We start from the raw sequence: 230,686 nt of genomic DNA, 5'->3' as shown, positions 1-230,686 counted from the left end.
ACGAAGGCCGGCGATTTCATCGACCGGTACGTGTTCCCGGACGGTGAGCTCATCGGCTCGGGCCGGATCATCAGCGAAATCCAGAACGTCGGGCTCGAGGTACTGCACGAGGAGAATCTGCGCGAACACTACGCGCTGACACTCGCCGAGTGGTGCAAGAACCTGGTCGCGAACTGGGATGCCTGTGTGGCCGAGGCCGGCGAGGGCACCGCCAAGGTGTGGGGCCTGTACATGGCGGGCAGCCGGCTCGGTTTCGAACGCAATGTGGTCCAGCTGCACCAGGTGCTCGGCGTGAAACTCGGGCCCACCGGACTTCCGGAGGTACCGCTGCGGCCCTGGTGGCAGCCCTGATCAGCTGATCCCGGCTCCGGCCGGGATCAGCTGAGCAACTCGTCCAGGAAACGGATGGGGATCCCGATCTCCCCCAGGGTGCGGACCGTATCCGTTCCGTCCGGAGTGGTGACCGGGAGATCGTCGCGCACCACGCGCAGGATCTCCCGGACCGCCGAGCCGGCATCCAGCAGCGGGCGGGTCCAGCCGAGTTCGGCGCAGGTGGCCACGGTCGGCGCCAGCAACGCGGCCGATTCCCCGACCCAGCCCGCCGCGGCGAGGCATTCGGCGAGCAGCAGCGTCATATCGAGCTGAGCTCGGGGCCGCTGCTGTTCGCGGGTGCGCCCGTACAGGGCGCGGGCGTGCCGGGCCGCGCGTTCGTGCTCCTGCCGGTCCCCGGACACGAGCATCGTCCGGATGACGGCGATCTCATCGGCCTCGATGTTCAGCACCGTCGGCGCCCCGTCCGGATCGCCGGCGCGGCCGCGGCCGGCCGATTTCCCGATGCCGCGAGCGGTACTGCCCGCGGAGCCCGGCCCGTCCGCCGGGCCCGGTGTCACGATCCCCAGCCGGATCTGTTCGGCCCGGATGTTCGCGGCCAGCCGGGTCAGCTGGTGGTCGGCGGCGATCCGCGAGCCCTCGGCGAGCCGTCCGGCCGCCGCCGGGAGGTCGCCGTGCAATGCCTTCACCCGGGCACCGGTCACGATGGTCGAGATCAGCGATTCGATCGGGCCGATCCGGGCCACCAACTGGTAGCTCTCGTCGAACAGCGCTTCGGCGGCGGCCAGATCACCACGGCGGTATTCCAGTTCACCGAGCAGTCCGGCGGCCGCCCGGACCCCGTGCGAACGCGGCCCGGACCGCTCCTGCGCGGTCTTGTAGGCCTGCTGATAGGCCCGCAGCGCGGCGGGGATATCGAGCTGTTCGTAGGCGATGATCCCGCGCCCGCACCAGGCGAAGATCTCACCGAGCGGTTCCCGGGACCGCTCCTGATAGGTCCGCGCCCACTCCAGCATTTCGGCCGCCGCGGAATAATCGAATTCACAGATCCGCACGTAGGCATTGATATTCGCCGCCGTCGCCACGGTCCACGCCGGGAGTTCGTCGGGATGCCGCAGCGATTCGGACACCTGATCCAGCACTCCGGCGGACCGGTCGTGCGAGATCTCGTCGGAGGCGGCCAGCACATCGGCCTGACAGCGCTGCTTGCGTACCTCGCCGTCGTCTTCCGGGCTCCGCGACAACACATTCGACAGCCGGTTCAGCGCGGAGCGCGCCGCGGTCGACTGCTGCAGGTTCACGTTGGCGCGCGCCACGGCCATCAACAATTTCGATCGCGACGCCACCTGCTGCACCGGCAGTTTCGACACCGACCCGAGCAGCGTCGCCACCCGGGAACCGTCGATCAGGTCCATACCGCCGCTCTCCAGCAGGTCCAGCGCGGTTTTGAAATCGGTCCCGGCCAGCGAATGGTCCACCGATTTGCGCAGCAACTGGTGTTCGGCGTACCAGCGCGCGGCGCGCCGATGCAGGGTCTTCGCCCGTCCGGGGCTGGTCCGGTCCAGCCGGGCACGCAGATATTCGGCGAACAGCGGCTGCATCCGGAACCATTCAGGGTCCTCGTCGGTGCGCCGCACGAAGAGTTCACGCCGCTCGGCCTGCTCCAGCAGCCGCGGCGCCTCCGCGTTACCGGTGACCGCGATGGCCAGGGACCCGTTCGCCTGCTCGGTGACCGCGATATCGGAGAGGAATTCGAGCATCTCCGGCTCCAAGGTGTCGAGCACGTTCTCGGCCAAGTATTCGCGGATACCGTGCCCACCTTCGGACAGGCGGACCAGCAGCGCCGCGGGGTCCGGATCGTCGCGCAGCGCAAGGCTGATGAGCTGGATCGCGGCAGGCCAGCCGTCAGTGGCGGTGTAGATGCGGTCCAGTTGTTCGGTGTCGAGTTCGAAGCCGTTGCGCTGCACCAGGATCTCGCCGACTTCGGCGCGGGTCAGCCGCAATTGTTCGGAATCCAGCTGCACCAGTTCGTCGTTCATCCGCATCCGGCCGATCGGCAGGTCGGAGGGGTCGCGGCTGGTGACCACGAACCGCAGGTGATGGCAGCCGCTGTCCAGTAACGCGGACAGCACCCGCAGCGCACCGGGATCGGTCAGGCGGTGCCAGTCGTCGATGATCACCACCACGGGTTCGCCGCTGGTGTGCAGTTCGTCGATCAGGCTGGACACCGCGTACGCGACCGTATCCGCGGGCCGCTCCTCGAGCATCTGTCCCAGCCCGGAGCCGATCTCGGGGCGTACCCGGTTGATGGCCTCGATCAGATGCGCCAGGAACCACACCTCGTTGTCGTCGCCGCTGTCGATGCCGATCCACGCGACCGGCAGATCCAGTCCGGCCAGTTCGTCGCGCCACTGCGCGGCCAGCACACTCTTCCCGAATCCGGCGGGCGCGTGGATCACTGTGAGCCGGCGTTCGACACCGTCGCGCAGGACGTTCAGCAGCCGCGGCCGGCGCACCGGCTCCCGGGGCGGGGTGGGCGGGCGGAATTTGGTGGCCGGGCTTGGCGGCAAGGTGGCGGGGGATCGGCTCTGCGTGTTCTCCGCGTTCCCGAACCGGCCGGAAGCACTGCTGCGCGGACCCGACGGGCCCCGGCGGCGCGCGCCGGAGGCCGGACCGAACGGACTCGCGGCGTCGCCGGCGTCCGTCTCCCGGCGACCCGACACGGTGGGCGGCAGGAACGGCCAGCTGCGCCGCGCGGTCACCGCGGGAACCGGCCGGTCGGACGCGGGCGCGACGGCGGCATCGACCGCGGTGACCTCCGGGTCCAGCAGTGCCATTTGGTCCGGTACCTGATCGTGCGCGGTCTGCACCGCGCGCAGCATCTCCCCGAACTCGTAGGCCGACGCCGGCCGTTCCTGCGGGTCCTGCGCCATGGCCTGTTCGATGACAGCCGCCACATCGGCAGGAATATCCTGTTCCCGCAGATCCGGGACGGGCTGGGTGGTGATCCGCAGGAACTGTGCCACCACTCGCTCCCCTGCCTGCCGTTCGAACGCGGCATGACCGGTGACCAGCGCGAAAAGTGTGGCGCCGAGCCCGTACACGTCGGAACGCACAGTGGGTTCGGCGCCCTTGAGCACCTCGGGCGCGGTGAACGCCGGCGACCCGGTGATCTGGCTGCTCGACGTGCGAAAACCCCCCGGCATCCGGGCGATCCCGAAATCGGTCAGCTGCGGCTCTCCGTAGGAGCTGAGCAGCACATTGGCCGGTTTCACATCGCGGTGCAGGATCCGCGTCCGGTGGGCGCTCTCGATGGCGCCGGCCAGTTTCACGCCCACCCGCACCGTATCCGCCCAGCCCAGTGGGCCGAGGTCGTGGACGAGACGTTCCAGCGAACCGTGCGTAGCGAAGGGCATCACGATGAACGGCAGCCCGCTGGCGGTCATATCGACCTGCAGGATGTCGACGATGTTCGGATGCCCGGACAGGCGGCCCATAGCGTGCTCCTCACGCAGGAACCGCTCCCGGCTCTCGGAATCGAGATCGGAGGAGAGGACCTTCACCGCGACCACCCGGTCCAGCGCCCGCTGCACGCACCGGTACACCACGCCGAACCCGCCGCGCCCGATCTCCTGTGCCTCGGTCAGACCCATGGCCGAGAGCTCTTCGGATATCCGATCCGATTCGCCGGGGTCGGGCCTCGCCGGGCTCTCGACACCCATTGTGGGTTCAGGTGCGGCGCTCTCCGGCTCCGGGGCGCTCTGTGGACCCGCGGCATTTCCCGGATCCTCGGCATCCGCAGTGACGTAGGCGTTATCCGATTCGCGGCCCCCGGGGCCCGAACGCGTTCGTGGAGTCATCTCACCACCTCGCACTCGTAACGAATCGGCTGCGGTGGATGCGCCGCCGCGCTGCCGTTCCGGTCTTCTCTTCCAACGTAGCGCGCTCGATACCCCGATGCGCGGTTTCGTCCCGCGCGCGTGTCCTCGCAGAAGGTCTCGATTTCGTCGGCACGCCGCCGCGCGGCGGCAAACGACCACGGCCCGCCCCACCACTCGGGTGGGACGGACCGTGTCGTTCGGTTAGGTCCGGCCGCGCGACCGCGGCCGGACCCGCAACCTACTTGCGCAGCGACGCCGGGACCTCGAAGCGCTTGCCGTACTTCTTCGCCAGTTCGTCGGCCCGGGCCACGAAGGCTTCCTGGCCGCCGGGGTAGCCGACGATGTACTGGTGCACGCCACCGGTCCAGGCGGGGAACCCGATGCCGAAGATGGAGCCGATATTGGCATCCGCGGTGGATTCGAGAACACCCTCGTCGAAACACTTCTGGGTTTCGAGGGCTTCGGCGAACAGCATGCGGTCGATCAGGTCCTGCAACGGCACATTGAACCCGGAGGTCGTCTTGAAGTGCTCGCGCAGCTGCGGCCAGATGTTGAGCCGCTTGCCGTTCTCGTCGTACTCGTAGAAGCCGGCCTTCTCCAAGCGGCCCGGACGGCCCTGCTCGACCATGTAGTCCACCACGTCGATGGCGGGATGCCGTTCGGTGCCCATGGCCGCGTCGCCGGCCTTGGCGGCTTCCTCGGTCTCCCGGGCGATCTTCTGCATGAGCTTCATGTTCAGCTCGTCGGTCAGCTGCAGCGGCGGCGCCGGGTAGCCCGCCTGCGAACCGGCCTGCTCGATGGTCGCGGGCTCGATGCCCTCGCCGAGCATGGCGATCGCCTCGTTGACGAAGGTGCCGATGACGCGGGAGGTGAAGAAGCCGCGGCTGTCGTTGACCACGATCGGGGTCTTCTTGATGGCGAGGGTGTAGTCGAACACCCGGGCCAGGGCCTCGTCGGAGGTCCGCTCACCCTTGATGATCTCCACCAGCGGCATCTTGTCGACCGGCGAGAAGAAGTGGATGCCGATGAAGTCTTCCTGGCGCTTCACACCTTCGGCCAGGCCGGTGATCGGCAGGGTCGAGGTGTTGGAGCCGAGCAGGGCGTCGGGGGTGACGACGTCCTCGATCTCCTGGAAGACCTTGTGCTTGAGCTCGGTGCTCTCGAAGACGGCCTCGATCACGAAGTCGACGCCCGCGAAGTCGGCGACGTCGGCGGACGGCTTGATCCGGTCGAGCAGCTCTTTGGACTTCTCCTCGGTGGTCTTGCCCCGGGACAGCGCCTTGGCCTCGATCTTCTCCGAGTAGTTCTTGCCCCGCTCGGCCGCCTCGATGGTGACGTCCTTGAGCACGACCTCGTAGCCGGCCTTGGCCGATACGTAGGCGATACCGGCGCCCATCATGCCCGCGCCGAGCACGCCGATCTTCTTGATCTCTTTCTTCGGCACATCATTCGGCCGCGAACCACCGTTGTTGATGGTCTGCAGGTCGAAGAAGAAGGCCTGGATCATGTTCTTCGCGACCAGCCCGGTGAGCAGGTGCACGAAGTAGCGGGACTCGATCAGCGAGGCGTCGTCGATCCCGACCTGCGAGCCTTCGACCGCCGCGGCCATGATGGCGCGCGGGGCGGGCATGTTGGCGCCCTTGATCTGCTTGCGCAGGTTGGCCGGGAACGCGGGCAGGGTCGCGGCGAACGACGGGCTGGCGGGGGTGCCGCCGGGGATCTTGAAGCCCTTCTTGTCCCACGGCTGCACCGAGGCTTCGGGGTTGGCCTTGATCCATGCCTTGGCGGCGGGAACCAGTTCCTCGACCGAACCGACCAGCTCGTCGATCAGGCCGATCTCCTTGGCTTTGGCCGGCTTGTTGCGCTGGCCCTGCAGCAGGACGCCCATGAGCGCGTTCTGCAGGCCGAGCATGCGCACGGTGCGGATGATGCCGCCACCGGCGGGCAGCAGGCCCAGGGTGGCCTCGGGCAGGCCGATCTGGGAGCCGCGGACGTCGGCCGCGATCCGGTGGTGGGTCGCGAGCGCGATCTCCAGGCCACCGCCGAGCGCGGCGCCGTTGATGGCGGCCACGACCGGTTTGCCGAGGGTTTCCAGGCGGCGCAGCGCGGATTTGATCTCGAGCAGTTCGGCCATCAGCTCCGGACCGTTGTCCGGGCCGACCTGCATCATGTTCTTCAGGTCGCCACCGGCGAAGAAGGTCTTCTTCGCGGAGGTCAGCACGACACCGGTGATGTCGTCCTTCTCGGCTTCCAGCCGATCGACCGTCTCGGTCATCGACTTCTTGTACAGGTCGTTCATCGTGTTGGCGCCCTGATTCGGGTCGTCCATCGTCAGTACGACGATGCCGTCCGAATCCTTCTCCCAACCGATCATGTTGGCTTCGCTCACGGTTTTTCTTTCTCCTGAGGGAATGGGGCGATGTTCACGGGCCCTCCATGGGCGTACGAGCTGCCGTCTCCGGGCCCGGTGTTCATCGCGAGGTGATGTGCGAGTCGGTTGGGAATCAGACGCGCTCGATGATGGTGGCCACACCCATGCCGCCGCCGATGCACAGCGTGACCAGGGCGTACCTGGCGTTGCGGCGCTCCAGCTCGTCGACCATGGTGCCGGTGATCATGGCGCCGGTGGCGCCCAGCGGGTGGCCCATGGCGATGGCGCCGCCGTTGACGTTCAGCTTCTCGTCCGGGATCTGCAGGTCCTTCTGGAACTTCAGCACCACGGAGGCGAACGCCTCGTTGATCTCGAACAGGTCGATGTCGTCGACGGTCAGACCGGCCTTGGCCAGCACCTTGTGCGCGGCCGGGGTGGGCCCGGTGAGCATGATGGTGCTGTCGGCGCCGCTGGTGGCGGTGGCGACGATGCGGGCGCGCGGGGTGAGGCCCGAGGCCTTGCCCGCCTCTTCGGTGCCGACCAGCACGAGGGCGGCGCCGTCGACGATGCCGGAGCTGTTGCCGCCGTGGTGGACGTGATCGATCTTCTCCACGAAGTGGTACTTCTGCAGCGCCACCGCGTCGAAGCCGCCCATCTCACCGATACCGGCGAACGACGGGTTCAGCTTGGCCAGATCTTCCAGGGTGGTGCCGGGACGCATGTGCTCGTCGCTGTCCAGCACGGTCAGTCCGTTGATGTCCTTGACCGGGACGATCGACTTGGCGAAGTAACCGCCGCTGGTGGCCTTCGCGGCCAGGTCCTGCGAGCGCACCGCGTAGGCGTCGACGTCCTCGCGGGTGAAGCCCTCGATGCTGGCGATCAGGTCGGCGCTGACGCCCTGCGGGACGACGTAGGTGTCGTAGTTGGTGGCCGGATCGAGCATCCAGGCGCCGCCGTCGGAGCCCATCGGCACTCGGGACATCGACTCGACACCACCGGCGAGGACCAGGTCCTCGAATCCGGAGCGCACCTTCTGGGCGGCCATGTTCACGGCCTCGAGGCCGGAGGCGCAGAAGCGGTTGATCTGCACGCCGCCGACGGTCTCGGGCAGGCCTGCCGTCAGGACGGTGGTGCGGGCGATATCGGAACCCTGATCGCCGACCGGAGATACGACACCCAGGATCAGGTCCGAGATCCGGTCCTCGTCGAGATTCGGGAAGCGGTTGCGCAGCTCCTGAACCAGGCCGGTGGTGAGGTCGATCGGCTTGACCGAGTGCAGCGACCCCTTCTTGTTGCGGCCGCGCGGGGTGCGGATGGCCTCGTAAATGTAGGCCTCTGTGGTCATATCGGAGTGTCCCTTCCTAGGAATACGCCCACCCGCAGCTGGCGGAGCAGACGCGAGTTACCTCGCCGACCGGCCGTTCGACCGACCGTCCGTATTCAGTTGGCAGCGCTGACGGGCCGGTCGGCCACGCGGGCATACGCTGTACAAACCACGGCGTGAACCAGCGAGGAGGTAACCCAGCGGCCCGTCCGTTACGGCCCACCATAGAACCTCGCCTCGCCGAAGTCCGCAGCCACCCGCCCATACTACCGCCGGATGCGAACTCCGGTTAACTTAACGTGGTCGAGACGATGCTTGTCAACTGTTCAACGGGGTGGCGCCCAGCTCACTGGCCAGCAATCGCAGAGCGACCTCGTCCGGGTCGCGCCGATCACCCGGGGCGACCGGCTGTGCCGACTCCGCGAGCATCTCCCGCTCTTCCTCCGGAGTGGACGGCGGCACGCTGTTCGGTGTGTAACCGTGATCCCCGGGACCCGGGTCGTCCGGCAGGTCCGGAAAATCCGGCGGGGGGATATCGTCGTAGGGATTCGCGGCGGCTGCCGCGGCCCCGGCCTTGGCCTGGCTCGGCCGCGAGAATTTCGGCGGCCGCCGGGCCGGATCGCCCTCGCGGCCGCCCACGCTCGCCCGGCCGCCGTTATCCGGTGCGGCGGCGGTGTCCCGGGCGGCGACGGCACCGGCCGCTGCCCCATTCGCGCTATCGACCGGCTCCGGCTCACTGCTGGGCCGGGTCGGAGCCGGGCGTCGCGGACCGCCTCGACGACCACTGTCCGAATCCCCGGAATCGGCGTCACCGGACCGCCGACCACCCCGTTCGCGTCCGCCGGGCCCGCGCGAGACCTGCTGGCCCGTGACGACCCACCGGACCGGATGTTCCCGCCCGAGCACCGCGGTCACCGCCGACCGGACCGCCGAGAGGGGCTGCGGCTGCGAGAGGCGCTGCACCAGCGCGGCGTGGTGCGCCAGCACGATCTCGCCGTCCTCCACCCCGGCCACCGAGGCGCCCGAGGTGAGCATCGCGCCGATCGTCGGCCCGAAGTCGCGGACCTTGACCTTGATCTCCGGCCAGGCAGCCTCCACCGCGACGAGCAGGTCGGGATCGGCGGGGGCCTCGGTATCGGGTGCACCCGGCGCGGCGGGGGGCGGCGGATCGGTATCCGTCCCGCTCGGCACGTTCGGGTCCACCTCCGCCAGACCCACCTCCGCCGGGCCCACCTCCGCCGGGTCCGCATCCGACGGGCCCACCTCCGCCAGGTCCGCCTCCGCCGCGACCGCCTCGGACGCAACCGCCTCCGACGCAACCGCCTCCGCCCCGGCGGGCTCCGATTCCGTCTCGACCGGGCTCGCGTCGTTCGACGTATCCGGCCGTTCCTGCGGCGCCGTGCCCGACTGGGTCACCGCGGCCGCTCGTGGAGGGCCGGCCGGCGTATCTGCGCCCGCCGGGCGGACTTCGGTACGCCGGTCGGGCTCCGGGCGCTGCGGGCCCGGCGCACCGGGCTCGGCCGAACCCGTTGCGGCAGGCGATGTCTCCTCGGCCCGATCGCCCGGGCCGGGCGCCGGGTGTACGGGACCGGCGACCGCGGCCTCACTTTTCGGCGGCTCGGCTGCGGTGGGCTCCGCGTTGCCGGTCTTGGACTCGCGTAGCGCGGCCAGCGCCTCGGCCCCCCGGCGGCGGGACGAGTCGGATACCGGCGGACGGGCGGATGCCGGGGCGGCCTCGGTTACGGGTCCGCGGCCGGCATCGCCCGCCGGCGCGGCGAGCGCACCGGTCGCGACCCGACGTTCGAGCTGTTCGAGACGCTGCAGGGTCGCGGCCGCGGATTCGTCGGCGGCCGGCAGCAGCATCCGCGAGCAGACGACCTCGAGCAGCAGGCGCGGCGCGGTGGCCCCGCGCATCTCCCCCAGACCGGCATGCAGGAGTTCGGCGTAGCGAGTGAGGGCCGCGGGCCCGAGCCGGGCGGCCTGATCGCGCATCCGGTCCAGCAGATCGGCAGGGGCGGCGACGAGGCCGCGCTCGGTGGCATCGGGTACCGCCTGCATCAGGATCAGGTCGCGCAGACGCTCGAGGAGGTCCACCGCGAACCGGCGCGGATCGTGCCCGGCTTCCATCACCCGGTCGATGGTGCCGAAGAGCGCGGCGCCGTCGGCGGCGGCCAGCGCGTCGACCGCGTCGTCGATCAGCGCCACATCGGTCACGCCCAGTAGTGCGACGGCGCGCGGGTAGGTGACGCCCGCGGACCCCGCGCCGGCGAGCAACTGGTCCAGCACGCTCAAACTATCGCGCGGGGAACCGCCGCCCGCGCGGATGACCAGCGGATACACCTCTTCTTCCACCGGCACCTGCTCCTGCTCGCAGATACCGCCGAGCAGGCCGCGCATGGTCGCGGGGGGCAGCAGCCGGAACGGGTAGTGATGGGTGCGCGAGCGAATGGTCGGCAGCACCTTGTCGGGTTCGGTGGTGGCGAAGACGAAGATCAGGTGGGCCGGGGGCTCTTCGACGATCTTGAGCAGCGCGTTGAATCCGGCCGTGGTGACCATATGCGCCTCGTCGACGATGAACACCCGGTAGCGGGACTCGGCGGGCGCGTAGAACGCCCGGTCCCGGAGTTCGCGGGTGTCGTCGACACCGCCGTGGCTGGCGGCGTCGAGCTCGATCACATCGAGATTGCCGCCACCACCCGGCGCGAGGGAAGTGCACGAGGCGCAGGTCCCGCAGGGGGTGGAGGTGGGGCCCTCCGCGCAGTTCAGCGAGCGGGCGAGGATGCGCGCCGAGGAGGTCTTACCGCAACCGCGCGGACCCGAGAACAGATAGGCATGACTGATCCGGCCGGTGTCGAGCGCGGTACACAGCGGGTCCGTGACATGCTCCTGGCCCACCACGTCAGCGAACGTTGCCGGTCGGTACTTCCGGTACAGAGCCACGGCCAGAGGCTACCGGCGGACCCCGACAGCGCGCACCCGGCGTCGGCACCGGCTCGCCAGTGAAATTCGCGCGAACCTTCCATCACTGGGTTAACGGCGTTACGCTAACGCCACTAACTTACGGAACCGGGGGTACCGATATGCTGATCCGCATCGCGCGGTTCACCACCAGATTTCCGCGCGCAATCCTCATCGGCGCGCTCGCCGTCGCGCTGCTGTTCGGGATCTTCGGCGCCACCGCGGCTTCCGGACTGAAATCCGGTGGCTTCGTCTCCGCCGACGCCGAATCGATCCGTGCCGCCCAGTCGCTCACCGACAATTTCGACGGTGCCGCGCCGAACTACATCCTGCTGGTCGAATCACCGGCCGGGGTCGACGCGGAACAGGTGCGAAACCGCGCCCTGCAGATCATCGACGTCCTCCGGGCGCGTGCGGACACCGCTGGAGTGCAGTCCTACTGGACCGCGCCGTCCCCCGCGGTCGCCAGCGCCCTGCGCAGCACCGACGGCGAATCCGGGCTCATCGCGGTCACTTTCGAGGGCGACGAAACCCAGGTCCAGGAGTCCGCCGGCGAACTCGGCGGGCAGGTGACCGGAACCGCCGACGGTGTGACCGTCCGGGCCGGGGGCCTGGCCGCGACCTTTCACGAAGTCAACGAGCAGATCACCCACGACCTGGCGATCGCCGAGACCGCGGCCATCCCACTGACCCTGGTGGTACTCGTGCTGGTCTTCGGCAGCCTCGTAGCCGCGTCGCTGCCGCTGCTGGTCGGATTGTTCGCGATCGCCGCCACCCTGGCGATCCTCAAACTGTTCACCCTGTTCACCGACGTCTCCATCTACGCGATGAACCTCACCACCGCGCTGGGACTGGCGCTGGCGATCGACTACAGCCTCTTCATCGTCAGCCGGTTCCGGGAGGAGCTCGCGGCCGGACTCGACCCCCGCGCGGCAACCGTCCGCGCCTTGCAGACCGCCGGTCGCACCGTACTGTTCTCCGCGGTCACCGTGGCGCTGTCGCTCTCGGCGATGCTCGTCTTCGACCTGTACTTCCTGCGCTCGTTCGCCTATTCGGGGGTTGCGGTGGTGGTAGCCGCCGCGGCCGCGTCGATCGTGGTGCTGCCCGCCGCGCTGATGCTGCTGGGGCATCGGGTCAACGCCTTGGACCTGCGCGCGCCGATCCTGCGATTGTTCGGCCGCGAACCCGCGGCGCTGGGCGCCATGGTCCCGGAACAGACCCGCTGGTATCGCCTGGTCAAGCGAGTCATGCGGGCCGCGGTACCGGTCTCCGTGGTGATCGTGGCATTGCTGCTGGCGCTGGGCTCACCGTTCCTCTCCGTGAAGTTCGGCTACCCCGACGAGCGAGTCCTGCCGACCTCCGCGGCCAGCCGTCAGGTAGGCGACGAGATCCGGGCGGAGTTCCCGCGTGCCGATCCGGGCGGCAGCACCACGATCGTGCTCGACGGATACCGCGACGAGCGCGGGGTCGGCGACTACGCGGCCAGGTTGTCCGAGGTCGACGATGTGACCGCGGTGTTGTCCAGCGCCGGGGTGTACGTCTCCGGGAACCGTCTCGCGCCCACTCCCCCCGGGATGGCGAACGACAGCGGCACCTACCTGTCGGTCAACACATCGCTGGACCCCTTCTCCCCCGCCGGTGGTGAGCAGCTGAAGGCGTTGCGGGCGATCGACGCGCCCGCACCGGCCCTGTTCGGCGGATCCGCCGCGGTGAACGAGGATTCCCTGGGCGCGCTGGCCGCGCGACTCCCACTCGCGGCCCTGCTGATCATCCTGTCCACCTTCGTGGTGCTCTTCCTGTTCACCGGCAGCCTGATCCTGCCGCTGAAAGCCCTACTGCTGAACACCCTCTCGCTGACCGCCGCGTTCGGCGCCATGGTGTGGATCTTCCAGCAGGGTCATCTGCAGGGTCTGCTCGGCTTCACCGCCGTCGGCTATCTGGTGCCGACCATGCCGATCCTGATGTTCTGCCTGGCCTTCGGGCTGTCCATGGACTACGAGGTGTTCCTGCTGTCGCGCATCCGGGAGGAATGGCTGCGCCGCCGGGCCGGACGCACCGATTCGGAGTCCGCGGCGGCGGACAACACCGAATCCGTCGCGATCGGCGTGGCCCGCACCGGCCGTATCTTCACCGCGGCGGCCGTGCTGATGGCGATCGTGATCGGCGCCCTGACCACCTCCAAGGTGTCGTTCATCCAGCTGATGGGCCTGGGCCTGACCCTGACTGTGCTCGCCGACGCCACTCTCATCAGGGCACTGCTGGTTCCGGCACTGATGAAACTGCTGGGACCGCTCAACTGGTGGGCGCCGAAACCACTGGCCCGGCTGCACGAACGAATCGGCTTCAGCGAAGAGCCGGCGGCCTCGCCCGCGACCGCCGAACCACCGGTGCGCGTATGACCGGCGCGCCGCGGCCACGGTCCCCGCGCGGGGCCGGCGGCCGGCTGCGCGCGGAGATCATCACCGCCGCCCGGGAACTGCTCGAGAGCACGGGCAGCGTCGAAGCGGTATCGATCCGGGCAGTAGCGGGCGTGGTCGGGGTCAGCGCGCCCTCGATCTACCGGCATTTCGCGGACAAGGACGCGCTGATCGAGGCCGCGGTGGCCGAGGTCTTCGAAGCGCTGAACACCGCGATGCAGGCGGCGGTGGATCCGGCCGATCCACCTACCCTGCGGCTGCACCGGCTCGGTCTGGCCTACGTCCGTTTCGCGCTGGACCACCCCGAGCAGTACCGGCTGGCGACCATCCCGACCACCCACCGGGCAGCCGTGGACATGGTGCTGACCAGCGGCGCGTTCAGATATTTCGCCGCCACCGTGGAAGAAGCCATGGACGACGGGCTGATCGACCGCGCGGACCCCACCCCGCTCGTCCTCGAATTGTGGGCCGCCGCACACGGCATCGCCTCGCTACTGCTGGCGAAACCGTTCCTGCCCTGGGGCGATCCGATGGCGGTCGCCGAGCGGGTGCTCGACGCGGCATGTTTCGGACATGTGGTCACGGAATTGATGGGACCCGAGACGACTCCGGCCGAAATGACGCAGTGGGTCATGGAGCTCCGCGCGCGGACACGCGAATCCGGTCCGCCCGCCGACTGATTCAGCTGACGGCGTCGGCCGACGCGGTGAAGGTGTTGCACTCGGCGGTCAGATTGTGCTCGACGCCCAGCCCGAACCAGCGGCCCCCGTTGTCCGGGGTGCCGTGATCACGCATATCGCCGTGCTGGTCACCGCGATGGTCGGCGTCGGTGCGCGCATCGGTCATCTGCTGGTCGCTGAGCGCACCGCCGTCGGCCGAAGAAACCAGATACATCCCGTCGAAACAGTTGGCCTGCAACTCGACCCGGCGCGACAGTTCCAGACCTTCGGTACTGCGCGCGCCCGCATCGACCCGCCGGCTGTTGGCCGCGAGGAGGATGCCGGACATGTTCTGGATGTGATGTCCGTACTCGTGGGCGAACACCGAGAGGTAGACCACCCAGTTGTCCTCGTAGTAATCGGTCTGCAGCTGGCTGATCGGCATGTAGACAGTGCGATTCGCCGGACAGTAGAACGCGGCGAACTCACTGGTCGATCCGGTACACGGGGTCGTGATGCCGTCGGTGTTCGCGGAGACGAGCACCGACGGCGGTGCGAAGGGCAACCCCGCATCCTCGAGTACCGGCCGCCAGGCCGCCTCCAGACACGCCTCGGCACTCTCGAAGAACGCCCGCGCCGAGTCCTCGTCGGGGGACCACTGCGAGTATTCGCAGTTCGCCGGGATCAGCGTCGCATCGGGATCGGTGAGCAACGGATTGGCCGCGGTCTCGGCGGGACCGGTTTCGCCGGTGTCATAGCTGTGGTCCGGCTGCGGGCCGAGCACGTTCAGGTCCCCGGAGTTCAGCGCACCGCGCACCAGTGCGGCGACCAGGACCACGATCAGTCCGAGTACCAGCAGCAGCGACCGGCCGCTGCTGCGCCGGGTGCGCGGCCGCGGCGCGTTCGGCAACCGGTAGGGCACCGGAGGCGGCATCGGCGGGGCGACGATCGGGCGGTAGCCGGGGACGGGACCGTGCTGCGGGCGCGGCGGATAACCGGGCGGCCGATACGGATATCCCGGCCCGGCCGGGTATCCCCCGTGCGGTCTCTGCTGCGGCGGCCGACCGGGCGGCGGACCGTACTGCGGACGGCCCCGGGGCGGTATCGGTTGCCTGCCGGGCGGCACCGGTCCGCGTCCGTAAGGTGGTTGTGTCACTCCCCCGGACCCCCTCGCATTTCTCGCATCGCCAACAGCCGCTGACGCAGGATAGCAAGCTGTCTAAGGTAACGAGTCATGCTCACTTTTCGGGGGGGCGCACTCGCGCTGCTACTCGCACTGACCGGACTATTCGCCGTTTTCTGGGTGAACGCGCCGACCGCCCGGGCACAGCAGCCGACCGGTTCGATCCTGTATCTGGATATGACGCTGAACCGCGAGGGCGTGCTGGAAGTGACCGAGCGCGTGACAGTTCCGCCCGGTGAGCGTTTCACGATGACCCTGCCGCTGCGCGTGCAGATCAGCGAGGATTCCGAACGCCGCTTCGCGGTCACCGATATCGAGACGACCGGGCCGGGCACAGCCGAGATCGCCGACGACCTGTTCACCGTCGACGCGGGCCCCGGGGAATCGACCTTCCGCTATTCGGTGCGCAATACGGTCAGCGACGCCGAGGGCAGCCAGGTGTTCCGCTGGTTCGGCGTGCTCAATGTCGACCTCGCCGAGATCCACGCCTCATTGATCAGTCCGAGCTTCGAGATGGGCATTGTGGAATGCCTGCTGGGTCCGATCGGCGATACCCGGCCGTGCGCTCAGGTCCATATCGAGCCGGACGGCGTCATGTACCTGGACCAGACGAATCTGCGCAAAGGCGAATCCGTCGATCTGACCCTGCAGGTCCCGCCGGGCACGGTGCCGCCCAATGCCGATATCACCGGACCCGGTGACTCGCCGTTCGCGATCACCGGACCCGTACTCGTCGCGTTCGCGCTGCTGGTGGTCGCCCTGGCCGGCCTGGCCGGCTACGTCTTCTGGGCACGACGGCAGTCCGTGCCCGCCGAAGCGATGGACCCGCTGGTGCAGAGCGGGGGCCGGACCCAGTTCAGTTCGCCGGCCGGCATCCTGCCCGGTGAGGCGGGAGTGCTGCTGGACGGCCATTCCGATCCGACCGATATCGCCGCCACTGTGGTGGATCTGGCGGTGCGCAACTATCTGTGGATCGAACGGATCGGTGAAACGCAGTGGCGGCTCGTCCGGGTGAATCCCGCCGACGATCAGCTCCGCGGTTACGAACGGGTGGTCTACGACGCATTGCTGCCTGCGGGCACCGACCAGGTGACGATGGCCGAACTGGGCGCCCCGGGCCGGTTGCCCGCCGAGCCGCTGCGCCGCGCCATGATCGCCGACGCCGTCCATCGCGGCGCCTTCATCGACCCGGTGCGCCGCCGTATTCCGTTGTGGCTGGGCGGCGGACTGGTGGTGCTGGGCGCCGCCGTGACCGTTCTCGCCGCGCTACTGGCCGGGCACGCCCTGGTCGGTGTGGCGATCGCGCTGGCCGGTGGCGGGCTGCTCGCCGCCCAGAAGTTCCTGCCGGTGCGCACCGCGTTCGGCCGGACGCTGACCGGACAGGTCCGTGGCCTGCAGCGGGGCCTGGAGCTGGTGACCAGCCGGCAGATCCCGCCCGGCGACCGGGAGCTCGTCTTCTCCCGGGGCCTGTCCTACATGGTGGTCTGGAGCCGAGCCGACTATTGGGTCCGCACGTTCCGCGATATCGACCCGTCGGCCGACGATGATCCCGGCCTGTACTGGTTCGGGGGTTTCGAAGGCGACTGCGACCTGCACCGATTCGCCGTCCACTTCCCGTATTTCATCACCGCGATCGAATCGCTGTTTCCCGCGAACTGAGCGGGACGCCCCGTGCGGCAGCTCGCCGCACGGGGGGGGGGACGTCCAGAGCTCGAGCAGCGCCTCAGGCAGTGACCCGGCGCAGCGCGGCGAGCGGGTCGGCGTACAGAGCACTGAGCGAAGTCACCACGGCCGCGAACTCCTGAACCTTCGACGCGTAGCCGGTGACCCGGATATCGGTGGCCGGCAGCACGGTCGATTCGTTGAACGCGCGCGCCACATGCGCCAGACCGGGGCGGTAGGTCGTGAAAGCCTGCCCACCGAGCACCACCCGATCGGGGTTGAGCATATCCCGCACCAATGCCACGGTCCGGCCGAGAACGGTCGCCCGTTCCGCGAGCAACTCCCGCGCCGGTTCCGATCCACGCGCCGCCGCCCGGTAGAGATCACCGATATTCGAGCTGGCTTTCCCGTTGTGCGCAGGGATGATTCCGCGTCCGACGGCCCGCGAGTGCAGTCCGCGGTCACCGACGGTCGCTTCCAAGCAACCACGCCGGCCGCAGGAGCATTCGACCGTGGAGCCGGTGGGCAGATGCGCGATCGAACCCGGACCGTTGTTCGGGGTGTGCACCCGGCCGTCCAGGGTCACCGAGATGCCGGCGGTCTCACGGACGTAGAAGTAGAGGCTGCTGCCGTGCGCCGCACGGCCGTGGTTGTCCGCCGAATCCTGACTCACGGCGGGCAGTAACAGTTCCGAAGCGGCCATCGCCTCGACGTGCGGGGCCACCGTCACCGGCAGGCCGAGCACCTCGCTGAAGACCGCGCCCACCGGCGCCGTCTGCCAGCCCAGTTTCGGGTGGTCGACGATACCGGTGTTCGGATCGACCCGGCCGCCGATCGCGACCCCGACCCAGAGCGGAGTGCGCCGATACCAGCGCTGCAGAAACGATTTAGCGCTGTGCGCGACCGTTTTCACCGCGAACTCCTGGCCGGTCTGCGGGGTGGCGATGGTGAGGCCCCCCAGAATCCGGCCACGCAGATCGGACACCACGATCCGGGTGGACGCGGCGCCGATATGGACACCGAGCGTGCCGAAAGTATCGTGATCCACCTCGAACGGGACACGGGGACGGCCGACCGCGCCGGAGGCGGTCAGATCGGCTCGCTCCCGCAGCAAACCGGCGGTGAGCAGCGACGACACCTGACGGTTGACGGTGGCGATACTCAGTCCGGTGGCGCGTGCGGTCTTATCGCGGAATACCGGACCTGTAGTAGCGGCCCGCAGCACGGCCGCGGCGGGGTTATCCGATAAGCGCAGGTCAGGGGCTACTACCGGACGGGGAACTCGGGTACGGATTGCGGGAGCCTGCGACGCGGTGCGTTCGGCGGTGCGGACGGCCATATAAATTTCCTCGGTGAATATTTCCCGCAGAACGGGATATGCCTACACGTACTGAAACGAGGCGGCGAGTAGATCGGAATCGCTCAACCGCAGTGGCGGTGGCGACACAACTCGCGGGTGAGTGGCAGGCGCAGGCCCAGAGCGGCGGTCACGTAGGTGACCTTCCGCGAGTCGGCGCTGCTGGTAGACATAACAAATAAATTAACATCTCCCCTGGCACAACACCAAGGTTTCCGAAATCTTCGTCACCCGGGATCGGACGTTTCCCCAGCTCGGACCGGTCATTCCCGGCCGGACGCCACCGACAAGGGCCGCTGCACGGTCATTCTCGGACACGCGAGCATGTGGTAACGACGCACAGCTCGCCCAATGGCGAATTCGAGACACCGAGCCGATGAATTCCCCGCAACTCCACGGAGAATATCGAACCAATCGAATCCGCAATATTCTCCGCGATTCACCGGGAAATATTCTCCGTCGCTCGCCGGGGAATATTCCCCGCACCCGAGCGGACAATTGCGACCTGCCCTGTCCCGGCTGGGGCGTCCGAGGCCCTGTCGCCGAGACCCGGCCGGGACGCCGTGCCCCAGGAAGGGCGACCGAACACCCTGGTACACGCTCTTTTCCGCTGCTATGCTCCGAGCACTGGGTGGGGAGATCCAAGGGGGAGACGATGCCCGTACCAGATCTGGGACAGCAAGACGCCGTGCGTCTGTACGAGGCGGCACGAGCCGGCGAGTTCCATATGCCGGAAGATGCCGCACGCCGGCTCGCCACCTCGTGCGACCGGCTGGCCGAACGAATACGTCTGGCGCGGGCGAACGCCGCGTCGCTCATCGAGGTGCGCGGATTCCCGGATCTGGCCTCCGGCCGCGCATTGGCCCGCGGTTTCGGCGCGAAAGGACAGGAATACCTGGACGCCCTCAGCGCCTTCGAACAGACCGCGCTGCGGCACAAGGCCGCCTACCTCGCGGCCGCGTCACTTGTCGCCGAAGCCGATGCCGCCAACAGCGCCGCTCTCGCCCGAGCGGTGGCGGATCCGGCGTGAAATGCGGCAGTATATCGAAATACGCAGGGGTGCAGATCAATTGAAACCATGTGGTCCGCCGCGCCGATCCGGGCGCGCGGCGGATCGCACGACCAAGGGGGCCGACAGTGGCGCAGCAGGGGCAGCCGGATACCGCGGGTACCGGCGCGGATCCAGCGTATGTACGCGATCGTGAGGTTTTCGACGCCTACACCCATCAACAGATCTGGGACCGGGTGCACCAAGTCCTGGCACCGGCCGAACTGAGGCGCCTCGCCGATACCTGGGGTGCCACCGCGACGGCCGTGGAGTCGGCATTCGACGACTTCGCGCGGGATATCACCCGGTTCTCCGGCGACTGGTCGGGTCTGGCGGCCGCCGCGGCGGCTCGAGCAGTCGCCGCGTTCGTCGAGGCAGGCGACGATTCGGTCGCCGTCTCCCGCGTCGTCGAGCAGCTGATCGCGGCGGATTCCACTGCCGCCGAATCGGTTCGCGCGGCGATTCCGCCGCCGCCCGCGCCCTATCTGCCGGATCCGGATCCGGCGGTCGAGGCGGCCGAGGGCGCGCGGCGCCGCACGGCGTACAACACCACCGCGGCGGCGCTCACGGCCGATGCCCAGGACGCCATGGCCTTCAACTACAACCCCACGATCCCGGCCAGCGGCGACAATGTCCCGCGCTTCGCGGCCCCGGGCCCCGACAGCCCGGAGGATCGTTCCCGGCTCGGGGGTCCAGGTCGGAGGGCCGCCCCCGCGGCGCCGAATTCCGACGCGCCCCGGGTGGTAGAAGACCACGACCCGCCGGCGGCCGCCCCGGCCGGAAGCGAGGCGGGCGACCGGTCGTCCGTTTCCGACATCGGGCCGGAAGACCCGGACGGGGCCGCGAGCCGGGAGTTCGCCGATTCGGAACCCGCGCCCCCTGTCACCGCACCGGACACCGAAACCTACGCTCCGCAGCCGGATTCATCACCGGCTGATCCACCGGCCCCTGCCGCCGAGGAGACCACGGAACCTGTTACGAGCGAGCAACCCGTCGCCGCTGCAGATCCCCCCGCTGAGATATCCGGTACCGACGCCGCCTCCGACTCGTCGACCACCGACCCGTCCGCCACCGAACCAGCGGCCACCGGACCAGCGGCCGTTGGATCGCCCACGGTGGAACACCCGATCGGCAGCCCCGGCCTCACCGAGGCCCAGCCACGATCACAGCCCGCCGGACCCGTCGCCGGGGTCCCGCCGGGCACAGGCACAGGCACAGGCACAGGCACAGGCGGATCGTCTACCCCCTACCCAGAGGCGGCGGGTAGGTCGGGTCATCCCGCCGGGGCGCCCGGACCGAGCAGCACCTCCGGTGGGCCACTCGGCCCGAGTTCCCCCGCGGCTGCCTACCGGCCGGGTACCGCTTCCGTCTCACTCGCACCCGCTGCCCAGCCCTCCGCCGCCCCGAGCGGTTCCGAATCCCGTACCGCGACCGCCCCCGAACCATCCGGCCACACCGAGCCCGTGGCGCGGCCCCGCCCGCCCGGCAGCGCGGATCGCGAGCCGCTCGGCACCGCGAGTGCCGCACCGGACACCTCCCCTGCCGCCGAGCGGGCCGAGCATCCCGGCACCCGGTCGTTCCGGCCGGGTGCGCCGAGCCTGCCCGCCCCGCCGGCCGGCGGGGCCGTGCCGTCCCGGGGCCCCGATCGCGAACGTCCCAGCCCGGACTATCTACACGCCCCGAACGAGGAGCTGACCGCTACCCGCCCCGCGGTACCGCCGGTTCTCGGCGAGTACACCGAGGCCGAGCGGCCGGACAGAACCGGGCCGGGAGGCGGGACCCGCTGATGGAATGGGTGTTCACGCCGGACGAGTTCGGTCATATCTGGCAGGCCGAGACCGGGCTCGACCGGCGGCCCCACCCCATCGACCTCGCCCCGCGCGGCACCGTGCTCACCGAGAGCGCTCGGGCCGCATTGGAACTCGAGCACCGTTTTCCATCCAACGGCGATGCGGATCTCACCGGTACGCTGCGGTTCCTGGCCCGCACCGACGTGACCCGGGTGACGGTTTTCGGTGATGAGTTCGACGGGGAACAACGCCGCCCCGATCCGATCCTCGCGCTCGCCGTGGCCTTCGGGAACTGGGGTGCGGTGATCCGCGCGCACGCCGCCGAGATCAACGTCACCGCCTGCCACGCCCGGATCGTCGGCAAACATCTCGCGACCGCGCTCGGCCCGGCCCCGGCAGGTGCCCTTCCGGCTATGCGGGAACCGCGTGAGGCGGTGCTGTGCCCGCCCTCGCAGCCGTGGGAATCCGACGATGCGGTCGCCCGGGCACAGCGACTGCGCGAAATACTGCACCGGCCGATCGACGCTCGGGGTTTCCTCACGATCACCGTCGCTCCGGACGACCCCATGTCCCCGCCGCCCGTACACCGCACCTGGCTGGATTTCACCGGCGACGGCCGCTACCTGCTCACCGCCGGCAGTCACTTATCGCTCACACCCGTCGGCGAATCCGATATGGCCGCCGCCATCACCCGGATCGCGCGCATCCGCTGACCGCGCCCTCGAGGACGCATCGCGCGGCGGATCATTTCTTCTTGGCGGCTGCCTTCATCTGCTTTTTGAAGGCCCGCACCTCGAGCAATGTCTCTCCATCGACGATATCGGCCGCCGACCGCCGCGACCCCGGTTTCGCGTAGTCCCCGGCCGCCGCCTCCCACCCCGCAGGCCGGACCTCGAGTTGCTTACCGAGCAGCGCGAGGAAGATCCGCGCCTTCTGGTCCCCGTACCCCGGAAGCGCCTTCAACCGCGTCAGCACTTCTTTGCCGTCGGGGTCCCCGGCAGTCCAGATCGCGGGCACGTCCCCGTCGTAGTGTTCGATCACATAGCGCGCCAGATCCTGGATCCGCCGAGCCATCGACCGGCCGTACCGGTGGATGGCAGGCGGAGTAGCGGCCATTTCCTCGAACTCGGCCTGATCCGCGGTGGCGATCGCGTGGATATCCAGCCCGCCCATCCGGTCGGAGATCTTCTTGGGTCCGCGGAAGGCGTGCTCGAGTGGATACTGCTGGTCCAAGAGCATCCCGATCAGCAACGCCAGCGAACTGCGCGACAGCAGCTCATCCGCCTCGGGTTCCTGTGCCAGACACAACTCGGCCATACCGTGCTCCTCACTCTGGACTACCAGCGATGATCCCATGGGAACCCCCGCGTGCTCCGCCAGGCGTACCTCCGCGTTCGCTCCGGCCATGCGCTCCCTGCGTACCTCCGCGACCGCTCCCGCCATGCGCTCCCTGCGTACCTCCGCGTCCGCTCCGGCCATGCGCTCCCGCACCCGCGCACCACCGCGTTCCCTGCGGCGATGCGCACCCCGCGCACTCCGTGTCCGCCCTGGACGTGCGCAGTCAGTGGATGGGCTTCGCCCAGCTGCACCCATTAGGCTCGCCCCCATGCCACACACGGCGATACACCCACCCACCACACTGGATGGACACCGACCCATGGACAGTTTCGGGTTACGTCCCGACCGTTTCGATGCACAAGGCCGCGATCAGCTGGTCGATATCCGCGATCTACAGGCCACCCTTCCGGGCCTCACCAGGTTGCGCGAGTGGGGGCACGAGGCCCTCGCATTGCAACCGGGTGAGCACGCGGTGGACATCGGATCCGGTACCGGATCCGAAGTGATCGCGTTCGCGGACGCCGTCGGGCCCACCGGCTCGGCCGCCGGGGTGGAGCCCGACCCGAACCTGCTGGCCGCCGCCGAACAGCGCGCCGCCGAAGCGCGCTCATCGGCCACCTTCCACTCCGGCGACGCCTACGGCATACCGTTCGGGCCCGCGACCTTCGACGCGGTGCTCTGCGAACGCGTGTTCCAGCATCTGACCGCCCCCGAGCGGGCGGCCCGCGAGATCGCCCGGGTACTGCGCCCCGGCGGCCGGGCCGTCGTGATGGACGCCGACTGGGGTTCGGCGATCGTGCATCCCGGTGACCACCGGGTTGTCCGTGAGGTCGTCGACACCCTCATCTCGGCCACCACCAACCCCTATTCGGGTCGCCGGTTGCCGGGCCTGCTGACCAGGGCGGGGCTGGAACTGGAGAGCACCGGCTCACAGGCGCTGATCCAGGAGCACTCCGTCGGAGCCGGTGCGCTGGTCAGCCGGGTCTCCGCGATGGCGGTGGCCCGCCGGGTCATCACCGAGGCCGATCGCGCGAAACTTCTCGATGATCTGGCCGCGGGCGCGGCCGCGGGTGACATCCACCTCTCGGTGACCATGTTCGCCGTGCACGCCCGGAAGCCGGCCTGACCGCCGCCACCCGCCCGTAAGGATCTACTTCAGCAGTTTCTCGGTCGCTGCCAGCAGTACGCAGGTCGCCAGCCCGTCCATTGCCTGCTCCAGCTCCGGCAGCGCCGGGAAACTGGGGGCGATACGAATGTTCTTGTCCTCCGCGTCTTTCTTGTACGGGAAGGCCGAGCCCGCGGCGGTCAGCGCGATTCCGGCCGCCTTCGCCAATTCGATCACCCGCGCGGCCGTCCCCTCGAGCACATCGAGGCTGATGAAATAGCCGCCCTTCGGCTCGGTCCAGGACGCGACTTTCGAAGCGCCCAGCCGTTCCTCGAGGATGCGCAGGACCAGGGCGAACTTCGGCTCCAGGATGGCGCGATGCTTCTGCATATGCGTGCGCACCCCGGCGGCGTCGGTGAAGAACCGCAGGTGGCGCAGCTGGTTCACTTTGTCCGGGCCGATACTCTTCTTGCCCGCATGTCCCAGATACCAGTTCAGGTTCTCGGTGGAAGCGCCGAAGAAGCTCACTCCGGACCCGGCGAAGGTGATCTTGGAGGTGGAGGCGAAAACCAAGGGACGGTGCGGATTTCCCGCCTCGGCGGCCAGCGACAGCACATCCAGCACCGGCGCCGCGGTATCGGTGAGCGGATGCACGGCGTAGGCGTTGTCCCAGAACAACCGGAAATCGGGTGCGGCCGCGGGCATCGAAACCAGTTCGCGCACCACATCTTCGGAGAAGATCACACCGGTCGGGTTGGAATAGTTCGGCACCGCCCACAGACCCTTGATCTGCGGATCCTCGGCGATCAGTTCGGCGATGAACCGGGTATCGGGCCCGTTGTGCCGCATCGGCACGGTGATCATCTCGAAGCCCAGCGACTCGGTGATCGCGAAATGACGGTCGTATCCCGGACTCGGGCACAGGAATTTGACCGCCGGCTCATCCGCCCACCGGCGCGGCGAATCGGGCAACCCGAAGAGCGTGGCGAAGGCGATCGTGTCGTGCATCAACTCCAGGCTGGCGTTGTTGCCGGCGATCAGATTGTCGACGCCGATGCCGAGGAGTTCACCGAAAATGGCGCGCAACTCCGGAAGCCCGTGCAGCCCACCGTAATTACGGCAGTCGGTACCGGTGCCGTCCCGGAAGTCACCGTCGCCCGGCAGCGAGAGCAGCGCCGAGGACAGGGCGAGTTGTTCCGGCGAGGGCTTGCCTCGGGTCAGATCGAGAGTGAGCTGAGCAGCCTGCAGTGTCGCGTAGTTCGCGGACTGGAGTTCGTGCTCGGCCGTGAGTTCCTCGGGACTCATCAAACCGATCTGTGTCTGCCGGGGCATCGTAGACAGCCTTTCCAACTACCTGTGCGTGCGATTTCGGCGGCCGTTGTGTCCGGCCGCTCCGAGCCACGTTACCCGGGCGGCTGCCGCCGCCGGGAGGTGTTGGTGTTCTGCGCGAATCAGCGCCGTCCGGCAGCTGTGCGAGAGGACCGTTGCGCGGCTCGGGAACACCGACGCCGCACAGTCCGAGATAAGGGGACCCCGCGCACCCGGCAGAGCCCGTTGACCCTTGCTGCCTTCCGGCCCTGGGGGAGTTCACAGGATGCGCGCCGCGCGGGATCCGTCGGCCAGTGTAGCGGTTGCCGGCGACGGTGGGTCGGAGGGGGCCGCGCTCCTTCCCCAGGGCGCATACGTGACGACTCGGTGCTCGCTACCATTCTCCTGAGTCGGAGGGGATATGCCCTCACCACACGAGGGGATGGCGAGGATGACCAACGAGAATCCGCCGGAGCGCGAACGGGCGGAACAGACGAAGTGGTGGGAGACGCCGAGCGGCGGCACCCCGGAACCGGGTGCGGGGGGCACACCCGGGATCGACCCCACGATGGTGAACCCGAACGCCGCCCCACCGTTCCCGAGCGATCAGAACCAGCATCCAGCCGCACCGCAGTACGCAAGCGGACAGCAGCATCCCAGCGGCCAACAGCACCCGAGCGGCCAGCAGTACCCGAGCGGCCAGCAGCACCCGAGTGGGCAGCAGTACCCGAGCGATCAGCAGCTGTCCGGCGGACAGCAGCAATACCCCAGCGGACAGCAGCATCCCAGCGGGCAGCAGTACGCGAGCGCGCCGCCGCAGTATCCGGTTGCCGCCCCCGGCGGGCCGTCCTGGCCCGGACCGGGCGTCCCCGGCTATCCAGGGGCGCCCGGCTACCCCGGTGCCACCGCTCGGTCGAGGTCCAAGAACAAGACCGCCCTCATCGTCGTCGGCGTGGTCCTGTTCATCGTGCTCCTGATCTGCGGAGCCGGGGGGATAGCCCTGATGAACTCGGAGACCGAAGCCGAGGGATGGGAGGGCGACTACAGCATGGACTCGGTCGCCAACGCCTGTGACCTGGTCGACGCCACGGTCCTCGACCAATGGGCCGCGAGCCGCGACGAGACGACCCATCAGGAGAACGCGCCCGAGAGCTACGGCGGCGGGTCGCTGAACTGCAATATCAACAACGAGGGCACCGGCTCGAACAGTGCCCGGCTCAGCCTCGACGTGGCGTTCGAGAACAAGTACGGCTCGTACGGGTACGACGACTGGAAGAAATCCGACACCGCCACCACCGGTACCGACTACGATTCCGGCGCCGTCAGCGGGCTGGGCGAGGAAGCGTATTACTCGGCCCAGATCAACGACTACTCCTCGTTCCAGACCCTGGACTACACCGTTGCCGCCAAGGCCGACAATGTCTCGGTCAAGGTGACCGTGTACGTCAGCTACGACGGTGTCGTCGACCGGTCGACGGTGGATCGGATCTGCCGGGACCAGGTCCGCAAGGCCCTGGACGAACTGCACAAGTAGCGCTACACGCGGGTCGGCCCACGCCCGACCGCCCCATCGTCGGGCTCGTTCCGAGTCGTGAACGCGTAACCGTCGAGCCATTGAGCCCTCGCCCACGCTGGTGCGCGACAACCCGCCGACAATGTGTGCACACCTCGCACGCCCACTGGATCGACGAGGCGCTCGCCCGTGCACAATGCGCGACCGCACGGACATCGCATTCGTCGGGATGGCCAGATCCGCAGTCGGGGCCGCCCCGGTTCTGGAGCGACCGAGCAGGGAGCCCGCCGACCCACCGGCAGGAGTGGAAACCGGGAGACCATCCACACACCGCCTCCACCGAATGGTCGGTTCCTGTGGTCGGGGCCCGCCCCGGTTCTGGAGCGAAGGAGTGAAGGAGCGCAGCGACTGAGCGGAGGAGTGAAGACCCGGGGTTGATAGGACCCCGACCCCGCGCCGCCGCAGGCGGCGCCAATAAATACGCAAATCCGCCGGTAGAGATCTCTACCGGCGGATTCGACAGCGGAGGATGCGGGATTCGAACCCGCGAGGGCTGTTAACCCAACCCGCGTTCCAGGCGAGCGCCATAGGCCACTAGGCGAATCCTCCGCCGAGCAGCATACCTGCCACCCGGTCGCATCGTGAAAACGCCCGCTCATCCCCGGCGGCGGTACGGTCGGCGGGCCGCACGGACCGACCGAGGCGACCGCTGACATAGCATGAATCCCTTTACCCTGCAATATATCCAACGGTGCAGCGCTCTGAGCACCCAATTGTGACGGCCGTCGCGCCTGCCCGCCCCGACGGTGCCATGATGGGCGCCGTGGATCCCCAGGTGATCGAGATCGTTCAGAGTTCCCCGGCTTGGTGGCAGTCGTGGCTGCCGCTGCTCGGTGCGCTCGCCCTCGGTAGTGCGGCCGTGATCGCCGTACTGGCCAACAATCGGACGAACCGGAACGCGATCGTCGCCGCCGACGAGCGCGCCCAGCGCACCCTGGCCGCCGCGGCCCAGCAACAGAACGACAGCGCGAAACGCCAGGTCGACACCACCCGGTTGCAACTCGACGCCGCCCACCACCAGGTGGAATCCGCGCACGCGGTGGCACTCGGACAGGCCGGCGAGCACTGGCGCCGCGATACCGTGGTCGCCGCCGTAGCCGATTCACTGGGCATGTCCGGCCGGATCTGCCAGGCGCTGCGGCGTGACGAGGAATGGACCGACGAGCTCATCGGCGACCTGATCCACGATCTGGAAGACGGTTCGGACCGGGCGAATGTGCTGCGCCTGGTCGGCTCGGACCCGCATTACAAACAGTGGCGGCGGCTGGCCGATACCCTCTCCGACGCGTTGCTCTCCGCGCTCACCCTGCAGCGGAAGAAACTCCAGCAGGCCCCGGCCGAGGAGATCCGGGCGGCCCGCGACCACAAGACACAGTTACTGGGCGAGGTCCGGGCGGCTGAGCGCGATCTCATCGTCGCCACCCGCATCGAACTGGACATCGAACCCAACTGATCCGGTTCCGGCGGTCGCCGCCGAGGTTCAGCCGGCCCGGCCGCCGATTTCCCGCAGGGCTTCACGCAGGTGGCGGGCGTAGGTGTCGAGGTCGGGTACGACACCCGGATCGGCGTGCAGCGACAGCGTGACGGTCTCACCCAGCCCGTGGATCCCATGAGTGAGGTGCATCACCGCGCCGAGGGCGGGGAAGCCGCCGGTGAACCGAACCGGTTGCGCGCCGAAGGTCAGGTCGGCGGCGCCCCGGTTCACGCTGGACACCACGGTGTGGCCGGTGATCTTCGCCGGAACGGAGTCGATGGGATAGCCGCGCACATCGCGCCGCAGCAGTAGCGGCGGCAGGACCGCGGTCACCGCATCCTGCGCTTCGAGCAGCGGATGCCCGGCCCGTTCCCGCCGGACGGCCAGTTCCGCCGCGATGGCGGCGGCCCGCCGCGCCGGATCATCCTCCCCGATGGCCAGATCCACACCCAAGCTGCGGTAGTTGTTCTGGACTCCGGGCCGCGGCGGTACGGCCATCGGCACCTGGGCGCCCAGCCCGTCCGGCTCGGCACCGCGACCGGCCAGATATCGCTGCAAGGCCAACGAGATGGCGGTCAGGCCGACCGCGGTGACGCTGAGGCCGGGCCTCGCGAACTCCGCCGCCGGGCAGACCAGCATCCGCACCTGATGCCCGGCGACCTCCGCGGGCCCGTTGAGCGGGCCCGGTGGATAACCCGGCGGCGGTTCCGGGACCCGGCCGTTCGCGGTCAGCTCCGCCAGTTCGCTCCGCGCCCGTCCGGCGGCGAAACCGCGCCGTACGGTGCGCGCCATATCCAGCGGCAGGGTCAGTGCCCCGGATAGCGTGCGGCGCGTCGCCGACAGCCCTGCGGTGACCGCGGTCGCCTGGTCATCGCTCCTGGCGGATTCGTCGGCCGGGGATTCGGTGAACAGGGCCCGGGCAATTCGGGACGCCCCCCGGCCGTCGACAAGAGCGTGCGATATCTGCAGGACCGCCACCGTCACCCGCTGGTCGGGCGCCGGGCTGTCGCGGATGCCCCGGAAGATGTGCAGTCGCCAGGGACAGCGTTCGGCGTCGACCCCGGTGCCCAACAACTCCCCCAGGGCCACCAGTAGATCGGGCCACTGGGGGCGATCGAGTTCATGCGTCACGATTTGTTCGGGATCCGGTTCGCAGGGGACCCAGACGGGGTAGGCGAGACCGGTGGGGTCCGCGCGTAGGCGGACCCGCAACTCTGGAATTCCGGTGCGGCGTCGCGCGATCGCGTCGCGCAGTGCCGCGTCTTGCCAGCCGGATTCCGCGAAGCAGTAGAGCAGGAACTGGTCGTTGCGGGTGCGCCGCGAGAGCCAGTACATGGTCGCGTCCGGTGGTGCCAGCGAGATCACCGGCCGACCCTAACGCCGAGCGGGTCCGCATACGCAAAGGCCCCGGGCCGATGGACCCGGGGCCGCCTTGCCTGATATCGGGGAAAACCGTCAGGCGCTGTGGACGTCTCCCGCCGATACTCCGGACAGGAACTCGGCCCACTCGCCCGGCGCGAAGGCCAGTACCGGCCCATTGCCGTGATCCTTGGTATCACGGACCGCTATATTGCCGTCTACGAGAAATGCGACCTCCACGCAGTTCCCGTCCGGGCCGCTGTATGTGCTCTTCCTCCACACAGCACCCGTCATATCCACCTTCACGGCACTGCACTCCTTCGTTGCGTCGATAATGATATTCGATTCCTGCATAGTTCCTGACTAGCTGGCATCCGGCAGGTGACACCGAATACACCGATGCACGCGGAGATAGCGAGCAAATATCCGGTTTGCCAGGATCGGACTCGCACTTCCGCGAACACATCTGACGCGGTGACCAAAACCCCTAGTGAGCATGCACCGCACTTCGAACACTAGCAGGTTCACACCAGATTTGCCGAGCTCTTGCCAACTGGGCCAATGCATTTGCCAATCCTGCTAAGGTATCCTATTGCTGCATAATTGCGGACTTATAAGGATGATTTTGCTCAAAAAACGACTGGTACCCACCAATAGCCGAACGTGATTGTTATGTGATCGCCGATTTACCCTTTGTCAATCCCCCTGCCGCGTCGGCGAGCGCACCGCGGCGGGATGATGGCGCCATGCCCGAACGCGATCGCGACGATCTGGGACGTGCCACCAACGCCAGGCCCCGGGACCGACTGGGTCGCCCGCTGCCGCCGGGAAGTCCCGGGGTGCCGCGGATACCCGATGACCTGGACCTCGAGCCCCCGGAGGCCCTCGCCTACGCCCAGCAGCTGCTGGACCAGGGGCTCGCCTTCAACGCGCACGAGGTACTGGAGTCGGTCTGGAAGAACGGCCCGGACGCCGAGCGCATGTTATGGCAGGGTCTCGCGCAGTACGCGGTCGGCCTCACCCATATCCAGCGCGGAAACGGCAAGGGCGCCCGGACACTGCTCCAACGCGCCATAGACCGGCTGCGCGCGTTCGATCCGGTCGCCGCGGGACATCCGGCCGGGGAACTCCCCTACGGCCTCGACGGTCCCGGCCTGATCGCCCACGCCGGAGCACTGCTGGACGAATTGCCCGAGGCCGGTGATCGCGTGAACTCCGGGAGCGGGCGGGTCGTCCCGCCCACGATCGATCCATCCAGGCTGATGCCACGGCTGCGCCGCGAATTACCATGATTGCGATGCCGACCACCTCGTCCACCCCGCGGGCCGGCCGATACGCACCCAGTCCGTCGGGCGACCTGCACCTGGGCAATCTGCGCACCGCACTGCTGGCTTGGCTCTTCGCCCGCGCCGGCGGGCGCCGGTTCGTGCTCCGGGTCGACGACCTGGACCGGGTCCGGCCCGGCGCCGAATCACGCCAGCTCGCCGATCTCACCGCTCTCGGCCTGGATTGGGACGGCCCGGTGACCCACCAGACCGACCGGCTCGACCGCTACGACGCGGCGGTCGAGCGGCTCACCGCCGCCGGCCTCACCTACGACTGTTACTGCACCAGAAAGGAAATCCAGCAGGCCGCCACCGCACCGCACGGGCCGCTGGGCGCCTACCCCGGCACCTGCCGCGACCTCACCCACGCCGAACGCACTGCCCGCAGGGCCGCGGGACGCCCCGCGGCCCTGCGGCTGCGCTCGACCCGCGCGGAGTTCGCGATCACCGATCGCCTGCACGGGCGATACGCCGGCCCGGTCGACGACCTCGTACTGCGCCGCGCCGACGGAATCCCCGCCTACAACCTGACAGTCGTGGTGGACGACGCGGAACAGGGCGTGGATCAGGTGGTTCGCGGAGACGATCTGCTCCCCTCCACACCCCGGCAGGCCTATCTGGCGACACTGCTCGACCTGCCGGTCCCCGAATACGCCCATGTCCCGCTGGTTCTCAACGCCGACGGAAAGCGGCTGGCCAAACGCGACGGGGCGGTCACGCTCGCCGATCGGCTGGCCCGCGGTGAAACCGTGGAACAGGTGGTGAGCGAGCTGGCCGACTCACTCGGGCTCGCCGGGCACACCGCCGGGGACCTCCTTGCCGGATTCGATCCCGGCCGGCTCCCCCGCGCCCCGTGGGTGCTGGACCCCGACAGCTTGGTGTGCGCGGTCCGCAATCCGTAACCTGGCCTGCGACCAGGTCTTCCGATTTCGAGTTTCAGGCAGGCGAGATGACCAGTGGCGGGTACGACCCCAGCAACCACCCCCAGGGCGGGCAGCCGTACGGGCAGCCGGCGCAGTACCCCCAGCCCGGGCAGTACGTCCCGCAGCCGGAGCACTACGCACCACAACCCGATCCCTACGCCCAGCAGGCGGCGCCCTACGGGCATCAGGCCCCGCCGCAGGCTCCCGAACCCGCTCCGAAATACCAGCAGACGGTATTTCCGCAGCCGCAGTACGGCGGCCAGCAGTACGGACAGTTCCAGCCCGCGTTCGGGGTTCCCGGCAACCTGTGGCCGCGATTCGCGGCCCGGCTGATCGACAATCTCATCATCGCGCTACCGCTCGCGGTCCTGCTGAACTTCGTCCTCATGCCGAATCTGGACGGCTTCGTCGGGCCCTCGATCAGTTACGCGATCATCTTCGCGGTCACCCTCGTGTATTCCGTGTCGATGGAATGGAAGACCGGCGCGACCCTGGGCAAGAAGATCCTCGGCCTCAAGGTCGTGGCGCCGGACGGGGCGCCCACCGTTGCCCCGCTGGTCTCGCTGAAGCGCAATGTCTACCTGGCGGTGCTGATCGTGCCGTGCGTGGGCTGGGTGGGCGGCTGCGCCCTCATGCTCTACATGGCCGCCACTCTGGACAAGAATCCGAACAAGCAGGGCTGGCACGACAAACTCGCCGGAGGCACTCAGGTCCTCGTGGCCTGAGTCACGCCCGCGCGATCACGCGGACGCCATGCCCGCGATGACCATCACCACGATCCAGATGACCGCCAGGGCGATCAGGCCCACCCCGGCCCAGATTCCGGCGAGCGCCATACCGCGCCCCTCCTGGCCGCTGTCGCGGATCTGGTTGAGCGCGATCACCCCGAGGATGATCCCGACGATCGAGGTGAGGCCGCAGGTCGCGAAACCGGCCAGCGAGGTGACCAGCGAGGCGATCGCCAGACCGTTGGTGCCACGGTTGGCGGGGTAGCCGTAGGGCTGGTAGCCCGCCTGATAACCGGCGCCTGCCGCACCGTAGGGCGAGTAGTTCGGCGTCCCCTGGTAGGGAGTCGACGGGGGCGCCGCGGAATACGACGGCGGTCCGGGAGCCATCGGCGGAGTGGAGGGCGTCGCCGGAGCCGAGGGGTACGGCGGTGCCGACGGATAGCTGGAGGGTTCGCCGCCGGTCGGTGGCCGACCGGCTCCGGCCGCGGGGTCCGACGAGACGCCCGACCCCCCGTACTGCTTCCACCACTCGTCGGATTCCCCGGGGTTCGTCATGACTACAGCCTATTCGAGAGTTTGATTGGATAGTCGGGTGGAAGAGTCGAACAAAACCTCGTTACCCGGCAGCTCTGGACACCCCGCGCCCGTTCACGCGGCGTACGCCCAGGTGGCGCGGGGGTATTACGCACCGATCGTCGCACTGTTCACCGCGACCCTCATCATCTCCAATATCTGCGCGACCAAGGGGGTGCAGTTCTTCGCCGACAGTTCGCTGAAGCTCGGACCGCTGGAGATCCTGCCCATCACCACCGACGCCGCGTTCTTCCTGTTCCCGCTGGCCTACATTCTCGGCGATGTTCTCAGCGAGGTCTACGGATTTCGCGCGACCCGGCACGCGGTGGCCTACGGCTTCACCGGGCTGCTGCTCACCGTTCTCTGTTTCGCCGTGGCCATCCAGCTGCCTCCGGCAGGGTTCTACGAGAACCAGGAGGCGTTCCGCACCGTCATCGGCACCACCCCGCAACTGGTCGCGGCCGGACTCGCGGGATACGTCGTCGGCCAGCTGCTCAACTCCGCGACCTTGGTCCTGATCAAGGAACGGACCCGGGAGAAGTATCTGTGGGCCCGGCTGATCGGCTCGACGGTGGTCGGTGAACTCGCCGATACGCTGATCTTCTGCTCGATCGCCGCGACCGCCATCGGAATCGACAGCTGGAGTCAGTTCGTCAACTACGTGATCGTCGGCTTCCTGTGGAAAACCCTGTGCGAGGTGCTGGTGATGCCGGTGACCTACCAGGTGATCGGCTGGCTGAAGAAACACGAACCCACCTACGCGCCCACCGAGACCGCCCCGCTGCGCTCCTGACCCGGAACCGTTGTTCCCGGCCGCCGCGCCGGGGACAACGGATACCGCGCCCCACCCGGATCCGCGTTCGGAGTCGCAGCCCGCACCGACTCCGGACCGACAGAGCGTAGAAGCGCACCGACCGAACGCATGCAGCGCACGGTCCGCCGTCCACAGATCGGCAACCGTTCAGCATTCACACCTGCCAGGTGATCGCCGATCCGTCCACGCACACCTTCCGTCTCTCCCGGATGATCACAACCATGGTCGGGGCCCGCCCCGGTTCTGGAGCGACAGAGCGAAGGAGCGCAGCGACTGAGCGCCGGAGTGAAGAACCGGGGTTGACAAGGGCCCCGACCCCGCGCCGCCGAAGGCGGCGCCAAAACTACGGCGCGGTGATGCGCCCCTGCCAGCGGCCGAGTGCTTCGGCGCGGAATTCGTCGAAGTACCCGCCGTCGATACTGGCTCGGATCCGGTCCACCAACCGGATGGTGAATCGCTCGTTGTGGATCGTGCACAGTGTCGAGGCCAGCATCTCCTTGGCCTTGAACAGGTGGTGGATATAGGCGCGGGTGTAGTTCGCGCACGTGTAGCAGTCGCAGGTTTCGTCGATGGGGGTGAAATCGCGTTTGAAGCGCAGGGTATCGATATTGAATCGGCCCGCTTCCACGTAGATCCCGCCGTTGCGCCCCACTCGGGAGGGGTTCACGCAGTCGAAGGTGTCCGCGCCCGCCTCGATCGCGGCGAACATATCCTCCGGTTCGCTGATTCCGAGCATATGGCGCGGTTTGTCCTCGGGCAGTTCGTCGCAGCACCAGCCGACGATCGTGCCGAGGTTGTGTTTCTCCAGGGCGCCGCCGATCCCGTACCCGTCGAACTCGGTACCGTCGGCGCCTCTGATCTCGGCCAGTTCGCGGGATGCCTTGCGGCGCAGGTCTTCGTATTGCGCACCCTGTACCACCGCGAACAGCGCCTGATACGGCTTGTGTGCCCGTTCGCCGGTGAGACGTTCGTGCTCGTCGATGCACCGTTGCGCCCAGCGGTGGGTGCGTTGCACCGATTTCTCCTGGTAGCCGCGGGTGTTCATCAAGGTGGTGAGTTCGTCGAACGCGAACATGATGTCGGCGCCGAGCTGATGCTGGATCCCCATCGAGAACTCGGGTGTGAAGCGGTGCTTCGATCCGTTCAGATGCGATCGGAAGGTGACGCCATCCTCGTCGACGGTGGCCAGTCGTTCCTTGCCCTTGGCGATCACATCGTCGCTGCGCACGTCGACGGTCTCCATGGCGAGCACCTTCTTGAATCCCACGCCCAGCGACATCACCTGGAAGCCGCCGCTGTCGGTGAAGGTGGGCCCGGGCCAGTTCATGAAGGCCGACAGACCGCCGGCGTCGTCGACGATGTCCGGGCCGGGTTGCAGGTACAGGTGGTAGGCGTTGGCGAGCAATGCCTGCGCCCCGAGTTCGGCCATCGCTTCGGGAAGCACGGCTTTCACGGTCGCCTTGGTGCCCACCGGTACGAACGCGGGCGTCGCGATGGAACCGTGCGGGGTCCGCAGGACACCGCTGCGGCCGTGCCGCCCCTCGAGGCGGGCACCGATACTGAACGAGAACCCATCGCCATCCGACACGCCGGACATCCTCTCAGGCCGTGTCCATCGGCATGAGCGAGGGCCCTGCATGGTTACGCTTCGCTGCCGCCTCCGGGCCCGACTCGCTCATGCTGTGTCCATCGGCATGAGCGAGGGCCCTGCATGGTTACGCTTCGCTGCCGCCTCCGGGCCCGACTCGCTCATGCCGGGTCAGGCCTCCACTGCGGCCGCCGCGAACTGTGCGCTGTAGAGCCGGTAGTACGCTCCCTGCTGCTCCAGCAGACCCTCGTGGGTTCCGGTCTCCACGATCCGGCCCGCTTCCATCACCACGATCAGGTCCGCGTCGCGGATGGTGGACAGGCGGTGCGCGATGACGAAACTGGTCCGGTCGCGGCGCAGTTCGGCGGTGGCCTGTTGCACCAGCAGTTCGGTGCGGGTGTCCACTGAACTCGTGGCCTCGTCCAGCACCAGGATGGCGGGTTTGGACAGGAAGGCGCGGGCGATGGTGATGAGCTGTTTTTCGCCGGCGCTCACCCCGGTGCCCTCTTCGTCGATCACGGTGTCGTAACCGTCCGGCAGCGCGTGCACGAACCGGTCCACGTAGGCCGCTCGAGCGGCGGTGAGGATCTCGTCCTCGCTCGCCTCGGGATCGCCGTAGGCGATGTTCTCCCGGATGGTGCCCTTGAACAGCCAGGTGTCCTGCAACACCATCCCGATACGGGAGCGCAGCTGTTCGCGGCTGAGTGCGGTGATGTCGATTCCGTCGATGGTGATGGCGCCGGAGTCCAGTTCGTAGAAACGCAGCAGCAGGTTGACCAGCGTGGTCTTGCCGGCTCCGGTCGGTCCCACGATCGCGACGACATGCCCCGGTTCGGCGACCAGCGAGAGCTCTTCGATCACCGGTTTCTCCGGTTCGTACCGGAAGGAGACGGCGTCGAACGCGACCTCACCCCGCTCGGGCGGACGGGTGATCTGCCGCGCCGGATCCGGGCTCTGCTCGGGGGCGTCCAGGATGTCGAAGATCCGTTCCGCCGAGGCGACCCCGGACTGCAGCAGATTGGCCATGGCGCCGATCTGGGTCAGCGGCTGGCTGAACTGGCGCGAATACTGGATGAACGCCTGCACCTCGCCCAGCGACAGCTGGCCGGAGGCGACGCGCAGTCCACCGATCAGGGCGACCAGCACGTAGTTCACGTTCCCGAGGAACATCGAGGCCGGCATGATCAGCCCGGAGATGAACTGCGCTTTGAAGCTCGACTGGTACAGACGGTCGTTGCGCTCGTCGAACTCGGCGCCGACCTGCTTGCCGCGGCCGAACGCGGTGACCACCTCGTGCCCGGTGTAGGCCTCTTCGACCTGCGCGTTCACCAGACCGGTGTACTTCCACTGGTTCACGAAATGCGGTTTGGACCGTTTGGCGATCTGCGCGGTCACCACGATCACCGCGGGCACTGTCAGCAGCGCGACCAGCGCCAGCAGCCACGAGATCCAGAACATCATCCCGAGAATGCCGATCACGGTGAGCACCGAGACCAGCAGCTGGCTCATGGTCTGCTGCAGGCTCTGCGAGACATTGTCCACATCGTTGGTGACCCGGCTGAGCACGTCCCCGCGGGGCGCGGAATCGAAGTAGCTCAGCGGCAGCCGGTGAATCTTGTCCTCGACGTCGGAGCGCAGCCGCTTGATCACGCGGTTGATCACGTCGTTGAGCAGGAAGGCCTGCAACCAGCCGAACAGGGCCGCGCCCAGGTACAGCGCGAGCACCACGATCAGCACGCGGCCGACGGCGCTGAAGTCGACCCCGACACCGGGTACGACCTCCATCGCCGACAGCATGTCGGCCATGGTGTTCTGCCCTTGGGCCCGCAGTCCGGCGATCGCTTCCGCTTTGGTCACCCCCGCCGGCAGCTGCCGGCCGACGACACCGTCGAAGATCAGGTTCGTGGCCTTGCCGAGCAGGTAGGGGCCGGCGATGTTCAGCACCACCGAGACGATGCCCAGCGCGATGATCACGCCCACCAGCATTCGTTCCGGCGCGAGCCGCCCCACCAGCTTTTTCAGTGACGGTGTGAAAGATCTCGGTTTCGCGTCGGGGGCTCCCGTCGGCATACCGGGCCTCATCGAGCCTCCTCCACGCTCAGCTGCGATTCGACGATCTCCCGGTATTCCGCACAGTCGCGCAGCAGTTCCTCGTGGGTACCGATACCGGCCATCTCGCCGTCCTCGAGCACCACGATCTGGTCGGCGTCGCGGATGGTGGTGATCCGCTGGGCCACGATGATCACCGCGGCGTCCGCGGTGACCGGCCGCAGGGCCGCGCGCAGGCGCGCGTCGGTGGCCACGTCGAGGGCGGAGAACGAGTCATCGAACAGGTACACCCGCGGTGCGCGGACCAGCGCCCGCGCGATGGCGAGCCGCTGCCGCTGGCCGCCCGATACCGTGGTCCCGCCCTGCGCGACCGGTGTTTCGAGCCCCTGCGGCATGGCCCGCACGAAGTCGGCGGCCTGGGCGATCTCCAGGCAGCGCCACAGTTCCTCGTCGGTGGCCTCCGGGTCGCCGTAGCGCAGGTTGCTCGCCACCGTGCCCGAGAACAGGTACGCCTTCTGCGGTACCAGGCCGATCTGGGTGCGCAGTTCGTTCAGGTCGAGTTCGCGTACATCGGTACCGCCGAGTTCGATCGAGCCCTCGGTGACGTCCATGAGTCGCGGGATCAGGTTCAGCAGGGTGGTCTTGCCCGATCCGGTGGAGCCGACGATCGCGGTGGTCTGCCCCGGCCGCACCCGGAAATCGATACGGCACAGCACCGGCTTCTCGGCGCCCGGGAAACTGAACGCGGCGGCGCGCACCCGCACCTCGGCCGGGTCGCTCTGGAAGGTACGCGGCTGCGCCGGTGAACGCACCGACGATTCGGTGTCGAGCACCTCGCTGATCCGGTCGGCCGAGACCGCCGCGCGCGGAGCCATCATGGCCAGGAACGAGGCCATCATGACGGCCATCAGGATCTGCATGATGTAGGAGAGCAGGGCGGTCAGCGATCCGATCTGCATCTCCCCGGCGTCGATCGCCTTACCGCCGAACCAGATGACTCCCACCGAGGTGACGTTGCTGATCAGCATGACCGTCGGGAACATGAGCGCCATCAATCGGCCCACCCGCAACGAGACATCGGTGAGATCGGTGTTGGCCACGCCGAACCGCCACGTCTCCAGCGGCTCGCGGACGAAGGCGCGCACCACGCGGATACCGGTGATCTGCTCGCGCAGCACCCGGTTGACCTCGTCGAGCCTGGCCTGCATCTGCCGGAACGCGGGCACCATCCGGGCGATGATGAGCCCCATACTCAGCGCCAGGGCCGGTACCGCGATCAGCAGCAGCCAGGACAGGCCCAGGTCTTCGCGCAGCGCCATCACGATGCCGCCGACGCACATGATCGGCGCCATCACCGCGACGGTCGAGGCCATGACGATCAGCAACTGGACCTGCTGCACGTCGTTGGTGTTGCGGGTGATCAGCGAGGGCGCCCCGAACACCCCGACCTCCCGCGCCGAGAAGGTGCCCACCCGGTGCAGCAGTGCGCCGCGCAGGTCGCGGCCGGCGCTCATGGCGGCCTGGGCGGCCAGGAAAACCGAGGACGCGGAGGCGACGATCTGCACCCCGGACACCAGCAGCATCCGCAGACCGGCGGTCCAGATGTAGCCGATATCGCCCTTGGTGACGCCCTCGTCGATAAGGTCGGCGTTCAGGGTGGGCAGGTACAGCATCGCGATCACCGAGATCAGTTGCAGCACCACGATCCCGGTCAACTGTTTCCGGTACGGGACCAGGAAACCACGGAGCAGTCGGATCAGCATGATGATCGAACGCTACCGTCTGCGCCTCCGGGCCGCCCCAGAATTTTCCCAGGGTCGGGACGGTGCGGCGGACCGCCTTCGGCACCTGGTTCACGGCGGGCCCAGGCGCCGGGGTCGGCGGTGAGCGAGCCGATGAATTCCGGCAGGCCGTCGGCGGCGATATCGGCCAGGCTCACGTTCTCCAGCACCGTCCGCAGGTTCACGCGCAGGGCGATCCATACCTGCTGCAGCGGTTCGGCCGGCCCCGGGTACTGGACATCCTCGGGCCGGAGTCCGCGTACCGAGGCGAGCGGGCCCTCGAGCGCGCGGATGACGTCGGCGATCGAGATCTCAGCGGCCGGGCGGGCCAGCCGGTAACCGCCGTCGGGCCCGCGCCGGCTCGTCACCAGACCGGCCCGGCGCAGTTCGGCCAGGACGCTCTCCAGCACTTTGGGCGGTATCCGCTGAGCCGCCGCGATCGATTCCGCCTTCACCGCGACAGCCTGATCGGATGCCGTGATCTCGAGCAGCGTCCGCACGGCATGATCCACCTTCGCGGTGATGTGCACGACTGACCTGACCTTTCCGCTGTGCCGTGGGCACCGTAACGGGACAAATCTAGTCCGCGTCCGGTTGCAGAGCCGCGATCGCCGCGTCGAGCAGCGTCGACTCCACCACATCATCCCCCGCGCCCGGCGCCACCTCGTTCGAAATCAGCGCGACGGTCATGATTTCCATGGCCGCGCTGGCGCGCAGCAGCCGCACCGCGGTGGCGTCGGGCCCGGCGAGCCAGTTGCGCAGCGCCTTGTTGCCTTCGACGATCACCGGGTACTGGTCGGCCAGGGCATTGATGATCGGGACCGCGTTGCGCACCATCATCTCGCCGGCGTCCCGGTGCCGGATCATGGTGTGAATGTAGGCCCGCAGGACCGCGCGGCGGCCGTCCGCGTCCGGAGTCAGCTCCTCGACCTCGTCGGCGAGGGCACGCAGGTCGTCGAGGAGCGGATCGATGATCGCGACGAGCAGTTGGAGCTTGGACGCGTGGTGATAGTAGAGCGACGGCTTTGTGATTCCGACCGCATCGGCGATCTCGCGCAGGCTCGTCTGCTCGAACCCCTTGGCCACGAAGAGGCGTACGGCGGCGTCAAGGATGGCCTGCTTGGTGTCACGACCTGCGGTAACGTGGTCGTCAGCTTTCCGATTCGCCATGCTCGGTCCTCTCGTTCTCCCGGTGACGTGTCCGGCCGACAGCGGAAGTCGAGTTTGTTCCTCCACTTAACCTCCCGGTAGCCTACCTACCGTACGGTAGATAAACATGGCGTCCACCGTGTAGGCGGATCCACCGACTCGGGGCATGCGACGAAGCACTTCGCCCGCACAGTCCGGTCCGCAATAGCGACGTCGGCCGTCAGCTCGTCACAGCAGATATGACCGAAACCGTCCCGGCCTCGCTAGGAGAAATCCCTCGTGTCCGTATTCCTGTACAGATGGGGAAAGTTCGCTTTCCGCCGGAAATGGATAGTGCTGCCCGTCTGGGCACTGATAGTGGTGTTACTCGGTGGGGCGGCGGCCACGCTGGCCAAACCGTTCCAGGACAGCTTCGAGATGCCGGGCCTGCCGTCGGAGAAGGCCACCGCGATCCTCGAGGAGCACATGCCGCAGATGGCCTCGATGTTCAGCATCGACGCCATCAACGGCACCTATGTGGTCGCCGCGCAGAACGGCACCCTCACCGACGAACCCAACAAAGCCGCGCTCGACGCCATGGTCGGTCGGCTGAACGAGTTGGACATCGTCGACCACAGCGAGAAGATCGTCAACCCGGTCACGGCCACCTCGATGATGCCCGCGAGCCAGGAAGCCGCCAAGGAGCAGGCACAGGCCGCGAAGAACCTCGAACCCGGTGAGGCCCCGCCGACACCGGAACCGAACTGCCTCGACGGCCGGAACTCCCCCGAGTTCAAGGGCCTGTGCGGCGGCGCACCGCTGAACGTGCTGAACGAGGACAAGCCGCAAACGGTCGCGGTGATCGACGCGAAGTTCACGATGCCGAGCTTCTCCGACGTCACCGAGGAGAACCGGCAGGCCGCCGAAGCCATCGCGCAAGAGGGCCGCAACGCGGGCCTGACCGTCGAGCTGACCGGCGCCATCGCGCAGACCCAGCCCGAATCCGGACAGTCCGAGATGATCGGTATCGGGGTCGCGCTGATCGTGATGATCATCGCTTTCGGCGCCATCGTCGCGGCGTTCGTCCCGATCATCACCGGCATCGTCGGCGTGGCCTGCGCGGGCGCGCTTCTGCTGACCGGCACCTCGCTGACCGAGGTTCCGACCTTCACCCCCATCCTGGCCTCGATGATCGGTCTGGCGTTGTCCATCGACTACGCCCTGTTCATCGTCTCCCGGTACAAACACGAATTGGTGGTCCAGGACTCGCCGGAGGAAGCCGCGGGCGTCGCGGTGGGCACCGCGGGTTCGGCCGTGGTGTTCGCCGGGCTGACCGTCGTGATCGCGCTGCTCGGCCTGTCGGTGGTCGGCGTCTCCTTCCTCACCGCGATGGGTGTCGGTGGCGCCATTGCCGCCGCCTTCGCCGTGCTCGCCGCCATCACCCTCATGCCCGCCCTGCTCGGGGCGCTGGGCAAGGCGCTGTTCAAGCCGAAGCTGCCGCTGGTGGCCCAGCACGACCCCGAGGACGACGACTCGGTCACCAACGGGATGCGTTTCGCCCGGCTCATCGCCCGGGTCCCGGTGCTGACACTGGTCGCCAGCGCGCTCGTGCTGGGCGCGCTCGCCGCCCCGGCCACCCAGCTGAACCTGGGACTGCCCGGCGGCGACAGCATGCCCGAGGACTCCTCGGTCCGTAAGGCCTACGAACTGCAGACCGAGGGCTTCGGCGAAGGCAAGAACGGCGCCCTGGTGGTGGCGGTCGACCTCTCCGGAACCCCCGAGGATCAGCGCGACACCGCGCTGACCGCACTGCGGGACGAGCTGGCGGGCTACGAGGGCGTGGACTACCTCAGCGTCGCGCAGCCCAGCCAGGACGGGCAGGCGGCACTGTTCCAGGTAGTGCCCGAATCCGGTCCGAACAGCGCCGAAACCCAGGATCTGGTCGAACACGCCCGCGACGCCGAAGCCGCGCTGCAAGCGCAGTACGGCATGGAGTACGGCATCACCGGCCAGACCGCCATCTACGCGGATGTGAACAGCGTCCTGCTGACCAGCATCATCCCGTACCTGGCGATCGTCGCGGCGGCCGCGTTCATCCTGCTGCTGCTGGTGTTCCGGTCCATCCTGGTCCCGCTCACCGCCGCGCTCGGCTTCCTGCTGTCGATGGCCGCGACCTTCGGCGTCACGGTGCTGATCTTCCAGGAGGGCGCCTTCGGTCTGGTGAAGGACACCCATCCGATCATCAGCTTCCTGCCGATCATGCTGATCGGCCTGGTGTTCGGCCTGGCGATGGATTATCAGGTGTTCCTGGTGACCCGGATGCGCGAGGAATACGTGCACGGCAAGGATCCGAAGGAAGCGATGGTCAGCGGCTATCACCACGGAGCGCGCGTGGTGACCGCGGCGGCGATCATCATGATCTCGGTCTTCGGCGGCTTCATGCTCTCGCCCGACATCACCTCCAAGTCCATGGGCTTCGCACTGGCCGCGGGCGTGTTCTTCGACGCCTTCCTGGTTCGTATGGTGCTGATCCCGTCGCTGTTGGCGCTGCTGGGCAAATGGGCCTGGTGGATGCCTGCCTGGCTGGATCGGATCCTGCCGGATATCGACGTCGAGGGGACGAAGGTGCGCGAAATGCAGGAGCGCGCCAAGCCCGCGGCGGTCGAGTCCGAACCCGCCGGAGTCTGATCCACCGGTAACACGAAGAACCGGCCGGCGTCCTGTGGGACGCCGGCCGGTTGTGTTTTCGCGGGCCGGCCGTCAGCGCCAGGCGGGCAACTCCGGCAGCGGACGCGGCAACGCTTCGTCCGCACCCCGCCCGAGTAGCCAGGCCAGCAGCGCCGCGGCCGGGCCGGTGACGACCTGCCCGGGTTCACCCGCCCCGACGACAGCGGTGAAACCGGTATCGGTCGCGCTGATCTCGAAGGGCCGCACACCCGGACGTCCACCCAGCTCGACGGCGGCCTCGACGAGAAGCTCCGCGACGAAACCGGCCGGCCATTGCGCGGGTGTGTAACCGGCGTCCAGGTCCACATGGTGGATCAGCACCTCGTGCAGTCGCATCCACGGAATCCGGGTCGCCTCCAGCGGAGTGCCCTGTCGGGTCCGGACCTCGGTCCGCCACTGCTCGGCGGACAGCACCCGGGTCATCCCGGCGAGCCGGTCGGCCGATTCCACCAGGTCGGCGCGCTGTTCGGTGAGCGGACGCGGCGCGCCCAGTTCGATATCGGAGTCGCGCAGCGCCGGACTGGCGTACTGCGGGGTCTCGACCCCGGTATGCGCCCACAGCAGCAGATTGACCAGGCTGTCCGCGTTGCGGGACAGATGGGTCAGCACGTGGCCGCGGGTCCACCCCGGCAGTGCCGACGCGTCGGCGAGGGCCGCGTCGTCCAGAGTGTCGACGGTGGCGAGCAGTTCACGGGTCGCGTCGGTGACGTCACGCATCCGCGTCGCGAGCAGTTCGATGAAATCGCTGGGCACGCACCGACACTACTTCCGGATACGGAAGGCTCCCAGAGCGTTTCCGAAAGCGGGTGGCGCGGCGTGCGCCGGATCAGCGGCCCAGCGCCGTTTGCACCCGGTCGGCGGCGCGCGCCGGATCCTCGTGCTCCCAGATCCGGATGACCTGCCAGCCCGCCGCGACCAGCGCGGCGTCGGTGGCCCGATCCCGCGCGACATTGCCGGCCAGTTTCTCGGCCCACCACGCGGCGTTGTTCTTGGGGTCGGTGGCATGGTCCGGGCAGCGATGCCAGAAACAACCGTCGACATACACCGCGAGCCGACGCCGCGGAAACACCAGGTCCGCGCGCCGGCGCTGCCCGCGGATGGGCGGGCGATCCACGAAATAGCGGATCCCGCGCCGATGCAGTTCGCGGCGCAGCGCCAGCTCCGGCGCGGTGTGCGCACGGCGCTGCCGCGACATTCGCGCACTGGTGGCCGCATCGGTGGGCGGCCGCCGGCCGCCGCCCGGCGCGGGCGCGCCGCTCATGCCGCCCAACCACCCATGCGATCCAGATGGGCCTGCACATCGTCGAGGAAACCGGCCGGGAACCGCAGCGTCCCCATTCCCGTGCGGCGCAGGAAACCGGCGGTGGCACGCGCCGAGAGCAATTGGGTGTCGGTGAGAAAAAATCGCAGGTCTTCGTACGGGCGGTGCACGGGCCACGGCGAGAGCGGCACCTCGAACGCCTGGCCGGCGCTCCCCCAGGCCGCACCCGGCCACGGACTGCCCGGCGGCAGCGGAATATGCCCCGGGATCGGCTCGGCCGGATCACGCAGCCGGGAACCGACCCACTCCGCCATCCGCACGCTCACCGCGTTACCCACCAGTTTCCAGCGCTGACCCGGTCGGAACCCGGGCACCTCGAGCGCCGGCTCCGTCCAGCCCGGAGCGAATCCTTGGAGCCGCTCCCCGTCCGAGATCCCGGGCGTGACCATCTCTCCGGACGGTAGCCGCACCGCCGGCGGGCTGGCGATGCCCAGCCCCGATCCGCCCTTCAGCGTGGGAACGGCGTTCACCACCCAGCCCAGCCCGCGCACACCCTCGGTCCAGTAGAAGCCGCACGGATCGTGTTCCGGGGATCCGAGCAGCCGCGGCCCGGCGTCATCGGCGAACAACACGGTGCGCGGGTCCTCGGTGCGCGACGCCAGCATCAGCACCCGGTTGCGTCGCTGCGGCAGACCGAAAGCGCGGGCGTCGACCACCCGGTAGGCCCAGGTGTATCCGAGTTCGTCGAGCGCGGCGGTGATATGGCGCATGGCCGCCCCACGACCGAGTTGCAGCATGAACGGCACATTCTCGATCAACAGCCAGCGCGGACCGCGTTTGCGCCGCACCAGCCGGAAGACATGATCGACCAGACTCGATCGAGTGCCGGTGATGCCCGCGGTCCGGCCCGCCTGCGACAGGTCCTGGCACGGGAATCCCGCGGCCACCAACTCTGTGTCCGACGGCAATGCGCGCAATCGGGTGATATCGGTGTGCAGTTCGGCCGCGGGGAACCGGTCGGCCAGCACGGCCCGGGCCCCCTGGTCGATCTCGCAGAGCAGCGTCGAATGCCAGCCGTGGGCCGCCAGCCCGAGTTCCAGCCCTCCGATCCCGGCGAAAAGCCCAACCATCCGCGCGCCCGTCACGAGGTCCTCTCCATCCGGTCCGGCTCTCGAAGGGAGGTTACTCCGCGTGGCACACCCGCTTTCGGGGTCACGGCGCGGCGTCCGGCGCCGGTGATGTTCGCCACCCGGACCGGGTGCGGCCCACCCGCGAGTCGATCACCACGATTCGAGAGTCATTCAGCGACAAGGCCGTAGAAATAGCTGGTCACGGCGTTTATCGCGGACGCTTGCAGGTGAGCTGCCGAAACCCGGGGGTCTGGCAGGATGGGCGCCATGAAGTATCGCGTCGGTCTGGCCACCGTGGTGTCGGGCGCTCTCGCCCTGTCCGGTGGGGTCCTGCCCGGCGTCGCGGCAGCCGTACCCGGTCCATTTCACGCCGCCCCCGCGCGGCCCGATTCCGGCTCCGCCGAAGATCCGGGCCCGGTCGAGAAAACCGAACCCATCCCGCCGCGGCGCGCCGCGATCATCGGCGTCGAACCCGTCGACGAACGCCTGATGCGGGTTTTCGTCGACTCCCCGTCCATGCATCGCACGGTCCAGGTGCTGGTGTTGTTGCCCGCCGACCGGAGCAAGCCCCGGCCCACCGTCTACATGCTCGACGGCCGCAGCACCCAGCCCGACAGCAACAACTGGCTCGACCGCGGCCGGGCCGCCCAGTTCTACGCCGATAAACCGGTGAACGTGGTGTTCACCGTCGGCGGCCCCGCCAGCTTCTACACCGACTGGCAGCGCCCCGATCCGGTGCTCGGCGTCAACAAATGGGAGACCTTCCTCACCGAGGAACTGCCGCCGCTGCTGGACACCGAGTTCTCGGGGAACGGCCGCAACGCGGTGGTCGGCACGTCGATGGGCGCCGAAGCGGCCATGATGCTGGCGATCCGCCGACCGGACCTCTATCAGGCGGTCGGCGCGCACAGCGGATGTTTCTCCACCGGCACCGACCTCGGGCAGGCCCAGGCCCGGGTCGTCGTATCGACCTACAAGGGCGACCCGGAGAACATGTTCGGCGCCCCCGAGGACCCGGCCTGGCTGGCCCACGACGTGACGCTGCACGCGGCCGCGCTGCGCGGCAAAGCGCTCTACCTGTCGGTGGGCAGCGGACGTCCCGGTGTCCACGATTCGCTGACCAACCCGGAAACCCCCACCAGTGTGGCGATGGGCGGCCCGCTCGAGGCGGCGACCGATTTCTGCACCCGCCGGCTCGCCCAGCGCCTCGACACCCTCGGCATCACCTACACGGCCAACTTCCGCCCGACCGGAACCCACTCGTGGCCGTACTGGGCCGACGAACTGGTCACCTCGTGGCCCACCATCGCGGGCGGGCTCGGGATCGACTGATCCGTCGACTACTACACGCCTGCCCGCACGAAGCGACCGACGGTTTCCGGGTCGGTCGCGAACCGCAGGAACAGATCGTTCTCGTGCGGATCGCCCGCGGTGACCCGCGCCCCTTCCCCGGCGAAGGGGCGGATGACCACTCCGGCCTCGGCGCTGGCCGCCGCGAATTCCGTGGCCGCCGCCCCCAGGACGATCCAGACGAAGTTCGATTCGCTCGGCGGCACCCGGTACCCGGCCGCCAGCAGCGCCGCGCGGATCCGATCGCGTTCGGCGATCACGGTCTCGGTGCGGTCCAGCAGTTCGTGACGGGCCTCCAGGGAAGCGATGGCGGCCGCCTGCGCGACCCGGCTCACGCTGAACGTGATGTGCACCTTGAGCAGGGCGGCGATCACTTCCGGCGCGCCGACCGCGTATCCCACCCGCAGCCCGGCCAGGCCATAGGCCTTGGAGAAGGTGCGCAGCACAACCACATTCGGCCGGGATCGAGCCAGTTCCACCCCGTCGGGATGGTCGCCCGGCAGCCGCAGGTACTCGTAGTACGCCTCGTCCAGCGCTACCAGAACCCCGGCGGGCACTCGGTCGAGGAAGCGCTCCAACTCCGCCCGGCCCACCGCGGTGCCGGACGGGTTGTTCGGGTTGCACACGAACACCAGCCGGGTCCGGTCGGTGATGGCGGCCGCCATGGCGTCCAGATCGTGCACATCACCGGCCAACGGCACGGTCACCGCCGTCGCGTTGGCGACCTGAGTGATGATCGGGTAGGCCTCGAAGGACCGCCACGCGAACAGCACCTCGTCGGTGGGGGCGGCGCAGGTGATCTGCACCAGCTCCTGGCACAGCGCCACACTGCCGCAGCCGACGGCGATATTCGCCGGCTCGACGCCGAGGAACTCCGCCAGCGCCGCACGCAGCTCACCGGACTGGTTGTCCGGATAGCGGTTGGCCAGTTCCACCGACTCGGCGATGGCCTTGCTCGCGGCGGGCAGCGGACCGGCCGTGGTCTCGTTGCTCGCCAGCTTGACCGCGCCGGGATGGCTGCGGCCGGGAACGTAGGCCGGAATGGAATCGAGGTCCGGTCGGATGCGCGCGGTCACGTATCGAGCTTAGTTCCGATCTCGATCGAGCCACGTTCGGGCTGTTCACCAGCGAATTCTTCCCGGTCCGGGCATATCGCCCTACGCTGGGAACATGTCGGGCACTTATGACGATATCGCGCTGCTCCGGCGCGGCGACGCGGAAGCAGGCGGCCACGACCAGCAGCCGGACGAGGCTGCGACCAGCCCGAAAGCCGACGAACATGTGCCCATCACGGTGATCGAGCCCGACGGTTTCGCGCGCGGCGGGATCGTGCTGCTGCACGAATCCAGGAAGTTCACCGGATCGTTGCTGGAGTTCATGCGCGCGCTCGCCGGCGAAGGCTGGCTGGTGGTCGCACCGAACCTGTTCCACCGGGCCACCGCGTCCTCGGCCGGGGTGTTCGGTGACGAACTCTTCGAAGACTTCGACGCCTGCTTCGACTGGTTGACCCAGCGCGGCGTCTTCCCGGACTGTATCGGCGCCCTCGGTTTCGACACCGCCGGTACGGCGGCCTTCCTGGTGGCGACCAGCCGTCCCATCGGCGCCGCGGTGAGCGTGGGCGCCCCCGGGATCACCACGCCCCTCACCGACCAGGCCGAAGCCCTGGTATCCGCCGCACCGCGCCTACAGGCCCCCTGGCTGGGCATGTTCGGCGCCGAACCGAGCACCCCCGCCGCCGACGTCGACCAACTCCGCGACGCCGGCGCCCAGGCGGCGGTCGCCAGCCTCGTCATCTCCTACCCCGGTCTCCTGCACCGCGCCGACAATCACACCGACGAAGAAGACGGCGACGACCTGATCGACTCCCGAACCCGTATCTTCGACTGGTTCGACAGCCACCTACGCTGATCGACCAGCCGTTTTGCAGTTTCTGTACAAGCTCGGGTAGCCTTTCTGCTCGGCGGTCCGGAAGGACCGGCGCCCTCGAAGAGAAGGCTCCAGGAGGCGTGCCAGAGCGGCCGAATGGGACTCACTGCTAATGAGTTGTCCCTTCACGGGGACCGGAGGTTCAAATCCTCTCGCCTCCGCCACACCCGGGAAACCGGGTGACAACTGAATAAGACATGCGCCCGTAGCTCAACGGATAGAGCATCTGACTACGGATCAGAAGGTTAGGGGTTCGAATCCCTTCGGGCGCACAAAAAGTACTCCGCCGCTGCGACCGCAGCGGCGGAGTGCTTCATTTCGAGATACAGATGTACCGTGCACCGGCGGTAGGCGAACCCGCTCCTCGGTGATTCCGGTCAGACGCTGCACCACAACACCGCGACCGCAGAGTCCTCTACTGGACCTACATCGACCCGAATCCTGGACGTTACGCTGGCTGATGTCGGCACGTATCCGATTGCCTCCCAACATATTCGGATCAACTCGATGGCCGCAGCTGAAGTACCCTCGAACACTCGGCCGCCGTGGAACTCCGTTCGTGCCTACCTGTGACAACAGGAAGGATCGCTCGTGACCTATCGCTTCAACGCTGATCTGGGGATCTACCAGGTGGCGGGATCCCGACTGGCCTCGATCGTGGCGCCTGCATGATCGCTTCACTCGCCGAGCAACCGAGAATGACGCCTGGACGGGCTCTTGTGCTCGCACTGGTCGACCAGTACGCCGCCGCGAAGTCGATGATCGATCCCTACACCGACAGCGGGACCTCACACCTCGAATTACAGAAGTTGCTCTACTTCGCGACGCTTGTGGCACCCGATCCCCGGATGGTATTCGCTCAGGCCAAGTACGGCCCCTACAGTGACGCAGCCCGCCATATGGTCCAGCAGATGGAGGGAACGTTCCTGGAAGGCTACGGCGACGGCAACGATCGGGTCCTCGAACTACGGCCGATCTCCGTCAAACCCGACGGTCGGCGTCAGCTTGTCGCGTACATGGATGGGCCGGCCTCGGTTGAAGTGACCAGAACTCTCGATAGGGTCCTCGAGATCGTGTCAGGATTCGAAGGCGCCTACGGCGTCGAATTACTGGCGACCACGCATTGGGTCGCGACCCACGAGAATGCCCGGACACCGCACGCCGCTACTGCGGCAGTACGACGATGGAGTGAGCGTAAGGGCCGCATCTTCACCTCTGACCACGTCGCCAGCGCACTGGATCACCTGCGGAGCGTGGACGCTATCGGGGCTTGAGTCGGGCTCAGCCATCGGAGTACGAGATGGCGGCGGCCAGGGCAGTGGGTATCAGTCTCTTGGGTGCACCGACTTCGCGCGGTACGCGTATTCCCCCTGCGGGATCGCTTCGACTTCGACATCGACCGGCAGCCCCTCGGCGATCGTGGTGATGTCGAGATCCCCGCGAGCGTGCGACAGATGGAACCAGACGAGCGTGCTGTCGGCGTCATCGAGCTCGATCACGCCGGTACCGTTACGCGGCTTCCAACGCCACACCGTGCCGGTTTCCATCTATCGCCCCTCGCCTGTCGCGGCCCACTCGGTCGCGTTCTACGATCCCAGAAAACCATTTCGCGCTGCCCGAGTTCGTCGGGCATCCTGGTCGGCATGCACGACTGGCCCGCGGCCGACTCCGGCGAGATCCCGGCCCCCGAGTTGGTCGCCGCGTGGGTGGCGCTCGACACTGCCCCGTCCGAACGGATACCGCTCTGGGCAGCGCACTGGCTGGCTCGAGGCTACGACGGTGAAACGCTCAGGAAATTGGCCGGCCTGAGCAGCAGCGATACTCATGAGGTCCGCGACATACTGCCCGCGGCGCTGGCCGACTGCGCCGCGGCCATCCCGGAGTCGGAGGCAGCCGCGGCCCAGGTGGCATTCACCCAACTCGCGCGCCTGCATGCCGACAACCGAGCCACCGAGAAATGGGTGCTGGACAAGGTGTGCGAAATCGTCGTCGAGTCCGACTGGGACGACAGTGTCATCGCACTTCCGCTCGGCCGGATATTCGGTCTCGAAGACGAGTGGGGAGCAGGCTGGGGCCGCCCCGAACAGCAACTCGCCCGTGAGATCCAGGACGCGTGCGGAGCTCAACTCGCCACCGGCCGCACAGCGAACGACCACTGCTGAAGCGCCGACACCGACGTCCGAAGTTCGGTCACGCGACAGCTCGGTCACGCTGCGCGCCGAACCGCACCACATGCGCCGATTCCGGAATCATCCACATCCGCTAACAGGTGCCGTGCTTCGTCTCGAAAATCCTCCGACACCTGCGAATACCAGGCGGACGCAAGCATTTACGGCTGGCCCGAGCCCGCTATCGCACACCAGCGCGCTCGGCCAAGCTTCGTAACGCGCTGTGCTGGCGCTCCTTCTCCCGCAGCTCGGCGACAACCTGCTTCAGCAGCGTTTGGTACCGCACCCAGTCCCGGCCGCCGATCCGCTCCGCGGTCAGCAGCATGTCCAGGGCCCGCTGGTTCTGTCCGGTGCGGGCGAGAGCCGCGGCCTGATCGAGTCGATGCCGCGCCCGACTCACCTGCGCGAGCCCCGCGCCGCCGTCCGGCATCGCTTTCGCCGCCTCGATCGCCTCCGGATACCGCTCCGAGGACACATTCACATCGACCGACTGCATCACCACTTGCGATGGCCCGAAGTTGCACTCGTAATGCTTGGTGTCACCGGGCAAGCGCGATGCCACCTCCTGCGCCGCGACAACGATATCCAGCGCGTCCTGAACGCGCTGCTGCCGACCGGCGGCGGTCGCTCCTTGCAGCACCAGCGATCCGTATACAGCCAACTGCTCTTCGGTGGCCTCGCCGACCGGCTCCACCGACGCGGCCGCTTTGAGCGCCACCTTGTGGGACTCCTCGTAGCGGCCCTGGACGAGCAGTTGCCATGACACCGAACCGCGCAGTGTCGCGGCGAGTAGCGAATCATTGCCGCGTTCAGCCGCGGTCAGCGCAGACCGGATCGCCGCGAACGCCGGATCGGACTGCCCGAGGTGGACCAGCGTGCAACCGGTCACCCAGTACATCCGAGCCAACAGCTCATGGGCCGGGGCTATTTCGCTGCGCCGAGCGGCGTGAGCGGTTGCCCGTAACTGCGAGAGCCCGGGCGGTAGCACCGCAGTAAGCGTCTCGTACCGACCGTTCCAGTAGGCGCCCCACGCGTAATCGACAGCCCGCCTGGCTTCGTGCAGCGTGACCGGCAATTGTCCGGGCCCGTCGTCGATCAGGTCATCCACCGAATTCAGCGCATGCCGAATGGCGACAACGCCGGCCCCCGGGTCTTCGGACGGGATCCCATGCCGCTTCCCGACAAGGTCGGCGATATCGACATCCAGAGCCTTCGAGATCTTGTGCAAGCTCATGATGCTGGCACCTTCCCGCTTTCCCTGCTCCAGTTGCCGGATCAGAGACGGGTGCACCTCGGCCAAGTCCGCCAACTGGGTTTGGGTCATTGATCTGCCGCGAAAATGTTTGATCCGCGCGCCGATGCTCGTGTCCATCGCTCTCGCCATCCTTCGATGCGCCCCTGCTCTATCGAGGCTACGGAGATTCCGGGGTCGGAGATAACACAAGGCGTGTTACTCGAATGATTCGGAACGGACATAAGTTTCGGAACGCGCCGGTGCCAGCGATGCCCTGCGCCGAATCGAGAGCCACTCCGTCACAACCGAAATCAACTATTCAGCGAGGTAACCCATGCACGAGGAGCAACGACCGCTCCCCGTCAGAGGACCTATCCACAACCAGGCCATCGCGTCGGCCCGGGGCCTCTGGCAGGACGACCGGTGTACTGATATCCCACTTCTGGAACGGGTGGCCGCTGGTATACGGGCCCTGGATACCGCCACGGAATATTCGTACGACAGAGAAGTCTTCGACGACGGCGGATTGCAGCGCGAGATCGACGGCGTCATCGCCCGCTGGCGTCGCGCACACGCCGAGCCCCGCCATGACCGTTGACCCCAGGTGCGGCTGCGGGCCGTGGATCACCGGTGCAATGCTTGCAGGAGTCGCCCGGGAGGAGGGCCGGCCGGTCCGCTGCCGCTGCCCCGAGTCCGAGCATTGCCTGCTCGGCGCGGATATCGTCGACGGCCGCATCGCCGTTCATCCACGCAATGTCACCGGCCCGTGCCCATGGGTGGATATGCGGGTGCGGGATCTGCCGCTGGCCTGCGGCTGCGCGCCGTACATCACCACCCGGCAACTGCGGATCGTCCTGCGCCGCGGCGGATCACCGAACGGGCAGCCGTACGCGATCGGCTGCCCGGGAAACTGTCGTGGACTGGTGGATATCCAGGAGCGCCTGATCGCGGGTCACGGCCGTTGCCCTTGGGCAGGTGCGCTAGTGCTCGATTCAGGGTTGCATCCGCCGATTCTGTAGCCACGAAACGGAACACCGGGCTACCGAACGACTCCGAATTAATAGTTACTGATCGCAACTATGTAACGCGTCACATATGTGGGCGTATGGACAGGGACCGGGACGAAGGCTGCGCACTCCGACAACCCGAGCAAGGGGAAACCTTGACCCACCAGCCCTATCCACCCCAGCAGCACTACGGCGCCCACCCACCTCAGCGCCCGAAGAAGAAGACCACCTGGCCGTGGCTGCTTCTCGCGGGCGTCCTCGTGCTGTGTGGATTCGGTGGCTGTCTCGCCGTCGTGAGCAACAGCGCTTCCGACAAGACGACCAGTGCGGCCGCGGCCGGGGACCCGGCGGCCGGGGACTCCGATATCGCGGCGGCCGGAACACCGGTCCGGGACGGCAAATTCGAGTTCGTGGTCACGAAGGTCGATACGGGCCTGAAGACGGTGGGGTCCAACCCGTATCTGCAGAAGGAGGCGCAAGGTCAGTACGTACTCGTACACACCACCGTCACCAACACCAGCGATCGGCCGCAGTCCTATTTCGGGTCGAACCAGAAATTGATCGACGCGCAGGGCCGCGAATTCACCAACGACACAATGGCCGAGGTGAACGTCAACGACACTTCCGTCATGGGAGGCGATATCAACCCCGGCAACGCGATGGAAGTGATCATCGCCTTCGATATACCCGCCGCCGCACAACCCGCGACCCTCGAATTTCACGATTCGATGCTCTCGGGTGGCGTCCGAGTCGCCCTGCAGTAGGACTGCCGTACCCACTGTCCGGCCCGGGCGATTCACGAACGGGCCGGACGTCGGGCGAGCGAGTGCCGCGGACCGGCGATCAGCCGGCCGGCGGGGTCAGCTCACGCATCGCCGCGCAGATCGTCGCGTGGATCTCCGACTCTTCCGTTGCTTCCTCAGGGTCCCAGGACGGTTCCGGAGCGCCCTCGATCGCGGGCCCGAACAGCCACCACACATTGCTCCACGGGTCGACGAATCGGGCGAGGGATGTATTCCCGTAGAACGGGGTCGTCTCGGTGATGATCCGCGCCCCGCGCGCCGACGCGCGCCGCAGCACCTCGTCGCAGTCGGTGACATTGACCTGGAGCAGCGCCGGGGTGAACGCCCAGTCGGGTTTGGAGTCCACGACCATCAGGCACGAGTCCCCGATCCGCACCTCCGCGTGGATCAGCAGATCGTCGGTGTCCACCGCATGCGCCTGCGAGGTCTCGCTGCCGTCGAACACCTCGCGCAGGAATTCGATGAACGCGCGCGCTCCGCCCGGTCCTTTGACTGCCGCGAACGCGTTGAGGCTGCCGTAGCCGTTGGCCAGGTCGGAAATGGGCCGGATCAGCGGTGATGTGGTCATGCCGCGAGCATGACACCCTTTCAGGCCACCCTGCGTCCACTATCTACGGCGCGGCGGCACAGTCGAAATATTCGAGCCGTGGGGATTCGGGCTCAGCCGGTGACTATGGGAACCAAGTAGGCCCGGGCGAATTCGTCGAGTTGTTCGTCGGATTCCAGCGGCACCAGGCCCGAGGGGCACAGGATGAACGAGTGCAGCACGCGGCACGCCACTTCCGCGCGGGTGAGCAGATCGGCCGGTTCGGTCAGCAGGCCGGCATCGGCGGCGCGGCACAGCGCGGTGTGCGTGGCGGCCACCGACATCGCGAAGACCGGGCCGCCCTCGACGGTGAGCTTCTCCAGTATCCGTTCCGGTTCCACCGTGAGCATGCGTTTGACCAGCGGGTGTTCGCGCCAGCGCGTGATCACCATGACGAAGATGTCGGCGATGAGGTCGGCGAGGCTGTCGTGCCGGGTGGAGATGGCGTCCACCTCGGTCAGGACCGCGGCGACCTCCCGGCTCACCACCGCCTGCACCACGTCGTCACGGGACCCGATGCGGCGATATATGGTGACGCGGTCGACACCGGCCTGCCGGGCGATGTCTTCGATGGTCGTCTTCTTGACGCCGAACTCGCTGAATCTGATCAACGCCGCGTCCAGAATGCGAGCCTCGATACCGTCCTGCAGCCCGGGTGACGACGTATACGCGGCGGACATGAGTTAACGCTAGCAAGTACTGCGTGAGCGCAAACACCTATCGGGCACTCGCAATATTGCAACATTGCTATTAATTATGTTGCCGTGTACTTTGGCCGAATGGTGCAGACCAGCCAAGCAGCCGCTTGTTTCCATCTGGTGCGTCGTCGTCCGGCCCGACTATCGGGAGGCAACTGATGGGCACCCAGGTACCGGTTCGGGGGTTCCAGATGTTCGGCACAGCCGTGGATGTCTGCCGTTCGATTTTCGTCGCACATCGCCCCGCCTCGCTGCTACCGCAGTCGAAAGTGCTGGGACACAGCGGATTCAATCGCCGTCTCGTAGTCGCCGCCATTCAACGCGAAGCGGTGGACGTAGTCGGCGTGGTGCTGGTGGACCCCGAGGGCGACCCGCTACCCGCGTGGTTACCCGGCGCCCACCTGGACGTGTTCCTCCCCTCCGGTCGGCGGCGGCAGTATTCGTTGTGCGGCGACCCGCGCGACCGGTCGTCCTACCGGATCGCTGTCCGGCTGATGCCGCACGGCAAGGGCGGTTCCATCGAGATCCACGAGAATCTCCGCAGCGGCGATTCGCTTCGCGTGCACGGCCCCCGGCACACCTACCCCTTCGTCGACGCCCCCGACTACCTGTTCGTCGCCGGTGGCATGGGGATCACCGCGATCCTGCCCATGGCGCAGGCAGCGAGCCGGCGCGGCACTCTGATCTATACCGGGCGCTCCCGGGATTCGATGCCGTTCCTGGATCGGGTGCCCGGCGCCGTGATCCGCCCCGACGACGAATTCGGCGCCCCCGATATCGAGGACCTCCTGCGACGCGCGGATCCGGGAGCAGCCGTCTACGTCTGCGGCCCCCCGCCCATGCTCGAAGCCGCGATACACGCCATGCCGCGGGTGAATCCGACGGGTTCGCTGCATCTGGAACGCTTTCCGGCGGCCCGGGCGACACGCGCGTGACCGCGATTCGAATCGAACCGCGGTACCCCTCCGAGCCACGGCAATGAGCCCTTCACCTGCATCGACAGATGGAGGGCTCATTACGGTGGCGGCGGATCTACTCGGCCGGATTTCCCCACGAGGTCGCGCTCGTCAGAGTGCTTGCTGATCGACGGCGGCGGCCATCGCCGCGTACCCGGCGGCATTCGGGTGTTTGTGGTCGCCGGAATCGAACGCCGCGTTCAACCGCTCCCGGTCGGCGGGATCGGCCATCACCGCGTTGAAATCGACGACGGCGTCGTACGCACCGCTGGTCCGGATCCAATCGTTGACGGCCCGGATCTTCGCCGCGGAAGTGTCGGTGTAGTACTCGGCGCCCTTCATCGGTAACAACGTCGCGCCGACCACGGTGATCCCGGCGTCGTGCGCGCGGGCGATCAGGTCGCGGTAACCCGCGATCAGTTGTTCCGCCGATACATCCGGATTGGGCTTGTAGGTCGGCAGATCGACCTCGGAGAAGCCGATATCGTTCAGTCCGCCGAGAACGATCACCGTGTCCACGCCCGGTTTGCTGAGCACATCACGGTCGAAACGCCGCAATCCGCTCTCGCCGAACCACTTCGAATCGCTGAGGAACATATTGCCGCCGATACCGGCGTTCAGCACGGTGCTCGGAGTGCCGTCCGCGGCGAGTCGTTCGGCGAGCGCGTCGGGATAGCGATTGTTGCCGTCGTTGTCCGATCCGAAACCGTCGGTGATCGAATCGCCGAACGCGACGATCGTCTCCGGATCTTCGGGACCACCGGAGACTTCGAGGTCCGAGAGGTAGTACCAGGAATGCGTCGCCTCGGTGAAAGCGGTCGCTTCGCGGTCCGCGATATGGTCGCCCGCAGCGCGGTAGGTGCTGGCATAGCCCTGGGCGTGGAAGGTCGCCGGCCCGGTTCGTTCGGCCAGATACAAGGTCACCGTGGCCGATTCGAATGGGGCCAGCCGCAGATCGGCGGCATCGCTGGTGACCTCCGCGCCCGGCGCGACGGTCACTGAGTCGGCGCCGTCGAACCGCAGCGGCCGGGTCGTATCCGCTTGCACCTGCGCCCCGTGAACGGTGCGCGCGATGGTGCCGCCGGCGATCCGGAGTTCGTCCCGGCTGTAGAGATTGGACAGGGTGATCCGGGCCTGGGTGCCGCCGTCGGCGACCCGGACCACCTGCCGCACCGTCTGGTCGGCGAAACCGTCGGTGGCCCAGTTCGGTTCGAAACCTTCACTCGGGAGCTGCATGGGGACCGACCACGCGGTGGTCCACGCATCCGACCGGTCGGGTTCGGCCGGTGCGGGTGAGCACGCGGCTGCCAGTCCGGCGGCGACGACGGCTGCGGCGAGGACTGCCAGTGGCTTCATTCTGATGTTCATATCGAGACCCAACCGGCCTAATGGAACTTTTGTTCCATTAGCATCGGGTTGTGACGGAGGTCTCATTCGTTGAGGATGAACCAGCCCGCGCCGAACGGTGGGCGAGATGCGGGACGGAGCCCCACCACTCCCGAGAACGCGACGGCATGCCGACAGCAAAAAACCCCTCACCCGAAAAGTCGGATGAGGGGTTGTGGCGGTGGCGGAGGGATTTGAACTCTTCTTACCCCCCTGGTAGCAACCCCTAAACCACTTTCACCTGCAAAAACACGTTATTCGGGTCAATGTAGATCACCGGGTATCACGTGGCGTTGTGGGCAAAATGTGGGCAGGGGCGGACGGTATCGCCTGTACGACTCGGTAGGGCACGCACCGTGAGAGCTTCCTGTGCCGAAAGATCGGTTTGTGCTCTGCAAAGGCGGGCGCGGACCCGGGATCGGGCCGCGCCGCAGCCGGACTGCGTCAGGGCGTCACATCGGTTGTAGTTGCGCCGGCGCCTTCCGCGATCCGGTCGATATCCCGCGCGAGATCGAAGTCCCGCCCGGTCAACTTCCGCCCGGCATCGTGAGTCGTGATCCGGAACTCGATCCGCTGCCAGGTGATCATCATGTCAGGATGGTGACCGACCTCGCGGGCTTTCGCCGCGACGTATACGGCCAGGTGCACGCACTCGTGGTAGGTGTGGGAGAAAGTGCGCGTGATCTCGTCACCGTCGCGCACCCACCCGGGGAGTGCTTCAAGGCGGCTGGCTATCTCGCTGTCATCCAGCGGCGTGGGCAGAGTGGTCATGCGACGGACCCTACGAGAGCATGCAACTCGCGTCCCGCCGACGTATGCGCCCACGTGCGAGCGTGAGCGGCTAACCCCTTCAGCTCGCTGCGAAGCCTGGCTGACCCAGTAATTTTGATGGCCTCCGCCGCTTCTGTTGCCGCCCAGACAGCGCGTTCAGGGTCCGGCACCCTGGCGAGGACAGCCGACTGTCGAGCACGGAACACCGCGTTGTCGCGGCGCGCAGACTCAGGCATGGAGTCCATGATTTCGTCCCACAGCGCGACGGCGCCGACCGCATCCCTCGCGTTGCCGGTGCGCCCGTAGCAGGTCGCCCGCTGTACCACGACATAGTGTGGTGTGCGGCGACAAGAGTTCCCCCATGGGTACTCGTCATCAATCCGGCCGATGAGAGAGGCGGCGTCGTCGAGCAAACGATCCGCTGTGACCCGATCCCCGAGCATGGCGTGGCCTTGCGCCTCGTGCTGGAGCGCCATCACGCGAACCTTAGGGGACAGCTTCGGCCCGGCTGCCAGTGCGGCCCGCGCGTAGTCGATGACAGCGCGACCGTCGCGGTTGTCCAGCGCGAGCATCGCCATGTTGGACAGCGCATAGGAGACAAGCTGTGAATCTCCGCTGCGGTGTGCGAGTGACAGCGTGGTGTCGCGCCACTTTCCCGACTCTGAGCGGTCCCCCGCATCCTGGTACAGCCATCCAAGGAGCGCTGCGTACGCAGTCCCTGTTTCGAGCAGGCCTCGCCGCACGGGAGCATCGGCCGTGCCAGCGAGATGGGCGATAAGTTCCGTCTGTGTCTGCACGGTGGGGATCAAGTAGCGCGGCCCTAGGTACATGTCCGCGGTGTAGTGCCCTGCGAGCTGAGAGCGGAAGTAGTCGACGAGTTCGGGGGCCACGCTGGCGCCGCTCACCACGTCTGATAGCGGAACATGGGTCACCCCCATGACAGGGCTCGCAGCGAGGGCAGATAGTCCCATGACGGTGGTTCCGAAATCGCGTCGTCTCACGTCGTCGACTTCCTGTACCTCAAGTACAACTCCAGTATTACCCGTTCCCGACGACGCGCCCCAAGTGATTTGATGGCGTTCGTCGGAACTCCGTAGCGCCGCATCGAATCGAGCCCGCTGTTCGTCGTCGAGTCTGCTGTACGCGGTGTCCATGCATTCGGAGTACTTCGCACCCAGGGTGATGGTCGCACCCCTGCGCTCCCATTTGCTGACGGCCTCAACCGAGCACCCGATCCGGTCGACGAACTGATCCTGTGTGTCCCGCAACGCTGCACGCAGTGCGGTGACTTCGAACCCGGTCCACTTGACGATCGTCATCTCTCAGTGCCCTCCCGTCAGCTGAAGTACTGCCAGAGTACGGGTCCCGTGCGGGCTCGGTGAGTCCTTCAACTGCAACGACCTCGCGATGCTGAATAAGCCAACCTCCAACAAACATTCCGAGGTCTCCAATGCGCCAGGAGTCACCGGCCCTACCCGCCAGGGTCACGCATAACCAGGCCATGGCCGCTACTCTGCGGCTCTGGCGCGAGAGCGAATGCTACGACCGCACGGCAATCGAGCGGTGCCTGGAGGGCCTGCGCTCCCTCGACGCGCCGACCGCCGATACCCCCGCCATGCAGGCCGAGATCGACGGTGTGATTGCGCGGTGGCGAGCCGGGCGTCACCGGGAGGTGCGACGTGCGGGATGATCTCTCGACCCTCCACCGGATAGCCGCCAAGCTACGCCCGCCCGCCGGGCAGCCCGACGGCCGGCCATCAGTACAGGAGCGCATCGCGCGGGTTCGCCGCGATTTCGCCGCGACCGTCGCCGATCTATGGGCAGCGCCGATCGAGGAGGTTTGCCGTGTCGGATCAACAGAACTGTCAGTCGCGGGCGGTTGTCATGCGCCCCGCCGACCACGACGCCGAGAACCTGGAACAGCTGATCCAGCGGCACAACCTGAACGTAGTTTTCACGACCGTCACGGATACGGACGTGCTGAGAGTCGCGGCACTTATCGCCATCCAGCACGTACTCGACTACAGGGCCGAAGTGCTGGTCGCTCCACACCTCACCATGGCCGACGCTCGATCGAGCCGCGAGTGGCGGGCGCTGGCCGAACTCGTACACGTGGTGACTGCCGCCGGTGTGCTCGGTAGCGACCCGGACCTAACCCTGCCGTGAAACATCAGCGCTGCCACACAAAAGCTGGCGGGCATGTGACCCGCCCATAAGCCCTGGCCAGGGAACCAAGAAATGGAAAACGGAAGGAATGCCATGAGCCATCTCAAGAACGATTCGATCGTCGGCGACGCCGTGCAGCGGGCCTCGGAGGACTCCGAGGCAGCCGACGCCGCAGTACGGGAGCGCATCGCCCGGTTCCGCGGCGACGACAACGCGGCGATGATGGGCGGCTGGACCTAATAGGTCAGCTGACCGAAATCTGAGGGCGGGCGGCGGATACTCCGCCGCCCGCCCGCTTTCGTCTCACACACACTTTCTGATTGGGCTTTCGCAATGCATTTCCTGAATGTCGGCCACGCCTACGAGAACGTAGCCAGATACACACGCGCAGTGATCGGGGAAGCCCCCGACCCTGCGGTGCTGCCCTCGTCCTACCGGGAGGCGGTCAGCCAGCACCGGCCGATCGACGCGCCGCCACACGGTTCGGCAATCCATTTCGAGAACAGTGGTTGGGGTGATTATCTGGACGAAGCCGACGTCTTTGACGGGATCTTCAAGGGCCTGCGGCCGTCGACGTCGGAGGAACGCGACGTGTGGCCCGGACGAGTCACGCAAGCCGTCGAGCATGTCCGCGACCTGAATTCAGATCTCGGACATCTCGTCGACCTCCTGGTTACTGATGTCATCCTGCTGCCCTCCGACAGCACCGGCGGCGGATCGGCTGCGCACCTGCCCGGCCTGGTGGCACTCAGCCCGGGACCGGAATGGGGCGTGTACGACTTCGCCGAATCTCTCGTCCATGAGGCGACTCACCTGAACTTGTTCATCGGCGATATGGTGCACGGGCTCTACACCAAACCTGTGGCCGAACTCGCCGCCGATCGCTATCGCGTTCTGTCTGCGGTGAAGTTCGGTCAGCTCCGCCCCCTCGATCGTGCCTTCCATTCGGCTGTCGTCGCAGTGCCGCTGATGTGGATGCAGCACCAGCGCGGCGAGACGGAACTGGTGGACAAGTTCACGGGCTCGCTGCGGGAATGCTGCGACGGATTGAACAACAAGCGAGACCTGTTCACGCCGTATGGGCAGCTGCTAGTGCACCAGCTCGCCGAGTTCGCATTCACCCTCGATTGGGATTACGTCGAGGAGTCGATTTCTGGGGACAGATTCTCTACCTACGCGGTCGCGGCCTGAGTCACCACTCCACGTCGATGCCGACCTCTCGGGCCAGGCTTCCCGCCAGCCCGAGCAGGTCGTCACCGCGCACCTGAGCACCCTTCAGGCCGCGCACCCCACGCACGTCGATCAGACGGCAGTCCACGAACGTAGTGTTGTGCTCGATATTCGCCTGCGAGAACTGCGCCCCGGTGAGGTCACATCCCTCGAACCGGACGCTACGGAACCTGACTCTCTGGAAGTCCGCGCCCGCCAGGTTGCAGCCGGTGAACACCACCTTCTGGAACTTGCTGCCGCGAAACGATGCCAAATCCGCGCGGGTGTCGTCTATGAACACATCTCGCAATACACCGTCGCTCAGCGAAAGTCCCGTCAATCTGGACTGTGTGATCTCCGATTCCAGGAGCGAAGTCTCGTCCGCGCGCAGGTTCGACAGGTCGCATGAGGCGAACGCACAGTTGTCGAACGTGGTCCGGGCCAGCGTGCCGACGATCCGCGCGCCGGAGAATTCCGACGCGCTCACGGCGATGGCTTCTCCGCCATCGATACCGGCATCGGTCCCCGTGTACCGGACACCGCTCACCGTCAACTCGTCGGCGAACTCCTCGCCCGGTCCGGCGTCGCGTAAAGCACTCGCAGTCCGCGGCTTAGCCGGTGCGACCTGTACGCGTGTGACGCCCATGACTCCCCTGTCTGACGCGGAATTGGCACCGAACCTAGCATGCTCCGGCCGTTCTACCGCGGAGGAGGAGCGGCCCGGTATCGGTCGGACAGCTCGACCCCTTTTCCGGGTGAGCGCTGCGCCGATTTCTGATTTCTGACCGCCGATAAGCGGGTCTTATCGGACGCTCGAATCAGCTTGGCGGAACCATGTCCAGCCACGCTGGGGCGCGACACCCGTCGCCGATGTCGAACTCGATGCCGTCGAGACCTGGATTGCAGATATGGGCCGTACGGTCACCGACCCGACCGACCCGGAGAAGGTGATCCGCAAGGGCAGCGGCGCCACCGTAATCATCCGGGCATACGGCGTGCTCGCGGGCATCCTCGACACTGCGGTGAAGGCGAAGCGGCTCCGGTCGAACCCTGCCCGCGGCGTCGAGAACCTACCCCGAAAGGTCGGCAAGCGGCATGTGTATCTCACGGCTGATGACGTGCAGCGGCTCGCCGCCGAGTCCGGCCGGGAACGGCGCGCGCTGGTGTTGACGTTGACCTACTGCGGTATCCGCTGGGGCGAGGCGGTCGCGCTACGCGTCCGCGATATCGACTTCCTGCGCCGCCGCCTGACCGTCGCGGACAATGCCGTGCAGCTCGGTGTCGAGCACGCAGTCGGACACACCAAGAGCCGCAAGGTGCGCGCCGTGCCGGTCCCCCAATTCGTTCTCGATGAACTGTCCGTGCAATGCCAGGGCCGGGACCGTGAGACTCTGGTGTTCGGCGACGGCGTGAACTACTTCCCCCGGCCGAAGTCATCAGGCGGATGGTTCGCCGGCGCGGTAAAGCGGTCGAAAGTTCAGACCATCACCCCCCACGATCTTCGGCACACGTGCGCGTCGCTGGCCGTGTCGGCGAATGTGAACGTGCTCGCGCTGGCAAGGATGCTCGGTCACGCCGACGCCAGCGTAACCCTGCGCGTGTACGCGGATCTGTTCGACAGCGACCTCGACCGGGCTGCCGCAGCCATCCACGCGGCCTACAGCCCGCCAGAGTGTGGGCAGAATGTGGGCAAAAGCGCTGGCGCTGTCGCGGATACCGCATAAAAAAAGCCCCTCACCTGGAAATTCAGGTAAGGGGCTGTGGCGGTGGCGGAGGGATTTGAACCCTCGGAGGGGGGTTACCCCTCACACGCTTTCGAGGCGTGCTCCTTAGGCCGCTCGGACACGCCACCGCCAGAAAGAATACCGGACCTCTCGCGTATCCCTAAATCGGGGGCACGACCTGCCCCGCTGCCGGCCGACCGCGCGTTCAGCGCCGGCCGCGGAAGAACTCGTCGAGGATCGCCGCGCATTCGTCCTCCAAGATCCCCCCGCGCACCTGCGGGCGATGATTGAGACGGCGGTCGCGGACCACATCCCACAGCGATCCCACCGCTCCGGTCTTGGGCTCCCACGCACCGAACAGCAGCCGGTCCACCCGGGCCGCGACCAATGCCCCCGCACACATGGTGCACGGTTCCAATGTCACCGCCAGGGTCGCGCCGGTGAGCCGCCAGCCGTCGCCGTGCACCGCGGCGGCGCGGCGCAGGGCCAGCACCTCGGCATGCGCGGTGGGGTCGCCGCACGCCTCGCGGGCGTTGGCCGCGCGCGCCAGCTCGCGTCCCCGGCTGTCGAAAACCACCGCGCCCACCGGCACATCCCGTGGGTCGGCGGTGGCGGCGGCGGCCAGGGCCGCGCGCACCATCTCGATATCGGAGAGCGGGGCGCTCAACTCAACGAGGCAGTTTGTCGAGCACCGCGGAGAACTCGGAGGAGAAGCCCAGCCGCTGCGCGATCATCGTGAGCTGCTCGTCCGGGTAGAGGTCGGTTTCGGCGAGGATGACGCTGAGCACCGGTTCGGGCAGGCCCAGATCGGCCAGGATCGCGAGATCACCCTCCTCCCACGGCTCGACATCGTCGAGTTCATCGGGATCGATATCGGGGATCTCGACATGGAGTTCCTCCAGGACATCGGCGGCGATGTCGTAGTCGATCGCCGCGGTCGCGTCCGACACCAGCAACCGGGTACCGCTGGGAGCGGGCCGGAGCACGATGAAGAACTCGTCGTCGACGTCGAGGAGCCCGAAGACCGCGCCGGAGGAACGGAGAGCTTTCAGCTCGGTCTCCGCGGCCGACAGGGTGGTGAGCGCTGCCGCCGTCAGCGGTGTGCACCGCCACGTTCCGTCTTCCCGGACAACGGCCACCGCGAAACCTTCCACGTCGTCGTAATCATCCGACGTCGCCCTGTTCGTGCCCGAGCGCTGTGCTGCCATGCGCGCAACGGTAGTCGGCCGGGGGCGGTTAGATGAAGTCGTATGCGAATCTGTTCCGGTGACTGCTGACGACCGCACGGCGCTCTGTGTTCTCGGAACGGGCTTGATCGGCGGGTCGCTGCTGCGTGCGGCGACCGCGGCCGGTTGGTACGGATGGGGATACAACCGCTCGGCACCGGGCGTGGCGGCGGCCCGGACCTCGGGATTCGATGTCACCGACGACCTCCCGGAGGCACTGAGCCGGGCCGCCGCGGCCGACGCCCTCATCGTGGTCGCGGTCCCGATGCCCGCGGTGAGCCCGATGCTGGACGCGATCGCCGAACACGCACCGGATTGCCGGCTCACCGATGTGGTGAGTGTGAAGGCCCCTGTCGCGGCGGCGGTGCGCCGGTACGGCCTGGAAGCGCGCTACGTGGGTGGGCACCCGATGGCCGGCACCGCCGAATCGGGCTGGCAGGCAACCGATCCGGAACTGTTCCGGAATGCCGCCTGGGCGGTGGGGGTGGACCCGGGAACGGATCCGGAGACCTGGACCAGGGTCACCCGACTGGCCCTGGACTGCGGCGCGGTGGCGGTGCCGGTGATCGCCTCCGAACACGACCGTGCTGTGGCTCGTATCTCACATCTGCCGCACGTCCTGGCCGAGGCGCTGGCCGTGGCCGGAGCACGCGGCGGGGACCTCGCGCTCGGTCTTGCGGCAGGATCGTTCCGGGACGGCACCCGGGTCGCGGGAACCGCACCCGACCTGGTGCGCGCGATCTGCGAACCGAACTCCGACGCCCTGCTGGCGGTACTGGACGAGACGTTGACCGCCCTGACCGAAGCGCGCGAATCGCTGAGCGCCGACACCTCGCTCGCCGACCTCACCGCCGCCGGCCACACCGCCCGGCAGCGCTACGAATCGGCCGAACGCTGGGCGATCACCGATATCGAGCCGGGCGCCGAGGGCTGGCTGGAAAAACTACAGGAGGCGGGCCGGGCGGGCGGGGTCGTCACCGCGCTGTGAACGCTCGCGACACCGCATGACGGGGTTCAGACCCGCTCGGCCAGACCCGGATAGTCGAGGACGAAACCGTCGGGGTCCACGGTCAGGGTCGCGCTGGACACCGGGGAGAGCACACTGATCCCGTCTCCGGCGCTGCTGTAGGTGAGGTCGGCTTCCTGCACCGACAGGTCCGGCAACCGGACATACACCACCGGTACCTGCACATCCTCCATAGCGTGCTGGAGCCCGAAGCGGCGGATGGGCAGGGTGTTGAAGAAGGGACTCAGCACCACATCGGCGTCCAGCGCGCCGCCGAATTTGGAACGGATATGGGTGCCGGCGGCGTCGACGAGCCAGTAGTTCTCCTCGTCGCGGGCGATGGAGGTGTACCGCTCACCGGCCGCGGTGGTGCTACTCATCGACAGCCGCTTGGTCACGCCGTTCTCGTCGGTGACCAGATCGTAGGAGGCGCTGAACGCGGTGTGCTCCCCGCAACCGCTGCCGATGATGCGGCCGCTGGCCCGGATGCGATTGCCGTTGAGCGTGACGCGCACCGATTCCATCCGCGAGGCGTCGTGGGCGCGCCAGGTCAGCACGGCGGGCCACCGGGCCGGCTCCGGCGCGATGTCCGGACCAGGGGTTTCGTCGCTCGTTTCCGTCACGGGTCCACCGTACGCAACACCCCGCGGTATCGGCGGCCGTGCGGGCATTCGAGCCGCGCAACCCGGTTACGAGCACGTTACGCCGCGATCCCAAGGGTATGCGGTCACCGGCGCACCGGATTCCCGGAGCGCTTGTTCGCCCGTGGCGAACCTCGAGCCGATGTCGTTGTGTCCACGGCCTTTACGGATATCGTGGTCGCCGAGAGCACCGGCCGGGCCGGCCCGCCCCCGGAGAAGGCTTCCAGACGTCACCGCGCCGCGGGATCCACGAGGCGCGATCCCTGCGGCCCAGGAGCCATGAGATGTCCGAGCACACACAATCCCTCTACGAGGCCGTCGGCGGGATCGATGTCCTGCGCCGGCTGGGCGACACCTTCTACGACGGGGTGCTGGCCGATCCGCTGCTGGCCCCGGTGTTCGCCGATTTCACCCGTACACATATCGAGCATGTCGCGGTGTGGCTGAGCGAGGTCTTCGGCGGTTCCACCGACTTCACCGATCGTCTCGGCGGGCACCAGGCGCTGCTCCGGGCCCACCTCGGCCTGGAGATCACCGAAGCGCAGCGGCTGCGCTGGATGGAACTGATGACCGAAGCCGTCGACAAGGAACTCCCCGACGACCCGGCGCTGCGCCGGACGGTCATCGCTTACTTCGACTGGGGGACCACCGTCGCGCGCGAGGTCTCGGCCGATCCCGCCGGTACCGACCTCGGTGACCCGGGTCCGACACCGCGCTGGGGATGGAACGGACTCGGCTGACCCCGACGGCACGAGACCCCGATTCGGGGCGAATCGGGGTCTCGGGAGTCGAAGATCTGGTGGACGGATGTGGCGGAGACGGAGGGATTTGAACCCCCGGTCGCTCTCACGACTCTCGCTTTCAAGGCGAGTGCATTCGGCCGCTCTGCCACGTCTCCAAGGCCTCGATGGTAACCGATGCACCCGGCGCGGACCGAAATCCGGCAACCGGCCGCTCAGTACCCCTGCCGCGCGATCAACGCGGCACGGAGAGCAGGTCGCGGGTGATGCTCGCGAGATCGGCGCAACCGGAAAGGCCCATCGCGGAGTCGAAGTCGGCGAGCAGCAGGCGCAGCGCGTGCCGCACCCCGGCGCTGCCGGCGACCCCGAGCGCATACGCCCACGGCCGCCCGTAGCAGACCGCCTTGGCGCCGAGCCCGAGCGCGACCAGGACGTCGGAGCCGGTCCGGACACCGGAGTCGAACAGCACATCGGCCCGGTCGCCGACCGCGCCGACCACCCCGGCCAGCGCGTCGAGCGCGGCGACCGAATTGTCGACCTGGCGGCCGCCGTGATTGCTCACCAGCACGGCGTCCGCGCCGGCGTCCACCACCAGGCGGGCGTCGTCCGGATGCAGGACGCCCTTGACCGCGATCGGCAGTTCGGTCCACTCCCGCAGCCTGGACAGATCGGCGGGCCGCAGGGTGTGGTTGCCGAACAGACCGACCCAGGTGAGGATCGCCATCCGCATGGCGTCCTCGCTCTCCTCCGGCGGGGCGGGCAGTTTCGCCCGGAACACCGGGTCGGAGAGGTAGTTCGCGATGCCCTTGCCCAGCAGGAACGGCAGATGACCCAGCTCGAGGTCGCGCGGGCGCCAGCCCAGCGAAGGAGTGTCGACGGTGACCACTATCGCCTTCGCACCGGCCCGCTGCGCCCGTTCCACGAACGACCGCGCCAGGTCGTCGTCGGCGGGCCAGTACAGCTGATACCACCAGTCCCCGGCGACCTCGCCCACCTCTTCGATGGTGGACGACGACGCGGTGGACAGCACCGTGCCCACGCCCAGCTCCTTGGCCACCTGGGCCACCACGACCTCGCCCTTCTCGTGCAGGAGCTCCAGCACCCCGACCGGGGCGGTCAGCACGGGGGCGGCCAGTTTGGTGCCGAGTACCTCGACGGACGTATCCCGCGCACCCGGACCGCTGGTCCCGCGGAGCACGCGCGGCACGATCCGATACCGGTCGAACGCGCGGGTGTTGGCCGCGGCGGTCCGCTCGGCCGACGCGCTACCGGCGACATAGGCGTAGGCGCGCGCGTCGAGCAACTCCCGGGCCTTGTCCGCGAAACCGTCCGCGGTCATCGGCAGTTCGGGGACCGACCCACCCATTCCCTGGAGGTAGATCTCGTTCTGGAAGTCGATGAAGCTGCTCACGGACGCTCACGCTAGCCGTGTCGGGGCGCCGCGGGCACCCTCTCCGCAATTTCTGATGCAGTATGGGTCGGTGCGCGCGATCAACTTGAACGGATTCGGCGGCCCCGAGGTCATGGAGTGGTCGGACGCCCCCGACCCGGTGCCGGGGCACGGTGAGGTGCTGATCGATGTGGCGGCAGCCGGGGTGAACCGGGCCGATCTGCTGCAGCGGCGCGGGTTCTACGCTCCCCCACCCGGGACGACACCCGTCCCCGGCCTCGAATGCTCGGGGGTGATCGCGCAGCTCGGCGACGGGGTACGCGACTGGGCGGTGGGCGACCGGGTGTGCGCGCTGCTGTCCGGCGGCGGTTACGCCGAAAAGGTCGTGGTGCCCGCCGGACAGCTACTGCCGGTACCGGACAGCCTGGACCTGGCGGCGGCCGCCGGACTGCCGGAGGTCGCGGCGACGGTGTGGTCGAACCTGGTGATGACCGCCGGACTGCATTCCGGGCAGTTGCTGCTGATCCACGGCGGCGGCAGCGGGATCGGCACCCACGCCATCCAGGTGGCGGTACAGCTGGGCGCGCGGGTCGCGGTGACGGCCGGGTCGGCGGCGAAACTGGACCGCTGCGCCGAACTCGGGGCGAGCGTGCTGATCAACTACCGGGACCACGATTTCGTGGACCTCGTCCGCGCCGAGCAGGGCCTGGGCGGACCGGGCGCCGACATCATCTTCGACAACATGGGCGCCGCCTACCTGAGCCGCAATGTGGCGGCGCTGGCGCTCGACGGCCAGGTACTGGTGATCGGAATGCAAGGCGGGGTGAACGCCGAACTGGACCTGAGCGCGCTGATGGCCAAACGCGGGACGGTACGCGCGATCAAACTCCGGGACCGGCCGGCCACCGGGCGCGGCAGCAAGGCCGACATCATCGCCGAGGTGCGCGCCCATATCTGGCCGCTACTGGAAACGGGCGCGATCGTGCCGGTGATCCACGCCGAGGTCCCGGTGGCCGAAGCGGGCCGGGCCCACGAACTGCTCGACGACCACGACACCTTCGGCAAGGTGATCCTGCGCGTAGGAGGCTGACCGGCGGCGGTCAGCCCAGCGCGGACAGCGCCCGGCCCAGCTGATCTATTTCCCGCCGAGTCGTGTACGGCGCGAGACCGATGGTCACCGCGCCGCCTTCGTCGTTCACTCCGAGTGCGTCCAATAACCGGCTGCCGCCGTGGGATCCGGCCAGTACGTTGATCCGCTTATCGCCCAGTTCGGCGGCGATCTTCTCCGCCTGCATCCCGTCGACGGTGAAACTGACCGTCGGGATACGGGTGGACGCCCGCCCGATCACGGTCAGGCCGGTGATCTTCTCGAGGGTGCTCATCAGATGATCGAACAGCTGATCGTGATAGTCCTGCAGGGAACTGATCGACAGCTCGAGCCGTTCCCGGCGGGTGCCGCCGGCGCGTTCGTCGAGGGCGGCCAGATAGTCGATCGAGGTGGTGAGACCGGACAGCAACGCATACTGGTGCCCGCCGACCTCGAGCCGTTCGGGACCCTTCGCGTACGGGTTCAACGACATGGACGGGATCCGGTCCAGGAAAGCGGGGTCCCGGAAGACCAGCGCCCCGACCTGCGGGCCACCCCAACTCGGGGCGCTCAACGCCACCACATCGGCTTTCAGGTCCTCGATACCGATCAGCGCGTACGGTGCGGCGCCGACCGCGTCGGCGACCAGCAGCCCGCCCACCTCGTGCACCCGTTCGGCCGCGACCCGCACCGAGGGCGCCGAGCCCACAATCGGAGACGCCGCGGTGATCGCGACCAGCCGCGCGGTGGGCCCGATGAGCTCCTCGAACTGCCAGGCCGGCATTTCGCAGGTCTCGATCTCCACCTCGGCCCAGCGCACATGCGCACCGTAGCGATTGGCTATTCGCAGCCAGGGAGCCACGTTCGCCTCGTCGTCCAGCCGCGACAGCACGATCCCGGTACCCAGCCCGAGCCGGGAACTCAGGGATTCCGCGAGCCAGGCCAGCAGCACCGCACGGTCCGGACCCAGGACGACCCCGCTCGGGTCCGCACCCACCAGATCCGCGACCGCCACCCGGGCGTCGTGCAGGATATCGGCGCTGCGTTTGGCTGCCCCGTGGCGGCCGATATGGGAGAACGACGACGAGCGGAAACCGATGGACACCGCGCGCGAGACAGAATCCGGAACAAGCATGCCCGCCTGCGGAGCCAGGTTGATCCAGCCGTCGGCCAGGGAGGGGATCAGTCCCCGGACCCGCGCGACGTCGTAAGTCATGCAGGTCACTTTAAGGCAGTGCTGATATCTCGGTAACCCTGGTACAGCCGATTTCCTCGGGTATGAGCGCGGGCCGTACGTGGTCACGCTCCGCGTCCGCCTCCGGGTCCGACTCGCTCGTGCGGTGTTCATGGGCGCCCCGCCGCTACCACCGACTTCGCGCGTTCGGCACGAACACGACATGATGGGGACCATGACGCAATCGGATGACGCATCGGATCCCGTTGTCGTGATCGGCCCCGAAGGACGTCCGCTGGTGTTGCCCGCGGGCGCCGCTACCAGCGCGTCCTACCCCGGCCGGGAGACCCCGGACCAGGACGCGGCCGAGCGCGGAGACTCCGAATCGCTGGCCGATATGGTCGAGCAGCCGGCCAAGGTCATGCGGATCGGGACCATGATCAAACAGCTGTTGGAGGAGGTGCGGGCGGCGCCGCTGGACGACGCCAGCCGCACCCGCCTCGCCGAGATCCACAAATCCTCCATTCGCGAACTGGAGCAGGGCCTGGCTCCGGAACTGCGGGAAGAACTCGAGCGGCTCGCGCTGCCGTTCAGCGAAGACGCCATCCCGTCGGACGCGGAACTGCGCATCGCGCAGGCGCAGTTGGTGGGCTGGCTGGAAGGTCTGTTCCACGGAATCCAGACCGCGCTGTTCGCTCAGCAGATGGCCGCGCGGGCGCAGCTCGAGCAGATGCGCCAGGGCGCACTGCCTCCGGGTATCCATGCCGCCGACGTCCGCGGCGGCCAGCCGGGACAGTCCATCGGAGGCACCGGCCAGTACCTGTGAGTTCGGTGGTATATATGCCAGCCGGTACCGGGACTCGTGCTCCGGGGTAGTGTCGTGCACCGTGCCCGCAGCTTCCGCTCGCTCTGACCTGGTAAACACCGAAACCCCGGAGAGCACCGACGAGAGCCCGGTGCGCCCCGACCACGACCCCGCCGCAGATGAGAAGCCCGTGAGTTCCGAGCAGACCCCGGTCGTCGGCACCGATACCGCCGTCTCCGATATCACCGTGGTGACCGATCCGGATCCGATCGAATCGGATTCGCAGTCCTGGTCACGAGCCTGGCGCGATATCCGCGACGGGTTCGGGCAGCGCGAACTATGGCTTTCGCTGGGCTGGCAGGACATCAAACAGCGCTACCGGCGTTCGGTACTGGGTCCGTTCTGGATCACCATCGCCACCGGCGTGCAGGCCACTGCCATCGGCATCCTGTACGCGGCGCTGCTCGGCCAGCCGCTGCGCGACTATCTGCCCTACGTGGCGGTCGGCCTCATCGTGTGGAACGTCATCAACGCCTCGATCCTGGAGGGCGCGGACGTCTTCGTCGCCAACGAGGGCCTGATCAAACAGCTGCCGTCCGCGCTCAGCGTGCACGTGTACCGGCTGGTCTGGCGGCAGATCCTGTTCTTCGCGCACAATCTGGTGATCTACTTCGTGGTGCTGGCACTGTTCGGCGTCTGGCGAAATCTGCACTGGACCGCGGTGTTCGCGATACCGGCCCTCGTGCTGCTGTTCCTGAACGCCATGTGGGTCTCGGTGCTGTTCGGTATCTTCAGCACCCGCTACCGCGATATCGCGCCGATCCTGGGCAGTATGACCCTGATGCTGTTCGTACTCACCCCGGTGATGTGGAACACCAAGAGCCTGCAGGAGCAGGGCGGGCAGGTCGCCGAACGCGCGCGATTGGCCGAGGTGGTCCCCACCTACCACTATTTGGAGATCGTGCGCGCGCCGTTGCTCGGCGACGACCAGAAGCTGTACCACTGGGCGATCGTCGGCGCCATCACTTTGGTGGGCTGGATCGCCGCCGCGGTCGCGCTGCGCCAGTACCGTTCGCGCGTGCCCTACTGGGTTTAGGAGTCAGGCGATCATGACCGATCACGTAGGTATCGAAACCCGCAAAGCGTGGGTGGAGTTCCCGATCTTCGATGCGAAATCGCGGTCGCTGAAGAAGGCGTTCCTGGGTAAGGCGGGCGGTTCGATCGGCCGTAACCAATCCGATGTGGTGGTGGTCGAGGCACTCCGCGACATCAGCCTGTCGTTGAAGGAAGGCGACCGGGTGGGCCTGGTCGGCCACAACGGCGCCGGTAAATCCACTCTGCTGCGGCTGCTGTCCGGCATCTACGAGCCTTCGCGGGGCAGTGCGCGGATCCGCGGCCGGGTGGCGCCGGTGTTCGATCTGGGCGTCGGGATGGACCCGGAGATCTCCGGCTACGAGAACATCATCATCCGCGGTCTGTTCCTCGGGCAGACCCGCAAGCAGATGATGGACAAGATCGACGAGATCGCCGATTTCACCGAACTCGGCGAGTATCTGTCCATGCCGCTGCGCACGTACTCGACCGGTATGCGGGTGCGGCTGGCGATGGGCGTGGTGACCTCCATCGACCCCGAGATCCTGCTGCTCGACGAAGGTATCGGCGCGGTCGACGCGGAATTCATGAAGAAGGCGCGGATCCGGTTGCAGGAGTTGGTCGCCCGGTCGGGCATCCTGGTGTTCGCCAGCCATTCCAACGAGTTCCTGGCGCAGCTGTGCGATACCGCGCTCTGGATCGATCACGGCCAGATCCGGTTGCACGGCGGAATCGAAGAGGTCGTCCGGGCCTACGAGGGTCCGGACGCGGGTAATCATGTGGCGACGGTCCTGCGGGAGATCGAAGCCGAGAAGTCCGGCCGTCCCGCCGACGAAAAAGCGCGGCAGTCGGCCGACGGCGAACGAGAACTGGAGAACAATCAGGTATGAGTGAGTCAGGCCCGGAGACGGAAGCGGAGCGTGACCGCGTAGGGCCTTCGCTCGTGCCCGATGAACACAGCACGGGCGAGTCGGGACCGGAGACGGAAACGCAGCGTGACCACGAAGGGCCCGCGCTCGTGCCCGATGAACACAGCACGGGCGAGTCGGGACCGGAGACGGAAACGCAGCGTGACCACGAAGGGCCCGCGCTCGTGCCCGATGAACACAGCACGGGCGAGTCGGGACCGCAGGCGGAAACGCAGCGTGACCACGAAGGGCCCGCGCCCATCCCCGATGAACACAGCACGGGCGAGTCGGGGCATCCGGCCTCGGATCCCGGGCGGGAACCCAACGCGGGCGGCGCCGTGCTTCCCGAGGTGGAGTACGGCGCGGACGCCAAGATCGTCGCCGTGGTGGTGACCCATAAGCGTCGTGATCTGCTCGCCGAATCGCTGAAGGCCGTCGCGACCCAATCGCGGGCCGTCGATCACCTGATCGTGATCGACAACGGCAACGAAGCCGAGGTGGCCGAACTCGTCGCCGATCAGCCGATCGAGACCACCTATCTCGGTTCCGCGCACAACCTGGGCGGCGCCGGTGGTTTCGCCCTCGGGATGCTGCACGCGCTGAGCCTGGGCGCCGACTGGGTGTGGCTGGCCGACGACGACGGCCGGCCCGAAGGCCCGGAAGTCCTGGCCACTTTGTTCGACTGCGCCCGCCGCCACGAACTGGTGGAGGTCTCACCGGTGGTCTGCGATATCGACGAACCGGATCGGCTGGCGTTCCCACTGCGTCGCGGCGTGGTGTGGCGACGACTGCGATCCGAACTCGGGGGCGAGGATTTCCTGCCCGGGATCGCCTCCCTGTTCAACGGCGCCCTCATCTCCGCCCAGGCGGTGGATGTGATCGGCGTACCGGATCTGCGGTTGTTCGTCCGCGGTGACGAGGTCGAGGTGCATCGCCGCCTCGTACGGTCCGGGCTTCCTTTCGGAACCTGTCTGCAGACGGCGTATCTGCACCCCAACGGTGCGGCCGAGTTCAAACCGATCCTCGGCGGCCGGATGCACACCCAGTACCCCGACGACCCGGTCAAGCGGTATTTCACCTACCGCAACCGTGGTTACCTCATGTCCCAGCCCGGGATGCGAAAACTGCTGCCGCAGGAATGGATTCGTTTTTCCTGGTTCTTCCTGGTGACCCGGCGCGATCCGGCGGGTCTGCGCGAGTGGTTCCATCTGCGCAGCCTCGGGCGCAACGAGCAGTTCCAGAAACCGGATTAGCCACCGCTGGCGCATACCGGCCATATCGGTCTCCGGCCGCAACCAGGGTTGACCGTCGATGCGAGAGATTCCTCCCCGCCAGGTAAGTTCGGCTGGCAATATGCATGATTCGGGAGGAGATCGATGAGTTACCCCGGCGGTCAGCCGCCACAAGGCCAGCCCGCACCCGGCCAGTTCCCGGCACCGCAGCAGCAATTCGCGCCGCCGCCGAATCCGGGTGGGCAGCCACAGTATCCAGGGGGACCCCAAGGCGGTCCGCAGCAGTGGGGCGCGCCGCCGCCCGGACAGCCGCAGCCGGGCGGGTACGGCCAGCCCGGGCAGCAGCAGTTCCCGAGCGGTCCCTACGCCCAGCCACCGGCCCAGTTCGGTCCGGGCGGGCAGCAGCCCGGACCCTACGGTCAGCCGCAGCAGCCCGCTCCCCACGATCCGCCGGGCATCACGGTGGATTGTTCCTACACCCCGATGGCGTTCATCCTCGCGATCACCAAACCGAAGATCACGGTGAACGGTCAGCGGGTGCCGAACACACGGTGGGGCGCGAACCATATCCCGGTCGGCGCCGGCCAGTACCACGTGCGGGTCACCACGCCGTGGTTGTTCGATATGGGTCCGGCCGATGTCGCGGCGTCGGTCCAGCCCGGGCAGGCGGTGCGGTACTACTACCGGTCACCGGCGCTCATCTTCCTCAACGGCGCGATCGGACCTGTTCCGCAGAAGACGCCCGGCATGGTCGTCATGTACGTGGTCTGGGCAGTCGTCGCGCTTATTTTCCTGCTGAACATCCTGGTCATCGCCACGATGTGAGCCCGCGCGCCGACCAGCGCACGCGGCGGATCCCCCGGGGTTCGCCGCGTGCACCGTCGGGGCCGTCGACGGCCACCCCGACCGGCACCGTCGAACACTCCCTTACCCGATCGCCGGAAGCAGGCGCGGGTTCACCTGCGGCGAGTTCTACCACTTCCGCAACGCAGCTGTGGGACGAGTGCGCGCTGCCCGACGTGCTGCCGCGACCTCTGGGCAACGTCGTGTCCGTTGCCTACGCTCGATGCGCATGCGCCGAACGCGGTAGCGCGCGGGTCGGCGGCCGCGACGACAGGAGGGCAGGCAATGACAGCAACCGAGGGCAAGCCGTTGAGCGGCCGGACGATGATCATGTCCGGCGGCAGCCGCGGTATCGGACTGGAGATCGCCAAACGGGCGGCCGCCGATGGCGCGAACATCACCTTGATCGCCAAGACCGACCAGCCCCACCCCAAATTGCCCGGCACGATCCATACCGCCGCCGCGGAGCTCGAGGAGGCGGGGGCGACCGTGCTGCCGTTCGTCGGCGATGTTCGGATCGACGAGTCGGTCGCCGAGGCCGTCCGGCTGACGACCGAACGGTTCGGCGGTATCGATATCGTGGTGAACAACGCCTCCGCCATCGATCTGTCACCCACGGATTCGCTGGCGATGAAGAAATACGACCTCATGCAGGACATCAACTGCCGCGGCAGTTTCCTGCTGTCGAAACTGTGCATACCGGCGCTGCGCGAATCGGCCGCCGCCGGGCGCGATCCACATATCCTGACGCTCTCGCCGCCGCTGAACCTGGACCCCAAATGGGCGGGTTCCTCGCTGGGCTACACCATCGCCAAATACGGGATGTCGCTGACCACGCTGGGTCTGGCCGAAGAACTGAAGCCCGACGGTGTGGGGGTGAACTCACTGTGGCCGCGCACCACCATCGCCACCGCCGCGGTGCAGAATCTGCTCGGCGGGGAAGAGATGGTCCGCACCTCGCGCACACCGGACATCTACGCCGATGCCGCGTATCTGGTGCTCACCTCACCTGCCGCTGAGACCACCGGCAATTTCTTCATCGACGACGAAGTCCTGGCCGCGCACGGGATCACCGATCTGGACAAGTACCGGGTGACCCCGGGCGACGAACCGCTCACCACCGATCTGTTCCTGTAGGAGACCCGGACAACGGCCCGTGGCGGCGCCGGAATCGCCGGTGCCGCCGCGGGCCGGTATCGCTTCGGTCTATTTCGAGTCGGCGTCGATCCCGTACAACCGTTCCCAGTTCTCGCGGCTGGTGAGCTCGGCGTGCGCTTCGCGGTACCGCTGCTGCAGCGTAGGCAGTTCCTTGCGCAATCGGCGCAGCACCCGCAGCGTGCGCCGCAGCAGTGCCCGCGCGGTCGCCTTGTCGCGTCTGCGCACCCGGACCCCGGACTGCGAGGCGTCGGTGACCACCACGTGGTCGAACAGCGAGACATGCCACCAGTGCGCGTCCTCGCGGGTCACCCCGACCAGTCCGTACTGGACCCGGCCGGTCCATTGCTGGATCGCCCGTTTGATCAGCACCGCGAGCAGTCGGCTCGGCTCACCGCCCGCGCGGCGCACCCGGATATCGCCGGAGACCACCGGCGGCGCGGCCGCGGGGTGTTTCACGGTCTCCGGGTAGTCGGCGCGGCTGGTGCGGGCCCGGGCCAGCACCTCGGCGCCGCCGTCGCGCAGGATCTCCGGACCCCGCAGGAAGTCCTCGATCCCCTGCAGCGTGGTGTGGGCGAGGCCGTATTGCATGCCGACCAGGTATTCGCCGATATTGCGCAGCAACTGCCGGGAGACGGCGACACCGTCGAGATCGGCGTGCATCGCGCTGACGATCAGCGAATTACGGGTGCTGAAGTAGCGCGCCCAGTCGTCGAAATCCTTCCAGTAGAAGTCGGCGTGCCATACCGCCGCGTTGGGCAGCGTGACCGTGACGAACCCGTGTTCCCGGGCCCGCACGCCGTACTCGACATCGTCCCACTGGAAGAAGATCGGCAACGGGAGCCCGATCTTCTTCACCACCTCGGCCGGGATGAGGCAGGTCCACCAGGCGTTGTATCCGGCGTCGACCCGCCGCTCCTGGTTCTTCTTCAGCATGCTGGTGTTACGCAGCGCCTTGGGCACCTTCTGGCCGTGCATCAGTTTGTGCAGATTCACGTCCTCGGCCCCGACATTGAGATAGTCGGGGTTGAGCAGGAACAGCATCTGGGCGCCGACCAGGGTCGGTTCCACGGTGAGATTCGCGAAGGCCTGCATCCGCAGCACGGTCTCGGGTTCGCAGAGGATGTCGTCGTCCATGAGGATGACGTCGGCGTGCTCGTTGGCCGCGGACACTTCGTACAGGCCGCGGGTGAAACCGCCCGCGCCGCCCAGGTTCGGCTGGCGAATGTAGCGCAGTTTCTCGCCGAACATCGGCCGGGTGGCCTGGTACAGCGGCCGATCCTCCACCGCGTCGGTGCCCTGGTCCACCACGTACACCGCGTCGAGCGCACCGAGGACCGTCTGGTCGGAGGCGAGCGCGGCCACGGTCTCGGCGCAGTCCTGGGCGCGGTTGAAGGTGCAGATGGCGATGGCGACCGGGCGCACGGTCTCGGGCGCCACCGCGGTCCAGGTGAGATCGGAGACGGTGAGGTCGCCGCCGACCGCGTCGAACTCCAGCCACAGCGCGCCGCCGTCCACGAACTGGTCCAGCGGCGCCGTCAGCGTCACCGGACCGCCGGCGGCGACCTCGCTGGTGCCCACGATCCGGCGGTGCCCGGCGATATCGGAGGCCACGATCCGGACTCTGGCGTGTTTGCCGCCGTGCAGGGTCATCGTGGCCCGCACCTCGGTCACGACGGTCCAGCGCTGCCAGTAGCTGGCGGCGAACCGGCCGAAGTAGGTGTTGGTGTGCGCGGTGGCGCCCTTGTCCAGGTGCAGGCTCAGCCGATCGCGGTTCGCGCGGCCCTTGACCACCGCGTACAACTCGTCGCTGATCTTCGCCGACGGTCCGGTGAAGATGCCTCTCTGGAGCACAAGTCTCTCCGGTGCCCGGTGGGGTTCGGCGCGCAGCGACTCCGGCGCGACCGTAGCGTGATCGTTCGTCTCGGTAACGGCCTGCATAGCCGACTGGTCCATGAAGTCCTCGAAATCCTCATTGTGCCGACGGGACAGACATGTCCCTGAATACGGTTCGCGGCGGGCCCGAGGATATCAATCAGCCACGCCGGGCGCCCGTTCGGTATTTATCCGGGCGTGCGCGAGACCGGCGATCGGTCGACGCACCGACTCGGCGAGGCCGAAACGCGGGCGAAGGTATCGCGCTACCGCCTCCGGCGCCCGACTCGCTCATGCCGCCGTTTTCCGATCGGCGTCACCGGTGAATACGAACTTGTCATAGGCCCAATACCGGAAGATCACCGCCACCATCTGACCGATAAGCGTTCCAGAAATATTGTCCGCGAGCGGGCTGGACAGGTCGAGCACGTATCGCGAAAATCCCAGGCAACTCAATTGCAGGCCGATCGCGATCACGTTGATCAGCGCGTACATCACATATTCGCGGGCCGGGCTGCCGGACTGCTTGTGCGAGAAGGTCCACCATTTGTTGCCGAAGTAGGTGAGCACCGTCGCCGCGCCGATGGCGATGATCTTGGCGAGCAGCGGGATGTCGTACATGAGTCCCTCGCCGCCCCAGGCGCCGAAATTGAACACCAGCAGGTTGTAGGTTCCCGCGTCGACCAGGAATCCGACCACGCCGACCACCAGGAACGCCGCACTCTGCCGCAACCCGGTCCGCAGCCGCTCGGTGAGCGAACGGGCGGCCGGAAGGTCGGCAGTGAGAGCGGGCGACGGCTCACCAGATGACACGCGCCGACGGTACCGTAGTGACCTGAGCCATCCTTCCCGGCACGGACCCGGTACTCTCCCCGTGTTCCCATATCCGTCGATTTCGAGGATTTGACCAGGTGGACTCCACCGATCACCACATCAGCGAGTCAGGCCCGGAGGCGGTAGTGCGATGCCTTCGCCTGCGCTTCGGCCGCCGCGCCAGTATGTCGACCGATCGCCGGTCTCGCTCATGACCGATGAAATGCGCATTGCCGCCGTGGTCCCGTGCCACAACGAAGAAGCGTCGGTCGCCAAGGTCGTCACCGACCTGAAAGCCGCGGTGCCCGGAATTGTCGTGTATGTGTACGACAATCTCAGCACCGACGCCACTGCCGAGAAGGCCCGCGCCGCCGGCGCGATCGTCCGCGCGGAGCGGGCGAAAGGCAAAGGCAATGTGGTGCGTCGCGCTTTCGCCGATATCGAGGCCGATATCTACCTCATGATCGACGGCGACGACACCTACGAGGCGTCCGCGGCCCCGGCGATGATCGAGACCCTGCTCTCCGGACCGTACGACCACGTGCTCGGTGTCCGGAAACAGGATGCGGACGGATCGGCCTACCGAGCAGGGCACGAAACCGGGAACAAAGTCCTCAACGGCGTGGTCGGCAAGGTGTTCGGCGAGAACGTCGAGGATATGCTCAGCGGATTCCGGGTGTTCTCCCGCCGCTTCGTCAAGAGCTTCCCCGCGGTCTCCCGTGAGTTCGAGATCGAAACCGAACTCACCGTGCATTCGCTGCATCTACGGGTCCCGCAGACCGCGGTCGCGGTGGGGTTCCGGGACCGCCCGGCCGGCAGTGAGAGCAAACTGCGCACCTATCACGACGGTTTCAAGATCCTGGCCCTCATCGTCGGATTGGCCCGGCACGAGCGCCCGGTGGCCTTCTACGGTCTGCTCGGCACGGTGAGCTGGCTCATCTCCGTGGTGCTGACCGTCCCGATCGTGGTCGAGTACTACGACACCCACACCGTGCCCCGCTTCCCCACCCTGTTCCTCGCCTGCACCCTGCTGCTGGTGGGCTTCCTGGCCTGGACCGCCGGGCTGATCCTGGACGGTATCCGCCGCTCCCGGCACGAGGCGTCACGCCTGATCTACCTACGTTACGAAGCCCCCGGTGCGGGGACGCACCCGGCGACGGCGACCGGATATCCCCAGCCGGACCCGCTGGCCGGGGATATCCGTTGACCGCCGGGACCGAGACCCGCCCTGCCGGAACCGAGCAGGCCGCGGGCCGTTTCGCGCTGTCCGGGCCCGGCCGCGCCGGTACGGCGCTGCTGCGCCGGATGGGCCCGGCGACCGTCGCGTTCGCGCTGCTGGCCGGAATCTTCGGTCTGCTGTTCGCGGTGATGAGCCCGCCGTTCTGGGGTCATGACGAACTCACCCAGTTCGGCCGCGCCTACCAGGTGGCACACGGCGGTCTGACCCCCGCTCGCATCGAGGACGACCGCGGCGTCTCCTACGGCGGTGAAGTACCGGCGGCCGTGGAAGCGCTGATGGGGTATGCGCTCGACGACTACACCCACAATCCGGGCGAACCGTACCCGGATGTGGCCGATCCCGGCGCCTATCAACGATTGAGCGATGCGCCGGTGACCGACGAACGCAAGATCATCTGGTTCACCAATACCGCCGCCTACTCCGCGGTTCCCTACGTGCCCAACGCGATCGGCATCCGGTTCGCCGAACTGATCGACGCCGACGCCGGGACCATGGTCCGCCTCACCCGGCTGTCCGGCCTGGCCGCCTACCTGCTGGTGGTGGGTTTCGCCCTGTGGGCGTTGCGCGCACACCGCATCCAGTGGCTGGCCTTCACCGCGGCGGTGCTGCCGATCGCGGTGTTCCAGTCCGGAACCATCACCGCCGACACCCTCACCAATGCGCTGGCCGTGCTGGTCTCCGCGCTGCTCGTGAAGGGCCTGTTCCTCGGTGATCGGTTGGGCCGCACCGAAACCGCCGCGGTTCTGGCGAGCGCGATACTGCTGCCGCTGTGCAAACCGACCTATGTGCTGCTGGCGATGCTGGTGGTGCTGATACCGGCCGAACGCATGGGCTTGACCGGATGGCGCCGGTGGCTCACCTGGATCTGCGCCGCGATCGGGGCCATCGGGTTCGCGGTGTGGATGAAGATCGCGGCGCCGACCGGCGAGGGCACCAGCCTGATGCGACCCCGGAATCAGTGGTACACCGTGGACACCGGCGAACAGTTGACCGGGATCATCACCGACCCGTTCGGTTTCCTGCGGACCTTCTGGGAGAGCATCCTGCGACGGGACCAGGAATGGTTCACCGAGTTCTTCGGTGAACTCGGTTTCGCCTACATCGATGTGCCGGCCACGGCCGTCGTGGCCTGCCTGCTCGCGTTCGCGGTGAGCGTCGGGATAACGGAACGTCTCGACAAGCCGGATTTCCGGCGGACCGTGGTGGTCGCCCTGACCATGGCGGCCAGTGTGGCGATGATCTACGTAACGCTGTACATGTCGTTCACACCGGTCGGCTACTACATCATCGACGGTGTCCAGGGCCGCTATTTCATTCCGCTGGCGATCGTGTCGTTCGCGGTGCTGTTGCGCTGGATGCCGTTCCGGCTCCGCGGCCCCGGCGACCGCCCACCCGGCCGGCTCGCCGAGGTGACGATCGTCGCCGCGGCACTGGTCTCGCTGCTCACCTCGGTGGCGAAGTACCACCTCTACGTCTGGGCCTGAATGAGCCGCGGCGCGAGGCATCGGCCCTCGGCGCCGGAGGCGGTTCGGGTCGGGCGTTGACGACGGCGACGCCCGACCTCTCCCCGGCGATTCACGGGACCGTGATGGTCCGTTCCCCCGCTTCGGCATAGGCGCTCTCGGTGGCCGCTTTGACCGGACGCCACCAGGATTCGTGCTCCCGGTACCAGGCGACGGTCGCGGCGAGTCCGGCCCGGAAGTCCGCGAAACGGGGTGTCCAGCCGAGTTCGGAACGGAGCACGCTCGAATCGATCGCGTAGCGCTGGTCGTGTCCGGCGCGGTCGGTGACATGATCGAAATCATCGGGCTCACGCCCGAATTCGGCGAGCAGCAATTCGACCACCGTGCGGTTGTCCAGTTCGCCGTCCGCCCCGATCAGGTAGGTCCGGCCGATCCGGCCCCGCTCCAGCACGTCCCAGACCGCGCGGTTGTGGTCGTCCACGTGGATCCAGTCGCGCACCTGATGCCCGGCCCCGTACAACCGCGGCCGCACCCCGTCGATGAGGTTGGTGATCTGGCGTGGAATGAACTTCTCGACATGCTGGTACGGCCCGTAGTTGTTGGAGCAGTTCGACAGCGTGGCGCGCAGGCCGAAGGAGCGCACCCAGGCGCGGACCAACATATCGCTGGCCGCCTTCGTCGCCGAGTACGGGCTGGAGGGGTTGTACGGGGTGTTCTCGGTGAACGCTGGATCGGCGGGCGCCAGATCTCCGTACACCTCGTCGGTGGAGACATGGTGATACCGCACGGCGTGCCGCCGCACCGCCTGGAGCAGGGAATACGTGCCGACGATATTCGTCTGCACGAAAGGCCAGGGTTCGGCCAGCGAATTGTCGTTGTGCGATTCGGCGGCGAAATGGACGACCGCGTCCACCCCGCTGACCAGCTCGTCGACCAGGTCCAGATCCGCGATATCGCCGTGCACGAAGTCGATCCGATCGGCGACCGGATCGAGTGAGGCACGGTTGCCCGCGTAGGTGAGCGCGTCGAGCACGGTCACCGTCACCTCCGGGCGCTCGGCGACGGTGTGCTGGACGAAATTGGCTCCGATGAACCCGGCTCCACCGGTGACGAGTAGACGCACCGGTCCACTCTACTTCGCGGCGACTACTGTCCGGCCGGTGATCGGGCCCGTTTTCGCGAGGCATTCCGATAACGGGAATCGCCTGCACCTCGAACGCTCCGAACGAATTCTCGCTCGGTATCGCCGGCGGCATACACGCCGAACCCCTGCCCGCACCCGGCCGGTCGTGACCGGCCGAAGAAATATTCCGGGGTGGGCACGACGTTCGGTTCGATCATGGAGATCGGAATCAACACGTTTCTGACCGACGAGGGAATCAGCGGCACCGCGCTCGGGCCGGCACTGGAGGAACGCGGCTTCGAATCGCTTTTCCTCGCCGAGCATTCACATATCCCCGCGAGCAGGCAGTCCCCGTATCCCGGTGGCGGCGACCTGCCGCGCGTGTATTTCCGCACCCTCGACCCGTTCGTGGCGTTCGGAGCGATCGCCGCGGTCACCGACCGCCTGATCCTCGGGACCGGTGTCACCCTGTTGATCCAGCGCGACCTGATCCACACCGCGAAAGAGGTCGCCACCCTCGACCAGATCTCCGGCGGACGCGCGGTCTTCGGCGTGGGCGTCGGCTGGAACCGGGAGGAGATGGCCGATCACGGCACCGATCCGCGCACCCGCGGCGCCCTCCTCGACGAACAGCTCGAAGCCATCATCAGGATCTGGACCGAGGAGGTCGCCGAATATCACGGCGAATTCGTGGATTTCGATCCCATGTTCGCCTGGCCCAAACCACATCAGCGGCCGCATCCGCCCATATTCATCGGCGGCGGGGAGGCCGCCGCGCGGCGCGCGGTCCGCCACGGTGTGGGCTGGATACCCAACGGCGTATCCGATCCGGCCGCGGTCGCGGCCCAACTGGCGGGGTTCACCGGCAACGGTCTTCCGGTCACGGTCACGCCGGGTCCACCGGACCCGGCGGTCCTGGACGCCTACGCCGCGGCCGGGGTGCAGCGCGTGACCCTGAAATTGGAGACGATGCCCGAAGCGGAAACGCTGCGTGAACTGGATGCACTCGCGAAGTTGGTGGCGCGATATCAGGACTGAGACGCGTTCAGGCGGGCAGCCGGTCAGCTCCCCAGCTGCGGTGGACATAGCCGATCACGCTGTCGAGTTCGTCGCGGTCGACCGACGCCAGTTCACCCGGCTCCAGCGGATCGAAATGAAAGATGTAGAGCCGGGAGGCGAACTGCTCGAACGGCAGGGACGCCTCCCCGAACCGTTCCGCGTGACCGGCCGTGCCGACCACGACACCGTCTCCCCAGTCCTGACCGCTGTCGTTGTTCGGGTTGTAGAAGTAGACGCGCATCCGATCCTGTGGATCGAGGGCGACCCGCAGGATCGTGATCGCGTGCCAGCCGACGAAACGGGCCGCGCTGTCGGTGACCGCGACACCGGCGGGCTGCGGGTGGATCAACGGCTGATTCTTGTTGTAGAACGGGTGGTAGCTGGCATAGAAGTGCCGTAGGAACTCGTCGAGATCGGTCAGGTTCCCGGTCGCCACATCGACATTGATCCGGAAACCCCGGCCCGACCACCAACCGTGGAACTCGGGATTGATCCAGCGATGCGGGTCGCCGTCGCGGCCCACGCAGCGCCGGCCCATTTCCGCGTAGATCCGGTCCAGATGCGGCACTATCAGCACGGATACCGGGTCCAGGTCCATCGGTAGCTCGGTGGCCACGCCCGAAACGCTGTCGCGCGAGGAGATCGACTCGCCCTCGAAATGCATCACGACCTCGTCGTCGCGGGCGGCCCACGCCAGTGTCTGGAGTAGATAGTCGGGGTCGTTGTAGGACCACATCGACAGTGCCCGGGCGGACTGGCACGTCGGGTTGTCGCCCTGGCCGACGCCCAGCGGCTGACCGAGGATCGACAGCATGCCCGCCAGCAACCGGGCCCGTGCGTCGGGCGCGGGCCCGAACACCTGGGTCAGCCGCTCGGTCGCGTGCGGCGACAATTGCAGTGCCAGTTGCCGCCACAGCGCGGGCGCGACCGGGGGCTGGTAGAGGATGCCGCGTTCCAGCAGCAACGCCAGCCCGTAGATACACTGGGCCGTCTCGACGTGGACGGCCTCATAGATCAGCCGGCGCACGAGTTCGTGGTAGCACAGCAGACATTCGCGGCCGGTGCTGGACAATCCGAGCGCCTCGGCCAGGTGATATTCCCCTTTGCCGAGCAGGAAGCGGAGCAGGACTGCGTGGTACGGCGATACCAGCCCGGTGTCGTGCATCGACCGCGCGAATCCCGCTGTCTCGTACTGCAGCGCGCTGTCGTCCATCGTCTCCAGGCGCGTGCGGTACACCTCGACGCCCGGATCCTCGCGGCACGCGTCGGTGGTGCCGTAGATGCTGCTGATCAGCCGGTCCGCGCCGAGCGCCCCCGCCCCCAGATCGATATCGGGGTTGCTGCGCGCCACAGCGATCTGAGTGATCATCTGCTTGACCGAATCGACCTGGATCGGGCGCTGTCGCAGGATCCGCCAGATCTCGTCGACGAGATTCTCCAGCACCTTCTCGTAGCCCACCTCCTCCACCAGGTGCCGCATGAGCTCCCGGGGTACCTGGGCCATGCGTCCCTGCTGCGCACGCTCGGCCTCGGTCGGAGGTGTGAACAGCAGCGAGAGGTTGATCGCCAGCACCTGCGACAGATGATGGAAGGCCTGCTCGGCGGAGACCAGGGCGTGCACGTACTCGCCCTTGGCGACCGCGAGCAGGCGCAGGTCGCTCACCGTCTCCAGTACGACGGTGTCGGCGTTGGCGCTGCGCAGGGAACCACCGCTCAGCGACGGGATGAGGATCTGCGGTCTCGCCCAGTCCGTACCGAGGAACAGTCCGGCGGAATCCAGTTGCGCCGCCCGTGCCCGCACCGCCGCGCAGCCGCCCGGGAGCAGCAGCACCCGGCGCAACGCGCCGAGCACCCGTGACAGCTTCACCTGCTTACCGAACGGGCTGGCGGCCGCGAGCGACTGCGTGGCGTCGTCCAACGTGGCCAGATGCCTGTCCAGGGACGCCCCACCGCTACCGAGTGGACTCAATCGCCGAACCTCCCCGACGAACCGTTTACTTCCAACGGATCAAATATAGAAATCGAGCTCTTCCTGCCTTTTCAGAAGATCCCGCAGAGTGTACGGGTCGTCTCCGAAGAAGTACAGAAGACCCCAATGGTTTCCGAATGCGGTACGTTTGGTCACTTTCTCGGCCAAGGGGGCCGTGAGTTCGTGCGTTTCGAAATAATCATGATCTTCGGTCTCGTCCGGCACCGACAGCTGGCTGACCACCCGACGGCGCGGATAGACTCCGAAGCATCCGGCATGCCCCTTTGCGTCCACCACTTCCTTCGGGAAGAAGGCTTCGATCTCGTCCTCGGTCGTCTTAGGGTCGAAAGCCAGGACCAACCCGTGGTACGCGTTGAACCCGTACGACCGTTCGAGCAACTCGAATACTTTGAAACCCGGCGGCCGGTAGGCGACCTCACCGAAGTACATTTCACCGTCACTGGTGACGAAGTACTCGGGATGGACGAAACCGAAATCGATATCGAATGTTTTGATCAGCCGTTCCACCTGGCGAGTGATCTCCGGCCGATACTGTTCGAGTTCCGGAGTCGCCGGGACGAACACCGAATATCCGAGCGTGACGTATTCCGAGATGTTGAGGAACCGGATCTTGCCGTCGTGGATCCAGGCTTCGACCGCGAATTCCCACCCGTCCAGATGGGATTCCATCAGCACCGGGAACTCGTCGTCGGGGATGGTGTCGATCTCGTCGGGCGTCCGGATGACCCGGTGGCCCAGGCATCCCGCCTTGTCGAACGCCTTGACGTGGATCGGGTCGTTGGGGTCGCCGTCCAGCTTCAGCAGGGTCTGGTTGACCCGCTTCAGGAAGCGGATGACGTCGTCGCGCTCGTGGGCTTCCTCGAAAATTCCCACCCGAATACCACCCAGCTGGGCTCGCCGCTTCATCAGGGCTTTATCGCGCAACAGCATCGCCTGACCGAACAATCGAGGGTTGTTCAGCAGCACCGAATTTATCGCGCCCGCCCATTCGACAGTTTCCTCGAAGATGGGTATGGCGACGTCCACCCCCATATCCCGCAACGTCTCGGCAATTTCCATGGAGCGGTCGTTCAACCGTTCGAAGTTCCAGGGAATATATGGTATCTCGTGGGCGGTGCAGTACTCCTCCGCCCATTCCGGAGCTACGACCACATAGCGTCGATCGAAACGATCGATCGCCTCGACAGCATTCAGACTCCAACCCAAAAGAGCGATATATCCCTTATCCGGGTTTCGATTTCTGGATTCCAAATCCGGAACCGACAAAACGTTCCCCTCTCAATCTTTCTTTCTCACCTATCGGATCTCGAGGGCGCAAACCTCATATACCGGGTACGGAAAGCCGGACCGGCACAGAACTCGGGCGACCGTTCGCCCGAATCCGCATCAAAAATATCGAGATGGATCTGGATCGGACCCCTGTGTCGCCCTCATTTCCATCGAGTACCCCGGAAGGCCGGTCACCAAACAGTGGCAGGGGCGTATCGGGTCGTCCTCCGGCAGCGTACGCGGGTCCGGTCCGTGGTCGGGTACATCGCCCGGGAACATCCGGCACCGGGCTCCGGGGGCTGCCGCACGCACAGTCCACCACAGAGGCTGGCACACTGACCGAACATGCGCGGAATCATTCTGGCGGGCGGCACCGGGTCGCGGTTGCATCCGATCACGCGCGGTGTGAGCAAACAGCTGGTGCCCGTCTACGACAAGCCGATGGTCTACTACCCGCTGTCCACCCTCATGCTGGCCGGCATTCGGGACATCCTGGTCATCACCACTCCGGAGGACGCCGAATCGTTCACCCGGCTACTCGGCGACGGATCCCAGTTCGGGATCACGATCAGTTACGTGGTGCAGCCCGTTCCGGATGGCCTGGCCTGCGCTTTCATGCTGGGCGCGGACCATATCGGCGGCGACTCGGCGGCACTGGTGCTGGGCGACAACATCTTCCACGGGCCCGGACTGGGCACCAGCCTGCACCGGTTCGCCGATATCGACGGCGGCGCCATCTTCGCCTACCGGGTCTCCGACCCCACCGCCTACGGCGTGGTCGAATTCGTCGACGGCAAAGCGATTTCGATCGAGGAGAAGCCCAAGGTTCCGCGCTCGAACTACGCGGTGCCCGGGCTGTATTTCTACGACAACGATGTGGTGGAGATCGCCCGCGGTCTCAAGCCCTCGGCCCGGGGCGAGTACGAGATCAGCGATATCAACCGCGCCTATCTCGAAGCCGGCAGGCTCAGCGTCGACGTCCTGGCCCGCGGTACCGCATGGCTGGACACCGGCACTTTCGACTCACTGCTGGACGCCGCCAACTACGTCCGCACCATCGAGGAGCGGCAGGGCCTGAAGATCGGCGTACCGGAGGAGGTCGCCTGGCGGATGGGCTATATCGACGACGAGCAACTGTGCCTGCTCGCCGACCCGCTCACCCGCTCCGGTTACGGTAAATACCTGCTCGATCTACTCGAGCACGGACGAAGTTGGTGAGTGTGCAGATGCGGATCAATGAGCTGTCGGTCCCCGGCGCCTGGGTTTTCACGCCGAAGATCCACGGTGACGATCGAGGAGCCTTCGCCGAGACCTTCCGGGCCGCGGAGTTCGAGAAGGCCACCGGCCGATCCTTCGATCTGCTGCAGGTCAATACGTCGGTCTCCGCCGCCGGGGCGCTGCGCGGAATCCACTACACCGACGACCCACCCGGCCAGGCCAAGTACGTGAGCTGTGTGCACGGCGCGTTCCTGGATGTCGTCGTCGATCTGCGGCCCGACTCCCCCACCCACGGCCGATGGGACAGCGTGCTGCTCGACGATGTCGACCGCCGCTCGCTCTTCCTGTCCGAGGGGCTGGGGCATGCGGTCCTGTCACTGCAGGACGATTCGGTCCTCACCTATCTGTGCTCGCTCGAGTACAGCCCCGAGTACGACCACGATATGGACGCCTTCGATCCGGATCTGGCCATCGACTGGCCCGAAACCGGGCGCGACGGACAGCGCCTCACATATCTGCGCTCGGCCAAGGACGCGGCGGCGCCGCGGCTACGCGACCGCTGACACTCCGACCGCGCGGGGCACGGCGATTATTTGCGAGGACCGCGACGGAATCGCCAGAACTGCACCGCCCGTACGTCCTCGGACAGCTGATTCACCGGTTCGGCCACCTCGGAGAGCACCTGGAACAGGTCGTCGGCCAGATCGCTGATGTGTTCCACCCGGGTCGCCAACCTGGACGCGTTCACCAGGAACTCGAGGAAGAGCCGGACCGCGGCCGCGATCGTCAGCGCGAACGGTATCGCCAGCAGGGCCGCCGGCACCCCGAGCAGCGTCGAGATCCGCCAGGCCGCAACCGTGAGAGCGACCGGCGCGGCCACCGCGAACACCAGCCCGAGCAGATAGACCAGCGGCAGCAGCGTGCGCGTCGCCGGTCGGCGGAACTGCATATCCAGTAGCCCGCGAACGGCGTCGGCGCCCCACTGCCGGACCGCCCCGGATCCGCCGCCCGGTGCCGGACCGTTCTCCTCTTCTTCTTCGGCCGCCGCCGCGTCGGCGAACCGTTGCGCGGCCTCTGCGCGCCAGCTGAGTTTCCGGCGGATTCGCCGCGCGGCCGATTCGGCAGTATCGTCCTCGTCCGGGGGTTTCACTCCGGCGCCGGTACCAGGCGCCGATGGAACCGTCGGTTCAGGTGCCCCGCCGGCCGCGGGACCGGTTCTCGGGGACTCGTCCGCTGACTCACTGGCCATACCGGAATCCTTCCCGGATTCCGTGGCCGAAGCCAACCCGGACCTCGCCGAACGCGTTGTACCAGTGGACGTCGACTGTCGCCACAAATGAGAGGAAGCCGACAGTCGAAAAAATTCCCTGGAACGGCGTAACGCCACGGGCACCCGGCACCGATACGACCCATGAATGCCGGAGCTTATTTATACCGGGGAATGGAGATGACAGTGCGTACGACGTTTCCGACTTCCGTCTCGGCGGCTGCCAAGTCCGCGGCCGCGCGGGACTACGCCCAGCGTGGCTGGACGGTCGCCGAAACGACCAACGGTCTGTGCCTGATCACCGACGAAGACACGTCCGCCGTCGAGGTCACCGGGGAGTTGGCCGCGTCGGTCCGCCGGTATCTGCGCGCGAACAACCTGTCCGGACCGGTGATCGAGATTCCCGGCGCCGAGCGTCGGGAGATCCACCTGGTCACCGGAATGCGCAAGGCCCAGCGGGCCGTCGAGGCGCTGCGGCAGGCCGGCGCGGTCGTGCACACCGACGGCGACGGCATCCCGCTGCCGCCGACTCACCTCTCGGCCGGTTCGGCCAGCTGGAGCGTGAGCCCGGACGAGGCCCGCTGGGTGCCGCCGGTGGTCGCGCTCGGCGCGGCGGTACGTTCCGCCCGCGTTCGGCGGTCACACCGGTTGACCAGCGTCGCCTGCGCCTGAGCGGCACCGCGGACCCGTACACCCGAAAGCAGAGCCCCGGTCGTATCGACGACCGGGGCTCAGTGCCGCGCTTGCTCGCGTGACTAACGGATGCGGAAGATGACCAGGCGCTGCACGACGAAGTTGATGACCGTGGCGGTGCCCTGCGCGATGACGTAGGCGAGCGGAACGCGCCACCACACACCCTCTTCGAAGGCTTGGTAGAAGACCCAGTTGATCCCGACCTGTACACAGAAGGTCAGTGCGTACAGGATCACCACGGCAATGAACCGGGCCCGGCTGGGCGCCGCGTTGAAAGTCCAGCGCCGATTGATGAGGTAGGCCGTAGTGGTGCCCGCGATGAAGCCGACCGCCTTGGCCGGGTTCACCGGCAGGCCCACCGTTTCGAGCAGCAGCAAGTAGAGCCCGAAGTCGACCACCGCCGACAGCGCACCGGTAGCGGCGAACCGGACCAACTGGGTGACCAGGCCGATCTGCGCGCTCTCGGATCCAGAATTCTCCGGTTCGGGGACCACGGCAGCCGACTCCTCGGGCGAGCCGGACATCTCCCCGGGCTCACCCGGCGCTACCCGGGCGCTCCCGCCCACTGCGTTGCTTTCAGGGAACACCGCCGGAAATCTACTTGTCCCACCCCCGACAAGGGTTCGCGGGTCACCGACATGCGCGGTCGGACCCACCCCAGTGATGCCCAGCATCCCTGATCGGGCCCGCCCCCGACGCCGGACCGCCAGAGCGAGGCCCGCAACGACCGAGCGCGCCGACAGCGGCCCGGGCCCGCCATCGAGCACCTGTACAACTGTGAACCTCCCCAGGTGACCACACCCCGACCACAACGACCTCACGTCCATCTGGATGGTCACCATTCGGTGGTCGGGGCCCGCCCCGGTTCTGGAGCGACGAAGCGAAGGAGCGCAGCGACTGAGCGCAGGAGTGAAGAACCGGGGTTAACGAGGGCCCCGACCCGCGACGCCGAAGGCGGCGCAAATAAACACAGACCTTCCCGAGCAACCCCACCTCTCTCCCCTCACAAGTGAGCCGACTTCCTCACCTTCACAAATCACACACCCACCCCCATGCGCCGCCGCATCCCCGTCAGCGGCCGTTTCGGCGGAAGGCGGTGTCGGTGGCCTCGCGGCAGCGCTGGCCGCTCATCGGTGAACACGGGGTGCCCGGACTCGGGATCAGTCCGGGCGCCACCGAGCGCGAGACCGCCCAAGATGACATTGATCAGATAGACCGAATGCCATGAGAAGCGGTTTCGATGCCCAACACCCCTAACCGGGGTTGACGAGGGCCCCGACCCCGCGCCGCCGAAGGCGGCGCCATAGACACAGCCGACGCCGTAAACAGCTTGCCTGTAGCCTCTAAGCCGATGTCCACGAAAGCCCCGACCTCGACCCAGGCGTCCGGTACGGATACCCCGCCGGCCGGCGAACCAGTTACCGCCGGCGCAGGGTTCACGTTACCCACGCGAACCAGGACGCTCACCGGATGGGCCCGCACCGCGGCGACCTCCGCCGAAGTGCTCTCGACCACCGATCCCGAACTCATCGCCCGCGCGGTCGCGATGGTCGCCGAGGATAACGACGGTAAACCCGAGTATCTGCGGCGTGGTGTCATCGCCCGCGGTCTCGGCCGTTCCTATGGTGACAACGCGCAGAATGCGGGCGGGCTGGTCATCGATATGACCGCCTTGAACAAGATCCACCGCATCGATCAGGACACCCGGCTGGTGGACGTCGACGCGGGCGTCAACCTCGATCAGCTGATGCAGGCCGCGCTGCCGTTCGGTCTGTGGGTGCCGGTACTGCCGGGCACCCGGCAGGTCACCGTGGGTGGCGCGATCGGGTCCGATATCCACGGTAAGAACCATCACAGTGCCGGCAGCTTCGGCAACCATGTGCGGTCCATCCAACTGCTCACCGCTGACGGTGAGGTCCAGACCATCAGCCCCAAGAAGAACGCCAAACTCTTCTGGGCCACGATCGGCGGCTGCGGGCTGACCGGCATCGTGTTGCGGGCCACGATCGAGATGACGCCGACCGAGACCGCGTATTTCATCGCCGACGGCGATGTGACCGCGGGACTCGACGAGACCATCGCTTTCCACAGCGACGGTTCCGAGGACAACTACGAGTACAGCTCGGCCTGGTTCGACGCGCTCAGCCCGATGCCGAAGCTGGGCCGCGCGGTGATCTCACGCGGTTCGCTGGCCAAACTGGATCAGCTGCCGAAGAAGTTGCGCAAGAATCCGCTGGGTTTCACCGGGAAGACGTTCTTGACGTTCCCCGATGTCTTCCCGAACGGACTGTTGAACAACAAGACATTCACGCTGGCCACCGAGGTCTGGTACCGGAAGGGCGCGACCTACCGGCAGAAGCCGCAGGACCTGACGGCTTTCTATCACCCCCTCGATATGCTGGGCGAATGGAACCGCGCCTACGGGACGCGGGGTTTCCTGCAGTACCAGTTCGTGGTGCCGCCGGAAGCGGTTCAGGAGTTCAAGCAGATCCTGATCGATATCCAGGCCAGCGGGCACTATTCGTTCCTCAATGTGTTCAAGATGTTCGGCGAGGGCAACCAGGCGCCGCTGAGTTTCCCGATACCGGGCTGGAATGTCTGCCTGGACTTCCCGATCGCGCCCGGTCTCAATGATTTCGTCACCGAATTGGACCGGCGGGTCCTGGAATTCGGTGGGCGGCTCTACACCGGTAAGGATTCGCGCACTACCGCCGAAACCTTCCACCAGATGTATCCCCGGATCGACGAGTGGATCAAAGTGCGCCGCAGCGTCGACCCCACAGGCGTTTTCATGTCCGATATGGCGAGAAGGCTGGAGCTTCAGTGATCAACGCGGTAGGCAATCCGCAGTCCATTCTGCTGTTCGGCGGGACCTCGGAAATCGGCCTCGCGATCGTTGCGGAGTATCTGAAGAAGGGGCCGGCCCGGGTGATCCTGGCCACCCTGCCCAACGATCCGCTCAGCGATACCGCCGTCGCCCAGATGAAGACGGCCGGAGCGAGTCAGGTCGATATCGTCGACTTCGACGCGCTCGATACCGAGAGCCACCCGAAGGTGGTCGAGCAGGCCTGGGCCGACGGCGACATCGATGTCGCGATTGTCGCGTTCGGCCTGCTCGGCAATGCCGAGGAACTGTGGCAGGACCAGCGCAAAGCTGTACAGATCGCACAGATCAACTACACCGCCGCGGTGTCGGTGGGCGTGCTGATCGGCGAGAAGATGAAGGCCCAGGGCTTCGGCCGGATCATCGCCATGTCCTCGGCGGCCGGTGAGCGGGTGCGGCGGTCCAATTTCGTGTACGGCTCCACCAAGGCCGGTCTGGACGGTTTCTACCTGGGTCTGGGCGAGGCGCTGCGCCCGTTCGGGCCGCGGGTGCTGGTGATCCGCCCGGGTCAGGTGCGCACCACGACCACGCTCGAGCACTGGAAGGCCACCGGCGCCAAGGAGGCCCCGCTCACGGTGGACAAGGAAGAGGTCGCCGCGCTGGCGGTGGCCGCTTCGGAGTCGGGCAAGGAGCTCATCTGGGCGCCGGGAGCGTTCCGGTACGTGATGATGATCCTGCGCCATATTCCGCGCCCGATCTTCCGCAAGCTCCCCGTCTGATCAAAATCTCCCGCCGCACGCCGGTCGCACCCGTATCCGGGTCGGCCGGTGGGTGTGGGCCCACCCCGAAAACTCGAGGGCCGTCGACACCGGATCCGATCCGGTGACCGACGGCCCTCGTCGTATTCGATAAGCCCGGCCGGCCACGAACCCGCGTGGCGGCGGCCGCTGTCACACGCGCGTCATTCGCTGGCCCAGTTCCCGGCGCAGCACCTCCTGAGACGGCAGGCGCCCGAGGACGCGCAGGACCGTTGGTCGTAGTTCCCGTTGCTCCTCATCGGTGAGCAAGCCGACGAGATCGCGCAGTTCCATATCGTCGAAGGCCGAGTTCATGCGAACCAGGGTACGGCGCGAAAAAGCTTTCGTCATCCATTCGACAGTTCCCTCACGTGGAAATAAACCAACATGTGACGGATCGCACATCATAGACGAGTTTCGATGCAGCGCAACTCAGTTCACCCGACTCGGATCGGATCATCGGTGCTCGAACCGCCCCGATCCTCCTCTGTGACGGTCAGTTCCGCCGGGCCGGCGTCGGGTCGGTACGGGGTGAAACGCTCCAGCGAACCCCAGTCGCGGGCCCAGTCGTCGGAGAGATAGGTGGCTACCGAATCGGCTTCGAGCAGTAGCTCGGTCCAGCCGAGCGGGCCGCCGCCGATACTGTCCTGCCACGCGTTCGAGGCATCGGAACCCACCCGGTCGGGCAGGATCCGCCACCGCGGGACCTCCGCGACGCCGTGATTGTGGTCGAACGGGCGCTGGCACCCGAAGGCCAGACCGACGTGCCAATCCAAAAGGACCGGATCGGTGTGTCCGACAACCGAATCCAGCGTGGCCAACCGCGGCAGCCGAGGCGGTGTGACCGCCAGCCACTGCCGAGCGGTGATGTCGTTGTCCACCGCCACCAGGCGGACCGCGTTCACCTCACGGGGCAACTGGTCCAGTGGAACCCGCAGATTGCGCCACGACGGGTTGGGTCCGATATCGAGCGGGGTCACCGACCCCAGAACATTCATGGTTCCGTCGGCGGCACGTGTTCCGTACTCCAGCGTGAGGTCCTGGCCGTAGGTGAGCACACCGTCGGCATCCACCGACCTGATCCGCCCGGCGGCCGTGAGGGCCAGCACCCGGTAGGCCGGATCGGCGCGCATCGCGTCGGTCAGATCGAGGCGATACCACTGCGAGGTGAGTTTCGCCTGCTGCTGATCGCCGCTGTGGTAGCTGCCGAGCACGGGCGTCCGCGCGGGGTCCAGCCCGAAGGGCAGGGCCACCGCCGAACCGTTGATACCCGTCTGGACCGAGGAACCGCCGCCGGTACCCGCACCGGTGGTGGCGGTGGTCTTGTTCTCGGTATCCGATTCGATGGAATTCGCGCTGCCGGAGACGGTTTCCTCGGCGTCGGCGGTCAGATCCTCGGCGACGCCGTCGGGAGTGAAACCGGTGGTCTGCGCGCCGGGTTCGGTGGAGACCAGACCGTTGGCGGGATCGCCTTCGTACGGGAGCAGCAGCGAATCGGCGGTATCGGTCTCCACCAGCACATCGTCGGCCATACCGCACGAATCACCGGCCAGGGCACGGAAATTCGATTTGGCGATCGAATACGCCGGGTACTGCCCGACAGCGGCTTTCGTCAAGGACGCTATCTCGAAGAGCACCAGCAGTGCCGCGGCCACCGTGAGCGGCGCCGAAGCATACCGGGCCGACCGCGACGGCGAACCGCCGCGATAGGGCGCGCGGTAGTGCAGCCACAGCGCCACCAGCAGGGCGAGCACGGCGAGACCGAGGAACAGCGTGGACAGTCCCTTGCCCGCGATCAGCGGGGCCTTGTCCCACCATGGGACACCGTAACTGGACACGTACCACCAACCGTTGGACCCGGTGAAGGTGATCGCCAGCAGGAACAGGACCGCGGCGGCGAACAGCGCCCGGTTGCGCGGAGCCCGGATACCGTTCGTGCCCACCGCGACCGCGGCCAAGGCGGCGAGCGAACCGGCCAGGCCCGCGTACACGCCGAAATGATGGGTCCATTTGGTGGGTGTGAACATCATCAGCAGCAGCGAGGCGAACACAATGCCGAGAATGCGCACCGACGGACCACGCGAGGTGCCCGGGATCCGGCCCTTCCGCAGTACCTGCAGCACGCAGACGAGCAGGCAGAGCAACATGAGCAGGACCCCGAAACGCCGGGCCAGCGAGCCGTCCGGGGACAGCATGAGCAGCGAATCCCAGCGGGTGCGCTCGTCGAACCACGCCACATTCGGGCCGATCGCGGTCCGCACCCGGGTGGCTTCCATCACCGTCGACAAGGTCTGGTCGGCGAAGATCACCACCAGCACCAGGGTGCCGGCGGCCAGGCCCGGGGCGATCAGGCTCGCGTACCGCAGCACCGCACCCGTGGAACCACCACGCGCCCGCTTGACGATGATCTGCAGAACGGGCCGCGAACCCGCGATCAGCGCCGCGATGCAGATCAGCCCGGTCGGCCCGGCGGCCAGTGAGAACGCCGCGATGAGCACCGCCACCGCGGCGGGCAGCAGCCGTGCCGTGGCGATAGCGCGTTCGATCGAACACCAGGTGAGCAGCGCACCCGCGGCGATCAGCGGTTCGGGCCGCAGACCGTTGTCGTAGGGCAGCCAGAACGCCAGGAACACCAGCCCGGCCGTCCACAGCGCGATCTGGTTCCCGCGCACCCGCGCGCCCAGGCGGGGCAGTACCTCCCGGCTGATCACCAGCCAGCACACGACCCCGGCGAGGAGGGTGGGCAACCGCATCCACACGCTGGAGTCCGAGATCCGCGACATCCACGCCAGCACCTCGTAGGACCATCCGAACGGCGCCTCCGGGACCCCGAACCAGCGGTAATAGTTCGCCAGGTATCCGGACTTCTCCGAGACGCGGGCCATGTTCAGGATGTAGCCGTCATCGGAGGTGTTGGCACCGATGATGTGCCAGACGGCCAGCACCCCCAGCACCGCGCCGTCCGCGAGCCGGAAGCGCCACCAGTGCGCAGGCAGGAACCGGCGGGCGCGACGGCCGTCGGCGGTGTCGAGCAGGTGCAGGGCCAGCAGCGCGAGCACCGTGCAGACCACCGCGCCGATGATGGCGGCGAGTTTCAACGGGGTCGGCGAGGAGGTGAACCGGGAGTCGATATCGGCGTGCAACCGGATGCCGTCGAGCTGCTCCGGGGCGAGCTCGGTGAACACGCCCACCAGCTGGGGACGGATATCCCGATCCACCTGTGCCCGGAACGCCGTCCCGTCGGCGCGGGCGGTCCCGGTGAGCTCCGCGGTGGTCGCGGCGGCGGTCGAGGTGACGGTCAGGGATTCGCAGCCGCCCAGCTCGGCGCGTTCGGCGGAGAGCAGCGGCACGTCGCGCAGCACCACCGACAGGGTGTCACCGGTGGCCGTGACCCGCAGCCCCCGAGCCGAGGCCTGGCCCGATTCGTCCGGAATCGTCGAGACCACGGTGCCCTCGGCACCGCCGAGCACCGGGCACGGCACCGTGAGATCCAGCCGGAGCGGCTGATAGCTCACCAGCGGCGCCTCGACACTGGCGGCGCCCGCCTGCGGCCAGTCCAGGCTCGTACGGTCCTGACGCACCGGCAGCAGGGGCGCCAGAATCGCCAGCACGAACCCGAGCAGCCCGGAAACGAGGGCCAGCAGGCGGATACGGTTCAACGCTCGAGGAGATCGGTCCGGTCGCACGGGGCTCGACTCTAATAGGTGCTGCTGAGAGGAACCCATCCGCGGACCGCACACGGCCGGAGCGGAGTCGGCGCGACCCGCCGGCAGGCGCTCCGAGCGGAGGCAGCGGTACGCCCGTGACAGGTGCCGCTGGGCGAGCCCGTCCGCGGACCGCGCACGGCCGGAGCGGCGGTCAGAGGTTGCCCGGGCGACCCTTCCGGCGGCGGATACGGCCGCGCCGTCCGGAATCGCTCAGCGGTTCAGCACGACCAGGGTGAACGGGCCGATTTCGGTCGTGGTGAACCGCGGGTCGTCGAACAGTTTCGCGGGAAACGCGACGGTGTAGCGGCGGACGTTCGGATCGTTCGGGTAGACGTCGGCGGCCAACCGCAGTGTGTACTCCTCGCCGCTGCTCCGGAACAGGAAGGCATCCGGGGCCCGCCAAGGCGCGGCGGCCATCGCGTCGAGAAGTTCGTCCGGGGTGTCGAGTTCGCTCCACCGCTCGATCTCCGCGGACCGGGCCGCGTAGTCCGCCAGCGGATTGGCGTAGTGCGAGGTCAGTCCTTGGAAACCGAAGTACGGGTAGTAGGCGAGGAAGGTGGTGTCGCCGGTGAGCACCACGTTCTCCGACGGCTCGCGGCCGGTCTGCGCCCGCAGCCGGTCGTCGATATCGCGGTAATGCTTGACGGCGGACGGGTCACGCTGGTCGGCGCGGTTGCCGTCCCCGTCCGTATCGGTGTAGGCGGTGGTGATCTCGGGCCCGAGCACATGGGGTATGTCCTGGCAGTAGGCGAGCGCGCCGGCCGTCGCCAGGACGATGGCCACCCAGCGGAACCGCGCCGGTTCGTTGAGCGCCTGGTACACCGCGCGGGCGCCCTCCACGAAACCGAACCCGCCCGCCGCGGCGAGCAGCACCAGCAGCACCGGTTCCAGCCGGAACGACAGCAGGGTCGAGCCGGCCGCGGTGGCCAGCATCGACAGCAACGACCACAGATACACCGCGACCACGCCGAGCCCGAGCGACTGGGCGCGCCGCGACGAACTCGCCCGCATCACCAGCCAGACCACGCCGATCAGGCACAGGGCGCCGAGCAGCGAGAAATGGACCATCGGCAGCGGCAGTTCGGATCCGGCCTCGGGCAGGTAGTGGAACGCACCGCCGGACTGCAGCGCCGGGCGGTCCAGCATCCGGGCCAGGAACGGCAGGAACACCGGCAGCGCGATCAGCGCGGCGATCACGCCCATCACGATCAGCCGCAGCAGCGGGGCGCCGATCGCCTGCCCGGCACTGCCCACCGGCTCCGGCGACTCCCCGGTATGCGTCGCGATCCGCCGCGGCGTCCGAGCCGCGTAGCGCGCCCGCAGCCCGAGCCCCGCGGCGACCACGGCCATCAGTACGACGGTGAACACGGCGAACGCGAAGTACAGGGTGTAGAAGGCGGCGGCGACACCCAGGAACAACCCGGTGCCGAGCACAGCCCCCCAGCCACCGGCGGTCCGTGGGGACCCGTCGTCCGCGTCGCCGGTCTGCGCCGCGCCGCGGCGAGTGATCTCCGCCGGACGGTAGAGCGCGCCCCAGGCCAGTACGAGGACCGGAGGCAGCAGGATGGCGATCACCGCGCCGTAAGCCTCGGGCGCGGCATAGGTGACGGCCACAGCCGTCGCAGCGCCGGTCACCCCCACCGCCCAGTCCGCGCGGATCAACTGGGTCCACAACACCAGCGACACCACCGCGGCCACCGCGATCGACCCGATCGCGTACGGCTTGAAGACCTCCCAGCCGTCCATGCCCAGCACATTCGCCACGCGCCCGCCGAACCAGAACCAGCCCGCCGGGTAGTACGGCGGCAGATCGGCGTAGGTCATATCCCGCAGCGCGGCACTGTCGGTGAGCCGGGTCAGGTATTCGGTACGGAATTCCTGGTCCACCGAGATCCCGAACAGGTACAGCTTGGTCGCGGCCAGCGGCATCCCCAGCGTGACCGTGACGAACGCCGAAATACCGGCCCAGGACAGCAGTTTCGCCAACCACCGCGAGCGCCGCAGGCGCAGCAGCGCGATCGACCCCGCCACCAGCGCCACCGCCGCGACCTGCCCCACCGTGGTCAGCGCCCGCACGACATTGGAGGAGTTGAACGCCGGCCATTGCACCAGCGAGAAGGCGACCAGCCCCACGGCGACCACCACCACGGCGACCATCGTGGCGAGTACCGCCTCACCGACTCCGGCCCTGACCTGACGCACCAACCGCGCGCCGCGACTCGTCGTCATCGGCGTACTTACCTCCGGCTTTCGATCCACCTACTGGGCGTCGGTCAGCCTAGTGCAGGCGCCCCGCCGACCGCCGCGCACACGAAGCGGACGGCACCGGTCGGCAGGGAAGGTCAGTAGCCGGGATCGGCTGGACCTTCGTGCACACTGATCTGCTGAATTTCTACCGAGAGCCGCGTCGCGGTGACGAAGTCCGAATCATCGTGCACGATCACCAACCCGTGATGTGCGGCGGTAGCGCAGACTTGCAGGTCCACCGCTGACAGGCATTGATGGCGACCACGCTCGGCGGCGTAGTACTGCATCTTGCCGATCCATTGGCCGGCCCCCTTGGGCACCCCGGCATCCCGGTACAGGGTGTCGAACATTCGGCAGAAGTCCGAATACTCCTTCAGATTTCGCGCCGAGGTCAGGAATTCGCAGCGTTGCGGGTAGCAGGAACGGAACTCACCGTATGCGAGGGTTTCCCGCCAGCGATCCAGGACGGAGCGGTCCCGGAGAATGCGCCACAGCGCCGAGGAGTCGACCAGGTAGCCGGTCATCGGTCGAAGGCCCTCTTCTCCGCCGCATGCGCCGCTTCGGCGCCTTCGATATCCCAGTCACGTGCCAGCTCGAAGTAGTAGTCGACCGCGGCGGCACGGTTCAGGCGCTGGTTGTACTGACGCAACGCCTCGGCGACCGCTGCAGTCTTGGTCTTGTGCCCGCCTAGTTTCTTCGCGGTTTCCAGTTCTTCGTCGTCTATCTCGATATGGGTGAGCGACATAACGACCTCCTGTACAAAACTGCGCCGACCGGGCACTGGAAATTGTACATTCCGGTGCCCGGTCGGCGCAGTCGTCAGCAGGTCAGAACACCCGGAGCTTGCCCGGATCCCACAGCCCGTTGCGGGTCTCGGCACCGGTCTCCAACTGCGCCGGAACCGCGTTGTAGTACTGGTCGTAGCGCTCCAGCGTGCCCCAGTCGCGACCCCAGTCGTTCTTCAGATAGGTCGGGATCGTGGTCGACTGGGCCAGCATCTGGGAGAACCCGAGCGGGCCGCCGAACTCCTGGGCCTGCCAGGTGTTCGTCGAGCTCACGGCCAGCGGGCGGTCCGGCAGGATGCGGAACTTCGGCACCTCGGCGACCCCGTTCTGATGCCGGAACGGACGCTGGCACGGGAACTGCAGGCCGACCGCCCAGTCGAGCAGGACCGGCTGCTCGGATCCCAGGTAGTCGTTGACCGTTTCCAACCGCGGCACCCGAGGCGGGGTGAAGGCCAGCCACTGGTCGCCGATCAGGATCGGATCGTTGGCGACGATGCGGACGGCGTCGGCTTCGGGCGCGAGCTCGTCCAGCGGCACCCGCAGGTTGCGCCAGGACGGGAACGGGCCGATATCGCGGGGCAGGTAAGTCCCGATGTAGCTGACCGAACCGTCCGGCTGCCGTTTCCCGTAGTCGACGGTCAGCGACTGGCCGTACTCCATCGCGCCGGTGTCGTCGTAGGACAGGATGCGCCCGGCCGCGGTGATCACCACCAGCGGATGATCCGGCGACCGCTCCGGCAGTTCGTACCAACTGGAGGACAGGAACGCCGGCTGCTGCACGCCGTCCTGGTAGCTACCCAGAATGGGCGTGGTGGCCGGGTCCAGGCCGAAGGGCAGCGCGACGGTGCTGCCGTTCACGCCCTGTGCCCCCTGACCACCGCCGGTACCCGCGTTCTGGCCCTCGGCGAAGGCCGCGCCCACCGACTGGTTGGAGGTGTTACCGGTGCCCGGTTTCACCTCGACCGCGTCGGCGGACAGATCGTCGGGCAATCCGTTGGGATCGAAGCCGACCGGATCCACACCGGCCAGCGGGTCGTTCGGGTTGGTGGGCGGATGCGCGGGATCGACGATCGGATTCAGCCGCCCGGCGTTCGCGTTCGACTCCACCAGCACATCGTTGGCCAGACCACAGGTCTGCCCGGTGAGCGCGTCGATATTGCCGCGGGCCAGCGAATACGCCGGATACTGCGAGTACGCGCCCTTGGCCATGGAGAGGACTTCGAAGAGAACCATGGCCGCGGCCACCACGGTGAGCGGAATGGCCGCGAACTTACGAACCCGGCGCCCGCGTGCGGTCCTGGTGGACGTCGGTGGTTTGGCGTAGCCCTCACGCAACGCGTGCCAGCCGACCAACAGCAGGGCCAGACCGAACAGGATCAGCATCACCGTGTTGGAAGAGATGCCGCCCAGCACCACCCGCTTGTCGAACCAGGGCACCCCGTAGCTGGACACGTACCAGTAGCCGTTGATTCCCGAGAAGGCCAACGCCAGCGTGAACATCAACCCGGCCAGGAAGACCGCCCGATTCTTGCGGGCCCGCAGCGCCGAAGCCGACACCGCCACCGCCGTGACCGCCGCCAGCGAACCCGCGATACCGGCGTAGGCGCCGAAGTGGTGGGTCCACTTGGTCGGGTTGAACATCATGAAGAAGATCGTCCCGAACACCACGCCCATCAACCGCCAGGTCGGGCCCGCGGCGATACCCGGCACCCGGCGGCGGCGCAGCAGCACCAGCATCGTGGTGAACAGGCACAGCAGCATCGCCAGGAACGCGAAGCGGCGCGACAGCGATCCGTCGACGGTTTCGACGAACAGGTAGTAGTAGCGCAGGTAGTCCTCGTACCAGGCCAGGTTCGGACCGGCCAGCTGCCGGACCCGGTTCGCCTCCTGGATACCGGCGAAGGTCTGATCGCTGTAGACAACCGTCAACACCAGGAACCCGGCCGCGGCCAGCGGCGCCAGCAACGCCACGGTTCCGTGTTCGCGATGGCGGCGCACGATGACGCGGGTGATGGGCCGGATACCGGCCAGCAACGCGGCCACACACATCAGGCCGGTCGGGGCCGCGGCGAGGGTGAACGCCGCGATCACCACCGCGACGGCGGCAGGCAGCAACCGCGCCGTCGCGATCGCGCGTTCGATGGAAACCCAGGTGAGCAGCGCGCCGAGGGCGACGATGGGCTCCGACCGCAGACCGTTGTCGTAGGGCAGCCAGAACGCCAGGAACACCAGACCACCGGTCCACAGCGGAACACTGCCGAACCAAGCCCGGCCGCGCGCCCCGCGCAGACCGTTGCCCAGCCGCGGCACCACCTCGCGGCTGATCACCATCCAGCACAGGATCCCGCAGGCCAGCGCGGGCAATCGCACCCAGGGGCTGGCGGTGGAGACCTCCGAGAACAGCTGGATCACGTAGTAGTACCAGCCGAACGGCGCCTCCGGAACGCCGTACCAGCGGAAATAGTTGGCCATATAGCCGGCGTCCGGCGCCACCCGGACCATGTTCAGGATGTAGCCGTCGTCGGAGGTGTTCGCGCCCAGGAAGTGCCAGATCAGCAGGATGCCGATCACACCGCCGTCGGCGATGGTGGGTTTGAGCCAGTGCGCGGGCAGGAACCGGCGGTGGCCGCGGCCGTCACTGGTGTCCAGCCGCGCCAGAGCCACCAGGGACAGCAGTGTGCACACCACCGCGGCGATGATCGCGACGAGTTTGATCCAGGTCGGGCTGGAGATGAACCGGGTGTCGATCGTCGAATCCAGGCTCAGGCCCGCGGGGATACCGCCGGTCATATCGGTGAACACACCGACCATCTGCGGGCGCAGGTCCCCGATCAGCCGGCCCGCATTGGGCTCCCCGGTATCGGTCGTGAGCCCCACGAACGCGGCGCTGGTGGCCTCGATATCGGACCGGATGGTGATGGCCGAGCAGTTCGCCATCTCCGCACGGTCGGCGGTGGCCACGACCGCGTTGCGGTCCACCACGTCCACCGAGGTCTCCGAAACCCGGACGAACAGCGCCTCGAGCGCCGCCCGATCGCCCTGTGGGGGCGCGGTGGCCAGCAGCATGCCGCCCTGCGGGGGTAGCTGGTTCACCGCCGAGCACGGAATGCTCACGGTGAGGTCGACCGGCACCTGCGACATCAGCGGCGCCTGCACATTGGCCAGACTGTCGTTCTGTGGCCAGCTCAGCGTCGCCGTGGTCTGGGTGACCGGCAAAAAGGGCGTGGCGATCGCGAAGAGCGCACCCAGGACGCCGGTGATGATCGCGACGAGGCGCGCGATCCGGAAATCCTTCGGCGCGACCTTCGGCTCCGGCTCCGGTGGCGTCTTCGTCAGTACTGCGGTGGCGACTTCTGGCACGCTGGCATGCTACTTGGGCGCAACGCGCGGGGCCGGTTGGTGCCCCGGCGCGTACCCGAACGGCACGAAAACACACCCGGCGATCGGTGCATGGAAACCGCCGGAAAAGGGTAAAGATGGGCGGCTGGCACAATCGGCCGGGAAACACCCCCTTATGCGCGGGGTATGGCGGCGGTAATGGAAAGGTAGGGGCATGACCAAGGTGAATCTCGAGACGAACTACGGAACCATCGGCCTCCAGCTGGACGAGGCGAAGGCGCCGGACACCGTCCGCAACTTCGTCGAGTACGTAAAGTCCGGGCACTACGACGGCACGATTTTCCATCGCGTTATCCCGGGTTTCATGATCCAGGGCGGTGGATTCGACGGCCAGATGCAGCAGAAGCCGACGCAGGCGCCCATCCAGAACGAGGCGGCCAACGGCCTGAAGAACAACAAGTACACGGTCGCCATGGCGCGCACCAACGATCCGCATTCGGCGACCGCGCAGTTCTTCATCAATGTCGCCGACAACGACTTCCTCAACCACACCCAGCCGGCCGGCCAGGGCTGGGGTTACGCCGTTTTCGGCTCCGTCACCGACGGCACCGAGGTGGTCGACAAGATCGCCGCAGTATCCACTTCTTCGCAGGGTATGCACCAGGACGTACCGGCGGAAAACGTGGTGATCGAATCCGCGGCGATCACCGGCTGATCGAGATCGTCGCGACGGTTCGGGTTGTCCCGGTAGAGATCCGGGACAACCCGAACCGAAACGCTCTACAGCGGCAGCAGATGATGTTTACGCGGGTTGCGGACAACTGTCTTGTCCCGCAACAGGTGTAGCGCGCGCCGCAATTCCAGCCGGGTCCGCGACGGTTCGACCACCGAATCGATGAAACCGCGCTCGGCCGCCACCCAGGGCGTGGCCACGGTCGCGTTGTAGAAGTCGATCATCTGCTGGCGCACGACCGGTCGCTGATCCTCGGGCGCGGCCGCGATCTGTGCCGCCCCGATCAAACTCACCGCACTCTCGGCGCCCATCACCGCGATACGAGCGGTCGGCCAGGCCAGATTGATATCGGCGCCCAGCTGTTTGGAGCCCATCACCGCGTAACCGCCGCCGTAGGATTTGCGGACCACCACGGTCACCTTCGGCACGGTCGCCTCGACGTAGGCGAACAGGAATCGCCCGCCGCGTTTGATGACCCCGACCTTCTCCTGCTCCACCCCGGGCAGGAATCCCGGAGTGTCGACCACGAAGACCAGCGGGATCTCGTAGGCGTCGCAGAGCCGGACGAAATGCGAGGCCTTATCCGAGGCGCGGGCGTCCAGCGCACCCGCGTACACCATCGGCTGATTGGCCACCACGCCGACGCTGCGACCGTCCACCCGGGCGAAACCGGTGATGATATTGCGGCCCGCCTCGGCGCCGTACTCGTGGAACGCGCCGTCGTCGAAGATCCGCAGCAGCACTTCGTGCATGTCGTAGCCGGAGTTGTCGGAATCCGGGACGATGGAATCCAGTTCCCGGTCCGAATCGGTGATCTCCGGTTCCAGGCCCGGGTTCACGATCGGCGGCTGCTCCTGACAGCTGGTCGGCAGGTACGACAGGTACTCGCGCACCCAGAAGAAGGCGGCTTCCTCGTCCGCGGCGACATGGTGGATATTGCCGTACTGGGCCTGGCTGTGCGCCCCGCCCAGTTCCTCGAGGCTGACGTCCTCGCCGGTGACCTCACGGATCACCTTGGGCCCGGTGACGAACATGTACGCCGCCTCGGTGGCCACCACGACGTCGGTATTGATCGGCGAATACACCGCGCCGCCCGCACATTTGCCGAGGATCAGCGAAATCGTCGGCACCATACCGGACAACAACTCCTGCCGGGTGGCCAGTTCGGCGTACCAGGCCAGCGAGGACACGGCTTCCTGCACCCGGGCGCCGCCGGAATCGTTGATACCGACCAGGGGGCAACCCACCTTAGCCGCGTACTCCATGATCCTGGCTACCTTGCGGCCGAACATCTCCCCGACGGATCCGCCGTAGACGGTCTGGTCGTGAGAGAACACGGCGACCGGCCGACCGTCGACCAGCCCGTGACCGGTCACCACACCGTCACCGAACAGCGCGTCCGGATCACCGGGCCGGCGTACCAGGGCGCCGATCTCCACGAACGACCCCGGGTCGAGAAGCAACTTGATCCGGTCGCGGGCGCTGGGGATACCCTTGCGCGCCCGTTTCGCCACCGCGGCCTCACCCGCCGGCTCCTGCGCCAGCTCCAGCCGTTTGCGCAGATCGGCGAGTTTCTCGGCAGTCGTGCTCACTTGCTCCCTTTCCCAGCCCCGTTCGAGGTGATCTGGGCGAGTTTAGCGGTCAGGTCCGCGCCGATCCGGCCGATCCGGGGTTCATCGATGATCTGGAGGTGATCGCCGGGGATATGGACGATCTCCAGGTTGGGCAGGTACTCGTCCCAGCCGCCGTTGGGCCTGCGCTCCGCATAGCGGGGTTCGAGTTCGATCGCGCCGTCGTGGTAGCGGTCGGCCAGGTAGAGCACCACGTCGCCGTCGTAGTGCGTGGCCTGGACCTGCTGCAGCGCGCGGTTCTCGATCCAGGAGGTCTTCTGGTGCTCGAGCACCCCGCCCGGAATCTTGGCACCGGTCATCTTGATCAGGTCGGTGATCATCTTGAACTGCTCCTCCTCGGAGGAGTCGGCCAGTTCGCGAAGCTGGTCGTCGTCGAGCTCACCGGGGACGTTGAAGGTTTTCTTGGCGAAGGCCTGGTAGCGCTGCATCCGCCGCAACCGCTCCTCGGGACTGTTGTCCTCCGGTTCGGCCGGGATGGCGAGGTCGATCAGACCGACCACCCGCACATCGGCGCCCTCGGCCCGCAGGATCTGCGCGACCGCCATCGCCAGTACCGCGCCCAGTGACCAACCGTAGAGGACATAGGGCCCCTCGCCCTGGAGTTTGCGCAGTTCGGGAACGTATTCCCGGGCCCGCTCCGCGATCGCTCCCTCGACCCGCTCGAAGCCGTACATCGGTGTTGCTTCGGGCAGCCGCTTGAGCAAGGGCTCGTAGACCAGGGTGTTCCCGCCGGCCGGGTGGAAGACGAACACCGGTACCGCGTCCGAGTTCTCGGCGCGGGCGCGGATCGGCCGGACGAAACCGTCGACGTCGGCACCGCTGTCCTGCAGCGTGCGGACCACGTCGGCGAGTTGTTCGATGGTCTCCGAATCCAGAACGTCGTCGACGGTGATCTCCGCGCCGACGCGATCGGTCAGCCGCGCCGCGAGCTTTTCGGCGGTGTCCTCGTCGAGGATCGGGAGGGTGTTGAAGATTCCCCCGGCCGATTCGCCGGTGACAGTCGCCCAGGCCGCATAGGTCAGGCGTTCCGCCGCGTCACGTGGCGGAACGTTGTCCTGATCGGAGGACCCGTTGCCGCCGAACAGCGCCGCGCCGGCGGCCGGGTTCGCGCCGTTCGCCGACTCGCCGTTACGTTGCGGGGCGGCCGGGGCGGGCGGTTCCGCAACCGGCTCGCCCGGTGCGGGGACCGGCTGCTCCAGGGCCGCGACCGGATCCTGCCCGGCTTCCATGGCGGCCTTGGCGGCGGCCACGAAATCGTCGTCCACGTTCAGCGCGCCGGATTCCCCGGTCGCCTGCTGATCGGCCATCGCCTGGACCTGGTCGCGGTGCTCGATCGCGTAGTGGAGCACCTTGCCGACCTCGTGCAGGCTGGCATCCCGGACCGCGGAGACCTGCAGTTGCGGAATATCGAATTCGTATTCGACCCGGTTCTTGATCCGCATGGCCATCAGCGAATCCAGTCCGAGTTCCATGAGCGGGATCTCCATCGGCAGATCCTCGACGGCGTATCCCATGGATTCGGCGACGATCAGCGCCAGCCGCTCCTCCACGGTCTGGCCGCTGTCCGGATTCCACCGGTCACCGAAGCCCGCGGTATCGGCCGCCTCGACGACCTCCACCGCCGCGGTGACCGCTGCCGGTGCGGCCTCGTGGACGGGGACGGGCAGCGCCGCACCGGAGGTGACGACCGCGTCGAACAGCAGCCGGAACTCCGCGCCTTCGCGGGCGTGCACCTGGATGGAGGCACCGCCGGGGTGCGGGGTGAGAGTCGTGGTCAGCGTGCCGACCGCGGGCAGCGGGGAATGGCCGATACTCGCGCCGAGATTCACCTCGGCGAGCACCTGCGCCGCGGCCGACCGCACCAGGGTGGGCAGATCGCCGACGGCGCTCGCCTGCACCTCCCATACGTGCCGGCCGTCCGGCAGCGCGACCGACGCGCCCGGGACCCGGGCATTGCCGCCGCCGGCGGCGAAACCACTCACCTTCGGCCAGTAGGACTTGCGCACGAACGCGGTGCGCGGGATATCGGCGTACGGACCGGCCGACAGCAGCGATGCCAGATCCACCGCGTGTCCGTGCACGTACAGCTGGGCCAATGCCGCGATGACCCCGGCCGACTCGTCTTCCTTGCGCTTGAGCGTCGGAATCAGCTGGGCGTCGGGCAGTCCGGCGGCGAAGGTGGTGCCCAGCACCTGCATCAGCGCCACCGAGTTCGGGGCCAGCTCCAGGAACGTGGTGACCCCGGAATCCACCGCGAGTTTCACCGCGTTGGTGAAGTACACGCTGTGCCGCATGTTCTTCACCCAGTAGTCCTCGGTGTGCACCGGGTCGTGTCCGGGCGCGTAGTACTGCTCTTTGTCGACCGTGGAATACAGCCCGACCTTCAGTTTCGTCGGTTCGATTCCGGCCAGCTCGGCGGCCAGCTCGCCCAGCAGCGGATCCATCTGCGAGGTGTGCCCGGCGCCCTTGGTCTGCAGCACCCGGGCGAACTTCCCGGCGGCTTCCACCCGGCCGACGATGGCCGCGACCTGGTCCACCGGACCGCCGATCACCGTGTTCGTCGGCGCCGCGTACACCGCGACCTCGACATCGGGGAATTCCGGCAGCAGCGCGGCGACCTCGTCGGCGCTCATCTCGACCAGCGCCATATTCCGCACGTCGGAGTCGGAGAGCATCTGCTCGCCCTCGCCCATCAGCCGCGAACGCGCGCAAATGGTGCGCACCGCGTCCTCCAGCGGGAGACCGCCGGAGATGTAGGCGCCGGCCACCTCACCCATGGAGTGGCCGACCACGGCAGCGGGTTCGGCGCCGTGCGCGCGCAGCACAGCCGCGAGGCCGAGCTGGATGGTGAAGATACCGACCTGGGAGGTGCCCACGTCGTAGTCCTGGGCATCATCGAGGATCAGCTCGCGCACCGAGTATCCCGACTCGTCCTGCACGAGTTCGTCGACCTCGTCGACGGTGCGCCGGAAGATCGCGTTCTCCTGGTAGAGCTGCTTGCCCATCTTCCGGTGCTGGGCGCCGAATCCGGCCATCACCCACATCGGACCCTGCGCGGCGGGGGCGTCGGCGGTGAAGACACCCTGCCCCGGTTTGCCCGCGGCGATCGCCCGCAACCCGGCGACCGCTTCGGCGTGATCCTTGGCCAGCACCACTGCGCGCGAACGCCAGTGGCTGCGCTGGGCCAGCGCCCGGGCCACATCGGCGAGCGGAGTCCGCTGTCCCGCTTCGGTTTCCAGCCAGTCGGCCAAATCGGCGGCCGCGCGGCGACGCCGCGAGGGCAGGTAGGCGGAAACGGCCAGGATCACCGGCAGCGGCTCGGCACGGTCGGCGGACCATTCGGGTTCGGGGACCGCGGCGGCGGCCACATCCTCGGCTTCGGCGACCACATCGGTACTCGCCGCCGCCAGCGCGTCGTCCGCGGCGGACTCGACCGGCTCGGACGCTTCGGCCCGCACCGCCGGCACGTATTCCTGCACGACCACGTGGGCGTTGGTCCCGCCGAACCCGAAACCGGAGATACCGACCGTCGCGGTGCCGCTGTAGCGCGGGAACGGAGTCGGCTCGTCGACGACCTTCAAGCGCGCCTGCTCGAACGGGATATAGGGGTTCGGTCCGGCGTAGTTGATGGTGGCGGGCAGCACATCGTGCTGGAAGGCCAGGATCACCTTGGCCAGGCTCGCCGCGCCCGCCCCGGATTCCAGATGCCCGAAGTTGGTCTTCGCCGACCCCAGCAGGGCCGGTGCGTCGGCGGCGCGACCGGCGCCGACCACCCGACCCAGCGCATCCGCTTCGATCGGGTCGCCGATGAGGGTGCCGGTGCCGTGCGCCTCGATGTAATCGACCGTCGACGGAACGATCCCGGCGTCGCGGTAGGCCCGGCGCAGCACATCGGCCTGCGCGTCGGGGTTCGGGGCGATGAGTCCGTTGGACCGGCCGTCACTGTTGACCGCCGACCCCTTGACCACCGCAAGGATCTGGTCACCGTCGCGTTCTGCGTCGGCGAGGCGTTTGAGCACCACCAGCCCGGCCCCCTCGGACCGGACCATCCCGTCGGCGTCGGCGGAGAACGCCTTGATCCGGCCGTCCTTGGACACCGCGCCGTTCTTGTCGAAACCGAGCGTGGTCATGGGGATGAGCAGCATGTTCACCCCGCCGGCCAGCGCCACGTCGGCATCACCGGCGCGCAGCGCCTGCACTGCCTGGTGCACTGCCACCAGGGTCGACGAGCAGGCGGTGTCCACCGCGACCGAGGGTCCACGGAAATCGAAGAAGTACGACACCCGGTTGGGGATGATGCTGCTCGCGCTGCCCATGATCTTGTAGGCCTCGGCCGAGGCGGGCACGTTCGGATCGGTTTCACCCAGCCCCAGCGCCGCGATCAGCTGGAAATCGTTGGTCGAGGTGCCGATGTAGACGCCGACGGATTCGCCGCGCAACTGGCTGGCCGGAATCCGGGCGTGCTCGAGCGCCTCCCAGGTGAGTTCCATCATCAACCGCTGCTGCGGGTCGACCCGTTCCACCTCGACCGGCGACATGGCGAAGAATTCCGCGTCGAAATCGGTGACGACCCGCTGGTCGAGATAGCCGCCGCGGACGTTGCTCTCCGCGACCGCGGCCGCCAGCTGCGGTTCGGACAGGAATTCCGCCCAGCGTCCCGCGGGCAGATCGCGGATGGCATCGCCGCCCTCGATCAGGAATTCCCACGTCGACTCCGGGGTGTCGCCCGCGCCCGGCAGCCGGGTCGACAGGCCCACGATGGCGATATCGTGCGCCTCGCCGGGTGCGAACCCGGCGGTGTAGAACTGGTCGTCGGGCGCCTCGAGGGTGAGCTCGGGCGGCCCGTTGACGATGACATCGGCCAGTGAGGCGATGGTCGGATGCTGGTAGACGACGGTCGCGTTCAGCACCACACCGGTGAGCTCCTCGATCTCACCGCCCAGCGCCAGCGCGTCCCGCGACGCCAGCCCGAACTCCTCCATCGGCCGGTCCACGGTGATCTTGTCGACCGGCTGTCCGGTGGCCTCGGCGACCCAGCGCCGCAACCACTCTCGCAGTTCCGCGACCGATATCTCGGTGCCGGACGCGGTATCCGCGGACGAGGGCATATCGCCACCGGACCCGGCGGCGCGCTCCTCCTCGGCGACGGGTCGATTCTCGGTCGCCTCCGGCGACGTGCCCTCGTTATCAGCCATCAGTCCTCAAGCTACCTGTCTGTACGCGGTGCCCGGCAACAGCCTGCGCATCGCTGTGGTGGATGGGCGCTTCGCTTCGCTCACTCGAGGTCGCGACCCGGCTCGGTTGTCCCTATTCCTCGGGGGCGTCCGGAAAGGCCTGCTGGGTGTAGCCGCCCCGCAGGGTGCCCTCCACGTACGCCGCCTTGCACGCGCGCCGCGCGATCTTCCCGCTGGATGTGCGCGGAATGGAACCCGCGGGAACCAGGAGCAGATCCCGCACCGTCACACCGTGCCGCTGGGAGATCGCGGCGCGCACCGCGTCGGCGATCGGCAGCGGATCGGCCTTGCCGGCGCCGGGCCCACGCTCGGCCACGACCACCAACTGTTCGGAGCCGTCGTCGGCGTCGAACTTCAGGCCCGAATGGCTGCCCTGCGCGAACACCTCGGCCGGCAGCTGATTGGCCGGTACCGAGAACGCCGCGACGAAACCGGGCCGCAGCGCGGTGCTGGCCTCCTGCGCGGAGAACTCGAGGTCCTGCGGGTAGTGGTTGCGGCCGTCGACGATCACCAGATCCTTGACGCGGCCGGTGATGTACAGCTCGCCGTCGAAGTACACGCCGTAGTCACCGGTGCGCATCCAGTCGGCGTCGGGCGCGGCGCCCTCGGCGTGGCTGTCCGCGGCGAGCGGGTGCACGACCTTGTTCCGGAAGGTCGCGACCGTCTCGTTCGCACGACCCCAATACCCGATGCCCATATTGTTGCCGTGCAGCCAGATCTCGCCGACGTGGCCGTCGGGCTGCTCCCGTGCCGTGCCGTCGACCGATTCCGGATCGACGATCACAGCCCACTGGGACTTGGCCACATAACCGCAGCTCACCTGGGCGATCGAATTCTCCGCGCCCTGCTCGACCCGCACCATCCGGCCGGCGTTGAGCTCGCTGCGGTCCACATAGGTGACCTTGGCCTCGTCCTCGGATTTGGTCGCCGAGACGAACAGCGTCGCCTCCGCCATGCCGTAGCACGGTTTGATGGCGGTCTTCGACAGTCCGTAGGGCGCGAACGCGTCGTTGAACTTCTTCATCGACGAGGTGGTCACCGGTTCGCTGCCGTTGATCAGGCCGATGACATTCGACAGGTCCAGCGATTCGCCGTTCTTCGGCAGCCCGCGCACGGCCGCGTGCTCGAACGCGAAGTTCGGGGCCGCGGCGAAGGTGCCCGCACCGTCGGACGCGGCGGCCAGTTCCTTGATCCACCGGTAGGGGCGCCGCACGAACGAAGCCGGCGACATGATGGTGATGAACTTGCCGCCCACGGCCGGCAGGATCACGGTGAGCAGACCCATATCGTGGAACAGCGGTAGCCAGGTGACCCCGCGCGAGTTCCAGTCCAGGCCGATGGCGTCGACCATCTGCAGCAGGTTGGTGCCGACGGCGCGATGGGTGATCTCCACGCCGGCGGGGGTCCTGGTCGAACCCGAGGTGTACTGCAGGTAGGCGATATCGTCCACCTCGATCCCCGGCCGCACCCAGCTCTCGCCGACACTGTCGGGGATGGCGTCGACCGCGATGATCCGCGGACGCTGCGCGGCGGGCAGCGCACGGAAGAACTGGCGGACCCCGGCGGCCGCCGAACTGGCGGTGAGGATCGCCGAGGGCTTGCAGTCGCCGAGCACGGCGTGCAGACGATCGGTATGGCCCGGTTCGTCCGGATCGAACAGCGGTACCGCGATCGTGCCGGCGTAGATGGCGGCAAAGAAAGAGATCACATAGTCGAGTCCCTGCGGTGCGAGCACCGCCACGCGGTCACCGGGGCTGGTGACCTGCTGCAGGCGACCGGCAACCGCGCGCAGCCGGATCCCGAACTGTTGCCACGTCAGCTCCTGTGCCTCACCGTCACGCTCGCGCGAGTAGTCGATGTAGCGGTACGCCAGAGTGTTCGCGTCGTTGCGGGTGTGCTTCTCGACGTGGTCGACCAGGGTGCGATCATCAGGAATAGTGATGTTCCCGTTCTCGTCCAGGTAGTCGTCGAAAGTCTCGTCCATTCCTTCTCCTCCGAGGCGCACGTGGCAACGGCACGATAGCCGCTGTTTACTGTGTGGCCCCGACTCGCTTTCGCCGCGGGTGCTCTCCATTCGAGAACCGACCCTGCGGGTTTTGGGTTGCGGTCTGCGCGGTGACCGCTATCGGCTAGATGTTCTCAAACCAGAGACATGTTACAGAGACGAGCTTCTCACTCCTCCCGGAGCAAGGGAATCACCGGAGCGAATGCGTCCATCTGGGTGGGGAATATCCCCACATAGGACATCCCGGTGAGCTGCCGCACACGTCGCATCTGGTCGGCGATCTCCTCGAAGGTGCCTATCGCCACATACGGCGAATTCAAGATCTCCTCGACCGACAGCTGGACATCCACCTCGAGGTCGGGATGCAGCCCGCGTTCGATGGCCGACAGCGCCATCTCGGCGGTCTTCTCCCGGTCGTCGGTGATCACGATGGCGGTGATGGCCCAGTTCAGCTCGATCTGATCGAACCGGTCCCCGGCGGCCTCCCTGATCAGGTTCACCTTCTCGATCGTCTTCTCGAGGGTGATGCCCGACAGCAGTCCCTTACCGTTCGGCGTGGTGACCGGAACGATCGAGACGATATCGGCGTGCTTCGCGGCCAGCTTCAACATCCTGGGCCCACCACCGCCGGTGCACAGCGGCGGCCGCGGTCCCTGCCGCGGCCGTGGGGTCCCCTTGACGCCGTGCACCTGGTAGTACTTGCCCTCGAAGGTGCACTCCTGTCCGCGCAGCAGTACATCGAGAATCGTCAGCGTCTCGTCGAGCTTGGCCAGCCGAACCCCGGGGCGGTCGTAGTCCAACCCGGCGGCCGCGAATTCATCGGCCTTCCAGCCGGCCCCGATCCCTACCTCGAGCCGGCCCTTCGACAGCACGTCGATGGTGGCCAGATCCTTGGCCAGCACCACCGGATGCCGAAAACCGTTGGCCAGCACCGAGGTGCCGAGCCGAATCCGGTCGGTGGCCTGGGTCAGTGCGCCGAGGGCGGCGATCGGGCCGATCTGGTCCCCGAGATGGTCCGGCACCACGAAGGTGTCGTAGCCGTACTCCTCGGCCTGCTGCGCCGTCTGGACGAACTTGCGGGCGCCACCCTCCTGCTTGTTTCCCTCACCCGCGGCCGCGAAGCGGAACTTACGCAGCGGAGTGCCCAGCGCGCTCAACTCATCCACCGGTGCGGCGGCTTCTGTCATGAACTCATGCTCCTGGATATCGGAAGTCTGCATACCCCGGGCCGGCGCAGGGCCCGGGATGCGCGATCACCAGCGCACTTTACAGCCTGTCACGCAGCGAGGACCACGCTGCGTGCGGTGAATTGTCACAACAGGGTCGGCGCACCACACGCCCACCGCGCCATCCTCCGATCATGAATGCGGCGGTGACGGCGCACTCTCGACCAGTCCGACGGCCCAGTCGGCCGCCCACTGCGTGGCGGTGGTGCCGTCGGGTTCCACCACGAAATCGTGGTAGAGACTGTGCACCGGATTGCCCACCGCCCGGGTCAGCGTGCCGATACTGCCGAAGACATTGGCCGGGCTCAGGGCGTTGCGCGGCGCATCGCAGATCAGGTCGCCGGGCGCGCAGATCGTGTACACCCGGTCGGCCATATCACCGAAACCTTCTTCCCGGACACCGGTCATGGTGATCCCGGGCACGGTCAATCCGGCCAACGCCACTTCCGCACCGACCCCGGGCGGCGGAGTACCGACCTGGATCGGCTGGCCGGGACCGGTCTGCCCGGAGCGCCGGCCGTCGGCGATCAACGCGACGCCCAGCACTCGTTCGGCGGGAACCGGGCCGTTGCCCTTGGCGATCTGCTCGGCGATATCCCCGGCGATCACCGCGCCCTGCGAGAACCCCGCCAGTACATACGAGGTCAGCGGGCATTCTTCGTGGCGCTGGGTCAGGAAATCGAACGTCCGCCGCGTGCCTTCGGTGCGGCTGACGTTGTAGGAGGCCTGACCGTCCGGCGGGATCGCCACCGGATTGGAGAACTGCGCGACGTAGGGAACGGTGTAGACGTCCACCCGCTGGGCCGGGAACTGCTCCTGGACCGGGTTGCTCACGTTCAGCATGAGCGAGATCGGGTTGGCCGTCGGGTTGTGCGGGTCGTCGGCGCTGTTGGACTCCCAGGTGCCCGGCACCGAGATCATCTGCACATCCGGGCAGCTCGCGGGCTGGCTGGTGGGTTCCCCCGGCCCGGGCTCCGGGCCCGGGCCGGGGCCCGGCTCCCGCAGGCAACCGGCCAGCAGATACCAGAGCAACACCACGATGACGAGCCCGACGACTCCCACCGCGAGCAGCGTGAGGCATCCCGCCGGCCGAGACCGGCGGGACCCGTTACGTCCCCTACTCATCGGCAACCACTAGCAGTAATGCGATTTGGCGGTATCGATGTAGATCTTCCCCGCCTGCTCGACCGGCATTTTCGCGGGATCGAACGACGAGTCCGATCCCGCCATCGCGTTCACGAAGGTGGTCATATCGGCATCGGAGGCTCCGGCCGCGACACCCTGGCAGACATAGTTGCCGATACTCAGCGCGATATCCGGGCTGGACGGTGTCACACCCTGTTTGCCCAGTTCATCGAGGAAGGTCTGCTCTTTTTCGCCGAGTTGGGTGGTATCGGCCTCCTGCGGCGGCACCGGCGCGGGACGCTCCGGCTCCTCGGCGGGCGCCTCGGGCGCGGCGGGCGCCTCGGGTTGGGGTGCCTCACCCTCGGCCGCGGGAGCCTGGCTCTCGGGCGCCGGGGCGGCGGGAGCCGAACTCGCCGACGGCGCGGCGGCCGGAGTCGACAGCTTCGGAGTGCTGGTCGCGGTCGATTCGTCGTCGCCGCAGCCGGCAAGCAGTCCGGCGGCGGCAACCGCCGCCACCACACCGAGCAGTGCGCCTCGGGTCCGATACATACATTCCATCCTGTGCTCCGGCGCGCGGGTGCGCGCGGGTTCGCGGCCGCTCGAATACGAGGCCGCCGAACCGCTGGGTTGACCGTCGGGTTGCGTCCCGGCCCGGCGGGTTGCCCCGGGCCGCGATCACCGAGGGTAATACCCAACCCCCGAGCGCCGCTGAGCCTGTCTTATTTGGGCGCCGGGGAGCGGGCCCGGATCCGGGCCGTCAGTGGAGTCGATCGGCCGGACGAATCGGCCCGGCATTCGCAGCGAGCGTGGCTCACCTGCCCTCAGGGAGCCCGCACTTCCGCGCGATTGTCTCGGACAGTGATGAACCCCCGCTGGAAGTTCTGCTGCACCCCGCCCGGCACCGCGAACTCGTCACTGATCGGGAACCCCAGCCGCCCGTTCTCGAAACCGGCGTCGCGCCAGGCATCGGCGATGGGCCCGTCGCGGACCGCCCACGCGCCGGACAGCGGACTCCAGTAGATGCTGCCGCCCTCGAACCGGGTGAACCGGCCGAGATCCTTCAGCGGGATTTCGGGAGCGGCCGGAAAGCCCAGCCAGTTGTTCTCGAATCCGAGTTCCGCGTATTTGCCCAGGATCATCCCCTCGACCCGGTGCGCACCGGTGGCGGGGCTGAAGTAGAAGGGTCCGCCTTCGAAGGACTGCACTGCCCCGTCCCGGTTCGGCGTCTTCACTTCCGGGCCCACCGGGTACCTGGCCGGCCCGCCCTCGAAGCCCTGCCGGCCCCATTCGTCCAGTATCGCCCCGCGCACCATCTGCGCACCGGTTTCCGGGGTCCAGTACAGGGAACCGTGCTGGAACGGCTGGAAGCGGCCCCGCCCGTCCGGCAGTGGTTGTTCGCCGCCGGTCGGCAGCCCCAGACCGCCGCGCGGTCCGGATGCGGCCTGGTATCCGCCGCCGATCCGGCCGGCGACCGGGTTCGCGCCGCTGTCCGGGGCGTAGAAGACGCGGCCGTGCCGGAAGTCCTGGGCCAGGCCACCGGACACTTGGTACTCACCGGTGAGGCAGTCGCCCAGCCATCCGTTGCCGCCGACGACCGCGCCGATGGCGCCGCCCACCGCGCAGTCCGGCTTCACCGCGGGCACACCGAGTGCGCCCGCGGCCTGCGACCAGGACTGGCGCATCTCGAAATCCCAGTAAGGCCAAGTGTGGGTGCCCGCGGCCCGGTAGTTGACGGTCGCCGGGATACCGAGTTCACCGAGTTTTTCGACGAAGTTCTGCGAAGTGAGCAGGGCCAGTGTCTCTAGCCCCATCCCGAACATATTCGTGCTGACTCCCGGTATTTCGCTGCCCTCGTCGTGTTTGCCGGAAGCTCCGGTCCCGCTGGAGATATAGAGGGATTTACCTTTCAGGCGATCAGCGAGCAGCAGCGGATCGTGCTCTTCCCACTGCTGGCTGCCCGGCGCCCCCCACATCGCACCGGCGTCGAAGCCACCGGCATCGACCATTGCGAGTCGAATAGCCTGCGGCATCCCCAAACTGGTGGTGGTGAGAAACCCCGAATAGGAGGCGGCGTATTTCGCGAACTCGGGATTGCGCGCGGCGAGGAACATTGCGGCGGTACCGCCCATCGACAGACCGGCGATACCCCTGGTCGACGTGGCGCGCCACTGGCTCTCCAGCAGCGGGGGGAGTTCCTTGGTGAGAAAGGTCTCCCATTTGTAGTTCTTGCCGTTGTTGGGTTCCAGCCAGTCCGAGTAGAAACTCGATTGGCCGCCTACCGGCAGTACCGCGGTCACGTTCTTGTCGGCATAGAAATCGACGGCGCCGGCTTCCTTGATCCAGCCGTTCTCGTCGTCGGTGGCGCGCAATCCGTCGAGCATGTAGAGCGCCGGGAACTTCGCGTCCGGCTGAGTGTTCCAATCACGCGCCAGCAGCAGCCGCACCTGGATCGGGGCGCCCATGGCGGGTGAGTTCACCCAGATCGCCACATCACGGTCGGAGTGCCAGACGACGTTGCGTATCGTCGCGGGCGCCGCCGCGGCGGCCGGCTGAGCAAGGGCCGGCGCTTGAGCCGTAGCGAAAGGAAGCACCAGCGCGGCCGCCCACACCGCCAGCTGCCGCCGGGCGCGTCCACGGGACCGGCCGACTGTCGTCCCCCCGTTTACGCGTGTGTTCCCTGCCACACACTGTTTGTACCGCCGTCACCGGTGGATACCCGGTAAGACGCGCGGGCGGCAAACCAGTTCGTAGCCGCCGTCACCCGCGAACGACAACGGCGCCACCTGCTTCGATACGAAGCGGGTGGCGCCGTTGGGGGAAACTATCGGTTCAGCGGCAACCGACGGGCATACCTTCTGTCACCAGCCGTTGGTGGAGTCCAGGAACATCTTGCGCGAGGCGAAGAGCTGGCCTTCCCAGTACTTCCAGGAGTGGGTGCCCACACTCGGGAAGTCGAAGTAGGCGCCGATGCCCAGAGTCTTCAGCCGCGCCTGGAAGGCCCGGGTGTTCACCAGCGACAGGGCTTCCAGCGCCATGGCGTTACCGGTGTTGAACGCACCGACCGCACCGGCCGGCTTGTCGTACGGGCCGGGCAGACCGCTGGCCGCCGAGATGTACATCGGCAGACCGCGCAGCTGCGGGGCGAAGACGAACGGGTCCATGCGCAGCCACTGCGGGCTCCACGGAGCCGCCATCGAGTCGACGTTGAAGCGGCCCGCGTCCAGCATGGCGACACGGATGGCCTCACGCATACCGGGCGCCGAGATGTTCAGGTAGCCCGAGTAGGCGGCGGCCGACCGGAACTGGTCGCGGTGGTAGGCGGCCAGGGCCAGGGAGGCGCTACCGCCCATGGACAGACCCGCGATCGCGTTGTTGGTGCGCGAGACGCCGTAGCCCTCGAGGAAAGCGGGGAGTTCCTTGGTCAGGAAGGTCTCCCACTTGTAGGTGAACTTCTGACCGTTGGTGTTGCTGGGCGAGTACCAGTCCGAGTAGAAGCTCGACTGTCCACCGACCGGCATGATCAGGGAGATGTTGTCGTTGCCGAACTGCTGCAGCGCGTTGGTCTCGAACGACCAGGCGTTGCGATCGTCGCGCGCGCGCAGACCGTCGAGCAGGTAGAGCCCGGCGTTGCCGCCGCGCGCCGCCCACTGCACCTGGACCTTGATCGGGCCCATGCTGGAGGGAACCATCAGTTCTTCGAAGGCTCCGCGCTTGACCGGTGCCGCGGGCGAGGCCAGCGCGACGGTCGGGGCCGCGATTCCGGCCGCGACCGGTAGCGCGAGCACTGCCGCACCGATAGCCAGAATCCGGTTACGCCAACCGCGGGGTGTCCGCGACCGCCCGGTACTTCTCTTCGGGCCGGCTGCCCTGCCGAAACGCATGAATTCTGCTCTCTTTCTGCTGTTGTGGTGTTGTTCGCTACCGCTGCGCGAACAACACCCCGTTTCTCCTCGGCGGCGCCGGCGGCCGGGTCCCGACCAACCACGGGGCCGACAGCGCTACAACGATCTGGTCACAGATGTGCTCGGTGGACCTTATTCGACCTCATCGAGCCTAAGCAAGGCCGTGCTGATCGGATGGCCGAAATCCGCCGTGAGAACGCTGTGATCGCCCCGTGACGATACCTTGTCGCAGCGTAGATGTCTCGGCGGGCCGCGATATTCGATCGTTATCCGAATCGCGCTCCGACCTGCGTTGTGTAACGGAATACGAACCGAGGAAGAAATCCTGTGGACGGCAGTGTGCCCGCCCCGAAGGATTCCTTCGGGGCGGGCACACTTGCGGTAGTTCCGGAGTACCGCGGCGCGGGACCCCGAACTGCCCTTATCCGATATTCGCCGACAAATCCGGAAGCATCCGATACACCTCGGCCTCCCAGTATGTCCAGGAGTGAATACCTGTCGCCGGGAACGAGTAGGTGACATTGTTCGCGCCGAGCGTCATCATCCGCACCTGGAACGATCGGGTATTGGCCAGCGCGAGCGCCTCGAGGCCCATCCCGTTGACGGTGTTGCCGTTGAATCCGTCGGCGGCCGCGGGCAGCCCGCTGCCCGCCGATATCCACAGGCGGGTGTTGTGGTCCCGCAGCAACGGCGCGAACACGAACGGGTCCATCCGCAACCATTGGGGGCCCCACGGCGGCGCCATGGAATCCACGTTGTAGCCGCCGGCGTCGATCATGGCGACTCGGATGAGCTCACGCATTCCGGGTGCGGAGATGTTGAGGTAGCCGGAGTAGGAACCGGCGAAGCTGAACTGATCGGGGTGGTAGGCCGCCAGGGTGAGCGCGCCGCTGCCGCCCATGGACAAACCGAAGACGCCGTTGCGATTCGGGTTGAAGCCGAGCCGGGAGTTCAGGGCCCAGCGCAGATGCTGGTTGATGAACGTCTCCCAGGCGTACCGGTAACTCTTGCCCGGCCCCTCGGATATGACGTTGAGACCGCCGGATCCGGAGGACGAACCCGTGGGCGGGAGCCCGAAGAACGAACTCGGCGCGTTCCAGTCCGCGTAGAAACTGGACATCCCGCCGATCGGCATCACGACATTGATATTCCAGTCGGTCAGCGCGTTGGCGATATTGGTGTCGTTCTCCCAGCCGCTGTGCGTCTCGGGAGCGCGCATACCGTCCAGGGCGTAGACCACCCGGTTGGTGTTGCCGTCCTTGGCCCGGAAGACCCGTGACCGGATCGGCCCCATCTCCGGGGAATCGACCCAGAAGTCGAATCCCGCCGGGTTGGGCGCCGCCTCGGCTCGGGTGCCGGTATCGGACAGCCCCACCGCGAGGGGAGCCAGCAGCGCCACGGCCACCCCCATCGCCCAGCGCCGCGCCCACCGACGTGTTCGCACCGATCCGGGCCTACGCGCACTTCGCATTCGACTAGACCTTTCGCCTGGACAGCCGGACAGCAAATAACGAGCTACGTTACCGGCCCCATCTCGGATACATAGACCGCGGCGTCCATCGGAACCGGAAGCCGTTACCTGGATACATCTTCCTGGTGCGTCAATCGGGCAAACGCACGTTCATGTTGCCAGATAGTGGCACAGGTCACAGGCAACCGGGCGGTTGATATGCGTATTCGTTGCCATAACTTCCGGCGGCCGCCTTCGGCAACGATCCCGCAAAGCGGCCGCCCGGTTCGTTCACCTCTGAGAGGAGTCCGCCCGCTCAGCCGATGTTGGCCGACATATCGGGGATCATCCGGTACACCTCGGTCGCCCAGTACCGCCAGTTGTGCACGCCGATGGCCGGGAAGTCGTAGGTGGCGTTGCGCGCGCCCAGCGACATCATCCGCACCTGGAACGCGCGGGTGTTGGCCAGCGCCAGCGCTTCGAGGCCCATGGCGGTCAGGGTGTTGAAATCCAGCCCGTCGGCGGCGGCCGGGAGTCCGCTGCCGGCCGAGATCCACAGCCGGGTGTTGTGATTGCGCAGCAGCGGCGCGAAGACGAACGGATCCATCCGCAGCCACTGCGGACTCCACGGCGGCGCCATGGCGTCGATATTGAAGCCGCCGGCGTCCAGCATGGCCACCCGCAGCGCCTCCCGCATACCGGGGGCCGACACATTCAGGTATCCGGAATAGGAACCGGCATAACGGAACTGATCGGGATGGTAGGCGGCCAGAGCCACCGCCGCACTGCCGCCCATCGACAGCCCGAACACACCGTTGCCGTTCGGGTTGAAACCGAGCCGGTCACGCAGCGCCCAGCGCAGATCACGGGTCAGGAAGGTCTCCCACTTGTACGTGGTCGACCGGCCGACCCCGGACGCCGAACCCGATGCCAGACCCGATCCCGAATCGGCCGCCGATCCGGTGGCTCCGCCCGCGCTGCCGGAACTGCCCAGACCGAAGAAATCGCTCGGCGCGTTCCAATCCGCGTAGAAGCTGGAGCGCCCGCCCACCGGCATGACGACGTTGATATTCCATTTGGTCAGCTCGCGGGCGATATCGGTATCGATCTCCCAGCCGCTGAGATCGTCCCGGGCGCGCATTCCGTCCAGCGCGTAGACGACCCGGCCGGTATTACCGTCGGCGGCACGGAACACCCGGGACTTGATCGGCCCCATCTGCGAATCGACCCAGAAATCGATACCGCTGGGATCGAATTGCGCCGAGGCCGGTGCGGCCGGCCCGACCACTGAAGCACCGACCGGCAACAGCGCCGCCAGCGACAGCAGCACAGTTCGCGTCAACCGACCGCGTAGCCGCCCCACCGGACGTTCTGTCCGGACACCACGGCCGATAACCCCTCGCATTGTTCCCGCCCTCCGTCGTGCGACTCACCGTCGCGCAGTACGACTACCGGTCCCGGCCCGGGCAAAAGCGGGCCGGACGCGAGCACCTTATCCCGACTCCGTATCGCACGCCCACCAGGAATGCGAACAGCTGCCGCGGTACCGAACCACTATCGGAGAAAGAGCAGTTCAGCGCGTCGGCGGAATCGGGTCTACCAGCCCGCAGCGTTGAATCTCATATTCCGGAACCCGGTCTATGCGATACGAGGCGAAATCGAAGGCGTGCAGCAGATTGTGCTTGAACCGTTCGATTGTCAGCGGTCCCTTGTAGGAAAGCATCAACGCATAAGTGTCCGGGCAGGACATGGCCACATGGGCCTGCTTGACCCAGTCCTCGTCCATATACCAGGGCAACCACGGTTTCTGGTCCACCATGCCGGTCTCCACGATCACCCAATCGGGGTAGAGGCTCTTGTCGTGGCCGATGCGCCCGTCGGTGAGTCGTTCGGTGTGCGCGGCCAGCGGAAACGCCAGGCCCATCGGATCGATGACGCGCACATCCAATGGGACGTTCATGCTGGTCATCCCGAGATTGAGGAAGTAGACCGTATGTCCCGCACCCTCCGGCGCGATGGGCTGGGGCGGCGGCGCGATGTACCACATCATGAACGACGGCGAATTGAGCAGCAGACCGCCGTTGGGCGTGTTGTCGATCGCCTCCACCATGGGCCGCATCCGGGCGTAGTCGAGATAGTCCTCGGCGCGGATGGGATGGTCGTGACCGGTATTGAGAACGTAGTAGATGCGCTCGTCCACGATCCCGGACTTATTGATCTTGGTTCCGGTTTTGATGGCCGTGGTGCCGGAAGCCAGCAATGCCCACGCCACGGTACCCACCAGCGCGACGACCAGGATCACGAACGCGGGCGCGTCCCGGCGCGTCATCGACCGGAACCCGGCCTCGGGCAACCGGACCGGGATCACGGACACCGGCAGCAGGAACAGGAACAGCTGGGGCAGCAGCATCCGGCCGTGCATGAAATCGCCGCCGACCCGCAGCGCGTAGACGGTCAGGATCAGCGCGGAACCGAGCACCAGCGCGACCACCGCCGAGGGTGAACGAAGCCGCCGCCGAATCCGCTGGATCCGCCCGGCCTCCGGGTCTTTCCGCGCACCGGTGCGCACATCCGCACGGTCCCGATGCGCGCGCGCCGCCACCAGACCCGCGATCAGCAGCACGGCCAGCGGCACGTAGAGGTAGTACGGCCCGGCCAGATCCCACAGGTAGGTCAGGCCCTGGCCCCATTTCGCCCCGCCCGCGTCCTTCGCGACAGCGGTATTCGGATAGGGCAGACCGTAGTAACCCATCCGCCAGATCTGGTACAGCAGCGGGACCGCGCCGGCCACCGCCACGATCAGCCCGCGCAGCAGCCACGGCCGCACCCGGGAATCCGGCATCGGCGCGAGGAAGATCAGCAGCAGGGCGAGGCCGCCGACCACCGTCATCTCGGGCCGGATGAGCGGTGCCAGGCCCGCCAGGAAGGCCAGCGCCAGCAGCCCGGGCACGCCCGGCCGCCGCGCCTTGCTCCAGCGCACCAGCAACAGCCACAGCAGCCCCAGCCAGCAGATGACCAGGCAGTTCTCCAGCCCGGAGGTCACATAGTCGCGAGCCGGGGGCACCGCGATATAGGCCAGCGCCCCGGCCGGCAGCAGCAGCGTCGACGACGCGGGGCCCCAGAGCTTGCCGGCGCCGAGCATCGCGAACAACACCGCCAGCAGCGATAGTGTCAGGGCGATACCCAGCACCACGTATTCCAGCCGGGCCTGGGTCACCCAACTGAAGAACCAGACGACATAGGTCCATGCCGTGCTGGTGTTGGTCTCCACCCGTTCGCCCGGGTTGAAGACCGGACCGTTTCCGGCCAGCAGGTTGCGCACTGTGCGCAACACGATGAGTCCGTCGTCGGCGATCCAGCGCCGCTCCCAACCACCGACCGCGAACAGGGCCGCGGTCGCCACGATCCCGCCCGCGAACACCGCGCGCGAAACCCGTGCCGGACGCGCCGACGAGCGGGGCTGCTCGGGGGCAGCGCGCTCGTCGGTGTGTTCGTTTTCCGCTACCGCAATCTCGTCAGAAGAGATAGACAGCGACACCTACCGCTCCGATCCAGGCGATGGCGAGCAACTGCAGGACACGATCGCCGAAGGCGATCTCTTCCGGTTCCCCGGCCTCGCCGCCGTCGACATCCACGGCGTAGCGCAGGATCGCGATGGTGAACGGGATCATCGAGAGCGCGAACCATTCGGTGTCCTTGGCCGCACCCTGTTCGAAGGCCCACAGACCGTAGAAGACCACCACCGCGGTCGCGGCCAGGCTCCACGTGAACCGTAGGTAGGTCGGGGTGTAGTACTCGAGCGATTTGCGGATCTTCGCGCCGGTGGCCAGGGCTAGTTGTAGCTCGGCGTACCGCTTACCCGCCGCCATGAACAGCGAACCGAAAGCCATGATCAGCAGGAACCACTGCGACAGCGGGATCCCGGCCGCCACGCCACCGGCCACCGCACGCAACAGGAAGCCCGAGGACACGATGCAGATGTCCAGCACTACCTGGTGTTTGAGCCCGAAGCAGTAGGCCAGCTGGACGCCGATGTACACGGCCATCGTCACGGCCAGCTGCCAGGACGCCAGGAACGACAGTGACAGCGAAGCGATCAGCAGCACGGCCGACAGGACGAACGCCAGGTTCACCGGGACCACACCGGCGGCGATCGGACGGAACCGCTTGGTCGGGTGGGCCCGGTCGGCCTCCACGTCCATCGCGTCGTTGGTCAGGTAGATACCGGACGCGGCCATGCAGAAGACCACGAAGGCGATCGCGACGTTGCCGAGCACATCCAGGTCGGTCACCGAACCCGCGGCCAGCGGGGCGGCCAGCACGAGGACGTTCTTCACCCACTGGCGCGGACGAACTGCCTTGATCAGGCCCCCGACCAGCGTTTTGGGAGGCCCTTTCACTTCGGCATCGGCCAGATCAGCGCCGGTGGGCTCTTCACTCATGGCAGGCAGCGCCTTTTCGTCTTGTGCGGTCACTGTCTAGTCTCTTTTCGGCGGCGAGCAGGGCGGCGGCGGACGCGGCACCGAGCGCGGAGCCGGCGAGCACATCGGAGGGGTAATGCACCCCGAGAACGACCCTGGACAGCAACATCGGCGGTACGAGCACCGCTGGCAAGGGTAGCCCGGTCAATTTTCCGATCAGCACCGCCGCCGCGGTTGTCGAGGTCGCATGCGAGGAGGGGAAGCTCAGTTTGCTCGGCGTCGCCACGTTGACCTGCACCGATGGCGCGTGTGGACGGGGCCGGCGAACGATCCGTTTGATCACGATGGACGCCGCGTGCGCCCCCACGGCGCCGACGGCCACCCCGGCCCACTGCCGGCGCCGGGGTTTGTCGACCAGTGCGCCGACCGCGGCGATGCCGATCCAGCCCAGCGCGTGCTCCCCGAAATGCGACATACCGCGCGCCGCGGAGATCACCGGCGGAGTGCCGATGGCGCCCTGGACCGCTTCGAGGATCGCCACTTCGCGCGGTGCGCGGTCGGCGCCCGAATCCCGCAGGCTCGGATTCATCGCGTTCACCGCTGGGTCTCCTCGCTGCTGTCGATCCCGAAAACCTTCTCCCACGCGGCCGTGCTGGTGAGCTCGGCGTGCGCGGTCCGGTAGCGCTGGCGCATCTCCGGCAGGCGCGCGGCGAGTTCCTTGCGCAACCGCAGCGCCTCGCGGAGCAGGCCGTAGGCCTGGCGCGGGTCGCGTTTGCGGTACACCACGCCGCGACCGTCCGCGGTGGTGACGGTGACCCCGTCGACCTGCGAGAGCAGATACCAGCGCGCGTCCAGCGTGGGCACGTTCAACTGCGGCCGGTCGTAGTGCTCCTCGTGTGCCGGGCGCAGGTTGTGCAGCAGGCCCTTGGCGAGGCGGACGACCTTGGCGATCGGGTTGGCGGGTTCGCCCACCGCACCGACCCCCATCCCGCTGGCCAGCGGAAGTTCGGTGGACGAGGGCAGGATCACCGCGTCCGGATACTGTTTGCGCAGTTCGTGCACCGCGCCCAACGCGCTCGGCAGCAGTTCGAAGAGCCGCTGCGGACCCGCCAGGAAATCCCGGATCGCCAGATTCTGGATGGCGACCGTCGAATACTCCAGGCAGAGCAGATGTTTGAGAGTCGCCTTGACCGTGTTGACGACCATGGCGCGCCCGTTGCCCGGCTGGTGCAGCGCCGCGACCACCAGGCGATTGCGCAGGTGGAAGTACGCCTGCCAGTCGATGGCGTCGTCCTTGTCGCTCCACGCCATATGCCATACCGCGGCGCCCGGCAGGGTGACCGTCGGATAACCCGCCTCGCGGGCACGCAGCCCGTATTCGGCGTCGTCCCATTTCAGGAACAGGGGCAGCGGCTGGCCGAGCTGTTCGGCGACCTGGCGTGGAATGACACAGGTCCACCAGCCGTTGAAATCCACGTCGATGCGCCGGTGCAGCAGTTTCGAATTGTCCCGGTCGCGCAGCGGGTACTTGGCGAAATCGTGGTCGTATTCGACATTCGGCGCGGCGGACCACATGAAGATATTGCGGTCGACCACCTCGCCCATCACATGCAGATGGGAACGCTCCTGCAGATTGAGCATCTGCCCACCCACCAGCACCGGCGATTTCGCGAACCGGGCGAAGGCGAGCGCGCGCAGGATGGAGTCGGGTTCGATCTCGATATCGTCGTCCATATAGACGATGAACTCGGCGCTCGTGGTCTTCAACGCCTCGTACATCACCCGGCTGTATCCGCCGGACCCGCCGAGGTTCGGCTGATCGTGGATGGCGAGCCGGTCGCCGAGCACGGCGGCGGCCTCGTCGAACCCGGGTTCGTCGACCACCTTGCGGGTGCCCTGGTCGGGAATGATCACCGCGTCGATCTGCGCCAGCACCAGCGGATCGGCGCCGAGCGCCCGAAGCGTCGTCACGGCGTCGGTGGGACGGTTGAAGGTCGGCATGCCGACCGCGATCCGACCCTCGCCCGGCGCCTCGATCGGTGCGTACCATCCACCGGACACCAGCGTCACCGCGGTATCGGTGGTGATGTCGAACCAGAGCCAGCCGCCGTCCTCGAACGGACCGAAATCGGCTTCCATCTCGACCGACACCGACTCCGCGCCCGACGCGACCGCGAATTCGCAGCCCTGGACGTGGATCCGGGAACCGTCGGCCTTGGAACGGTACAGGTCGACCCGGCCGTGCCCGGCCAGTTCCAGCCGCAGCACCACCGAGCCGAGCATGCTCCAGCGTCGCCAGTAGCTGGCCGGCAGCGCATTGAAATAGGTGCAGAACGACACCTCGGACTCCGCGCCCACCGAGAGCGAGGTCCGGGTGGTGGCGTGTGCGCGCCGGGCGTTGGTCGCCGACTCCTCCAGGTACAGGGTGCGCACATCGAGCGGTTCACCCGGCCGGGGCAGGATCACCCGTTGCAGCAGTGATTTCGCGCGGGTGGCGGACGCACTGTGCGCCAGTGATGCAGAGGTCATACGTCGTTGTTCTCCTCGGCCAGCGGCGCACCCGTTTCCAGGTGCGGGCGCAGCACATTGTCGAACATGTTCAGCGCGCTCGCGATGGCCATGTGCATGTCCAGGTACTGGTAGGTCCCGAGGCGTCCGCCGAACAGGACCTTCGCCGCGGTGGTCTCCTGCTTGGCCAGCTCGCGATACGCGGTCAGTTTGGCGCGGTCCTCAGGGGTGTTGATCGGATAGTACGGTTCGTCGCCGGTCTTGGCGAAACGCGAGTATTCACGCATGATCACCGTCTTGTCCGTCGGGTAGTCCCGTTCCGGATGGAAGTGACGCGGTTCGATGATCCGCGTATAGGGCGGATCCGCGTCGTTGTAGTTCACCACCGACGTGCCCTGGTAGTCACCGGTCGGCAGCACCTCGGTCTCGAAGTCGATGGTGCGCCAGCCCAGCTCGCCCTCGGCATAGTCGAAGTAGCGGTCCAGCGGGCCGGTGTAGACGACCGGGGCGTCCGGGTTCTGCGCGCGAAGTTCGTCGCGGACGTCGAACCAGTCGGTGTCCACCCGGACCTCGATCAGGTCACTGGCGGCCATGTTCTCCAGCCACTTCGTGTACCCCTCTTTGGGCAGGCCCTCATAGGTGTCGTTGAAGTAGCGGTTGTCGAAGGTGTAGCGGACCGGGAGCCTGGTGATATTGCCGGCGGGCAGTTCCTTGGGGTCGGTCTGCCACTGTTTGGCGGTGTAGTCGCGGACGAAGGCCTCGTACAGCGGACGGCCGATCAGCGAGATGGCCTTTTCCTCGAGGTTCTGCGCGTCGGAGGTCTCGATCTCGGCGGCCTGGTCGGCGATCAGGGCGCGCGCCTCGTCCGGCGTGAAATACCGGCCGAAGAATTGCGACACCAGGCCCAGCCCCATGGGGAACTGGTAGGCCTGGCCTTTGTGCAGAGCGAAAACGCGATGCTGATAGCCGGTGAACTCGGTGAACTGCGTGACATAGTCCCAGACCCTCTGGTTCGAGGTATGGAACAGATGCGCGCCATATTTGTGGATCTCGATCCCGGTTTCCGGTTCGGGTTCCGAATAGGCGTTACCGCCGAGATGCGGACGGCGGTCCAGCACGAGAACTCTCTTGCCCAGTAGGTTCGCGCTGCGCTCGGCGATGGTCAGCCCGAAGAAGCCGGAGCCGACGATGATCAAGTCGAACTGTGCGGTGTTATCTGAGTTACCCGGAGACGATGCGGCGGTCACGGGAGCCCAGCGTATCGGAAGCGTTTCCTGACGCCAGTCGGAGTCGGTGGGCGGGGAGTATCGCCTGGTGAGCGGCTTTCCACGCCGTCCACGGTAGAAAACGTTCGCCGGGGCCGGTCTACTCCGGCCCCGGCGAACCAGGAAATGTATCTGTTGTCGTCGACGCGGTCAGCGGTAGCCGTACGGGGCGGCGGCGTAGCCGCCGACCGGGACCGGCGCCTGCGCGGCCTCGATCCACCGTTTGGTAGGTGCGATCGCGGCCAGGACCAGGGTGAGGATCGCGAAGAGCGGGGCGCCCACCGCGCTCAAACTGCCGCCGGCGGCGACCAGGCCGACGACGACGATCGTCAGGGCGATCGAGAGCACACAGCCGAAAATCACCATCATCCGCCCGGTATTGCTGCGCCGCAGCAACAGGATGCCCCCGATCAACAGCACCAGGGCGAGGACGCTGTAGGCGACTCCCAGCACCACGCCCATGACGTCGAGGTCGAAATCCAAGTCCAGATCGACCCCGTTACCGCTGGAGCTGGAACTGCTGCTACGCCGCCGCGCTCCGGTGGCCAGCACGGCGCCATTGGTCAGCGAACTCTCCGAGGTGGCCGCCGCGAGGACGAACATCCCGACGGCCGACAGAATGCTGGCGGCGCCGCCGAGCATGGCGAGGATTCCGGCGGTGATACCGGTACCGCCGCTGGGCGGGCGCTGGTAGCCGTAGCCGGCGGGCCCCGGCGCGGGGTAGCCCGGGGGCGGGTACCCGGCACCCGGAGGCGGGTACCCGGGCGCCGGCGCCGGATAGGGCGCCTGATATCCCGGATGCGGTGGTTGCTGACCATACGGATAACTCACGGGACCTCCCCCTCGGCACGGTTTTCGAAACTGTACCGTGCCCCGGAACACGTCGCCGGAGGTCCGATTCCCGGACAATGTGAAACACGGCCGCCCACACATATATCCGTGTGCGAGCGGCCGGGCCACCGGCGAATCCTATTCGAGGTTGGCGTCGGCGTAGATTTTCATCGCGTCCCGGATCAGCTCCGCCGTGCCGGGACCGTGCACGTCGTAGTTCACCCGGAAACGTTCGTCGGCGACATACATTTCGCCCAGGCCCGCGAATTCCCGCGCACCCGGCCGCCGCCCCTGCCGGCCGCCTGTCGTCCACGCGTAGTGCCGCGCGGTGATCGCTTGCACCTCGTCGCTGTCCGGCGTGAGCCCAGCATTGCGCGCCCGGCCGAAGTCGGCCGCGATATCCAGCTGGGTCTGCTGGAATTCCTGTTTCTGCGCGGCGCTCAGCGATCGCCACCAGCGGTCGCCGTTCTCGTACGCCTCGGCGCCCCAACGGTCGGTGACCTCGTCCTTGTACTGCGTGTGGTCGAATTCCTCGAAGACTTCCGCCGCCACGAGTCGTTCACCTCTTTCCAACTTGTCCAATGTGGTGTGCACCGACGCGATCCGGCGGCGGATCCGGTCCTGTTCCTGCCGCAGCAGGTCCAGCTGGGCGCGCAGGGCGTGGCCGTATCGCGCTCGCCCGCGAGTATCTGGCCGACCACCGGCAGCCCCACTCCGAGTTCACGCAACAGCAGGATCCGCTGCAGGCGGACGAGCGAGCGCTCGTCGTAGTAGCGGTATCCGTTGCGTGCGAGTTGACACTACGTAAAGGTCAAGGGGCTGCGGCCGGGCGCTGGAAACCCGGTATCACCCGTTCCTAGAACACGACGGTCGTTTCCAGCCTGGTCGGAACCCGCTGGGCGCCGGGAATCGGTGCGGGCCGGTCGCCGTCGAAGGTGGCGGTGTCCGGCTCGGGCACAGCGCGTCCGGCCGGAACCCGGCCCGGGGCCACGGCGGGTTCACCGGGCGCTCCGGAATCGCCCGCGTCGAGCCCGGAACTGCCCGAATCGGTATCGCCGGGTGCGATCCCCGCCTCGGAACTGCCCGAATCAGTACCACCGGGCGTGGTCCCACCCGCCTCGGAGCTACCCGAATCAGTCCCGCCGGGCGTCGACCCGTCCGCCTCGGAACTGCCCGAATCGGAGTCGGTGAGATTCGGTACGAGCTGCATCAACGTGGTGAAGTCCACCACCTGCGCGCCCAGGGCCGGGGTGTAGATGATGACGCCGTTCTCGAACAATCGATACTTGCCCGCGTCATCGGGAAGTGGCAGTTCGGGAGTGACCGGCAGCCCGACCGCGCTGTGCGCGCCGCCCATCGCCGCGTAGGCGGTATCGATCGGCGAAGGCGTCGCTCCTGGTGCGACTCCCGGGAACTGGGGTGTCCCGCCCGGGGATACCGGGAGCGAGCCCTCGGGTGTGCGGGGCAGCGGTGCGCCACGATCCGATTTCGTGCCCTCCGGCGAGACGTCGGGAACACCCGGCGCGGCGCCTTCCGGCAGCCCGGCGGCCTTATCGGGGTTCACCGCAGGTGGAAGCGGCAGCGGGGTGACGACCGTGAGTTCGCCGGGTGTCGGGCCCACCGCGAAAGTCTGGATATCGGCGGGCGAGCCGCCGTCGGGCGCGGCCGAGTATTCGGCGCGCAGGATCCGCCCGTCGCGCAGCAGCACCCGGCCCACGGTGGCCTCCACCGCGGCGGCGGTGCGCGGATCTTCCTTGGCGGTACCGCTGTAGACCTGGCAGTCGGTGGTATCGCAGGTTTGGGCGAAAGGCCAGCGCTCTTCGGCCAGGGCGTATGAGCGGGCCGCGATCGCCTGCGCTTCGAGTGCGGCGGGAGCCCAGTCGGCGGGCATCTCGGCGGGGACCACACCGAGCAGGTAGTCCTGGATGTCCACCTGGTTCACGGTGCGTGTCGCCCCGTTCTCGGCGGCCACTCCGAGTGCACCGCGGTAGGTGCCGCCCCCGCACACGGTGAGGTGCTCGTCGGCCGGACGGTTGGGGTTGGGGTCGATCGGATACACCCATGGATCCTGTACCGGGGCCTCCCACAGCACAGCTCCGTCACATCCCTGGGTGACCACGACCTGCGCGGTGCCGTCGGGGAACGGGATCAGCCGGGCCGCTTCGCCGGACTGCAACGTCTGTCCGGCCACCCGCATCCCGGCGTCGGAGTGAACAACCAGGTCGGCGCCGTCCTGCTCCTGCAATCGCACCGATACCGAGGCCGGGCCGATGGCGCCGATCTCGGCGCCCGGGTAGTAGTACGTGAGGATCTGGTCGGCGTTCTGCCCGTTGTTCGCGTTCTGCAACGCTCCGTGCTGGCTCAGCCCTCGCCCGTGCCCTGGACCGGCTTCGGCAATCATTCGGTATACCTCACCGGCGGTGGGCACGAGCAGTGACCCGCCGATGACCAGAGCTGTCGCCCCGCAGGCGAGTAACGGGCCTGGACGGATCCTCCGACCTCTCATCGACTGGGGCAGACCGGGTACAACCAGCGGGTTACCCAGACGCGGAGCGACTTTCGGGCGACTCATGTTGTTTCGGTATGGCATACGAGCACTCCCATCGTCAGCCCGGACGCTTTCGACTCGGCACGACGTCGGCATGTCGTTTCGACCGGCCACGCTCCGGGAGCTACATTCGAGCGATCAGGAAAGCCTCAACCTCAGGTTTAGATTTGTGACGAATGTGGCTAGTGTGGTCCGTGGGACTCAAGTACGCAAGCATGACTTGCTCACCGATCACTGGTTGCAACCCTGATTGGAGACGCTCGTGCCCTACCGCAAACCGAAGCGTTCCTATGTCCTGCCGGTTGTCGCGATAGTTGCGGTGGCGGGCCCGATCCTGCTGCCCACGGTCACCGACCTCGACAAATCAGCCGATCAGGTGGAACTCACGGCCGTACCGCCCCGCGTCTCCGAACTCGCACTGAAGAGCGCCCCCGATATCGTGCTGCCGCTGGGTGAACTCACCGGCCTGAACCTGCCCGACCTGAGGCTTTCCGATCTGCACGCGCTGGGCCTGCCCGGCCTGACGCCGAGCGGGACGACCTCGCCGACGCAGCCCGGGCGACAACTCCCCGGCCGGCGACCCGGACTCGGTTTCGTGACCGAGGGCGGGACACCGTCCGCGGACACCCCCGCACTGACTCCGGGTGTCATCCCCCCTGAATTCATGGACGCGGTCGGCGCGCAGGTCAAGGAACTCACCCGGGAACAACCGTTCAGCATGGTCGCGCTGACCTCCCCGGACCTGGCGAACACCACCGTCATGATCCGGGCCAGGCAGCCCGACGGCGGTTGGGGCCAGTGGTACGAGGCGAACCCGATCGACGGCGCCGACGGCCGCGGTGCGCGCGGGCCCGCGGGCACCGACCCGATCTACGTCGGGAACACCACCGCGGTACAGGTCCTGGTCACCCGGAAACCGCGGCAGAACCCGGGCGGCCCCCTGGGGCGCGTCCCCACCGCCGCGGGCGAACAGCAGCAGCCGCCACCCGACCTCACCGCCGTTTTCATCGACCCCGGCCGGGGCGCCGTGGACGACCACCTCGAGGACATCGCCGCGTCCCTGCCCGGCGGCGGCCCCCCGGTGATCACCCGCAACCAATGGGGCGCCGACGAATCGATCCGCTGCCAGGAGCCCACCTACGACGACGGACTGGGCGGGATCACGGTGCACCACACCGCCGGTCGCAACGACTACGACAAAGGCGAGTCGGCCGGGATCGTCCGCGCCATCTACGCCTACCACTCGCAGACCCTGGGCTGGTGCGATATGGGATACAACGCACTGGTCGACAAATACGGGCAGATATTCGAGGGCCGCTACGGCGGACTGGACAAAACGGTGCAGGGCGCGCACGCGGGCGGGTTCAACGAGAACACCTCCGGTGTCGCGATCATGGGCGACTACCAGGTCGAACAGCCCACCGCCGCGTCGATCGAGGCGACCGGCAAGTTCATCGGCTGGCGCGCTCGGATCGCGGGGCTCGACCCCAAGGGTCAGACCACCATGTATTCCGAGGGCACCGAGTTCACCCCGTACCCGCAGGGCGCGCAAGTGCGTCTCCCGGTGGTCTTCGCGCACCGGGATGTCGGCAACACCAGTTGCCCGGGTGACGCGGCGTACGCGCAGATGGACCGGATCCGCACGATCGCCGCGGGCGAAGCCGGGGCCACCCGGTCGCCGCGGAGCCAGGCCTCCCGGTCCGACCTGGCGGCGCTGGCCGATCTCACCGCCAAGCTGCTGACCATGGTGAACGACAATCTGATCGCCAAGTACTGGGTCTCCAAGGGCGGCCCCGACGGTCCGCTCGGCCAGGCCGCCTCCGAACCCCTGCCCGCGACACAGGGTCAGCAGTACGCGAAGTTCGTGAACGGCTACGTCTACACCGCGCCCGACGGACAGGCGCACGAGGTGGTCGGCAAGATCCTGGATCGATTCCTGGAACTCGGCGCCGACGCCGGCGCCCTCGGGCTCCCGCTGACCGATCCCTACCCGGTGCCGGAGGGCGTGCGCACCGATTTCCAGAACGGCTCGCTGGTACTCAACCAGGCGGCCGATTTGGTCGACACGCTGTGGAAGACCTACAACGAGACCTATCAGCAGCAGGTCCAGGGCGGTTCCCCGATCCCGGCGCCCGGCGGCGTGCCGCAGGCCGCGGCGGCCCCGGTTCCCGTCCCGGGCGAAGGGCAGGCACTGTCCCAGCCGGGTCTGCCGCCGATCGCCGAAGCCGGGCCGGCGCCCCCATCCGATCCCGCCGCAGCACCCGATCCAGCCGCAGCACCCGATCCAGCGGCCGCATCCGATCCCGCGACACTGCCCGACCCAGCCGCAGCACCCGACCCAGCAGCAGCACCCGACCCAGCAGCAGCACCGGACCCAGCCGCAGGACCCGACCCAGCCGCAGCACCCGGCCCAGCCGCAGCACCCGATCCGGCGGCCGCGCCCGACCCAGCCGGGTCACCCGATCCGGCGGCACTGCCGGTGCCCGCCAACTGAACCGACAACCGGCACAACTCTTCGATCGCGCCGAATCGTGCACCGCACGATTCGGCGCGATCGATTCCAGGGCCGTGCGTGCTCGGTCCACCGATCACCCGGCCACGCCTTCGCCCGCTACTGGTCGCCCTCCGCCCGCTGCTGGTCACCGCGCGGCCACCACCGTTCCAGGACCTGCGCGACTCCGTCGTCGGAATTGGTCCCGGTGATCTCGTCCGCCGACTCCAGCACCTCCGGGTGGGCGTGACCCATCGCGACTCCCCGCCCGACCATGCGCAGCATCGGGATGTCGTTGGGCATATCGCCGAACGCGATCATCTCGGCGGGGTCGACCCCGAGCCGGTCGCCGAGGATGCGCAGGCCCATGGCTTTGCTGACCCCGGGTGCGGAGATCTCGATGAGACCGTGTTCGGTGGAATAGGTGATATCCGCGCGGTCGCCGATATGCGCGGCCAATGTCACCGCCATATCGCCGCTGCGTGCTCCCGGCAACCGGATCAGCATTTTGATCGCCGGCGTATCGATCACCTCGTCGCGGGCCACGGCGGTGTCGTCCGGGTTGAGCCAGGCGTGCTCGTACTGGGGTGAGCTGACGAATTGCGGCGTCGCCGCGTCGTGGGCGCTGGCCCCGATTCGTTCGGCCGCCAGCCCGCACCCGGGCAGCACCTTCTCCGCGATATCGGCGACCCAGCCGAGCGTTTCCACATCCAGCGCGGAGGCGGCCAGCACCTGGTCGGCATCGGCGTCGTAGAGGACCGCGCCGTTCCCGCATACGCACAGCGGTGCGAATCCGAGCCCGGCGACCACCGGCGCTATCCAGCGCGGCGGACGCCCCGTGGCCAGGATGAACGGCACTCCGTCGGCCACCACCGCCCCGACCACAGCCCTCGTGCGCGCCGAAACCCGCTCATAGGGGTCGATCAGGGTGCCGTCCACATCGGAGGCCACCAGTTTCGGTCGGGTCTGCAGCGTTGCGGTCACCCGTTCCATTCTGCTGGGTCGGCCGCCCGGCTCGGACGGGCATCCCTGTTCGCGAGTGAACACGCAGCAAGCCGTCCGTCGCGCGTCCTGCGGGAACGCTCCCTATGATCAGGGGCTACACCTGATATCGAGGGGAACGATGGCCGGCTTTCTGCTACGACGGACGCTCAATTACGTCGTGCTGCTGCTCTTGGCGTCCTTTCTCACCTTCAGCCTCGCTTCGCTGACCTTCAGTCCGCTGGATAGTCTGGAACAGCGCAATCCGCGACCACCGCAGTCGGTGATCGACGCCAAGGCCGCGCAACTGCATCTGGACGAGCCCATCCCGCAGCGCTACGTCACCTGGATGAAGGGCGTGGTGCACGGCGATTTCGGTGAGACCCTCGGCGGGCAGCCGGTGAGCGAGGAGCTGGGTCGCCGGGTCGGGGTGAGTCTGCGGTTGCTGATCCTGGGATCGATCATCGGCACCGTGCTGGGGGTGCTGATCGGCGCGGCCGGCGCGATCCGCCAGTACAGATTCAGTGACTACTTCACGACCGTAGTGTCGCTGCTGGTCCTGTCGACACCGGTGTTCCTGCTGGCCACCCTGCTGAAATACGGTGCGCTGGAGATCAACTCGACGACCGGTCAGCAGATCTTCCTCTATACCGGCGAGACATCGGCCACCGCGGTCGACGGGTTCGGCGCCCAACTCCTCGACCGTGTGCAGCATCTGGTCCTGCCGACCCTGACCCTCGCGCTGGGCGGAATGGCCGGATACAGCCGCTACCAGCGCAATGCCATGCTCGACGTGCTGCAGAGCGATTTCATCCGGACCGCCCGGGCCAAGGGGCTGACCAGGAATCGGGCGCTCTACAAACACGGTCTGCGCACCGCCCTGATCCCGATGGCCACGCTGTTCGCCTACAGCCTGGGCGGATTGATCACCGGCGCCACCTTCACCGAGAAGATCTTCGGCTGGCACGGGGTCGGGGAATGGCTGGTCGACTCGATCAATGCCCAGGACATCTACGTGGTCGCCACGGTCACCGCGTTCGCGGGTCTGGTGGTGCTGGTATCGGGCCTGCTCTCCGATATCGTCTACGCGATTCTCGACCCCCGGGTGCGGGTGGCATGAGCGGGTTCGGCCCGGAGACGGCAGTACAGCGTAACCACGCAGGGCCCCCGCTCATGCCCGGAGAACACAGCATGAGCGGGTCGGGCCCGGAATCCACCGAGGACGTGGCGTGAGTATCAACGAAACCGAGATCCTGGTCCAGGGCGCGCCGGAGCCGGCCGCCTCCGGCCGGCGCAAACTGATCGTGCGCCGCTTCCTGCGCAACAAACCCGCGCTGTTCGGGGCGGGCCTGCTGATCCTGCTGTTCCTGGCCAGTTTCCTATTGCCGTCCTTGCTGCCCTACGACTACCAGGAGCTCGACTACACCGCGCTGCTGCAACCGCCGAGTCCGCAACATCCCTTCGGCACCACCGAGATCGGTCAGGATGTGCTGGCGCAGACGCTGCGCGGCCTGCAGAAATCGCTGATCATCGGTCTGTGTGTGGCGCTGTTCTCGACGACCATCGCGGCGCTGACCGGCGCGGTGGCGGGCCTGCTGGGCGGCTGGACCGACCGGACCATCATGTGGGTGGTGGATCTGCTGCTGGTGGTTCCGAGTTTCATCATCGTCGCCCTGTTCGCACCGCGCACCAAGGGCAGTAGTTCGATCGCGCTGCTCATCGTCCTGCTCAGCGTGTTCGGCTGGATGATCAGCGCCCGGATCGTACGCGGGCTCACCATGAGCCTGCGGGAACGCGAATTCGTCCGCGCCGCACGATATATGGGCGCGCCGACGCATACGATCATCCTGACCCATATCGTGCCGAACATCGCCTCGATCCTGATCATCGACACCACGCTCACCGTCGGCGCCTCGATCATGGCCGAGACCGGGCTCAGCTTCCTCGGGTTCGGCGTGCAGCCGCCCGATGTCTCCCTGGGGTCGCTGATCGCCAACGGCACCAGTTCCGCAATGACCTATCCGTGGCTGTTCCTCTTCGCGGGCGGCCTGCTGATCATCACCGTGCTCTGCGCGAATCTGGTCGGCGACGGATTGCGCGACGCCTTCGACCCGGGTGCGAAACGCGCGCGGTCACGGCCGTCGCGCAAGACCCGCAAGGCTGCGCGGGCGGCGAAATCCCGGCAGGCGGAGGAAGCCCTGACATGACCGGAGAAATCACGACGACGCCGGCGGCGGCCGACCGGACCGAACCCGGCGATTCGAGTCCCGAGCAGGGCAAGACGCCGCTGCTGGAGGTATCGGACCTGCGCGTCTCCTTCCCGAGCGAGGAGGGGCGCGTCGACGCGGTCCGCGGGGTGAACTACACCGTGGGCGACGGTGAGGTGCTGGCGATCGTCGGCGAATCGGGGTCGGGCAAATCCGTCTCCTCGCTCGCCGTGATGGGGCTGCTGCCGGAACAGGCGCGGGTCACCGGCTCTATCCGGCTGCGCGGCCGCGAACTGCTCGGACTGGGCGACAAGGAGTTGTCGAAACTGCGCGGCAGCGCGGTGAGCATGGTGTTCCAGGACCCGCTGTCGGCACTGACCCCCGTGTACCGGGTGGGTGAGCAGGTCGCCGAAGCGTTGCTCGCGCACGGGAACATGACCAAGTCCGCGGCGACGAAACGCGCGGTCGAGCTGCTGGATCTGGTCGGGATACCCGATCCGGAACTGCGCGCCAAGGCCTTTCCGCACGAATTCTCCGGCGGTATGCGCCAGCGGGTGGTCATCGCCATGGCGATCGCCAACGATCCGGCGCTCATCATCTGCGATGAACCGACCACCGCCCTCGATGTCACGGTGCAGAAGCAGATCCTGAACCTGCTGCGCAAGGCGCGTGATATCACCGGCGCGGGCGTGGTGATGATCACCCACGATATGGGCATCGCCGCCACCCTCGCCGATCGTGTGGCCGTGATGTACGCGGGCAAGATCGTGGAAAGCGCGCGCACCGCGGAGGTTTTCCGTAACCCGCGCATGCCCTACACAGTGGGCCTGCTCGGCTCGATTCCGCGGATGGACGGCCCGCCGCGCGCGCCGCTCATCCCGATCGTCGGCGCACCACCGGCCATGCACGCGCTGCCGCCGGGATGTTCGTTCGCACCGCGCTGCCCGGTCGCGATCGATGAGTGCCGCACCGCCGAACCGCCGCTCGCCGAAACCGCGCCGGGCCAGCACGCGGCGTGCATCCGCACCGCCGAGGTGGATTCGGCAGCGTTGTTCGACGCCTACCGGCAGGAGATCGGCGAACCGGAGGCAGCCACGACCACCGATCCACAGCCCGTGCTCACCGTGACCGACCTGGTCAAGACCTTCCCGATCACCTCCGGGATCATCCTGCGCCGCAGCAAGGGCGAGGTTCGCGCGGTGGACGGAATCAGTTTCGAGGTCCGGGCCGGGCGCACCCTGGCCCTGGTCGGCGAATCCGGGTCCGGTAAGTCCACCACGCTCACCCAGATCCTGGACCTGGTGAAACCCCAGTCCGGCAGCATCGAGGTCATGGGTCGAGACACGGCCGCACTCACGAAGTCCGAACGCCGGTCGCTGCGCGGCAAAATGGCGATCGTCTTCCAGGACCCCACCGCGTCCCTGGACCCCCGGCTCCCCGTCTCCGACGTGGTCGCCCAGCCGCTGCGCATCGCCGGACGGCCGAAATCCGAAATCGCGAGTCGGGTACCGGAACTGCTGCGGCAGGTGGGCCTGCGCCCGGAGCACGCCGACCGCTACCCTTCGGATTTCTCCGGCGGACAGAAGCAGCGCATCTGCATCGCCCGCGCCCTGGCGCTGGACCCGGAGATGCTGATACTGGACGAACCGGTGTCCTCGCTGGACGTCTCGATCCAGGCGGGCGTACTGAATCTGCTGCGCGATCTGCAGACCGAGCACGGGCTGTCGTACCTGTTCGTCTCCCACGATCTGTCGGTGGTGCGCAATCTGGCGCACGATATCGCGGTGATGTACCGGGGCAAGATCGTCGAGGCGGGCCCGGCGGAACAGATCTTCGACAACCCGGAACACGAATACACGCGTGCGCTGATCGATGCGGTGCCCGTGCCCGTAGTGCAGGGTTGACTGAGGTGTCCGGGGACCGACCGGCAGGAAGGATGTATCGGCCATGAGGATTCGATCAGTGCGGAGAGGGCTCGCGGTACCGCTGTGCGCCGTGGCCCTGTTCGCGGCCGGCTGCGGCGTGAACGACAGTGGCGCGCCGGAGGGCTCGGTCGCCGAACTGGGCACGGTCAACGACATCAACCCGCACGACGTGAGCGAACTACGCGACGGTGGGAATCTGCGGCTGGCCGCGACGTCGTATCCGGAGCATTGGAATCCGATGCAGGTCGACAGCGACGGTGAGTCCGCGAGCATCGTGCGCATCATGATGCCGCGCGCGTTCCGCACCGACGCGGCCGGCAGCATCTCGGTGAACACCGACTTCTTCACCGACGTCGCGCTCACCGGTACCGAACCCCAGCAGGTGACCTACACCATCAATCCCGCGGCGGTGTGGTCCGACGGCACACCCATCACCTGGGAGGACATCTCGTCGCAGGCGAACGCGCTCAGCGGCAAGGACCCCCGCTTCCTCATCGGGAACACCAACGGATTCGACCGGATCGAGAAGGTCGAACGCGGCGTCGACGACCGCCAGGCGATCATCACCTTCAAGAGCCACTTCGCGGATTGGGCCGGACAGTTCTCCGGTAACTTCATGCTGATGCCCAAGGAGGCCACCGCCACACCGGAGGCTTTCAACGAGGGCTGGCGCGACGCACCCGGGAAAACAGCCGGGCCGTTCGTCATCCAGTCCACCGACCGCGGGCAGGGCCGGATCACCCTGGGCCGCAATCCGAAATGGTGGGGTGCGACCCCGAAACTGGACACCATCACGTTCAGCGTGCTGGCCAGCGAAGCCATGGTGCCGGCGCTGGCCAATAACGAGATCGACGCGGTCGGCCTGGGTAGCCGCGACGAAATGCAGACCGCCCGCAAAACTCCCGGCGTGGCGATCCGGCGCGCCCCCGGCAACAGCTGGTCGCATCTGACCTTCAACGGCGCCCCGGGCTCCCTCCTGGAGGACCCGAAACTGCGGGTCGCGATCATCAAGGCGATCGACCGGGCCGGTATCGCCAAGGCGACGCAGAACGGCCTGGTGGCGGACCCGAAGCCACTGAACAATCACGTCTTCATCCAGGGTCAGAAGGGCTATCAGGACAACAGCATCCCCTTCGACCCCGAGGCCGCCGCGCGCGAACTCGACGCGCTCGGCTGGAAGCTGAACGGGGACGTCCGCGAGAAGGACGGCCGCAAACTGGTGATCCGCGATGTCATGTACAACGCCCAGAGCTGGGTCCAGATCGCACAGATCATTCAGCAGAACCTGCGGCAGGTGGGGGTCGAGCTCGCCATCGAGACCAAACCCGGTAGCGGTTTCTTCACCGACAATATCCAGCCCGGTAATTTCGATGTCGGGCAGTGGGTCTGGCTGGGCGACGCGTTCTCGCTGAGCAGCATCCCCCAGATCTGGGGCTACTACCCCGACAATGTGCAGGGCAACTACGGGCGTATCGGCTCACCCGAACTGAATGATCTCATCGAGAAAACCCTGACCGAACTGGACCCGCAGAAGGCGATCGAGCTGGCCAACCAGGTCGATCAGGCAGTCTGGGCAGAAGGGCATTCGATTCCGCTGGTGCAGTCGCCCGGCAATGTCGGCGTACGCGACAATCTGGCCAACTACGGCGCCGCGGGACTGGCCTCGTTGGACTACACGAAAATAGGTTTCCTGAAGTGAGATCCCGGATAGGCCACCCCCTGGCCTATCCGCTGTGTGTGACGATCGGCGCCCTCGCGGTACTCACCGCGTGGGCGCCGTTCTCCGATCCGGACCAGCTCAGCGCGCTGGCAGTGGTCGCGGCGGGGATCGTGGGCTACAGCGGATATCGGTTCGCGGTGGCGCTGGGCGCGCTGGGGCACGGCGTGCACAGGTCGGGTCCCGTACCGGTGCGGCGCGTCCGGCAGGAGCACCAGTTGCTCAGCCGGTCGTGGATAGAACTCCGCGACGGCGGTGACGAATGCTGGATACCGGTGTATTTCACGCCCGAGCTGATCGAGTTCACCGGCGGCACAGCCCTGTTCGGCGAGCGGCGCATCGATCTCCGCCGGGATCCGGCCTCCGAGCGGATCATCGGAGCCGCCGGCGAGTTCCGAATTCTCCCGGCGGGCCGGGCGCGGGAGAGCGAACCCCCCGGCCGACTGCTCGACAACCCCACCCGGCCGGATCCCGATGCACAGGCCAGGACGGCCGCCACCGTACAGGTCACCAGGCGGTTGTTATTGGACGCCCAGCCCATGGTCGCGGCCCCGTTCGCAGGTCTGCTGTGGGTGTATGTGATGGGTGGGGGGACGGCAGCGTTCACCGGCGTGTTGTGTGTGGCGGCGGCGGTCGCCCTCTGGCTCTCCGCGATCCGCGGATCGGACCCGAGCTGACCTCAGTGCGGAATCGAGTCGATGATCGCGCGGGCGCCCTGACGTAGCAGATCGGCGCCGACGAAAAAGCCCAATGCCTGCGGATCCTCCGGCACACCCCAGTGGTGGGCGTCCAGCCAGCGGGTGCCTTCGAGGTCGAACACCTTGCCGCGCAATGAGAGCCGCCCGGTGGGCTCGATCACGCACACCCCGGCGATCGGTGAGTTGCAGTGCCCCTGCAGGGCATGCAACATGGCGCGTTCGGCATCGGCGACCCGGCGCGTTTCGGCGTGGTCCAGCCGCCCGGCGAGCTCACGGACCTCGTCGTCATCGGCGCGGCAGGCGAGCGTGAGCACACCCGCGCCGATCGGCGGGCACATCACCTCGACCGGCAGAATCTCGGTGATCCGGTCCTCGCGCCCGATCCGGTACATGCCGGAAACCGCCGCGATCAGCACATCGCAGTACCCGTCCTCGAGGCGCTGCAGCCGGGTGTTCATATTCCCGCGCAGCGGTTTCATCTCCAGCCCGGGATAGTGCAGACGCAGCTGCGCGGCCCGCCGCACCGAACTGGTCCCGACCACGGTCCCGGCCGGTTGCTCGGCCAGCGGGCGGCCGTCCTTGGTGATGATGGCGTCACGCACATCGTCCCGGGCCGGGAAACCCGCGAAGGCGATACCTTCGGGAATCGGGATATCGCCGGGGATGTCCTTCAGACAGTGCACGGCCAGATCGGCCCGATCGTCCAGTAGCGCGTCGTCGATCTCTTTGACGAAAGCGCCCTTGCCGCCGAGTTTCGCCAGATCCCCCATCCAGCGGTCCCCGGCGGAGGTCACCTTCACCAGCTCGGTTTCCATTCCGAATCCGGCGATACCGGCAGCGACCTGCTCGGCTTGAGCCACCGCCATCGGGCTGGAGCGGGTGGCGATCCGGATGATGCGCGAAGCCATGCGCAGACTCTACCGCCGCCGCAGACGCATTCAGGACCGGGCCGGATCATACAGCTCGCCTGCTCCGACGGGCGTCCCCCCGCGCGATCAGGTTCGGCGCGAGGGAACCGAGGCCGGTACTCGGCGAATACCGGACCAAGTCTGGACGCGACACATGACGACAGCCACCGTTACCTGCCGAAACGTGGTCCGGATTCCCGTCCAGAGGTAGTCTGAAAAACCGTCAAACGGTAGCCTTGGAACCCGACCAGCGGTAGCGGTGGTACCGGCCGCGCTACTCGGTCCATAGTCACCACCGACCGGACGGACCGGGGTCGATCTCGGCGAACAACCGGACGAACAGATCACCCGTCCGCCGATAAGGCTTCACGCGGGTAGAGGGCTCCGGGTCAGCGCCGGGCGACGGAGTCGAGGAAGCAATCCCATGCCGCCGGATCGACCACGAGGGCCGGCCCGGCGGGATTCTTGGAGTCACGGATACCGACCGCACCGTCGGCCAAGAAGGCGACCTCCACACACGCCTTATCGGCACCGCTGTAAGTGCTCTTGAACCATCCCGCGCCCGATAGACGATCAATCATGTCCCGTACTCCTTTGCGACCCGCCGCAGCAGTGCCCGACTCTGCTCGTCATCGAGCGCCACCCGCCGAAGCTTCTGGCAGGCCTGAGCATACCGTCCCACCGCCACCGGCTTCTCCAAATACAGGTCCCCGGTGTAGCTCTCGACATAGACGACCGTCGGGTCAGGAGGCTGGCGGCGCGCGATATTGCGAGGTTCGATGATCACAAACGGTCCCATCGCGACTCCCATGGGAAAACCCGCAGTGAAGGGCAGGATCCTGACCGTCACATTCGGTCGCGTACCTAGATCTGCCAGGTACCGCAGCTGGCCCGCCATAACGCGGGAACCACCGACAACGCCCCGGAGAACCGACTCCCGGAGGGTGATGTCGATTTGGACAGGCGCATGAGTTCGGGTGATCAGGGCCTGCCTTCTCATCCTCAGCTTTACACGTCGATCATGTTCTCCAGCAGGCTCATCGGGATATCCGGCTCTGACCAGTGCGCTCGCGTACGCAGGAGTCTGCACGATGCCGGGCACAAGTTCCGGTTCATACCAGGTCAGTGCCTGCGCCGAAGACTCCAGGTCCACGAATACATCGAAGTGTTCCGGGATGAGATCACCGAACTCGTGCCACCAGCTCTTACCCGCCGCCTGGAGGGCGAGACCTTTCAACACCTCGGTGAACTCGTGGCTGAACTCGTAGATCCGGCACAGCGCCTCGACATCCACCAACCGGATCCGTCCGGTACTGCCGACCTCCACCCGCTGGACGGTGCTGATACTCCATTGCATCAACGCGCCCACATCGGCCAGCGTCAGCCCTATTGCTTCGCGCCCATTGCGCAGGTGTTTGCCCAGCTGCCGCCGGGGAAGAGTCGATCCCGCACACTCGGCCATTCGGTAGCTCCGTTCCAAGGGGAACCAGGCATTCTCAGCCTCGAGCCGTTCCGATAGCTCAAGATGAAAAACACCATGGTGATTCGGATGAGTTCTCGATCGCCCCTGGCACAGCGTCATTCGTCGGTGCTGTGCTGGGTGCACGCCCGGAACGGAGAAGCTGCTGCCGCAAGCCCCCGCTTCCCCATCCGGTGCCCCTTGCTCTACCGGGTCCGGGCGCACTCAACGATAACCCGATTCCCCGCAGAGGTGTTGCGATGACGATAATTTCGACCAGCGAGATCCGGTACCGACCGCGCCGAGCGGAACGGCCATCGATCCGAGCCGGGCACCTGGTGCGACCGGCTCGGATCAGCAGGTCCAGCCCTATCTGGTGCTTCCGCCGGGGAGTAGATACGGGCCGGGGACAAGCGCGACAGGTGGCCGTTCGGGAAGGGTGTCGCTCTTGGCAGTGAAATCGGCGGCCCAGGCGCTATCGGCCTGCATCATCTGGTCCCGCATGATCCGGTAGGTGTTCTGGATGTCCTCGATGATCTGGTAATGCTGCTCCATGATCTCGTAGACACCGTTGCCGTCCGGGGCGCCTCTAGCCTTCACCTTGTAGCGGCCCACCATCGTGCGAGCGGAGGTCAGATCGTCGTTGACCTCCCCCAACCCCCAGTGAGACTGTTTGGAAATTTCATCGGCTAAGAACTGAATGTCGCGAATTACCTTCTTGAAGTACTCGCAGTCGCGGTCGAGGTAGATGAAGTCGTCCGGCCTCATCTGGACAGACGTATGGCCGTCGGTTGCTGCTGCGATCATATTGGCCAACGGCCGCGGTGCCGGTTCGTCGCTCATGTCATTCCTTCAGAAGTCTGCGTCGAACTCCGGCTACCTCACACACCGGCTGGGATGGCCGGTACCACCTTCTCCGCCAGCGCGCGGGCGAGCTCGCAGGTGTCGAGATGCCCAGTCTTCCTGTTCGATGACGGATTGGTGAGGCCGAATTCCAGACTGCCTCCGTTCATCTCGACATTGACGAAACAGGAAGCTTCCGCATGCTCTTCCAACTGACGGGTGGAGATGGCTTTCCTTCCACCAGCAGTGAACTCGGTTGCTTCAGGAAAGCCCTTGTCCCGCACCATGTCAACAGTGACGGTCGTGGTCTGGATACCGGCCGCGTAACCATCGGTCTGTATAAAGACGCACCCCTTCCACTTCCCACCCGAAGTATCCGAGCTGGTCGGCCGCGAATAGCCGGCCAAATCCTCGGACTCCAGCACCTCCTGCGGAATATCGGTACACGGGTCGAACCCGGCCGGCACCTCCGCCGCCATACTCGGTGTCACCGGCCCCGCCGACCCCTCGGTGCCGGATTCACACCCCGCCAAGGCCAGCACAGCACCACAGGCGAGCACACCCCACCGCATCCGATTCGCCGATACCGCCACGATTGCCCTCCACCGCCGATGACAGCCAACTGATCCGGTGCGAGGAGGGATCGGCGTCTCCACCCCGCGGGCCGACCGTCCACGACGCTACCGGCGCGGACAACTCGGCCGCAACCATGCCTGATACAGCCCTGGTCAGCGGCTTCCTTTCCGGCGGTGCCGGGTTCGCGATGCCGAGCGGAGACCGTCCTTCGAACGGCCCGATTACGGCTGTGCTCAGTAGTGGTAGCGAGCCGCAGCAATGAGGATGCTGTCGCCGGAAACGGCATAGACCAAGCGGTGTTCGTCATTGATCCGGCGCGACCAGTACCCGGACTTATCGCCTTTCAAAGGCTCGGGCTTGCCCAGCCCGGTGAACGGGTCACGGTCGATATCGTTGATCAGACGCATGATTCGCAACGCCATTTTGCGGTCGTTGGAGATCCAATGGTCCAGGTCTTCGAATGCGACCTTCGCGCAGGTTACTTTCATTCGAGCTCTTGGGCGAGCTGCTCCATGTTCACCTCGACAGAATCACCGGCTTCGAGTTGGGCGATGCCCTGGGCGAGGCGTGCGGCATTGGCGGGGGAACGCATCAGGTAGAGAGTTTCACGAAGGGAGTTGTACTCGTCTTCGGAGATCAGTACGGCGTTGCCTTTGCGGCTGGTGATATGGACGGCAACGGCGTCGTCATTGACCTGCTCGATGAGTGGGTACAGGTTGGCGCGCGCTTCGCTGGCGGACATACTGGTCATCGACGGCTCCCTTCCCTGGGTCGCCACCGAATGGTACCGGATTGTGGTACGACTTGTCGACCAACTCTGGCCGGACGAGGCCGACCCCGGGCGACAGGTACCTCGGTCCGGGCCGCCGAATATCCATCGAATCAGCCGTTGCGCTACCCCGCCGGTTCGGACACCTTCCGGGACCGGAGCTCGTGCCCTTTCGAGGTCTTGCAGCGACCCGACTCCAGATCCCACTGCCAGCCGTGCAGGTTGCAGGTCAGCGTGCTGCCTTCCACGACACCGAATTTCGACAGATCGGCCTTCAGGTGCGGGCAGCGGCGCTGGATCTCCCAGCCGGCCAATTCCGTCGACGCCGAATCGTCGTGGGCCTCGGAGAACCAGCCGTCGGCGTACGCGATGCGTTCGTCGGTCAGGCATTTGAAGAACGTGTAGAGGAACTCGTTGTATCCGCCGATCCGCCAGGCCTGGAACCTGGTGGACAGGAAGATCGTGTTCACCCAGTCCGGTTCGCCGTCGCGCAATACCGTGCGCACCAGTTCGGGGGCGATCCGGAAACCGTAGCGGTATTTGCCCTCACCCTCGAGCGGAGCGCGGACGGTGCGCTTCGGGAAGTCCAGGACCACGGTCTCCTCCCCCATCACGAGGCCGACCGGGTACCCGATCCCGTCGCAGATCAGATCGCTCTGCGCCATGATCGGTTCGAACAGGCCCCGCAGCGGCTCGAGCAAAGGCTCGCCCTCGGCCTGAGCCCAGGTCTTCTTCTCCGCGACCAGCACCGGCGCCAGCCGCTGCGCCATCTTCTCGATATAGGCGGCTTTATCGCTCCAGATCGTGGCCGGGTCGTAGGGATGGGTGAGTTCGAGTTCACTGCCGTGCACATCGACGGCGGACCCGGGCACCATCAACAGCCCACGATCGTGACCGTGCTCACGCATCTGCTCGAGGAAGACCATCTGGTCGGGGAAGATATTGCCCGCGTCGCCGCAGTCGTCGTTGAGGTAGCGCAGTTCGTCGTCGAGGAATACCGGCGGCCCGGCGGACGGGACGACCCAGGTGGCGCCGACCTGCTCGATATAACTGCGCGCGCGGTCCATTCCGCGCTGCCGCTTCTGCTTGCCGAAATTCGATTTCGTGCGGGCCGGAATGTCGTAGACCATCGGATACCAGATGGCGCCGGAGTACTGCAGCAGATGAATATCGATCGTGCCGAATGCCTCGTGCAGCACATCCATATCGACGGGCCGCGCGTCGTTCATATTGAAACAGGTGGTCTCGCCGTCGGAGACGATGAGACCGGAATCGCCGATCGGCCCGTCCGCGGGAGCACGCAGCGCGACGATCATGATGTCCAGTTCGGCGGCCGGATCGCCGCCGCCGATACCCATGGACCCGTTCACCGTGTGCTTGACCGAATCCTCGGTCTCGAAGAATTTGTGGAAGCCCAGTTTCTCCAGCTCACGACGCAGATCCGGCACCGGGTAGTCGGGCAGCAGGACAGTGGCGTCCTTGTTGATGTACTCGGCCAGATGCGCGGCGTCGAAATGGTCGCGGTGCAGATGCGACACATAGAGGAAATCGCAGTTCCCCAGTTCCTCCCAGTCGAGCTGGGTGTTGTCCGGGAACGGGAACCACGAACCGAAGTACGCGGGGTTCACCCAGGGATCGCAAAGGATCGACCCGGCCGCGGTCCGGATATGGAATCCCGCATGTCCGACGCTGGTGATCTGCACGAGCTCGCTCCTCCTGACCGTTTACGGCCCTCCAGGGTAGTGCGTCAGGCCGTGATATCCCCGATGCAGTAGCCCTTGTCACCCTGCTCGAGAACAAATGTCCGATTCTGGGTGATTCCCGATGCATTCGTCACCGGCACCGCGACCGACATATATCCGGTGGTGAGCGGTTGCGAACTGATCTGCTGATCGGCGAATCCGGTGATCCCGGTGAGCGTACCGGGGTTCTGCGCCAGCGGCGCGGCGACCGCGGCGCCGCTGCCCTGCGGGTCCCAGGTGGCCGGGCTCGCCGCACAGACCAGCGGATATTCGTCCTCGAGGTCGGCGGGGTCGAGCGGCTGTCCGGTGAACCGGGCCAGGTAGCGGCGCACGGTGTGGCGTGCGTCGGCGGAGTCGTAAGCGGGCTCCGCACCCGCGGGGAACGCTCGCCCGCACGCGTATCCGGACGCCACCCGGTTCTGGTCGACGGTGACCGTGGTGGCCCCATCGGTCCAGGTGAGCGTGCCGTCCACGGCCGTGCCCGGCTCGGCCAGGGCACTGAGCACCGCGTCGGGGTCGGCGTACATGGTCTGCACGGTGAGCGGCGGGATGGTCCAGCACGCGTTCTGCAGGGTCGTGAGATCACCGGCTCGCAGGTCCACGGCGAACCGTTGCAGTGCGGGCGCGGCATCGGGAACGCCGGCTACCGCGCCGACGACGGGCGCGTCCGCGGGGATCGGCGGCAGGTCTGGCACGGCGGGCGGCGTGTCGGCCGCGGCGCGCTGCTCCGACTCGCCCGGGCTCGCAACGCTGTCGACGGATTTCTGCGTGCTTCCCGGATCCTCGCCCGGGATCCCGGACACCGAATCGCATCCGGTGGCCAGCAGCATCCCCGAGACGGCGAGACCCACCGCGAATACGCGAACCCGACCGCGTCGTGCGGCCCCCACCTGCGCGACAGTGCTCTCTGCGGCGACCGGGCGCGCCCCATGCGGTGCGATGTCACGGCCGGTTCGGCACAACGGTACGGGTCGGGCGCGTTCCACTTCGACGATCACCTTTCCTGCGATACACACGGGCTCGATCGAGTCCGGCTGCCCTGCCGACCCCGGACCTGCGCTCGCGCGGCGGGCCGGACGCTGCCGGTCATCATGGCAGCGACTACGCTAGCGGACTTGTGGAACCCGTCTACCGGACGATCATCGGGCTGGCCCGGACCGTCTTCTTCCTCGAGGGCCTGAAGTTCACCGTGACCGGCGATGAGAACATTCCCGCCTCCGGTGGCGCTGTTCTCGCGGTCAATCACACCGGGTACATGGATTTCACCTACGCGGGCCTGCCGGTGCGCACGCCCAAGCGCTATATCCGGTTCATGGCCAAAAGCGAGGTTTTCGACAACAAGATCTCCGGGCCGATCATGCGGGCACTCAAACATATTCCGGTGGACCGGGCGGCCGGGGCCGACTCCTACCAGGCCGCGCTCGAATACCTGCAACGCGGTGAGCTGGTGGGCGTGTACCCCGAGGCCACCATCAGCCGCAGTTTCGAGATCAAGGATCTGAAATCGGGCGCCGCCCGGATGGCGATCGAAGCCGGGGTGCCGATCATTCCGATCACCATCTGGGGCGCGCAGCGGGTGTGGACGAAGGGGCATCCGAAGCGGTTGGGCCGCACCAATACCCCGATCTCCATCGCCGTCGGCACGCCGATCCAGCCGGACCAGCCCGTCGCGGACCTCACCGCCGAACTCAAGAAGACCATGCAGGAACTGCTGCACGGCCTGCAAGAGGACTACACACACGAGCCCGGCGCGTATTGGGTTCCGGCCCGGCTCGGAGGCGGTGCGCCTACCCTGGAGGAAGCCGATGCGATGGACGCCACCGAGATCGCCGAGCGCACCGCCCGCAGACAGACCGCACCAGGCGACCAGGACGACACCGGCGCGTAGCGCTCAGCCCCTGCGGGCGGGGTAGGGCCGAGGAGCGGAGTATCCGCAGGTAGTGAGCAGGAGTTCGGCATGGCGCGGGAGCCGGTTTTCGATGTTCTGGCCGGGCTGGTGCACGCGGTGGTCTTCGCTCAGGGCGTACGCATCGATATCCGCGGCCAGGAGAACATCCCGCGCACCGGTGGCGCGGTACTCGCCGTGAACCACACCTCCTACCTCGATTTCATGGAAGTAGGAGTAGTAGGACGCCGGTCGGGGCGCAATGTGCGGTTCATGATGAAAGCCGAACTCGACCACGGCCTCGTCGGTTTCCTGATGAAGCACTGCAAGGCGATCGGTGTCGACCGCACCGCCGGCGCGGAATCGTTCGGCCAGGCGGTCCGGGCACTCCGGGAAGGCGAACTGGTCGTGGTCTACCCGGAGGCCACCATCAGCCGCAGTTTCGAATTGAAAGAGTTCAAATCGGGCGCGGCGCGAATGGCGCTCGAATCGGGCGCCCCGATCATCCCTCTCACGATCTGGGGAGCGCACCGGACCTGGACCAAGGGATTCCCGAAACAGCTGGGCCGCCACAACTTCCCGGTCCACATCCGGATCGGCGAACCGCTGGCCGCCGCAGGGTCGGTCGACGAGGTGAACACCACCCTGCGTGCCCGAATGGGCGAGCTCCTGACTGCCGCGCAGGAAGGGTACCCGGCCCCGGCCGGTGCGCCCTGGGTCCCCGCCCGGCTGGGCGGCGGGGCGCCGACTCTCGAACAAGCCGCGATCCTGGAAGCCGAGGAGTACGCACGGCGACACGTGCAACGCCCCTGATAGCCGAGCCGACGCAGACCGGCCGGCGGCGGCATCGGCGCCGGTAACCGCCGGCCGCCGACGGGTGACGGGTGACGGGTGCAGGTGAGGGGTGGGCTTGTTCGCGAAGGTGAAGAAGTTGACCTGCCGCGAAGGTCTGTGTTTATTGGCGCCGCCTGCGGCGTCGCGGGGTTGAGGCCCCCTTGGTCCCGACGTTCAGCCCTCGAGACTCGAGGCTTCGCCTCATGCGCTTTCGAGGGCTGAACGTCGGGACGGGCCTCAACCCTTTGAGGTGTCTCGCTGAACTCGACGCCGGCGGTCACGTCGCATACGGACCTCGCGGACCATCGCCGACCCGTCCGCACAGGCAAACACCCTTACGTTTCCCCTCCGCGAACCGCCGCATCCTCCTGCGCCGAGTCCCGGGGGGCCCACGAAGGTTGCGGGTCGGCCCACCCGCAACTTCTCAACCCAGCCAAACCTCCATCTACACAAGCAACCCTCCCCACCTGCCCTGTTGACAAAATACCCTAGGGGGGTACCGTAACCACCTGAGAGCGGCAGGATGGAGAGAGCCGCCGTAGCCTCCATGGAAACGGAGCATCGAAATGAGTACGTCGACCAAGTTCGCCGGGTTCGCGCTCGGACTCGTCGCGTTGTTCGGGGTCGCACTGGGCGTCGGCGCCCTCGTCGGAACCGGCGACAGTGAACCGGAAACTCACGACACCGCCGCGGACGAGCCCGCCGCGAACCCCGAACCCGGCGGGCTGACCGGTAGTGCCGGTGGGTACACATTGGTCCTGGCCGACCCGATCACCGGTGCCGCGCGTGACGCCACCGTCCGGTTCCGGATCGAGGACAGCACCGGCCGCCCGGTCACGCAGTACACGCCCAACCACGAGAAGGACCTGCATCTGATCGTGGTGCGCCGCGATACGGCCGGATACCAGCATCTGCACCCCACGCTCGGCGCGGACGGCACCTGGAGTTCTCCCGTCGACCTCACCCGCGCCGGTGACCACCGCGTATTCGCCGATTTCGTGACCGCCGACGGGCAGCCGTTCACCCTGGGCGCCGATCTGCGAGTCGCCGGGCAGTACACACCGCAACCGCTACCGGCCCGCGCCACCGTCGCGAAGGCGGGCGACTACACCGTCGAGTTGAACGGCGCGGTCACTCCCGGCCAACCCACGGACGTCACTTTCACAGTGACCCGTGCCGGGAAACCGGTCACCGATCTGCAGCCCTACCTGGGGGCGTACGGTCATCTCGTGGCGTTGCGTGCCGCCGATCTCGGCTATCTCCACGTGCACCCGGCCGGACACCCGGGCGACGGAACCACGCCGGCCGGCCCGGGCGTAACCTTCGCGGTGACCGCGCCCGGCGCGGGTGATTACCGGCTGTTCTTCGAGTTCCGCCATGCCGGGACCCTGCACCGGGCCGAGTTCACCGTGCCCGTCGAGGCCGCCGCCGACAACCGGACCGGCCACACTCCGGCCACCACGCAGACCACCCCCGAACCCACCGGACACGGCCATGGGCACTGACCCGCGGCCGACGGAGCCAACGATGACCACACAGACCGCACCCGGCACCGCGCAGACCGACAACGCCACACCGACCCCGACCACGTCGGTGGAGCTGGCGATCGGCGGGATGACCTGCGCGTCCTGCGCCAATCGGATCGAGAAGAAACTGAACCGGCTCGACGGCGTCACCGCGACCGTCAACTACGCCACCGAGAAGGCGCGGGTCCAGTATCCGCAGGCTCTCGCACCGTCCGATCTGGTCGCCGTGGTCGAGCAGGCCGGCTACACGGCCGCGCTGCCCGAGCCGCCCACCGCGGAAAAGGCCACTGCCGAACCCGCCGAACCGGCCGATCAACTGCGCACCCGGCTGCTGATCTCGCTGATCCTGACCGTTCCGGTGATCGCCATGGCGATGATCCCGGCGCTACAGTTCACGAATTGGCAGTGGCTGTCGCTCACCCTGGCGGCGCCGGTGGTCGTCTGGGGCGCGTTGCCGTTCCACCGAGCGGCCTGGACGAACCTGCGGCACGGCGCCGCGACCATGGACACCCTGGTCTCGCTCGGCACCCTGGCCGCTTTCGGCTGGTCGCTCTACGCGCTGTTCTGGGGAACCGCCGGGACGCCCGGAATGACGCATCCGTTCGAATTCACCACCACCCGGATGGACGGCGCCGGCAACATCTACCTCGAAGCCGCGGCGGGCGTCACCACGTTCATTCTCGCCGGACGGTACTTCGAGGCGCGGTCGAAGCGGCGCGCCGGCGCGGCGCTGCGGGCACTGCTCGAACTAGGCGCCAAAGAGGTCTCGGTGTTGCGCCCGACCGGCGACGGTACCGCGCGGATCGAACAGCGCATCCCGGTCGAACAGCTCACCGTCGGCGACCTCTTCGTGGTCCGGCCGGGCGAGAAGATCGCCACCGACGGCGAGATCGTGGACGGATCGTCCGCGGCCGACGTCTCCATGCTGACCGGCGAATCCGTGCCGGTGGAGATCGGTCCCGGCGATACGGTCGCCGGCGCCACCGTGAACGTGGGCGGCCGGATCACCGTCCGCGCCACCCGGGTCGGCGCGGACACCCAGCTCGCGCAGATGGCGAAACTGGTCGAGGACGCGCAGTCGGGAAAGGCCGCGGCCCAGCGATTGGCCGACCGGATCTCCGGGGTCTTCGTGCCGATCGTGATCGCGCTCGCGGTGGCCACCCTCGGATTCTGGCTCGGCACGGGCGGTTCGGTGGCGGCCGCGTTCACGGCCGCGGTGGCGGTCCTGATCATCGCGTGCCCGTGCGCGCTCGGTCTGGCGACCCCGACCGCCTTGATGGTCGGCACCGGGCGCGGGGCTCAGCTCGGCATCCTCATCAAGGGCCCGGAGGTCCTGGAATCCACCCGGCGGGTGGACACGGTGGTGCTGGACAAGACCGGCACCGTGACCACCGGCCGAATGGCTCTGCTCGACGTGGTCGCGGCGGCGGGCGAGAACCCCGACGAGGTACTGCGGCTGGCCGGGTCGCTCGAGGATTCCTCCGAGCATCCGATCGCGAAGGCCATCGCCGAAGGCGCCAGCAGTGTCACCGCCGAAGGCGCCAGCAGTGCCATCGCCGAAGGCGCCAGCAGTGCCATCGCCGAAGGCGCCAGCAGTGCCATCGCCGAAGGCGCCAGCAGTGCCATCGCCGAAGGCGCCAGCAGTGCCACGGCCGAGGGCCCCGGGTCGAGGACCGCGGGGCTGCTCCCGGTCGAGGGTTTCCGCAACAGCGCCGGCCTCGGGGTGGAGGGTGTCGTCGACGGGCACGCGGTCGTCGTCGGCCGCCCGGGCCTGCTCGCCGATTACGCCCTGCACTTGGACGCCGACCTCCAGGAGGCGATGCGCGCCGCCGAGAGCGAGGGCCGGACCGCGGTGGCGGTCGGCTGGGACGGTCGCGCCCGCGGTGTGCTCGTCGTCGCGGACACCGTGAAACCGACCTCCGCCGAAGCGATCTCCCGGTTGCGCGGGCTCGGTCTCACCCCGGTGATGCTGACCGGCGACAACGCCAACGCCGCGGCGGCCATCGCACGCGAGGTCGGGATCGACGAGGTGATCGCGGAGGTGCTGCCGCAGGACAAGGTCGCGGTGATCGAACGCCTGCAACGCGAGGGCAAGATCGTCGCCATGGTCGGCGACGGTGTGAACGACGCCGCCGCGCTCGCCCGCGCCGATCTGGGCCTGGCCATCGGCACCGGTACCGATATCGCCATCGAGGCGGCCGATCTGACGTTGGTCCGCGGTGATCTCACCGCCGCCCCCGACGCCATCCGGCTCGCGCGCCGCACCCTGGGCACGATCAAGGGCAACCTGTTCTGGGCCTTCGGCTACAACGTGGCGATGATCCCGCTGGCCATGGCCGGTCTGCTCAACCCGATGCTGGCCGGCGCCGCTATGGCGTTCTCCTCGGTCTTCGTGGTGAGCAACAGCCTGCGCCTGCGCAACTTCCGCCCAACACGCTGACAGCCGGGCGGCATCCAGCCTCACCGCGCCGGACACCGGATGCATCTCCGGTGTCCGGCGCGGCCAGGCCACCGGATCACCTTTCGGCCGGAACCGGAGCTCTCGCCGCGATCAGCACCGCGGCGAAGGTCAGCACGCATCCGACGAGTTTCACCGCAGACAGGTCCGCGCCGGTGGGCAGCGCCCAATCGAGTACGAGCGAGCTGGACAGCTGGCCCGCCACAGTGCTCAACCCCATGAGCAACACGCCTATCCAGCGGACCACCAGTACCCCGGCCGCGATGAACAGCACCCCGATCGCACCACCCAGGTAGAGCCACGGCTGAGCCGGGAATCCGGCGGGCGGCCCGACCCTGACCACGACCACTGCCTCGACGATCAGCAGACCCAGCAGTCCGACGGCGAAGTTGATCACCGTCGCGGCGAACGGACTTCCCGCCGAGCCGATCCTGCCGTTCCACGCCTGCTGCCACGCCAGTCCGATCCCGGCCAACGCCGGCAGCGCCAACAGCACCGGCACGGCGACACCGTCGAGCCACGACGATGTGTCCAGCGATACCGGACCCGACTCCCCGGACCCCGCCAGCAATACCGCGGCCACCGCCAGCACCGCCCCGCCCGCCCGCGCCGCGGTGACCGGGGTGCGACCGCCGGGACCCACTCCCAGCCGGTCCACCAGCAGACTGCTCAGCAATTGGCCCGAGACCGCCGCGACGGTGAACGCGGTGACCCCGAGCGCGGCCACGGTCAGCGATTGACTCGCCACGAACATCGCCCCGCACAGTCCGCCGAGCAATTGCCAGGGCCGCAGTTCGCCGGCAGTGAGCGCCCCGCGGACGTCACGCAGACCCTTCCGCAGCCGCGGACTCAGCGCCACCGCCACGAGTAGCAGGAGGAATCCGCTGCCGAAGCTGACCGCCGCCGCGGCGATCCCGTCCTGCAGCCGCACCCCCAGCTCACCGTTGATCCGCCCCTGCACGGCGACGCCGGCTCCGATCATCAGCCCGAAACCCAGACCCGACCGACGCGAAACCATGATCGGAACCCTACGGCGGCGTGCGGTCCGCGTCCCGGTCACCTCGAGCAGACCGGGCACCGTATCCCGAGTGGACACGGACGCAGCACGACTACGCGCCGCGATCCGGCCGCGGTGGCAGCCAGGACGGGGTCAGACCGGCCATCGCGACCAATGCGATACCCAGCAGAGCCAACGCGGACGACACCGACAACCACAGCGTCGCCAGCGCGACGAAGCCGAAGACGGCGAGGGAGACCAGTTCCTCCAGCAGGCCGGAAACCGACATCACGGTGGCCCGGGCGGGTCCGCTGATGGCGTCCTGCAGCCGGGCCTCGGCGACGATCGAGGCGTTGTACACGATGCCGTAGGCGGCGGCGATCGAGGCGAACCCCAGCGCGGTGCACACATAGAGCCCACCCGGCCAGCGCACCGCCAGACCGGCGATCAGCGCGCCCGCCCCGAACAGGACACCGGCCATCCCCACCGCTGCGGCCAGCATCCGCGCGGGAATCCGTTCCGTACGGCCGGCCAGCAGCGAACCGAGCAGTGAACCGAGAACCGTCACGCCCACGAGCACAGGCACGACCGAGGTGGCGACGCCCGCTTCGCCGGCGACCAGGCCGAAGTATTCGTCGAACGCCGTGATCCCGTACAGCAGCGCGCCGAGCACCACCCCGTGCCGGACCACCCTGACCTGGACAGCCTCGGTGACACCGGTGCGCAACATGTGGACATAGCGCCGGAGCGATCCCTCGTCCCGCGCAGCCGGGCCCTCGGCGTCGGCCGGGCCGGCGCTCGACGGCCGCGGGCTCGGCGTGATCACCGCCGGGGTCGTGGCGTCTCCGTCGGACTCCTCGAATTCGGCGACATCGGCGGCCGAGACCGATTTCGGCGCCGCAGGCAGACTCCAGGCCAGCCCGGTGTGCAGTGCGGCGCAGCCCACACTCACCCAGCCGACCAGCTCGTATCCACCCCACAGATACAGCGGGGTGGCGGCGAGAATCGCGAGCACCGCGCTGGTCTCACTGCCCGACCGGGTATACCCGATGACCCGGGCGTAGGCGCGAGATTCGCCTCGGGCGGTCAGTTCGTCGTAGAGCAGGGCCTCGAACGTCCCGGAGCGCAGCGAACCGGCGACGCCCCACAGCACGAACCCGAGGGCGAAACCCGCGAAGGACGGGGCCAGCGTCCACAGTACGAAACCGGCGGCCATCAGCAGGCCGCTCAGGATCAGCAGACCGCGCCGGGACACGGTATCGGCCCACGCGCCCGAGGGCACCTCGAAAACGAAGGCCGTGACCGACCAGAAAGCGAGCAGCAGCGAGATCTGCCCCGCCCCGAAGCCGTGGTCGGCGAAGAGCAACGCGTACAGCGCGTAGTACGGGATCAGGTCGCCGGTGCCGGCGAACAGAATCGCGCGCACGGTCAGCGCGCGTAGTCCTATCTCCCGGCCGGGACCCGTGGGCTCAACTCAACAGCGGTAGCAGACCAGTCGCATAGCGCTCAGCATTCGCGCTACCCGACCGCGGGTCAAGCGGTTTACTCACCGGCGCGCCGCACGGGTCACAGCGGCACCCATCCGTTCTCGTCGGCCGGGGCGCCGCCCAGCGCACGATTGCCCATCGAACCGAGCCGCCCGCTGTTCATATCGCCGATCAGATCGGCCACCGGATGCGAATCGCTGTAGTGGTAGCCCTGTGCCAGCGCGAAACCGAGTTCGGTCAGCACCGCGGCCTGGTGCTCGGTTTCGACGCCCTCGGCGATGACCTGGAGGTCCAGCGATTTGCTCAGCGCCGCGATCACCCCCAGCAGCGGCGGAGCCGGCGAATCGGAGCGGATGGCGGCCACGAACGACTGATCGACCTTGATGATGTCGCTGGGCAGAGTGGCCAACCGGCTGAGCGAGGAGTAGCCGGTACCGAAATCGTCGATGGCGATGCGTACGCCGCGATCGCGCAGCGTGTGCAGATTCGCGATGGCCATATCCGATTCCGCGGCCAACTCTGTCTCGGTCACCTCGAGCACCAACTGATCCGCGGGCCAGCCGGTGCTCTCCAGAATTCCGGCGACCTTGTCCGCGTAGCCCGTTTCCGCCAGTTCCAGACCGCTCACGTTCACGTTCAGCGTCAACTCGAGCGCGGCGAAGGTCTCCTGTAGCTGGGCGGCGTCGGCACAGGCCCGGCGCAGGACCAGTTCGTCCAGATCGGCGATGAGGTCGTATTCCTCGGCGACCCGGATCAGCCCCTCGGTGGTGACATCGGGCTGCGCGCTCGACGACCAGCGCAGCAGCGCTTCCACGCCGACGGCCTTCTCGCCCCCGTCTCCGAGGCTGACGATCGGCTGATAGTGCACGTCCAGGGTGCCGTTGTCGATGGCTTCGCGCAGTTCCACGGCGAGCGGGGTGCGGTGTCCCGATTCCAGCACGGTGCGGTTGCGACCCGCCTGTTTGGCCCGGTACAGCCCCACATCGGCCCGGCTGACCAGCAGCGACGCCGATTCACCGGGCTGCCATGAGGTGACGCCCGCCGAACAACCGGTACTCACCGCGGCGCGCAGTTCCTCGGTGAGCAGAATCGCGGCCTGTTCGGTGGTGTTGGGCAACAGCGCGGCGAAGACATCGCCGCCGTACCGGGCCAGACGCTGTCCGGGCGCGAGCAGCGCGACCCAGGTATCGGCGACCTTCTGCAGCACCGCGTCACCGGCCCGGTGCCCGAGATGATCGTTGACCTTCTGGAAACGGTCCAGATCGACCAGCACCAGCGCCAGCGCCTGATCGGCGCGGTCGGCCTGTTCGATCGCGGCATTGAGCGCGCGGTCGAAACCGCGCCGGTTCAGCAGCCCGGTAAGGGTGTCGATATCGGCTTCCGACGCCATCCGGGTGAGGATGCCGACCACCACGCCGACCCCGAAGGTGATCCCGGCCGGGATCACACCCGACCACCAGGGCAACCCGGCCCGGGTCGGCAGCACCCACAGGCACAGCGCCATACACAGCGCGATATGCGCGGCGGCCTGCGACCAGGCGAAGAACAGCGCGGCGTCGCAGGCCACGAACACGTAGAACGAGGCCAGGGTGATCGCCGCGACGGTGTTGGGGAACGAGTGGACGGCAACGGTCACCAGAATGGTCGCCATCGCGACGTAGCCGTGGTGCAACCAGTGCGGCATCCGGGGTCCCCACCCGAGCAGGCTTATCCCCAGCAACAGGGCGACCGCCGCGGCTGAACCGACCAGCCACCGGTGGCCCTCGTCGCCCGGATACAGCACCTGGGTGGGCGCGACCGCGGTCACCAGAAGACCCAGGACACCACCCATGACGTAGAACGCCCCGGTGGTCCGGGACATGACCATGGCCGTCGCCACACCAGACGCGGCCCGTACCCGCGTTCGGGTATCGCCGCGAGACCCGCTTCCTCGCACGATGAACAGCCTAAACAACGTATTCGTTCGCCGCTGACTCAACCGGGGATATCGGGTACCCCGATCTGTTCGCGATCAACCGCGTCAGCTCGGCGGCCTGAGCACATCGGTCCCGACAAATGGCACCAGAGCGGCGGGAACCCGCACCGAACCGTCCGCCTGCTGATGGTTCTCCAGCAGTGCCACCAGCCATCGCGTCGTGGCGAGCGTGCCGTTGAGGGTGGCGGCGGTCTGCGGCTTCCCGTTCTCGTCGCGATAGCGGACCGATAGCCGGCGCGCCTGGAAGGTCGTGCAGTTCGAGGTCGAGGTGAGCTCGCGGTAGGTGCCCTGGCTGGGAACCCAGGCCTCACAGTCGAATTTCCGGGCGGCCGAGCTGCCCAGATCACCGGCCGCGACATCGATGATCCGGTAGGGCACATCGATGGCCGCGAGCATATCCCGCTCCCAGGCCAGCAATCGCTGATGCTCGGCGGCGGCGTCCTCGGGACGGCAATAGACGAACATTTCGACCTTGTCGAACTGGTGCACCCGGATGATGCCGCGGGTGTCCTTGCCGTAGCTGCCCGCCTCGCGGCGGAAGCACGACGACCAACCCGCGTAACGCTTGGGTCCCGCGCCGAGGTCGAGGATCTCCTCGGCGTGATAACCCGCCATCGGCACCTCCGAGGTCCCGACCAGATACAGATCGTCCTCTTCCAGGTGGTACACCTCGGCGGAATGCTGACCCAGGAAACCGGTCCCCGCCATGATCTCGGGACGGACCAGCACCGGCGGGATGATCATGGTGAAGCCGTTGGCCACCGCCCGCTGCGCCGCCAGTTGCAGCAGCCCCAACTGCAGCAGCGCGCCATAACCGGTGAGGAAGTAGAAGCGCGAACCGGACACCTTCGCGCCGCGCTCCATATCCATCAGGCCCAGCGATTCACCGAGGTCCAGGTGATCGCGCGGGGTGAAATCGAATTCGGGCAGGGTGCCGACGGTCTCGAGCAGGACGAAATCGTCCTCGCCGCCGGCGGGCACGCCCTCCTGGACGACGTTCGAGATCGCCCGGTGCGCCTCCCGGAATGCACCCTCGGCGACGTGCTGTGCCGCCTCGGCCTCCTTGACCTTGACCGACATCTCCTGCGCCTGCGCGAGCAGCGCAGGACGGTCTTCTTTGCTCGCCTTGCCGACCTGCTTGCCCATGGTCTTGTGCTCGGCGCGCAGATTATCGGCGGTCGCGATCGCGGACCGGCGCGCGCCATCGGCGGTGAGCAGCGCGTCTACGAGGGCCGGGTTCTCGCCCCGGGCTCGCTGCGAGGCGCGGACCAGCTCGGGATCATCGCGCAGGAGTCGGAGGTCGATCATGGCTGACCAGCGTAATGGGCGCGGATTTCCGTTCTCAACCGAGTATCGCTGCGACTGGGCCCGAACCCGGTTTCCGCGCGACCCGCGCCATACCGATCGGCCGGGTTCGTGGCATGTTGGGGTGCCGCGCTGCCATGATGGACCGCGATGTCCTCCCAGAATGAGCCCACCAACCGGCGCGGCCCCCGCGGCGCCCAATCGTTGCGCTCGCGTACCGCCCGCCCGGGCCGCGGTCGCCGGACCGATTCCGCGCAGCCGCGGCCCGACGACCCGGCCTCGGCCGCGCCCCCGGGGCAGCAGTCGGCCGCCGAGCGGCGCCGGGCCCGGAGCCGCACTCCGGGCCGATCCGGTACCGGCAAGGGCAGGCCCCGGCGGATCCCCGCTCCCCGGTTGCGCTGGGGGTTGCTCGCGGCGGCCGCGGGCGCGGTGGCCGCCGCGCTGGTCACCATGCTGGTCAGCGGTTTCGACAGCGATTCCAACCTGCAGGCCCGCGCCCCGGGCGGTTCGGTGGCCAAGGCGGACAAGGTATTCGCCTCCGTCGCCACCGGAGACTGCCTGACCTGGACCAAACCGGACCATTCCGATCTGGTCGAACTGGGTTGCAGCGAGGAACATCTCTTCGAGGTCACCGACACCATCGACCTGAGCGAGTATCCCGGGTCCGAATTCGGTCCCGGTGCACCGTGGCCGGATTCCCTGCGCCTCACCGAACTCCGCGAAGAGCACTGTGTGCCCGCCGCCGCGCGGTATCTGAACGGCAGGTTCGATTCGCGCGGGAAATACGCTGTCGGACTGATGTATCCGAGCAACGACGGCTGGGTCAACTCCAGCGATCGCATCCTGCGCTGTGGGCTGCAGGTGCCCGGGCTCAGCGGTAACCCGCTGCCCAACGCCGGCCGGGTGGCCGACGGCGACCAGTCGAAGGTGTACGAGCCGGGAGTCTGCCTCGGCATCAGCCAGAACCTGCCCACCGATCCGATCGACTGCGCCCAGGAACACGCCGTCGAGATCGCGTCCATGGTCGATCTGTCCACGCGTTTCAACGGTGGGCCGCCGAGCAAGGACGATCAGGATCAGTTCCTGGAAGAGGAGTGCGGCCGGACCACCAACGACTATCTCGGCGGCCCACATGTGCTGCGGGACAAGACGCTCACGGTCTTCTTCGACTACATCGACGCGCGCAGTTGGCTGGCCGGTAGCCGCAAGCTCAACTGCATGATCGGAAAGGGCGCCGACCAGCAAGGTTTCGCGCCGATCGTGGGACCGGCCCGGGGCAAGGTGCTGGTCAACGGCCAGGAACCGGTGCCGCCGCCCAACTCCGGACGATCCACCCCCGAACCGCTGCCCGGTGCCGCGCCGCTGCCCCCGCAGCCGGAACCCCGGCCCGCGCCGCCGCGGTAGCCGGAGCAGACGATGCCGGTCGAGATGTCCGAGGCACGATTCGAGGAGCTGGTCGCCGACGCGCTGGACCTCATCCCGGCCGAGCTGACCCGCGCGATCGACAATGTGGTCGTACTCATCGAACCGCGCAATCCCGACGACCCGCATCTGCTGGGTCTCTACCACGGGATCGCACTGACCGAGCGCGACAGCCACTACGGCGGGTCGCTGCCGGACACGATCACCGTCTACCGGGATGCCCTGCTGGAGGTGTGCACCGACGAGGGTGAGGTGGTCGAGGAAGTGCGGATCACCGTGATCCACGAAATCGCACACTATTTCGGGATTGACGAAGACCGTCTTCATCAGCTGGGATGGGGTTAAGCTCAGTCTGGTCCACGCAACACGCCGGCAGGGGATGCAAGGGCGCGATGACGGGCCGACCGAAGAAGTTCTGGATTCGATGGAACCGCTAGCGGGGGTATCGCGTCCGATCTCGTAGGGGGAATTCTCGTGGTTCCGCCCAAGAGCCGCCACAAGAAGGAGTCGAGGACATGATTGGCAACGTCGACGTCACACCGGAGCTCATCCTCGCCGCCGCGGTCGAGTTGGATCTGCTCGCCGATCGGCTGTCCGGGGTGGCCGCAGCCGCCGTACCCGCTACCTATGTCGGGCCGTCGGGCGCCGACGAAGCCTCCGTACACGGCGCGATGCACATGAACAAAGCCGCCGCCACGCACCAGACCTCGCTCGGCCAGGCCGTCCTCGAACTGCATCACACCGCCGCGATCCTGCGCACCCAGCTCGCCCAGTACCTCACCCAGGATGTGGCATCGGCGGGCGTTCTGGCCCTCACCGGCGCGCCGTTCGGGTCGATCGCCGTCTGACCGGTCGCTACCGCGGATGAGCGCCGAGGCCCAGAAGAGCGCACGGTGACCACGCATACGCGGCGAGACCGCCGATCCACCATCGATAGTTCACAAGGGGAGAAACAAGCATGACCGCAGGTATCACCGGGGTGTTCTGGCTGCCCAGACTCGCCGAGGGGAATTCGATCGCGTTGAACGCGGGCACGCACGCCATTCCGATGAGCGCCGCCGCGGGCGCATGGGGCGGGCTCACCGGCGCCTGGGTGGACGCCACCGCCACCGTGGTCCGAGTGATGGCCGAGCTCGGGGTCGGCATGCAGAGCGTCAACGGTATCGGGGCACTGGCCCGGCTCGTCGGGTTCACCGGCTGGGCCGAACAGCAGTCCACCATGGCCGCGGCCCTGGGCACCAAAGCCGCTTCACAGGCCACCGCCTACACCGTCGCGTCGATCGCCATGCCGAGCCTGCCCGAGATCATCGCGGTCAACGCGGCTCGCGCCGCGGCGCATTCCACCGGCGGCGTGCTCAACGGCACCTCAGAAGTCGCGGAAGCCGCCAAGGCCGCCCTCGATCTGCGGGCCGCACTCACCATGGAGACCTACGAGGCGGCCGTCAGCGCCACCGTGCTGACCCCCGGTGAGTTCTTCACGCCGCCACCGATCGCCAACGGCGCCGGGCGGTTCGATTCGGGCCCCGCCGAGGACGCCATGAAGGAAGCCAACGGCGACCCGGTGAAGATGCTGGCCGCGGCCGGCACGGCACTGGCGCAGAACCCGGGCTTGGCGAGCGCCGCGACGCAGGCCGCGAATGTGGCCGGCTCGGTGGCGAGCACCGGTGTCACCACCGTCGGCAATCTGGGCGCCAACGCACTCGTCGCGGCGACCAGCGCGCCCGCCGCCCCGGCGTCCATTGCGCCACTTGCTCCGTCACTGGTCACCGGTGCGGTGGCCGCGACCACCGCGGCCACGACCCGGACCGGCGGTATCCCCAGCGGCTCGGCACTCGGCCTGAACAACGGCGGACTCAAGGTGCCGGAGGGCTGGGGCGCACCGGCCGCCAACGGCACGGCCCCGGCCACCGAAACCCTCGCTGTGGCACGCGGCGAGACCGCTCCGGTCCGACCGGTCGGCAGCGGTTCGTCGACGAGCCCACTGATGGGTAGTTCTCGTGGTGCGAACGGCGAGGACGATCAGGAATACGACGGTGCCGAATATCTGCGCGGCGACCACTTCGCCGATGGTCGCTACATCGCGGACGGCGTGATCGGCGGGGAACCCCCTCGAGCGGGCAAGTGACAGTGCTGGGTGCTGGGCGCGGGCCGTCGACGCTCGCGGCGGTGGTGCTGTCGCTCGACGAAATGCAGTACCTCCTGGAAACACTGGAAATCGATGAGGTGCCCGTCGTCCTCGACGCGAGGGGTCGCTACGACAACCAGGTCGACCACGACGCCGCGATGGACGCCGCCGCGCGTTCGCTCACCGACCGGGATCTACTGGACGGTGAGCGAATTCATCCGGAACTCGAGGACCGGCTACGCGGCCTGTACCGGCCGCACTGGGTGGTGGCGCTGCGACTGATCGTCGAGGGCCAGGTGAGCCGGATGTGTCTGGCGAAGGGCGACGACGTTGTCACCGTCGCGCTGCGCGGGCCGGAGTCGTACGTGATCGACGAAGCCGGCGAAGATCTCTGCGGCCCGGTGATCTCGGCGCTCGGCCCGGCCGAACCGCTCGAACTCACCGGGATGAACGCCCCGACCGAACAATTGGTGCCGATATTCGACGACGTCGGCGACCCTGCCGCCACGGCGGCCCGGCTGGCCGAGGTCGGTAATCCCGCACGGGACGCGCAGGCGATCGCCTCGGCCATGGCCCACTGCGAATCGCACGCGGAGATCGTCGGCGTGGTGTACGGGGACGCGAGCCGCGATATCGCGGAAAACCATATCGCGGTGTTCAACACCCAGCTGGGTAGGTTCATCGCGACGGCCAGCCCGGCCGACGACGGCACCAAATGGACCTCGTTCAGCAGTGGCACCCACGCGCGGCTGCGGATCGCACTCCAGGATCTGATCACCTCGTTGCCCGAGCGAGCGGAGTTCCCCCGCAACCCGCGCCTGGCCTGACCCGGTACTCAGCCCATCGGGTCGTCCGCACCCGATTCCGCTTGGCCGCCGAACGGCGGGGTGAACCGCCCCCAGCGGGCGCATTCCCAACCACCGTCGGGCAGCGGGACCAACTCGATCGTTTCGGTGTTGTCCAGATGGTTGTTGGTGCTGAACGGCGGCGCCACTCCGGCGAGAAACCGGCCGACCAACCGCATGGCGGCACCGTGCGTCACCACCAGAACGTCACCGCTGCCGGCGCCGTCCAGATACTGGGCACGCAGATCGGCGATCTCGGGGAGGAAGCGGTCCAGCACGTCCTGCGCTGATTCGCCGCCGTCGACGCGTTCGGCCAGCCGGCCTTCGTGCCACAGCCGGTAGACGGACTGGAACCGGTCGTGGGCGGCCTGACTGCTCAACCCGTCCAGATCACCCAACTGCACCTCGTGCACACCGTCGCGCGCCACGGCCGACACACCGGTCGCGGCCTCGATATAGCCGGCCGTCTGCGCGGCGCGCAACGCCCGGGAGTGGAACAGCGCTCGCGGCGTCGCGCGCAGACCCGAACCGAAGGCCTTCGCCTGGGCCGCACCGCGTTCGGTCAGCGGGAGTCCGGGGAGTTTGGTGTCCAGGATCTTGGCGACATTGCCCTCGGTCTCACCGTGGCGCACCAGGATCAGTTTCGCGGTCATCGCGCCTCCTTCGAAGCCGGTACATGGGGTCCGCGCAGACCGTGGTGAAGGCGGAGGTATCGCATCACAGGTCTGCCACCCCCTTGCGTAGCTGTGTCAACCAGAGCGCGGCTTCCTCGTCGGACGGCGGCGGGGTTCCGTTGGCGGAAGTGGCCGGCCAGGAACCCAGGAACCGGATCCGCGCCGTGCGGTGCAATGCCTTGAGGGCTTCGGCCACCGCGGCGTCTTCGATATGGCCGACGCAGTCGAGGTAGAAGCGGTAGGTGCCCATACCGGTACGGGTCGGCCGGGATTCGATGCGAGTCAGATCGACGCCGCGGGTAGCGAATTCGGCGAACGCGCGCATCAGCGAGCCCGGCATGTTCGGCAGTTCCTCGATGACGATCGAGGTGCGGTCGGCGCCCGTCGGGGCCGGCGCGACGCGCGGCGGGGTGACCAGGACGAATCGGGTCACGGCCTGATCGTGGTCGGCGACCCCCGACGCGAGCGTGATCAGTCCGAGCCGCTCCCCCGCCAGCGCGGTCGATACGCCGGCGTCTGCCAGACCGGCCCGCACATCTTCGGCGGCGGCGGCGTTGGAATTCGAGGTGTGCAGGCCGACTCCGGGCCAGGTCCGCTCCACCCAGGCGCTGACCTGCGCGAGCGCGACAGGATAGGCGGCCAGCGTACGCACCCCGCTGATCTCGGTGCCCGGCCGCGCGAGGATGGTGAAGGTCACCTCCAGCTCGGTTTCCGCGATGATCTGCAATCGCGAACCGAGCGCCAGCGAATCCAGGGTCGCGTTGATGGACCCCTCGACCGAACTCTCGATCGGCACCACCGCCGCGACCGTCTCACCCGACCGGACCAGCTCGAGGGCAGCGGACTGACTGGGCGCGGCGATTCGCTCGACCGGTCCATCGAAAGACCCCGAGTTCTCGAATTCGGCGAGGGCCATCTCGGTGAAAGTTCCGGACGGACCGAAATAGGCGATACGCGGCACGCCTACGAGACTACTGGTGCGCACGCACGTCCTGCCGACCCTGCGTCGTTCCGGTATCGCAGTCGGGGCCCGCCCGTCGACGGTTGCTCGGGAATGAACTCCCGCCTACCGACGTGCACCTGCGACGGGCCGGGCGGCGACACCGGCGCCGGCCACGGTCGGCGAGACCAGTGCCGATCCAGCGTCCACCAGCCGCCCCGGTACCGGAACCGCGATACGACCGGCAGCGTCGGACCACGGCGGATCGGACTCGGCCGCTCACCCACTCAACGCGGACCGCAGGAAGCGCTCCAGTTCCGCGGGCGCATCGGTCTCGATCCCGAGCAGCACCTCGCGCACCGCCTCGATGGCCGCGCCGGACAGGCCGGTCAGAAACCCGGTGTCGGGGCTGCGCAGCGCCTCCCGGATATCGTCCCCGCACAGCGCCGCCGCGGTGGCCGCGACGATCGCCAGGGCACGGGCGCCGTCCGCTGCGCGGGCAGCGATGCCGTCCGGGCTGTGCGCGGCACCGGCCAGCAGATCGGCGACGAGCTCGTCCGGCAGGGTCGCATCGACCACGGGTCTCCCGACGAACGTTCCGGTCGGCACGACCAAGCCGTCGACCAGCCCGCGTTCGACGATGCGCTTCGGGGCGGTCAGTTCGACAAGTACGGGCTGCGACTCACCAGCTACCACGTCCCTGATCGTATGTGCACGGTAGACGCGGCCCCCACGCCCCGTCTTTTCGAATGACCGCGCAGCCGCGAACCGGCAGATCGGGTAGCCGCCGGTTTTCCCCGGCGGTGAATCGATGCTCTTGCGCCGCACTCGACTTTAACTTAGCTTAGGTTAACCTAAATAACTGCTTGTGAAGTCGGGCACGCCCGCAATGGAGGTACCGATGGCGCAAACCGCCCCCGCCCCCGCCCCGTCGACCGCCGAACGCGTCCGCAGCGCCTGTGCGCACGCCGAGCAGGCAGTTCTCGCGCTGCCGGGAGGCGATCCGACCCCCGTCTCGGTGCATTTTCTGCGGCAATGCGGGGACGTGGTGATCGCGGTGCCCAACGACAGCGCCGCGGTGTACGCGGCCGGGGCGGCCATCGCGGGCGCGCCCGCCGTCCTCGAACTCACCGACCACGCGCCACTACCCCTGCGCGAGCCGGTCCGCGCACTGGTCTGGCTGCGCGGATGGGTTCGCGGCGTGCCCGCCCGAGCCCAGCGGACGCTGGTCACCGCGGTCGCCGAGGAGCACCCGCATCCCAGCCTGCTCGATATCGGCCACACCACCACCCTGCTGCGGTTGGTGTTGAACTCGGCGGTGGTGGCGGATTCCTCCGGCGCCGAATCGGTGTGTGTCGACGAACTGCGCCTGGCGGCCCCCGACCCGTTCTGCGGCATGGAATCGGCGTGGTTGCAGCACCTCGACGCCGACCACGCCGACGTGGTGGCCCAACTGGCGCGCCATCTGCCGGCGAAACTACGGCACGGCCGGATCCATCCGCTGGCCATCGATCGCTACGGCCTGACCCTGCGGATCGAAGGGATCGACGGCGACCATGATTTCCGCCTCCCGTTCGCGGCCCCGGCCGAAGATATCGACGCGCTGGGACGTGCGGTGCGGACCCTGGCCGGCCGCCCCTTCCTGAACGGGTTGCGCCGCAGCTGAGTTCCGGGCGCGCGCCCGGCGGTCCGGCCCACCGCATCGACCCTCCGTAGATTCTGGGTATGCGTGAGAGCAGCCCCGTCGGCGACCGGACCCGGGAACAGCGTGAGATCCGCCTCGAGATCCTGGTCGTGCTGGGTGTCACATTCGGCCTCAGCGGGCTGAACGCGGCACTGTCCCTGCTGGAGAGCGCGCTGGCGCCGGGCGGGGTCGGCGAGCAAACAGTCGCGCTCAACTCCTCACGCGCCACCCAGTCCCTCATCGACCTGCTGCTCCAGCTCGTCGGGGTGCTGCGGCTGGTGGCGTGGGCGGGGCTGGCGCTGTACCTGCTGTGGCGCAGCGGGATAGCACCGAAGGCCATCGGACTGGCCCGCGTTCGTTTCCGGCCGGACGGGCTGCACGGCCTCGCGCTCGCCGCGGTGATCGGATTGCCCGGATTGGGGCTGTACCTCATCGCGCAGTCACTGGGCGTCAATGTGACCATCGTCCCGGACGCGCTGACCGAACACTGGTGGCGGCTGCCCGCCCTGGTGCTCTCGGCCTGCGCCAACTCCGCGGCCGAGGAAATCGTAGTTGTGGCCTACCTGCTGACCCGGTTGCGCGCGCTGGGCTGGTCGGAGAATTCCGCACTGGCCGCTTCGGCTCTGCTGCGCGGTAGCTATCACCTCTACCAGGGGCTGGGTGGCGGACTCGGCAATATTGTGATGGGGGTGGTGTTCGGGCGGTACTGGCAGCGCACCGGACGGTTGTGGCCGCTGATCATCGCGCACGCGGTGATCGACACGGTGGCCTACATCGGGTACGGGTTGCTGCGCGGACGGGTGTCCTGGCTGCCGTAGCCGGGTACTCCGCTCACCGGAACAGGTAACCCGCCTATACCGGCGCATACTCGTTCACCTGCGGCTGAGCAAATGCGATTCGCCGCTAACGAAACCGGCCCCGATCGATAAGTAGAGTCTGATGATGATGAACGGCGACGACCCACGGATGCGCCGGGTGCCGCCGCACAGCGGGGAGCCCGGACGAGCCGGCGCGCGCCGCCCGCCCCCGCCGCCACCGCGCGGTGGCAAGCCACCGGAACCGCCGCAGGTGATCCGCCGGGGTCCGGGTCAAGGGCAGCCGGCTCGGCCGACGCAACGTTACGAACCCCCGCGGGCCTGGTCGCAGGCACCGGAGGGCCGCGGCGCTCCCCCCGTCCGACCGCTCGCTCCGGGGCGCGGCGGCAAACCGCCTCCATCGACGCACGCTCCTACCCAACGGCCGGTGCCGTACCGCGAATCCGAGTACGCGCCGACCCGACGTCACGACCCCACCCGCGGTGGTCGCCGGCCACCGCCCCCGACCGGGAAGCACCCGGCCCGCCGCGCCGCGCCGCCCCCGCCGCGGCGACGCAGGAAACGCCATATCGGCCGCTGGTTCCTGGCCGTCCTGCTCGCGCTGATCATCATCCTGGTCTACGCCGTCGTGAAACTCGACGGTTCACTCACCCGGATCGACGCGCTGTCCGACTACGAGGACCGGGTCGGCAACACCGCCGGCACCAACTGGCTGCTGGTCGGCTCGGACAGCCGCGCCGGACTCTCCGACGAACAGGCCGAAGGGCTGGCGACCGGCGGCGAGGTCGGGGATCCGCGCACCGATACGATCATCCTCGTCCACGTCCCACCGTCGGGCCGCACCACACTGGTGAGCCTGCCGCGTGACTCCTACGTCGACATCCCCGGCTACGGTCAGGACAAATTGAACGCCGCGTTCGCTTTCGGCGGCGCGCCGCTGCTCACGCAGACCGTGGAGACCGCGACCGGACTGCGGATCGACCATTACGGCGAGATCGGATTCGCCGGCTTCGCGGGCGTTGTGGACGCACTGGGCGGTATCGACGTCTGCGTGCCGCAGGCCATAAACGACCCGCTCGCCGGTATCGACATCCCGGCGGGCTGCCAGGAGTTGAACGGGCCGGAAGCACTCGGTTTCGTACGCAGCCGCGCGACCGCGCTGGCCGACATCGACCGGATGAACAACCAGCGTCTCTTCCTGTCCGCGCTGTTGGAAAAGGCGACCAGTCCCACCACCCTGGCGAATCCGTTCGCCCTGTGGCCCATGCTCAGCGATACCGCGGGCTCGTTGACCGTGGACTCCGGCGACCACATCTGGGACCTGGCCCGCTTGGCCTGGGCACTGCGCGGCGACACCCTCGCCACCACGGTCCCGGTCGGTGGTTTCGCCGATACCGACAGCGGCAATGTCCTGCTGTGGGCGAAGCCGGACGCGAGCCGCTTCTTCGAAGCCCTGGCCAACGGCGATCCGATTCCGGCGGACCTCGCCGGCCAGTAGGTCGATCGCCGGGGGGTCATCCGTGGCACGCACCGGGCGCCACACGTCGCCCGGTGCGACGCGCCCCGAAGCCCTGGGCTCCGCGCGCCACACCCACCTCCGCCGCGACCCACACCGGCCCGGGTCGGCACAAACCGCACCGCGCTCTTTCCGGATGCCTGCATCCGTGGTCGAGGTCACCAGGGCCCCAGCCGCGCAGCCGCAAGCCGCCCGAGGTCGGGACCCACCCCGGTTCCGGAGCCTGTGAAGCGAAGGAGCGAAGCCACCGACCGCATGAACGACGACCCCGACCCCTCCTGACGGTCGCCATTCCATGGTCGGGGCCCGCCCCGGTTCTGCAGCGACGAAGCGAAGGAGCGCAGCGACTGAGCGCAGCGACTGAGCGCAGCGACTGAGCGCAGGAGTGAAGAACCGGGGTTGACGAGGGCCCCGACCCGCCCCGCCGATGGCGGGGCAATAAATACAGTAACGTCGATCACATGCACGATAGCGATCTGGCTCAGCCCTTTATCGCCCAGTTGCGCGCACAGGTTCGTCATGGGCTCACCGCCGCACAGCAGTATCTTGCTGCCGCTGTTTATTTCGATATCCAACGGTTACCGCAATTGGCCGGGCATTGCTATCGGCGGTCCGAGGAGCATCGCGGGCATGCGTTGCGGATTGTGCAGTATCTGATCGACCGGGATCTGGAGATAACTATCGGTGGCTTGGAGGAAGTGCGGCAGACTTTCGAGGCACCGCGTACGGCAATAGCTTTCCTGCTGGCCAGGGAGCAGACGCTGGCCGATCAGGTGACCGAACTCGCGCGACTGGCCCGGGAGTGGAACGATTTTCTGGGCGAGCAATTCGTGAGTTGGCTTCTGGAATGTCAGCAACAGGACGTGGCCGGTATGTCTACACTCTTGGCTGTGCTGGATCGCTCGGGCGGGGACCTGTTCGATGTCGAGGAGTTCGTGGCGCGGGAACTGCGTTCCGCCGTGCCGCAGGTGAAGAATTCCGTGCCGAAAATGGCCGGAGCAGACCGGGATAGATAAGGCAACACTATCCTCAATTCGATGAGGCAACACTATCCTCAATAAGGCTGCACTTGGATGACAGCCCCACTTTCCGGCGTTAATGTCAAGGCATGTCCAATCATCCGGAGAGTCCTCGCAGCAAATTCCACGGGCTGCTTCATGATCAGATTCGGCACGAGTTCAATGCCGAGCACCAGTACATCGCTATCGCGGTGTGGTACGACAATGCCGACCTCCCGCAGCTCGCGAAGCGTTTCTACTCGCAGGCGGTCGAGGAACGCAATCACGCGATGATGATCGTCCAGTACTTCCTGGATCGGGATATCAGCGTTGATCTTTCGGGTATCGACGGCGCGAAATCGCATTTCGAGAACGCTCGCGAGCCGATCGCCATGGCGCTCGATCAGGAGAAGACGGTCACCGATCAGATCGTGCAGCTGGCCAGCACCGCCCGCGAAGAGGGCGACTATCTGGGCGAGCAGTTCATGCAGTGGTTCCTGAAGGAACAGGTGGAGGAGGTCGCGAAGATGACCACTCTGCTGACCGTCGCGGATCGGGCCGGTTCGAATCTCTTCGATCTCGAGGAGTTCATCGCCCGGGAGATGAACGACGATCCTTCGAAGGTGTCCGGAGCGCCGTCGACGGCCGGGGGCTATGTCTGATCGGTGACGCACCGCGTAGACCCGTTGTCGAGTCCCGTTGCCGATAGGCAGGGACTCGATGGGGATTTCGCGGATCGTACCGGGTGATGATTGGAGCATCGGCCGTCCCGGCCCACTGCGCCGAGGTCGGGCGGCCGATGCTCCGGTACGTCAGCCGGCGCCGGGTCGTTGTGTCGGCTGACGTTTGTCGCCGGGGGGTTCCAGAAACGGCGACCTCTGAAACCTAGCCGAGATCGCCGTCGGAAAGAAGAGTTTTTCTAAAAATATTCCGGTTTATTCAGCGGAGCGTGACCTGCCGCGACCGCAGACCGTCCCGCGAGCGTCGCTGCTCGGCGGTGAGAGGGGTGTCCACGGCCAGCGCCTCGGCCAGACGCTCCCCGAATTCGCTTGCTGGGGAAAGCCATTCGCTCACATGCCGCTCCGGGTCGAGATCGAACACGGGAACCAGCAGACCGTGGGTCCGGAACGAACCCGCGAACCGTGAACCTTCGCCGAGATGCAACCCGCCCGAGGCATGCAGCCGGGCCAGCGCGAGCATCAGATCGTCTTCGGACTCCGGTCGCACCCAGCGCAGATGCGCCTTGTCCCCGGCATCGACCCACCAGGCCGCGCCGACCGCGTCCGGCCCGAGATCCAGCCTGTCCGAAGGCATGATGGCCTGTTTGGCCTGTTCGATGGTGGCGGCGATCTGCGGATCGGGCTGTACGCCCTCGGGAACCCACCAGTCGAAATCCTGGTGCACGGTCAGGTCCAGCGGAGCATCCGCCACCAGCACATCGGTCAGCGTGGGACCGCCGGGCGCGGCATGCGTAACAGCCAGCGAATCGCCGGGCTCGGCCGACTGGGTCCACAGGATCGACGCGGCGAGATCGGCCGCGGGGTCCGCGCTGGAAGTCTGCACCTGGACACCGACATATCCGGTCGGCGCCTCACCCGCGCGTACGAGCGCCGAAACGGCGCCCGGCAGCACGGTAGCCAGGACCACCGTGCGTTCGGCGCCGACACCGTCGGCCAGTTTCAGTTCGGCAGTTGCCGATGGCACGAACTCCCGGAGGGCGACCAGATCGCATTCGGCGGTCAGGCCCTGAAACGGCCGGACGACAGCCTGCTCGGCCTCCTGCAACGCCGCACGGCGTTCGGCCAGACGCTGAGCCCGGTTGCCGCCGGGTTTCGGACTATTGCGTTTGCTCTTACCCACGGCTGGTCAAACTACACGGCATACCGGCCGATCAGCCGCATGCCACACATTTCAGCTGTTGGCGAGTACAGCTTTCGCACGGCCCGGATGATTGGTCGCCACCCAGCTCACGCCGAGGTCGGCACACAATTGCACATCGTCGGGTTCGTCGACGGTCCAGCAGTAGGTCGCCCGGCCCGCGGCCGCCGCCTTGTCCACCAGGTCGGGGTGTTCGCGCAAGGTCTTCACCGACGGGCCGACCGCGGTCGCCCCCACCGTCGTCGCCGCGCTACCGCCCAGATAACGCGAGGATTCGCCCAGCAGCACGGTGGGCAGCAGCGGTGCCGCACGCCGGATCCGCCATACCGCGGTGGCCGCGAACGACATCACCACTGCCCGGGAATGGGCCGCCGACGCCGGGGTGGCGATACCGAACCGCTGCAACTCGGCCAGCACCTTGCTCTCCACCAGGGAGCCGTACCGGACAGGGTGTTTGGTCTCGATGAACAGTTTCGTCGGCCGACTGCGCCAGTCCAGCACCAGGCCTATCAACTCGCTGAGCGTGAGGACACCGGTCGGCGCGCCGTCACCGAAGTCGAGATCCTTCAGTTCGGCGAGGGTGAGTTCGCTGACCAGGCCGGTACCGGTCGACGTCCGGTCCACTGTCCGGTCGTGCACGCATACCAGGTGACCGTCACGGGTGAGCCGGACATCGCATTCCACCCCGTCCGCGCCCTCTTCCAGGGCTAGTTCGTAGGCTGCCAGGGTGTGCTCCGGGCGCGCCGCCGAGGCGCCCCGATGCGCGACCACGAACGGCGCACGGCCGCCCTGCATCGATTCGTCACTGCCCTCGCTCACTTCGCCACAACCTCCTGTGGTGCTCGATCGGCGCTGACCCCGGAATCGGCGGGCTCGGCGGCCGCCGTGTTCACCGTAGCGGCCGGTCCCGGATGCACCGGTTCGATCAACGGTGTCGCCGGATCGACGGCGATCACCCAGCGGCGGGCGAGCCGCCTCCGGCCGTCCAGATCCCGGCCTTCGATCGTGCGCATCACCCAGAGCGTCAGGACGGCGACAGCGGCCGCCACCGCGTCGGCGAACGCGGTGAACAGCACCCCGTCCGCCTGGGCCTGCAGCGAATCCGCGGTGCGCCAGAACAGCGTCGCCACCGCTAGCAGGCCGCCGAATACCCAGACCGCCCACCAGAGGCGGATCGCGTTACGCGGTCGAGGGTCGGCGCCGCCGGATACGACTTCGGTGAGGAATACGCCCGGCCAGATCAGATTCACCACCGGGATCAGGCAGCCGAGCGCCAGCATGCGCGGTGAGCGGGGGTCACTGCTGCCCGCCGCCGCGAAGGCCGCGCGACGAACCTCGATCAGCCAGCCGAGCGCGGCGACCGCGGAAACGAGGGCCATGATCAGCGCGAACAGCGCCGCGGTGTTCACCAGCGCGTCGGAGAACCACAGCAGCGGCGGCTCGATGAGCCGGGTGCGGTTGCGCAGCAGGATCAAATAGCGGCCCAGTTCGGCGGCCGCGGCGACAGCGAACAACACCGCGGTGGCGAAGAGCGCGGCATGCACCCACCTGGTCAAGGTACTCAGCGGACGTGGCCGGCCGCTTTCCTGATCGCTTTCCGAGGCGGGCCGGTCCGCCAGTCCCCAGCGAGGGATCTCGGTGTAGTGCGGGGTCGCGGTGTCGCCGCGCGCCGAATCCCCGGCGCGACCGGGCCGACTGAGCTGGCCGGGCCGCCGGGCGACCCAGCGATAGTTACGGCGTTCCGGCGGGGCGTCGATCGGCCCCGGCGAGAGCAGAACGCCGCGGCAACGCGGGCACCAGTGCATCGGCGGACCCTGCACCGCCCAGCGCGTACCGCAGCGGGCACAAGGCTGCACCACCGTACTCACCGCGCACCTCGCTTTTCTCAGTAGATCTTCGCGGGCTCGGCACCCTCGGCGATCAGCGGACGACCGGTCTGCTGCCAGGCCACCATTCCACCGACCACGTTCACCGCTTCGTAACCCACGTTCGCGAGGAATTTGACGGCCTCGAGCGAACGCCCGCCCTGCCGGCACGCCACGTACAGATCGGCGTCGGGGTCGAGCTCACCGTAGCGGGCGGGTATATCCGCGAGCGGAATGTGCACGGCCCCGGGAGCGTGGCCGAGCTGCCATTCGTCGTTTTCGCGCACATCGAGCAGGACGGCGGCAGCCGCCTCCCCGGGCGGATGGTCGAATTCAGCGGGTACGGCCTCGACCGGTACCGACGGGACTCCGAAGCTCGTCACCTCATTGATCCTGCCATAACCACCAGGACGGCTGCCCGGTCCGGCAGGAGCCGCCCACGAGGCGACTACTGGTCGTCCGACACCGATCCCCGGCGATCCGCGCCACCGACACGCCGGATGATGCGGAAGATTCGCCGGATGGAATCCATGCCGAACCACTCCGATCGACGGCAAGCGCTTCCCTGAGAATTCCATGAGTTATGCGCATAACTCACCACGAAAACCGCTGGTAACAGCTATCATTCAGCGCACCAATATCTCAGATACTCGACCACAAGCCGGTTGACCTGCGATAATGGCGGAACCGTACGGCCGATCCGGTACTCCCCTCCAAAGATCCCGGAGCGGCCGTCCGGCCACCCGATCGGGTCACGCACCGTTGCGTGACCCGATAACAACTTGGACGCCGGCGCCTCCGGATCGGTTCCACCCGAATCCGAAATCGGCAAAATCCCCAGATCCCGGTACTGACCTCGGTAATCTGGCGCCATGACATCGACCAGGGGGTTACTCGACGAACTGAACGCGGCCGGCCTCGACAAGGCGCTGTCGGAGGCCGGATGCCTGGGATTGGAAGTGGATTCCGAGGCCAAACGGCTGGAGCTCGACCTCGAGGTGCTCAGCCTGCCGGAGCAAACCGCTGGCACATCTGAAGATGACCAGGAGTCGAACTCCGGGTACGACCGGGTACGACTCGTCTTCCACGGAGTCTCGAGGATTGCCGCATCGTTGCGGCTACAACGGTGGGACGATCTGGAGCCGCGGATCCTGCCGCTGGAACTGTCGGGGCTCCCGGCCGCGGTCGCGAGTTTCGGCGGTAGCCGCCTGCACGGCTGGGAATTCATCGACCTCGACGACAGCAGTTGGGCGCTGTGGAGCGAACTGCTCAGTTTCGACGCCGCGATCGATACCAGGATCGCCCGGCACGTCCTGGAATTCTCCCAGGAGGAGGGCATCGATCCCCGGGAACTCGATATCCGGGTGTGGTTCGACAAGGTCACCGCGGAAACTCCGAACGGGAAGCCGATCCCGCTCCCCGATCTCGTTTCCGGGTCGGAACGCTGGTGGGCCGCCCACGACAAAGGCGACCCCCGCGCAACCCACCCCGGTATCGCGCCTCCCCTATAGCGGCCGCACCGGCCTTCCCCGCCGCGCTGCGGTATCCGTTTCGATATCGCAACCGGGTACCGCGGCGGCGGCATCGTGGTAACGAACGTCGAATTCCGTAGTCCGGCGACCCGATCGCCGGCGCTACGAGAATCGGGCATCCGCCCCGGCAGGGGCAGGATCCATGAGGACTCGGCCACCCCTCCGAACCGCTCTCGGATGGTCGGGGTCGCGCCGGTGTGGAATTGTGGGGCGTCGGGGCGAGTTGGACCGTTCGGGTGTACGAATGGTCGGGAGCATCCCTACAGGAAGCACTCGACCCGACAAGGAAGGGACATTCGTGGCTGAGTACACGCTGCCAGATCTGGATTACGACTACGGCGCTCTGGAGCCGCATATCTCCGGGCAGATCAACGAGATTCACCACTCGAAGCACCACGCGGCCTACGTGGCCGGTGTGAACACCGCCGTGGAGAAGCTCGAAGCGGCACGCGAAGCCGGTGATCACGGCGCCATCTTCTTGAACGAGAAGAACCTCGCCTTCCACCTCGGTGGCCATGTCAACCACTCCATCTGGTGGAAGAACCTCTCCCCCAACGGCGGCGACAAGCCGACCGGCGACCTGGCCGCCGCCATCGACGACCAGTTCGGCTCGTTCGACAAGTTCCGGGCGCAGTTCACCGCCGCGGCCAACGGTCTGCAGGGCTCGGGCTGGGCGGTGCTCGGCTACGACACCCTGGGCCAGAAGCTGCTGACCTTCCAGCTGTACGACCAGCAGGCCAATGTGCCGCTGGGCATCATTCCGCTGTTGCAGGTCGATATGTGGGAGCACGCCTTCTACCTGCAGTACAAGAACGTCAAGGCCGACTATGTGAAGGCCTTCTGGAACGTGGTCAACTGGGCCGACGTCCAGGAGCGTTTCACCAAGGCCACCAGCCAGGCCAAGGGCCTCATCTTCGGCTGAGCGTCCGGTCACCGGCCGAACTTCGCGCGAGACCCGTGGACCCCGTGTCCGCGGGTCTTTCGCCGTTTCCGCCCGAACTGGCACTCTCTGGTACTTGTGTGCCAGATGACTTGTGCGCGATCCTCGACTTTCACGAAGTTCGAGGACGGGCAAAGCCGCCCCCGTTAACGCACGGGAGGCATCGTGCGCAGCAACAGTCCGATAGGCGTCACACCGTTCCATGCCCGCGGCACGCTGCGCGGCTTCGTCATCTCCGGGCGCTGGCCGGATACGACCAAGGAGTGGTCGCAGCTCCTGGTACTCGCCGTACGCGTGGCATCGATGCCCGGCCTGCTCACGACCTCCACCATCTTCGGCGTCCGCGAGGAACTACCCGACGATCCGGAGCCGGACACCGTCGGCCTGGTGATCTCCGAGGGCCCGGTGCTCGGCGAAGACGGGGTCCGGCCCGGCCGGTACGCCGAGCACATCCCGCCGGCCCTGTTCATGCTGCACCCGCCCGCGGAAACCAACCCTTCACTACCCGAGTGCACCGGCGCCGCCTCCGGCTGCGTGCTGTTACCGGGCATCCCCCACCTGGGGCTGGAGCATCGAGCAGCCTGGGCGGAGGCCGAGGCGGACGGCACGGTGACCTCACTGGTGAGCCGGGTGGGCCTGGACCCGATCAGCGACCCGGACACTGCCGTACTGGCAATGCTGCTGGCCGCCTGACACGGGCCGCCGCGAATACCGGCGAGTCACCCGGCCGCCACTTCGGGCAGGCGAGCCGCGTTCGCCCCCGCGCCGCTATCCGACCCGCCGGGCACCAGGGTGTCCGGACCACGCCGACACTTCAGAACCGGGTCGGGCCGCACCGGCGAACAATGTCGCACGCTGAAGATCTCGCATGCCTCGGCGCGGCATACCGGGGACACGACCCATCTCGGCGCGAGATCCGGAAACGCGCAGGTCGAGGAGCACCTGAAGTCGCCGGGCCAACGCCCCCGGAAGACCTCGGCGCAATACCGTTCGGATTCGCGCAATATTTGCCGAAGCGATGCCGACAATCCCTTCCGGGGCACCCCGGAACAGTTTTGAGGTAAACCCAACTATTCCGGTTGCAGCACCAAACTTATTGCGCCGAAGGGTATTTCGCTGCTGCATCCTTGCCGCGATATTGCCGGTGCGGTAAGGTTGCCAGCAGCGAAGGGGAGTAGCCCCCAATCACGCGGTCGACATACTGACCCACCGGCCAACGGCGGGTCCGGTCGCGTGAACCGGTTCTTCCGGTGGGCGAGACCTTCGGCCGAACAGCAATGTCGTTGTCGGCCGGAGGCGAACCCGAATCCGGCCGGCGAACCGGAGGATCGGGAGCACCCAGCAGATGATCGCCACCGTCGGGCTCGCCATCGGTATCGTCTTTCTGGCCGAATTGGGCGATAAGTCCCAACTCATGGCTCTGACGTTCGCGCTGCGCTATCGCTGGTGGGTAGTGCTGGGCGGTATTACCGTCGCCACCGCCGCGGTCCACATCATCTCGGTCGCGATCGGACATTTCCTGGGCGCGGCACTGCCCACCACAGCCATCGCAGCGGTGGCCGCCGTCACTTTTCTCGCCGTCGGCTTGTGGACGCTGCGTGAACTCGTCACCGACGCACCCGACGACGAAGAACCCGCACCGTCGAAGTTCGCCACCACCGCGCCCTTCTTCGTCGTACTCTCGGCGTTCCTGCTGGCCGAACTCGGCGATCGCACCATGTTCGCCACCGCAGCGCTGGCCACCGACAACAACTGGGCCGCGGTCTGGCTGGGCTCCACCATCGGCATGGTGGCGGCGGACGCGCTGGCCATCGCCGTGGGCATCCTGGTGGGCAAACACCTCCCCGAACGCGCCATCGGTTTCGGATCCGGGCTGCTGTTCCTCTTCATCGGCACTCTCACCGGCGTCGATACCGTGACTCCTACCCTCGGTCTGCTGCCGGCGATCGGGATCGCGCTACTCACACCGGGCGCGGCCGCCGTGGTCCTCTGGTGGCGCCGCACACTACGGAAAGCGGCCACTACCTGGCCGAACCCGGACGAGATCCAGGATCGGCGGGTCGGCGAACAACACTGAGTAACCAGACACCGATCAGCGCAAGGGGACCGTCCACGACCCCTCGGCACCCACGGGTTAGGGTGCAATTGACGTTAGGCCAACTGGCTTGTCACGAACGAGAGGACCATCGTGGAGATTTCGGGTTCCGCCGCCATCGTCACCGGGGGCGCGTCCGGTCTGGGCGCCGCCACCGCCAAGCGTTTCGCTGATCTGGGCGCCACTGTCTTCGGGCTCGACGTACCGCAGTCGATCGAACGCGCGGGCGACAATGTCCCCGACGGGGTCACCCTGCTGGCCGCCGATGTCACGAGCCACGACGAGGTCGCCGCCGCCGTAGCGAAGGTCGTCGAATCGGGCACGCCGCTGCGTATCGTGGTCAACTGCGCCGGTGTCGGCTGGGCCGGGCGCATCCTGTCGAAGAACGGCCCGCACGATCTGGAACTGTTCCGCACGGTCATCACCGTGAACCTGCTCGGCACCTTCAACGTCATGCGACTGGCCGCCGACGCCATCGCCAAGACCGATGCCGTGGACGAGGCCGGCCAGCGCGGTGTCGTCGTCAACACCGCCTCGGTGGCGGCGTTCGAGGGCCAGATCGGCCAGATCGCGTACTCGGCCTCCAAGGGCGGCGTGCACGGTATGACCGTTCCGGCCGCGCGCGACCTCGCGCAGTTCGGTATCCGCGTCAACACCATCGCCCCCGGCATCATCGACACCCCGATGCTGGCCGGCGTCACCGAGGAATACCGTCAGGGCCTAGAGGCCGGCGTGCCGTTCCCGTCCCGGCTGGGCCGGCCGGACGAGTACGCGCAGCTCTCGCAATACATCGTCGAACACGACTACCTCAACGGCGAGACCATTCGCATGGACGGCGCGCTACGGATGGCGCCGCGGTAGTCCCCGCCCCACAACAACGCCCGCTACCCCGGCTGTAAGCCGGGCGGCGGGCGTTCGTGTCCGGGTGTGGCAATCGAATGCCGGTCAGCCGGCGCTGCCGGTCGCCGGGCGGCTGCCGGTCGCCAGGCGCGCCCGCCATGCGTCGCAGACCGCGCGGTCTGCCGACTCCCGGTCGTTGCCGTCGATGCGGCACCCCAAGGACGTGTACCCCTCGCGATCGAAACCGCGGCGGTCATAACCCCACCGGTCGTAGCCCTCGCGATCGTACCCGGCCCGGTCGCGCCGGAAACTGTCGAGCCCGTCCTCGTCGTAGCCGTCGCGATCGCGCCCGAAAAAGTCGTAGCCGTCCTCGTCGTAGCCCTCGCGATCGCGCCCGGACCGGTCATACCCCTCGCGGTCGTAGCCGTTGCGGTCGTAGCCGAAGGAGTCGTAGTCATCGGTGACGGGGGCCGAGTGCGCCGTGATCGGACCATCACCCGGTTGTGCCGACGCCGGTATCGCCACCAGGGCGGGAGCGGCGATCAGCGCGCCGAGCAACGCGATCCGAAACGAGGTGCGACGCAATCCGCGACGCGCCGCCGCACTGGTGGTCGACATGTTCGATCTCCTATCCGGAACACGATTCGCGTATCCCGGACGATCTATCGCCTACACTCCTTGAATTATTACGAACCGCAGGTGAGCGCCCCGACGAAACCGCATGCGCACGAATCGATTCGGATGACGCACCCGACAGACCCGCGCCGTACGCCCCGGCGCCGCACAACCGTTACTGGTAGCCGACCCCGAGATAGGCCGTGGTGGTCAGCGGGGTTGCCCGGCCGGTAATGCTCGGTCAGGTAAGAGCGCAGGGCTTCGATGCGCTCGGCCATCGCCCGGCCGCCCATACTGCGCCGCATCAACTCGAGTTGCGCGGTACCGCGAGTGAGCCGAGACGGGCGGAGGCCGCGGGGCGTGCCGCGGCCTCCGGCCCGGTCAGAGGGTCCGCGTCAGCCGGTCGGCGAGGATCTGCGCGAATTTGGCCGGATCCTGCAGTTCCCCACCTTCGGCCAGCACAGCGGTGCCGTACAGGAGTTCGGCGGTCTCGGTGAGCTCGGGAACCTTACCCGCGTCGGCGTCGTCCTTGCGGGTGTCGTACGCGTCGCGCAGACCCGTCACCAGCGGATGGGCCGGGTTGAGTTCCAGAATGCGCTTGAACTGCGGCAGCTCCTGACCCGAGGCGCGGTACATCCGTTCCAGCATCGGGGTCATATCGAAAACATCGCCCACCAGGCATACCGGCGAACTGGTCAACCGGGAGCTGAGCCGGACCTCCTTGACGCTGTCCTCGAGGGTTTTGCCCAGCCAGGTCAGCACCTCGGCGAAATCCTTGTCCTGCTGTTCGCGCAGGGCCTCGGATTCCTTCTTCTCCTCCTCGGTTTCCAGATCGACCTCGCCCTTGGCGATCGACTGGAACGGTTTGCCGTCGAACTCCGACACCGAACCGACCCACATCTCGTCGACCGGATCGGTGAGGATCAGCACCTCACGGCCCTTGGCGCGGAATGCCTCCAGATGCGGCGACCTTTCGACCTGATCCCGGGACTCCCCGGTCATGTAGTAGATGCCGTCCTGCCCCTCGGGCATCCGCTCCACATATTGCGCCAGCGTGGTCGCCTCGGTGTCGGAGTGGGTGGAGGCGAAGGACGACACTTCCAGCAGCGTCTTCTGGTTGTCGAAGTCGGAGAGCAGCCCCTCTTTGAGGACCCGGCCGAATTCCTGCCAGAAAGTACGGTATTTCGCCTGGTCCTCGGCGCCCTGCAGATCCTTGACGGTGCTCAGCACCTTCTTCACCAGACGTTTGCGGATCATCTGGATCTGCCGGTCCTGCTGCAGGATCTCGCGGGAGACGTTCAGCGACAGGTCCTGCGCGTCCACCACACCCTTGACGAAACGCAGGTACTCCGGCATCAGCTCTTCGCAGTTGTCCATGATGAACACGCGTTTCACGTAGAGCTGGACACCCCGCTTGTGTTCGCGGGTGAACAGGTCGAACGGCGCCTGCGAGGGCAGGAACAGCAGCGCCTGATATTCGAACGTGCCCTCGGCCTTGAGCGGGATTATCTCCAGCGGCTCGTCCCAGGCGTGGCTGACGTGCTTGTAGAACTCCTGGTATTCCTCCTCGGAGACCTCGCTGCGCGGGCGGGTCCAGAGGGCCTTCATCGAGTTGAGGGTCTGCTCCTCGACGACGGTCTTCTCCTCTTTCTCCTCCCCCTCGCCCTCGGTCACCGTCCGCTCGACCTGCATCCGGATCGGCCAGGCGATGAAATCGGAGTACTTCTTGACGATTTCGCGGAGCTTGTGCTCCTGGGTGTAGTCGAAGAGGTGGTCCTCGGCGTCGGCCGGCTTCAGGTGCAGCGTGACAGCGCTGCCCTGCGGGGCCTCGTCGAGGGTTTCGATCCGGTAGGTGCCCGAACCGGCTTCCGATTCCCAGCGCGTACCGGTGTTCTCCCCCGCCCGGCGGGTCGTGAGCACGACCTTGTCGGCGACCATGAAGGTCGAGTAGAAGCCGATACCGAACTGGCCGATCAGCTCTTCGGCCGCGGCGTCGGATTTCGCCTCGTTCAGTTTGCGGCGCAGTTCGGCCGTGCCGGACTTGGCGAGGGTTCCGATCAGGTCCACCACTTCGGCGCGCGACATGCCGATGCCGTTGTCCCGGACGGTGAGGATCCGCTGATCCTGGTCGACCTCCAGCTCGATGTGCAGATCATCGGTGTCGACGTGCAGGTCCTTGTCCTGATAGGACTCCAGCCGTAGCTTGTCCAGCGCGTCGGAAGCGTTCGAGATCAGCTCCCGCAGGAACGTGTCTTTGTTGGAGTAGACCGAGTGGATCATCAGCTCGAGCAGCTGATGGGTCTCGGCCTGGAACTCGAGTTGTTCGACGTGCTCAGTCACGCTGAACAATGGTAATCAAGCCTGTGCGGGACTCGTCCACAGGTCCGTCGGTGCTCCCGGCGCCGCGGCGAAATCGCTGAGTGCGGGAACCTCGCGGTCGGCGGAGTGCTCCCGGGGCGTCCTGGGATTCATCCATTCGCGCAGGACGGCGGTGGCCCGCACATCGTCCTCGTTGTACTCCAGCAACCGGGTGCGCTGGGTGAGATCCGGATCGTCGTCGTAGCCGACCGCACGCCGATACCAGCTCATCGACGCCTCCCCGCCGGCCTCGGGATCACGCCACGCGAAACCGGCGACGGGGGCGATCTTCTTGAGACCTTTGCCGCTCGGGCAGATGAACTGATCGGTGACCGCCTGGAACATGTCCACCCACTGGATGGAGTCCACGAATTCGGTGACCTGCGCCGCGGTCGGCACTCCGGGGCGACCGGCGAACCGGCGGGCCGATTCGTAGAGCCATTTGTCCTCGGCGCTACGCGAATAGCAGTACGCGGCGAAGGTCCGCCCGGCGGCCACGGTCTGCGCCCTGATCTCCATCAGCCACGTCCAGAACTCGGCGAAGGACCGGCCCTCGTCCTCGGTGGGCAGTGGATCCCAGGTGACGAAGGCCTTGTACTCCCCGTCGAGAAGCGTCCCCCACAGGTAGGCGCCGTCTTCCTGGTAGCTCTCCAGGTCCACATCCACCTCGACATCGGCCCGGCGCACCCACACCTGACCGAACCGCCGTACCAGCGGCGCGTCCACGAGCCAGGCACGGGCAGTGACCACGGCCTCCTCGAACGGTCCGTGCTGCCAGTCCTCGGGTTCGGGCCCCGACCAGGCGGCCAGTTCGTCGATGGTCCGGACCCCGTGCCCGCGCAACACCTCGGCGCGCGAACCGGGCGCCACCACGCTCACATCGCGGTGTTCGTTCAACCAGGCCTGGCAGCCGCCCTCGGCCCCACGGTTCCACCAGATGCACTGACGGCATTCGGGGACCTTGGACGGAACGGTTTCCACCTGGCCGCGGACCACCGCTATCCGATCCGCGAAACGGCTGTCGTAATCGGCGAGCACGGAGGTCAGGTCGTGGACCAGGATCCGGTCGAAATGGAAGCCGATGACCCCACCGACCGGACTGGACGGAGCCAGCCCCCGCCGTTCCAGCATCCGGTACACATGGGCGAGCCGCTGCTGGTCACGCGGTTGCTGACGCAGTTTCCGGGCACGGTCGGGGACCGGCTCCCAGGCGAACAGATCCGAGGTCAGCGGATGGAATTCGGCAGGCTCCGGTCTCCGGGGGTCGGTGACCTTGTGGTTGACCACGATCACCGGGATATAACCGCCCCGCGCATCGCGCAGCAGGATCTCCGCGCCGCCCCGGCGGCCGGTATCCGGTTCCTGCGGCAGCAGCCCACCCCAGATCCGGGCAGCGCCCGCTTCGCAGGCGCTGATCGTGGCGGCCGCGCGGGCGCTCGCGGACAGGGCGGGGTCGATAACGACCCAGCCGTCGGGGTCCGCCGCGACGAGGGTCTCGCGTACTCGCTCCCGATGAGCCTGGGCGGCGGCCCGGCGCTGCTGAACTCCCGCGTCTTCGCGTACTTCGGCGAGCTGTTCGGGATGCGCGGCGTCCATCCCGAGCCGGTGCCGACAGCCGATCAGACCGCGTGCGTCCAAGAACGCGGGCCGGTCCGCACCGGCGGCGAACCGCCCTGCGGGTACAGGAGACTCCCGCCGCTCATGATCGGCGTCGGAGGGATCTTCGCGGTCGATACTGCCCGGTTGCACGCAAGCAGTATGGTCCCCGACCCCGACAGTCCACCGAATCGAGGGTCCGGAGCGGGGGCCGCCGCACCGGTCCGGGCAGAGTCTCTCGCCTGTTCGGCCGGGAACCCGATAGGGTGTCGGCGAACCGTGTGACACGGGTGGACGGTGCGGTTTTCCGTGTCGTGTCGCCGTAGCGAACCAGCATTACGGAGGGCCTTCGATGGGGTTGTTCACCAAGCGCAAGCGGCGGCCGAGTCGGCGTGCCGAGGCCAAGGCTCTCAAGCACAAGGCCGCGATCGAGGCCAAACTCGGCGCGAAGAACGATCGCAAACATCAACGCGCGCAAGCCCGTTCCCAGGACAAGGTCGCCAAGGCGCAGGTCGCCGCGCTGCAGGCCGAGGAGAAAGCCGCTCTCGAGACCGCCGCCCGGGCGAAGCGGGATCCGTTCGGTCCCGGACAGGTCAAGAAGTACATCGGGGTCGCGCGGGTGCTGGTTCCGGTGCTCGCTCCGCTGGCCTACCGCGGCGCGACCTGGGTGCGCGGGCAACTCGACGCGCGCCGGGCCAGGGAACTCGGTATCGGGGTGAGCCAGCTCGGTGACTACGCCGGACACGGCGGCCGGTTGCAGGCCCGTATCGGCAATACCGAAGCCGCACTGGACAAGATCGCGAACGGGAACACCGGCAAGGACAAGGGCACTCAGCAGTTCGTCAGCGACGCCCGCAACCGGCTCGACGCCCTCACCGCGGCCGTCCGCACCGCCGATCAGATGCCCGCCGCGCGACGGCGTTCGGTGCACGCGTCGATCGCCACAGAACTGTCCAGGATCGAGGCGGACGTGCTCGCCCGTCTCGGCGTCGCCTGACCGGTACCGGGGCGCCGGCCGATCCCGGGCCGTAGTTCCCGACCGGCGCGAACCCCGGCCCGGATGCGCGCGCTCCGGGCCGGTCGACAACTATGGACACTGCCCTGTCCACTCCCCGACCGGCCGCAACCGGCCGGGTCGGCGAATCCGGAAGCGCTCGATGCCTGCCAGCACCTGTACGACTCCCGCACGGTTGCGGGGTTGTCTGGTGGGCGCGACGACCGGTGCGCTGGCCGTCGCCGCGCACGGTGCCGCGGGTGGGGGTTATCCCTCGTCCGCCGGAGCCGCGCTACTGCTGCTGACAGCGCTGGTCGCCGGGGCTGCGGCCGGTTCGGCGGCCGACGACGCCGGGCACCGGCGGATGTGGTGGCCCCCTGCCAGAGGGTCCGGCGTCCTGATCCCACTGGCGATCGGCCAGTTCGCCGGGCACTGGGCACTCTCCGGACTCACCGGTCATCACACCGTCGATGACGGCGCGCCGGGCGCGTTGCCGGCGGCCGCCATGGGCGCCGCCCACCTGCTCGCCGTCGCGGTCTGCGCGATAGCGATCATCGTGGCCGAGCGGCTGTACCGGTCGGCGTCGTCGGTGTTGCGCGCGCTTCTCGCACCGCCGCGTCCGGCACCCCCGACCCCACGGGTCCGGGTCGCCGCGACCGCCGCGTCCGCCCCGCACCGCGCTCCGAACGGGGCGTCGGGTCCACGCGCGCCGCCCGCGCGCGCCGATATCGACGTCACCATTTCCTTCGGAGAGAAAGCACCCAACCCATGTCCCACGGGTTTTCCCCCACCCTGCGGCGCGGCCTGACCGCGACCTTCGCCGCCGGATTCGTATTGGCCGGAGCCGGTACCGCGGCCGCGCACGTCTCGGTCTCCGCCCCGGACGCGACGCCGGGTCACGGCGCGGTCGCCACCTTCAGCGTGCCGACCGAATCCGATACCGCCGCCACCACCTCGGTACGGATCACCGTGCCCGGTTTCTCGACCGCGCGCACCGAACCCGTGCCCGGCTGGACCGCGAAGATCGACCGCGACGACAAGGATCAGGTCACCGCGGTCACCTGGACCGCGAATCCGGGGTCGCCCGGTATCCGGCCGGGTGAGTTCCAGCGGTTCGCGGTATCGCTCGGACCGTTCCCCGAATCGGATTCGGTCAGCTTCCCGGCCGAACAGACCTACAGCGACGGCACGGTCGTGCGCTGGAACGAAACCGGCGACCACGATTCGGTCGAGCATCCCGCGCCGGCGGTCGCCCTCTCCGGCGACGCGGCCGACCATGGCGGCCACGACGGCGAGACCGCGGCCGCACCCGCCGACGGGACCGGCGATACGACAGCCCGCTGGCTCGGTGGTCTCGGTCTGGCGCTGGGCGCGCTGGCCCTGGGCGCCGGGGTGGGCGCCGTGGTCCGGAGCCGGCGATGAGGCACCCGGCCGCCCGGTGGGGCCGCCGCGTCACGGTGGCCTCCGCCCTGCTGTTCCTGACCCTCGGACTGGCGGCCGGCCCGGCCGCCGCGCATTCCGCCGTCGTGGGCAGCGATCCGGCCGAGGGCGCGACGGTGCAGGTGGGGCCGCAGCGTGCCACCATCACCTTCAACGAACCCCTGCAGCCGAGCTTCCCGGCCATGACCGTGGTGGGCCCGGACGGAAACCTGTGGTCCAAGGGCGAGCCGGTCGTCGACGGCAGGAACCTCAGTGTCGAGGTCGGCGCGCTCGGTCCGGTCGGGGAGTACCGGATGGCCTTCCGGGTCACCTCGGCCGACGGCCACGTCGTCGACGGGGATCGCAGCTTCACGCTGAGCACCCCGGGTAGCGGAATTCCGGGACCGCCCGCCGACGCGCAGGCCTCCGGCGGCGGATCGGGCGGCGGTATCCCGGTGTGGGTGTACATCGTCGGCGCGATCGTCCTGTTCGGCGGCGGTCTCGCGTTCGCGCTGTTCGGTTCGAACCTGGGCCAGGGCAAGAACAAGAAGTGAGAAATGGTGGCCCGAGCGGGACCGACGGAAGAGTCGCGCTCGCACTCGTGATACCGGCGGGCTTGCTCGGGGTGCTGTCGGCCTGGGCTGTCGGTGCGGTACCGGCAGCCGCGACGGTGCGGTTCGGCGCCGATATCGCGGGTGCGGCCGTACTCGGCCTCGCCGCGCTGCCCCGGCTGGCCGACCGGGTCGAGGTGCCGTGGCGGATGCTGGCGGTACTCGCCGGACTCTGGTGCTGCCTCGAATTCGCGGTACTGGTGTGCGCCGCGGGCGAGGTGGTCGGGTCCGGCGTCACGGGGTTGAGCCCCGCCGATTTCGGCACTTATCTGGCGCGGATCAGCGCGGGACAGATCGGCGTGGCGATCCTGCTCGGCACGGCCGCCATCACCGTGTACGCGGCGATCGCCTTCCGGCGGCCACAGCGGCGCTCACCGGATCTGGTGCTCGTTTTCGCCGCGGTCTGTGTGACCCTGCGTCCTATCACCGGGCATATGTCGCAGCAGGCGCTCGGCTCGGCGCTGGCCGGGGTGCATGCGCTGGCCGCATCGACCTGGCTGGGGCTGCTGCTGGCGCTGGGGCTGGTGGTCCGCGGCCGCCGTGGGTGGGCCGAGACCCTGCCCCGGTATTCGGCGGTGGCCTTGCCGATGATCGCGGCCGTGGCGCTCACCGGGCTGATCAACGGGCTGGTCCGGCTGGGCGGGATCACACCTTTCTTCACCACCGGCTACGGGCGGATCATGCTGGCCAAATCAGTGCTGCTGGTCGTGCTGCTGGCGCTCGGCTGGTGGTGGCGCCGGAGCTGGGTTGCCCCGGCCGCCGCCCACCGGATGCCGGCCGAGGCGTCACTGCGCCGGGCGGTGGTGGAGGTGTCGGTGATGGCGGTGGTGTTCGGGCTGGCGGCATCGCTGGCCATCACGGGATAACCTGTGGTCATGCGTGCCGGGGCCCGAACACCGAACCTTCTCCAGCGGATCGGGTACATCTGCGGCCGGACCCTGCCCGCCGAGTACTCCGACTGGGTGCTCGACGATCTGACCGGCTCCGGGGCGACCAGGCGTTACCTGGTCCGGATGCTGGTGCCGATCGTGCTGGTGCTGCTGCTGTTCCTCCTGGTACCGGGCCCGCTGTGGATCGGTGCGTCGATGATGGCGCTGCTGCTGTTGCCGCTGATCTACTTCACCGTGGCGCTGACCTACGTTTTCCGGCGCAATCGGCTGGTCAAGCACGGGCTCGATCCGGCGCTGGCCGATATAGACGTCCGCCGGCGCGCCGAGACCGAACGCGTCGCCTACGAGCAGCGCCACGGCCGGGCCTGATGCATCGCCGCGAATTCACCCTGGTGAGCGCCATCACACGGGCATAGCCTGGAGCTATGGACACGCCGACCTTCAAGCAACGGATCGCCTACGATCTGGGCCGCGAATTGCCCGCGGAGTTGCACGAGTGGGTAGTCCGCGACCTCGTCGGCCACGGGGCCATGGAGCGCTATCTCATTCGTTTCATCGGACCGATCATCCCGTTCTTCGCATTGATTCTGCTGTTCCCGGGACCTATGACCCTCAAGCTGGGCCTGATCGTCATGATGATCGTTCCGCTGATCATCTTCACGATCGCCCTGAGTTATGTGTGGCGCCGGTATCGCCTGGTCCAGCACGGATTGAACCCGGACCTGGTCGACAAGCAGAAGTTCTCCCAGCACGATCGTGAGCTGTACAACCTGCGCTACCGCCATTAGCGGCCCGCACGCAGCGGTGACACGGCTCCCGGCCGGGGGCCGATGCCGGGCGCGCCGATCCACCCGGCACAATCGACAAACGTGACCGAATCAGAGCAGCAGGTGGCCACCGCGGATCTCGCCGACGAGATCGGGCCCGATATTCGCAGTTGCGACACCCAGTTCATCCAGTTCGGCGGCCACCAGGTCTTCTCCGGCCGGATCACCACGATCCGCTGCTTCCAGGACAACCTGCTGGTCAAGCAGACTCTCGGCGAACCGGGCGCCGGTCAGGTGCTGGTCGTCGACGGCGGCGCGAGTGTGCACACCGCGCTGGTGGGTGACATCATCGCCGGCCGCGGGGTCGACAACGGCTGGGCGGGGGTAGTGGTGAACGGAGCGGTCCGGGATTCGGCGATTCTGCGCACGCTCGAGATCGGCGTGAAGGCCCTCGGCACCAATCCGCGCAAGAGCACCCAGACCGGGAGCGGTGAGAAGAACGTCCCGGTCGAGTTCGGCGGCGTGACCTTCACCCCCGGCGAAATGCTCTACAGCGACCACGACGGCATCGTGGTCCGCGCCGAGGACTGACTCCGCCGCCCGGCCTCGGCGGGCTATCCGCCGCCCACCCTGGCGGAATGACCGGCGATGGCCACCACATCGCCGACCTGCAGTTGACGCCCCCGACGCAACTCGACCTCGTCGTTCACCCGCACCAATCCGGCGGCGATGACGGTTTTGGCCTCCGACCCCGATTCGATCAGGTTGGCCAGCTTCAGGAACTGTCCGAGCCGAATGACGGCATCGTCGATCGGCACATCGATTGGATCCGGCATGGCTCCATGCTTACTCCCCCGGTCACCAGGTGTTCCGACCGACCCCGGCAACCCTGTGCCCGGGCGGTCCGGATGATGTAACAACAAGACATATCCGGCATTTCACAACCGGTTACGCGCCACGCCCGGGACCCGATTGCCCATATCGGCCAACCGCGCCCGCGCACAGGGCAATACATGCGAATCCGGCCGGATATACCACTAACACGCCGGGACACAGCCATGATTCGGCGATTCCTGGCGGCAAACTGGAACGGTGATATCCCCGCAGGAACCGAGGCACCCCGAACCACCCGGACGGACCGTCACGCCCGGACGGTTCGCGCCAGTACCGCGTATCGCCGCGCTGGTGTCGGGTGTTCTCGCGGTGGCATGTCTGATCTGGAGTGTCTCGCCGACACTGTCGGCGGCGCTGGGCGACCCCCGCCGCTATCTCGACGAGTACTACCTGGCCGCACCCGACACCAGTCTGTTGTGGGCCGCGCTGGCGGGATGGCTGGCGATCGGGCTGGCCGGCCGCAAACGCGTGGCCTGGTGGGCTGTGGTGCTCTATCTGGCGAGCTGGTTGCCGGTGAACCTGCTGGATATCGTTCGCGAGCGGGACCGGCATGCCGCGATCGCACTGATCGCGCACACCGCCGCGCTCGGCGTACTGATAGCGAGCCGGTCGCAATTCGGCGCGCGCATCCGGCGTAGCAGTTTCCGCCCGGCCGCGGCGATCCTGGCCGGGGGGTCGGCGGTCGCGGCGGTCGCCGGTTGGGGTGTGGTGCAGGTACTTCCCGGATCGCTGGCCTCCGCCGCGCAGCGTGGGCTGTGGGTGCCGGCCGAACTCACCGCATACCTGGTGGGCCGCCCGTCGGACTTCACCGGCGCACCGCCGTTCTCCGCCCAGTTCCTCATCGGACTGTTCGGCGCGCTGGTATTGGCGGCGACCGCGGTGGTCCTGCGCCGCACTCAGCGCGCCGAATACGCGCTCACCGAATCCGACGAATCCGCGCTGCGCACCTTGATGCAGGAACCCGACACCGCCGGATCACTGGACTATTTCGCCACCCGCCGCGATCGAGCGGTGATCTTCACACCGAACGGTAGAGCGGCCATCGGGTACCGGGTGGAGTACGGCGTCTGCCTCGCCCTGGGTGATCCCATCGGCGCCCGCGACTCCTGGCCGCAAGCCGTCGAGACCTGGCAGCGATACGCCCGCCGATTCGGTTGGACGATCGCCGTGATCGGGGCGAGCGAATCCGCTGTGCCCGTATATCGGCGAGCCGGGCTCACCGCGATCTCGGCGGGCGCGGAAGCCCTCCTGGACACCCGAACGTTCTCCTTGGCCGCGTCGGAGCTCGAACCGGTCCGGCACACCGTCGCCCGGCTACGCAAACGGGGTGTGACGGTTCGGATCCGCCGCCACCGCGATATCGGCACGACCGAACTCGCGCGGCTCGCGGTGCGGGCCGAGCAGTGGCGGCCCGGCGAGACCGAACGCGGCTATCCGCTCCCGCTGGGGCGGCTCGGCGATCGGCGCGACGGCGACTGTCTGCTCGTCGAGGCAGTCGATGCCGAAGAGCGGGTGCTGGGGTTGCTCTCACTGGTCCCGTGGGGACACGCGGGCGCGACGCTGGAGATGCTGCGCCGCGAGCCCGACAGCACCGAAGAGATCGCCGACCTGCTGATCGCCGAATTCGCGCTCCGCGCCGAACAACACGGAATCCACCAGGTTTCGCTGAACTGCACGCTGTTCCGGTCGGTGTTCGAAGCCGCGGGCCGGCATCGGCCCCCGCGGGGGTCACAGGGTCCGCACGCGGCGCTGAGCGCGGTGGCGTCGACGGTGCGCGATGCGCGCACCGCACCGCTGTCGTTCTCACGCTGGTGGCAGCTCGCGCAGTTGCATCGAGCGAGTATGCGATACCAGCCGCAATGGATCCCCCGATACGTTCTGTGCGATGCCCCGGGCGATCTGCCGCGAATCGCCGTCGCCGCCGCGCGCGCCGAAGGTCTGCTGACGTGTCCGGGCGGGAATTCCGCGGCCTTCACCTATACCGGGCAGCATCCTTCGGCACCGGAACATCCGACCCCCGTGCAGGTCGGCGGCGCGACCGCGAGGCCCGACACCGAACCGGCGCCTCTCGCCGCGTACCGCCCCGAACAGGTCCGCGTGCGAACCGGGAAACTGGACCGTCTCGCCGCGGCGAATATCGACCCTTATCCCCTGCCGTTTCCGCCGACCCATACCGTGGCGGACGCCCGGCGGACGCCGCGCGGTACAACCGTCCGCGTATCCGGCCGGTTGCTGCGCCTACGTGACTGCGGCGGGGTGATATTCGCGGTGGTCCGGGACTGGACCAGTGATATCCAGCTCTTGCTGGATCGTGATCGGCTCGGCGCGCAACGCTGCGCCGAATTCGGCGAACTCGTCGATCTGGGAGATCTGATCTCGGTGAGCGGCCAGCTCGGCTACAGCCGCCGCGGCGAACTGTCACTGCTGGTGGCGGATTGGCGGATGCTCGGCAAATGCCTGCATCCGCTGCCCGACAAATGGCACGGGCTCAGCGATCCGGAGGTCCGGATGCGGCGCGGCTACCTCGATCTGATGATCGACCGGGACGCCCGCGAGCTACTGGCCCGCCGCAGCGCAGTCCTGCGCGCGCTACGCGACACCCTGCACGACTGCGGTTTCCTGGAAGTCACGACCCCGGTACTGGAGCACAGCCCCGGTGGCGCGCCCGCGCGCAGTTTGCGAACCCGTATCGACGCCGACAACACCGACCTGTTCCTGCGGGCCGCACCGGAACTGTCGCTGAAGCGGTTGTGTGTAGGTGGCGTCGAGAAGCTGTTCGAACTGGGCCCCGGATTCCGTAACACCCGCGCCGACACCCGGCATCTGCCGGAGTTCACCCTGTTGGAAGCCTATGAGGCGCACAGCGATCACCGCCGCATGATGACCCTGTGCCGCCAACTCGTCCAGCAAACCGCGCTGGCCGCCAACGATTCGATGATCGCCATGCGACCGACGCCGGACGGTTCGCTCGAGGCGGTGGACATCTCTGGGGAATGGCGGGTGCGCTCGATGTTCGCGGCCCTTACCGAAGAGTGCGGGACCGAGATCTCCCCACGGACCGCGCTGCCGGATCTACGGGAGCTGTGCGAGAAGGTCGACATCACCTACCAGCCGGGCTGGGACGCGGGCCGGACCGCCTATGCGCTCTACGAACGGCTGGTCGCCGAAACCACCCGCGAGCCCACCTTCTATATCGATTTTCCGGTTTCGGTGTCGCCGCTGGCCCGCCCGCACCGTCGCGACGCCGCGCTCGCCGAACGCTGGGACCTCGTCGCCTGGGGAATCGGACTGGGCACCGGTTGCAGTGAACTCACCGACCCGGTGGAACAGCGGCGCCGGCTCACCGAGCAGTCACGGCTCGCGGCGGACGGCGGTCCGGCCACCATGGCGCTCGATGAGGATTTCCTGTGCGCGCTGGAACACGCGATGCCGCCGACCGGCGGTCTGGGTCTGGGCGTGGACCGAGTGATCATGCTGTTGACCGGGCGATCGCTGCGGGAGACGCAGCCCTTCCCGTTGGTCAGGCCACGATGAGGGCCCGAAAGGCGGCGAGATAGGGCACCTCCAAGGTGTGCCGGGGCATTGATCAGGCGAAATGTTTTCGTACCCGACTCGCGGGGAAGTACGGTGTAATGATCTCGGCCCCGGGAGGAGGGGCCCCACTCTCGGAACGGGGTTTGATTTGAGTTACGTAGACCTGCTCACCCATGCGAGCCAGGTGGACTATTCGGCCTGGGCGAACACCGATACGCTCGCGTCCGCGGTCGATCTGGCCGCCCGCAAGAGGAGCAAGAGCAAGAGCGGCGGCGGCTTCGGGTTGTTCGGCCTGCTCTGCTGCGTGCTCGTGGTCGTCGTCATCGTCGTGATCATCGTGCTGGCGCGTAAAAAGAAGAGCGACAACAACTCGCAGGGAGGGTTCCCGCAGCCCGGCCAGCCGCCGCAGGGGGGTTATCCCCAGCAGGGCGGCTATCCGCAGCAGGGCGGCTATCCGCAGCAGGGCGGTTACCCCCAGCAGGGCGGTTACCCCCAGCAGGGCGGTTACCCCCAGCAGCCCGGTTACCCCCAGCAGGGCGGTTACCCCCAGCAAGGCGGGTATCCCTCGGACCCGAACTACCCCAACCCCCCGCAGGGTGGTCAGCCACCGTACCCGCCCACAGGGCAGTAATCCCCTCGACCGGACACCGCTCCGGCACTCGGCCCGGCTCGCCGTCATCTCGGCGACCCGGGCCTTTCGTTTCCTCCGGACACCGGACGATTTCTCCGGCTCCTGTCTCGGCCGGTCACCGAGCACGCTGACCTCGGCTGGTAGATGAAGGCCCCGATGCGGCAGAGTGGACCCGTGCAATTGATACTCGTTCGCCATGGCCAGCCTCGCCGGGTCGACAATGCCCAGGAAGCGGCCGACCCCGGGCTCGCGCCCATCGGCGTGGACCAGGCCGAACGGGTACCGGCGGCGCTGGAGCAGCACCGGATCGTCCGGGTGATCAGCAGTCCGCAACGCCGGGCCCGCGAGACCGCGGCGCCGACCGCCGCGAAACTGGGCCTGAGTGTGGACATCATGGACGATCTGGCCGAGTACGACCGCGAGCTACCGTCCTATATCCCCATCGAGGACGCCAAGATCGACTTCCGCGACACCTACGACCGGATCAAGTCCGGCCATCTGCCGTCCCAGATCGATGCCGACGCCTTCCGGCAGCGCGTGCACGACGGGATCACCGAGATCGCTTCCACCACCGCGGCCGCCGACACCGTGGTGGTTTTCGCCCACGGCGGGGTCATCAACGTCACTCTGCAGGACATCCTCGGCCTGGCGCGGCCGCTGACCTTCCCGATCGATTACTGCTCGATCACCCGGATCCTGTTCTCCCGTACCGGTCGCCGCACCGCGGCGACCGTGAACGAGAACGGCCACGTCTGGGAATTGCTGCCGCGCAATATCTCCAGCTGATCAGGCCATATTCGAGATCCAGTTGTGCATCCACGACAGCGCGGACTGTCCACCGCCGACGTTGTAGCTGCCGTAGGAGATATGCGACTCCGACTTGTAGAACGACTCGAGATCCTTGACCCGCTTCTCGTTCGCCCCCTCCGAAAGCTGCGCCTGCAGCGTAGGCAGCCCGCCGGTGGCCATCAGATCGCTGACGATCGCCCCGACCTCCAGCTGGTACCGCCAGATATTCGCGGGATTGGCGTCGGAACTCTGCGCGAGGAAGCCGGCGAAACGAGTGATGAAATCGTCCTGAGCGGTGGCGCAGTAGAGGTCGTCGGGGATGCACACGGTGCGGGTGCGGTCGCTGAGCCAGCCGAATCCACCGACCCGGGCACCACCGGCGCCGGCTCCCGGCGCGTGCGGGCCGACCTGGATGTCTTCGGGCGCCCGGCGCGGATCGGAGATCAGCCCGACACCCGAGATGCGCTCCGGCCGAATCGGACCGAGACCGGTGCCGATTTCAGCGGCGAGGTCGCCCGCGGCGTCCGCGCCCTGGCTGTAACCGACCAGCGCGACATCGGTCGCGCCGCACCGCTGGGCCATATCCGAGATCATGCCGCGCGCGTTGGAGACGGCCTCGTTCTTGGAGTCGGCGTAGATATCGCCTTCCCATGGGAAAGCGGTGGCCGCGTAGGTGACGTAATCGACCTTGGCCGAGGACGGTAGCCCACTGGTCACCCTGGCCAACATGCCCGGGCTCGGGCGCTTGTCGTGGCCGGTTTCCCAGGTTCCGGGAATGGCCACTACGTACAGACTCGGGCAGCCGGGGGCAGCCGAAGCCGCCGAGCCTCCGACAACCAACCCGGATGCGACAGCCGCGCAGGCACCCAACGCCGCGGCAACCCTCTTGAACTGCATTCTGCTCCAGTCAACCCTGGCCCCAGATGGGGACGCTCCCGTTTAAGCCATCGCCAAGATGCTGATCTCCGCCGATGACGCCGATGTGTGTAACAGGTGAACAACAACCACGCGTCACAATTACACGATCGGATCACGATCTCGTACCGAGACACACCGGAGATAACAATAGAGCGACGGTTGCGCCACCGCCAGCCGAGCCCGCTCTGACCACCGCAGACGGTGCGGCGGGCGAATCGTCGAGTACCGCCCGCCCTTCGGGCAGCACAACGGCGCGTTGCCCCCGGAAGCACCGGGGACACCGCGCCGTAGCGTGTTCAGTTGTTCAGGGCCGGACTCCTACGATCAGCGCTGGGCTACAGCGGTCGGGGGGATCGGCGCGGGAAGCGCGGTCTCGCCCTCCAAATACTGATCGACCGCGGAAGCCGCGGCACGACCCTCGGCGATCGCCCAGACGATCAGCGACTGACCCCGACCCATATCGCCGGCGACGAACACGCCGGGGATATTGGTGGCCCAGTTCTTGTCCCGCTGGACATTGCCGCGCTGGTCGTAGCCGACACCGAGATCGCTGAGCAGTCCCGGCTTGTCCGGTCCGACGAAGCCCATGGCGAGCAGTACCAGATCGGCCTCGAGGGTGAACTCGGTGCCCTCGACCTTTTCGAATCGACCGTTGACCATGGTGACCTCGTGCGCATCCAGGCCGGTCACCTTGCCGTCGGCGCCGACGAAGCGCTGGGTGTTCACCGAGAACACACGTTCGCCGCCTTCTTCGTGCGCCGAGGAGACTCGGTACATCAGCGGATAGGTCGGCCACGGGGTGGACCCGGCGCGCTCCTCCGGCGGACGCGGCATGATCTCGAACTGGTGCACACTGGCCGCGCCCTGACGGTGCGAGGTGCCGAGGCAGTCGGCGCCGGTATCGCCACCGCCGATGATGACGACCTTCTTGCCGTGCGCGTGGATCGGGGGCAGACCGTTGTCGTCGGCCACCGGATCACCGTGCTGCACCCGGTTGGCCCAGGGCAGGAACTCCATCGCCTGGTGGATGCCGTCCAGCTCCCGGCCCGGGATCGGCAGATCACGGGCCTGGGTGGCGCCACCGGCGAGGACCACGGCGTCGAACCGCTCCCGCAGTTCGTCGGCGGTGATGTCGACACCGACATTGACCCCGGCTTTGAAGACGGTGCCCTCGGCCTCCATCTGCGCCAGGCGCCGATCGATGAAGCGCTTCTCCATCTTGAATTCCGGGATGCCGTAACGCATCAGGCCGCCGATCCGGTCGGCCCGTTCGAACACGGTCACGGTGTGACCGGCCCGGGTGAGCTGCTGCGCGGCCGCCAGACCCGCGGGCCCGGAACCGACGACGGCGACCTTCTTGCCCGTGAGACGGGTCGGATAGACCGGGGCGACCCAGCCCTCGTCGAAGGCGTTCTCGATCAGTTCGACCTCGACCTGCTTGATGGTCACCGGGTCCTGGTTGATCCCGAGCACGCATGACGCCTCACACGGCGCCGGGCACAGCCGCCCGGTGAACTCCGGGAAGTTGTTGGTCGCATGCAGCCGGTCGATGCCTTCGCGCCACCGGTCCTTGTAGACCAGGTCGTTCCACTCGGGGATCAGGTTCCCCAGCGGGCAGCCGTTGTGGCAGAACGGGATACCGCAGTCCATACATCGGCTGGCCTGCTTCTGCAGGGTCTCGTGCGGGAAACCCTCCTGGTAGACCTCTTTCCAGTCCATCAGCCGCAGCGGCACCGGACGGCGTTCGGGCAGCTCCCGGGACGTGTGCTTCATGAATCCTTGGGTGTCACCCACGAGCGGCCCCCGAATAATCACAGCGCCTCGTCGACGTCATCTTTAAAGCTCTCTCATTACCCACGAGCGGCCTCCATAATCGCTTCGTCGACGTCCTTGCCGCTCTTCTCGGCCTCGGAGATGGCGAGCAGCACCTTCTTGTACTCGCGCGGCATGACCTTCACAAAGTGGTTCACCTGCTGCGACCAGTCGCCCAGGATGCGTTCGGCCACCGCCGAACCGGTCTGATCCCGGTGCTGGGCGATGATGTCGCGCAGCCAGGTGAAATCGTCACCTGACAGTGCCTCGATGGCATCGGCCTGCTCCGGGTTGACCCGGCCGCCGAAGGTGGCGTCGGGGTCGTAGACGAATGCGAGACCGCCCGACATCCCGGCGCCGAAGTTGCGTCCGGTATCGCCGAGGATGACGACCCGGCCGCCGGTCATGTACTCGCAGGCGTGGTCGCCGACTCCTTCGACCACCGCGGTGGCACCGGAGTTGCGGACCGCGAACCGTTCGCCGACGACACCATTGATGAACGCCTGGCCGCTGGTCGCGCCGAACAGGATCACGTTGCCCGCGATGATGTTCTCCTCGGCCCGGAATTCGGCCGGGGCGTTGGGCGCCGGGCGCACCACCAGGTGCCCACCCGAAAGCCCCTTGCCGACATAGTCGTTCGCGTCGCCCTGCACACGCAGGGTGATCCCGGCCGGGACGAAGGCGCCGAAGCTGTTACCCGCCGAACCGGTGAGCGTGATGTCGATGGTGTCGTCGGGCAGGCCGGCGCCACCGTAGAGCTTGGTGACCTCGTGGCCGAGCATGGTGCCGACGGTCCGGTTCACGTTCGTGATCTTGGTGTCGATCTTGACCGGCTTGCCGAACTCCAGCGCGTCGCGGCTCTGCGCGATGAGCTCGTTGTCCAGCGCCTTGTCCAGGCCGTGATCCTGTTCCTTGGTGCGGCGGCGATCCTGGAACATGAATGCCGTCTCGACATCGTCGAGGATGGGCGACAGATCCAGCTTGCTCGCCTTCCAATGCTGCTTGGCCTTGGCGGTATCGAGCAGATCGACCCGGCCGATGGCCTCGTCCAGCGTGCGGAAACCGAGCTGCGCCAGCAGTTCCCGGACTTCCTCGGCGATGTACATGAAGAAGTTCACCACGTACTCGGCCTTGCCGGTGAAACGATCGCGCAGCACCGGATTCTGGGTGGCCACACCCACCGGGCAGGTGTCGAGGTGGCAGACCCGCATCATGATGCAGCCCGACACCACCAGCGGCGCGGTCGCGAAACCGTACTCCTCGGCGCCGAGCAGCGCGGCGATCATCACATCGCGGCCGGTCTTCATCTGGCCGTCGACCTGCACCACGATCCGGTCGCGCAGACCGTTGAGCAGCAGGGTCTGCTGGGTTTCGGCCAGACCGAGTTCCCAGGGCCCACCGGCATGCTTGAGCGAGGTCAGCGGGGAGGCGCCGGTACCGCCGTCGTGGCCGGAGATGAGCACCACATCGGCGTGCGCCTTGGACACACCCGCCGCGACTGTGCCGACACCGGGCTCGGCGACCAGTTTCACGTGGATCCGCGCCTGCGGATTCGCGTTCTTCAGGTCGTGGATGAGCTGTGCCAGGTCCTCGATCGAGTAGATGTCGTGGTGCGGCGGCGGCGAGATCAGGCCGACACCCGGGGTGGAGTGGCGCACCTCGGCGACCCACGGGTACACCTTGTGCGCGGGCAGCTGCCCGCCCTCGCCCGGCTTGGCGCCCTGGGCCATCTTGATCTGGATATCGGTGCAGTTGGTCAGGTAGTGCGCGGTCACGCCGAACCGGCCCGACGCGACCTGCTTGATCGCACTGCGCCGCCAGTCGCCGTTCTCTTCCGGCTCGAAACGAGCCGGCGATTCGCCGCCCTCACCGGAGTTGGAGCGGCCGCCCAGCCGATTCATCGCGATGGCGAGGGTTTCGTGCGCCTCCGCCGAGATCGAGCCATAGCTCATGGCGCCGGTGGAGAAACGCTTCACGATATCGGCGGCGGACTCGACTTGCTCGATCGGAATCGGGGAACGGGCACCCTTCTTGAACTTGAACAGACCGCGCAACGAGGCCAGCCGCTCGGACTGGTCGTCGACCAGCTTGGTGTACTCCTTGAAGATCGAGTACTGACCGCTGCGGGTCGCGTGCTGCAGCTTGAACACCGTGTCCGGGTTGAACAGGTGGTATTCGCCCTCGCGCCGCCACTGGTACTCGCCGCCCACCTCGAGCTCACGGTGCGCGCGCTCGTTGCGGTTCTCCAGGAAGGCGACCGCGTGCCGGGCCGCCACATCGGCGGCGATCTCATCCAGGCCGATACCGCCCAGGTGGGAGCGCAGACCGGTGAAGTACTCGTCGACGAGTTCCTGCGCCAGGCCGATCACCTGGAACAACTGGGCGCCGTTGTAGGACGCGACCGTGGAGATGCCCATCTTGGACATCACCTTCAGCACACCCTTGCTGGCGGCCTTGTTGTAGTTCGCGACGGCCTTGTGGTAGTCGGCGGCCCGGTCACCGGTGCTGCCGGGCACGGCCAGCGCGTCCCGGTCCAGCATGTCCTCGATCGACTCGAAGGCCATGTACGGGTTGATCGCGGCGGCGCCGAAACCGACCAGGGTCGCCATGTGGTGCACCTCGCGGGCGTCGCCCGCCTCCACCACCAGGCCGACCATGGTCCGCGTGCGTTCCCGGACCAGATGGTGGTGCACCGACGCGGTGAGCAGCAGCGACGGGATCGGTGCGAGCTTCTCGTTGGACTCCCGGTCCGACAGCACGATGATCCGGGCGCCACCGTCGATCGCGGCCGATACCTGGGTGTTGATGGCGTCGAGGGCCCGGCGCATGCCGGCCCCACCGGCCTTGACGTCGTACAGGCCGCGCACGACCACCGAACGCAGGCCGGTCTGGCTGCCGTCGTCGTTGATGTGGACCAGCTTCGCCAGTTCGTCGTTATCGATGATCGGCTGCTGGATCGCGATCTGCCGACAGGATTCCGCGGTGGGGTTCAGCAGATCCGATTCCGGGCCGATATGCCGACGCAGGCTGGTGACGACCTCTTCCCGGATAGCGTCCAGCGGCGGGTTCGTGACCTGGGCGAACTGCTGGGAGAAGTAGTCGAACAGCAGCCGCGGGCGCGCCGACAGCACGGCGATCGGGGTATCGGTGCCCATGGAACCCAGCGCCTCGGCGCCGGTCCTGGCCATGGGCGAGATCAGCAGGTTCAGTTCCTCGAGGCTGTACCCGAAGATCTGCTGCCGGATGAGCACCCGATCGTGCGACATGTGGATATGCGGGCGATCAGGGAGGTCGGAGAGGTGTTTGATGCCCTCGTCGAGCCACTCCCGGTACGGGTGTTCGGCGGCGAGCCGGGATTTGATCTCCTCGTCGCCGACGATCCGGCCCTGGGCGGTGTCCACCAGGAACATGCGCCCGGGCTGCAGGCGGATCTTGCGGATGACCTTGGACGGGTCGATATCCAGGACGCCGACCTCGGAGGCCATGACGACTAGGCCGTCGTCGGTGACCCAGATGCGGCTCGGGCGCAGACCGTTGCGGTCCAGGACGGCGCCGATAACGGTGCCGTCGGTGAAGCACACCGAGGCGGGCCCGTCCCACGGCTCCATCAGCATGGAGTGGTACTCGTAGAACGCCTGGCGTTCGGCGTCCATGTTCTCGTTGCGTTCCCAGGCCTCGGGAATCATCATGAGCACCGCGTGCGGCAGGCTCCGGCCACCCAGGTGCAGCAGTTCCAGAACCTCGTCGAAGCGCGCGGTATCGCTGGCTCCCGGGGTGCAGACGGGGAAGATCTTCTCCAGTCGGTTCTTACCGGCCGAATCCTTGCCGAAGATGTCGGAACGCAGCAGCGCCTCCCGCGCGCGCATCCAGTTCTCGTTACCGGCGACGGTGTTGATCTCGCCGTTGTGGGCCACCCGCCGGAACGGATGGGCCAGCGGCCAGGACGGGAAGGTGTTGGTGGAGAACCGGGAGTGCACGATGCCCAGGGCGCTTTCCACCCGGTCGTCCTGCAGGTCCAGGTAGAACGCGCGCAGCTGCGGCGTGGTGAACATGCCCTTGTAGACGAAGGTCTGACCGGACAGGCTCGGGAAGTAGACCGATTCCTTGCCGACCGAGCCCTCGCCGGCGCCGGCTTTGCCGAGTTCGTGCTCCACCCGTTTGCGGATGACATAGGCACGCCGCTCCAGGTCCATACCGGAGAGCGGCTCGGCCGAATCGGCGGGCGAGCCGATGAAGAGCTGCCGGAACAAGGGCATGGCATCGCGCGACAGCGCGCCGAGCGACGATTCGTCGATCGGCACCTCGCGCCAGCCGAGGACCGTCAGGCCCTCTTCCTTGACGATCTTCTCGACCCCGTAGGAGGCGCGAGCCGCCTCGCGCCGTGCCTGGGGCAGGAAAGCGATACCGGTGGCGTAGGAGCCTTCCGCCGGGAGGTCGAAATCGACCACTGCCCGGAAGAAGCGGTCGGGTACCTGGATGAGGATGCCCGCGCCGTCGCCGGAGTTCGGCTCGGCGCCAGCGGCGCCGCGGTGCTCCAGATTCAACAGGGCCGTGATGGCCTTGTCGACGATGTCACGGCTGCGGCGGCCGTGCATATCACCGACGAACGCGACACCACAGGCGTCGTGTTCGTTCGTCGGGTCGTAGAGCCCGATGGGTCCCGGGGACCTGTGGCCAGGTAGTTGCGTCATGCCTCTGCCTTCGAAAAAGTCGACCTCGACGTGGTGCGGCCTTTGCGAGAACGCCCTGTCGAACGCCGGTACTGTCGAACGCTCCCTGATCGAGAACTGCGTCCGTACGTTGGCCGACACCAGCCGCGCTGATGGTGTTCGGCGTGCAGTCACGTCTGAAGTTTTTCCACCTGTCGCTGTGCGCAGGTACCCGTCGGTAACGAAACGCTTACGCGCTCGGAACTTCGAGGCGGGATTTCGCCCGCTAGGCTGGCCTGATCGGTGGTCGCCCGAACCTGCCTCCGGCCGGACATGGGTATGTGCGGCGTAAGAGCAAACGATAAGCCAGGTCCGGGACCCAACCAACCAAGGTTGCCCTAATAATCGGATCTAGCTGGGCTTCTTCATTCGTTCCTCCACATATGCGCGTTTTCTAGTGTAAAGCAGCATTCGGGGGTGAATCGATCCCGTACCGGCCCTCCGAACAGCGGCGATCCGGCGGATCCAGCCTTTCGCGGATGTCGAGCCACATCCCGAGAACCCACGCTCACCTGCATCGAAGATGAATTCCCGGCGGCGGCGATGGGCAAACCCATCAGGCTGCGGCTAACTGTTGCACGGGTCGATGAGATGTTCGTGACAGCGGCGTGACAAGCACGAAACATGATCCGACCGTCCGGACTGTTTTTGCAATTCTGCCCTCCAGCACATGATCAGCAAACCTGTTTCCGAGTGGTCCACGACACATTTCCGGCACGGTTCGCGAGTCGGTCGCGTTGCGGCAGCACCGGTTTCGACCCTCTGCGCCGGGACCTCACAGGGGGACACCGGGACCGGACACGAGATGCTCCACGGCACCCCTGTGAAGATCCCCACACCCGTTCGCCAAGGGTCGATGGACAGGCGTGCCGCCTGTCACGCTGAGACAACGAATCGATGACAGCTGCAGAGGATATGGGCCCCATGAGCGTCACCGGCATATTCATCTGGCTCGGCGGTGGACAGCCCGCCGAGACCGCCGACGGATACGAGCGCACCGGCTACGCCGTCACCGGCGCAGGAGTGGCGCTGTTCGCCCTCGTCGCGACCGGGATCACCGGCGTCGCCCTGGGCTCCGGGGACTGGCCGGTGGCCGCGGTCGCGACGACGGCGCTGGTCGCCGGGGTTCTCGCCGGCCTGCTCGGCCGGGCACTGGCCGGGGCCGAACCGACAGGCCGGCCCGATCGGCCCGCCGGGACCATCGACGTCCCGGCGGTCGCGGCCCGGATCGGCACGGCGGTATTGGCCGGTGTGGTGCTGGCCGAGATGGCCGTCACCGTGCTGTTCGGCGGCACGGTGGACCGGATCCTCGACGATCGCGCGGCCGCCACCGCCGCAACGGCCCCGGCCGCGCGCACCGCGCAGGACGAACTGGACCGTGCCGTCGCCGATCGCAGCGCACTCGATCAGAGCATCGCGACGGCGTCCGCGGATATCGACAGCGCTCTGGTCGTGGCCCGCTGCGAGTTCAATCCGAGCCCGGAGTGCCCCCAGACCAAGATCACCGGGGTCCCGGGGCGCGGCCCGGAGGCACAGACCGCGAACGAACTGCTCGACGATGCCCGAACCGCACTGACCACCGCGCAGAATCGAGTGGCGCCGGCGGACCAGCGGGTGACCGACGCCCGCCAGGCACTCCACACTGCACAGGCCGGCGTCGCCGGCGGTGACCGCGGGTTCGGTGCGCGGTGGTCCGCCGCGCACGAGTACACAACCGACCAGATCGGGGCCCTGGCGCTCCGCTTGCTCACCTGGCTGGTATTCGCACTGGTGGCGTCGCTCGCACTCATCCTGCGCTGGTGGCGGGGTGAAACCGCACAGGAGCGGCGACGGGCAGCCGCGGCCGTACGCGATCGCGCCGACCGCGCCGCCGAGGTGGCGATCGCCGAGAAGGAAGCCCGGATCCGGGCCGACACCGCGGCCGTCAAGGCCGAGCAGCAGCTCACCGCGGCCCTGCTGGTGGCCGAAGCCGACACCACCATCGACAGGGAGCGGCAGCGCACCAGAGTGATCGCCGCACTGGGCGGACTGGAGATCGGGGTCACCGAGCGCGCACCCGAACCCGCCGCGCTGCCGCCCGGCCGTGACAGTGCGCTGCTGCCGGGAACCGAGCCGGATGCCGCCCACCCCGATCTTCCGGTGCCACTCGGGAAGGAGCCCGCGGTGCGGCCGCCGGCGGGTCTGGAACTTCCGATCATCGGAAGCCTGCCGTTCACCGACACCGCGGCCCGCTGGATCCGCCCGCTCGTTCCGGCCTTCGTGAGTTCGGCCATCGACTCCGCCATAGATACCGCGAGCCAGCCGCTGCGCACCGCTCGCCATGTGCTCACCGAGGCCGAAGAGATCACCTTCACCCTGCGCCGGGCCCGGAAAGTCACGGTGGACAGCCAGGTCGACAGTCGGCAGCCCGCCCGTGGCCACTCCACTCGCTCCCGGCGCGACGCCGACGCCGACCTCACCCTGGACGCCGAGGCGATCGTCTCGGCGACGACGCACCTGGAGCCGGGGACTCCGGCCGGGCTGCCCGCGGGCGCCGCGCCGGATACCCCCCGCGCACTGCCACCGGGCCGGTGATCGCGCACGCTGCCGGGTCCCTACGGGCCCGCCGAATACGGCGAACCGCGACACGTAGTACCGGACTGTCCGAGTAGCGAGGGAGCCAGTGCGCGTGCCGCCGGGACCCTGAGCCCGCGGACCTCGCCGTTGCCGCACCGCGCGCGATGCCGCTCCGCACAGGTGTGACCACCCATCCATCGCGCCGTCACGCGGCGCCGAGTTCGCCCGTCATCCGCGGGCTCGGACCCCGTACACCCGTTAGACTCGGCCGCGTGCAGCCTGCCGCTGATCCGGCCGGCTCCGTCGGGGCGGGAGTACATCCGGAAGACCGAGCCCAGCTAGCGACGGTGCCGATCCGCCCGCTGAGTTTCCGGGAACTGGTCGACGCGCCGTTCGCCCTGCTACAACCCGATATCGGGATACTGGCCGGAGGTGCGGCACTCCTGCTGGCGGCCGGTGAGCTGGTAGTGGCGGCCGTCATCGGGCTCATCTCCCACCTGACCGGCGGATCCGACGAAGGCACCGCCCTCGGGGCGCTTTTCGCGACCCTCGGTTGCGCGTGGGTCATCCGCCTCACGCTGCGCGGAATCACGGTGACCACCGGTCTCGCCCGCGCCGGCCGGATGCCGATCGCCTTGCGGGAGAGTCTGCGGCGGACCGGTTCGCGGTGGGGCCCCTTGCTGCTGAGCCAGTTGTCGTTCACCGCGATCGGGGTCGCGGTGCTCGGCCTCAGCGGTGTGTTCTTCTGGTCGAGCTTCGTGGGCGGCCTGATCTGGTTTCTGCTCGCTTATCCTTGCTGCCTCCTCTGGTTGGCGTGGCTGCGAGCCCGGCATCTGGCGGCTGCCCCCGTACTGTTCGCGGAGGGGATCACGGCCCGGGCGGCACTCGCGCGGTCCGGTTCGCTGGTCGGAAACCTGCGCACCCAGCGCGCCGGACTCTGGATCTGCCAACGCCTGCTCTTCGCACTGCTGGCCGTCCCGGTACTGGGGCTCATGCTGTTCCTGAGTGATTTCTCCGGCACGCACCGATGGGCATTCCTGATCCTGCTCACCACTACCGCGCTCCTGCTCGTATCCTTCGCCGAGATCGTGGAATCCAGCGCCCGCGTGGTCGGCTATCTCGACCTCCGCTGCCGACGCGAGGGTCTCGATATCCGGATTCCCGCCCCGCCCGGAGGCGGCCGGTGACCGAGCCGAACCGGACCGTTCCCGATCCACCCCGGCTCGACGCCGCCGCGTCGCACGGTGCTGCCGCCGAACACGCCGCCGCGCACGGAGATTTCGATACCGCGCTGCGCGAACGTTTCCGGGCGGTATTGCGCGGTCTGGAACAGCGCGGAACGCTCGCGGTGCGCCGATCGCGCACCGCGCGGGAGACATCGCACGAAGCGGCGGCGAGCCTGCCGACCGAGCTCTCCGGCGAGCTTCCGGCCGCCGCCCGGGCTTTCGATGAAGTCGTGTACGGCGGTCGCCGCGCCGACGCGGACGAATACCGTCGACTGACCGAGGCCGACCGGTTCTCCGCGGCGGCCCCGCCGCCGACCGCCGAGCCCATCGATATCGACAGCGAGCCACGAAAGTCCCGGGCGCGGCGAACCACGTGGCAGTGGCCTCCGGTATTCCGCGATCCCCGCTTCTGGGCAGGCCTGGCCGCACTCGCCGTCGTCCTGCTCATGCTGTATGCGGTGTTACAGGGCTGCACCGGCCCCAGTGCGCCGCACCCGCCGGACGTACCGCCCACGGATCCACCGCCGATCGATCCGCCGCGGGACGGCGGTTACGACCCCGACCTGCCACGGCCCACCGGTGAGGATTCGTTCTTCGACCGGACACCGGGCTGGCTGGCCTTCGGCGGCATGCAGTTCCTCGTCGCCGCAGCCCTGCTGGTGTGGTGGCGGGCACGCCGCCGCGGCGCGTTGGTCGGGGAGCCCCGCCCGGTGGAGGTCGCGGCAAATGAACTACTGGCCGGTCAGGCGGGTCTCTACCGCCGCTCCGGCGACCACGCGCATATCGCGGGTGTGTTGCGCACCGCGACGCTGCGCAGACTGCGCCGGATCCTCGGTGTCGCCGCCGGATCCTCCCCCGAGGCACTCACGGCGGCGGTCGCCGTCCGCCTCGGCGCCGACCCGGGGACTATCGGCGCGGCGCTCTACGGGCCGGTGCCGGACGCATCGACCCTGGCACTCGTAGCCGCGCAACTCGAATGGATCGAAGCGGAGGTCGGATGACCAGCATTGACACCAGCAAGACGAGCACGGAAGGCGCCGCGCCCACAACGGCCGAAGCCGCCGCCGCGTTCGCCGCGCTGCGCACCGAGATCGGTAAGGCGGTGGTGGGCAACGACAACGCGGTCATGTACCTCGTACTCGCGCTGCTGTGCCGCGGCCACGTCCTGCTGGAAGGGGTTCCGGGCGTGGCGAAGACACTGCTTGTCCGGGCTCTGGCCACCGCACTGGATCTACAGCACAGCCGGGTGCAGTTCACCCCGGACCTGATGCCGGCCGATGTCACCGGATCGCAGATCTACGATCCGCATTCGGCCGAGTTCACCTTCCGCGACGGACCGGTGTTCACCAATCTGCTCTTGGCCGACGAGATCAACCGCACCCCGCCGAAAACCCAGTCGGCACTGTTGGAGTCGATGGAGGAGCGCCAGGTCTCCGTGGACGGGCGCCCCCGGCCGCTGCCCGATCCTTTCGTGGTCGTCGCCACGCAGAACCCCATCGAGCAGGAGGGCACCTATCCGCTGCCCGAGGCGCAACTCGACCGGTTCCTGTTCAAGGTCGATATCCACCTTCCCGAACGCGATGACGAATTCCGCGTCCTGCAGCGGCATGCCGAGGGCTTCGATCCGCGTGATCTCACCGGCGCAGGCTTGCGGCCGGTGGCCGGGCCCGCGCATATCGCGGCTGCCCGGTCGGCGATCGCCGGGATCGCGGTTCGTCCCGAGGTACTCGCCTACATCGTCGATCTGTGCCGTGCCACCCGGACCGCCGCCGCTGTCGCGCACGGCGCGTCGACCCGGGGCGCGACGGCCCTCATGTCCGCGGCCCGGGCCCTGGCCTGGTTGAACGGCCGCGGGTTCGTGACACCGGACGATGTGAAAACCGTTGCCGTGGCCGCACTGCGGCACCGACTGCAACTGCGCCCCGAAGCAGAGTTGGACGGAATCACCGGGGAACAGGTGATGGCGTCGCTGCTGCTCTCGATCCCGGTCCCGGTGTAGGGCCGTGGTCGTCACCGGCCGGCTGGTCGCCGTCGCGGCCGCGGCGGCGTTCGCGGTCATGCTGCTGGTCCCGTCCTGGATCGGGGTCCTGCTGGCCAGCGCGCTGATTCTCGCGCTGGCGGCGACCGACCGGCTCCTGGCCGCGCGTGGCGACGAGGTGACGCTGCAGCGTCCGGAGTTATCGGTGCTGCGGCTCGGCGCCCGCGCCGAGATCGAACTCACCGTCACCAACACCGGGCCCCGCGTCTTGCGGGGTGTGCTCTGGGACGACTGGCCCGACAGTGCGCGCGCCACCGACCGCGAACACCGGATCACGCTCCCCCCGACCGGCCGTACACGGCTGCGCACCACGCTCGCACCCGCGTACCGCGGTGACCGCACCGCCGGTCCGGTGACGCTGCGCGTATTCGGGCCGCTGGGTCTGGCCGGACACCAGTTCCACCGCACGGTCCCGGCGCGGGTGCGGGCGCTTCCTCCGTTCCGCAGCGAGCGATTGCTCGCCGCCAAGGTGAAACGGCTGCGGCATCTGGAAGGCCGCAGTCCGGCCGATCTGCGCGGCCAGGGCACCGAGTTCGACTCGTTCCGCGAATACGTACCCGGCGACGATGTCCGCACGATCGACTGGCGAGCCACCGCCCGGGCCACCGATGTCCTGGTCCGCACCTGGCGGCCGGAACGCAACCGGCAACTGCTGATGCTTCTCGACACCGGACGCGGTAGCGCCGCCCGCGTCGGCGAGGGCACCCGGCTCGAGTCGGCCATCGAGGCCGCGTTGCTGCTGGGCAGCCTGGCCGCGGCCGGCGGGGATATGGTCGGCCTGCTCGCTTACGACCGCGTGGCACGCGCCGAGGTGCGCACCAGCGTCGGCCGCGGACTGCAGCCGAAGTTGATGCACGCCCTGGCAGGGGTCGCTCCGGCCCTGGTCGATACCGACGCGGACGGATCGGTGCGCGCCGCGATCCAGCGGGCTCGTCGGCGCAGCCTCATCGTCTGGTTCACCAGTCTGGACGGCGCGACGGTGACCGAGAACCTGCTGCCGGTGCTGCCCGTTCTGTCCGAACGCCACCGGGTGCTCATCGTGTCGGTCACCGATCCGGATATCGCCGCCGCGGCCGCCGACCGCGGCGATCTGGACGCGCTGTACCGGGCGGCGGCCGCCGAATCCCGGATCGCCGAGCAAGCGGTGCTGCAGGAATCGCTGCGCCGGCGGGGAATCGGGGTGGTCGCCGCGGCCGCGGCGGATCTACCGGCGGCGCTGGCCGACGAATACCTCGAGCTCAAACAGTCCGGCGCGCTGTGAGATCAGGACTTCGGCGCGAACCGAACGGGTCGTGGCGCGAAGGCCGCCGGCGGCTGCAGCGACCGGCGTTGGCGCTCGGCGATCACACTGCCCAGTATCTGAACCGGCGGGTAGCCCGGTGGCGGGGCGACTCGCAGCCGGGCGCACACGGCGGCGACGAGCGCCTGTCCGAGGTCGTGTTGCGCGGCCGGTGTCAGCGAGTTGATCCGGGTCAGATATTGCCGCACGGCGAGCGCCAGGTCCTCCGGTAGCGCCGCCGGGTCGAGTTCGGCGGACCAGCCCGTCAGCCATACCGGCGGTATCGCCAGTGCGGGCACCGACAGCCGCTGCCGCATATGCACCACTACGGTGCCCGCCAACACATCACCCACCCGACGCCCGTTCGGCGAGCAGGTGGAGCTCACCACCGCGATCACACCGAAGAGTCCGAGCATCCAGAAATCGACGATGGCACCGGTCAATCCGCGAGTGAGGGCATGCCGGAAGTCCACCGGCCCCCCGTCGGCGCGGACCACGCGGAGCCCGAGCACCAGTTTGCCCGGCGTCGCGCCCCGCAGCAGTGTCTCCCAGGCGACCGGATAGCCGACGAGCACGGTGACCAGCGAGATCATCGTCAAGGTGGTGAACCAGGGGTTGGCGTCGTTCCCGTCGACGAGCAGCATCGATAGGGCGAAGAGCACGATCGCGAGCGCGGCCTGGAGAAGCAGATCGAGTACGAACGCGGCGCCGCGAGTCGGGATACGGGCGACCGGCAGCTCGATGGCCACGGCTTCGCCCGTGGTGAATTCAGCCATATCGCATAACATTCTTCCACGGCGGCCGGTCTCCGACCCTGGAGTCGATATCGCGGGGGCCCGCGCCACCCTCAGCTCGCCGAGTACGAGCCACCTACGCCGTGGCGATCGTGCCGTCCTCGGTGGGCGCCGGCGCGAACGAGGACCAGGACCGGAACAGGCGAGAGCGGGAGGCCGGCCGATGGATGTGGACGCGTACAGCGCGAGACACCGGCAGTTGTGGACCCGGCTGGATGTGTTGTCCCGCAAACGCAGGTTGAGCGGCGCCGAAGCGGACGAGTTGGTTCTGCTGTACCGACGCACCTCACAACAGCTGGCCCGCTTGCAGACGCACAGCCCCGAACCCGAACTCGTGGCGGGGCTCAGCGCGGTGGTGGCTCGCGCCCGCGGCCGGATCGTCGGGAGTTCGCCGGACACCTGGGCCGAGATCGTCCGGTTCTTCACTCACGGGTTCCCCGGCGCGGTTTATCGAGCCCTCGGTTGGTGGTTGGGCGTCGCCGTAGCGTTCCTCAGCGTGGCGGCCGGTTTCGCGACTTGGGTATCGGTGGACGATTCGGCTCGCGAATCGCTTGGGCTCCAAGGTGATACCGGCGCACTGACCGCCCCGGGCGGCGCCTTCGAGACGTACTACACCGAGCATTCCAACGACGCTTTCGCCGCAATGGTCTGGACCAACAATGCCTGGGTATCGGCCCTGGCGCTCTTCCTGGGCGTGCTCATCCTGCCCGTGCTCTACCTGCTCTTCATGAACGCGCTGAATATCGGCGTGACGGCGGGCCTGATGGCCGACGCCGGACGACTGGAATCGTTCTTCGGATTCCTGCTACCACACGGAATGCTGGAACTGACAGCCATTTTCATCGCAGGGGGCGCCGGACTGAAACTGGGCTGGACCCTGATCGATCCGGGCCGGATGAGCCGTGCCGAAGCGGTAGCCCACCAGGGGCGCCACACAGCCGCGATAGCACTCGGCCTGGTACCGACTTTGCTGGTAGCAGGCCTATTGGAAGGCTTCGTGACGCCGAGCGCGCTACCCACGCCGGCGCGGATCGCCTGCGGACTGATCGCCGAGGCGGCCTTTCTCGCCTACATCTTCACCGCCGGACGCAGGGCGAATCGGACAGACGCCGTCGCGGCCCACGAAACAGCACCCGTCCGGATGATTGCGATCTGATAGACAACCCTGAGCACACGGCAAACCGTCACATTTTGTGAGATAGCAGCAACGTGTGTGGCATGACCAGTGAGAATTCCCCCATTTGAATTCCGCTGGCCGCAGCGAGTCGCCGCTCTAGCTGCGGCCAGCGTTACCGTTGACTCTACACAATCGTTATCCCTACGCAACCCGTTGCGGCTGAGGTCACAGGTACGCGTCGCCGTCCGGCAAACTTCCAGAAACCCTAGGGTGGGACCCTTCCCAGCTAACTTTCAGCAGGCATCTTCAGGCTTGCAGCGGTGCTTTCATTTGCAAGTACATTTGGTTTTTACTGGTCACGGACATATCCGTAACCACGGTTACGCGCAATCGATTACCCGCTTGCCGGAGCATTCGCCCGAACCGCCGTTAACTCGACCGCCCCAGCGTCGACCTGCGCATTCGCGTGTCGTTAACACGGTTGCCCGACGCACGTCACAAGCAAAAGAAACCTCGGGTTTGTTTACTGAGGACAAACATGCCGCAGCCCCCGAATATGGGGTGTAGACGCGCCCCAAGGTAGTTAACCAAGGCGGTTCCATGACGTGAACTGGGTCACCAGCCCAGCAGATCGGGGCAAACCTCAGCAGCGGTGCCGCAACCGAAAATCTCTTGTGTGACCTTGATCTCATTCGGGCATACCGAGAGCGCGGCGGGCGATAGGCGCCGGAAAACGACCGCGCCGAACGGCGATCCACCTGCCGGGACGCCCGCACGATCCGGCCGGCGCCCGACATGAAAAAAGCCGGAGTGGCTACCACGCCCACGCGTGGCCACCGCTCCGGCCCCGGAAAATCGCGATCGATCACATGAGCGCGCCGCCATCGACTCGGATCTCGGTACCGGTGATGTAACGGCCGTCATCGGAACCCACCATCGCGACCACGCCGGCGATATCTTCCGGACTGCCCAGCGCACCCCCGTTCAGCCAGCCGGTCAGCCGGGCGAACAGTGTCCAGTCCGCGTCCTCCGGCTGTTCTGTGATGGATTCGGTGGTGATCCCACTCGTGATGCCGGCCGGGACGATGTTGACCGCCCGCAGCCCCTGCTTCGCGTACTCCAGGCCGATCGCGTGGGTGAAGGACGCCACACCCCCCTTCGACGCGGCATACGCGGCCAGGTACGGGGCGGCCTGGAAGGCCGACGTCGACGAGAGGTTGATGACAACACCCCGGCCGGATTCGAGCAGCGGCGGCAGCAGCGCCTGCGTCATCAGGAATGTTCCTGTGAGATTCACCGTGATGATCCGGTTCCAGTCGTCCAGCGACATCTCGTGAGTCCGGGCCGGTTTCAGGATGCCCGCGCAGTTGACGAGCACATCCAGCCCGCCCAGGTCTCGCGACACCGTGTCGGCGGCCGCCCGCACGGACTCGATATCAGCGATGTCCACCACCACCGTGCTCAGCCGGTCTGCCGCGTCGCCGGCCTTCTCCACCGTGCCGGCCAGACCCGGTTCATTGATATCGGCGGCGACGAGCCGGGCGCCCTCGTCCAGCAGCCGCAGGGCCACACCCTGGCCGATCCCCGAACCCGCACCTGTCACCAGCACTCGACGGCCTTCATATCTCCGCATGGCTTGAATTAGAACAGGTTCGCATCGGGAGTCAACGGGTTCCATCGATTTTCCGGCACGTTTCTGAAACACGTTCTAGATATCTGGGGAGTGGTGGAGCGAGCCGATTCACCGCTCGACGGCAGTACCCGGAAAGTCCTCGGCGGACACAACAGAAGAAGCCGTGAATCCACTGGATCCACGGCTTCTTCTCAGTGGGCGAAGGGGGACTTGAACCCCCACGTCCCGAAGGACACTGGCACCTGAAGCCAGCGCGTCTGCCATTCCGCCACTCGCCCGAGCGACGGACAGACACTAACACGGAGAAGTCGGGGAGACGAAATCGCATGGTCCGAGCCCACTGAACGGGACACGGACCACGGTTGGCGCCGGGTTTCACACGCCGGGGGAACTCCGGCACGGTTCCGGTAGTTACAGGTATAGCCGATCGTGGATATCATGCAGAGAACGTGCTCGTAGTGCGACACGCCGTACTCGCGTGTCGTCGTAAAGAATGAGGAGAGACTCACCGAAGGGAGGGCCCAGATGGGGATCGTCTCGCGTTTCGAGCGTCGCCTACAGGGCGCCGTCGGTGACGTCTTCGCCAGGGTCTTCGGCGGGAACGTCGTTCCCCAGGAGGTCGAGGCAGCGCTGCAGCGTGAGGCCGCCGACAAGATCCGAGATCTCGGCGGTGGGCATCTGCTCGCACCCAACAGTTATGTGATCACCATCAACTCGTCGGACCACCGGCAGCTCGATGCCGATCACGACCTCACCACCCGCGCTTTCGCCAAGCATCTGCAGGATTACATCCGTGATCAAGGCTGGCAGACGTACGGCGAAGTGCACGTGGCGTTCGAGGCATCCCCTACGCTGCACACCGGAATGTTCAGGACGAGCGGCAGCGTCGACCCCGACGCAGGCCGTGGAGCTGCCCCAGCTCGCCGCCCGGAACCGCTACAACGACCCGCTAACCCGCAACCAGGAGCTGGCCCCATGACGCAGAACTCTGGCTACGACCCGAGCCGTGAGCACGCGGAGTCCGATCCACGCAATCGCGGGTACGCTCCCGGACCCGCGGGACGCGGGCCGCAGAACGGCGCGTACCCCGAGGACTACGGTTCCGGCGCGCCCTACAGTGGCGGCCCGGACTATCAGAACGGCTACGACTACCAGCAGGGCGGCGCGTCCTACGACCAACAGGGCTACGGCGCGCAGCAGGGTTACGACCAGCAGGGCTACGCCCAGCAGCCCGGGTACGACCAACAGGGCTACGCGCAGCAGCCCGGGTACGACCAACAGGGCTATGCCCAGCAACCCGGTTACGACCAGGGCTACGACCAACAGGGCTATGCCCAGCAGCCCGGCTACGACCAGGGCTATCAGGGCCAGCCCGGTTATGACCAGGGCTACGACCAACAGGGTTACGCCCAGCAGCCCGGGTACGACCAGCAGGGCTATGCGCAGCAGCAGCCCGGCTACGACCAGGGCTACGACCAACAGGGTTACGCGCAGCAGCCCGGGTACGACCAGGGCTACGACCAACAGGCCTACGCCCAGCAGGGCGGGCAGGGCTACCCGCAGGGCCAGCAGGCCGGTTACGGCGCCCAGGGCGGATACGCGCCTGCCGCCGGCCCGGGCTTCTCGGCGACGCTCGCGCTCGACGACGGCAGCGGGCGGACCTACCAGCTGCGGGAAGGCAGCAACATCATCGGCCGCGGCCAGGACGCGCATTTCCGGCTCCCCGACACCGGGGTCTCCCGGCGCCATATCGAGGTGCGCTGGGACGGTCAGACCGCGATGCTCTCCGATCTCGGGTCGACGAACGGCACGCTGGTCAACGGGTCCCCGGTGCAGGATTGGCAACTCGCCGACGGCGACGTGATTCGCGCCGGGCACTCCGAGATCCTCATCCGTATTGTCTGATGCCGTAGGCTCGCCGTGCGGATCACGAGGCGGCTCTCGCATAATGGGGCGGTCCAATCGTGATCTGTCTCGTCCGGCGGCCCTATGATGTGCCAACACATGTGCGGCACCGCACCACGGGCCGCCACGACGAGCACTGCAGTGGGGTGGGTCGCACCACACCTACGGCACCGACACACGGTCGAACAGGAGGTGGAGCGCCGTGCAGGGACTGGTTCTGCAGTTGACCCGTGCCGGGTTCCTCCTGCTGTTGTGGCTGTTCGTGTGGGCAATCCTGCGTACCCTCCGCAGTGATATCTACGCGGCCTCCGGCATACGGCTCCAGACCCGCGGACCGCGTGGTTCCACGGTGCTGCCGTCCATGCGCCGAGGCCAGAAGGGCGCCAAATATCTTGTGGTGACTCAAGGTTCTCTCGCCGGTACCCGCATAACGCTCGGTACCCAACCGGTGCTGATCGGCCGTGCGGACGATTCGACACTGGTGCTCACCGATGATTACGCCTCTACCCGACATGCCCGGCTGTCCCTACGCGGTGACGACTGGTACGTCGAAGACCTCGGCTCGACCAACGGTACCTACCTCGATCGCGCCAAAGTCACCACCGCAGTCCGCGTTCCGCTCGGCACTCCTGTCCGGGTCGGCAAGACAGTGATCGAGCTCCGATCGTGACACTTGTTCTCCGCTACGCAGCGCGCAGCGATCGCGGCCTGGTCCGCGCCAACAACGAAGATTCCGTCTACGCCGGCGCCCGCCTGCTGGCCCTTGCCGACGGCATGGGCGGCCACGCGGCCGGCGAAGTGGCGTCGCAGCTGATGATCGCCGCACTGGCGCATCTCGACGACGACGAGCCCGGCGAGGATCTACTCGGCAAACTGAACCGAGCCACCCATGCCGGCAATTCGGCGATCGCCGAACAGGTCGAGGAAGAGCCCGAACTGGACGGGATGGGCACCACGCTCACCGCGATCCTGTTCGCGGGCAAGAAACTCGGCATGGTGCACATCGGCGATTCGCGCGCCTACATGCTGCGCGACGGCGAACTGGCCCAGATCACCCGGGACGACACCTTCGTGCAATCCCTGGTCGACGAAGGTCGGATCACCGCGGAACAGGCTCATACCCATCCGCAGCGGTCGCTGATCATGCGCGCGCTCACCGGCAACGAGATCGAGCCGACGCTGGTCATGCGCGAGGCCCGGGCCGGGGACCGCTATCTGCTGTGCTCGGACGGGCTGTCCGACGTCGTCAGCGACGAGACCATCCAGAACACCATGCGCGAGGGCAGTACCGACGAATGCGCCGACCGGCTCATCGAACTCGCCCTGCGCAGCGGCGGCCCGGACAATGTCACCGTCGTGGTCGCCGATGTGATCGACCTCGATTACGGGCAGAGCCATCCGATCGTCGCGGGCGCCGCCTCCGGTGAGACCGAGGACAATCCGCCCCCGAACACCGCCGCCGGGCGGGCCGCGGCCATGCGCCCGCCGGCCGCCGCCCCGCGCCGGGCGGCGGGCGAACCCGAACCGCAACCCAAGAAGTCACACAAACTGCGCTGGCTGATGCTGGCGGTAGCGCTCGTGCTCGCGGTGTGCGTCGGACTCGTCGTCGGCTACAAGATGATCCGGTCCAACTATTACGTGGGCGCGGACAACAACGGTGTCGTGATCATGCAGGGACTGCCCGGATCGATTCTGGGCTACTCCATCCACGACGTGCACCAGGTCGGTTGTGTGACCACCAAGGACGAGCTCAGTCTCATCGACAGCGGTACGGCACTGCCCGCGAACTGCCGGGCGCTCGAGGTCAGCGATCTCGAACAGACCGGCCGGGACCAGGTCGAGCGCGGGCTGCCGCCCGGCACCCTGGACAAAGCCCGCGAACAGATGCGGGTCCTCGCCGACCGCGAACTGCTGCCGGTGTGCAAGAAGAACGCGTCCGCCCAGCCGGGTGTGGTCACCACCACCCCGGCCCCGGCCCCGGCGCCGCCGGCCGCCCCCACCCCCGCCGAGGCGGCTCCGCCCGCCCCGGCCACCCAACCCCCCGTGCCCGGCGCCAACGGTGACAACCCCGCGCCGCCCGCACCACCGACCACGACCACCCCGGCGCCGACGACCACCGCTCAGCCCCAGATCGCCGGGGAGAACTGCCGGGTGACGGACTGATGTCCGCACCGGCACCACCGTCCGCCGGGGCTTTTCCGAGTCCCCCGGGCGGTTTCGCTCCGGCGCCGTCGCCGACGACCCGGCGCAATACCGAGTTAGTGCTGCTCGGATTCGCGGCCCTGATCACCACCGCCGCACTCGCCCTGGTCGAAGCGAGCCAGGAAGATTCGCTGACCTGGGATATCGCGAAACTCGGTCTCGCCTACCTGGGACTGTTCGCCGTGGCCCACCTTGCGGTGCGCCGCTTCGCGCCCTACACCGATCCATTGCTGCTGCCCATCGTGGCGCTGCTCAACGGCATCGGGCTGGTTCTCATCCACCGGCTCGACCTCGCCGATCAACAGACCGCGGCCTACAACTCCTGGGAGATCCCTTCTCCGGACGCCAACCAGCAGATCCTGTGGACCGCACTGGGTATCATCGTGTTCGTCACGATCCTGATCGTGCTGCGCGACTACCGCACCCTGGCGCGTTACGCCTACACCCTGGGTCTGGTCGGACTCGTCGCACTGGCCATCCCGGCACTGCTGCCCAGTTCGTTCTCCGAGGTCAACGGAGCCAAGATCTGGATCCGGCTGCCCGGTTTCAGCCTGCAACCCGGTGAGTTCGCCAAGATCTTGCTGATCATTTTCTTCGCCTCGGTGCTCGTCTCCAAGCGGGAACTGTTCACCGCCGCGGGGCGGCATTTCCTCGGCATGGAGTTTCCCCGCGCCCGCGACCTGGGTCCGATCCTCGCCGTCTGGATCGTCTGCATCGGCGTCCTTGTCTTCGAGAAGGATCTCGGCACTTCGCTACTGATCTTCAGCACGGTGCTGGTGATGCTCTACATCGCCACCGAGCGAGTGGGCTGGCTGTTGATCGGCAGCGGGCTGCTCGCCCTCGGCTTCCTGTTCGCGTATCAGATGTTCGGACACGTCCGGGTGCGCGTGGAGACCTGGCTGCACCCGTTCGACGACTACAACAACACCGGCTACCAGATCGTGCAGTCGCTGTTCGGCCTGGCCACCGGCGGTCTCGCCGGTACCGGGCTGGGCAGCGGCCGGCCCTCGCAGGTGCCCTTCGCCAAAACCGACTTCATCGTGACCACGATCGGCGAGGAACTCGGGCTCATCGGCCTGGCCGCCATCCTGATCCTGTTCCTGGTCCTGGTCCTGCGCGGGATGCGCACCGCGTTGGCCATCCGGGACAGTTTCGGCAAGCTGCTCGCGGCCGGGCTGTCGTTCACCATCGCCATCCAGGTCTTCGTGGTCGTCGGCGGCGTGACGAAACTGATTCCGCTCACCGGGCTCACCACACCCTTCGTCTCCTACGGCGGATCCTCGCTGCTGGCGAACTACGCACTCATGGCGCTGCTCATCAAGATCTCCGACGCGGCACGCGAACCTGCTCCCGCCCGGCGGCGCGAACCCACCCCCGCCCCGCTGGCCGAAGCGCAGACCGTGATGGTGTCACGACGGCAAGGGGGTCATCAGCGTTGAACACACCGCTACGCCGGGTGGCCATGGCGGTCATGGCGATGATCGTCGCCCTGCTGCTCAACGCAACCTATGTCCAGGTCATCAAGGCCGACGACTACCGCGCCGATCCGCGTAACTCGCGGGTCCTGCTCGACGAGTACTCGCGCCAACGCGGCCAGATCTCCGCCGGCGGCGCCGTGCTGGCCAGTTCGGTGGCCACCGACGACCGCTACAAGTACCTGCGCGTCTACCCCACCGATCCGCAGGCATATGCCCCGGTCACCGGCTTCTACTCGATGCAGTACGGGAGCACCGGGCTCGAACGCGCCGAGGACCCGGTGCTGAACGGGTCGGACGGACAGTTGTTCGGCAGCCGGCTGGTGGATCTGGTCTCCGGCCGGGATCCGCGCGGCGGCAATGTCGTCACCACGATCGATCCGGCCATGCAGCAGGTCGCCTACAACGAACTCACCAGCAAGGGCTACACCGGCTCGGTGGTTGCCATCGAACCCAGCACCGGCAAGATCCTGACCATGGTGTCCACGCCCAGTTACGACCCGAACCTGCTGTCCGGGCACGACGGCGCCCAGGGCACCCAGGCCTGGGAGAACCTGAGCGCCGACGAGAACCAGCCGATGATCAACCGAGCCATCTCGCAGACCTACCCGCCCGGTTCGACCTTCAAGGTGATCGTCACGGCGGCGGCACTTGCCAACGGGAAGGCGAATCCGCAGTCCCAGTTCACCGCGGCGCCCAACATCACCTTGCCGGGCACCAGCACGACGCTGGAGAACTACAACGGATCCACCTGTGGCTCCGGCCCCACCGCGTCCCTGTACGACGCTTTCCGGCGGTCGTGCAACACCGCGTTCGTGGAACTCGGTGTCGATGTCGGCGCCGCCTCCCTCGAAGACGAGGCCGCCGCGTTCGGCATCGGACCGCACCGCGGCATCCCGATGCCGGTCGCCGAGAGCACCGTGGGCAGTATCCCGGACAACGCCGCGCTCGCGCAGAGCAGTATCGGTCAGCGTGATGTCGCGATCACCCCGCTCGACAACGCGGTGATCGCGGCGACCGTGGCCAACGGCGGCGTCCGGATGGAGCCGTACCTGGTCGATCAGCTGCAGAACCCGGATCTGAGTGAACTGTCCACCACGGAGCCGGTGTCGGTCGGCCAGGCCGTCAGCGCGGAGGTAGCGTCTACGCTGACCGACCTGATGGTCGCCTCCGAGGAGAACACCGCGGGTAGCGGCGGAACGGCCTATCGGATCGCGTCGAAGACCGGTACCGCCGAACACGGCGCCGATCCGCGGAATACACCACCGCATGCCTGGTACATAGCTTTCGCGCCCGCCGAGAACCCGAAGATCGCCATCGCGGTCATCGTGGAGAACGGTGGTGACCGGGCGCTGGCGGCGACAGGCGGATCGGTCGCCGCGCCGGTTGCCCGCGCGGTGCTGGACGCAGGTCTGCGAGGTCGCTGAACGAGATGGATGTGCGAGTGAATCTGCGGGGAACCCGATGCTGACAAACGGCGCGATGATCGCGGACCGCTACCGGCTGCACCGGCTGATCGCCACCGGCGGGATGGGCCAGGTCTGGGAAGCCCTGGACACCCGGCTGGATCGCCGGGTCGCCGTCAAGGTGCTCAAATCCGAGTTCTCGGCGGACCCGACCTTCCGGCACCGGTTCCGCACTGAAGCCAAAACCACCGCGCAACTGAATCATTCCGGCATCGCAGGAATCTACGACTACGGCGAGACCTACGATCCGCAGGGCGGCGAGACGGCCTACCTGGTGATGGAACTGGTCCAGGGCGAGCCGCTCAATACCGTGCTGAACCGGCTCGGCCGGCTGTCGGTGGTCCAGGGCCTGGACCTGCTGGAGCAGACCGGGCGCGCACTGCAGGTCGCCCATCTCGCCGGTGTGGTGCATCGCGATGTGAAACCGGGAAATATCCTGGTCACCCCCACCGGTCAGGTGAAGATCACCGATTTCGGCATCGCCAAGGCGGTCGACGCCTCCCCGGTCACCAAGACCGGCATGGTGATGGGCACCGCGCAGTACATCGCCCCCGAGCAGGCGGTCGGTGAGGATGCCACCGCGGCCAGCGATGTCTATTCACTCGGTGTGGTGGGCTATGAAGCGCTCGCGGGTCAACGCCCGTTCACCGGCGACGGCGCACTCACTGTCGCGATGAAGCATGTGCGCGATCTTCCGCCGCCGATGCCGTCGGACCTGCCGCCGAATGTGCGGGAGCTGGTCGAGATCACTCTGGCCAAGGATCCGGGCCAGCGCTATACCGACGGCGGGGAATTCGCCGACGCGGTCGCCGCGGTGCGGTCGGGTCGTCGGCCGCCGCCGCCCCGGAACCTGCCCGCGACCGGGGCCACCAGTGTGATCTCGGCGCCGCACCCGGGTTACGACGAGAGCGCGACCATGCGCTACAGCACTCCGCCCGCCGCGATGGCCGGCCCCGCGACCGCCCTCGATCGGGGCGTCGACGACCCGGGTGCGCACGAGTACCACGACGGCGGTGCCGGTGGTGGCCTCAACAAGAACCAGAAATGGATGATCGGACTGGGTATCGGCGCCCTGCTGCTCGGCGGCGCGGTGCTGTGGCTGCTGTTCGGCGGTGACACCAATCCGGATGGGACGCCGCCGCCCGGCATCTCGTCCACGGCGCCCACCACCCGTCCGCTGCCGCCCCCGGTGACCCCCACCTACGAGGTGACCGAGCCCCCGGTCTGGACGCCGACCCAGGAATACACGACCACCCAGCCCCCGGCCACCACGACCACACCGTCGCCGTCGTCCACCACCTCGGAGCCCTCGACCACCACGTCCGTGGCGCCGAGCACCACCGAGACGACGGCCAGCGAGGAGACGACCGACGAGGAGACGACCACCACGCGTCGCCGCCCGACGCTTCCCTCGATCCCTCTCCCGACGGTGGAGAACCACACCACCATCATCGTGCCGGCCCATACTCCGCAAGGACAGCCATGACGACCCCGAAGAATCTCTCCTCGCGGTACGAGCTGGGCGAGATCATCGGGTTCGGCGGGATGTCGGAGGTCCACAAGGCGCGCGATCTCCGGCTGAATCGCGATGTCGCGATCAAGGTACTGCGGGCCGATCTGGCCCGGGATCCCACGTTCTACCTTCGCTTCAAACGCGAGGCGCAGAACGCCGCGGCCCTGAACCATCCCGCCATCGTCGCCGTCTACGACACCGGTGAGGCCGAGATCGACGGCGGACCGCTGCCTTTTATCGTGATGGAGTACGTGGAGGGCGACACCCTGCGCGATATCGTCCGCAACGAAGGCCCCATCCCGCCGCGGCGGGCGATGGAGGTCGTGGCCGATGTGTGCGCCGCACTGGATTTCAGCCACAAGGCCGGGATCGTGCACCGCGATATGAAACCCGCCAACATCATGATCAACCGCGCCGGCGCGGTGAAGGTGATGGATTTCGGTATCGCGCGGGCGATCGCCGACGCCGCCAACCCGATGACCGCTACCGCGGCCGTGATCGGGACCGCCCAGTATTTGTCGCCGGAGCAGGCGCGCGGCGAGACGGTCGACGCCAGGTCCGATGTCTATTCCGTGGGCTGCGTGCTCTTCGAGATCCTTACCGGTGAACCCCCGTTCACCGGTGACTCTCCGGTCGCGGTGGCCTACCAGCATGTCCGGGAAGATCCGCGGTTGCCCTCACTCGTCTACGAGGGTGTGCCGCGGGAACTGGATTCGATCGTGCTCGAAGCCATGGCCAAGAACCCCGCGAACCGCTATCAGAGCGCCGCGGAGATGCGCGCGGATCTCATCCGTGTCCTGGGTGGACAGAAACCCGGCGCACCGATGGTGATGACCGACGAGGATCGCACCACCATGCTCGGCCCGGCGGACCCCTCCGCGCGCGGCTACCGTCGGCTGGACGACGACGAGGACCTCGACGACTACGGGCCCGGATCCGGCGGCAATTCCCGGCGGACCGCCTATATCGCGGCGGGTGTGGTGGCCGTGGTCGCCGCCGCGTTCGGGCTGTTCTGGATGCTGATCGGCCCGGGGAGCCGGCCCGATCAGGTCGCGATTCCGTATCTGTCGGACTCCTCGGCGAGCGAAGCGGAACACCAACTCGATTCACTCGGGTTCGATGTCGCGATCCAGGAGAAACCCGACGGCAAGATCAGCGCGGGCAAGGTGATCGCGACCCAGCCGCTGGGCGGATCGCGCGCCGCCGAGGGCAGCACCATCACGCTGCAGGTGTCCACCGGACCTCAGCAGGTGCCGGTGCCCCGCCTCACGGGGCTGTCCCAGCAGGACGCCGAACAAGAACTCAACAATGCCGGGCTCCAGGTGAACCCGGATGTGAAGCGTGAGCCGTCCAGCGCGCAGGACAAGGACAAGGTGATCGGCCAGGATCCCTCGCCCGGTATCGAGATGGACGCGGGCAGTCAGATCACGCTGACCGTCGGCTCCGGTCCCGAGCAGGTCTACGTGCCCGATGTGGCCGGGCAGCTGATCGATGTGGCCCAGCCGAACCTGGAAGGCGCCGGGTTCAAGATCGTGGTCGAGCAGGTTCAGTCCGCGCGTCCGCGCGGCGAAGTGCTGTCCACCAGTCCGGCCGGACGTTCCACAGCCGACAAGGGTTCGACCATCACGGTCCAGGTGGCGCAGAGCGATCGCATCGCGATGCCGAGCCTGGTCGGTCTGACCGCGGCCGAGGTCGTGGACAAACTCCGCGAGAGCGGCTGGCAGGGCAGCGTCAACCAGGTCCGCCAGATCACTCAGATCACCCTGAACTCCGATCAGGCCGGCAAGGTGCTCAGCCAGCAGCCCTCCGCCGGGACGACCGTGCCGTCCTCGGCGACGGTGACCATCAATACCGGCGTTCTCCCGCTCGGCCCGCCGTGAGGCGCTGCCGGGACCGTCCCGGCAGCGGCTCTCCGGTCAGTGGATCGCCAGCGCGGCGACCTCGGCCTCCAGCATCTGCACCAGCCCCTCCTCGGGCCGCTCACCGCAGACTTCCAACCAGTTCGCCAGCATCCGGTGCCCGCCCTGGGTGAGCACCGACTCGGGATGGAACTGCACACCGTGCAGTGGAAGTTCGTGGTGGCGCAGCGCCATCACGATGCCGCTCTCGGTGCGGCCGATGACATCGAATTCGGGCGGCAGCGTCTTCTCCACCACGGTGAGCGAGTGGTATCGGGTCGCCGTGAACGGGTCGGGCAGCCCGGCCAGCACTCCCGTGCCGATATGGAACACCGAGCTGGTCTTGCCGTGCAGCAGTTCCGGAGCCCGGGTCACCGTGGCGCCGAAGGCCGCGCCGATGGCCTGGTGACCCAGGCAGACCCCGAGTAGCGGAGTTCCGCGATCGGCGCAGGCGCGCACGAGATCGATACTGGCGCCCGCCCGTTCCGGGGTGCCGGGTCCGGGGCTGATGAGAATTCCGTCGAAATCGCCGGCGACCGCGCCCGGATCCGCCAGCTCCGGATCGTCGTTGCGCCAGACCACTGCCTCGACGCCCAGCTGACCCAGATACTGGACCAGGTTGAACACGAAGCTGTCGTAGTTGTCGACGACGAGTACACGCATGGACAAAGATTACGTGCCCGGCGGCTACCGCACCCCGCCCGGCCTGGGGTTGCGCGGCGATGCCGGGTACGGTCCCGCCGCTGCATCCGGGTCGATGTGTCCGCACAGTGCCCCCGCGGCACGGCGCGGGGGTGACTCACCTGCTGGGGCACGTACGGTTCGGCCGGTGGGCGTCACACCGATCACCTGGTGGGATAGCCTTGGAACACGACCTGCACGCTGAACACGAGGACATCATGCCCAAGTCGAAGGTCCGGAAGAAGACCGACTACACGATCAACCCCGCCAGCCGTACGCCGGTGAAGGTGAAAGCAGTCGGCCCATCACCCGTCTGGTACGTCGCCATCATGCTCGGCTTCATGCTCGCGGGCCTGGTATGGCTGCTGGTCTACTACCTGGCGGCCGATCAGATCAGCTGGATGAGCAACCTCAATGCCTGGAACTTCTTGATCGGGTTCGGGCTGATGGTGGTCGGTCTGATCATGACCATGCGGTGGCGCTGACGTCGCCGACCCGGGTATTACACGGGTGTAATTAATGCACACCTGTGGATAAGCCTGTGGATAACCCTCGAGAGGAAATGGGGAGGACGCCGCGTGCAGCCCGAGGGCGCAGAAACACGTCTGGCCTGGACAACCCCGTTGCCCGCGCTCATCGCGGCGGCAGGCGGCGGCGTGGTTCTCGCGGTCGGGGCGGTGCTGATCGCAGACGCCCCCGGCAAAATCCTCCTCGGTCTGGCCGCTGTGACGCTGCTCGGTCTGGCCGCGCTCGGGTTGCGGCAGCGACCCCGCCTATCGGTGATACCCGGCGAAAGCCCGCTACTCGTCCTGCGGACTCTCACCGGCGTCACCGAGTACACCCGCGACCAGATTCTGCGTGCGCGGGTGGTGGGGTATCGCCGACTCGGCCGTAAATCACCGATGCTGGAGATCGACGTCGACCATCTCGGGTCGGAACGGCTGCTCATCTTCGGCCGGTGGGATCTCGGAACGAATCCCGAAGACGTCTACGACACGTTGCGGACGCAACTGCGGTTGCGCGGGGAATCAGCGCACTGAGTGGTTCACGCTCCGCCGTCCCGACGGTATCGCCGCATCACGCATCCGGTGCCAGCATGTTTCACGTAGAACATTCAGCTCCCGGCGCGGCACGTTATTTCACAAGCCCCTGATAGCGCGACGAAAACAGTCCGCGGTGCTGATCCGCCGGCGCCGCGGTAGTACTGATCAGGGCAGCGCGGCACCAGCGAGCGCGATCACCGCCAGGGCAGCGAAACCCAGGGCCGCGAGTGCGATGAAGCCGACCAGCCTTGCCCGTTCCGGCGTACGGGCGCGCACCCACGCGGGCAGGAACATGATTCCCAGGGTTGCCAGTGTGCCCGCGGCAAGCCCGCCGAGGTGACCCCACAGGGAGATCCCCGGTAGCGAGAAGCTGATGAACACGTTGATACCGATCAAGATCAGCATGCTGTTCGGGTTCTGCCGCAACCGGATCAGGATGACCGTGATCGCACCGAACAGTCCGTACACCGCGCCCGACGCTCCGGCGGTGAGACTGTTCTGAGCGAGCAGCATCACCGCGGCCGAGCCACCGAGCAACGAGATCAGGTACACCGCCAGGTAGCGGACCCGGCCGAGCACCATCTCGATATCGCGCCCGACGATGTAGAGCGCGAACATGTTCAGCAGCAGGTGGATCAGCCCATAGTGCAGGAACCCCGAGCCGATCACCCGGAACCAGTCCCCGGCGGCGACCGCCGGCGGGTACATGACCCAATCCACGAACAGCGAAGATCCGCCTTCGTTGGCCATCAGACTACGGGATTGCGCCACGGTGATCGCGTAGACCAGCACGTTCAGCGCGATGAGGCTGTAGGTGACGAAAGGCACCGAGTTCCGGGACGCGACCGCGCCCGAGGCCGTCCGCACCTTCTGCGTGCTCCGCTGATCAGCGCGCACACAATCGACACAGTGCTGACCGACCGAGGCCGGACGCAAGCATTCCGGACAGGCCGGACGACCACACCTGGTGCAGGACAGGCCGGTCGGACGGTCGGTGTGCCGGGCACAGACCTGGGCCGGCGGAGACGGCTGCTGCGGATTCATCGATCACTCCGGGTCGCGGACAGCTGGGCCGACGCAGGACGCGATGCCGACCTGGTCCGGTTTGTCGTACTCACTTGCCCATCGTGCCACGGGTGCACCCCGACCGGGAGCGCGCCGGTGCTGACACCGAGGGCGGTTGATGCGGGCCCTGACCTGCCGGTCTGCGTTATCCGCCGGGCTGTGCCAAAGTTGAGCCATGAGCTCGAGGCCACTGCGTCCATCCAGTCGTTCGCGCTATAAGCTGCTGGCCGCCGCCGCGGTCGCGGCGGCGGGCGGCACGGCCTGGCTGGTGCGCAGTAAACGCCCCCAACCTCCTGAACCAGCGCCCGCACCGCCCCGGATCGGCCATACCCGCAACGGCGCGGCGGCAGCCCCTGATACCGGAGCCACCGCGGATACCGAGCGCTGATCCCGGGCCGATCAGCGACTGACGGTTCTGCGGTACTGACGCAGCGCCAGCGGTACGAAGACGGCCATGATGATCACAACCCAGACCAGTGTTGTGGTGATGGGATGCTGCAGAGACCACGCGGTGGAGTTGTCGACAACCGGAGAGGTGTTCCCGAACAGTTGCCTGGTCGCCTGAGCAAGGGCTGATACCGGGTTCCATTCCGCGAATACGCGCAACGGTGTCGGCAGATCCTGCAGGGGCACGAAGGTGTTCGCCAGGAAGGTGAGCGGAAAGATCACCATGAAGCTGGCGTTGTTGAAGACCTCCGGCGTATGGACCAACAGCCCGACCACGGCCATGATCCAGGAGATCGCGTAGGCGAACAGCAGCAACAGGACGTAGGCCAGCACCGCGTCCAGGAACGAACCGCGGATCCGCCAGCCGACGACCAGCCCGGTGAGTGACATCACCACCAGGCTCACCACATTGATCACCACATCGCTGACGGTGCGCCCGATCAGCACCGAGGACGGGGCCATCGGCAGGGAGCGAAAGCGATCGATGATGCCCTTCTGCATATCCTCGGCCAGGCTCAACCCGGTGAAGGTGGAGCCGAACACGACCGTCTGGACGAAGATGCCCGCGACGAGGAATTCGCGATAGCCACCCTCCAAACCCTCCACCTCGATCGCGGTGCCGAAAATGTAGGCGAACAACAGGACGAACATGATCGGCGAGAGCGTGCTGAAGATCAGCACGTCGGGGACTCGCTTTATCTTGATCACATTGCGCTTGGTGACGGTCAGACTGTCGCTGACCACCATGGACACTCGTTCGGCGAAGGGCAGGGAATCCCGGGCATCGCCGGCCGTCGCCACCGCGGTCATCTTGTCTTTCCTTCCATCGCCTCGATTGCTTCGCCCGTCGGCGCCGATCCGGATCCGGTTCCGGCGTCGGTGGACCGTTCCGGACCGCGAGCGCCGTCGGATCGGTCGTCGCGATCCTCGAATCCTCCGTCGCCGTCCGCCGACTCTTCGGCCTCGTGACCGGTGAGCGTGAGGAAGACATCGTCGAGCGAGGGACGGCGTAGTCCGACATCGTGGATCTTCACCCCCCGATCGGTCAGCCTGCCGATGGCGGCGACCAGCGCCTGAGAGCCGTCGCTCACCGGTACCACCAGGCGGCGCAACCCGGGTTCGAGATGTATTTCGCCGTCGGCCAGCGGGGCGAGCGCCTGCTGCGCAACGGTCATATTGTCGGCGTGGTCGACGGTCAGCTCGATCCGGTCGCCACCGACCATGCTCTTCAGTTCGTCCGCGGTGCCGCGCGCGATCACCCGGCCCCGGTCGATCACCGCGATCGCATCCGCGAGGCGGTCGGCCTCCTCCATGTACTGGGTCGTCAACAGCAGGGTGGTACCGCCCGCGACCAGTTCCTCGATCACATCCCAGAGGTCCAGCCGGGCCCGGGGGTCCAGGCCGGTGGTCGGCTCGTCGAGGAAGAGCACCGGCGGATCGGCGACCAGCGCACCCGCCAGGTCGAGCCGGCGGCGCATCCCACCGGAGTAGCCCCGGACCGGCCGATCGGCGGCATCGCTGAGGCGGAACCGGTCCAGTAGTTCGCGAGCACGTTCCTTACTGCGCCGTGTCCCCATGTGATAGAGCCGTCCGACCATTTCGAGGTTCTCGAAACCGGTCAGGTATTCGTCGACCGCGGCGTACTGCCCCGAGGTGCCGATCCGGGAGCGCAGCGCCCGGGGCTGAGCGAGTACGTCGATCCCGGCTACGGTCGCCCGGCCGGAGTCCGGCACCAGCAGGGTGGTGAACACCCGCACAGTGGTGGTCTTTCCGGCCCCGTTGGGTCCGAGCAGGGCCGTCACCGTGCCCTCGGGCACCGTGAGG

General features: G+C 67.5%; 196 protein-coding genes, 6 tRNA genes, 1 other RNA gene and 1 pseudogene (2 of these 204 running past the window's edge). 100 read left to right on the top strand and 104 right to left on the bottom strand.

Features of this window, described 5'->3' with window-relative positions:
• Positions 1-351, top strand: partial view of a class I SAM-dependent methyltransferase gene (locus tag OG804_RS23780; RefSeq protein WP_328390029.1) — the 3' portion only. 966 nt of this gene lie to the left of the window's left edge; the window shows 351 of its 1,317 coding nt (coding positions 967-1,317); the start codon falls outside the window, past its left edge; its stop codon occupies positions 349-351.
• Positions 352-377: 26 nt separating this feature from the next.
• Here OG804_RS23780 and OG804_RS23775 read toward each other — a convergent pair whose 3' ends face one another.
• The 4 genes from OG804_RS23775 to OG804_RS23760 all read right to left on the bottom strand — a co-directional run bounded on the left by OG804_RS23775 (position 378) and on the right by OG804_RS23760 (position 10,846).
• Complete coding sequence (locus OG804_RS23775) at positions 378-4,052, bottom strand: protein kinase domain-containing protein (RefSeq protein ID WP_442941904.1); 3,675 nt, start codon at positions 4,050-4,052, stop codon at positions 378-380.
• Positions 4,053-4,449: 397 nt separating this feature from the next.
• A complete protein-coding gene (locus tag OG804_RS23770; protein ID WP_328398673.1) occupies positions 4,450-6,585 on the bottom strand; it encodes a 3-hydroxyacyl-CoA dehydrogenase NAD-binding domain-containing protein in 2,136 nt (711 codons plus the stop codon).
• A 130-nt stretch (positions 6,586-6,715) separates the two neighbouring features.
• Entirely contained in the window at positions 6,716-7,927 is a 1,212-nt protein-coding gene (locus tag OG804_RS23765) for an acetyl-CoA C-acetyltransferase (RefSeq protein WP_328390025.1), read from the bottom strand.
• Positions 7,928-8,224: 297 nt separating this feature from the next.
• Positions 8,225-10,846, bottom strand: a complete 2,622-nt coding sequence (locus OG804_RS23760; RefSeq protein WP_328390023.1) for a DNA polymerase III subunit gamma and tau — start codon at positions 10,844-10,846, stop codon at positions 8,225-8,227.
• Between the two features lie 140 nt (positions 10,847-10,986).
• Between OG804_RS23760 and OG804_RS23755 the strand changes: the two genes are divergently transcribed.
• Both OG804_RS23755 and OG804_RS23750 read left to right on the top strand, forming a co-directional pair.
• A complete protein-coding gene (locus OG804_RS23755; protein ID WP_328390021.1) occupies positions 10,987-13,263 on the top strand; it encodes an MMPL family transporter in 2,277 nt (758 codons plus the stop codon).
• Complete coding sequence (locus OG804_RS23750; protein WP_328390019.1) at positions 13,260-13,961, top strand: TetR/AcrR family transcriptional regulator; 702 nt, start codon at positions 13,260-13,262, stop codon at positions 13,959-13,961. Before OG804_RS23755 ends, OG804_RS23750 begins: the two co-directional genes overlap by 4 nt.
• Before the next feature lies 1 nt (position 13,962).
• Here OG804_RS23750 and OG804_RS23745 read toward each other — a convergent pair whose 3' ends face one another.
• Positions 13,963-14,874, bottom strand: coding sequence for a neutral zinc metallopeptidase (locus OG804_RS23745; RefSeq protein ID WP_328390017.1), 912 nt, complete (start codon positions 14,872-14,874; stop codon positions 13,963-13,965).
• A gap of 300 nt (positions 14,875-15,174) precedes the next feature.
• Between OG804_RS23745 and OG804_RS23740 the strand changes: the two genes are divergently transcribed.
• The gene (locus OG804_RS23740; RefSeq protein ID WP_328390015.1) at positions 15,175-16,782 is read left to right on the top strand and encodes a DUF2207 family protein; all 1,608 of its coding nucleotides are present in this window, start codon (positions 15,175-15,177) and stop codon (positions 16,780-16,782) included.
• Between the two features lie 64 nt (positions 16,783-16,846).
• Here OG804_RS23740 and OG804_RS23735 read toward each other — a convergent pair whose 3' ends face one another.
• On the bottom strand, positions 16,847-18,124 hold the full coding sequence (locus OG804_RS23735) for an ROK family protein (RefSeq protein WP_328390013.1): 1,278 nt from the start codon (positions 18,122-18,124) through the stop codon (positions 16,847-16,849).
• Positions 18,125-18,797: 673 nt separating this feature from the next.
• On the opposite strand from OG804_RS23735, the gene OG804_RS23730 reads away from it, so the two are divergent.
• The 3 genes from OG804_RS23730 to OG804_RS23720 all read left to right on the top strand — a co-directional run bounded on the left by OG804_RS23730 (position 18,798) and on the right by OG804_RS23720 (position 21,693).
• Positions 18,798-19,172 carry a hypothetical protein gene (locus OG804_RS23730; RefSeq protein WP_328390011.1) on the top strand — a complete coding sequence of 125 codons (375 nt, stop codon included), beginning with the start codon at positions 18,798-18,800 and terminating at the stop codon, positions 19,170-19,172.
• A gap of 107 nt (positions 19,173-19,279) precedes the next feature.
• The gene (locus tag OG804_RS23725) at positions 19,280-20,977 is read left to right on the top strand and encodes a hypothetical protein (protein ID WP_328390009.1); all 1,698 of its coding nucleotides are present in this window, start codon (positions 19,280-19,282) and stop codon (positions 20,975-20,977) included.
• On the top strand, positions 20,977-21,693 hold the full coding sequence (locus tag OG804_RS23720; RefSeq protein WP_328390007.1) for an ESX secretion-associated protein EspG: 717 nt from the start codon (positions 20,977-20,979) through the stop codon (positions 21,691-21,693). Before OG804_RS23725 ends, OG804_RS23720 begins: the two co-directional genes overlap by 1 nt.
• 31 nt (positions 21,694-21,724) lie before the next feature.
• Here OG804_RS23720 and OG804_RS23715 read toward each other — a convergent pair whose 3' ends face one another.
• Positions 21,725-22,297, bottom strand: a complete 573-nt coding sequence (locus OG804_RS23715) for an HhH-GPD-type base excision DNA repair protein (protein ID WP_328398671.1) — start codon at positions 22,295-22,297, stop codon at positions 21,725-21,727.
• A 340-nt stretch (positions 22,298-22,637) separates the two neighbouring features.
• Between OG804_RS23715 and OG804_RS23710 the strand changes: the two genes are divergently transcribed.
• The gene (locus OG804_RS23710) at positions 22,638-23,444 is read left to right on the top strand and encodes a methyltransferase domain-containing protein (RefSeq protein ID WP_328390005.1); all 807 of its coding nucleotides are present in this window, start codon (positions 22,638-22,640) and stop codon (positions 23,442-23,444) included.
• Positions 23,445-23,468: 24 nt separating this feature from the next.
• Here the strand turns inward: OG804_RS23710 and OG804_RS23705 are convergent, their stop codons facing one another.
• A complete protein-coding gene (locus tag OG804_RS23705) occupies positions 23,469-24,755 on the bottom strand; it encodes an aminotransferase class I/II-fold pyridoxal phosphate-dependent enzyme (RefSeq protein WP_328390003.1) in 1,287 nt (428 codons plus the stop codon).
• Positions 24,756-24,945: 190 nt separating this feature from the next.
• Positions 24,946-25,040, bottom strand: an RNA gene (gene ffs, locus OG804_RS23700) — signal recognition particle sRNA small type.
• Positions 25,041-25,182: 142 nt separating this feature from the next.
• Here ffs and OG804_RS23695 point away from each other — a divergent pair.
• On the top strand, positions 25,183-26,265 hold the full coding sequence (locus OG804_RS23695; protein WP_328390001.1) for a hypothetical protein: 1,083 nt from the start codon (positions 25,183-25,185) through the stop codon (positions 26,263-26,265).
• Positions 26,266-26,767: 502 nt separating this feature from the next.
• Here the strand turns inward: OG804_RS23695 and OG804_RS23690 are convergent.
• A tRNA-Ser gene (locus tag OG804_RS23690) sits at positions 26,768-26,853 on the bottom strand.
• A gap of 166 nt (positions 26,854-27,019) precedes the next feature.
• On the opposite strand from OG804_RS23690, the gene OG804_RS23685 reads away from it, so the two are divergent.
• A complete protein-coding gene (locus tag OG804_RS23685; protein ID WP_328389999.1) occupies positions 27,020-27,757 on the top strand; it encodes a hypothetical protein in 738 nt (245 codons plus the stop codon).
• Positions 27,758-27,784: 27 nt separating this feature from the next.
• Here OG804_RS23685 and OG804_RS23680 read toward each other — a convergent pair whose 3' ends face one another.
• On the bottom strand, positions 27,785-29,143 hold the full coding sequence (locus OG804_RS23680) for a wax ester/triacylglycerol synthase domain-containing protein (protein ID WP_328389997.1): 1,359 nt from the start codon (positions 29,141-29,143) through the stop codon (positions 27,785-27,787).
• 90 nt (positions 29,144-29,233) lie between these two features.
• The gene (locus OG804_RS23675) at positions 29,234-29,491 is read right to left on the bottom strand and encodes a DUF397 domain-containing protein (RefSeq protein WP_328389995.1); all 258 of its coding nucleotides are present in this window, start codon (positions 29,489-29,491) and stop codon (positions 29,234-29,236) included.
• 392 nt (positions 29,492-29,883) lie between these two features.
• Here OG804_RS23675 and OG804_RS23670 point away from each other — a divergent pair, with 392 nt between their 5' ends.
• From OG804_RS23670 to OG804_RS23660, 3 genes are read left to right on the top strand one after another with little or no spacing between them, the layout of a single operon-like run.
• The gene (locus tag OG804_RS23670; RefSeq protein WP_328389993.1) at positions 29,884-30,429 is read left to right on the top strand and encodes a DUF309 domain-containing protein; all 546 of its coding nucleotides are present in this window, start codon (positions 29,884-29,886) and stop codon (positions 30,427-30,429) included.
• Positions 30,426-31,364, top strand: coding sequence for a tRNA glutamyl-Q(34) synthetase GluQRS (gene gluQRS / locus OG804_RS23665; RefSeq protein ID WP_442941609.1), 939 nt, complete (start codon positions 30,426-30,428; stop codon positions 31,362-31,364). Before OG804_RS23670 ends, gluQRS begins: the two co-directional genes overlap by 4 nt.
• A gap of 47 nt (positions 31,365-31,411) precedes the next feature.
• The gene (locus tag OG804_RS23660) at positions 31,412-32,110 is read left to right on the top strand and encodes an RDD family protein (protein ID WP_328389989.1); all 699 of its coding nucleotides are present in this window, start codon (positions 31,412-31,414) and stop codon (positions 32,108-32,110) included.
• A gap of 15 nt (positions 32,111-32,125) precedes the next feature.
• Here the strand turns inward: OG804_RS23660 and OG804_RS23655 are convergent, their stop codons facing one another.
• The gene (locus OG804_RS23655) at positions 32,126-32,668 is read right to left on the bottom strand and encodes a DUF4190 domain-containing protein (protein ID WP_328389987.1); all 543 of its coding nucleotides are present in this window, start codon (positions 32,666-32,668) and stop codon (positions 32,126-32,128) included.
• 37 nt (positions 32,669-32,705) lie between these two features.
• Here OG804_RS23655 and OG804_RS23650 point away from each other — a divergent pair, with 37 nt between their 5' ends.
• The gene (locus OG804_RS23650) at positions 32,706-33,479 is read left to right on the top strand and encodes a queuosine precursor transporter (RefSeq protein ID WP_328389985.1); all 774 of its coding nucleotides are present in this window, start codon (positions 32,706-32,708) and stop codon (positions 33,477-33,479) included.
• A gap of 364 nt (positions 33,480-33,843) precedes the next feature.
• Here OG804_RS23650 and tgt read toward each other — a convergent pair whose 3' ends face one another.
• The 5 genes from tgt to OG804_RS23625 form a co-directional block, all read right to left on the bottom strand.
• Complete coding sequence (tgt, locus tag OG804_RS23645; RefSeq protein ID WP_328389983.1) at positions 33,844-35,097, bottom strand: tRNA guanosine(34) transglycosylase Tgt; 1,254 nt, start codon at positions 35,095-35,097, stop codon at positions 33,844-33,846.
• A gap of 162 nt (positions 35,098-35,259) precedes the next feature.
• Positions 35,260-37,170: an ABC transporter ATP-binding protein gene (locus tag OG804_RS23640; protein ID WP_328389981.1), complete on the bottom strand. Its 1,911-nt coding sequence runs from the start codon at positions 37,168-37,170 to the stop codon at positions 35,260-35,262.
• Positions 37,167-38,900 (bottom strand): ABC transporter ATP-binding protein, encoded by a 1,734-nt coding sequence (locus OG804_RS23635; protein WP_328389979.1) that lies wholly within the window; start codon positions 38,898-38,900, stop codon positions 37,167-37,169. Before OG804_RS23635 ends, OG804_RS23640 begins: the two co-directional genes overlap by 4 nt.
• Positions 38,894-39,448, bottom strand: a complete 555-nt coding sequence (locus OG804_RS23630) for an RrF2 family transcriptional regulator (RefSeq protein WP_328389977.1) — start codon at positions 39,446-39,448, stop codon at positions 38,894-38,896. Before OG804_RS23630 ends, OG804_RS23635 begins: the two co-directional genes overlap by 7 nt.
• 49 nt (positions 39,449-39,497) lie before the next feature.
• The gene (locus OG804_RS23625) at positions 39,498-40,088 is read right to left on the bottom strand and encodes a TetR/AcrR family transcriptional regulator (RefSeq protein ID WP_328389975.1); all 591 of its coding nucleotides are present in this window, start codon (positions 40,086-40,088) and stop codon (positions 39,498-39,500) included.
• Between the two features lie 258 nt (positions 40,089-40,346).
• Between OG804_RS23625 and OG804_RS23620 the strand changes: the two genes are divergently transcribed.
• Entirely contained in the window at positions 40,347-42,734 is a 2,388-nt protein-coding gene (locus OG804_RS23620; protein ID WP_328389973.1) for an MMPL family transporter, read from the top strand.
• A 72-nt stretch (positions 42,735-42,806) separates the two neighbouring features.
• On the opposite strand, the gene OG804_RS23615 is transcribed toward OG804_RS23620, so the two are convergent.
• From OG804_RS23615 to OG804_RS23605, 3 genes are all read right to left on the bottom strand, one after another.
• Entirely contained in the window at positions 42,807-43,526 is a 720-nt protein-coding gene (locus OG804_RS23615) for a maleylpyruvate isomerase family mycothiol-dependent enzyme (protein WP_328389971.1), read from the bottom strand.
• 73 nt (positions 43,527-43,599) lie between these two features.
• Positions 43,600-44,034, bottom strand: a complete 435-nt coding sequence (locus tag OG804_RS23610; RefSeq protein WP_328389969.1) for a very short patch repair endonuclease — start codon at positions 44,032-44,034, stop codon at positions 43,600-43,602.
• Positions 44,031-45,164, bottom strand: a complete 1,134-nt coding sequence (locus tag OG804_RS23605) for a DNA cytosine methyltransferase (protein ID WP_328398669.1) — start codon at positions 45,162-45,164, stop codon at positions 44,031-44,033. The genes OG804_RS23610 and OG804_RS23605 overlap by 4 nt, the downstream gene beginning before the upstream one ends.
• 267 nt (positions 45,165-45,431) lie before the next feature.
• Here OG804_RS23605 and OG804_RS23600 point away from each other — a divergent pair, with 267 nt between their 5' ends.
• Positions 45,432-46,496, top strand: a complete 1,065-nt coding sequence (locus tag OG804_RS23600) for an alpha/beta hydrolase (protein WP_328389967.1) — start codon at positions 45,432-45,434, stop codon at positions 46,494-46,496.
• 11 nt (positions 46,497-46,507) lie between these two features.
• On the opposite strand, the gene hisC is transcribed toward OG804_RS23600, so the two are convergent.
• On the bottom strand, positions 46,508-47,590 hold the full coding sequence (hisC, locus tag OG804_RS23595) for a histidinol-phosphate transaminase (RefSeq protein ID WP_328389965.1): 1,083 nt from the start codon (positions 47,588-47,590) through the stop codon (positions 46,508-46,510).
• A 94-nt stretch (positions 47,591-47,684) separates the two neighbouring features.
• Here hisC and OG804_RS23590 point away from each other — a divergent pair, with 94 nt between their 5' ends.
• The 4 genes from OG804_RS23590 to OG804_RS23575 all read left to right on the top strand — a co-directional run bounded on the left by OG804_RS23590 (position 47,685) and on the right by OG804_RS23575 (position 49,714).
• Entirely contained in the window at positions 47,685-48,422 is a 738-nt protein-coding gene (locus tag OG804_RS23590; protein ID WP_328389964.1) for a dienelactone hydrolase family protein, read from the top strand.
• 92 nt (positions 48,423-48,514) lie between these two features.
• Positions 48,515-48,604, top strand: a tRNA-Ser gene (locus OG804_RS23585).
• Between the two features lie 35 nt (positions 48,605-48,639).
• Positions 48,640-48,712 (top strand) — tRNA-Arg (locus tag OG804_RS23580).
• Between the two features lie 396 nt (positions 48,713-49,108).
• Positions 49,109-49,714 (top strand): hypothetical protein, encoded by a 606-nt coding sequence (locus OG804_RS23575; RefSeq protein WP_328389962.1) that lies wholly within the window; start codon positions 49,109-49,111, stop codon positions 49,712-49,714.
• 51 nt (positions 49,715-49,765) lie between these two features.
• Here the strand turns inward: OG804_RS23575 and OG804_RS23570 are convergent, their stop codons facing one another.
• Positions 49,766-49,987 (bottom strand): hypothetical protein, encoded by a 222-nt coding sequence (locus OG804_RS23570; RefSeq protein WP_328389960.1) that lies wholly within the window; start codon positions 49,985-49,987, stop codon positions 49,766-49,768.
• A gap of 96 nt (positions 49,988-50,083) precedes the next feature.
• Between OG804_RS23570 and OG804_RS23565 the strand changes: the two genes are divergently transcribed.
• Entirely contained in the window at positions 50,084-50,602 is a 519-nt protein-coding gene (locus tag OG804_RS23565) for a hypothetical protein (RefSeq protein WP_328389958.1), read from the top strand.
• 187 nt (positions 50,603-50,789) lie between these two features.
• Here the strand turns inward: OG804_RS23565 and OG804_RS23560 are convergent, their stop codons facing one another.
• Positions 50,790-51,980 carry a helix-turn-helix domain-containing protein gene (locus OG804_RS23560; protein WP_328389957.1) on the bottom strand — a complete coding sequence of 397 codons (1,191 nt, stop codon included), beginning with the start codon at positions 51,978-51,980 and terminating at the stop codon, positions 50,790-50,792.
• Between the two features lie 313 nt (positions 51,981-52,293).
• On the opposite strand from OG804_RS23560, the gene OG804_RS23555 reads away from it, so the two are divergent.
• The 3 genes from OG804_RS23555 (at position 52,294) to OG804_RS23545 (ending at position 53,613) form a co-directional block, all read left to right on the top strand.
• Positions 52,294-52,440, top strand: coding sequence for a hypothetical protein (locus tag OG804_RS23555; RefSeq protein ID WP_328389955.1), 147 nt, complete (start codon positions 52,294-52,296; stop codon positions 52,438-52,440).
• A 37-nt stretch (positions 52,441-52,477) separates the two neighbouring features.
• Positions 52,478-52,861 carry a hypothetical protein gene (locus OG804_RS23550; protein WP_328389953.1) on the top strand — a complete coding sequence of 128 codons (384 nt, stop codon included), beginning with the start codon at positions 52,478-52,480 and terminating at the stop codon, positions 52,859-52,861.
• Between the two features lie 86 nt (positions 52,862-52,947).
• A complete protein-coding gene (locus OG804_RS23545; protein WP_328389951.1) occupies positions 52,948-53,613 on the top strand; it encodes a DUF4352 domain-containing protein in 666 nt (221 codons plus the stop codon).
• A 79-nt stretch (positions 53,614-53,692) separates the two neighbouring features.
• Here the strand turns inward: OG804_RS23545 and OG804_RS23540 are convergent, their stop codons facing one another.
• On the bottom strand, positions 53,693-54,220 hold the full coding sequence (locus OG804_RS23540; RefSeq protein ID WP_328389949.1) for a VOC family protein: 528 nt from the start codon (positions 54,218-54,220) through the stop codon (positions 53,693-53,695).
• 92 nt (positions 54,221-54,312) lie between these two features.
• Positions 54,313-54,918, bottom strand: a complete 606-nt coding sequence (locus OG804_RS23535; protein WP_328389947.1) for a TetR/AcrR family transcriptional regulator — start codon at positions 54,916-54,918, stop codon at positions 54,313-54,315.
• 176 nt (positions 54,919-55,094) lie between these two features.
• Here OG804_RS23535 and OG804_RS23530 point away from each other — a divergent pair, with 176 nt between their 5' ends.
• Positions 55,095-55,871, top strand: a complete 777-nt coding sequence (locus OG804_RS23530) for a ferredoxin reductase (protein ID WP_328389945.1) — start codon at positions 55,095-55,097, stop codon at positions 55,869-55,871.
• A 132-nt stretch (positions 55,872-56,003) separates the two neighbouring features.
• On the opposite strand, the gene OG804_RS23525 is transcribed toward OG804_RS23530, so the two are convergent.
• The 3 genes from OG804_RS23525 to OG804_RS23515 all read right to left on the bottom strand — a co-directional run bounded on the left by OG804_RS23525 (position 56,004) and on the right by OG804_RS23515 (position 59,368).
• A complete protein-coding gene (locus tag OG804_RS23525; RefSeq protein WP_328389943.1) occupies positions 56,004-57,248 on the bottom strand; it encodes an SGNH/GDSL hydrolase family protein in 1,245 nt (414 codons plus the stop codon).
• 474 nt (positions 57,249-57,722) lie between these two features.
• Positions 57,723-58,049 carry a 4a-hydroxytetrahydrobiopterin dehydratase gene (locus OG804_RS23520; protein WP_327148840.1) on the bottom strand — a complete coding sequence of 109 codons (327 nt, stop codon included), beginning with the start codon at positions 58,047-58,049 and terminating at the stop codon, positions 57,723-57,725.
• Positions 58,046-59,368, bottom strand: a complete 1,323-nt coding sequence (locus OG804_RS23515) for a hypothetical protein (RefSeq protein WP_328389940.1) — start codon at positions 59,366-59,368, stop codon at positions 58,046-58,048. The genes OG804_RS23520 and OG804_RS23515 overlap by 4 nt, the downstream gene beginning before the upstream one ends.
• A gap of 182 nt (positions 59,369-59,550) precedes the next feature.
• Between OG804_RS23515 and OG804_RS23510 the strand changes: the two genes are divergently transcribed.
• The 4 genes from OG804_RS23510 to OG804_RS23495 all read left to right on the top strand — a co-directional run bounded on the left by OG804_RS23510 (position 59,551) and on the right by OG804_RS23495 (position 61,406).
• On the top strand, positions 59,551-59,739 hold the full coding sequence (locus OG804_RS23510) for a hypothetical protein (RefSeq protein ID WP_328389938.1): 189 nt from the start codon (positions 59,551-59,553) through the stop codon (positions 59,737-59,739).
• A gap of 155 nt (positions 59,740-59,894) precedes the next feature.
• Entirely contained in the window at positions 59,895-60,215 is a 321-nt protein-coding gene (locus tag OG804_RS23505) for a hypothetical protein (RefSeq protein WP_328389936.1), read from the top strand.
• A 93-nt stretch (positions 60,216-60,308) separates the two neighbouring features.
• On the top strand, positions 60,309-60,455 hold the full coding sequence (locus tag OG804_RS23500) for a hypothetical protein (RefSeq protein ID WP_328389934.1): 147 nt from the start codon (positions 60,309-60,311) through the stop codon (positions 60,453-60,455).
• A gap of 177 nt (positions 60,456-60,632) precedes the next feature.
• The gene (locus OG804_RS23495) at positions 60,633-61,406 is read left to right on the top strand and encodes an aKG-HExxH-type peptide beta-hydroxylase (protein WP_328389932.1); all 774 of its coding nucleotides are present in this window, start codon (positions 60,633-60,635) and stop codon (positions 61,404-61,406) included.
• 1 nt (position 61,407) lies between these two features.
• On the opposite strand, the gene OG804_RS23490 is transcribed toward OG804_RS23495, so the two are convergent.
• On the bottom strand, positions 61,408-62,070 hold the full coding sequence (locus OG804_RS23490) for a pentapeptide repeat-containing protein (RefSeq protein ID WP_328389930.1): 663 nt from the start codon (positions 62,068-62,070) through the stop codon (positions 61,408-61,410).
• Between the two features lie 154 nt (positions 62,071-62,224).
• On the opposite strand from OG804_RS23490, the pseudogene OG804_RS23485 reads away from it, so the two are divergent.
• Positions 62,225-63,119: pseudogene (locus OG804_RS23485) on the top strand (tyrosine-type recombinase/integrase); the annotation flags it as partial.
• Positions 63,120-63,185: 66 nt separating this feature from the next.
• Here the strand turns inward: OG804_RS23485 and OG804_RS23480 are convergent.
• The 3 genes from OG804_RS23480 to OG804_RS23470 all read right to left on the bottom strand — a co-directional run bounded on the left by OG804_RS23480 (position 63,186) and on the right by OG804_RS23470 (position 64,356).
• Positions 63,186-63,276 (bottom strand) — tRNA-Ser (locus OG804_RS23480).
• Positions 63,277-63,353: 77 nt separating this feature from the next.
• Positions 63,354-63,788, bottom strand: coding sequence for a nucleoside deaminase (locus tag OG804_RS23475; protein WP_328398667.1), 435 nt, complete (start codon positions 63,786-63,788; stop codon positions 63,354-63,356).
• 28 nt (positions 63,789-63,816) lie between these two features.
• On the bottom strand, positions 63,817-64,356 hold the full coding sequence (locus tag OG804_RS23470; protein WP_328389928.1) for a tRNA adenosine deaminase-associated protein: 540 nt from the start codon (positions 64,354-64,356) through the stop codon (positions 63,817-63,819).
• 58 nt (positions 64,357-64,414) lie between these two features.
• On the opposite strand from OG804_RS23470, the gene OG804_RS23465 reads away from it, so the two are divergent.
• On the top strand, positions 64,415-65,362 hold the full coding sequence (locus tag OG804_RS23465; protein ID WP_328389926.1) for a prephenate dehydrogenase: 948 nt from the start codon (positions 64,415-64,417) through the stop codon (positions 65,360-65,362).
• A 26-nt stretch (positions 65,363-65,388) separates the two neighbouring features.
• On the opposite strand, the gene OG804_RS23460 is transcribed toward OG804_RS23465, so the two are convergent.
• The gene (locus tag OG804_RS23460; RefSeq protein ID WP_328389924.1) at positions 65,389-66,003 is read right to left on the bottom strand and encodes a putative glycolipid-binding domain-containing protein; all 615 of its coding nucleotides are present in this window, start codon (positions 66,001-66,003) and stop codon (positions 65,389-65,391) included.
• Between the two features lie 302 nt (positions 66,004-66,305).
• On the opposite strand from OG804_RS23460, the gene OG804_RS23455 reads away from it, so the two are divergent.
• Positions 66,306-66,761: a group II truncated hemoglobin gene (locus OG804_RS23455; protein WP_328389922.1), complete on the top strand. Its 456-nt coding sequence runs from the start codon at positions 66,306-66,308 to the stop codon at positions 66,759-66,761.
• 70 nt (positions 66,762-66,831) lie between these two features.
• On the opposite strand, the gene OG804_RS23450 is transcribed toward OG804_RS23455, so the two are convergent.
• Together OG804_RS23450 and OG804_RS23445 are read right to left on the bottom strand one after the other, a co-directional pair.
• A tRNA-Ser gene (locus tag OG804_RS23450) sits at positions 66,832-66,919 on the bottom strand.
• Positions 66,920-66,996: 77 nt separating this feature from the next.
• Positions 66,997-68,172 (bottom strand): alpha-hydroxy-acid oxidizing protein, encoded by a 1,176-nt coding sequence (locus tag OG804_RS23445; protein WP_328389921.1) that lies wholly within the window; start codon positions 68,170-68,172, stop codon positions 66,997-66,999.
• Between the two features lie 70 nt (positions 68,173-68,242).
• On the opposite strand from OG804_RS23445, the gene OG804_RS23440 reads away from it, so the two are divergent.
• Positions 68,243-69,241, top strand: coding sequence for an NAD(P)H-quinone oxidoreductase (locus OG804_RS23440; protein WP_328389919.1), 999 nt, complete (start codon positions 68,243-68,245; stop codon positions 69,239-69,241).
• Positions 69,242-69,251: 10 nt separating this feature from the next.
• Here OG804_RS23440 and OG804_RS23435 read toward each other — a convergent pair whose 3' ends face one another.
• Complete coding sequence (locus OG804_RS23435) at positions 69,252-70,454, bottom strand: cysteine desulfurase-like protein (RefSeq protein WP_328389917.1); 1,203 nt, start codon at positions 70,452-70,454, stop codon at positions 69,252-69,254.
• A gap of 193 nt (positions 70,455-70,647) precedes the next feature.
• On the opposite strand from OG804_RS23435, the gene OG804_RS23430 reads away from it, so the two are divergent.
• The 6 genes from OG804_RS23430 to OG804_RS23405 all read left to right on the top strand — a co-directional run bounded on the left by OG804_RS23430 (position 70,648) and on the right by OG804_RS23405 (position 76,429).
• Positions 70,648-71,238 carry a bacterial proteasome activator family protein gene (locus tag OG804_RS23430; protein ID WP_328389915.1) on the top strand — a complete coding sequence of 197 codons (591 nt, stop codon included), beginning with the start codon at positions 70,648-70,650 and terminating at the stop codon, positions 71,236-71,238.
• Positions 71,239-71,458: 220 nt separating this feature from the next.
• Positions 71,459-72,313, top strand: coding sequence for a galactan export ABC transporter permease subunit Wzm/RfbD (wzm, locus tag OG804_RS23425; protein WP_328398665.1), 855 nt, complete (start codon positions 71,459-71,461; stop codon positions 72,311-72,313).
• A 13-nt stretch (positions 72,314-72,326) separates the two neighbouring features.
• Complete coding sequence (wzt, locus tag OG804_RS23420; protein WP_328389913.1) at positions 72,327-73,199, top strand: galactan export ABC transporter ATP-binding subunit Wzt/RfbE; 873 nt, start codon at positions 72,327-72,329, stop codon at positions 73,197-73,199.
• Positions 73,200-73,567: 368 nt separating this feature from the next.
• Complete coding sequence (glfT1, locus tag OG804_RS23415) at positions 73,568-74,470, top strand: galactofuranosyltransferase GlfT1 (RefSeq protein ID WP_328398663.1); 903 nt, start codon at positions 73,568-73,570, stop codon at positions 74,468-74,470.
• Between the two features lie 123 nt (positions 74,471-74,593).
• A complete protein-coding gene (locus OG804_RS23410; protein WP_328389911.1) occupies positions 74,594-75,274 on the top strand; it encodes a hypothetical protein in 681 nt (226 codons plus the stop codon).
• A 303-nt stretch (positions 75,275-75,577) separates the two neighbouring features.
• Positions 75,578-76,429 (top strand): SDR family oxidoreductase, encoded by an 852-nt coding sequence (locus OG804_RS23405; protein ID WP_328389909.1) that lies wholly within the window; start codon positions 75,578-75,580, stop codon positions 76,427-76,429.
• A 69-nt stretch (positions 76,430-76,498) separates the two neighbouring features.
• On the opposite strand, the gene OG804_RS23400 is transcribed toward OG804_RS23405, so the two are convergent.
• On the bottom strand, positions 76,499-78,403 hold the full coding sequence (locus tag OG804_RS23400) for a glycosyltransferase (RefSeq protein ID WP_328389907.1): 1,905 nt from the start codon (positions 78,401-78,403) through the stop codon (positions 76,499-76,501).
• A gap of 210 nt (positions 78,404-78,613) precedes the next feature.
• A complete protein-coding gene (locus OG804_RS23395) occupies positions 78,614-79,135 on the bottom strand; it encodes a GtrA family protein (RefSeq protein ID WP_328389905.1) in 522 nt (173 codons plus the stop codon).
• 211 nt (positions 79,136-79,346) lie between these two features.
• On the opposite strand from OG804_RS23395, the gene OG804_RS23390 reads away from it, so the two are divergent.
• Together OG804_RS23390 and OG804_RS23385 are read left to right on the top strand one after the other, a co-directional pair.
• Positions 79,347-80,342, top strand: a complete 996-nt coding sequence (locus OG804_RS23390; RefSeq protein WP_328389903.1) for a glycosyltransferase — start codon at positions 79,347-79,349, stop codon at positions 80,340-80,342.
• Entirely contained in the window at positions 80,339-81,859 is a 1,521-nt protein-coding gene (locus OG804_RS23385; RefSeq protein WP_328389901.1) for a DUF2142 domain-containing protein, read from the top strand. The genes OG804_RS23390 and OG804_RS23385 overlap by 4 nt, the downstream gene beginning before the upstream one ends.
• A 91-nt stretch (positions 81,860-81,950) precedes the next feature.
• Here the strand turns inward: OG804_RS23385 and rfbB are convergent, their stop codons facing one another.
• Positions 81,951-82,961, bottom strand: coding sequence for a dTDP-glucose 4,6-dehydratase (rfbB, locus tag OG804_RS23380; RefSeq protein ID WP_328389899.1), 1,011 nt, complete (start codon positions 82,959-82,961; stop codon positions 81,951-81,953).
• 216 nt (positions 82,962-83,177) lie between these two features.
• Here rfbB and OG804_RS23375 point away from each other — a divergent pair, with 216 nt between their 5' ends.
• Entirely contained in the window at positions 83,178-83,999 is an 822-nt protein-coding gene (locus OG804_RS23375) for an LLM class F420-dependent oxidoreductase (protein WP_328398661.1), read from the top strand.
• A 7-nt stretch (positions 84,000-84,006) separates the two neighbouring features.
• On the opposite strand, the gene OG804_RS23370 is transcribed toward OG804_RS23375, so the two are convergent.
• A complete protein-coding gene (locus OG804_RS23370) occupies positions 84,007-85,989 on the bottom strand; it encodes a hypothetical protein (RefSeq protein WP_328389897.1) in 1,983 nt (660 codons plus the stop codon).
• A gap of 39 nt (positions 85,990-86,028) precedes the next feature.
• Positions 86,029-87,069 carry an ATP-grasp domain-containing protein gene (locus OG804_RS23365; protein WP_328398659.1) on the bottom strand — a complete coding sequence of 347 codons (1,041 nt, stop codon included), beginning with the start codon at positions 87,067-87,069 and terminating at the stop codon, positions 86,029-86,031.
• A 555-nt stretch (positions 87,070-87,624) separates the two neighbouring features.
• On the opposite strand from OG804_RS23365, the gene rfbA reads away from it, so the two are divergent.
• Positions 87,625-88,497: a glucose-1-phosphate thymidylyltransferase RfbA gene (gene rfbA / locus OG804_RS23360; protein ID WP_328389895.1), complete on the top strand. Its 873-nt coding sequence runs from the start codon at positions 87,625-87,627 to the stop codon at positions 88,495-88,497.
• 8 nt (positions 88,498-88,505) lie between these two features.
• Positions 88,506-89,060, top strand: a complete 555-nt coding sequence (locus tag OG804_RS23355) for a dTDP-4-dehydrorhamnose 3,5-epimerase family protein (RefSeq protein WP_328398657.1) — start codon at positions 88,506-88,508, stop codon at positions 89,058-89,060.
• Positions 89,061-89,086: 26 nt separating this feature from the next.
• On the opposite strand, the gene OG804_RS23350 is transcribed toward OG804_RS23355, so the two are convergent.
• Positions 89,087-89,647 carry a DUF4282 domain-containing protein gene (locus tag OG804_RS23350; RefSeq protein WP_328389893.1) on the bottom strand — a complete coding sequence of 187 codons (561 nt, stop codon included), beginning with the start codon at positions 89,645-89,647 and terminating at the stop codon, positions 89,087-89,089.
• 291 nt (positions 89,648-89,938) lie between these two features.
• Between OG804_RS23350 and OG804_RS23345 the strand changes: the two genes are divergently transcribed.
• A complete protein-coding gene (locus OG804_RS23345; RefSeq protein WP_328389891.1) occupies positions 89,939-90,436 on the top strand; it encodes a hypothetical protein in 498 nt (165 codons plus the stop codon).
• Positions 90,437-90,519: 83 nt separating this feature from the next.
• Here OG804_RS23345 and OG804_RS23340 read toward each other — a convergent pair whose 3' ends face one another.
• Positions 90,520-90,981, bottom strand: coding sequence for a GtrA family protein (locus tag OG804_RS23340; protein ID WP_328398655.1), 462 nt, complete (start codon positions 90,979-90,981; stop codon positions 90,520-90,522).
• An 827-nt stretch (positions 90,982-91,808) separates the two neighbouring features.
• Here OG804_RS23340 and OG804_RS23335 point away from each other — a divergent pair.
• Together OG804_RS23335 and OG804_RS23330 are read left to right on the top strand one after the other, a co-directional pair.
• Positions 91,809-93,284 (top strand): FAD-binding oxidoreductase, encoded by a 1,476-nt coding sequence (locus OG804_RS23335; protein WP_328389889.1) that lies wholly within the window; start codon positions 91,809-91,811, stop codon positions 93,282-93,284.
• Positions 93,281-94,060, top strand: a complete 780-nt coding sequence (locus tag OG804_RS23330) for a decaprenylphospho-beta-D-erythro-pentofuranosid-2-ulose 2-reductase (protein ID WP_328389887.1) — start codon at positions 93,281-93,283, stop codon at positions 94,058-94,060. Before OG804_RS23335 ends, OG804_RS23330 begins: the two co-directional genes overlap by 4 nt.
• A 171-nt stretch (positions 94,061-94,231) precedes the next feature.
• Here OG804_RS23330 and OG804_RS23325 read toward each other — a convergent pair whose 3' ends face one another.
• The 6 genes from OG804_RS23325 to OG804_RS23300 all read right to left on the bottom strand — a co-directional run bounded on the left by OG804_RS23325 (position 94,232) and on the right by OG804_RS23300 (position 104,177).
• Positions 94,232-94,393 (bottom strand): hypothetical protein, encoded by a 162-nt coding sequence (locus OG804_RS23325; RefSeq protein ID WP_328389885.1) that lies wholly within the window; start codon positions 94,391-94,393, stop codon positions 94,232-94,234.
• A 122-nt stretch (positions 94,394-94,515) separates the two neighbouring features.
• Positions 94,516-97,803 (bottom strand): arabinosyltransferase domain-containing protein, encoded by a 3,288-nt coding sequence (locus OG804_RS23320; protein WP_328389883.1) that lies wholly within the window; start codon positions 97,801-97,803, stop codon positions 94,516-94,518.
• Between the two features lie 192 nt (positions 97,804-97,995).
• Entirely contained in the window at positions 97,996-100,014 is a 2,019-nt protein-coding gene (locus OG804_RS23315) for a galactan 5-O-arabinofuranosyltransferase (RefSeq protein ID WP_328389881.1), read from the bottom strand.
• A gap of 113 nt (positions 100,015-100,127) precedes the next feature.
• Positions 100,128-100,556 carry a PIN domain-containing protein gene (locus OG804_RS23310; protein ID WP_328389879.1) on the bottom strand — a complete coding sequence of 143 codons (429 nt, stop codon included), beginning with the start codon at positions 100,554-100,556 and terminating at the stop codon, positions 100,128-100,130.
• On the bottom strand, positions 100,553-100,777 hold the full coding sequence (locus OG804_RS23305; protein ID WP_328389877.1) for a type II toxin-antitoxin system VapB family antitoxin: 225 nt from the start codon (positions 100,775-100,777) through the stop codon (positions 100,553-100,555). The genes OG804_RS23310 and OG804_RS23305 overlap by 4 nt, the downstream gene beginning before the upstream one ends.
• A gap of 82 nt (positions 100,778-100,859) precedes the next feature.
• Complete coding sequence (locus tag OG804_RS23300) at positions 100,860-104,177, bottom strand: arabinosyltransferase domain-containing protein (RefSeq protein WP_442941607.1); 3,318 nt, start codon at positions 104,175-104,177, stop codon at positions 100,860-100,862.
• 193 nt (positions 104,178-104,370) lie between these two features.
• On the opposite strand from OG804_RS23300, the gene OG804_RS23295 reads away from it, so the two are divergent.
• Positions 104,371-104,871: a peptidylprolyl isomerase gene (locus OG804_RS23295; RefSeq protein WP_328389875.1), complete on the top strand. Its 501-nt coding sequence runs from the start codon at positions 104,371-104,373 to the stop codon at positions 104,869-104,871.
• A 65-nt stretch (positions 104,872-104,936) separates the two neighbouring features.
• Here the strand turns inward: OG804_RS23295 and OG804_RS23290 are convergent, their stop codons facing one another.
• From OG804_RS23290 to OG804_RS23205, 19 genes are all read right to left on the bottom strand, one after another.
• Positions 104,937-106,481: an acyl-CoA carboxylase subunit beta gene (locus OG804_RS23290; RefSeq protein ID WP_328389873.1), complete on the bottom strand. Its 1,545-nt coding sequence runs from the start codon at positions 106,479-106,481 to the stop codon at positions 104,937-104,939.
• Positions 106,478-111,715, bottom strand: coding sequence for a polyketide synthase Pks13 (gene pks13 / locus OG804_RS23285; RefSeq protein WP_328389871.1), 5,238 nt, complete (start codon positions 111,713-111,715; stop codon positions 106,478-106,480). Before pks13 ends, OG804_RS23290 begins: the two co-directional genes overlap by 4 nt.
• 112 nt (positions 111,716-111,827) lie before the next feature.
• Positions 111,828-113,738, bottom strand: a complete 1,911-nt coding sequence (gene fadD32, locus OG804_RS23280) for a long-chain-fatty-acid--AMP ligase FadD32 (protein WP_328389869.1) — start codon at positions 113,736-113,738, stop codon at positions 111,828-111,830.
• Positions 113,739-113,926: 188 nt separating this feature from the next.
• A complete protein-coding gene (locus tag OG804_RS23275) occupies positions 113,927-114,946 on the bottom strand; it encodes an LLM class F420-dependent oxidoreductase (RefSeq protein ID WP_328389867.1) in 1,020 nt (339 codons plus the stop codon).
• 171 nt (positions 114,947-115,117) lie between these two features.
• On the bottom strand, positions 115,118-116,110 hold the full coding sequence (locus OG804_RS23270; protein WP_328389865.1) for a cutinase family protein: 993 nt from the start codon (positions 116,108-116,110) through the stop codon (positions 115,118-115,120).
• A gap of 9 nt (positions 116,111-116,119) precedes the next feature.
• On the bottom strand, positions 116,120-116,659 hold the full coding sequence (locus OG804_RS23265; protein WP_328389863.1) for a DUF732 domain-containing protein: 540 nt from the start codon (positions 116,657-116,659) through the stop codon (positions 116,120-116,122).
• A 272-nt stretch (positions 116,660-116,931) separates the two neighbouring features.
• Complete coding sequence (locus OG804_RS23260; protein WP_442941606.1) at positions 116,932-118,794, bottom strand: alpha/beta hydrolase-fold protein; 1,863 nt, start codon at positions 118,792-118,794, stop codon at positions 116,932-116,934.
• A 174-nt stretch (positions 118,795-118,968) separates the two neighbouring features.
• Positions 118,969-119,991: an alpha/beta hydrolase gene (locus OG804_RS23255; protein ID WP_328389861.1), complete on the bottom strand. Its 1,023-nt coding sequence runs from the start codon at positions 119,989-119,991 to the stop codon at positions 118,969-118,971.
• 442 nt (positions 119,992-120,433) lie between these two features.
• The gene (locus OG804_RS23250; RefSeq protein WP_328389859.1) at positions 120,434-121,483 is read right to left on the bottom strand and encodes an alpha/beta hydrolase; all 1,050 of its coding nucleotides are present in this window, start codon (positions 121,481-121,483) and stop codon (positions 120,434-120,436) included.
• 295 nt (positions 121,484-121,778) lie between these two features.
• The gene (locus OG804_RS23245; protein WP_442941605.1) at positions 121,779-122,867 is read right to left on the bottom strand and encodes an alpha/beta hydrolase; all 1,089 of its coding nucleotides are present in this window, start codon (positions 122,865-122,867) and stop codon (positions 121,779-121,781) included.
• A 168-nt stretch (positions 122,868-123,035) separates the two neighbouring features.
• Positions 123,036-125,000, bottom strand: coding sequence for a flagellar motor control protein ZomB (gene zomB, locus OG804_RS23240; protein ID WP_328389855.1), 1,965 nt, complete (start codon positions 124,998-125,000; stop codon positions 123,036-123,038).
• Entirely contained in the window at positions 124,978-125,904 is a 927-nt protein-coding gene (locus tag OG804_RS23235) for a decaprenyl-phosphate phosphoribosyltransferase (protein WP_328398649.1), read from the bottom strand. Before OG804_RS23235 ends, zomB begins: the two co-directional genes overlap by 23 nt.
• A complete protein-coding gene (locus OG804_RS23230; RefSeq protein WP_328398647.1) occupies positions 125,897-126,472 on the bottom strand; it encodes a phosphatase PAP2 family protein in 576 nt (191 codons plus the stop codon). Before OG804_RS23230 ends, OG804_RS23235 begins: the two co-directional genes overlap by 8 nt.
• 5 nt (positions 126,473-126,477) lie before the next feature.
• Positions 126,478-128,412 carry a glycosyltransferase gene (locus OG804_RS23225; protein WP_328389853.1) on the bottom strand — a complete coding sequence of 645 codons (1,935 nt, stop codon included), beginning with the start codon at positions 128,410-128,412 and terminating at the stop codon, positions 126,478-126,480.
• Positions 128,409-129,638 (bottom strand): UDP-galactopyranose mutase, encoded by a 1,230-nt coding sequence (gene glf, locus OG804_RS23220; RefSeq protein WP_328389851.1) that lies wholly within the window; start codon positions 129,636-129,638, stop codon positions 128,409-128,411. Before glf ends, OG804_RS23225 begins: the two co-directional genes overlap by 4 nt.
• A 168-nt stretch (positions 129,639-129,806) precedes the next feature.
• Entirely contained in the window at positions 129,807-130,487 is a 681-nt protein-coding gene (locus OG804_RS23215; protein ID WP_328389849.1) for a hypothetical protein, read from the bottom strand.
• Between the two features lie 138 nt (positions 130,488-130,625).
• Complete coding sequence (locus OG804_RS32405; protein ID WP_442941604.1) at positions 130,626-131,039, bottom strand: TipAS antibiotic-recognition domain-containing protein; 414 nt, start codon at positions 131,037-131,039, stop codon at positions 130,626-130,628.
• Positions 130,928-131,224, bottom strand: coding sequence for a hypothetical protein (locus OG804_RS32400; RefSeq protein WP_442941903.1), 297 nt, complete (start codon positions 131,222-131,224; stop codon positions 130,928-130,930). The genes OG804_RS32405 and OG804_RS32400 overlap by 112 nt, the downstream gene beginning before the upstream one ends.
• Positions 131,225-131,343: 119 nt before the next feature.
• Positions 131,344-132,888, bottom strand: a complete 1,545-nt coding sequence (locus tag OG804_RS23205) for a SpoIID/LytB domain-containing protein (protein WP_328389847.1) — start codon at positions 132,886-132,888, stop codon at positions 131,344-131,346.
• 409 nt (positions 132,889-133,297) lie between these two features.
• Between OG804_RS23205 and OG804_RS23200 the strand changes: the two genes are divergently transcribed.
• On the top strand, positions 133,298-135,529 hold the full coding sequence (locus OG804_RS23200; RefSeq protein WP_328389845.1) for an N-acetylmuramoyl-L-alanine amidase: 2,232 nt from the start codon (positions 133,298-133,300) through the stop codon (positions 135,527-135,529).
• Between the two features lie 117 nt (positions 135,530-135,646).
• Here OG804_RS23200 and OG804_RS23195 read toward each other — a convergent pair whose 3' ends face one another.
• Positions 135,647-136,519: an HAD family hydrolase gene (locus tag OG804_RS23195; protein ID WP_328389843.1), complete on the bottom strand. Its 873-nt coding sequence runs from the start codon at positions 136,517-136,519 to the stop codon at positions 135,647-135,649.
• Positions 136,520-136,649: 130 nt separating this feature from the next.
• Here OG804_RS23195 and OG804_RS23190 point away from each other — a divergent pair, with 130 nt between their 5' ends.
• The 5 genes from OG804_RS23190 (at position 136,650) to OG804_RS23170 (ending at position 143,033) form a co-directional block, all read left to right on the top strand.
• Entirely contained in the window at positions 136,650-137,627 is a 978-nt protein-coding gene (locus tag OG804_RS23190; protein ID WP_328389841.1) for an ABC transporter permease, read from the top strand.
• Between the two features lie 115 nt (positions 137,628-137,742).
• On the top strand, positions 137,743-138,714 hold the full coding sequence (locus OG804_RS23185) for an ABC transporter permease (protein WP_328398645.1): 972 nt from the start codon (positions 137,743-137,745) through the stop codon (positions 138,712-138,714).
• On the top strand, positions 138,711-140,618 hold the full coding sequence (locus OG804_RS23180) for an ABC transporter ATP-binding protein (RefSeq protein WP_328389839.1): 1,908 nt from the start codon (positions 138,711-138,713) through the stop codon (positions 140,616-140,618). The genes OG804_RS23185 and OG804_RS23180 overlap by 4 nt, the downstream gene beginning before the upstream one ends.
• A 43-nt stretch (positions 140,619-140,661) precedes the next feature.
• A complete protein-coding gene (locus tag OG804_RS23175) occupies positions 140,662-142,338 on the top strand; it encodes an ABC transporter family substrate-binding protein (protein ID WP_328389837.1) in 1,677 nt (558 codons plus the stop codon).
• Positions 142,335-143,033: a hypothetical protein gene (locus tag OG804_RS23170; RefSeq protein WP_328389835.1), complete on the top strand. Its 699-nt coding sequence runs from the start codon at positions 142,335-142,337 to the stop codon at positions 143,031-143,033. Before OG804_RS23175 ends, OG804_RS23170 begins: the two co-directional genes overlap by 4 nt.
• A gap of 2 nt (positions 143,034-143,035) precedes the next feature.
• Here the strand turns inward: OG804_RS23170 and hemC are convergent, their stop codons facing one another.
• The 9 genes from hemC to OG804_RS23125 all read right to left on the bottom strand — a co-directional run bounded on the left by hemC (position 143,036) and on the right by OG804_RS23125 (position 150,241).
• Entirely contained in the window at positions 143,036-143,962 is a 927-nt protein-coding gene (hemC, locus tag OG804_RS23165; RefSeq protein ID WP_328389833.1) for a hydroxymethylbilane synthase, read from the bottom strand.
• Between the two features lie 389 nt (positions 143,963-144,351).
• Positions 144,352-144,543: a DUF397 domain-containing protein gene (locus tag OG804_RS23160; protein ID WP_328389831.1), complete on the bottom strand. Its 192-nt coding sequence runs from the start codon at positions 144,541-144,543 to the stop codon at positions 144,352-144,354.
• Positions 144,540-145,544: a helix-turn-helix domain-containing protein gene (locus tag OG804_RS23155; RefSeq protein WP_328389829.1), complete on the bottom strand. Its 1,005-nt coding sequence runs from the start codon at positions 145,542-145,544 to the stop codon at positions 144,540-144,542. Before OG804_RS23155 ends, OG804_RS23160 begins: the two co-directional genes overlap by 4 nt.
• A 246-nt stretch (positions 145,545-145,790) precedes the next feature.
• Entirely contained in the window at positions 145,791-146,264 is a 474-nt protein-coding gene (locus OG804_RS23150) for a hypothetical protein (RefSeq protein WP_328389827.1), read from the bottom strand.
• Between the two features lie 38 nt (positions 146,265-146,302).
• Positions 146,303-146,857, bottom strand: a complete 555-nt coding sequence (locus OG804_RS23145; RefSeq protein ID WP_328389825.1) for a DUF3558 domain-containing protein — start codon at positions 146,855-146,857, stop codon at positions 146,303-146,305.
• A gap of 216 nt (positions 146,858-147,073) precedes the next feature.
• Positions 147,074-147,328 (bottom strand): Txe/YoeB family addiction module toxin, encoded by a 255-nt coding sequence (locus tag OG804_RS23140; protein WP_328389823.1) that lies wholly within the window; start codon positions 147,326-147,328, stop codon positions 147,074-147,076.
• Positions 147,325-147,591, bottom strand: coding sequence for a type II toxin-antitoxin system Phd/YefM family antitoxin (locus OG804_RS23135; protein ID WP_328389821.1), 267 nt, complete (start codon positions 147,589-147,591; stop codon positions 147,325-147,327). Before OG804_RS23135 ends, OG804_RS23140 begins: the two co-directional genes overlap by 4 nt.
• Before the next feature lie 143 nt (positions 147,592-147,734).
• Positions 147,735-149,312, bottom strand: coding sequence for a Rieske 2Fe-2S domain-containing protein (locus OG804_RS23130; RefSeq protein WP_328389819.1), 1,578 nt, complete (start codon positions 149,310-149,312; stop codon positions 147,735-147,737).
• A gap of 44 nt (positions 149,313-149,356) precedes the next feature.
• A complete protein-coding gene (locus tag OG804_RS23125; RefSeq protein WP_328389817.1) occupies positions 149,357-150,241 on the bottom strand; it encodes a hypothetical protein in 885 nt (294 codons plus the stop codon).
• Positions 150,242-150,468: 227 nt separating this feature from the next.
• On the opposite strand from OG804_RS23125, the gene OG804_RS23120 reads away from it, so the two are divergent.
• From OG804_RS23120 to OG804_RS23105, 4 genes are all read left to right on the top strand, one after another.
• Complete coding sequence (locus OG804_RS23120; RefSeq protein ID WP_328389815.1) at positions 150,469-151,239, top strand: lysophospholipid acyltransferase family protein; 771 nt, start codon at positions 150,469-150,471, stop codon at positions 151,237-151,239.
• Positions 151,240-151,308: 69 nt separating this feature from the next.
• Positions 151,309-152,049 (top strand): lysophospholipid acyltransferase family protein, encoded by a 741-nt coding sequence (locus tag OG804_RS23115; protein WP_328389814.1) that lies wholly within the window; start codon positions 151,309-151,311, stop codon positions 152,047-152,049.
• A gap of 587 nt (positions 152,050-152,636) precedes the next feature.
• On the top strand, positions 152,637-153,575 hold the full coding sequence (locus OG804_RS23110) for a hypothetical protein (RefSeq protein ID WP_328389813.1): 939 nt from the start codon (positions 152,637-152,639) through the stop codon (positions 153,573-153,575).
• 22 nt (positions 153,576-153,597) lie between these two features.
• Positions 153,598-156,036 carry a heavy metal translocating P-type ATPase gene (locus OG804_RS23105; protein ID WP_328389812.1) on the top strand — a complete coding sequence of 813 codons (2,439 nt, stop codon included), beginning with the start codon at positions 153,598-153,600 and terminating at the stop codon, positions 156,034-156,036.
• A gap of 76 nt (positions 156,037-156,112) precedes the next feature.
• On the opposite strand, the gene OG804_RS23100 is transcribed toward OG804_RS23105, so the two are convergent.
• From OG804_RS23100 to serS, 4 genes are all read right to left on the bottom strand, one after another.
• Positions 156,113-157,072, bottom strand: a complete 960-nt coding sequence (locus tag OG804_RS23100) for a DMT family transporter (protein WP_328389810.1) — start codon at positions 157,070-157,072, stop codon at positions 156,113-156,115.
• 91 nt (positions 157,073-157,163) lie between these two features.
• Positions 157,164-158,477 carry an MFS transporter gene (locus OG804_RS23095; protein ID WP_442941603.1) on the bottom strand — a complete coding sequence of 438 codons (1,314 nt, stop codon included), beginning with the start codon at positions 158,475-158,477 and terminating at the stop codon, positions 157,164-157,166.
• A 140-nt stretch (positions 158,478-158,617) separates the two neighbouring features.
• Positions 158,618-160,399 carry a putative bifunctional diguanylate cyclase/phosphodiesterase gene (locus tag OG804_RS23090; protein ID WP_328389808.1) on the bottom strand — a complete coding sequence of 594 codons (1,782 nt, stop codon included), beginning with the start codon at positions 160,397-160,399 and terminating at the stop codon, positions 158,618-158,620.
• Positions 160,400-160,558: 159 nt separating this feature from the next.
• Positions 160,559-161,821: a serine--tRNA ligase gene (gene serS, locus OG804_RS23085; protein WP_328389805.1), complete on the bottom strand. Its 1,263-nt coding sequence runs from the start codon at positions 161,819-161,821 to the stop codon at positions 160,559-160,561.
• Between the two features lie 147 nt (positions 161,822-161,968).
• Here serS and OG804_RS23080 point away from each other — a divergent pair, with 147 nt between their 5' ends.
• From OG804_RS23080 to OG804_RS23060, 5 genes are all read left to right on the top strand, one after another.
• Positions 161,969-163,222, top strand: coding sequence for a septum formation family protein (locus OG804_RS23080; RefSeq protein WP_328389803.1), 1,254 nt, complete (start codon positions 161,969-161,971; stop codon positions 163,220-163,222).
• Positions 163,223-163,234: 12 nt separating this feature from the next.
• Positions 163,235-163,585 (top strand): metallopeptidase family protein, encoded by a 351-nt coding sequence (locus OG804_RS23075; RefSeq protein WP_328389801.1) that lies wholly within the window; start codon positions 163,235-163,237, stop codon positions 163,583-163,585.
• Positions 163,586-163,755: 170 nt separating this feature from the next.
• Entirely contained in the window at positions 163,756-164,088 is a 333-nt protein-coding gene (locus tag OG804_RS23070) for a PE family protein (RefSeq protein ID WP_328389799.1), read from the top strand.
• 110 nt (positions 164,089-164,198) lie between these two features.
• Positions 164,199-165,365 carry a PPE domain-containing protein gene (locus OG804_RS23065; RefSeq protein WP_328389796.1) on the top strand — a complete coding sequence of 389 codons (1,167 nt, stop codon included), beginning with the start codon at positions 164,199-164,201 and terminating at the stop codon, positions 165,363-165,365.
• Complete coding sequence (locus OG804_RS23060; RefSeq protein WP_328389795.1) at positions 165,362-166,192, top strand: ESX secretion-associated protein EspG; 831 nt, start codon at positions 165,362-165,364, stop codon at positions 166,190-166,192. Before OG804_RS23065 ends, OG804_RS23060 begins: the two co-directional genes overlap by 4 nt.
• Positions 166,193-166,200: 8 nt before the next feature.
• Here the strand turns inward: OG804_RS23060 and OG804_RS23055 are convergent, their stop codons facing one another.
• The 3 genes from OG804_RS23055 to OG804_RS23045 all read right to left on the bottom strand — a co-directional run bounded on the left by OG804_RS23055 (position 166,201) and on the right by OG804_RS23045 (position 168,520).
• Complete coding sequence (locus tag OG804_RS23055; protein WP_328389794.1) at positions 166,201-166,863, bottom strand: histidine phosphatase family protein; 663 nt, start codon at positions 166,861-166,863, stop codon at positions 166,201-166,203.
• Between the two features lie 64 nt (positions 166,864-166,927).
• Complete coding sequence (pheA, locus tag OG804_RS23050) at positions 166,928-167,845, bottom strand: prephenate dehydratase (RefSeq protein ID WP_328398641.1); 918 nt, start codon at positions 167,843-167,845, stop codon at positions 166,928-166,930.
• A 258-nt stretch (positions 167,846-168,103) separates the two neighbouring features.
• A complete protein-coding gene (locus OG804_RS23045; protein ID WP_328389792.1) occupies positions 168,104-168,520 on the bottom strand; it encodes a hypothetical protein in 417 nt (138 codons plus the stop codon).
• A 205-nt stretch (positions 168,521-168,725) separates the two neighbouring features.
• Here OG804_RS23045 and OG804_RS23040 point away from each other — a divergent pair, with 205 nt between their 5' ends.
• The 5 genes from OG804_RS23040 (at position 168,726) to OG804_RS23020 (ending at position 173,499) form a co-directional block, all read left to right on the top strand.
• A complete protein-coding gene (locus tag OG804_RS23040; RefSeq protein WP_328389790.1) occupies positions 168,726-169,490 on the top strand; it encodes a DUF2470 domain-containing protein in 765 nt (254 codons plus the stop codon).
• Between the two features lie 59 nt (positions 169,491-169,549).
• Positions 169,550-170,326, top strand: a complete 777-nt coding sequence (locus OG804_RS23035; protein WP_328389788.1) for a CPBP family intramembrane glutamic endopeptidase — start codon at positions 169,550-169,552, stop codon at positions 170,324-170,326.
• Between the two features lie 127 nt (positions 170,327-170,453).
• A complete protein-coding gene (locus OG804_RS23030) occupies positions 170,454-171,821 on the top strand; it encodes an LCP family glycopolymer transferase (protein WP_442941902.1) in 1,368 nt (455 codons plus the stop codon).
• A gap of 479 nt (positions 171,822-172,300) precedes the next feature.
• Positions 172,301-172,855 carry a ferritin gene (locus tag OG804_RS23025; protein WP_328389786.1) on the top strand — a complete coding sequence of 185 codons (555 nt, stop codon included), beginning with the start codon at positions 172,301-172,303 and terminating at the stop codon, positions 172,853-172,855.
• A gap of 92 nt (positions 172,856-172,947) precedes the next feature.
• Positions 172,948-173,499, top strand: coding sequence for a ferritin (locus OG804_RS23020; RefSeq protein ID WP_328389783.1), 552 nt, complete (start codon positions 172,948-172,950; stop codon positions 173,497-173,499).
• Between the two features lie 277 nt (positions 173,500-173,776).
• Here OG804_RS23020 and OG804_RS23015 read toward each other — a convergent pair whose 3' ends face one another.
• The 4 genes from OG804_RS23015 to OG804_RS23000 are packed head-to-tail and all read right to left on the bottom strand — an operon-like array spanning position 173,777 to position 176,963.
• Complete coding sequence (locus OG804_RS23015; RefSeq protein WP_328389781.1) at positions 173,777-174,697, bottom strand: DUF5926 family protein; 921 nt, start codon at positions 174,695-174,697, stop codon at positions 173,777-173,779.
• 51 nt (positions 174,698-174,748) lie between these two features.
• On the bottom strand, positions 174,749-175,510 hold the full coding sequence (locus tag OG804_RS23010; RefSeq protein ID WP_328398637.1) for a glycerophosphodiester phosphodiesterase: 762 nt from the start codon (positions 175,508-175,510) through the stop codon (positions 174,749-174,751).
• Positions 175,511-175,530: 20 nt separating this feature from the next.
• A complete protein-coding gene (locus OG804_RS23005) occupies positions 175,531-176,583 on the bottom strand; it encodes a DUF4328 domain-containing protein (RefSeq protein WP_328389779.1) in 1,053 nt (350 codons plus the stop codon).
• Positions 176,584-176,600: 17 nt separating this feature from the next.
• Positions 176,601-176,963 (bottom strand): rhodanese-like domain-containing protein, encoded by a 363-nt coding sequence (locus tag OG804_RS23000; RefSeq protein WP_328389777.1) that lies wholly within the window; start codon positions 176,961-176,963, stop codon positions 176,601-176,603.
• Positions 176,964-177,452: 489 nt separating this feature from the next.
• Between OG804_RS23000 and OG804_RS22995 the strand changes: the two genes are divergently transcribed.
• The 5 genes from OG804_RS22995 (at position 177,453) to OG804_RS22975 (ending at position 182,008) form a co-directional block, all read left to right on the top strand.
• Positions 177,453-178,091, top strand: a complete 639-nt coding sequence (locus OG804_RS22995) for a hypothetical protein (protein WP_328389775.1) — start codon at positions 177,453-177,455, stop codon at positions 178,089-178,091.
• Between the two features lie 319 nt (positions 178,092-178,410).
• Positions 178,411-179,034, top strand: coding sequence for a superoxide dismutase (locus OG804_RS22990; protein ID WP_328389773.1), 624 nt, complete (start codon positions 178,411-178,413; stop codon positions 179,032-179,034).
• Positions 179,035-179,214: 180 nt separating this feature from the next.
• Positions 179,215-179,745 carry a peptidase gene (locus tag OG804_RS22985; RefSeq protein WP_328398635.1) on the top strand — a complete coding sequence of 177 codons (531 nt, stop codon included), beginning with the start codon at positions 179,215-179,217 and terminating at the stop codon, positions 179,743-179,745.
• A 652-nt stretch (positions 179,746-180,397) separates the two neighbouring features.
• Positions 180,398-181,129 carry a TMEM165/GDT1 family protein gene (locus OG804_RS22980; protein WP_328389771.1) on the top strand — a complete coding sequence of 244 codons (732 nt, stop codon included), beginning with the start codon at positions 180,398-180,400 and terminating at the stop codon, positions 181,127-181,129.
• Between the two features lie 111 nt (positions 181,130-181,240).
• Positions 181,241-182,008, top strand: a complete 768-nt coding sequence (locus OG804_RS22975; protein WP_328389769.1) for an SDR family NAD(P)-dependent oxidoreductase — start codon at positions 181,241-181,243, stop codon at positions 182,006-182,008.
• Between the two features lie 84 nt (positions 182,009-182,092).
• Here the strand turns inward: OG804_RS22975 and OG804_RS22970 are convergent, their stop codons facing one another.
• The 3 genes from OG804_RS22970 to OG804_RS22960 all read right to left on the bottom strand — a co-directional run bounded on the left by OG804_RS22970 (position 182,093) and on the right by OG804_RS22960 (position 186,556).
• Complete coding sequence (locus OG804_RS22970) at positions 182,093-182,605, bottom strand: hypothetical protein (protein ID WP_328389767.1); 513 nt, start codon at positions 182,603-182,605, stop codon at positions 182,093-182,095.
• A gap of 378 nt (positions 182,606-182,983) precedes the next feature.
• Positions 182,984-184,942, bottom strand: coding sequence for a molecular chaperone HtpG (gene htpG, locus OG804_RS22965; protein ID WP_328389764.1), 1,959 nt, complete (start codon positions 184,940-184,942; stop codon positions 182,984-182,986).
• A gap of 15 nt (positions 184,943-184,957) precedes the next feature.
• Positions 184,958-186,556, bottom strand: coding sequence for a TM0106 family RecB-like putative nuclease (locus tag OG804_RS22960; RefSeq protein WP_442941901.1), 1,599 nt, complete (start codon positions 186,554-186,556; stop codon positions 184,958-184,960).
• A 352-nt stretch (positions 186,557-186,908) separates the two neighbouring features.
• Here OG804_RS22960 and OG804_RS22955 point away from each other — a divergent pair, with 352 nt between their 5' ends.
• The 8 genes from OG804_RS22955 (at position 186,909) to rraA (ending at position 191,828) form a co-directional block, all read left to right on the top strand.
• Positions 186,909-187,553, top strand: a complete 645-nt coding sequence (locus tag OG804_RS22955) for a DUF6474 family protein (RefSeq protein WP_328389762.1) — start codon at positions 186,909-186,911, stop codon at positions 187,551-187,553.
• A 160-nt stretch (positions 187,554-187,713) separates the two neighbouring features.
• A complete protein-coding gene (locus tag OG804_RS22950) occupies positions 187,714-188,358 on the top strand; it encodes a hypothetical protein (RefSeq protein WP_328389760.1) in 645 nt (214 codons plus the stop codon).
• Positions 188,319-188,972 carry a YcnI family copper-binding membrane protein gene (locus OG804_RS22945; protein ID WP_328389758.1) on the top strand — a complete coding sequence of 218 codons (654 nt, stop codon included), beginning with the start codon at positions 188,319-188,321 and terminating at the stop codon, positions 188,970-188,972. Before OG804_RS22950 ends, OG804_RS22945 begins: the two co-directional genes overlap by 40 nt.
• The gene (locus OG804_RS22940) at positions 188,969-189,523 is read left to right on the top strand and encodes a copper resistance CopC family protein (protein ID WP_328389756.1); all 555 of its coding nucleotides are present in this window, start codon (positions 188,969-188,971) and stop codon (positions 189,521-189,523) included. The genes OG804_RS22945 and OG804_RS22940 overlap by 4 nt, the downstream gene beginning before the upstream one ends.
• Positions 189,520-190,446: a CopD family protein gene (locus OG804_RS22935; RefSeq protein WP_328389754.1), complete on the top strand. Its 927-nt coding sequence runs from the start codon at positions 189,520-189,522 to the stop codon at positions 190,444-190,446. The genes OG804_RS22940 and OG804_RS22935 overlap by 4 nt, the downstream gene beginning before the upstream one ends.
• A gap of 9 nt (positions 190,447-190,455) precedes the next feature.
• On the top strand, positions 190,456-190,839 hold the full coding sequence (locus OG804_RS22930) for a DUF5313 family protein (RefSeq protein WP_328389752.1): 384 nt from the start codon (positions 190,456-190,458) through the stop codon (positions 190,837-190,839).
• A gap of 56 nt (positions 190,840-190,895) precedes the next feature.
• Positions 190,896-191,258, top strand: a complete 363-nt coding sequence (locus tag OG804_RS22925; RefSeq protein ID WP_328389750.1) for a DUF5313 family protein — start codon at positions 190,896-190,898, stop codon at positions 191,256-191,258.
• A 42-nt stretch (positions 191,259-191,300) separates the two neighbouring features.
• A complete protein-coding gene (gene rraA / locus OG804_RS22920) occupies positions 191,301-191,828 on the top strand; it encodes a ribonuclease E activity regulator RraA (RefSeq protein WP_442941602.1) in 528 nt (175 codons plus the stop codon).
• A gap of 23 nt (positions 191,829-191,851) precedes the next feature.
• On the opposite strand, the gene OG804_RS22915 is transcribed toward rraA, so the two are convergent.
• Positions 191,852-192,073 (bottom strand): RNA-binding S4 domain-containing protein, encoded by a 222-nt coding sequence (locus OG804_RS22915; protein WP_328389746.1) that lies wholly within the window; start codon positions 192,071-192,073, stop codon positions 191,852-191,854.
• 256 nt (positions 192,074-192,329) lie between these two features.
• On the opposite strand from OG804_RS22915, the gene lysX reads away from it, so the two are divergent.
• The 3 genes from lysX (at position 192,330) to OG804_RS22900 (ending at position 197,082) form a co-directional block, all read left to right on the top strand.
• The gene (gene lysX / locus OG804_RS22910) at positions 192,330-195,665 is read left to right on the top strand and encodes a bifunctional lysylphosphatidylglycerol synthetase/lysine--tRNA ligase LysX (RefSeq protein WP_328389744.1); all 3,336 of its coding nucleotides are present in this window, start codon (positions 192,330-192,332) and stop codon (positions 195,663-195,665) included.
• Between the two features lie 148 nt (positions 195,666-195,813).
• Positions 195,814-196,296 carry a hypothetical protein gene (locus OG804_RS22905; RefSeq protein ID WP_328389742.1) on the top strand — a complete coding sequence of 161 codons (483 nt, stop codon included), beginning with the start codon at positions 195,814-195,816 and terminating at the stop codon, positions 196,294-196,296.
• A gap of 174 nt (positions 196,297-196,470) precedes the next feature.
• On the top strand, positions 196,471-197,082 hold the full coding sequence (locus OG804_RS22900) for a histidine phosphatase family protein (RefSeq protein ID WP_328389740.1): 612 nt from the start codon (positions 196,471-196,473) through the stop codon (positions 197,080-197,082).
• Here OG804_RS22900 and OG804_RS22895 read toward each other — a convergent pair whose 3' ends face one another.
• The 3 genes from OG804_RS22895 to gltB all read right to left on the bottom strand — a co-directional run bounded on the left by OG804_RS22895 (position 197,083) and on the right by gltB (position 204,506).
• A complete protein-coding gene (locus tag OG804_RS22895) occupies positions 197,083-197,982 on the bottom strand; it encodes a cutinase family protein (protein WP_328389738.1) in 900 nt (299 codons plus the stop codon).
• 345 nt (positions 197,983-198,327) lie between these two features.
• Positions 198,328-199,797, bottom strand: coding sequence for a glutamate synthase subunit beta (locus OG804_RS22890; RefSeq protein WP_328389736.1), 1,470 nt, complete (start codon positions 199,795-199,797; stop codon positions 198,328-198,330).
• A gap of 56 nt (positions 199,798-199,853) precedes the next feature.
• Entirely contained in the window at positions 199,854-204,506 is a 4,653-nt protein-coding gene (gene gltB, locus OG804_RS22885) for a glutamate synthase large subunit (protein ID WP_328389734.1), read from the bottom strand.
• Between the two features lie 915 nt (positions 204,507-205,421).
• On the opposite strand from gltB, the gene OG804_RS22880 reads away from it, so the two are divergent.
• The 5 genes from OG804_RS22880 to OG804_RS22860 all read left to right on the top strand — a co-directional run bounded on the left by OG804_RS22880 (position 205,422) and on the right by OG804_RS22860 (position 211,605).
• Positions 205,422-207,098 (top strand): DUF4407 domain-containing protein, encoded by a 1,677-nt coding sequence (locus OG804_RS22880; protein WP_328389732.1) that lies wholly within the window; start codon positions 205,422-205,424, stop codon positions 207,096-207,098.
• A gap of 254 nt (positions 207,099-207,352) precedes the next feature.
• Positions 207,353-208,267 (top strand): hypothetical protein, encoded by a 915-nt coding sequence (locus tag OG804_RS22875; RefSeq protein ID WP_328389730.1) that lies wholly within the window; start codon positions 207,353-207,355, stop codon positions 208,265-208,267.
• Positions 208,264-209,307 (top strand): DUF4129 domain-containing protein, encoded by a 1,044-nt coding sequence (locus tag OG804_RS22870; protein ID WP_328389728.1) that lies wholly within the window; start codon positions 208,264-208,266, stop codon positions 209,305-209,307. Before OG804_RS22875 ends, OG804_RS22870 begins: the two co-directional genes overlap by 4 nt.
• Positions 209,304-210,305 (top strand): AAA family ATPase, encoded by a 1,002-nt coding sequence (locus OG804_RS22865; RefSeq protein ID WP_328389726.1) that lies wholly within the window; start codon positions 209,304-209,306, stop codon positions 210,303-210,305. Before OG804_RS22870 ends, OG804_RS22865 begins: the two co-directional genes overlap by 4 nt.
• A 4-nt stretch (positions 210,306-210,309) precedes the next feature.
• Positions 210,310-211,605, top strand: coding sequence for a DUF58 domain-containing protein (locus OG804_RS22860; RefSeq protein WP_328389724.1), 1,296 nt, complete (start codon positions 210,310-210,312; stop codon positions 211,603-211,605).
• Between the two features lie 2 nt (positions 211,606-211,607).
• Here the strand turns inward: OG804_RS22860 and OG804_RS22855 are convergent, their stop codons facing one another.
• Positions 211,608-212,399: an RDD family protein gene (locus tag OG804_RS22855; protein WP_328389722.1), complete on the bottom strand. Its 792-nt coding sequence runs from the start codon at positions 212,397-212,399 to the stop codon at positions 211,608-211,610.
• Between the two features lie 181 nt (positions 212,400-212,580).
• On the opposite strand from OG804_RS22855, the gene OG804_RS22850 reads away from it, so the two are divergent.
• Complete coding sequence (locus tag OG804_RS22850) at positions 212,581-213,573, top strand: stage II sporulation protein M (RefSeq protein WP_328389720.1); 993 nt, start codon at positions 212,581-212,583, stop codon at positions 213,571-213,573.
• Between the two features lie 826 nt (positions 213,574-214,399).
• On the opposite strand, the gene OG804_RS22845 is transcribed toward OG804_RS22850, so the two are convergent.
• Both OG804_RS22845 and OG804_RS22840 read right to left on the bottom strand, forming a co-directional pair.
• Complete coding sequence (locus tag OG804_RS22845; protein ID WP_328389719.1) at positions 214,400-215,167, bottom strand: SDR family NAD(P)-dependent oxidoreductase; 768 nt, start codon at positions 215,165-215,167, stop codon at positions 214,400-214,402.
• A gap of 195 nt (positions 215,168-215,362) precedes the next feature.
• Positions 215,363-215,445 (bottom strand) — tRNA-Leu (locus OG804_RS22840).
• A 247-nt stretch (positions 215,446-215,692) separates the two neighbouring features.
• Here OG804_RS22840 and OG804_RS22835 point away from each other — a divergent pair.
• The 7 genes from OG804_RS22835 to pknB all read left to right on the top strand — a co-directional run bounded on the left by OG804_RS22835 (position 215,693) and on the right by pknB (position 225,608).
• Entirely contained in the window at positions 215,693-217,072 is a 1,380-nt protein-coding gene (locus tag OG804_RS22835) for an FhaA domain-containing protein (protein WP_328389718.1), read from the top strand.
• A gap of 202 nt (positions 217,073-217,274) precedes the next feature.
• Positions 217,275-217,742: an FHA domain-containing protein FhaB/FipA gene (locus OG804_RS22830; RefSeq protein ID WP_328389717.1), complete on the top strand. Its 468-nt coding sequence runs from the start codon at positions 217,275-217,277 to the stop codon at positions 217,740-217,742.
• The gene (locus tag OG804_RS22825; protein WP_328389716.1) at positions 217,739-219,235 is read left to right on the top strand and encodes a PP2C family protein-serine/threonine phosphatase; all 1,497 of its coding nucleotides are present in this window, start codon (positions 217,739-217,741) and stop codon (positions 219,233-219,235) included. Before OG804_RS22830 ends, OG804_RS22825 begins: the two co-directional genes overlap by 4 nt.
• Positions 219,235-220,713: an FtsW/RodA/SpoVE family cell cycle protein gene (locus OG804_RS22820; RefSeq protein ID WP_328389714.1), complete on the top strand. Its 1,479-nt coding sequence runs from the start codon at positions 219,235-219,237 to the stop codon at positions 220,711-220,713. Before OG804_RS22825 ends, OG804_RS22820 begins: the two co-directional genes overlap by 1 nt.
• Entirely contained in the window at positions 220,710-222,176 is a 1,467-nt protein-coding gene (locus OG804_RS22815; RefSeq protein WP_328389712.1) for a peptidoglycan D,D-transpeptidase FtsI family protein, read from the top strand. The genes OG804_RS22820 and OG804_RS22815 overlap by 4 nt, the downstream gene beginning before the upstream one ends.
• Before the next feature lie 37 nt (positions 222,177-222,213).
• The gene (locus OG804_RS22810; RefSeq protein ID WP_328389710.1) at positions 222,214-223,701 is read left to right on the top strand and encodes a serine/threonine-protein kinase; all 1,488 of its coding nucleotides are present in this window, start codon (positions 222,214-222,216) and stop codon (positions 223,699-223,701) included.
• Positions 223,698-225,608 (top strand): Stk1 family PASTA domain-containing Ser/Thr kinase, encoded by a 1,911-nt coding sequence (gene pknB, locus OG804_RS22805; protein ID WP_328389708.1) that lies wholly within the window; start codon positions 223,698-223,700, stop codon positions 225,606-225,608. Before OG804_RS22810 ends, pknB begins: the two co-directional genes overlap by 4 nt.
• A gap of 36 nt (positions 225,609-225,644) precedes the next feature.
• On the opposite strand, the gene OG804_RS22800 is transcribed toward pknB, so the two are convergent.
• On the bottom strand, positions 225,645-226,289 hold the full coding sequence (locus OG804_RS22800; RefSeq protein ID WP_328389706.1) for an aminodeoxychorismate/anthranilate synthase component II: 645 nt from the start codon (positions 226,287-226,289) through the stop codon (positions 225,645-225,647).
• A gap of 236 nt (positions 226,290-226,525) precedes the next feature.
• On the opposite strand from OG804_RS22800, the gene crgA reads away from it, so the two are divergent.
• Both crgA and OG804_RS22790 read left to right on the top strand, forming a co-directional pair.
• Positions 226,526-226,792: a cell division protein CrgA gene (gene crgA / locus OG804_RS22795; protein ID WP_328389704.1), complete on the top strand. Its 267-nt coding sequence runs from the start codon at positions 226,526-226,528 to the stop codon at positions 226,790-226,792.
• A 93-nt stretch (positions 226,793-226,885) separates the two neighbouring features.
• A complete protein-coding gene (locus tag OG804_RS22790) occupies positions 226,886-227,347 on the top strand; it encodes a PH domain-containing protein (RefSeq protein WP_328389702.1) in 462 nt (153 codons plus the stop codon).
• 168 nt (positions 227,348-227,515) lie between these two features.
• On the opposite strand, the gene OG804_RS22785 is transcribed toward OG804_RS22790, so the two are convergent.
• A complete protein-coding gene (locus OG804_RS22785; protein ID WP_328389700.1) occupies positions 227,516-228,394 on the bottom strand; it encodes a rhomboid family intramembrane serine protease in 879 nt (292 codons plus the stop codon).
• 196 nt (positions 228,395-228,590) lie between these two features.
• On the opposite strand from OG804_RS22785, the gene OG804_RS22780 reads away from it, so the two are divergent.
• On the top strand, positions 228,591-228,803 hold the full coding sequence (locus OG804_RS22780) for a hypothetical protein (RefSeq protein WP_328389698.1): 213 nt from the start codon (positions 228,591-228,593) through the stop codon (positions 228,801-228,803).
• A gap of 11 nt (positions 228,804-228,814) precedes the next feature.
• Here the strand turns inward: OG804_RS22780 and OG804_RS22775 are convergent, their stop codons facing one another.
• Together OG804_RS22775 and OG804_RS22770 are read right to left on the bottom strand one after the other, a co-directional pair.
• Positions 228,815-229,609: an ABC transporter permease gene (locus OG804_RS22775; RefSeq protein ID WP_328398631.1), complete on the bottom strand. Its 795-nt coding sequence runs from the start codon at positions 229,607-229,609 to the stop codon at positions 228,815-228,817.
• Between the two features lie 59 nt (positions 229,610-229,668).
• Positions 229,669-230,686, bottom strand: partial view of an ATP-binding cassette domain-containing protein gene (locus OG804_RS22770; RefSeq protein ID WP_328389696.1) — the 3' portion only. Its footprint extends 74 nt past the window's final position; only the last 1,018 of its 1,092 coding nucleotides appear in the window; its start codon lies beyond the right edge, outside the window; its stop codon occupies positions 229,669-229,671.

The sequence above is a fragment of the Nocardia sp. NBC_00416 genome (assembly GCF_036032445.1).
Lineage (GTDB): Bacteria > Actinomycetota > Actinomycetes > Mycobacteriales > Mycobacteriaceae > Nocardia.
Note: the sequence above shows the minus strand (reverse complement) of the source record. Positions and strands in the feature narration are given on the sequence as shown.

What these genes read in the sequence shown, in the direction of transcription:
- OG804_RS23775 (WP_442941904.1), bottom strand. Translation starts at nt 4,052, where the DNA reads ATGGGTGTCGAGAGCCCGGCGAGGCCCGACCCCGGCGAATCGGATCGG.
- OG804_RS23770 (WP_328398673.1), bottom strand. Translation starts at nt 6,585, where the DNA reads ATGATCGGTTGGGAGAAGGATTCGGACGGCATCGTCGTACTGACGATG.
- OG804_RS23765 (WP_328390025.1), bottom strand. Translation starts at nt 7,927, where the DNA reads ATGACCACAGAGGCCTACATTTACGAGGCCATCCGCACCCCGCGCGGC.
- OG804_RS23755 (WP_328390021.1), top strand. Translation starts at nt 10,987, where the DNA reads ATGCTGATCCGCATCGCGCGGTTCACCACCAGATTTCCGCGCGCAATC.
- OG804_RS23750 (WP_328390019.1), top strand. Translation starts at nt 13,260, where the DNA reads ATGACCGGCGCGCCGCGGCCACGGTCCCCGCGCGGGGCCGGCGGCCGG.
- OG804_RS23745 (WP_328390017.1), bottom strand. Translation starts at nt 14,874, where the DNA reads ATGCCGCCTCCGGTGCCCTACCGGTTGCCGAACGCGCCGCGGCCGCGC.
- OG804_RS23740 (WP_328390015.1), top strand. Translation starts at nt 15,175, where the DNA reads ATGCTCACTTTTCGGGGGGGCGCACTCGCGCTGCTACTCGCACTGACC.
- OG804_RS23735 (WP_328390013.1), bottom strand. Translation starts at nt 18,124, where the DNA reads ATGGCCGTCCGCACCGCCGAACGCACCGCGTCGCAGGCTCCCGCAATC.
- OG804_RS23730 (WP_328390011.1), top strand. Translation starts at nt 18,798, where the DNA reads ATGCCCGTACCAGATCTGGGACAGCAAGACGCCGTGCGTCTGTACGAG.
- OG804_RS23720 (WP_328390007.1), top strand. Translation starts at nt 20,977, where the DNA reads ATGGAATGGGTGTTCACGCCGGACGAGTTCGGTCATATCTGGCAGGCC.
- OG804_RS23715 (WP_328398671.1), bottom strand. Translation starts at nt 22,297, where the DNA reads ATGGCCGAGTTGTGTCTGGCACAGGAACCCGAGGCGGATGAGCTGCTG.
- OG804_RS23710 (WP_328390005.1), top strand. Translation starts at nt 22,638, where the DNA reads ATGGACAGTTTCGGGTTACGTCCCGACCGTTTCGATGCACAAGGCCGC.
- OG804_RS23705 (WP_328390003.1), bottom strand. Translation starts at nt 24,755, where the DNA reads ATGCCCCGGCAGACACAGATCGGTTTGATGAGTCCCGAGGAACTCACG.
- OG804_RS23695 (WP_328390001.1), top strand. Translation starts at nt 25,183, where the DNA reads ATGACCAACGAGAATCCGCCGGAGCGCGAACGGGCGGAACAGACGAAG.
- OG804_RS23675 (WP_328389995.1), bottom strand. Translation starts at nt 29,491, where the DNA reads ATGCAGGAATCGAATATCATTATCGACGCAACGAAGGAGTGCAGTGCC.
- OG804_RS23670 (WP_328389993.1), top strand. Translation starts at nt 29,884, where the DNA reads ATGCCCGAACGCGATCGCGACGATCTGGGACGTGCCACCAACGCCAGG.
- gluQRS (WP_442941609.1), top strand. Translation starts at nt 30,426, where the DNA reads ATGATTGCGATGCCGACCACCTCGTCCACCCCGCGGGCCGGCCGATAC.
- OG804_RS23660 (WP_328389989.1), top strand. Translation starts at nt 31,412, where the DNA reads ATGACCAGTGGCGGGTACGACCCCAGCAACCACCCCCAGGGCGGGCAG.
- OG804_RS23655 (WP_328389987.1), bottom strand. Translation starts at nt 32,668, where the DNA reads ATGACGAACCCCGGGGAATCCGACGAGTGGTGGAAGCAGTACGGGGGG.
- tgt (WP_328389983.1), bottom strand. Translation starts at nt 35,097, where the DNA reads ATGTCCGGCGTGTCGGATGGCGATGGGTTCTCGTTCAGTATCGGTGCC.
- OG804_RS23640 (WP_328389981.1), bottom strand. Translation starts at nt 37,170, where the DNA reads ATGAGGCCCGGTATGCCGACGGGAGCCCCCGACGCGAAACCGAGATCT.
- OG804_RS23635 (WP_328389979.1), bottom strand. Translation starts at nt 38,900, where the DNA reads ATGCTGATCCGACTGCTCCGTGGTTTCCTGGTCCCGTACCGGAAACAG.
- OG804_RS23625 (WP_328389975.1), bottom strand. Translation starts at nt 40,088, where the DNA reads ATGGCGAATCGGAAAGCTGACGACCACGTTACCGCAGGTCGTGACACC.
- OG804_RS23610 (WP_328389969.1), bottom strand. Translation starts at nt 44,034, where the DNA reads ATGAGCGGCGCGCCCGCGCCGGGCGGCGGCCGGCGGCCGCCCACCGAT.
- OG804_RS23605 (WP_328398669.1), bottom strand. Translation starts at nt 45,164, where the DNA reads ATGGTTGGGCTTTTCGCCGGGATCGGAGGGCTGGAACTCGGGCTGGCG.
- OG804_RS23600 (WP_328389967.1), top strand. Translation starts at nt 45,432, where the DNA reads ATGAAGTATCGCGTCGGTCTGGCCACCGTGGTGTCGGGCGCTCTCGCC.
- OG804_RS23590 (WP_328389964.1), top strand. Translation starts at nt 47,685, where the DNA reads ATGTCGGGCACTTATGACGATATCGCGCTGCTCCGGCGCGGCGACGCG.
- OG804_RS23575 (WP_328389962.1), top strand. Translation starts at nt 49,109, where the DNA reads ATGATCGCTTCACTCGCCGAGCAACCGAGAATGACGCCTGGACGGGCT.
- OG804_RS23570 (WP_328389960.1), bottom strand. Translation starts at nt 49,987, where the DNA reads ATGGAAACCGGCACGGTGTGGCGTTGGAAGCCGCGTAACGGTACCGGC.
- OG804_RS23565 (WP_328389958.1), top strand. Translation starts at nt 50,084, where the DNA reads ATGCACGACTGGCCCGCGGCCGACTCCGGCGAGATCCCGGCCCCCGAG.
- OG804_RS23560 (WP_328389957.1), bottom strand. Translation starts at nt 51,980, where the DNA reads ATGGACACGAGCATCGGCGCGCGGATCAAACATTTTCGCGGCAGATCA.
- OG804_RS23550 (WP_328389953.1), top strand. Translation starts at nt 52,478, where the DNA reads ATGCTTGCAGGAGTCGCCCGGGAGGAGGGCCGGCCGGTCCGCTGCCGC.
- OG804_RS23545 (WP_328389951.1), top strand. Translation starts at nt 52,948, where the DNA reads ATGGACAGGGACCGGGACGAAGGCTGCGCACTCCGACAACCCGAGCAA.
- OG804_RS23540 (WP_328389949.1), bottom strand. Translation starts at nt 54,220, where the DNA reads ATGACCACATCACCGCTGATCCGGCCCATTTCCGACCTGGCCAACGGC.
- OG804_RS23535 (WP_328389947.1), bottom strand. Translation starts at nt 54,918, where the DNA reads ATGTCCGCCGCGTATACGTCGTCACCCGGGCTGCAGGACGGTATCGAG.
- OG804_RS23530 (WP_328389945.1), top strand. Translation starts at nt 55,095, where the DNA reads ATGGGCACCCAGGTACCGGTTCGGGGGTTCCAGATGTTCGGCACAGCC.
- OG804_RS23525 (WP_328389943.1), bottom strand. Translation starts at nt 57,248, where the DNA reads ATGAAGCCACTGGCAGTCCTCGCCGCAGCCGTCGTCGCCGCCGGACTG.
- OG804_RS23520 (WP_327148840.1), bottom strand. Translation starts at nt 58,049, where the DNA reads ATGACCACTCTGCCCACGCCGCTGGATGACAGCGAGATAGCCAGCCGC.
- OG804_RS23515 (WP_328389940.1), bottom strand. Translation starts at nt 59,368, where the DNA reads ATGACGATCGTCAAGTGGACCGGGTTCGAAGTCACCGCACTGCGTGCA.
- OG804_RS23510 (WP_328389938.1), top strand. Translation starts at nt 59,551, where the DNA reads ATGGCCGCTACTCTGCGGCTCTGGCGCGAGAGCGAATGCTACGACCGC.
- OG804_RS23500 (WP_328389934.1), top strand. Translation starts at nt 60,309, where the DNA reads ATGAGCCATCTCAAGAACGATTCGATCGTCGGCGACGCCGTGCAGCGG.
- OG804_RS23490 (WP_328389930.1), bottom strand. Translation starts at nt 62,070, where the DNA reads ATGGGCGTCACACGCGTACAGGTCGCACCGGCTAAGCCGCGGACTGCG.
- OG804_RS23475 (WP_328398667.1), bottom strand. Translation starts at nt 63,788, where the DNA reads ATGGTGCGCGCGGCCCTGGCCGCCGCCGCCACCGCCGACCCACGGGAT.
- OG804_RS23470 (WP_328389928.1), bottom strand. Translation starts at nt 64,356, where the DNA reads ATGGCAGCACAGCGCTCGGGCACGAACAGGGCGACGTCGGATGATTAC.
- OG804_RS23455 (WP_328389922.1), top strand. Translation starts at nt 66,306, where the DNA reads ATGTCCGAGCACACACAATCCCTCTACGAGGCCGTCGGCGGGATCGAT.
- OG804_RS23435 (WP_328389917.1), bottom strand. Translation starts at nt 70,454, where the DNA reads ATGACTTACGACGTCGCGCGGGTCCGGGGACTGATCCCCTCCCTGGCC.
- OG804_RS23430 (WP_328389915.1), top strand. Translation starts at nt 70,648, where the DNA reads ATGACGCAATCGGATGACGCATCGGATCCCGTTGTCGTGATCGGCCCC.
- wzt (WP_328389913.1), top strand. Translation starts at nt 72,327, where the DNA reads ATGACCGATCACGTAGGTATCGAAACCCGCAAAGCGTGGGTGGAGTTC.
- OG804_RS23410 (WP_328389911.1), top strand. Translation starts at nt 74,594, where the DNA reads ATGAGTTACCCCGGCGGTCAGCCGCCACAAGGCCAGCCCGCACCCGGC.
- OG804_RS23405 (WP_328389909.1), top strand. Translation starts at nt 75,578, where the DNA reads ATGACAGCAACCGAGGGCAAGCCGTTGAGCGGCCGGACGATGATCATG.
- OG804_RS23400 (WP_328389907.1), bottom strand. Translation starts at nt 78,403, where the DNA reads ATGGACCAGTCGGCTATGCAGGCCGTTACCGAGACGAACGATCACGCT.
- OG804_RS23390 (WP_328389903.1), top strand. Translation starts at nt 79,347, where the DNA reads ATGACCGATGAAATGCGCATTGCCGCCGTGGTCCCGTGCCACAACGAA.
- OG804_RS23375 (WP_328398661.1), top strand. Translation starts at nt 83,178, where the DNA reads ATGGAGATCGGAATCAACACGTTTCTGACCGACGAGGGAATCAGCGGC.
- OG804_RS23365 (WP_328398659.1), bottom strand. Translation starts at nt 87,069, where the DNA reads ATGGAAATTGCCGAGACGTTGCGGGATATGGGGGTGGACGTCGCCATA.
- rfbA (WP_328389895.1), top strand. Translation starts at nt 87,625, where the DNA reads ATGCGCGGAATCATTCTGGCGGGCGGCACCGGGTCGCGGTTGCATCCG.
- OG804_RS23355 (WP_328398657.1), top strand. Translation starts at nt 88,506, where the DNA reads ATGCGGATCAATGAGCTGTCGGTCCCCGGCGCCTGGGTTTTCACGCCG.
- OG804_RS23345 (WP_328389891.1), top strand. Translation starts at nt 89,939, where the DNA reads ATGGAGATGACAGTGCGTACGACGTTTCCGACTTCCGTCTCGGCGGCT.
- OG804_RS23340 (WP_328398655.1), bottom strand. Translation starts at nt 90,981, where the DNA reads ATGTCCGGCTCGCCCGAGGAGTCGGCTGCCGTGGTCCCCGAACCGGAG.
- OG804_RS23335 (WP_328389889.1), top strand. Translation starts at nt 91,809, where the DNA reads ATGTCCACGAAAGCCCCGACCTCGACCCAGGCGTCCGGTACGGATACC.
- OG804_RS23325 (WP_328389885.1), bottom strand. Translation starts at nt 94,393, where the DNA reads ATGAACTCGGCCTTCGACGATATGGAACTGCGCGATCTCGTCGGCTTG.
- OG804_RS23320 (WP_328389883.1), bottom strand. Translation starts at nt 97,803, where the DNA reads ATGGGTTCCTCTCAGCAGCACCTATTAGAGTCGAGCCCCGTGCGACCG.
- OG804_RS23315 (WP_328389881.1), bottom strand. Translation starts at nt 100,014, where the DNA reads ATGACGACGAGTCGCGGCGCGCGGTTGGTGCGTCAGGTCAGGGCCGGA.
- OG804_RS23310 (WP_328389879.1), bottom strand. Translation starts at nt 100,556, where the DNA reads ATGACCGGCTACCTGGTCGACTCCTCGGCGCTGTGGCGCATTCTCCGG.
- OG804_RS23305 (WP_328389877.1), bottom strand. Translation starts at nt 100,777, where the DNA reads ATGTCGCTCACCCATATCGAGATAGACGACGAAGAACTGGAAACCGCG.
- OG804_RS23295 (WP_328389875.1), top strand. Translation starts at nt 104,371, where the DNA reads ATGACCAAGGTGAATCTCGAGACGAACTACGGAACCATCGGCCTCCAG.
- pks13 (WP_328389871.1), bottom strand. Translation starts at nt 111,715, where the DNA reads ATGGCTGATAACGAGGGCACGTCGCCGGAGGCGACCGAGAATCGACCC.
- fadD32 (WP_328389869.1), bottom strand. Translation starts at nt 113,738, where the DNA reads ATGGACGAGACTTTCGACGACTACCTGGACGAGAACGGGAACATCACT.
- OG804_RS23275 (WP_328389867.1), bottom strand. Translation starts at nt 114,946, where the DNA reads ATGACAGAAGCCGCCGCACCGGTGGATGAGTTGAGCGCGCTGGGCACT.
- OG804_RS23270 (WP_328389865.1), bottom strand. Translation starts at nt 116,110, where the DNA reads ATGAGTAGGGGACGTAACGGGTCCCGCCGGTCTCGGCCGGCGGGATGC.
- OG804_RS23265 (WP_328389863.1), bottom strand. Translation starts at nt 116,659, where the DNA reads ATGTATCGGACCCGAGGCGCACTGCTCGGTGTGGTGGCGGCGGTTGCC.
- OG804_RS23255 (WP_328389861.1), bottom strand. Translation starts at nt 119,991, where the DNA reads ATGCGTTTCGGCAGGGCAGCCGGCCCGAAGAGAAGTACCGGGCGGTCG.
- OG804_RS23250 (WP_328389859.1), bottom strand. Translation starts at nt 121,483, where the DNA reads ATGCGAAGTGCGCGTAGGCCCGGATCGGTGCGAACACGTCGGTGGGCG.
- OG804_RS23245 (WP_442941605.1), bottom strand. Translation starts at nt 122,867, where the DNA reads ATGCGAGGGGTTATCGGCCGTGGTGTCCGGACAGAACGTCCGGTGGGG.
- OG804_RS23235 (WP_328398649.1), bottom strand. Translation starts at nt 125,904, where the DNA reads ATGAGTGAAGAGCCCACCGGCGCTGATCTGGCCGATGCCGAAGTGAAA.
- OG804_RS23230 (WP_328398647.1), bottom strand. Translation starts at nt 126,472, where the DNA reads ATGAATCCGAGCCTGCGGGATTCGGGCGCCGACCGCGCACCGCGCGAA.
- OG804_RS23225 (WP_328389853.1), bottom strand. Translation starts at nt 128,412, where the DNA reads ATGACCTCTGCATCACTGGCGCACAGTGCGTCCGCCACCCGCGCGAAA.
- OG804_RS23205 (WP_328389847.1), bottom strand. Translation starts at nt 132,888, where the DNA reads ATGATTGCCGAAGCCGGTCCAGGGCACGGGCGAGGGCTGAGCCAGCAC.
- OG804_RS23195 (WP_328389843.1), bottom strand. Translation starts at nt 136,519, where the DNA reads ATGGAACGGGTGACCGCAACGCTGCAGACCCGACCGAAACTGGTGGCC.
- OG804_RS23190 (WP_328389841.1), top strand. Translation starts at nt 136,650, where the DNA reads ATGGCCGGCTTTCTGCTACGACGGACGCTCAATTACGTCGTGCTGCTG.
- OG804_RS23180 (WP_328389839.1), top strand. Translation starts at nt 138,711, where the DNA reads ATGACCGGAGAAATCACGACGACGCCGGCGGCGGCCGACCGGACCGAA.
- OG804_RS23175 (WP_328389837.1), top strand. Translation starts at nt 140,662, where the DNA reads ATGAGGATTCGATCAGTGCGGAGAGGGCTCGCGGTACCGCTGTGCGCC.
- hemC (WP_328389833.1), bottom strand. Translation starts at nt 143,962, where the DNA reads ATGGCTTCGCGCATCATCCGGATCGCCACCCGCTCCAGCCCGATGGCG.
- OG804_RS23160 (WP_328389831.1), bottom strand. Translation starts at nt 144,543, where the DNA reads ATGATTGATCGTCTATCGGGCGCGGGATGGTTCAAGAGCACTTACAGC.
- OG804_RS23155 (WP_328389829.1), bottom strand. Translation starts at nt 145,544, where the DNA reads ATGACGCTGTGCCAGGGGCGATCGAGAACTCATCCGAATCACCATGGT.
- OG804_RS23150 (WP_328389827.1), bottom strand. Translation starts at nt 146,264, where the DNA reads ATGAGCGACGAACCGGCACCGCGGCCGTTGGCCAATATGATCGCAGCA.
- OG804_RS23140 (WP_328389823.1), bottom strand. Translation starts at nt 147,328, where the DNA reads ATGAAAGTAACCTGCGCGAAGGTCGCATTCGAAGACCTGGACCATTGG.
- OG804_RS23135 (WP_328389821.1), bottom strand. Translation starts at nt 147,591, where the DNA reads ATGACCAGTATGTCCGCCAGCGAAGCGCGCGCCAACCTGTACCCACTC.
- OG804_RS23115 (WP_328389814.1), top strand. Translation starts at nt 151,309, where the DNA reads ATGGCGCGGGAGCCGGTTTTCGATGTTCTGGCCGGGCTGGTGCACGCG.
- OG804_RS23110 (WP_328389813.1), top strand. Translation starts at nt 152,637, where the DNA reads ATGAGTACGTCGACCAAGTTCGCCGGGTTCGCGCTCGGACTCGTCGCG.
- OG804_RS23105 (WP_328389812.1), top strand. Translation starts at nt 153,598, where the DNA reads ATGACCACACAGACCGCACCCGGCACCGCGCAGACCGACAACGCCACA.
- OG804_RS23100 (WP_328389810.1), bottom strand. Translation starts at nt 157,072, where the DNA reads ATGGTTTCGCGTCGGTCGGGTCTGGGTTTCGGGCTGATGATCGGAGCC.
- OG804_RS23090 (WP_328389808.1), bottom strand. Translation starts at nt 160,399, where the DNA reads ATGTCCCGGACCACCGGGGCGTTCTACGTCATGGGTGGTGTCCTGGGT.
- serS (WP_328389805.1), bottom strand. Translation starts at nt 161,821, where the DNA reads ATGATCGACCTCCGACTCCTGCGCGATGATCCCGAGCTGGTCCGCGCC.
- OG804_RS23080 (WP_328389803.1), top strand. Translation starts at nt 161,969, where the DNA reads ATGTCCTCCCAGAATGAGCCCACCAACCGGCGCGGCCCCCGCGGCGCC.
- OG804_RS23075 (WP_328389801.1), top strand. Translation starts at nt 163,235, where the DNA reads ATGCCGGTCGAGATGTCCGAGGCACGATTCGAGGAGCTGGTCGCCGAC.
- OG804_RS23070 (WP_328389799.1), top strand. Translation starts at nt 163,756, where the DNA reads ATGATTGGCAACGTCGACGTCACACCGGAGCTCATCCTCGCCGCCGCG.
- OG804_RS23065 (WP_328389796.1), top strand. Translation starts at nt 164,199, where the DNA reads ATGACCGCAGGTATCACCGGGGTGTTCTGGCTGCCCAGACTCGCCGAG.
- OG804_RS23055 (WP_328389794.1), bottom strand. Translation starts at nt 166,863, where the DNA reads ATGACCGCGAAACTGATCCTGGTGCGCCACGGTGAGACCGAGGGCAAT.
- OG804_RS23040 (WP_328389790.1), top strand. Translation starts at nt 168,726, where the DNA reads ATGGCGCAAACCGCCCCCGCCCCCGCCCCGTCGACCGCCGAACGCGTC.
- OG804_RS23035 (WP_328389788.1), top strand. Translation starts at nt 169,550, where the DNA reads ATGCGTGAGAGCAGCCCCGTCGGCGACCGGACCCGGGAACAGCGTGAG.
- OG804_RS23030 (WP_442941902.1), top strand. Translation starts at nt 170,454, where the DNA reads ATGAACGGCGACGACCCACGGATGCGCCGGGTGCCGCCGCACAGCGGG.
- OG804_RS23025 (WP_328389786.1), top strand. Translation starts at nt 172,301, where the DNA reads ATGCACGATAGCGATCTGGCTCAGCCCTTTATCGCCCAGTTGCGCGCA.
- OG804_RS23020 (WP_328389783.1), top strand. Translation starts at nt 172,948, where the DNA reads ATGTCCAATCATCCGGAGAGTCCTCGCAGCAAATTCCACGGGCTGCTT.
- OG804_RS23010 (WP_328398637.1), bottom strand. Translation starts at nt 175,510, where the DNA reads ATGCAGGGCGGCCGTGCGCCGTTCGTGGTCGCGCATCGGGGCGCCTCG.
- OG804_RS22995 (WP_328389775.1), top strand. Translation starts at nt 177,453, where the DNA reads ATGACATCGACCAGGGGGTTACTCGACGAACTGAACGCGGCCGGCCTC.
- OG804_RS22980 (WP_328389771.1), top strand. Translation starts at nt 180,398, where the DNA reads ATGATCGCCACCGTCGGGCTCGCCATCGGTATCGTCTTTCTGGCCGAA.
- OG804_RS22970 (WP_328389767.1), bottom strand. Translation starts at nt 182,605, where the DNA reads ATGTCGACCACCAGTGCGGCGGCGCGTCGCGGATTGCGTCGCACCTCG.
- OG804_RS22960 (WP_442941901.1), bottom strand. Translation starts at nt 186,556, where the DNA reads ATGGACGCCGCGCATCCCGAACAGCTCGCCGAAGTACGCGAAGACGCG.
- OG804_RS22955 (WP_328389762.1), top strand. Translation starts at nt 186,909, where the DNA reads ATGGGGTTGTTCACCAAGCGCAAGCGGCGGCCGAGTCGGCGTGCCGAG.
- OG804_RS22950 (WP_328389760.1), top strand. Translation starts at nt 187,714, where the DNA reads ATGCCTGCCAGCACCTGTACGACTCCCGCACGGTTGCGGGGTTGTCTG.
- OG804_RS22945 (WP_328389758.1), top strand. Translation starts at nt 188,319, where the DNA reads ATGTCCCACGGGTTTTCCCCCACCCTGCGGCGCGGCCTGACCGCGACC.
- OG804_RS22940 (WP_328389756.1), top strand. Translation starts at nt 188,969, where the DNA reads ATGAGGCACCCGGCCGCCCGGTGGGGCCGCCGCGTCACGGTGGCCTCC.
- OG804_RS22930 (WP_328389752.1), top strand. Translation starts at nt 190,456, where the DNA reads ATGCGTGCCGGGGCCCGAACACCGAACCTTCTCCAGCGGATCGGGTAC.
- OG804_RS22925 (WP_328389750.1), top strand. Translation starts at nt 190,896, where the DNA reads ATGGACACGCCGACCTTCAAGCAACGGATCGCCTACGATCTGGGCCGC.
- rraA (WP_442941602.1), top strand. Translation starts at nt 191,301, where the DNA reads ATGCCGGGCGCGCCGATCCACCCGGCACAATCGACAAACGTGACCGAA.
- OG804_RS22915 (WP_328389746.1), bottom strand. Translation starts at nt 192,073, where the DNA reads ATGCCGGATCCAATCGATGTGCCGATCGACGATGCCGTCATTCGGCTC.
- OG804_RS22895 (WP_328389738.1), bottom strand. Translation starts at nt 197,982, where the DNA reads ATGCAGTTCAAGAGGGTTGCCGCGGCGTTGGGTGCCTGCGCGGCTGTC.
- gltB (WP_328389734.1), bottom strand. Translation starts at nt 204,506, where the DNA reads ATGACGCAACTACCTGGCCACAGGTCCCCGGGACCCATCGGGCTCTAC.
- OG804_RS22880 (WP_328389732.1), top strand. Translation starts at nt 205,422, where the DNA reads ATGACAGCTGCAGAGGATATGGGCCCCATGAGCGTCACCGGCATATTC.
- OG804_RS22865 (WP_328389726.1), top strand. Translation starts at nt 209,304, where the DNA reads ATGACCAGCATTGACACCAGCAAGACGAGCACGGAAGGCGCCGCGCCC.
- OG804_RS22855 (WP_328389722.1), bottom strand. Translation starts at nt 212,399, where the DNA reads ATGGCTGAATTCACCACGGGCGAAGCCGTGGCCATCGAGCTGCCGGTC.
- OG804_RS22850 (WP_328389720.1), top strand. Translation starts at nt 212,581, where the DNA reads ATGGATGTGGACGCGTACAGCGCGAGACACCGGCAGTTGTGGACCCGG.
- OG804_RS22845 (WP_328389719.1), bottom strand. Translation starts at nt 215,167, where the DNA reads ATGCGGAGATATGAAGGCCGTCGAGTGCTGGTGACAGGTGCGGGTTCG.
- OG804_RS22835 (WP_328389718.1), top strand. Translation starts at nt 215,693, where the DNA reads ATGGGGATCGTCTCGCGTTTCGAGCGTCGCCTACAGGGCGCCGTCGGT.
- OG804_RS22820 (WP_328389714.1), top strand. Translation starts at nt 219,235, where the DNA reads ATGTCCGCACCGGCACCACCGTCCGCCGGGGCTTTTCCGAGTCCCCCG.
- OG804_RS22810 (WP_328389710.1), top strand. Translation starts at nt 222,214, where the DNA reads ATGCTGACAAACGGCGCGATGATCGCGGACCGCTACCGGCTGCACCGG.
- pknB (WP_328389708.1), top strand. Translation starts at nt 223,698, where the DNA reads ATGACGACCCCGAAGAATCTCTCCTCGCGGTACGAGCTGGGCGAGATC.
- OG804_RS22800 (WP_328389706.1), bottom strand. Translation starts at nt 226,289, where the DNA reads ATGCGTGTACTCGTCGTCGACAACTACGACAGCTTCGTGTTCAACCTG.
- crgA (WP_328389704.1), top strand. Translation starts at nt 226,526, where the DNA reads ATGCCCAAGTCGAAGGTCCGGAAGAAGACCGACTACACGATCAACCCC.
- OG804_RS22785 (WP_328389700.1), bottom strand. Translation starts at nt 228,394, where the DNA reads ATGAATCCGCAGCAGCCGTCTCCGCCGGCCCAGGTCTGTGCCCGGCAC.
- OG804_RS22780 (WP_328389698.1), top strand. Translation starts at nt 228,591, where the DNA reads ATGAGCTCGAGGCCACTGCGTCCATCCAGTCGTTCGCGCTATAAGCTG.
- OG804_RS22775 (WP_328398631.1), bottom strand. Translation starts at nt 229,609, where the DNA reads ATGGTGGTCAGCGACAGTCTGACCGTCACCAAGCGCAATGTGATCAAG.